The organism is Halomonas meridiana (assembly GCF_009846525.1).
Taxonomy (GTDB): Bacteria; Pseudomonadota; Gammaproteobacteria; order Pseudomonadales; family Halomonadaceae; genus Vreelandella.
In genome coordinates, this window is the sequence record NZ_CP024621.1 from 733,630 (window position 1) to 961,615 (window position 227,986).

Consider the following 227,986-nt stretch of genomic DNA (forward strand, 5'->3'; position numbering starts at 1 on the left):
TGTTGATCAGTTTTTTGAATGCCCGAGTGCCTATTGATGTAGACATTGCCCGAGATCGTCAGGCGCTGTTTGAAAGCACGGCCGAGGGGCGCATTATCAACTACTACACCGTGACGCTGCGCAATCAAGATACGAAGGAACACCAATACGCGCTATCCGCCACCGGTTTGCCCGGCCTGCGTTTACAAGGGGCTGACACATTCGTCTTGGCCGCTAATGAAACGAGGCAGTTACGCGTGGCACTCAATGTTGACGCGTCAGCGCTGACCCAGCCGAGCCACCCGGTGTTGCTGTACATTGTTGCGTTAGATGAGCCTTCAATCTCCTCTAACATTGAAACGCGGTTTTTGGGATCGACCCGTCAGTAAGAGTGAGAATAAGTAGATGTGAGGATAAGTAGGAATGAGGATAGATAAATGCTAACTGTGCTGATTTTTTTGATGATATTCGTGGGTGTAACAGCCGCTTGGTACCAGATTTACCAAATGCACTTCAATATCAATACGCCTAACGATGTGAAGCTTTCGGGTCATAAAAGTAGGCAGTTGGATACGCTCACGGCCGCTAAGCAAACGTCGTCGGATGAGGCCGATGCGTCACGCTTTGAAGAGGCAGCAACGCGCATCTTTGGGCGTGGATTTAACATAGACGCCCTTCGCATTGCGTTTTCTCAGGAGGGGCGAGAGGCCTATGGGCTGCCGCTTCTGCGACATCAGAGAAAACTCACTCGTCCTTCGTCGCATCAGGCAGGAGAGGGCGGTGTTCGCGTGCGTCATCTGCGGTTGTTCAAGACGCGCTTGCCGTCTATCAACGTCAGGAGTGCGTTCATCCTGGCGGTGATCGCGAACTGTGGGTTGGTTCAGCTACTGGCGGCGATGAGCGTGTATACCATTCACTACTCAGTCGACGTATCGGCGTTCGCGTGGGTCAATCAGCCGGCGATGATCCTATCGGCGATATGGGGCGTGGTGGTCTTGAATGTCCTGATCTTCAAGCTGGATGCCTATCTTCATGATCTTTATCAGGTAAGAGAGTTGAATCAGCGGGCGCCCCTATTCCGCTAACGACATAAGATGCATAAAAACGACAACGCCGCCCAGTGGGCGGCGTTGTGGGTGGTGCAGAGCGCTTAGATCAGCGATTCCAGGCAGGATTCGATGATATCCAGGCCTTCGTTCAGCACGTCGTCTTCGATGGTGACCGGCATCAAAAAGCGAATGGTGTTGCCGTACATACCGCAGGACAGCAGGATCAGGCCCTCTTCGCGGGCTTTCTTGCACAGGGCTGCCGCCAGTTCCGGGTTCGGCGTGCGGTCGGTTTTGTTGTTGACCAGCTCAAACGCCGCCATCGCGCCCATGTTGCGCACGTGGTCGATGCAATCAAACTTGCCCTGCCACTCGTTGAAGCGCGCGGCCAGTTTTTCGCCAAGTGCCTGGCTCTTCTCGAGGATGTTCTCCTCTTCGAAGACGTCCATTACCGCCAGCGCCGCCGCACAGGCGGTGGGGCTGCCGGTGTAGGTGCCGCCTAGGGAGTTCGGGCCAGAGGCGTCCATGATGGTGTCGGTGCCGACGACGGCAGAGATCGGCATGCCGTCGGCCATACTCTTGGCCATGGTCATCATGTCCGGTTCCACGCCGCTGTGCTCGATGGCGAACATCTTGCCGGTACGGCCAAAGCCCGACTGCACTTCGTCGATGATCATCAGCATGCCGTGTTCATCGCAAATCTCACGGATCTTTTCGAGGAAGCTCTTCGGCGCGGGATAAAAACCGCCTTCACCCAGCACCGGCTCAAGAATGATCGCAGCGGTGTCTTTCGGGTTCGCGTCGGTTTTCAGCGCCATTTTCAGGCCGCGAATCGCTTCGTCTTCGCTGACGCCGTGGTAAGGCACGGGGTAGGGCGCACGGAAGACGGTGCCCGGCATTGGGCCGAAATCGGTTTGGTAAGGGGCAACCTTGCCGTTCATCGCCATGGTGTAGAAAGTACGGCCGTGGTAGCCGCCATCGAAACAGATGACATTAGAGCGACCGGTAGCGGCGCGGGCGATCTTCACCGCATTTTCCAGCGCTTCAGCACCGGAGTTGGCCAGCATGACTTTGGCGTGACCACGTACAGGGACGATGTGGCTCAGCTTTTCGGCCACTTTGACGTAGCCTTCATAGGGCATGACCGTTTGGCAGGTGTGCATCACCTTATCCAACTGGGCTTTCACGGCTGCCACGACTTTCGGGTGACGATGCCCTACGTTCAAGACGCCGATGCCGCCAGCGAAGTCGATAAAGCGGTTGCCGTCGGCGTCCCAGATCTCAGCGTTTTCGGCGCGATCCGCAAAGGCGGTAGCGGGGCTTGCAGCGCCCGCAGCGACGTATTTCTGCTTTAGTTCGTTTAGCTCGGCATTGCTCATGACTCAGCTCCTTTAAGGATAGGGTGTTGCTTTAGCATAGTGCGCAATAGCGTTGATCACACCGATGACGATGCGATGACAATCCGGTTGCGCCCTGCTTGTTTCGCCTGATACATCGCTTTGTCCGCGCGATCAAGCATTCGAGTACTCGACGCTTCAATGTAACATGCGATGCCCGCCGATAGGGTCACGGTCAGCTCATGTTCGGTGTAAGGCGTTTGCTCGACCTTTTGGCGGATGCGCTCCATGGCAATATGCGCCGAATCCGCATCGACCTCCGGCATGATGATCAAAAACTCTTCGCCTCCCAGGCGGACCTGGAAGTCGGTTTCCCGCAGCTGTTGATTGACGACCCGGGTCAGCTCTTGGAGCACGCTGTCGCCAGTGCTGTGGCCGTAGGTATCGTTGATGTTCTTGAAGTCATCCAAATCGAACAACACGATACTGAGCTGATTGCCGTAGCGGCGGCAGCGCTCTAGGGCTTCGTCCAGCTTGGCGAGCCCTTGGCGACGGTTGAGCAGCCCGGTGAGTTCGTCGTGGTGGGCCAAATATTCCAGGCGCTCGTTGGCTTGTTTCAAGCGCTCTTCGAGCTGCTTACGCTGGGTGATATCGACGATGAAGGTAACCTTGCGAGAAGCACCGTCGTCGCCTTCGATGCGGGCAGCTTCGGCGATGATGGTGCGGGTTTCACCGTTTTTACAGCGCACTTCCCACTCTTGGCGAAGCTCATGGGTTTCATCGCCTTGAATGAAGTCATCGTGTAGCTGGCGCATGTGTGAGCGGTACGCTTCCGGCACCACGAGCGTGAAGTGCTGACCGATCAGCTCCTCTTCCCGATAGCCGTAGAACTGGCAGTAGGCCGGATTGACCATCTCGAAATTCCCGTGAGGGTCGGTAATGCAGATGCCCAGTGGTGCGGTCTTGATCACGTTCTCCGTATTGCGTTTGGAACGGTTGACCAACTGGTAGAGATGGTCCGTGCTCATGCTTGTCATTCAGCTCTCCGTGCTTAGCTGGGCCTCTGACCGCAACGCTTCAAGCAGTGGTGTCAATTCGGTGCCCAGTTTGCCAATGGCGGGTTTGGCGTAGTAAAAGCCCTGCTGGCGAGTAATGCCCGCCCGGGCGAGCCATAGGGCTTCAGCGCGGGTCTCTACCCCTTCGGCAATCAGCGTCATGTCGAGTTCGGCGGCGAGCAAAATAATGGCATTGAGCAGTGCCTGGCGACGGGGATCATGGTCGCACTGCATGACCAGCTCGCGGTCTATTTTCAGCTTGTCCGGGGCAAGGTCGGTGAGCAGGTCCAGGTTGGCATAGCCGTTACCGAAGTCGTCGAGAGCCGTTTTAAACCCCATGGTGCGGTAAGCGTCGATGATATTGCACAGGTGCTGCCGGTCGCGCACTCGCTCGGTTTCGGTAATCTCGAAAATCAGCTTGTCCATCGGCCAGCCTACCCGCTGGGAGACTTCCAGCGTGGCCTGAATGCACGCTTCTGGCTCGTAAACCGCGTTGGGCAGAAAGTTGATGGAGAGATCCGTGGTCATACCCAGCTCACTGGCAAGCTCGATGGCTTTGACGCGGCAAGCTTGATCGAAGCGGTAGAGCAGCTCATCGGTGACTTGAGAAATGACGCTCCAGGCAGACTCGCCATTGATCCCCCGCACCAAGGCTTCATGGGTGACCACGCGGGCCAGCCGAACATCGACGATGGGTTGGAACGCCATCGTGAAATCAAAAGGCAGTTCCCCTTCACAGCGTTTACACGTGCCGTTCACCCGTGCGCAGTTGCCCATAACGTCTCCTGAAGTGTTCGCTCGCGCTCGCTTGCGTGGCAGAAATACCGCGCACTGATGTTGTCAAAAGCCTGAGTATGTGAGTGTTTTCTAAACAAATAGTGAAATAAGCCGTAGTCGCAGTCTAGCCGCTCATGCTCTTTCTGTATAGGTTTTGTATAGAGAACTATGGGCAGGGCGGGAGCGGATTCCCCAATGAAAAACGCCCCGCAGGGCGTTTGGAGAGCGGCGTGATGCCTCAAGCGGCCTAAATGATGCCTGCTTGACGCAGCGCCAGGCGCTGTTCATAGGTAATGCCGATGGCATCCAGCACGCTGTCCGTGTGTTCGCCCAGGGTTGGCGGTGCGGTACTGGCGCTGATCGATTCGCCGTTGATACGAATCGGGTTCGCCACCAAGTGCACTTCTCCCGCTTGGCGATGGGGCAGCGTTTGCTTTAGGCCTCGGGCTTTCACGTGGGGGTCGTCGAAGACGCGGTCTAGGGTGTTGATTGGCCCGCAGGGTACACCCGCCGCTTCAAATGCTGAGAGCCACGTATCCGTAGGCTGCGATGCTAAAGCGAGTTCTAACATTGGCACCAGCGTCTCGCGATGCTGCACACGGCTACCGTTAGTGGCAAAGCGTTCATCTTGCGCTAGCTGCGGTTGATCGATCACTAGGCAGAAGCGCTTGAACTGCTCGTCGTTGCCCACCGCCACGATCATATGGCCATCCGCCGTGGCAAACGCCTGGTAGGGCACGATATTGGGATGCGCGTTGCCCAACCGCTGAGGCACCTGACCAGAGGTCAGGTAGTTCAGCGCCTGGTTCGCCAGCACGCCTACCTGAACATCCATTAGGGCCAAATCAATGTGGCAGCCTTCGCCCGTGTCGCGGCGCTGATAGAGCGCGGCCAGCACTGCGTTGGCGGCATATAGGCCGGTAAAGATATCGGTAAAGGCCACGCCGCTTTTGACCGGGCCGCCACCGGATTCGCCGTCCGGCTTGCCGGTCAGGCTCATGATGCCGCCCATGGCTTGAATCATGAAGTCATACCCCGCCCGGTGGGCGTAGGGGCTTTCCTGGCCAAAGCCGGTGATCGAGCAGTAAATAATACCGGGATTCATCGCCTTTAAACTGGCGTAATCCAAGCCGTACTTCTTTAGCCCGCCGACTTTGAAGTTCTCCAGCACCACATCCGACTGAGCGGCGAGCTGTTTGATCAGCGCCTGGCCTTCGGGCTTGGCCATATCCACCGTCACCGAGCGCTTACCGCGATTAGCGCACAGGTAATACGCCGATTCTACGCTGCCCGAGAGCCAAGGAGGCCCCCAGTGACGCGTGTCATCACCGCTTTGGGGGCGCTCGATTTTGATCACCTCGGCACCCATGTCGGCTAGCATCTGCCCGCACCAGGGGCCTGCCAGCACCCGAGAGATATCGAGGACTTTGATGCCTGCCAGGGGCTTTGCGGCTGTGCTCATTGGGCGCCTCGTGAGTGGTGATCGATTCGTTAATATGCGTTAGTCGGTATGGATTAAAAGAAGGACTGAATGCCGGTTTGCGCGCGGCCCAGAATCAGGGCGTGCACGTCGTGAGTGCCTTCGTAGGTATTCACCGACTCCAGGTTCACCATGTGGCGAATCACACCATACTCGTCCGACACGCCGTTACCGCCGTGCATGTCGCGGGCCACACGGGCAATATCCAGCGCTTTACCGCAGTTGTTGCGCTTGATCAGTGAGATCATTTCCGGTGCCCAGTTGCCGCTGTCCATCAGGCGACCCACCTGCAGAGCGGCTTGAAGGCCCAGGGTGATCTCTGTCTGCATATCGGCTAACTTCTTCTGAATGAGCTGGTTGGCGGCGAGCGGGCGGCCAAACTGCTTGCGGTCCAGAGTGTACTGGCGAGCAGCGTGCCAGCAGAATTCGGCGGTGCCCATCACGCCCCAGGCAATGCCGTAGCGCGCTTTGTTCAAACAGCCGAAGGGGCCTTTCAGGCCGCTTACGTTAGGCAGCAGGTTCTCTTCGGGAACGAAGGCGTTGTCCAGCACGATCTCGCCGGTGATCGAGGCACGCAGCGACACTTTGCCTTCGATTTTGGGGGTGGAGAAGCCTTCGGTGCCGCGCTCGACGATAAAGCCTTTGATCTGGTTGTCGTGGGCGGCAGATTTCGCCCATACCACGGCAATATCGGCAATCGGGCTGTTGGTGATCCACATTTTCGCGCCGGTCAGGCGGTAGCCGCCATCGACCTTTTCCGCGCGGGTGATCATGGAGCCCGGGTCGGAGCCGTGGTCGGGTTCGGTCAGGCCAAAGCAGCCGACCATCTCGCCGCTGGCCAGCTTGGGCAGGTACTTATGCTTCTGCTCTTCAGAGCCGTAGGCTTCAATGGGGTACATCACCAGCGACGACTGCACGCTCATGGCAGAACGGTAGCCGGAATCGACACGCTCTACTTCGCGGGCAATCAGGCCGTAGGCCACGTGGTTCACGCCTGCACCGCCGTACTCCGGGGAAACCGTCGCGCCCAAGAGGCCCAGCTCGCCCATCTCGTTCATGATCTGACGATCAAAACGCTCTTCACGGAAGGCGCTGAGCACGCGTGGCTGCAGATTTTCCTGGCAATAGTCGTGAGCCGCATCGCGGATCTGGCGCTCTTCATCGGTGAGCTGGCTTTCCAGTAGAAGCGGGTCGTCCCAGTTGAAGCGTGTCATGGCGTGAACTCCGAATAGTGATCTTGTTGCGTTCAATGTATCGCCGTTATTTAAAAATTTCTACATTTTTTTAAAACGCAGAATTTAATTAATGCCCCGCGCTTGGAGCACCCGGGTAATGATCGGCACCGGCGTCATGAGGTGGTCACGCATCAGGCTGGCGGCTTGCTCGGCGTTGCGCGCCAGAATCACGTCGACCAGGGCGGCATGCTCCTGGCGTTTGGTGTCAAGGGCTTGGGGCGACATCACGGTCTCTTGCAGCCATAAGTGGCGGTAACGCTCTACCTGATCGAAGAGGGTATCGCGCATTTGCAGCAGGTGCGGCGAGTTACAGCCGCTGGCGATGGCGGTGTGGAATGCTTTGTGGCGTAAATCCCAGCCGTCCAGCAGCTCATCGGGGGAGCTAACCTCGGTGACCTTGGCCAACCGGTGGGCAGTAGCCAGCACGTTAGCTTCCCAGTCGTCATCGCCGCGCTCGATCGCCAAGCGCAAAATCAGCCCTTCTAACTGGGCGCGGGCATCGTAGATATCGTTCAGCTCGGCCAGCGACATCGCCGCCACTCGATAGCCGCGCTGGCTAATGGCGACCACTAAACGGTCGGCCACCAGTTGGGAAAGCGCTTCGCGCAGCGGCCCTGTGCTCACCCCGTAATACGCTTTTAAGCGGCTCATCAAGAGCTTCTCTTCCGGCGCGTAACGGCCGCGAATGATGTCGTGCTTTAGCGCGTGGTAGGCGCTAACCGCGAGGTTTTGGCGCGGCGCATCGTGCTCCATAAGAACTCCTTAGACCAAGGTTCGTTAGACCAATGTAGGGGCGTGGCGATCAACGTGAATTAACGGCTATTATCAATAAATTTTGAAAATTTGGCACAGGTAACGACATTCATGTGGGATTTCATCATTGTCGGTGGCGGTATTTTAGGCTTCTCCACCGCCATGCAGCTGCAACAGGCCTACCCGGATAAGCGCCTGCTGGTAGTCGAGAAGGAGTCGGGGGCGGCACAACACCAAACCGGCCACAATAGCGGGGTAATTCATGCGGGGGTGTACTACACGCCGGGCAGCCTGAAAGCGAAGTTTTGCCTGGAGGGCAACCGCGCCACGCGTGAGTTTTGCGACCAGCACAACGTGCGCTACGACATCTGCGGCAAACTGCTGGTAGCCACTAATGACCTTGAAAAGCAGCGCATGGAAGCATTGTGGGAGCGCACCGCCGCCAACGGGCTGGAGCGTGAGTGGCTGGAAGCCGACGCGCTCAAGGAGCGCGAGCCCAATATCACCGGCGTGGCGGGCATTTTCGTGCCCTCCAGCGGCATCGTGAACTACGCCGAGGTCACCCGTGCCATGGCGGCGGAATTCGAACGCTTGGGTGGTGAGATCCGCTTTGACCACTGTGTCATCGGTTTGGAAGAGCGCGCTGACGAGGTGGTGGTGATCACCCAACAAGACACCTTCACGGGGCGCTATCTCGTCACCTGTTCTGGCCTGATGGCGGATCGGGTGATTCGTATGCTGGGCAAAGACCCTGGCTTTACGATCTGCCCGTTTCGTGGGGAGTATTATCTGCTACCCGAGCACCACAACCAGATCGTGAACCACCTGATTTACCCGATTCCTGACCCCGCCATGCCGTTCTTGGGCGTTCACTTGACGCGGATGATCGATGGCACGGTGACCGTAGGCCCCAATGCGGTGCTAGCGCTGAAGCGCGAGGGTTACCGTAAGCAGGATATGTCGCTAAGCGATATGGGACAGATGTTCACCCATCCCGGTATTTTGAAAGTGTTAGGTAAACATCTGAAACCTGGGCTGTTTGAGATGAAAAACTCGCTTTATAAGCGTGGATATCTAGAGCTGGTGCGTAAGTATTGCCCTAGCTTAACGCTTGACGACCTAACGCCTTACCCAGCTGGGGTGCGCGCTCAGGCGGTCTCCAACGACGGCAAGCTGGTGGATGATTTTCTGTTTGTGAATACAAAACGTACGGTGAACGTGGGCAACGCCCCGTCGCCGGCGGCGACCTCGGCACTGCCGATTGGTGCTCATATCGTGGAGCAGGTCAACACCCTGGTGAACTAAGCTGAGCGTGTGGCCTGTATTAGCATCCCACGCACTAGCCGTGCTAACTTCTTGGCACCGCCCCGGGCAGCCGTAACGGCGAGTCGGGGCTGGGGCTTCACACCTCCTTTACGTCAACCATACCTATAAGTCCAAGCAGGACGGAGGAAACGCTCATGCGAACTCTAAAATATACCGTAGCCGCATCCATGCTAGCCGTGGCGCTGCCCGCTAGCGCACAGCAACTCTCGATTGCCACCGGTGGTACCGGCGGCGTGTACTACCCCATCGGCGGCGGCTTTGCCGAAATGATCAACAACCACATTGACGGTGCCCAGGCCACGGCCGAAGTGACCGGTGCCTCCGTCGAAAACATGGGCCTGATCATGCGTGGCGATGCCGACATGGCGTTGGCGCTGGCCGATACGGTCTACCAAGCCTACACCGGTACCGGTGATTTCGAAGGCCGCCAGATCGAGAACACACGTGCGCTGGCGTCGGTGTACCCGAATGCCGTGCAGCTCGTCACCTTGGCAGAGTCTGACATCGAAAGCATCGCGGACCTAGCCGGTAAGCGTGTCTCTGTAGGCGCACCGGGTAGCGGTACCGAGCTGAACGCCCGTGCCCTGCTGGAAGCCAACGGCGTTAGCTACGAAGACTTTACCCCCCAGCGTCTGAACTTCAACGAAACCGCCGATGCGATCCGTGATGGCGACATCGACGCCGGTTTCTGGAGCGTTGGACCGCCCACCAGTTCTATCCTCAACCTTGCCGCGACACGCGATATCCGCCTCATTGGCCTGTCGGATGAAGAGATCGCCAACGCACAAGAAGCCGAAGCCGTCTTCGCCCCTTACGAGCTGGCCGCCGGTATGTACGACGGCATGGACGAAGCGGTGCAGACCATCGGTATTCCCAACGTGCTGGTTGTCAACTCTGATATGGATGAAGAGTTGGCCTACCAACTGACCCAGCTGCTGTTTGAAAACACCGATGAGCTGATTGCCGTTCACCCGGCGGCTAACGACACCACCATCGAGTTCACCATGAACTCAACACCGGTGCCGCTGCACCCGGGTGCGATTCGCTACTTCGAAGAAGTCGGCGCTGAGATCCCGGACCGTCTGCGCCCTTAATCCATTAGGAGCCGTGCCATGCAGTGGCAACGACGACTGATGGCGCTCTTACTGGTGGGTGGTTTGTTCGCCGAAGCGGGGGCCTCCCTCGCTTCGGCGACTGCGTCTAAGCGCTTGACGGTGGTGACCGAGCAGGGCGACACGCTAGTGGATGCAGCCGCGCCAGAGGGCAGCCGCTGGTGCATCCAGTGGCAGCACTCTGTCGAACACTTCACGGTGTTGGACTGCTACCGCAATGCGGCCGGTACGCTGCTGCTCGAGCGCAGCCATCAACCGGATTTTGCCGCAGGGCTTGGACATATCTTTGGGCGTGGTGAGCAGGTATCCGACGGTGAGGGCGGCTACTGGATCAACGCAATCAACGAACCGGTGGCGAACAACCGCTACGTGCTACGGGTAGGCTCCGAGGCCGTCAACCACCGTGTCATGTGGCCAGATGGCGAGCATCCCACCGTGAGCTTGAGCGAGCGGGCCGCCGGTCAGCGCGTCACGATTGCTTTGTCATCGCCCTAAATCCTGCGTCGCTTGCCAGCTATGTGCGCTTATCGATGTCACGTTTCATAAAAATTAAGTGGGTGTTAACCCCCTAAGTTAGCTAACGCTTCCGAGGACTTCATGAACGAATCCACGCCACCGCCGACTGTGATGCCGGGCGGCAATGCGATTCAACCCCGCTTCGTTTTATGGTGTATCACCATCGTGGCGGTGGGACTCTCGCTCTTCCAACTCTACTCGGCGGGTATTCAGCCGCTGGGCCTGTTCTATCAGCGCAGTATTCACTTGGCGCTGATCATGCTGCTGGCATTTTTGATGTTTCCGGCCTTCGGGCCTAACCGAAAGCGCGGCATTCTGGGCTGGGGCATCGACCTCGTCTTCTTTGCCGGGGCGCTGATCACCGGCGGCTACCTGGTACTCAACCTCGATGCCATCTTCAGTCGCGCCGGGTTCTGGAATCAGACCGATATCTTGGTCGCGTGTATTGCCACGGTCACCGTGCTGGAAGCCAGCCGCCGCGCGGTGGGCTTTGGTATGACGGTGATTGGCCTGTTGGCCATTATCTACGCCTTTGCTGGCCCCCGGGGGGAGCTGCCTTGGCTGGGCGAGTGGATGCCCGGCATCATGGAACATCGTGGGTATAGCCTCGACCGCGTAGCGGGCCAGCTTTACCTTGGCCAAGAGGGCATTTTCGGCCTGCCGCTGGGAGTGGCGGCCACCTATATCTTTATTTTCGTGCTCTTCGGCGCCTTTCTGGAAAGCACCGGTGCCGGTAAATTCTTTATCGATATGGCCTATGCCGCCACCGGGCGTCAGCGCGGCGGCCCGGCGAAAGCCGCCGTGCTGGCCTCGGCGGGCATGGGCTCCATTTCGGGGAGCGCCATTGCCAACGTGGTGACCACCGGCGCGTTTACCATTCCCCTGATGAAAAAGCTGGGTTACCAGCCCAAACAGGCGGGGGGTATCGAAGCGGCGGCCTCTACCGGCGGGCAAATCATGCCGCCGCTGATGGGTGCTGGCGCGTTTTTAATCGCGGAATATACCAACACGCCGTACCTGGAAATTGTCAAAATCAGTATCCTCCCGGCGATCATGTACTTCGCGACGGTCTATCTCTTCGTGCATATCATCGCCTTGAAGCAGGGCATGCAGGGCATGGCCAAGAGCGAGTTGCCGCAAATGCGTCAGGTTATGAAGGATGGCTGGCACTTCCTGCTTCCGCTGGCGGTACTGGTGTGGCTGCTGGCCATGAGCATGTCACCCATGCGGGTGGGCTACTACGCAGTCGTCACCATGGTGGCGGTGGCCGTTTTGCGCTACGCGCTTTGGTACTTCTTCGTGGCACCCAAACAGGGCGAGCCGGTCACGGTCGAACGCACCAAAGTGGTCGTATGGACAGGTCTGGTGAAGCTGGTACAGGGGTTGGAGCTGGGCGCGCGCAATGCCGTCGCGGTTTCCATGGCCTGTGCGGTGGCGGGTATCATCGTCGGCGTGGTCGGTTTGACCGGGCTGGGGCTGAAGTTCTCCTCCATGATGCTGGCGTTCTCCGGCGGTAATCTGGTACTCGCGCTGCTTCTGGTGCTGATTGCGAGTTTGATTCTAGGCATGGGCCTGCCGGTGACCGCGAGCTATATCGTGCTGATCGTTCTCGTCGGACCGGCGCTTACCTCGGAGTTCGGCGTGCCGCTGTTGATCGCGCACCTGGTGGTGTTCTGGTACTCCCAGGACTCCAACGTCACGCCGCCCATTGCGCTCGCGGGGTTTGCCGGGGCGGCCATTGCGGGCAGTAAACCCATGGAGACGGGATTCCAGGCGTGGAAGTTTGCCAAAGGGCTCTATTTGATTCCGCTGTTCATGGTCTTCAATCCGGAAATCATCATCGGCGGGCCGGTGCTCGTGGTGGTCTGGAACGCGGTCATCGCGCTGTTGGCGCTCTGTGCGTTTGCGGCTTCGCTAGAGGGGTATTTGTTCACCCGCATGTCTTGGCTGCCGCGCCTGGCCATTGGCGGTGCGATCGTCGGTGTGTTCTACCCGAGTCTCTGGACCGAAATGGCAGGGGTCGCCGTGATGATCGTCGCCATCGCGGCCAACTGGCAGGCGAGCAAGCGGGAGACACCACCGGTTGCCGGTTGAGTGTGCCGAGTAGACAAGCAGCACCAAAAAAGCCCGGGAACGTCAGCTCCCGGGCTTTTCGTGTCAACGGCTCACCCGTGGGCTAACCGATGGTCGGTGCCTTAGAAGATCGACTCTGCCGTGCCTGACCCCTGCGAGCCGCTGGCCTCTTCCAGCTCCTGGCTGATACGGCGAGGCTGGAAGTCGGGCAGATGATCCTGGTGGAACAGCTCCGAGATGCCGCCAGACTGGTCATCGTGCAAGCGACGGCCGGTATTCGGGTCCACCCGCGCGGTGACGATGGTATCGGGACGCTCTGGCAGCGCAGAGGGCGTCCCTTCCAGCGCATCGCCCATGAAGTCGATCCAGATCGGCAGTGCAGCATTCGCGCCGTACTCGGCAATGGTGTCGTTGCTGTCTTTACCGACCCACACCGTCGTTACGAGATTGCTGTTGAAACCGGCAAACCAAGCGTCCCGCTGGCTGTTAGTCGTCCCGGTTTTACCGACGATGTCGTCACGGTTCAGGCTTAGCGCTGCCCGGCCCGTGCCCGATGTGATGACGTCGCGCAGCATGTCACGCAGGATGTACACCGCTGCGGGGTCAGCGACGCGGGGCGCGATAGGGTAGCTCTTCCCATCGATTTCGACGGTTTCCTGGTCCTCGGCACAGTTCACGCAGGCCACCTGCGGCGTGGCTTCGTCAATGACTTCGTTATCGTCATCACGAGTGACGCGCTCGATAAACCAAGGCGCGACCTGGAAGCCACCGTTGGCGATCACCGCGTAGGCGTTGGTCATCTCCATGGGCGTGAGGCTGGCGCTCCCCAGGGCCAGTGACAGACCGCGGGGAAGGCGCTCAGGCGCAAAGCCAAAGCCTTCGAGGTACTGAATGGTGTGGTCGAGCCCCATGGTTTGCAGAACGCGAATGGTGACGAGATTGCGCGAACGCGCAAGCGCCGGACGCAGGCGCATCGGCCCTTGGAAGTCGCGGCTGGAGTTCACCGGACGCCACAGCGAATCGCTGCCGTCGTCCAGCACCACCGGCGCGTCATTGACCACACTGGCAGCGTTCATTTCGCCATCCTGTAGCGCGGCGAGGTAGATGAACGGCTTGAAGATCGAGCCAGACTGGCGCTGGGCCTGAACGGCACGGTTGAATTTACTGGCGTTGAAATCGAACCCGCCTTGAAGTGCCAGAATCGCGCCGGTGCGCGGGTCTTGCGCCACCAGCGAACCTTCGGCATCCGGGCGCTGAGAGAGACGCAGCGTGCCGTCGTCGGTTTCGATGACACGGATCATATCGCCACGTTCGGCAATCTGCGCTGCGCTGCTGGGCTCGGCCCCGCGGCTACGCGGGCTCAAATAGGGGCGCGCCCAGTTCAGGCCGCTCCACGGAATGGTTTGCAGCTCACCGCCACGGGTCAGTACCTGCATCTCGCGGCCACTGCTCTCTACTACGATGGCGGGTTGCAGTAGGCCGTAGTTAGGCGTGCGCTCCAGTACCTGTAGCCAGTTGCTCACATCGCCATCCACACCTTCGACTTCGGTTTGGCTGCGTTGGGCAGCCTGACGTGCGGTTTGGCGTATTTCCGGCGACTCGGACAGCTCCTCTTCCAGGCCCTGGGTATTGGTCTGCTCTTGGGCTTCTACCAAGCTGGGCGCGATGTCTTCCTGCTCGGCACCGCGCCAACCGTGACGCAGGTCGTACTCGATCAGACCGTTGGCCAGCGCTTGGCGGGCAAAGGGCTGCAGTTCGCTGTCGATGGTGGTGTAAATACGGTAGCCGCCGGTATAGGCGGTGTCGCCAAAGCGTTCGATGGCGTACTGGCGAGCCATCTCTGCCACGTAGGCGGCATCCACTTCGGTTTGCGTGTAGTGACGGCGCGCGGTGACCGGCGCCTGCACGGCATTCTGGTAGGTATCGTTATCGATATAGCCAAGCTCGCGCATACGGAACAGGATCCAGTTGCGGCGGATCAGTGAGCGCTCGGAGTTGGCCAGCGGGTTGAACGCCGAGGGTGCTTTGGGCAGCCCGGCAATCATCGCCGTTTCTGCCAGACTCAGCTCGGCCAGCGGCTTGTCGTAATAGGTCTCGGCGGCGGCGGCAATCCCGTAGGCGCGGTTACCCAGGAAGATTTTGTTGACGTAAAGCTCGAAGATCTCCTCTTTATCGAGGATTTGTTCCATTTGCAGGGCCAGCAGAATCTCTCGAATCTTACGCGTGAAAGTCTGATCCAGGGTCAGCATGTAGTTACGCGCGACCTGCATGGTGATGGTAGAACCGCCCGATTGAATGGTGCCGCCGCTCTGTACCAGCTCGACCGCCGCCCGCGCTAGGCCGCGCGGGTCGACACCGGCGTGGTCGAAGTAGCTGGCATCTTCGGCGGCGATCAGCGCGTTGATCATGTCTTGGGGAATGTCGTCGAAGTCGATCGCCATGCGGCGCTCTTCACCGAATTCGCCGATCAGCTTGCCGTCGTTGGTAAAGATTCGCAGCGGGGTGTGCAGTTCGAAATCCTGCAGCTGGCGCACGTCGGGCAGGCCCGGCGAGAAATAGATAGCGGCACCGATCACCGCCAGTATGACCGCACCCGAGAGCGCAACGACCAGCGAAAATAGTGACAGCACAAGAGTTCGTAAAAACGTCATGAACAGTGGGCACCCGTGAAAAGAAGAGTAGGTATGGTGGTGTAACCGCCATAGCGCGCAATTGGCTGCCATTATAGGAAGGGGAGGCAGCGGCCACCAGTGTTGATATGACGTAGAGGCATTGGCGTGTGCCTTAACTAAAAATCATGTAACCTCGAAACTCGCACGACAGGCAGGCGGAGTCGAACTCAACATGCGCTTACTAAAACCCAGTAAAGGGTTGATTGGTGTCGATATTACGTCGGCCACCGTCAAGCTACTCGAACTCAAACGGTGTAACGACAACTATCAGGTCGAGAGCTATGCCGTACGTCCGCTGCGCGAGGGCGCGGTGGTCGAACGCCGCATTCGTGATATGAACGATGTTGCCAACGTGCTGAGTCGTGCCGTCGAGCATGCCAAACCGTCTACGCGTAAGGCGGCCGTGGCCGTTCCGGCCAGCGCCGCCATTACCAAGACGCTCCAGTTTCCCGTATCGCTGAGCGAAGACGAGATCGAGGAGCGGATCATCGCCGAGTCTGACCGGCATATTCCGTTTCCGTTCAGCGAGGTGGCGTTCGACTTTCACTGCCTTGGGCCCGCGCCCTTCGATGACGAGCAGCAGCAAGTCATTCTGGTCGCCTGCCGCCAGCAGGACGTGTCGCAGCTCACTGAAACCTTGGAGCGGGCAGGGCTAGAGCCCGCGGCGGTAGACGTGGAAACCTTCGCCATGGAGCGTTCGCTGGCCGAGCTGCGCCGCCAGCTCAACGTAGACAGCGACCCCAACGCCTGCGTCGGGCTGGTGGATATCGGCGCGAACATGAACGCCTTTCACGTGGTGCGTGGTGGCCATATCGTCTACAGCCGCGATACCGTGTTTGGCGGCCGCCAGCTCACCGACGCTATTCGCGATCACTACTCCTTGAGCAACGAAGAGGCCGGCTTTGCGAAAAAGCGCGGTGGCCTGCCAGAGGATTACCACGACAAAGTGCTCAATCCGTTTCTGGAGACCGTCGTGCAGCAGGTGGGACGCTCGCTGCAGCTTTACTATACCGCTGGCCGTCAGCATGAAGTGCAACACATCGTGCTAGCGGGCGGCTCCAGCGTCATTCCCGGCTTGGCCGAACGCATTGCCGAAGATAGCGGCATGTCGGTGACCATTGCCAACCCGTTCCAGCGAATGCGGGTCAACAAGCGCCTCAACATGGAAGGTCTGACCAACGATGCCCCCGCCATGCTCACCGCTGGGGGTTTAGCGATGAGGGTCGGGCTATGAGCATCACGATTAACCTGCTTCCCTGGCGGGAAGCGCGCCGGGAAAAGCGGACCCGCCGTTTTTACGGAGTCGTGGTGCTGATGCTGGTGGCGGGCATTGCCCTGGGCCTGGGGGTCGCCCAGCTCTACCAGCAAAAGCTAGCCGCCCAGCAGCAGCGTAATGCCTACATCACCCAGCACATCGAGCGCCTGAACAACGAAATTGCCGACGTACAGCGCTACCAGCAAACCGCCGAGCGCTTGGGTGAACAGTTAACGCTGTTTCAAACCCTGCAAGCCGAGCGGATCAGCACCGTGCAGCTTTTCAATGCTATCGCCGCGAGTGCGGTGGATGGCGTGGTGTATCAGCGCCTGACGCGCACCGGCGAGCAGGTGAGCGTATCGGCCATGGCAGGCAGCGAGCGTCAGGTCTCCGATCAGCTTCGTCAGCTCGCCAGCGTGCCAGAGCTTGGCGTGCCGCTCCTGTCGGAAGTCACCAGCGGGCAGGATGGCAACAGTCGCATGTTCCAGTTCGAAGTGGTGCAATCCTCGCTGGAAGAGCTCGGTGATGAGGAGGAGTCGCCATGAAGTGGGGGCGCGAGCGGTGGCAGGATGAGTGGCAGCGGCTGAAAACCCTGGATTGGCAGGCGCTGGATGTCAAAGAGGCGGGTGAATGGCCTGTGCTGCTCAAAGCACTGTGTGGTGCACTGGCGTTTGGCGTCGCCCTTGGCGGGCTGAGTTGGTGGTTGGTGAGCGAAAAGCGCGTCGAGCTGGAAGCAGCGGAGCGCCAAGAGGCGCGGCTTTTGAACGAATACCGCAGCAAAGTTTCCGAAGCGGCGTTTTTGCCCGAAGTGCGCGACCAGCTCACCGCTCTCGAAGAGCAGATGGCCACCATGCGTTCCATGCTGCCCACCAGTGCCGAAATTCCCTCGTTGCTGGACAGTATTAGCGATGCGGCGTTGGATAATGACCTCAGTATCGAGACGATTCGCCTGCGTCCCACCGTGAGCAACACGCACTATGTGGAACACCCGCTGGATATTCAGGTGCGTGGCGGCTATCACGAGCTGGCGCAATTCGTGGCCGATATTAGCCAGCTAGCACGTATCGTGACCCAGCACGATGTCGCGCTTTCGCCTGCCGAGCAGAGTGGGGAGTCGCTGCGAATGTCGCTGGTGGCCCGCACCTATAGCTATATAGAAGAAGCAGGCGAAGGGGAGGTGCCAGCCCCATGAAGCGTTTATTCAGCATTGGCATGGTGGCGCTGCTGGCAGGCTGTGGCGATGCCAACCTCAGCCAGCTAGAGTCGGTCATGGAGGAGATTCGGCGTGCCCCGACGGGGCAGCCGCCGGTCATCATTCCGACGATTCCCGAATACCAGCCGGTGGATTACCGCTATAGTGACACCCGCAGCCCCTTTCTGGCACCTGAGAGCGTGCGGGCGACCGACGTGGTTGCGGTCTTCGACAGCGCCTTGGCCCCCGACCAGCAACGAAAGGCCGAGCCGCTCGAGCAGTTTCCGCTCCAAAGCCTGCGTTTAGTGGGCACGCTGCGCATGGGGGGGCAGCAGGTGGCGCTGATCAGCGCGCCGGACGGCAGCGTGACCAGCGTGCGTGAAGGCAATTATCTCGGCACCGACTACGGGCAGGTCACCGACATTCGCCCGCAGGAAGTGCACATCACCGAACGTATTTTAAATCAGCAGGTGGGTTGGCAGGAGCGTCAGGCAACGCTCAGCTTGGATGAGTAGCCAGCGCGCTCACGCCACCAGGCAACCCACTTCATGACTTGTTACCGGATGACACCTATGGCCGCTACACTTCGTCGAATGACGCTATCACTGTTAGCTCTGATGCCAACGTTTGCTTTTGGGTCCGTGCTAACCGATTTGGATGTGCGCCAAACCGGCAGCGGTGAGGTCGAGCTGCTCCTGCAATTCAGCGGCGGTGTCGCCGAACTGCGCGGCTACCGATTGGACGCGCCGCCCCGCTTGGCGCTGGATCTGGCCGATACGCAGAGCGATCTGCCCCAGCGCCGGATCAGCGTGGAGAACGCAAGCGTCGAGCAGATTACAGCGCTGGAGGGAAATGGCCGAACGCGTCTGGTGGTCGATTTACGCCAGCCGCTCGACTACACCTCCCGAGTGGAAGGCGACCAGCTGCGCATTACGCTGGTGGCGGCTGCCAGTGCGCCGCCGTCTGCGCCAGCGGCCATGAACGCCGCGTCGTCCGAGCCGGTCAGTGGCGGCCTGGAAACCGACGAAGGGCCGCAAGTCACCGACATCGATTTTCGCCGGGGAGCGGATGGCGCCGGTCGTTTGTTGGTTACGTTCGACCGCGAAGGCGTGGTGACCCAGGTGCGCGAAGGCAGTGACGGAGTGGTCGTGGCCGAACTGCGCGATGTGGACATTCCCGATGCGCTCAACCAAATCTACGATGTGACCGATTTCGCGACGCCGATTACGCGCATCACGCCTCGCTCTGGGCAGCGCGATACGCTGCTGGAGCTGCAAACCAACGGTCCCTACGCGATGATCTCATCGCAAAGCGGTCGTACGCTCACCGTCGAAGTGCAGCCAGTGAGCCAAGCCAGCCAGCAAGAGCGCGATCAGCAGGGCGAGAGTTTTACCGGCGATCGCCTGAGCCTCAATTTCCAAGATATCGAAGTACGCGCGGTGCTGGCTACCCTGGCCGAATTTACCGGCCTGAACCTGGTGGCGAGCGACAGCGTCACGGGCCGGGTGACGCTCAATCTGAACGACGTGCCCTGGGATCAGGCGCTGGCGCTGATTCTGCAAAGTCAGGGACTCTCAAGCCGTGAGCAGGGCAATGTCATTGTCGTGGCACCGGCGGGGGAGCTGGCGGAGATCGAGCGCCAAGAGATCGAAGCGCGCAACCAGCAGCAGACGTTAGCGCCGCTGGTGACCGAGTTCATCGAGGTGAAATACGCCCGGGCCGAAGACTTGGCCCAACTGCTGCGTGGGGCGGAAGGCTTTGGTTTGCTGACCGAGCGTGGCCGGGTGAGTGTCGATCAGCGCACCAACACGCTGTTGATCCAAGATACTGCCGATCAGGTGCGCGACATCATGCGTACCCTCGACCGTCTTGATGTGGCGGTACGCCAAGTACAAATAGAGGCGCGCATCGTGATTGCCCGGGATACGGCGTCTCGTGAGCTGGGCGTGAACTGGGGCGTTTCCAGCACCCGCGGCTTTGTAGAAGGAGACGACGGTACGTTCTCACGTCGCGATATCAACCCTGACGGCATCAACCGCGCTCAGGGGGGGCTGGCGGTGGATTTGGGCTCCACGGCGGCAGCCAACACCGGCTTTAGCTTTGGCTACCTTTCTGGGGATATTCTGCTCGACCTGGAGCTACGCGCGTTGGAAAGCGAAGGCAAGAGCCAGACGATCTCCCAGCCCCGCGTGATTACCGCCAACCAGCGCACCGCCACCATTCGCCAGGGCGAAGAGCGGGCGTTCCAGAGTGTCGATGCCCAGGGCAACCCGGATACCGAATTCAAAGAGGCGGAGCTGTCGCTGGAGGTGACCCCACAAATCACCCCGGACAATCGCATCATCATGGATTTGGTGATCAAGAACGATAGCTTCCGTGAGAGCGAGTTTGGCGGCGAGCCGCCCATCGATACCAATCAAATCGAAACCCAGGTGCTGGTGGATAATGGCCAGACGGTGGTGTTAGGCGGTATTTTGACCACAGAGCAGCTTAGCCAAATGGCCAAGACGCCGCTTCTCGGTGACCTTCCGGTGCTAGGACGCCTGTTCCGCTATACCGAAGAGAGCAATGAAAAGGTAGAGTTACTGGTCTTTATTACTCCACGACTACTTGATGATGGTTTGGCGGTTCGCTGATGCAGGATTTACCCAATCTTTTTTTAATAGGCCCCATGGGGGCTGGTAAGAGCACGATAGGCCGCCTGTTGGCGGGAGAGCTATCGCGCCCGTTTTACGATAGCGACCACGCCATACAGGACCGCTGCGGTGCCGATATTCCCTGGATCTTTGACGTAGAGGGCGAGCCCGGCTTTCGCCAGCGTGAAATCCAGATGATCGACGAGCTTACCCAATTAGCGGACGTGGTCGTTGCCACCGGCGGTGGCGCGGTGCTGCGGGAAGAGAACCGCCGTGCCCTGCGTGAGCGCGGCACGGTCATCTACTTGATGACCACCGTCGAACAGCAGCTAAAACGGACCGCCAAGGATCGCAACCGCCCGCTGTTGCAGTGTGCCAACCGCGAGCAGGTGCTCAACGACATGTTTGCCACCCGCGACCCGCTCTACCGCGCGACGTCTGACATTACCGTGCGCACGGATCGCCGAAGCCCGCGGGCGGTGGTCAACGAGATTTTACGCCGCGTACACCGCATGATCGATCCGTTGGACGCTGCCAGCGCCCCGCAGAAAAAGGTATCCCCATGACCGAACAAGCCCATCACCACACGTTAACCGTTGAACTGGGTGAGCGCAGTTATCCCATTCACATTGGCGTGGGGCTGCTCCAACGCTCGGATAGCTTCGTGCCTTATCTGGCAGGTCATCAGGTGATGATCGTCACCAACGAGACGGTGGCCCCGCACTATTTGAAGGCGCTACAGGACGTGTTGCCCGAGCAGCTCGACGTGCGTACCTTGGTGTTGCCTGACGGAGAGCAGTACAAAACCATCGAGCAGGTGGGGCGCATTTGGGATGCGCTGCTCGAAGCAGGCTTCAATCGGCGCTGTACACTGATTGCTTTAGGCGGCGGTGTGATGGGCGATATGGTGGGCTATGCAGCGGCGTCCTATCAGCGCGGCGTGGCGTTCATCCAAGTGCCCACCACGCTGCTGTCGCAGGTGGACTCCTCGGTGGGCGGCAAAACCGGCGTGAACCATCCGCTGGGTAAGAACATGATTGGCGCGTTTTGGCAGCCCAAGGCCGTGGTAGTCGATATCGCTACCCTCACCACCTTGCCCGCTCGGGAACTCTCAGCGGGGCTTGCCGAGGTAGTGAAGTACGGTTTTATTCGCGATGCGGCCTTCCTCGCTTGGCTTGAGCAAAACATGGCGGCGCTACGCCGTGTCGAACCCGAGGTGGTGGCTGAAGCCATCGCCAAGAGCTGCCAGATCAAAGCCGATATCGTGGCGGAAGACGAAACCGAGCAGGGCGTGCGGGCGCTCTTGAACCTTGGACACACCTTTGGCCACGCCATCGAGGCGCATCAAGGCTACGGCAACTGGCTGCACGGCGAAGCCGTGGGAGCGGGCATGGCGATGGCCGCCACGCTCTCTCATCAGCTTGGCTGGATTAGCGCGGATGCACTTGAGCGCACGAAAAGGGTGATTGAAAGCGCGGGTCTTCCGCTGGTCGCGCCCGCGGGCATGTCGACGGATGACTTCTTGGCGCGTATGCGGTTGGATAAAAAGAACGTCGATGCGCGTCTGCGTCTGGTGCTGCTGAAGGACTTGGGCGATGCTTGCGTCAGCGACGCCACTCCAGCCGACACCTTACGGCAGCTACTGGATGGCTACCCTCGCGGCCAGGGGATAGTTGGCTAGCCTTACCGCTCGGAACCCGCCTCTGATCAGGCGGGTTTTTTTCTGCCCGTGAAGAGCCGATACAAGCATTGCGTAATGATATCCGTATGCCTTATGCGCTATCGGCATGGGGTTTTTGGTGATAATTAGACTAAAGTCTAATGAGCTCTTTCGGTCGTTAAAATATCGTTTCTTTGCATTGCAAGCCGTTGAAGTATAACTGTTTTTTTATTGAACGGTAATGCAACTACGGGTTTTGGCGAGGGTTTTTAGCGATTGGCGCACGCCGGGCGATTGCGCTACGCGGTGGCAAATCGCTATGCTGAGCGACCATTTTCTTGCAGCAGCGAATGCGGAAAACACCCTATTTCGGGCGGGTAACAAGAGCCATAAAAAAAGAAAAACCCGTAATAATACCATAAAAACGCTGCTTACAAAATACGCTGACTAGAGGCACGCCCATGAATAGAGGTCTTCACCAGCCAGGCGAGTTTCGCGATAACTGCGGCTTTGGCCTTATTGCCCACATGGAAGGGCAGGCCAGCCACGACTTGCTGAAAACGGCTATTGAATCACTGACTTGCATGACCCACCGTGGCGGTATCGCGGCAGATGGTAAAACTGGCGACGGTTGCGGTCTGCTGCTGAAGATGCCCGCACAGTTCATGCGTGCTGCCGCCAAAGAAGCGCTCGACGTCGAGCTGGGCGAGCGCTTTGCGGTGGGCTCGGTGTTTTTGCCCAACGACGATGCGCGTGCCTCTAAAGCGAAAGAGACGCTGGTTGCTGAACTCAGCGCGCGTGGTTTGGACGTGCTGGGCTGGCGCGTAGTGCCCACGGACTCCAGCGTCTGTGGCCCCATGGCGCTAGACTGCCTGCCGCGCATCGAGCAAGTGTTCGTTGCCCCTGGCAGCAGCGAGCACTTCGATGTCGACCTCTTCATGGGTCGCCGTTACGCCGAGCAGGCGCTGCGCAGCGACGAAGATTTCTACGTGGCGTCGCTCTCCACTGAAGTCGTCTCCTATAAAGGCTTGGTGATGCCGGAAGATCTACCGGCGTTCTACAAAGACCTGAACGACCCACGTCTGGAAACCGCCATCTGCGTGTTCCACCAGCGCTTCTCGACTAACACCGCACCGCGCTGGCCGTTGGCGCAGCCGTTCCGCTTGCTGGCGCACAACGGTGAAATTAACACCATCGAAGCCAACCGTGGTTGGGCGAACTCGCGTAAGGCGAACTTCGTTAACGAGCGTCTGCCGGATATCGCCAAGCTGGACGAAATCGTCAACACCACCGGCTCCGACTCCTCCAGTATGGATAACATGCTGGAAGTGCTTCTGACCGGCGGCATGGAGCTGCACCGCGCCGTGCGCATGATGGTGCCGCCCGCCTGGCAAAACGTCGAGACCATGGACGCCGAGCTGCGCGCGTTCTACGAGTACAACTCCATGCACATGGAGCCGTGGGACGGCCCTGCGGGCGTGGTGATGACCGACGGCCGCCAAGCAGTCTGTATGCTGGACCGTAACGGCCTGCGTCCCGCGCGCTGGGTGATTACCAAGAATGGCTACATCACCCTGGCCTCCGAAATCGGCACCTACGGCTACAAGCCGGAAGACGTGGTGGCAAAAGGCCGCGTCGGACCCGGCCAGATGCTGGCCGTGGATACCCAAACGGGCGAAGTACTGCACACTCAGGATATCGATGATCGCCTGAAGTCCGCATACCCCTACAAGCGCTGGCTGAAGCAGGAAGCGAACTACCTGGAGTCGGCGCTGACCGAACTGGCGCGCTTCCAAACGATGGACACTGAGGCACTGAACGTGCAGCAGAAGATGTTCCAGGTGACGTTCGAAGAGCGCGACCAGGTGCTGCGCCCGCTGGCGGAAAGTGGCCAGGAAGCGGTGGGCTCCATGGGGGACGATACGCCCATGGCGGTACTGTCGAGTCGCCCGCGCCTGCTGACCGATTACTTCCGTCAGAAGTTTGCCCAGGTCACCAACCCGCCGATCGATCCGCTGCGCGAAGCGATCGTGATGTCGTTGGAAACCTGCTGTGGTGCGGAGCTGAACGTCTTCAAGGCCACGCCGGAACACGCTCACCGCTTGATTTTGACCACGCCGGTGCTCTCGCCGCGTAAATTCACTGCCCTGGTAAGCCAGGATGATCCAGCTTTTGCCAGCCACATGCTGACGCTGGGCTATGACCCTGAGCAGACCAGCTTGCAGCAGGCGATCACCGCGCTATGCCAAGAAGCCGAAGCGCAGGTGAAAGCGGGTAAAGTGATTCTGGTGCTGAGCGATGCGGAGCTGCCCAAAGGCCAGTTGCCCATTCAGGCAGCCTTGGCGGTGGGTGCCGTTCACTCCCACCTTGGCCGCTTGGCGCTACGCCCCAACGCCAACATTGTGGTCGAGACCGGTTACGCTCGCGATGCGCACCAGATGGCGGTGCTGTTCGGTGTGGGCGCAACGGCGGTCTACCCGTGGCTGGCGTATCAGGTCATGGCGGATATGCACCGCACGGGCGAGCTGACCGGCAACCCAGCAGATGCTCGCGAGAACTACCGTAAGGGCCTGCAGAAAGGACTGTTCAAGATTCTTTCGAAGATGGGCATCTCGACGCTGGCTTCCTACCGTGGCTCCATGCTGTTTGAAGCCGTCGGCCTGGCGGATGAAGTCATGGATACCTGCTTCGTGGGCATGGCCTCTCGTATTCAGGGCACCGGCTTTGCCGAGCTTCAGCTTCAGCAAGAGCTGCTGGCCAAGGATGCGTGGATTCCCCGCAAAGGCATCTCCCAAGGCGGCATGCTCAAGTACGTGCATGGCCACGAGTACCACGCCTACAACCCGGACGTAGTGAAATCGCTGCAAGCCGCCGTGCAAGAAGGCAGCTACGCCAAGTGGAAAAAGTTTGCCCAGCTGGTGAACGAGCGCCCGGTGGCCACCATTCGTGACCTGCTGACGCTCAAGCCTTCCGAGTCGCCGGTGCCGCTGGAAGAGGTCGAGCCCATTGAAGCGCTGATTCCGCGCTTTGACAGCGCCGGTATGTCGCTGGGTGCGCTCTCTCCCGAGGCGCACGAAGCGCTGGCCCAGGCCATGAACGAGGCGGGCGGTCGCTCCAACTCCGGTGAAGGCGGCGAAGACCCGGCGCGTTACGGCACCATTCGCAGCTCGAAAATCAAACAAATCGCCTCTGGGCGCTTTGGCGTGACCCCGGCTTACTTGGTCAATGCCGAAGTGCTGCAGATCAAGGTAGCCCAGGGCGCCAAGCCCGGTGAGGGCGGCCAGCTACCGGGCGGTAAGGTCAATCAACTGATTGCCCGCTTGCGCTACTCGGTGCCCGGCGTCACGCTGATTTCACCGCCGCCTCACCACGATATTTACTCCATCGAGGACTTGGCGCAGCTGATCTTTGACCTCAAGCAGGTCAACCCAGACGCGCAGGTCTCGGTAAAACTAGTCTCCGAGCCAGGGATCGGCACTATTGCCACCGGCGTCGCCAAAGCCTATGCGGATTTAATCACCGTGTCTGGCTACGACGGCGGCACCGCAGCCAGCCCGCTCACCTCCATCAAGCACGCCGGTTCCCCTTGGGAGCTGGGCCTGCCTGAGGTGCATCAAGCGCTGCGCATTAACGGCCTGCGGGACAAAATTCGTCTGCAAACCGATGGTGGTCTGAAGACCGGCCTTGACGTCGTCAAAGCGGCGATTCTGGGTGCTGAAAGCTTCGGTTTCGGCACCGCGCCGATGGTCGCGCTGGGCTGTAAATACCTGCGTATTTGCCACCTGAACAACTGCGCCACCGGTGTTGCAACCCAGGATGACTTCCTGCGTGGCGAGCACTTCCGCGGCACCGTGGATATGGTGAAAAACTACTTCCGCTTTATTGCCGAAGAAGTGCGTGAATTGATGGCCATGCTGGGCGTTCGCAAGCTCACCGACCTGATTGGCCGCACGGACCTGCTGGAAGTGCTGGAAGGCAACACGGCGTCGCAGCGTAAGTTGGACTTAATGCCGCTGCTGGCGAACGACTTCGTGCCTGCAGATGCGCCGCAGTTCTGTGAAGTGAGCCGCAACGTGCCCCACGACCCGGGTGCCAAAAACCAGGAAGTCTTGGCGGCGCTGAAAGAGGCCATCGAGTCTCAGTCTGGCGGCACGTTCGATTTCACCATCACTAACTGCGACCGCAGTGTAGGGGCGCTCACCTCCGGGGCGATTGCCAAGCGTTACGGTGAAGAGGGCCTTGAGGCCGCTCCGGTCACCGCGCGCTTTACCGGCGTGGCAGGCCAGAGCTTTGGGGTGTGGAACGCCCGCGGCCTGAACCTTTACCTGGAAGGCGATGCCAACGACTACGTCGGTAAAGGCATGAACGGCGGCAGCATTGTGATCGTGCCGCCGAAAGTCAGCCAGTTCGAGAGCCACAAAACGGCCATCATCGGCAACACCTGCCTCTATGGGGCGACAGGCGGCACGCTGTTTGCCGCAGGTACCGCTGGCGAGCGCTTTGCGGTGCGTAACTCCGGCGCGACGGCCGTGATCGAAGGCGCGGGCGACCACTGCTGTGAGTACATGACCGGTGGTTTGGTCTGCGTGCTGGGTGAAACCGGCGTTAACTTCGGGGCGGGCATGACCGGTGGCTTTGCCTATGTGCTCGATGAAGACCGGACCTTCGTGGACAAGTACAACCACGAGCTGGTCGAAATTCACCGGGTCAACACCGAAGCGATGGAAGCCTACCGTCGACACCTGCGGGAAATGATCGAGGCCTACGTGGCCGCGACGGGTTCCGCACGCGGTGCGGCGATTCTGGAAGACTTTAGCGACTACGCGCGCCACTTCTGGCTGGTGAAGCCGAAAGCGGCCAGCCTGGGTAGTCTGCTGGATCAGTCTCGGCGTCAGCCGCAATAACCGTCAGCGCCTACGCTTCGAGGAGAGAGATCATGGCCAACCGTTTAAACAACGATTTTCAGTTTGTCGACGTGGGTCGTAAAGACCCACAGAAAAAACCGGCGCATACCCGGGCCAAAGAGTTCGCGGAAATTTACGAGCCGTTCAAGCCCACCGATGCGGCGAGCCAAGCGCACCGCTGCTTGCACTGCGGCAACCCCTACTGCGAATGGAAGTGCCCGGTACACAACTACATCCCCAACTGGCTGCAGCTGGTGGTGGAAGGCAACATTATCGAAGCCGCCGAGCTGTCCCACAAAACTAACTCGCTGCCGGAAGTGTGTGGCCGGGTGTGCCCGCAAGACCGCCTGTGTGAAGGCGATTGCACCCTCAACGACGGCTTTGGCGCGGTCACCATTGGCTCGGTAGAGAAGTACATTACCGATACCGCCTTTGCCATGGGCTGGCGCCCGGACATGTCCAAGGTGGTGTGGACCGATAAAAAGGTTGCGATTGTCGGTGCAGGCCCTGCGGGCTTAGGCTGTGCCGATATTCTGGCGCGCAATGGCGTCAAGCCAGTGGTGTTCGATAAGTACCCCGAAATTGGCGGTCTGCTGACTTTCGGTATTCCTGAGTTCAAGCTGGAAAAGAACGTCATGGAGCGCCGTCGTGCGGTATTCGAGGAGATGGGCGTTGAGTTCCGTCTGAATACCGAAATCGGCACCGATGTCGAGTTCGAGACGCTGCTGCAGGAGTACGACGCTGTGTTCCTGGGTATGGGTACTTACAAGTACATGCAGGGCGGCTTCCCCGGTGAAGACCTGCCCGGCGTATACAAGGCGCTGGACTTCCTGATTGCCAACGTCAACCGACGTTTGGGCTTCGAGAAAGACCCGAACGACTTCATCTCTATGGAAGGCAAGCGCGTGGTGGTGCTGGGCGGTGGTGATACCGCGATGGACTGTAACCGCACCTCGATTCGTCAGCGCGCGGCCAGCGTGACCTGTGCCTACCGCCGCGATGAAGAGAACATGCCGGGCTCGCGCCGTGAAGTCGCCAACGCGCGAGAAGAGGGCGTCGAGTTCCTGTTCAACCGCCAGCCGGTGGCGGTGGTGGGTGAAGATAAGGTCGAGGGTGTGAAGGTAGTCCGCACGCGCCTGGGCGAGCCGGATGAGAACGGCCGTCGTCGCCCTGAAGTGGTGCCGGGGTCTGAAGAGATCATTGCGGCCGATGCGGTCGTGGTAGCCTTTGGTTTCCAGGCAAGCCCGGCACCGTGGTTCGATAGCGCCAATATCGACGTTAACGAATGGGATCTTGTTAAAGCGCCTGAGCACGGTCAGTACGCCTTCCAAACCAGCAACGAAAAAATCTTTGCCGGTGGCGATATGGTGCGTGGCTCCGATCTCGTGGTCACCGCTATTTATGAAGGGCGTCAGGCCGCTGAGGGCATTCTGGATTACCTAGGCGTGTAAAGTGTGTATGTCATGCCGAACAGCACCAGGGGTAGGTCGTAGCGAGGGTCTTTTGTCATGGATGACAAAAGTAGCGCCCAGGGATGGGTTCACAGCGCCCTCGCGCAGACCTACCTCTGGGGCAACTGTGCATCGGCATCCTTTAGCCCGATCAATCGGCCTCCCACTGCTTATGTGCAGCCAGTAGCTAGGGTGGGAGGCAGCTTTAGCTCGCGACCGAGGCTGGCGCTGTTTCAGTTCAAATTGAGCCTTAAGGCGTACTCTGCTATTCTGTCGTCCCATCCTGGTGTGGCTTTCTGTTACGCCTTTTGATCACGTTTCGACAGGTTTTCCATGACACGATATATCTTCGTGACCGGCGGCGTTGTGTCCTCTCTTGGCAAGGGCATCGCGTCGGCCTCGCTGGCGGCGATTCTAGAGGCCCGCGGCCTTAAGGTCACCATGCTCAAGCTCGACCCGTACATCAACGTGGACCCGGGCACTATGAGTCCTTTCCAGCACGGCGAGGTGTTCGTCACCGAGGATGGCGCCGAGACGGACTTGGACTTAGGTCACTACGAGCGCTTTATTCGCACCAAAATGACCCAGGGCAACAACTTCACCACCGGCCGTGTGTACGAACACGTGCTGCGCAAAGAGCGCCGTGGCGATTACCTGGGTGGCACTGTGCAGGTCATTCCGCACATTACCGATGAGATCAAGCAGCGCGTCTACGCCGGAGGCGAAGGCTTCGACGTGGCGCTGGTGGAGATCGGCGGTACGGTGGGCGATATCGAATCGCTGCCGTTCCTAGAATCCATTCGTCAGATCCGCAGCGAGCTGGGCGCTAGCCGCGCCATTTACATGCACCTGACTCTGGTGCCGTACATCAAGACTGCTGGCGAAACCAAAACCAAGCCGACGCAGCACAGCGTCAAAGAGCTGCGCTCTATCGGTATCCAGCCCGATATTTTGATTTGCCGCAGCGAAGTGGAGCTCGAAGAGAGCGAGCGTCGCAAGATTGCCTTGTTCACCAACGTGGAAGAGCGCGCGGTGGTGCCGCTGCAAGATGCCGACACCATCTACCGCATTCCGCTGATGCTGCACGAGCACGGCCTCGACGATATCGTCTGCGACAAGCTGCGCCTGGAAGCAGTACCTGCGGACCTGTCGGAGTGGGTCAAGGTACTCGATGCCAAGCTCAACCCGCTGAAGTCCGTCAGCATCGCCATGGTCGGCAAGTACATGGAGCTGCTGGATGCGTATAAGTCGCTGAACGAAGCGCTGATCCACGCAGGTATTCAGGGCCGCATCAAGGTCAATGTCGACTACATCGACTCTGAAGACATCGAGCGTCACGGCACCGAGCGTCTGGCAGGTAAAGATGCCATTCTGGTGCCCGGCGGCTTTGGCGAGCGCGGCGTGGAAGGCAAGATCCTGACCGCCCAGTTTGCCCGTGAAAACAACATCCCTTACCTGGGTATCTGTCTAGGCATGCAGGTAGCGGTGATCGAGTTCGCCCGCAACGTGGCTGGCTGGAAAGACGCCAACTCCACCGAGTTTACCCACGACACCAAGCACCCGGTGGTGGGGTTGATCACCGAGTGGATCAACGCCGAAGGCAAGATCGAGCTGCGCGACGCGGCCTCCGACTTGGGCGGCACCATGCGTTTGGGCGGCCAAGTGTGCCATCTGGCCGCTGGCAGCAAAGCCCGCGAAGCGTACGGTGCCGACGAAATCGTTGAGCGTCATCGCCACCGCTTCGAGGTCAACAACCAGTTCATCGATGATCTGGAAGCCGCAGGCCTGGTGATTTCGGGCAAGAGCGTCGATCAGTCGCTGGTCGAAGTCGTCGAGCTGGCGGACCACCCTTGGTACGTGGCGTGTCAGTTCCACCCGGAGTTCACGTCGACGCCTCGCGACGGTCATCCGCTCTTCTCTGGCTTCGTCAATGCCGCGCTAGAGCATAAAACGGCACGTACCCGTGCCCACGCCGCACCTCAGGAATAAAGGGGGAAGCATGTCTTCTCAGTCCCAATTCCCAGAGCATCACATCAACGTTGCCGGCTTAACCGCCGGCAATTCTTTGCCGCTTATGCTGTTAGGCGGCATGAACGTGCTGGAGTCGGCGGAGCTGGCCGATGAAGTCGCGCAGGCCTACGTGAATGTGACGCAAAAGCTGGGTATGCCTTATGTGTTCAAGGCCAGTTTCGATAAAGCGAATCGCAGCTCGATCCACTCCTATCGTGGTCCTGGGCTGGAAAAAGGCCTGCAAATTCTGGCCGATATCAAGGCGCGCTATAACGTACCCATCATTACCGATGTGCACGAGCCGTGGCAGGCAGCGCCTGCTGTTGAAGTCGCCGATATTATCCAACTGCCGGCCTTCTTGGCGCGCCAAACCGATCTCGTGGTGGCGATGGCGAAAACCGGTGCGGCGATCAATATCAAGAAGCCGCAGTTTTTGGCCCCCCATGAAATGCGCCATATCCTCACCAAGTTTCAGGAAGCGGGCAACGACCGCCTGATGCTGTGCGAGCGGGGCACCAGTTTTGGCTACAACAACCTCGTCGTGGATATGCTGGGCTTTGGTGACATGAAGCAGACCGGCTACCCGGTGTTCTTCGATGTGACCCACTCCTTGCAGCGCCCCGGTGGCCGTGCGGACAGCGCCGATGGCCGCCGTGCTCAGGTCGCCGAGCTTGCTCGTGCGGGCGTTGCCGTGGGCTTGGCCGGACTGTTTTTGGAAGCTCATCCAGACCCCGATAACGCCAAGTGCGACGGCCCCTGCGCGCTGCCGCTGGACCAGCTTGAGCCGTTCTTGACGCAGCTGTCGCAATTAGACGCGCTGGTAAAAGGCTTCGAGCCCTTGACCATCCGTTAATCGCGGCGGCAATCCGTGGTATACATTGGACCTCTCATCGATTAGACCGACAACCAAAGGACACTGTCATGACCAAAATTGTTGAAATCAGTGCGCTGGAAGTGCTCGATTCGCGCGGCAATCCGACCGTTCAGGCCACCGTACGTTTGGAAAGCGGTGCCGTCGGCGTTGCCTGCGCACCCAGCGGTGCCTCCACGGGCTCCCGCGAAGCGCTCGAGCTGCGCGATGGCGACAAGGCACGCTACCTCGGCAAAGGCGTTTTGAAAGCCGTCGAGGCCGTGAATGGCAAGATCCGCGATGCGTTGTTGGGAATGGATGCGCGGGACCAGCGGGGCTTGGACGACGCCATGCTGGCGCTGGACGGCACGGATAACAAAGCCACCCTCGGTGCCAATGCGATTCTGGCGGTATCTCTGGCGGCGGCGAAAGCGGCGGCAAACGCCAAAGGCGTGCCGCTGTATGCGCATATCGCCGAGCTATACGGCCAGCCCGGCCAGTACAGCATGCCGGTGCCGATGATGAACATTCTGAACGGTGGCGAGCACGCGGATAACAACGTGGACATCCAGGAGTTCATGGTACAGCCAGTCGGCGCTGCGAACTTCCGTGAAGGTCTGCGTATGGGCGCGGAGATTTTCCACGCGCTGAAAAAAGTGCTCTCCGCCAAAGGCCTCTCGACGTCGGTGGGCGATGAGGGTGGCTTTGCGCCGAACTTGGCGTCCAACGCCGACGCGCTGGCGGTCATCAAGCAAGCCGTTGCCGATGCGGGTTACACCCTGGGCAGCGACGTCACGCTGGCGCTGGACTGTGCCTCATCCGAGTTCTACAAAGACGGTCAGTACAACCTCTCTGGCGAAGGCAAGCGCTACGACGCCGAAGGTTTTGCGGACTACCTGGCGGGCCTGTGTGCCGACTATCCGATCGTCTCGATCGAAGACGGCATGGACGAGTCCGACTGGGCTGGTTGGAAGGCGCTGACCGACAAGCTGGGCGACAAAGTGCAGCTGGTGGGGGACGACCTGTTCGTGACCAACACTAAGATCCTCAAGCGCGGCATCGATGAGCAGATCGGTAACTCCATCCTGATCAAGTTCAACCAAATCGGCTCGCTGTCTGAAACCCTGGATGCGATCAAAATGGCCCAGGATGCAGGCTTCACGGCGGTCATCTCCCACCGCAGTGGCGAAACCGAAGACACCACCATTGCCGATCTGGCCGTGGGCACCTGCGCTGGTCAAATCAAGACCGGCTCACTGTGCCGCTCTGACCGTGTCGCGAAGTACAACCGCTTGCTGGTGATCGAAGCCGAGCTTGGCGATGTGAGCTACCCCGGTTTGAAAGCGATTAAAGGTCAGTAAGCGGAAAAATAGCCTCCGCGTGTAAGAGATCTCTCAAAAATTTGTAAGAGATCTCTTACAAATGCCGACGACATTCGCTCGGAACCATGTAAGAAAAAGCGAATTTTTTCACTAATCTTAATTTAAGTCGTTGATATTTAAGATTTTAGTGAGAGAGGGGCGAGCCGGTAAGGCTCGCCTTTTGCGTTTTGGGCTTGGTTGAGAAGTTAGCCGCTTCTGCCACAATGATCTCAGGACAAGGGGAGGCAAGGATGCTTCAGGCAGGATGCAACGGGATGCAGGTAGGTGCGCCGGGTGACACAGTGATGTGAGCCCTGGCAAGGACGTCACCTGAGGAGGTTGACACAGGGAGTGGTCAGAGGAAGTGCTTGGAGCGGGCGGCCTACGGGCCGCCTTTTTTTATGCCCGCCATTTACGCAGCGCTGAAGCGCTGTTCATCCGCTCACAAAAAAACCAGCGCTTACGCTGGTTTTTTGCGGCGTGTCGACACGCAGCGCTTAGCGCTCGAGTTTTTCCAGCTTGCCGGTTTTGCCGTCCCACTCTTCGGCATCGGGGAGCGGGTCTTTCTTCTCGGCAATATTGGGCCACACCTCGGCCAGCTCCGCGTTGATCTCGATGAACTGCTCCTGACCATCTGGCAGCTCGTCCTCGGAGAATATCGCCTCAGCCGGACACTCTGGTTCACACAGCGCGCAGTCGATGCACTCGTCTGGGTGAATGACCAGGAAATTGGGGCCTTCGTAGAAACAGTCGACCGGGCACACTTCCACACAGTCGGTGTATTTGCATTGGATGCAGTTCTCGGTAACGACAAACGTCATCTTGCTATCCCTCTTGCGAGACCGAGAAGTCTCCCGGTCGTGGTCAATCGTGAATGGTTATAAATCAGCGGTTTTTTATAAGATAAAAAAGTATGGCCGACATTCTAGTGGTGCCCATACCCGGCGGCAAGCGCTCACGCTCATCTGTTGATGCGATTACTGCCGCTCATTATATCCATTGTCTATAGCAGCTCTCGCCACTGATACAACAGGGCCAGCGCTTCCCGAGGCGACAAGTCGTCGATATCCGCCTTGCCGAGCGCTTCCACCACCGGGTGTGGGGCGCTAGCGAACAGGTCGTTTTGCTGCGGTATCGACGGGCTCGCCGCCGGTCGCTGCTGTTCGTCGACATCCCGCTGTTCGAGCATCATCAGCTTTTCCCGAGCGCGGCGAATCACCGGATTAGGCACACCGGCGAGCTGGGCGACCTGCAAGCCATAGCTCTGACTGGCAGGACCCGCCTCGATACGGTGCATGAACACGATACCATCGCCGTGCTCTGTCGCTGTCAGATGAATATTGGCGACGCCCTCCGCCTGCTCAGGTAGCGCCGTCATTTCAAAATAGTGCGTGGCAAACAGCGTGAGCGCCCGCGCGTTGGCGAGATGCTCAGCGCTTGCCCAGGCCAAGGAGAGCCCGTCGAAGGTGCTGGTGCCGCGGCCAATCTCATCCATCAGCACCAGGCTATGCTCGGTGGCATTATGCAGGATATTGGCGGTTTCGGTCATTTCCACCATGAAGGTCGAGCGTCCGCCGGCGAGGTCATCCGACGAGCCAATTCGGGTAAAGATACGGTCGACCGGGCCGATCTCGGCGGCATCGGCGGGCACGAAACTGCCGCTATGGGCGAGTAGCGCAATCAACGCCGTCTGGCGCATGTAGGTCGATTTACCGCCCATGTTGGGGCCGGTAATGATCAGCATGTGCTGCTGCGGGGTTAGCCGCACGTCGTTGGGCACGAACGGTTTGTCGCTGACCTGCTCCACGACCGGGTGGCGCCCGGCAGTAATGGTGATGCCGGTGGCCTCCACCAATCGAGGGCGCACCCAGTTGAGGGCGTCGGCGCGCTCGGCGAAGGCGCACAGCACGTCTAGCTCTGCGAGTGCACGAGAGGTGTTTTGTAGCTCGTGCAATTGGGCGTTGAGGTCAGCCAGGAGCTGATCGTAAAGCCATTTTTCCCGAGTGAGCGCCCGCGACTTGGCGGAAAGTGCCTTGTCCTCGAACTCTTTCAGCTCGGGAATGATGAAGCGTTCGGCGTTTTTCAGCGTTTGGCGACGGATGTAGTCGGCGGGCGCATGCTGCGCCTGGGCGCGAGGGAGCTCGATGAAGTAGCCATGTACCCGGTTATAGCCCACTTTGAGGTTGGCAAGTCCCGTGCGCTCGCGCTCTCTCCTTTCCAGTTGTACGAGGTAGTCGCCAGCGTTTTCGGCCATACCGCGGTGCTCGTCCAGCTCGGCATCGAAGCCGTCGGCAATCACGCCGCCATCCCGAATCACGACGGGCGGGTTGTCGACCAGCGCGCGCGCTAGCGTATCGGCCAGCTCGGGGTAGGGGCGAATGTGCGGCTTGAGGCTATCCAGGGCGCTGCCGCTGTCGATATCGATCAGCAGCGCTTCCAGCGTGGGCAGCGTGGCGAGCGCATCTCTCAGACGCGCGAGATCGCGTGGGCGCGCGCTGTAAAGAGCCACGCGGGCGAGTATGCGTTCCACGTCCCCCACGTCGTTCAACGTTTCCCGCAGGCTCATGTAAGCGGCATCGATGGAGAGCAGGGCAACGCCGGCTTGGCGGCCCTCGACGATCTCTCGCTGGCGCAGCGGGCGGTTCAGCCAGCGCTTTAAAAGCCGCGACCCCATGGCGGTGGTGCAGGTATCGAGCACGCTGGCCAGGGTGTTATCGCTGGTACCCCCTAGATTGATGTCGATCTCCAGGTTACGGCGGCTGGCGGCGTCGATCACCACGGCATCATCGCGGTTCTCTACGCTGATGGCGGTCACATGGGGCAGGCGCGAGCGCTGGGTATCGCGGGCGTAGTCGATCAGGACACCGGCCGCGATCAGCGCCGTGGAGAGGTGCGCGCAGCCAAAGCCACGCAGGTCACTGACTTCAAACTGGTCGCATAGGCTGCGGGTGGCGCTCTCCAGATCGAATAGCCACTCCCCCTGGCGGCGTAGGCTGCGCTGTTGCGACCACGCATCAGGCAAGGTCAGACTCTCCGGCACCAGCAGCTCAGCGGGAGAGAGACGAGTAAGCTCGGCGAGCATTTCCGCTTCGCTCTCGACTTCCAGTACGTTGAAACGACCGCTGGAGAGCTCCAGCCACGCCAATCCCCAGCCTGCTTTGCCGGGGGCAACGGCCACCAGGACGTTATCTCGCCGAGCATCGAGCAGGGCTTCATCGTGCAGCGTACCGGGCGTCACGATACGCACGACCTTGCGCTCTACGGGCCCCTTGCTGGTGGCCGGGTCGCCGATTTGCTCGCAAATCGCCACCGACTCCCCGCCGGCCACCAAGCGTGCCAAATACCCCTCGGCACTATGGTAGGGCACGCCAGCCATGGGGATGGGCTTGCCTCCAGATTGGCCGCGTTGCGTCAGCGTAATATCCAGCAGCGCGGCAGCGCGCTTTGCGTCGTCGAAAAATAGCTCGTAAAAATCCCCCATGCGGTAAAACAGCAGTACCTCGGGGTGCTCGCGCTTGATGTTAAGGTATTGCGCCATCATTGGCGTATGGGCGGGGCTGGCCTGTGACATGGGCGTCCTGATTGAGCGTGGCGCAAGCGTTGAGCCTGCGGCATGTTCGTTGGGCAATTTCGTTGAGAAAGCTAAACGCAGTATTCTACGCTACCCTAAGGTCTTACATGAAGGAGTCACCATGGCCCCCAGCGTTTCCAGCCTCAAGAATCTCGATTTATCGCTGCTTGCCCAGCGCCTGGGGCGGCAATGCCTTCAACTGGGCGTGGAGGTGACCACCGCGGAGTCATGTACCGGTGGCGGCATCGCTAGCGCCATCACCTCGGTGGCTGGCAGTTCGGCCTATTTTACGGCGGGCTACGTTACGTACTCCAACGCCGCGAAAACACGTCTGTTAGGCGTGGAGGCGGCCACTCTCGCTGACCACGGCGCGGTCAGCGAACCCGTGGTGAAGCGCATGGTCGCCGGTGCCTGCCGCGAGAGCGGTGCCGATGTGGCCGTCGCGGTGAGCGGGGTGGCAGGGCCCGATGGTGGCAGTGATGACAAGCCGGTAGGTACCGTGTGGATCGCTTGGGGCGGTGCCGAACAGCAAGAGGCCGAGCGCTTCCTTTTTCCTGGCGATCGCCAAGCGGTGCGTGAGCAGGCGGTGCGTGAAGCCCTGGCGGGGCTGGTCGCTCGGTTGAGCGCCCAGGCGCAGAAGAAATAATCGTTAAAGTTGCCGTCGAGGATTTGTTTAGTCGCTAATCTTTGGCATACTACTGGCTAATTATACAGCTTGTTATGAGGAATCTCTGCATGGCTCAGGAAGACAACCGCACAAAAGCGCTTAATGCCGCACTCAGCCAAATTGACCGTCAGTTTGGCAAAGGAACCGTTATGCGCCTCGGCGATGCGCCTCGCGTCGTTATGCCGTCTGTCTCCACTGGTTCTTTAGGGCTGGATATTGCCCTGGGCATTGGTGGTTTGCCGTTTGGTCGCGTCGTCGAAATCTTTGGTCCTGAGTCGTCGGGTAAAACGACCCTGACACTGTCGGTCATTGCCCAGGCGCAAAAGCAGGGCAAAGTGTGCGCTTTCGTCGATGCCGAGCACGCGCTCGACCCGAGCTACGCTGAGAAACTGGGTGTCAACTTGGACGACCTGCTGGTTTCCCAGCCGGATACCGGTGAGCAAGCGCTAGAGATCACCGACATGCTGGTTCGCTCCGGCGGTGTCGATGTCATCATCATCGACTCGGTGGCGGCGCTAACCCCGCGTGCCGAGATCGAGGGCGAAATGGGCGATTCCCACGTGGGCCTTCAGGCGCGTTTGATGTCCCAGGCGCTGCGCAAAATCACCGGTAACATCAAAAACGCCAACTGTTTAGTGGTCTTCATCAACCAGATTCGTATGAAAATCGGCGTGATGTTCGGCAGCCCCGAGACCACCACTGGCGGTAATGCGCTGAAGTTTTACTCCAGCGTGCGCTTGGACATTCGCCGCACTGGTTCGGTGAAGTCGGGCGACGAAGTCACCGGCAACGAAACCCGCGTGAAAGTGGTGAAGAATAAGGTGGCACCGCCGTTCCGGCAGGCCGAATTCCAAATCCTGTACGGCAAAGGCATTTACCACGCGGGCGAGGTCATCGATCTTGGCGTGCAGTGCAACTTGGTCGATAAAGCCGGCGCTTGGTACAGCTATAAAGGTAACAAGATCGGTCAGGGTAAAGCCAATGCGGCCCAGTACCTGGAGGAGCATCCCGAGATCATGAACGAGATTGAGACTCAGATTCGTGAACAGCTCCTGGCCAAGGCCGAACCGAAGAAAGAAGACGCGCCTGCCGCAGACGTGGCCGCCGATGGCGATGACGATCTGCTCTAAGCGGCCATTCCCGTTGGCGTGGAAAAGAGGAGGGCGCCATGTTCTCCTCTAATGCAGACGTCTCGCCACGGGTCGTCGCCATTCAATTGCTGGCTCGGCGCGAGTATTCCCGCGCCGAGCTGGCGCGTAAGCTGAAGCAAAAATCCTTCGATGGTGATGAGATCGACGCCTGCCTCGATGCCCTAGCCGAACAGGCGCTCCAGTCAGACGCGCGATTCGCCGAGAGCTTCGTCCGTTCGCGGATTGCCCGGGGGCAGGGCGTGATTCGTATCAAAGGCGAGTTGCGCCAACGAGGCGTGGATCAAGAAACGCTCTCGGAGGCGTTGGCGGCCGTTGAAGAGCGTGAGGCCATCGACTGGTTTGAACTTGCTAAAGAAACGCTGGCAAGACGCTATGACTCCCCAGGTGAAACACCTAAAGAGCGCGCCAAGCGCGAGCGCTTTTTAGCAACACGCGGCTTTGATTTCGAGCAAATTCGCTACGCGCTCTCCTGCTTGTAGTTCCCTCTGGGTGTTTTACGCCCCTCCTAAGTAGGGGGTTCTACCGATACGTGCCGCCCTATGGTAATGCCCACTTCTCCCTCGTTGACGCAGTCTGTTTGGCTTCTGCCACTAACTGCGGCTTTAGTCGTTTGACAACTGCGTTATAATGGACCCTTTGCGACCCCAGCGGGTGGCGGCGACAGCGCCCTGGGGCATCACGCTTTCTTGTTACGGATACCCTATGAAAAGCGCAGAGATCAGACAGGCCTTCTTATCGTTTTTTGAAGAGCACGGCCATACGGCAGTGCCGTCTAGCTCGCTGGTGCCGGGCAACGACCCGACGCTGCTGTTCACCAACGCGGGCATGGTGCCTTTCAAAGATGTCTTCCTGGGCCGTGACCCGCGCCCCTACGTGCGCGCTACGTCTGCTCAGCGCTGTGTGCGTGCCGGTGGCAAGCACAATGATTTGGACAACGTAGGTTACACTGCGCGCCACCACACCTTCTTCGAGATGCTGGGCAACTTTAGCTTTGGCGATTACTTCAAGCGCGACGCCATTCGCTTTGCCTGGACGTTTTTGACCGAGACTCTGGGGCTGCCCAAAGAAAAACTGTGGGTCACGGTGCACATCAGCGACGATGAAGCCGAACGCATCTGGAAAGAGGAGATCGGTATTGACCCGGAGCGTTTCTCCAAGCTGGATGAAGACAACTTCTGGCAAATGGGCGACACCGGCCCCTGTGGTCCTAGTTCCGAGATTTTCTTTGATCACGGCCCGGAAGTGTGGGGTGGCCCGCCCGGAAGCCCGGAAGAGGATGGCGACCGCTACATCGAGATCTGGAACCTCGTTTTCATGCAGTTCGAACGCGATGCTCAAGGCACCCTCAACCCGTTGCCGAAGCCCTCTATCGACACGGGCATGGGCTTGGAGCGGGTGGCGGCCGTCATGCAGGGCGTACACTCCAACTACGAAATCGATCTGTTCCAGAACCTGCTCAATGCCGCTGCCAACGCCACGGGGCATAGTGATACCACGACGCCCTCGCTGCGCGTCATTGCCGACCACATTCGCTCCTGCGCCTTCTTGATTGCCGACGGCGTACTGCCCTCCAATGAAGGTCGTGGCTACGTGCTGCGCCGGATCATTCGCCGGGCGATTCGCCACGGCCACAAGTTGGGCGCTTCCGAACCGTTCTTCCACAAGCTGGTCTCTGCGCTCGACGCCGAAATGGGCGACGCATATCCCGAACTGCGCGATGCCAGTGAGCAGATCGCTCGTGTACTGCTGAAAGAGGAAGAGCAGTTTGCCCGCACGCTAGATCACGGTATGGGCTTGCTTAATGCTGCTCTAGAAGAGCTTCAGGGCGACGTGCTGCCCGGCGAAACTGTGTTCAAGCTCTACGACACCTATGGCTTTCCATTCGATTTGACCGCCGACGTGTGCCGTGAGCGTGAAGTGACACTGGACGAGGCGGGCTTCCAGCGTGAGCTCGAAGCCCAGCGTGAGCGCGCCCGCGCCGCTAGCCAGTTTGGCGCGGATTACACTGCCTCGATCGAGTTAGACGGCGAAACCCAGTTCACCGGCTACGAGCGGTTGGAGGACCAAGCCACCGTCACGGCGCTCGTGGATAGCGACGGTAATGCGCTGGCGGCTCTGGAGGCGGGGCAGAAAGGCACCGTGGTGCTGGATCGCACGCCGTTCTACGGGGAGTCTGGTGGTCAGGTGGGCGACACCGGCTACTTGCACGTCGATGGCGGTCGTTTCCAGGTGACCGACACCCAGAAACAGAGCGGCCACCATCTTCACCAGGGTGTGATGGTCGAAGGAACGCTGAGCGTGGGTGCCAACGTGCGTGGTGAAGTCGACGCCAGCCTGCGCGGTGCGACCATTCGTAACCACTCCGCGACCCACTTGCTGCACAAAGCATTGCGGATGGTGCTGGGGGACCACGTGCAGCAGAAAGGTTCGCTGGTCAACGCCGAACGTCTGCGTTTCGACTTTAGCCACTTCGAGCCGATGACCGCCGAGCAGCTTGCTGAGGTCGAGCGCATCGTCAATGAACAGATTCTGGCCAACGCGCCGACGAAAATCGAGCAAATGAGCCTCGCGGACGCCAAGGCCAAAGGCGCGGCGGCGCTGTTCGAAGCCAAGTACGCTGATAACGTGCGCGTGTTGACCATCGGTGCCGATGACTTCTCCATCGAGCTTTGCGGCGGCACCCACGTCAACCGCAGTGGCGACATTGGCTGCTGCCACGTCGTCAGCGAGGTAGGTATCGCCTCCGGCGTACGCCGTATCGAAGCGATTACCGGTGAAAACGCCTTGGCCTACTTCCGCGAACAGGAAGCGCGCGTGCAGCGCCTGGGCGAGCGTTTGAAAACCAAGCCTGAACAGGTGGAAGCCCGTGTCGAATCACTGGTGGAGCGCAACCGCAGCTTGGAAAAAGAGCTCGAGCAGCTCAAAGCGAAGCTGGCGAGCGCGGCGGGCAGTGACATGCTCAGCCAGGTGCAGGACGTCGGCGGTGTGAAGCTGCTGGTGACCGAGCTGGAGGGCGTCTCTGGTAAAGACCTGCGCGGCGTACTGGATCAGTTGAAGAACAAGCTGGGCTCCGGCGTCATCCTGCTAGGCACGGCCGACAAAGCCGCCGGCAAAGTCAGTCTGATTGCCGGGGTGACCGCCGACTTGACCGATCGGGTCAAAGCGGGCGAACTGGTCAACCATGTGGCCTCCCAGGTAGGCGGTAAAGGGGGCGGTCGCCCCGACATGGCACAAGCGGGCGGCAGTCAGCCAGAGGCGCTGCCGGATGCGTTGAACAGTGTCCCGGCTTGGTTGGAAAACACGCTTCGCTAAATAGAGAGGCCGGTGGCATTATTTGCCATCGGCCTTTTTGCTAGTTAGGAAACTTAGCAACAACAATATTCACCCTCCATTCCCGAACGTAAAGGAAAAACGGCATATGGCACTATACGTACAGAAGTTCGGCGGCACCTCGGTGGGCTCTGTCGACCGTATCAAGGCCGTGGCGGAAAAAGTGAAAGGCTTTCGCGACCAAGGCCACCAGGTCGTGGTCGTCGTCTCCGCGATGAGCGGCGAAACGAACCGCCTCACCGATATGGCTCACGCCCTCAACGAAGACCCCGCGCCCCGTGAAATGGACATGCTGCTTTCCACCGGCGAGCAGGTCACCATTTCCCTGCTGGCCATGGCGCTGCAGCAAATTGGCGTTCCGGCAACCTCGCACACCGGTGCTCAGGTGGGAATTCTGACGGATAGCGCCTACACCAAAGCGCGTATCCAGCGCATCGAAACCGACGACCTGAAGTCTGACCTGGACGAAGGTAAGGTCGTGGTCGTGGCCGGTTTCCAGGGCGTGGACGAAGACGGCAATATTACCACGTTGGGCCGTGGCGGCTCGGACACCACCGGGGTGGCTCTGGCAGCGGCCCTTGGCGCTGATGAGTGCCAAATCTATACCGATGTGGACGGTGTTTACACCACCGACCCTCGCGTCTGCTCCAAAGCGCAGCGCCTTGAAAGCATCACCGTAGAAGAGATGCTCGAACTCGCCAGTTTGGGCTCTAAAGTGCTGCAAATTCGCGCGGTTGAATTCGCCGGTAAGTACAACGTACCGCTGCGGGTGCTGTCGAGCTTTGAAGACGGCCCGGGCACCCTGATTGTTGCTGACTCAGACCAAGACGAGGATTCTATGGAAGAACCGCTAATCTCCGGTATCGCCTTTACCAAAAACGAAGCCAAATTGACGCTGTTGAACACCCCAGACGTTCCGGGTGTGGCTTCCCGTATTTTGGGCCCGATTGCCGATGCCAACATCGAAGTCGATATGATCGTTCAGAACGTCGCACCGGCTGGCGACTACACCGATTTCACCTTCACCGTGGCGAAGGGTGACTACAAGGCCACCAAAAAGCTGTTGGAAGAGACAGTTATTCCTGACCTGGGCGGCGGCGAGCTGCGCGGTGACGATAATATTGCCAAAGTGTCACTGGTGGGCGTCGGTATGCGCTCTCATGCGGGTGTCGCCTCTAAAATGTTTCGCGTATTGGCCGATGAAAACGTCAATATCCGTATGGTCTCCACGTCCGAAATTAAAATTTCTGTCGTGATTGACGAAAAACATATGGAACTTGCTGTCAACGCCTTACACAAAGCATTTGGTCTCGATAAATCCGATATCGAATCTGAATAACAATTGTGGCCTAAACCTTCTACGCTGAAGGTACTCGCTGCCGTGTGGTGGTGAGCTTTCTTTCAACGGGAGGTTAAGGTGTCATAGGGGCCAAAGCCATTGGTGGCAGGGGGCACCATGCCGCATAATGGCGTGGTGGCCCCCGTTGGCGGACACATCCCGTTGTATAAACGTCTGAGAAGGAGATCAGCCATGCTCATCCTAACCCGCCGCGTTGGCGAAACACTGATGATCGGTGATGAAATCACCGTCACGGTGTTAGGTGTGAAAGGTAATCAAGTACGCATTGGTGTGAACGCACCGAAAGATGTCGCGGTTCACCGTGAAGAGATCTATCAGCGTATTCAGCGTGAACGTAATAGTGAAAGCGAAGCAGAGTAAATGGCCGCCTGTGTCACGCTCATTAAAGAGCGTTTAAGCGGTAATATCAGGGCGGCGCGAAAAAAATCGGAATAGGACTGGACACCAGTCATCATAATCGGTAATATTCGCGCCGTGCCGTTGAGGAGAGGTGGCCGAGTGGCTGAAGGCGCTCCCCTGCTAAGGGAGTATAGGGTTTATAGCCCTATCGAGGGTTCGAATCCCTCTCTCTCCGCCAACTGCATCATGTAGCATCGCAATTTGATATGCGCCCGTAGCTCAGCTGGATAGAGTACCTGACTACGAATCAGGTGGTCGGAGGTTCGAATCCTCCCGGGCGCGCCAAGTTGCAAAGGTAAGTATTTGATGTTACACTGTTTTCATTGTTTTACGCAGTAAGCAATGACTGAAAAGCGCCCGTAGCTCAGCTGGATAGAGTACCTGACTACGAATCAGGTGGTCGGAGGTTCGAATCCTCCCGGGCGCGCCAGATTCCAAAACCCGCTCTCATAGGAGAGCGGGTTTTCTGTTTTCTAGCCTGACTATCGTGGCTCGCGCGGTAGTCTTGCGATCGTGTAAAGCGCCCCCGCATCTTTGCGGAAGGGCGCTTTTTTTTTGGCCCGTAACGCGCCAAGGGAGAGTGCCGGGTAGCGAAAGCAGTGATGCGCCTAAAAAAGCGCCTGGAGAGGCGCTTTAAATCGGCTGGGGGGAAGGTAGGGGTGGGGCGTGCTCGACAGCCTTAGGCGGGTTCGCAGGCGTTAAGTGCGCTTGCGCTAGGGATCAGGCTACCCAAAAGTGTGTCCAGGTCGGTCAAGCGCTTCAGGCGCTGAAAATGCAGGTTGGCTTCGGCGTTGCCCTGGCGCATCTGGGCAAGCCACTGCTTTACCAGAGATACGACCACGCGGTCAGGAAGATGTTGGCGCTGTAGGGCGGCGTACTCTTGCAGTACGCTGGCGCGCATTTCCCACGTGGTGTCCGCCAAGCGTTCGCCGGTTTGCTGCCAGTGGCGAATACGAGGGGCGAGCCAGGGGTCTGCCAACGCACTGCGCCCAAGCATCACATCGCAGCAGCCTGAGAGCGTGCGGGCCTTCCAGTAATCTTCCAGGGTCCAAATGTCGCCATTGGCCACCACGGGGATAGATACGTGGTGGCGCACTTTGCCGATCCACTCCCAGTGCGCCGGCGGACGATACCCTTCGTCTCGCGTTCGCCCATGGACGACCAGGCGCGCCGCGCCGCCCGCCTCAGTGGCCTGCGCACACGCCACTGCCAAGCGACGATTGGCAAACCCCAGTCGAATCTTCGCCGTCACCGGGATGTCACCGTCTAGCGCGTCCGCGACCGCTTTCACGGCGCGATACACGCGGTCGGGCTGGCGCAGCAGTGAGGCGCCGCCGTCGTGGCGGTTGACGAGCTTGGCAGGGCAGCCAAAATTGAGATCGATACTGATTGCGCCCAGCGCCAGCGCTTGGCGCGCATTCTCGGCCAAGGCCTGAGGGTCGGAGCCCAGTAGTTGCAGATGCACCGGCACGCCGCTGGGCGTGGCGACGGGGCACTGCTGTAATTCGGGGCAGTGTTTATAAAACACACGTGGGGGGAGGCGCGTGTCGACGACGCGGACGAACTCCGTTACCGACCAGTCAAAACCGGCCTGTCGAGTGAGTAGGTCACGGGTGAGCGCATCGATGACGCCTTCCATCGGTGCGAGACCGATCTTGCCTTTATGTAGTAAATTAACAACCATGACTTCCACTATGGCGCGATTGCATTCTATTCTGGATGTGGCAGGTTAGTGTATTACCCTTATTGCGCCAAGCGCCGTTGGAGGCGTTTGGTGTGCCAATAACCCTATAAAATAAGGAGAGCACGCTATGCAAGGGTCGGAGTTGCTCCAAGAGGGGCTCGCTCTAATGGGTCTTGGTATGGGCTTTGTTTTTGTTTTTCTTACTATTTTGGTCATTAGCGTCACGCTAATGTCAAAGCTGATTGACCGCTTTCAGCCTGCCCCTGTGGCTGCGCCAGCGGGCCGAAAAAGTGGGAAAACTCCCGCCAGTCAGGGCCAAAACGACGAAGTCGTCGCAGTGATCAGTGCTGCGGTGCATCGTTATCGTTCGTCTCGCCGTCCGTAAGCGGCACGTTCCCGCGTGTCCATTTCGCTCCTGATGCAATTTTTTTGTTAAATTTACTACAAATTCATAACGCCAAACTGTGAGCCATGACCATGAATGAAATAAAACGTCCTCTGGGAATCACCGATGTGGTACTGCGCGATGCGCATCAATCTCTGTTTGCCACGCGCCTGCGCTTGGACGACATGCTGCCCATTGCCGAAAAGCTGGATAAGGTCGGCTACTGGTCGCTGGAAACCTGGGGTGGTGCCACGTTCGATGCGTGCATCCGCTACCTAGGGGAAGATCCGTGGGAACGTATTCGCGCCCTGAAAGAAGCCATGCCGAACACGCCACAGGCGATGCTGCTGCGTGGTCAGAACCTGCTGGGTTACCGTCACTACGCTGATGACGTCGTCGATAAGTTCGTCGAGCGGGCCAAAACCAATGGGGTCGACGTATTCCGTGTGTTTGATGCGATGAACGACCCGCGCAACCTGGAACGCGCCATCAAAGCGGTGCGCCAAGTCGGCGGCCATGCACAGGGCACCATTTCTTACACGGTAAGCCCGGTACATACCCTGGATAGCTGGGTCGATCTTGCGAAGACCATTGCTGCAATGGGCGCAGACTCTCTGGCTATCAAGGATATGGCGGGGCTACTCACGCCGTACACGGCGTATGATCTAGTCACGCGTCTGAAAAAAGAGCTCTCTATTCCGGTTCACCTGCACTGCCATGCGACCACAGGCTTATCGACCTCGACCATTTTGAAAGCGGTCGAAGCAGGAGTCGATAACGTCGACACCGCCATCTCCTCCATGTCGATGACCTACGGCCACAGCCCGACGGAATCGGTGGTCGCCATGCTAAAAGATACCGACCGCGACACTGGCTTGGACCTAGAGTTGCTGGAAGATATCGCTGGCTACTTCCGCGAGGTGCGTAAAAAATACGCCGCCTTCGAAGGTTCGCTGCGCGGTATCGATTCACGCATTCTGGTGGCCCAGGTTCCCGGCGGCATGCTCACCAACATGGAGAGCCAGTTAAAAGAGCAGGGCGCTGGCGACAAGCTGGATGACGTGCTGAGTGAAATCCCCCGCGTCCGCGAAGATCTCGGTTTCATTCCGTTGGTGACGCCCACGTCACAAATCGTGGGTACCCAAGCGGTCATGAACGTCATGATGGGCGAGCGCTACAAGTCGATCTCTAAAGAGGTACAGGCGCTGCTGAAAGGTGAATACGGCTCTGCCCCAGCACCCTTCAATGCCGAATTGCAAAAGCGTGTGCTGGAAGGCGGCGAGCCAATTACCTGCCGCCCGGCAGACAACCTCTCACCTGAGATGGACAAACTCGCCGCCGAGCTGAAAGAGAAAGCCAGCGCCGATGGCATTCGCCTTGCCGACGGCGAGCGGGAAGTGGATGACGTATTGACCTATGCGCTGTTCCCGCAGATTGGTTTGAAATTCCTCAAGAACCGCGACAATAAAGACGCTTTCGAGCCTGCGCCGGAAGCACCTCGCACGGCTGCGCCGGCCAAAGCAGAAACAGCCCCTGCCGCCGCACCAAGCGCTGGTGCTGGCCCGGAGACCTATACCGTGAAGCTCAACGGCAAGGCGTACGTGGTCGAGGTGTCGGAGGGGGGGGAGATTGGCAACATTCAAGAGCAGTCCGACGCCCAGCCCGAAGCCGACGCCCCGGCACCCAGCGGTGTCAGCATCGATGCGCCGCTGGCGGGTAACATCTTCAAAGTGAACGTGCGGCCAGGCGACCAAGTGGCCGAAGGCGATGTCGTGATCATTCTGGAAGCCATGAAGATGGAAACCGAAGTGCGTGCCAGCAGCGCCGGTACGGTGTCGAAAGTCAACGTCAGCGAAGGCGATAGCGTGGCCGTTGGCGATGCGCTGATCGAGCTTTAAGGGCTTTTCGGAATGGATAAATTAATCACTCTATGGGAAGGCTCCGGGCTCTATAACCTGGAGCTTGGCCAAGCGGTCATGATCCTGGTGGGGCTTGGGCTACTCTACCTGGCGATCTACAAGAAGTTCGAGCCTCTGCTGCTGGTGCCGATTGGGTTTGGCGGTATTTTGGCCAACATTCCCGAGGCCGGTTTGGCGATTTCGGCGTTGGATCAAGCCATTGAAGTGGCCAAGCCCGCCGTGCTTGAGCAAATGGCGGCGGCGCTGGGCGCGACGCTGGACCCGCTGGCCGGTGTCGAGGGTTGGCGCGAGACCCTCAAGGCCATTGCCCACGACTCGGCCGCGCCGGATCAGCTGCGCGCTGCCAAAGACGTGGCGGTGAGCGTCGGCTACAGCGATGGCATGCTCTATAACTTCTACAAGGTCGCCATTGGCTCGGGCATTGCGCCGCTGCTGATCTTCATGGGCGTTGGAGCGATGACCGACTTCGGCCCGCTGCTGGCCAACCCGCGCACGCTGTTCCTGGGGGCGGCGGCGCAGTTCGGTATCTTTGCCACGCTGTTTGGCGCGGTGCTGCTGACGTCCATGGGCATCATGGATTTCTCGCTCAATCAGGCGGCGGCGATTGGTATCATCGGCGGGGCGGATGGTCCGACGTCGATCTACGTTTCCAGCGTGCTGGCGCCTGAGTTGCTAGGGGCGATTGCCGTCGCGGCCTATGCCTACATGGCACTGGTGCCGTTGATCCAACCGCCGATCATGCGCCTGTTGACCACCGAAAAAGAGCGCAAGATCACCATGACGCAGCTGCGTCCGGTCTCCAAGCTCGAAAAAGTGGTCTTCCCGCTGATGCTGTTGATTGCTGTGGCGCTATTTCTACCGGACGCGGCACCGCTGCTAGGCATGTTCTGCTTTGGTAACCTGATGCGCGAGTGTGGTGTGGTCGAGCGTCTTTCCGATACGGCGCAAAACGCGCTGATCAATATCGTGACGATCATTCTGGGGTTGTCGGTGGGTTCCAAGCTGATGGCGGAGAGCTTTTTGGCGTTCGAGACTCTAGGGATTCTGGGCCTGGGGATCGTGGCGTTCGGTATCGGCACCGCCGCCGGTGTCTTGATGGCCAAGCTGATGAACCTGGTCAGCAAAATGCCCATCAACCCGTTGATTGGCGCGGCAGGTGTGTCTGCCGTGCCGATGGCGGCGCGCGTGGCGAATAAGGTCGGTCTGGAAGCGAACCCGCACAACTTCCTGTTGATGCATGCCATGGGGCCGAACGTGGCTGGGGTCATCGGTTCGGCGGTGGCTGCCGGGGTAATGATCAAGTACCTGGGCTAGGCGGCTCGTTAGACAGCACGCCTGCCGCTATAGAACGCGGCTTACCGAGCAAGCGCTCGTGTAAGCCGCGTTTTTTTTATATTTGCTGTAGCTCAATGGCTGTTTTAAGACGATTTTCTAGGCCGCTGATATCCAGCTCGACATCCCGTGGCCAGCCGATGGTCAAACTCACGCCGTTGCCATCGTACGCTGCCTGTTGTACGGGCAGGCCCTGCTCGTCGCACCAAGCCCGGGCTTGCGCCTCGTGGGCGAAGCTAACTTTCAACTCATAGAGATCCCGCTCGACGACTTCCCGGGTGGGCAGCGTTTCGAGCCCGGCATTCACCGCCTGCGCATAGGCGCGGGCTAACCCGCCGGTGCCGAGCTTGGTGCCGCCAAAGTAGCGAATCACCACACAGCCAATCTCGCCGAGTTGGCTGCCCTGCAGCGCCTGAAACATGGGGCGCCCTGCGGTGCCGCCCGGTTCACCATCGTCAGAAAAACCGATGTGGGTTTGCTCGCCAGGCGGGCCTGCGATGAAGGCTGTACAGTGATGGCTGGCATTCGGATGGGCGGCTTTGGCCGCGTGTAGCAGCGTGTCGAAGGCGTCGGTGGTCGGGGCGTGGCACACCCAGGTCAAAAACTGACTCTTCTCGACGTCGATCTCGGCGGTGTGCCATGTATCAAGGGCTAAATCAGGAACTCGAAAACGCAACTAGGACTCCCGGCAGGGTGGATGACCAGTTAGTGATGCCGGGGGTCCGTGGCGTGTTGGGCCACGCCCATCACCATGCCCAGCACCTGAATATCACAATTATGCAGGAAGAGATCGGGCATGGCTGCATCTTCCGGCCATAAATGAATGCCCAGGCGACTAATGGAGAGCTGTTTTAGCGTTACCTCGCGCTGGTTGATCGTCGCAACGGCGGTCTCTTGATGAGCGTCGTGCTGGTGACGGTGAATGATGATGACATCGCCGTCGAACAGGTTGCAGTCGCGCATGCGGTCACCGCGAATACGCAGGGCGTAGGTGTTGCGACGTGTGACGCGAGGGGGTGTGCACGCTTGGCGCGTATGTGAGGAAGCGCTGCGAGACGCTAACGGGTGAGGCGTCGATGGCGCTACCGGTTGAGACAGCGTCTGAGGGGATACGTAAGAAGGGACGTGAGACGTTACCCGAGAGGATAGGCAGGTCGTCATAGTGTGTTCTCCCATGCAGCGCCCGTTGCCAAGGCGTTTGATTGAGTCGATACCTGTTGTTTTATTCTGTGGTGTCTATTCATACAGTGGTTACAGTATAAGCCTGTTTTTGCATACAGTGCTAGTCCTGTCTTTCGCTTGGCTCATCCGAAAGACGCTTAAGCCAGCATGGCTCTGGACCACGCTGCGACCCAAGACCGCAGAGCCCGACTGGCGGGAAAGGGCCTTTCCGTGTAGAGTTCGACCCAAAATCAATGTGCCTGGAGTGTCTTTTGAGCCTGTGCCTGCAAGCCCGACAATTGGCCTGTGAACGTGATGACCGTTGGCTGTTTGAAGGGCTCAATCTCGATATTCAAAGCGGCGAGATTGTGCGCATTGAAGGCCCCAACGGCAGCGGCAAGACGACCCTGCTGAAAATACTCTCTGGCCAATTAACCGATTACCGTGGCGAGCTTTACTGGAATGGCGAACCCATGCGCCAAGCCCGTGAACATTTTCTCGCTAATTTACTCTATTTAGGTCATGCCCCCGGTGTGAAGGCAGGTCTTTCGCCGCTGGAGAATTTAGCTTGGTATCAAGCGCTTAGCGGAGAAAAGGGCAGCGAGCCCGCACGAGAGGCGGCGTTGGCTGCCGTTGGGCTCGCCGGCTTCGAAGACGTGCCTGCCGGGCAGCTGTCCGCCGGGCAGCAGCGGCGTGTAGCGCTGGCGCGTTTGACCCTAACCCAGCGCGCGCTGTGGGTGCTCGACGAGCCTTTCACCGCGATCGATCGTCAAGGGGTGGCAGCGCTAGAAGCGCAGCTGGTGGCCCACGCGCAGTCTGGCGGCTGTGTGTTGGTCACTACGCACCATGCGCTGACCGAGTCACCCGTGCTTAGGCGTATTCAGCTGGGGTAAGAAGGAGACAGCGTTGCAACGTTCACACGCTCAACGGAGCACTCCCGAGGTGGTCATGCATGCCCCCCAGGGCGGTTTGATGGTGGCCATCAAGGCGACGCTTAAGCGCGACCTCACCCTGATGCTGCGCCGTCGTGGCGAAGTGCTCAATCCGCTGGTGTTCTTTGCGCTGGTGATTACCCTGTTTCCCATAGGGATTTCACCGGATCCAGAGCTGTTGGCAAGCATTGCGCCGGGGCTGTTATGGGTGGCCGCACTGCTCGCTGCCCTGCTTTCGCTGGATAGCCTGTTTCGCAGCGACTACGACGATGGCAGCCTCGAGCAGCTATTACTGGCCCCCCAGCCGCTGGCAGCGCTGGGGTTGGCAAAAGTGGCGGTACACTGGCTGCTGACCGGTCTGCCGCTCGCGCTCATGGCGCCCCTCTTGGGCATCATGCTGTCGCTTCCAGCGGGAAGCTACGCCGTGCTAGCGCTGTCGTTGGCACTCGGTACGGCCAGCTTGAGCCTGATCGGGGCCATCGGTGCCGCATTGACGGTGGGTCTAGCGCGGGGCGGTGTGCTGCTATCGCTGCTGGTGCTGCCGCTCTATATACCAGTACTAATTTTCGGCGCAGGTGCCGTACAGGCCGCGATTTTTGGCGATGGAATAGCCGCGCATTTGGCGATTCTAGGGGCCCTGTTAGCGCTGGCGCTGATGCTGGCACCCTGGGCCATTGCGGCATCGCTGCGCATCAGCATTAACGGTTAGAGGACGGGAACACCATGTGGGCCTTTATCAACAAACTAAGATCCCCCAAATGGTTCTATGCCATTAGCGCCAAGCTGCAGCCGTTTTTCTGGGTGGCAGCAACGTTGCTGCTGCTGGTCGGCACCGTTTGGGGGTTGGTCTTTGCACCGGCGGATTACCAGCAGGGCAATAGTTTTCGCATCATTTATGTCCACGTCCCTGCGGCGTTTCTAGCGCAGTCCATTTTCGTTTCCATGGCGGTCTCCGGGCTGGTGTTCATGGTCTGGAAAATCAAAGTGGCCGATATGGCTGCCACCGTCATGGCCCCGTTGGGGGCTGCGATGACCTTCGTGGCCCTTTTTTCGGGCGCAGTGTGGGGCGTGCCGACCTGGGGCACTTGGTGGATGTGGGACGCGCGCCTCACGTCCATGCTGATTCTGCTGTTTCTCTATCTGGGCGTGATAGCTCTGCGGGGTGCCTTTAGCAGCCGCGATAGCGGTTCCCGTGCCGCGTCGGTGCTGGCCATGGTCGGCGTCATCAATATCCCGATCATCAAATACTCCGTGGATTGGTGGTACACCCTGCACCAGCCCGCCACCTTTACGATTACCGGCCGCGCCGCCATGACCATGGATATGTGGGCGCCGCTACTCATTATGGTGTTGGGTTTTTACAGCTTTTTCATTGCCCTCACGCTGATGCGCACGCGCAGCGAAATTCTGCGTCGAGAAGCCAACAAGCGCTGGGTGCGCGAGCTTGCCGAGGAGACGAACTAATGGCCTTTTCCTCGCTGAACGAATTTTTTGCCATGGGCGGTCACGCGGTTTACGTGTGGGCTGCCTGGGGAGTCACTGCGCTATTGATGCTGGTCATCGTATGGCATGCCCGCCAGGAGCGCCGCCAGCTTCTTCACACGGTCAAGCGTCGGGTGCGTCGTGAGCACGCCCAGCGCCAGTCGTCACCGCATGCGCAGCCTCTGCAAGAGCCCGTTACCTCTGCTCAAAAGGACGTTCACCATGACGCCTAAACGTAAACAGAAGCTGTTTGTCATATTGGGGCTATTGTCGCTCACCGCTATTGCGGTGGGGCTCACCCTGTACGCGCTGCGCGCCAACATCAATCTGTTTTTCAGCCCGGTGCAAATCGCCCAGGGCGATGCCCCCATGGAGCGCCAGATTCGCGCGGGTGGCATGGTCAAAGAGGGCTCTGTGTCCCGCGACCCGGAAAGCCTGGACGTCGAGTTTGTGGTGACCGACTACGTGGACGATCTGGAGGTCTACTACAGCGGGATTCTGCCGGACCTGTTCCGTGAAGGGCAGGGCGTGGTGGTGGTCGGCGAACTGCAGGCCGATGGTCGTCTCTACGCCGATAAAGTGCTGGCGCGCCACGATGAAAACTACATGCCGCCTGAAGTGGCTCAGGCATTGGAAGAAGCAGGCTACTCCCCGGCCGACTTTCAAGCGAAAGCCGCCGAAGTGGGCAAGCGCCTAGAGCAGGAAGGCTCCCCAGAAGGAAGCGACTATTAACGGCTGAACGCACCCCACGCGATAAGGCCTGATGCTAATTCGGAGCGCCCATGTTAATTAAGATCATTCCTGAAATTGGCCACTTTGCCCTGGTCATCGCGCTATTAATGGCGGTGGTGCAGGCAGTGATGCCGCTTGCCGGGGCGGCGACCCGTCGCCCGCTATGGATGGCCTATGGCCGGCCCATGGCGACAGGGCAATTCCTGTTCGTCGCCATTGCCTACCTCTGTCTGACCGCCAGCTACATGCTGGATGATTTCAGTGTGGCCAACGTGGCCAATAATTCCAACTCGCTGCTGCCCTGGTACTACAAGTTCAGCGCGGTGTGGGGAAACCATGAAGGCTCGGTGCTGCTGTGGAGCCTGATGCTAGCGGGCTGGGGTTATGCGGCGTCGGTCTTCTCGGGCGACTTGCCCCGCGACATGGTGGCCAGGGTGCAGGGCGTGATGGGCATGGTATGTGTGGGCTTTCTGCTCTTCATTCTCGTGACCTCCAACCCCTTTGAACGCTTGCTACCCAACATGCCGCAGGATGGCGCGGACCTGAACCCGCTGCTGCAGGATTTTGGCTTGGTGGTTCACCCGCCGATGCTCTATATGGGCTACGTGGGCTTTTCGGTGGTTTTTGCGTTTGCCATCGCCGCGCTGCTGGGCGGGCGCTTAGACGCCGCCTGGACCCGCTGGGCGCGCCCCTGGACCAACGTGGCCTGGGCGTTTCTTACCGTGGGGATCGCACTCGGCAGCTGGTGGGCCTACTACGAGCTTGGTTGGGGCGGCTGGTGGTTCTGGGATCCGGTGGAGAACGCTTCGCTGCTGCCCTGGCTAACGGGCACGGCACTGGTTCACTCGCTGGCGGTGACCGAAAAACGTGGCTCGTTCAAGAGCTGGACGGTGCTGCTGGCGATCTCGACGTTCTCGCTGTCGCTGATGGGCACCTTCTTGGTGCGCTCGGGCGTACTGACCTCGGTGCACGCCTTTGCCAACGACCCCTCCCGTGGCTTCTTCATTTTGATGCTGCTGGCGATTACCGTCACGCTATCTCTGCTTGTGTTTGCCCTGCGCGCGCCAAGGGTGAGCCATAAGGTCGGTTTTAACTGGCTCTCGCGGGATTCGCTGCTGCTGATCAATAACATCCTCCTGGTCATCATGACCGTGACGGTGCTCTTGGGCACAGTGTACCCGCTGATTCTGGACTCTTTGGGGCTGGGTAAAATCAGCGTAGGCCCGCCTTACTTCAATGCGCTCTTTGTGCCGCTCACCGTGGTGATGTGTGTCTTCATGGGCTTGGGGCCAGTGGCGCGCTGGAAAAGCATGAGTGGCCGTGAGCTGTGGCGCAAGCTAGGTCTCGCGGCGGCAGCGGCCATCGTGCTGGGTGTGGCCATGCCGTTGGTCTACGACGGCGAATGGAACCTGTGGGTGTCGCTGGGCATTATTTCTGCGCTGTGGATCGTCTTGCCGATGGTGCGCGACCTGTTCGACAAGACCCGTCACGCCAGCTCGTTTGTCGCCGGGCTGCGCAAGCTCTCGCTCTCTTATTGGGGAATGGTGCTGGGCCACGTGGGCATTGCGGTGACCATCGTGGGCGTTGCCGTCGTTTCGAATTACAACATCGAACGCAACGTGCGCATGTCGCCGGGCACCACCGTGGAAGTGGCGGGCTATCAGTTCACCATGACGGAACTCACCAACCGACGTGGCCCCAACTTCCTGGCCGATACTTCGATCATTCAGGTACAGCGCGGGGACGAGGGACGCAGCTTCGTGATGCGCCCCGAGAAGCGCCTTTACCTCGCCACCGGCATGCCCATGACCCAAGTTGCGCTGCGCCCTGGTTTGTTCCGCGACCTCTATGTGGCCATGGGTGAAGACCTGGGCGACGGCAGCTATGCCATGCGTGTCCAGTACAAGCCGTTTGTGCGCTGGCTGTGGTTAGGCGGCCTGCTCATGGCCTTCGGCGGCGTTCTAGCCGTTGTGGATAAACGCTATCGTCGTGTCGCGAGTCGCCAGACAGCTCCCGCTCGGACGGATCGTTCGTCGTCTCAGGAGGCTATGGTATGACACGACGCCTGCTGCTTTTACTCCTGCCGATTGGCTTTCTCGGTATCGCGCTGTTTCTGTACCAAGGGTTGGGGCGCGATCCGTCGCAGCGTGACTCTGCGCTGATGGCACGTGAGTTTCCCGTATTCGAAGCCACCACGCTACGCGATGCTGATCGCCAAGTGGATCAAACGCTGATGATGGGGGAGGTCACGCTGGTCAATGTCTGGGGTGAGTGGTGCCCTGCATGTAAGCAGGAGATGCCCCAGCTTTTAGAGCTCGCCGATCACGGCATTCGTATGGTCGGCATCAACTACCGGGACACCCGTGAAAAGGGGCTAGAGTTTTTGAGCGAGTTCGGTGACCCGTTCGAGGTCAACGTGTTCGACCCCGAGGGCAGCCTGGGTTTCGACCTCGGTGTTTATGGCGCGCCTGAGACGTTTTTGGTGGATGCCGCAGGCGTGATCCGATACCACCATAAAGGATACGTGTCACCTGAAGACGTTCGTGAGCGCATCCTGCCGGAGGTAGAAAAATGGCGTTAATGCGTGGGATCTTCGCCGTGATGCTGCTGGCACTGGCGGGCAGTGTCGTGGCGGCAGGCATTGAAGTTCGCGAGTTCGACGACCCGGTGATGGAGCAGCGCTACCGTGACCTCACGGCCTCCATGCGCTGCCCGTTATGCGAAAACCAGGCTATCGATGACTCTGATGCGCCGATCTCTGGTGATATGCGCGAGCGGGTCTATCAGCTGCTTCAAGATGGTCAGTCGGATATCGAAATCATCAATCACATGGTGCAGCGTTTTGGGGAGTACATCCTCTACAACCCGCGCCTGGAAAACCGCACCTACCTGCTGTGGGGGCTGCCCATCGGTCTGTTCGTCCTCGGCACGCTCGTGGTCGTACTGATGGTGCGTGCTCGACGGAATGCGTCTGCGAAAGCGTTGAGCGCCGAAGAGCGCGCCCGCTTGGATGCTCTGATCAACCGCGAGAGGTCTTCATGACACCGCTCTGGATAGCGATTGCACTACTGTTATTACCTGCTCTATGGCTGCTGATTGCCCCCATGCGCGGTGCCCGCGTTCTGCGCGACCAGCTAGATCACTTTGAAGCCAACGATACGTCTGCCGAGCAGAACGTGGCGATTTTCCAGCGGCGCATGGCGTCCCTGGAAGCGGCACGCGAGCGTGGCGACATCGACGACGCTCGTTTTAATGAAGATCGCCTAGAGCTAGAGCGCAGCCTGCTGGAAGACACCGCCACTCAGGCCAAGCGGCCGCTGAAAGCTGCGAGCGCTGGACGGCTGGTGGTGCCGCTGGTCATGGTAGCGGTGGTGGGTGCCAGTACGTTTTGGTATCAGCAAAACGGTGCCGAAGGAGACCTGACGCTCTACGCGATTCAAGAAGAGATCAGAAACGACCCGGAAGGCTCGTTGATGATGTTCCTGGAGCGCATGGAAGCCGAAGCCGAGCGCCAGCCTAACAACCCCAACGTGTGGAGCTCGCTGTTTCCACTCTACCGGGATACCGGTCAGCCTGACAAAGCGGTCGATGCGCTGGAGCGCTTGATCGCCATCGAAGGGCGCATTCCGCCGCTGCTCGCTCAGTTGGCGCAGCTCCGCTTCTTCATGGCCGAGCGGGAGTTAACGCCCGAGGTACAGGCGCTGGTCGATGAAACGCTTGAGCTAGACCCCCGTCAGCCCACCGTGTTGGGGCTTCTGGGCATTCACGCCTTCGATAACGGTGATTATGAAACGGCCGTCGACCGTTGGCGCCGTGCCGTTGCCAATATTTCAGACCCAGAGACGGCTGCTTCCCTGCGTGAGGGTATCCGGGTGGCCCAAGAGCGCATGGGCGTCGCACCGGAGCCATCTGCCGCCGCTCAGGGCCAAGGCGTGCGGGTGAGCGTCTCGTTGGATGAGGCGCTGGCAGACCGTGTCAGCGACGATGCGACGGTGTTCATTACCGCACGGGACATCGATGGCGAGCTGCCGCCGCTGGCGGTGACCCGCGCTCGGGTCTCTGAGCTGCCGATGACCGTGGTGCTGGACGACGCCGCTGCCATGTCGCCGCAAGCGCAAATCTCTCAGGTGCGTGAAGCGCGCCTGGTGGTGCGTGTCTCGGAATCTGGGCAGGCCACGCCGCAGCCTGGGGATCTGTTTGGCGATTTGGAGAGCGTTAGCGTCGGCCCCATTCGCGAAGACGCTACCGCCAATGTCGTTATCAACCGTGTTTTTGAATAACCACCACGTAAGCTACCGCTGCTAAGGGTCGCAATGCGCTTAACCTCTATACGTCTCGTTGGGTTCAAGTCCTTTGTCGATCCGGTCACCGTGCCCTTCGATGGCAACATGACGGCCATCGTTGGGCCCAACGGCTGCGGTAAATCCAATATTATCGACGCCGTGCGCTGGGTGATGGGGGAGTCCTCCGCCAAAACCCTGCGCGGCGAATCCATGGCCGACGTTATTTTCAACGGCTCTACCGGGCGTAAGCCGGTAGGGCAGGCTTCTATCGAGCTGAAGTTCGATAACCGCGATGGCGGTATGGGCGGTTTATACGCCCAGTACTCAGAAATTGCCGTCAAACGCCTAGTGACCCGGGATGGTCAGTCCAACTACTTCTTCAACGGCCAGAAGTGCCGCCGCCGGGATATCGCCGACCTGTTCATGGGGACCGGCCTAGGCCCGCGCTCCTACGCCATTATCGGCCAGGGGATGATCTCGCGACTGATCGAAGCGCGCCCCGACGACCTGCGTGCCACACTCGAAGAAGCCGCGGGGATCTCCAAGTACAAAGAGCGCCGTCGGGAAACCGAAAACCGCATGCGGCGCACCCAGGAGAACCTGGAGCGCCTGGACGATATTCGCGAAGAGCTGGATAAACAGCTCGAACGCCTCAAGCGCCAAGCGGAAGCCGCCAAGCGTTACCAAGAGCTCAAACAGCAAGAGTACCGCTTAAAAGGCGAGTTGGCGCTGCTGCGCGGCCGCACCCTGCGGGCCGAACAGTCTCACCAAGAGAGCCGTGTCCGCGAGCTGGAAATTGCCGTCGAGAAAGACGTGTTTGGCGTACGTCAGTGCGAAACCCGCCTGGAGCAGGCCCGCGAACAGCACGACGAGCTGGCCGACGTGTTGGACCGCCACCAGCAGCAGTTTTATGAAACCACCACGCGCATTGCCCGCTTAGAGCAGGATCAAGCCCACCGCCGCAGCCGCGAAGCACAGCTGGCTAACGACATTGCCACCGCCCGACGGGATCTCGACGAGCAGCGCCAGGTCAGCGAGGGCGACCAAGAGCGGCTCGCGGTGATCGACGAGCGCTTTGAGGAGCTGCTGCCCGAGCACGAAGCGCTGGAAGAGCAGCTCGAAATGCTCGAGCAGACCCTGGCCGACGCAACGCCAGCGCTGGAAGCCGCCGAACAGCAGTGGGCCGACGCCGAAAACCGCTGGCGTGAGGCCAGCCGCGATGCCGACCGTAGCCAAGACCAACTGCGTGATTTAGAGCAGCGTATTGCCCGTTTGCAGGCTGAGGGGCAACGCCGCCGCCAGCAGCGCGGCGAGCTGGCCGACATGACTGCGCTACAAAACGAGCACGCCGAATACCAAGCCCGCCTGGAAGAAGCCGACCAACGTGCCGACGCCTTCCAAGTGGAGCGAGAACAGTGGCAGCAGCGCTACAGCGATGCCAAAAGCGCCTACCAGCAAGCGGTAACCTCCCGCGACGAGCAACGCGCTGCGCTTAGCCAGCAGCAGGGTGAACTTGCTTCGCTGCAGGCGCTGATGGATGCCGCCCTGGCCGATCACGACCCTCAGCTAAGCGAAACACTTGCCGCTCATGGCCTTGCTGATGCCCCCCGCTTGGGTGAAGCCATTTCGGTCAGCCAAGGCTGGGAGCGGGTTATTTCCTGGCTACTCGCCCCTTGGTTAAACGCCCGACTGGTAGCCGCCCATCAGCTAAACGCGCTGCCCGAAGCGCTGGCGACAGAGTGGTGCTTGATTGATCAAGCGTCGCCTTCCACAGCCACGGCGGGCGCAGGCCATCGCCTCAGCGATTTGGTGAAAGGCGCGGGCGCGCTAACGGAGTGGTTGGCGAGTATTCACTATGTTGATACTGCTGACGCGGCGGAAGCGTTGTTGCCTACGCTTGCTCCCGGTGAGAGTGTGGTTAGCCAAGACGGCGTATGGCGCGGTCGCGGTTGGCTGCATCAGCAATCCAATGGCGAAGGCGTCGATGCGCTACTGGTGACGCGTCGTCGCTTTGAGGAGCTGGCCGCAGAGCGTGAGCGGGCGGAAGAGGCGCTGGCGCTCTTGGATGAACAGTGCGAAGCCGCCAACGAGACGATTGAAACGTTAGAACTGACCCGTGAGCAGCAGGCGGAGCAGGAGCGCGACCACGCCGCCACCCGCCAACAGCTAGCGGTGCAAGAGCAGCGGCTTGCCCAACGCCTTGAGCATCTCTCCAGCCGCGCCATGGAGCTGGACGACGAACTGGCGCAACTGCAAGAAGATGAGGCGGAGTTAACGCTTACTTTAGAAGAGCAGCGCGCTCGTTGGCACACGGCCATGGAGCAACTGGAAACCGCCGCAGAAGCCCGCGAAACCAGCGCCGAACAGCGCCACCGCCAGCGTGAGCAGCGCGAGCAGCTCAACCAACAGTATGCCCCGCTCAAAGCGCGTCAGCAGGCGTTGGCCCTGGAGCGTGAGCGCTTAAAAGCCGAGCGCGACAGCCTGCGCGCTCAGGAGGCCCGTTCAAGCGATACCGAAGAGCGCCTCTCGCTGCGTATTGCCGAGTTGGAAGAGTCTCGCGAAATGCTGGTCGAGCCCGACGAGCTGGCCGCTGAGGAGCTCGAAGAGCTGCTTCACCAGCGCGAACAGCAGGAGCGGCGGCTCAACGAGACGCGCCAGCAAGCTCAAACCTTGGCCGAGCAGCTGCGTAACGACGAACTAGCCCGCCAGCAGCATGAGCGCAATCTGGAACAGAGCCGCGAACAGCTCCAGCAGCGCCGTATGGAGGTGCAGGCGCTGGCGCTCAAAGCCGCCACCCAGGATGAGCAGTTAGCAGAACTAGGCCACGATGCCGATGCGCTCGCCAGCACGCTGCCCAGCGATGCCAGTGAGCCAGCGTGGCAAGAGCGCTTGGAGAGCACCTCGGAAAAGATCCGCCGACTGGGGGCGATCAACCTCGCCGCGATCGAGGAGTACGACCAGCAGGCCGAGCGGCGTAATTACCTCGAAGCCCAGCATGCCGAGCTTTCCGAAGCGCTCGACACGCTGGAGCGGGCGATCAAACGGATTGACCAAGAGACCCGCGTGCGTTTCCGGGAAACGTTCGATCAGGTGAATAACGGGTTGCAAACCCTCTTTCCTCGCGTATTTGGCGGTGGGGCGGCGTGGCTGACGCTGACCGGTGATGACCTGCTGGAAACCGGCGTGGCCATCATGGCCCGACCGCCGGGTAAGAAGAACAGCACGATTCACTTGCTGTCCGGTGGGGAAAAAGCGCTGACTGCGCTGTCGCTGGTCTTTGCCATTTTCCAGCTCAACCCTGCCCCGTTCTGTATGCTGGATGAGGTCGACGCTCCGCTGGATGACGCCAACGTTGGCCGCTACGCCAAGCTGGTGAAAGAGATGTCCGAAAGCGTGCAGTTCATCTATATCACCCACAACAAGATTGCCATGGAAGCCGCCGAGCGCCTGATGGGGGTCACCATGCAAGAGCCCGGCGTTTCACGTTTGGTTTCCGTGGGTATCGATGAGGCCGCCGAGTTGGTCGAATAGGGCGTATGGCCCATGGCTGCGCCGTGTTGCGACTTCCCAAGAGTTTCCTTATTTGCCAATGCGTGCCTGTCACCTTGGGGCGCCAGCGCAAGCGGATAGTAACGCCATGCCCACGAAATGCTTTGATAACAGCGAGTTGTTGAAAAAACGTGGTGTTGACGGTGGGATCGTCGCGGCCGTATAGGCTTAAGTCCCGCTTATCGCTTGCGAATCATTGCCTGTCGTGAAAGCGCAATGCGTTCATAAGAAACTAGCGATAGTGAAAAACATTCACTAGCATAACGTTTAAATAGGGTGAACTGAGTGGGTAGCGGCCTCACACGGCACTCCGCGCTTGGCCACCCATATCAGAGATGGAATAACGCGGAAAGGGCACTTTTGATGGTTGATAAGGTCGAAAAATTCGCCTAAAAAGCTCCCTTAGCGGCTCAAACGTGTGAAAATCAGCAAAAATTGGCTCTTTTCGTAGCAACCGCGCTATGCTTGGTGCTAAATATCGATTTATAAGAAGGTTCCCATATTCTGGCGCAGTGCCGCGCACTGTGCCCTAGTAACCGGTTAGATGACCCATGGAATGCTCGACATGGAATTAAGAGAGTGGTTAATCATTCTAGGACTGGCACTGGTTTCGCTAATCGTTGTCGACGGTGTGCGTAGGCTCCAGCGTCAGCGTCGTGTGCCCCGGCTAGACCAAGCGGTAAAGGATTTGCCGACCGCGAAGCTAGACGAGTTAGACGACGAGGCGAAAGAAGCCGAGATCAATTGGGAGCTGCCAAACGGCGGTGCTCGGGTGGTCAAGCCCGCCGACTACAGTGGGCTGGGGCAAAAACCCAAGCTCAAACGTCAAGAGCATCCTGGACCGTCCAAAGTGCTGTCGGATTTTCGTCGCTCGTTTGGCAAGTCGGCTGCCAAGCCCTCTTCGCCAGCCGCGCACACCGAACCCGCTGCCCGTGTATCTGCCGAACGACATGCAGTCACGCAGGAGGCGAAGCCGGAACCCCGTCGTGAGCCAAGCCTGTTTGCCGCGGACAATACCCAGGCAGCCAAGCACGAACCGCCCAACACTGCCGAGCCGACTCCGTCTGCCACTGCGGCCTCTGTGCCGCCCGAACCGGAAACGACACCGGCTGCCGCGCCTACGATGCGCGCCGTAGACGACGCCCCCGTTGCCAAGCCTGCCGAGGACGTTGCGCCTGCACAGCCTGACGTGCCGCCCATGACGACGGCGGAAACGCCCGTAGCAGAGCCCGTAACAGAAGAAACTCCCGCACGTTCTAAAGACTCGGCTGCCGATGAGCCGACACCGACCCTCGACCCAGAACCGGTGCTGCGCGCCGAGCCTGAAGATGCCGTGTTTGCCAAGCACGCGTCCGACGCTCCCAAACGCCGCCAACTGCGCGAAGAGACCGTTGGCGACCGCGAACTGGATGACGACGACATCGATGAGTATCGTCTGGTCGATTTCGAAGGTATCGGGCGCTCGTTCAAGCGCCGTATCATCGAGCGTCGCAAAGAGAAGGCCATCAAGAAGGCCGAAAAAGCCAAGCGTGCCGAAGCCTTGGCCAAGCAAAAAGCCGAGCGCAAAGCGCTGGAAGCCGAGCAGCGTCGTGAGGCCAAACAGGCCGCTGACGCTGAAAAAGCGCGTATCGCTCAAGAGAAAGCCCAGGCTCGCGAAGCCGCCGCCCACGACGCCGCTGCCAAACGTGAAGCGGTGCCGTCAGCGCCTGCGCTCGATGACTACGATGACAGCGCGAGACGCTACGAAGAGCACTACCAAGGCTTCGATGACGACTATGAAGAGACTTACGCGGCGCAGGACAGCGTCGTACGTGCCCACCCGACCTTGGAAAAGGCTCTGCGGCACGATGTAAACGGCGAACACGCCAAAGAGACGCTGGCCAGCGCCGAGGAAATGGTCGTCATCAGCGTGCTCTCCCGCGATCCCGATGGCTTCGATGGTGGCAAACTGCTCGAACTCATCATGGCCTGTGGGCTACGGTATAGCCGCACCATGGGCGTTTTCCACCGCTTCGAAACGGAAAGCCCGGACAGCGAGCTGCAGTTCTCGATGGTCAACGTGCTCAAGCCCGGTACGTTCCCCATCGAAGAGATGGACGAATTTGTCACCCCCGGCATCACGTTCCTGATGCCGCTACCCGGCGCGGTGGATAGCTCGGCGGCTTTCGAAGCCATGGTCGAAACCGCCATGGTGGTAGTGCGCCACATGGGCGGCGAGTTGAAAGATGAAAACCGCAGCGTCATGACGGCACAAACCATCGAGTTTGCCCGTCAGCGGGTGCACGAATTCGAACGTCGCCACCGTTTGCACCGCCAACTGCAGGCGCGTTAATCGCCGCGTTGCGCCGACACCCGCCTTCTTCCAGAAGGCGGGTGTTTTTGTTACTAAATGCCTGTTTATCTGTCTTCGGAATCTCTGAATGAGTCAGCCTGACCCCACCTTGCTGGAAGAGATCAGCCAACTGCGTGCCGATCTCGATGACGCCAATCACCGCTATTACGTCCTGGACGAGCCGACGTTAACCGACGCTGACTACGACCGTAAGCTGCAGCGCTTGACGCAGTTGGAGAGCGATCATCCCGAGCTGATTTCCCCGGATTCGCCCACTCAGCGAGTCGGTGCCGCCCCGGCAGAAGGTTTCCCCGAAGTGGCCCACGCCATTCCCATGCTGTCGTTGGATAACGCCTTTAGCCGTGACGACATAGCGGCCTTTGCCGAGCGCGTCGCGGAGCGTTTGGAGTGCCAAGCCAGCGAGATCGAGTTTAGCTGCGAGCCGAAATTGGATGGCGCAGCGGTATCGTTGGTGTATGAGCAGGGCGTGTTGGTTAGCGGTGCAACCCGTGGGGATGGCCGTACGGGGGAGGGCATTACCTCCAACCTGCGTACCCTGCGCTCGGTGCCGCTTAAGCTCATGGGTAAAAGCGTGCCTGAGCTGTTGGAAGTGCGCGGTGAAGTGATTATGCGCCACGCTGGCTTTGAAGCACTCAATGAGCGCGCTAGAGAAGAGGGCAGCAAAGTCTTTGCCAACCCGCGCAACGCCGCCGCTGGCAGCCTGCGTCAGCTCGACCCGCGCATTACGGCGACCCGTCCGTTGGAGTTCCACGCCTACCAAGCAGCACGCTTGGAGCCCGACTTGGGCGATGCCACCCACAGTGCGCTGATGGCCCGTTTATCCACTCTAGGCTTTCGCACCAGCGCGGAACTGACGACTCTGTTCGGCCCGGACGCGGTGGCCGATTACTGCGAACAGCTCGGTGAAAAGCGCGACCAACTCGGGTATGACATCGATGGCGTGGTGATCAAGGTCAACGACCTGCGCCACCAGCGGGAACTGGGCTTCGTTGCCCGCGCGCCGCGCTGGGCGGTGGCGTTCAAATTCCCCGCTCAGGAGGAAGTCACCACCCTCAACGATGTGGAGTTTCAGGTCGGCCGCACCGGGGCCATCACGCCGGTCGCCCGGCTGGCGCCGGTTACCGTCGCGGGGGTGACGGTTTCTAACGCCACGTTGCACAACGCCGATGAGATTACCCGCCTGGGCGTGATGATAGGCGATACGGTAGCGATTCGCCGCGCGGGCGATGTCATCCCCCAAGTGGTGCGCGTGGACGAGGAGAAGCGCCCGGCGGATGCCCGCGCGATTACTTTCCCCGATCACTGCCCCGTGTGCGGTTCGGACATCGAGCGTCTCGAGGGCGAAGCCGTGGCCCGCTGCTCCGGAGGGCTTTACTGCGCCGCCCAGCGCAAAGAGGCGCTAAAACACTTTGCCAGCCGGAAAGCGCTGGATATCGACGGCCTGGGCGAGAAGCTGATTGAACAGTTAGTGGATCAGGAGTGGGTGAAAACCCCTGCCGATCTATTTCATCTCAGCGTCGATCAGTTGAAGAGCCTGCCGCGCATGGGCGAAAAGTCCGCCACCAACTTGGTCAACGCGCTGGAAAAGGCCAAGCAGACCACGCTAGCGCGGTTCATCTACGCGCTGGGCATCCGTGAGGTGGGCGAAGCCACGGCGGCCAATGTGGCCAACCACTTCGGTACGCTGCAAGCGTTACAAGATGCCGAACTGGCTGCGCTGGAGGCGGTCAATGACGTAGGCCCCGTCGTGGCGGCGCATATCCACACCTTCTTCCGCCAGCCCCATAACCTGGAAACGCTGCAAGCGTTGATCGACGCAGGCTTGATCTGGCAAGAGGCCGAGGTGACGCAAGGTCCAACGCCGCTGGAGGGCCAAACCTGGGTGCTGACCGGGGCGATGGACAGCATGACCCGCGACGAGGGCAAGGCGCGGCTTCAGGCGCTGGGGGCCAAAGTAGCGGGCAGCGTATCGAAAAAAACCACTTGCCTAGTGGCGGGTGAAGCCGCCGGCAGCAAGCTCACTAAAGCCGAGCAGTTGGGGGTCGAGGTGATCGACGAAGCCACGTTCATCGAGCGTTTAGCCGCCTGGGAGCAGAGCGAATGAGCCGTTTTATCGAAGTTCCGGCGCGCATGCTGCCGCCGGAAACACTCACTGCGCTACTGGAAGCCTTCGTCACCCGCCAAGGGTACGACACCACCGATACCGGAGAAGGGATGAGCGGTTGGGTCGCCGAGCTCAAGCAGCAGCTTGACCGTCACGAGCTGATCATTGCCCACGACCTAGAGCTCGAAATGACCGAAGTAATGACTCTCGCCCAATGGCGCTCCTTTGGGCGAGAGTTGGCGGATGACGAGGAAGAGGGCGATTACTGAGCCCGCACCAGCGCGCTGATCAGCCGGCGCCCTGGATGAAGATGGTCCACCAGCGGCTGCTCGATGGGCAGCGGCTCATCGCAAAGGCGCGATGCGATGACTTCCGCACACAGCGGTGCGCTCGCCAGCCCCCGTGAGCCGTGGGCGGTGGATATCCACAGCCCTGGGTAGTGTTCACCGGTGGTAGACGGCACTTTCGAGGCATCTTTGCGCAGCACGGCATAATCTCGTTGCCACGCCGCCGCGTTGGGCACTGGCCCCGCATAAGGGGTTTTATCGGGGCTGGCGGCTCGCACCGCTGCCCGGCCTTCCAGCGCCTCTGGGCGTAACGCAACGCCGGAGGCCTCAAGCGCGGCCACCCACGCTGGCAGCGCCTGGCGTAATTCGTCGATATTGCGCTGGTGCTCTTCGTCGATGACGTGACTCGTCGCGTCGTTGGGAACGAAGCTCGCACCAAAGGTCAGTACGTTCTCGATGGGCGGCGACACATAGCCTCCCGCGCATACCACTTTATCCGGCGTCTGGGTGCCTTCTGGCAGCGTTAGCTCGCTGACCTGGCCCCGTACCTGCTGCAGCGGCAGCTCGGCGGTTTGGGCAAACCGGTTCGCCAGCGACGCCGTGGCGATCACCACGTGGTCGGCCTGTAGCCTCTCCCCGTTGGCCAGCGTGACCTGCCACGACGGTGCATGTCCCGCTGTCTGCGTCAGCCCGGTGACTTCGCCTTGCTGCACGGTGATGCGGTCGTGTTGCAGCCACTGCTCGCAGAGTCGCTTTGGCTGTGCCCATCCCGCTTGTGGATAGTAGAGCCCCTGGGAAGCCGAGACAGCCACGCCCGCTAGCTCGCTGAGCGTGTCGGTGCGTGATGCGACGACGGAGGCGGGCAGCGGGTGATGGGCCATGAAGCGCTGTTGGCGCGTGGCCTCTTTGTCGCTGAGTGCCAGTTGCACCACGCCGCACGACCGCCAAAGTGGCGGCTCCTGTGGATGAGCCGCTGCCAGTTGTTCAAACCGTCGCTGGCTGTAGAGAAGCCCCGCTAAATAGAACCGGCTCTGTAGGTTGGTATCCACCGCCAGCTTCACGTAGAGCGCCCCCTGGCGATTGCCGGACCCCCCCGCGCCTGGCGCTTCGCGCTCGATCACCGTCACCCGTTTACCGCGCTTGGCCAGCGCCGCCGCCACGCTGCTACCCGCCAAGCCTGCCCCGATGACCACCACGTGGGGTGAGTCGTGGTGAGCGGGGGGCGTGAACCAGGGGGTGACACTGCGCCGCGAATCCGAGGGGGGCGTGTCAATACCACCGGCCAGCATCTCTCGCTTACGGCCAAAACCTGGCACTTTCTTCCAGTGGAAGCCTGCCGCCTTTAGACCGCGCTTGACGATGCCCGCGCAGGTAAAGGTAGCGAACGTCGCCCCCGGGCGAGACCGAGCGGCCATGGCCTCGAAGAGCGCCGGTTGCCACATGTCCGGGTTTTTCGAGGGCGCAAAGCCATCGAGAAACCAAGCGTCCACCTGGCCGTCCAGCAGATCGAGTCGTTCGGTGGTGTCGCCAAAGTGAAGGTCGAGGGTGACACGTTCGCTTAAGTGTAAACGGTGAATACCGCTGACCGCGTCGGGCCAAAGGGCGCACAGCGCTTGTGAATAACTCGCTAACGAGGGCCAGGCGCTGAGCGCGCGCGTCAACGCTTCCCGGCTCAACGGAAATTTTTCTGTGGATAACAGATGCAGCCGCGCGCCCTCTGGAGCGTGCTGCTCGAAACAGGCCCAGGCGCATAGCATGTTCAGCCCGGTGCCAAAGCCCGTTTCGCCGATCACTAACGCCCGCGATGCCTGCCACGCCGCAAAGCGCTCTGGCAGCCGGTTCGCTCCCAAGAACACGTGCTCGGTTTCTGCACGGCCATCCTCACGGGAAAAATAGACGTCATCGAAGGCGTCCGAGTGGGGTGACGTGTCGTTCCAGGTGAGCTGCGGGGCGCTTAATGCCGCCAGCGGTGGCAGCGGTGGCAGGGGTGGGGCTTGAGTCGAGCGTTGAGTCACGCGGGCATCCGTGGGTGATGAATGGTTGGTTAAAAAATGATCAATTTGTTAATCGGGGCGCTATCTCTGGCTTATAGAAAAGCGTCCGCCGGGTGTTCACAGAGTTTTCCACAGGCTCTGTGAAAAAGCGGGCGGACCCTCCACACTCGCCTCAAAGGGTCAAGGCAAAACTTTTTTGAACGGCTTAACAATTACCTTGGCATAGACCCCTGCGATGATGTATGGATCGGCGTCTGCCCAGGCCTGAGCGTCCTCTAAACTGTCGAATTCCGCCACCACCAAGCTGCCGGTGAAGCCCGCATCGCCGGGGTTATCGGAATCGATGGCTGGGTGCGGCCCTGCCAAAATGAGCCGCCCTTCATCGCGCAGCTCTTCGAGGCGCGCTAGATGGTCAGGGCGAGCCGCCAAGCGGCGCTCTAAGCTGTTGGCAACGTCTTCACTGATAATGGCGTAAAGCATGGGGATAACTCCTTGAAGGCAGGGGCAGTGGCGACGCTGTCGACCAGGTCAACACATTGACCGCACCCCGGTTAGCGCGCACCATGGCGAGCTTGTTCGTGTTGTACACGCCTATTCTGACAAACTCGCCACACGGCGTCATGCTAATGCCACTACTTCCTAACGCTCTTGCGACTGTACTGCCCACCGCCTTCGATGCCGACCAGCGTTACACGGTGGATCTGCACATGCACTCAACTGCTTCTGACGGAGCGCTTTCGCCTGCTGAACTGGTGGCCTTGTGCGCTGAACGCGGTTTGACCCATATGGCGCTGACGGACCACGACACCATGGACGGCGTGGAAGAAGCGAGCCACGCTGCCCAACAGTCAGGGCTCTGCCTAGTGCCAGGGTGCGAGTTATCCACTCGCTGGCAGGGCATCAACATCCACGTGGTCGCGCTGGTGCCGGGTGGCCTGCAAGGGCCGTTGATCGATGGGCTCGAACGCCAGCGAGACGCGCGCATCAAACGCGCCGACGTGATCGCCGAGCGGCTGGAAAAAATGGGCCTCCCCAACGCCCTGGAAAAAGCCCGCGCCCAGGCAGGTAGCGACCGCCCGCTAGGGCGGCCTGATTTTGCCCGGGCGTTAGTAGCAGAAGGTGTGGTAGCCGATTGGGCCGGAGCCTTCAAGCGCTACCTGGGCAGTGGTAAAAAGGGCGATGTTAAAGCCCACTGGCCGGAGATCAGCGAAGCGGTCGGGTGGGTCGTCGCTTCTGGCGGGGTGGCCGTGCTGGCTCATCCGCTGCGCTACGGGCTAACCCGGCGCAAGCGCGGCCTGTTGATGGATGCCTTTATGGAGGCCGGTGGCCAAGGCGTGGAGCTGGTGAGTGGACAGCAAAACCCCGATACCACCCGCGACCTGGCGCGCCAACTGGTCGAGCGGTCGCTGTACGCCTCATTGGGCAGCGATTTTCACTTTCCCGGTAGCCACGCGGCCCCTGGCAGTATGAGCCCGGTGCCCCGCACCGCCGCGCCGCCGATTTGGCAACACCCCCGCTTGGCGCACCTGCGAGACGCCCCCAGCGGCATGCTCGCCCGCGGGTGCTAAGCGGCGGGATCAGCTACGCTGAAAGACATCCCCATGCTGACCAGGAGTCATCGATGAGCCAATATTTTCAAATACATCCAGAAAACCCGCAAAAGCGGCTAATCGACCAAGCCACCGAGATCATTCGCAAAGGCGGCGTGGTGGCGTACCCCACGGACTCGGGCTATGCGCTGGGCTGCCATCTAGGCGAGAAAAAGGCCATCGAGAAGATCAAATGGCTGCGCTCGCTGGATGACAAGCACAACTTCACCCTGGTGTGTTCGGATCTCTCGGAAATTGGCACCTACGCCAAAGTGGATAACGCCGTGTTCCGGCTGCTGAAGGCCCATACGCCCGGCCCCTACACCTACATTCTGGATGCCACCACCGAGGTGCCGCGCCTGCTGCTGCACCCCAAACGTCGCTCCATCGGCGTGCGGGTGCCCGACCACCGGATTACCCATGCGCTGCTCGAAGCGCTGGGTGAACCGCTGATGAGCGTGACGCTCATTCCCGTGGGTGAAGCGCTGCCGATGAGCGACCCCGAGGAGATTCGCGACCGCTTTGGTGCTCACTTAGACCTGATCATCGACGGCGGCGCTTGCCACCTCGATCCCACCAGCGTGATCGACCTGCGTGAACTGCCGCCGAAAATCGTGCGGGAAGGGCGTGGCGACATTACGCCGTTTCAAGATTGACACGCAAACGCGTCTACACGACGGGGGCGCTTAGCGCCCCCGTCGTCTTGCCGGAGCGCTACGAATCGCTCGGGGCTTCGTCGTCGGGATCGTCATCCTTTTTCTGCGCTTTCTTGCGCGGGTCTTCGCTATTTTCATCCAGCCAGGTGCCGCAGCGCAGACAGTAGCGGGCGCGCTTTTCATGGCGGTCATGGCCACACCCGGGGCAGGCCTCTTCCGAATACCGGTCTTCACGAATCGAGCGAATCACCTGGGCAGAAAACACCCCGGTGGGCACGGCGATGATCGAGTAACCAATCAGCATCAGAATGACGGTAATCGCCTTGCCCAGCGACGTGGCCGGCACGATATCGCCATAGCCCACGGTGGTCATGCTCACGATGGCCCAGTACATCGACATGGGAATGCTGGTAAAGCCCGCTTCCGGCGATTCGATGGTGTACATCAACGCGGCAAACAGCGTGACGACCATGAGAATGCTGCTGAAAAAGAGCAGAATTTGGCGCAGGCTGCGCTTGAGCGCATCCAGCAGTAGCCTGCCTTCCCCCACGAACTCCATCAGCCGCAAAATGCGGAAGATGCGCAGCACGCGCAGAATTCGCACGATCACCAGCCCATGCGCCCCCGGCACCAGTAGCACCAGCCAAGTCGGGATGATCGCCACGACATCGACGATACCGTAAAAGCTCTTGAGGTAGACCGTGGGGCGCTCCAGGCAGTAGAGGCGCACCAGCAGCTCCAGGCTAAACAGCAGCGTGAATGCCCACTCGATGTAGAAGAAGATATGCCCGTAACGCTCGGCATAGATCTCGATGCTGCCCAGCAAAATCACCGTCACGCTCAGCAGAATGGCGACGATCAGCGCAATGTCGAACGCCTTTGCCCCCGGCGTATCGGATTCGAAGATAAGGTGGAACAGCCGGGTGCGAAGTCCGTCGGCACCGGGAGTGAGTGGAAAGCTCATCGCGTCATCCTGAAGTAGGCTTAATCAATCGTGCAGTGTCGTTAGCGTAGCGCGGTTTCGTGAGCCAAGCGACGGGCCAGATTTAACGCAGCCACGCCATACGCCGTGGATGGCATGCCCTGGCTATCCAGCGCGCTCGGCAGCGTGGCGGCCTCGCTTCGTGCTGCGCCATCGAGCTGCGGATGCTGGGCCAGCGCATCCAAGGCCTGCTGTGCGGCGCTGAGGTGCGCCGCGTCTTGGCTGTCATGGTAGGCATCCAGCGCGACAGTGGCGCGGTGTAGCCATTCGGCAGGGCGCGTTGCGGCGGGTAGTGGCCACTGCTGGCGCCCAAGGGCGTTGCCACGCGCCGCCTTGCTGGTATCGGAAGGGCGCAGCGGTACGTCGCTGGCCAGCTCGACGGCGAGCGTCCACAGCGCCGCAGGGTCGCCCGCTTTCAGCTCCAGCTCCACCTCGCAAATGGGCGCACGCGCGCGACCGCAGACGATCTCCCCTTCATCCAGCACCAGCTCGATATGGCTGCCTTGCCATACCAATGGCCAGCTACGGCGTGTGAAATCGGTGCTCAATGTGGGGCGCAGCGCCGCGATGCACTCGCCCAGCGCGCCTTGAAACGGCGGCAGCTTGGCCAGTGCCGCTTGGTCTAGGTCGGCAGTCGGTACAGGCCACTCCCACTCCTCTCGGCTAGAGAGCCCGCCGCCGCCCTGGCCCGCCGTTTTGACGGTTTGCAGCACCTGCTGGTCGATGTTGCGCAGGCGCACGGCCACCCGCGCGGCGGCAAGATCGCCCGCCGGGGTGTCGAAGTAGGTGTTGGCAAGCCGCTGCTGAACCGGCGGCGTGGCCGCAAGAACGGGGTGGTGTAACAGCGCTGACAGCTGGCTGGGCGGCAGTGCCAGCTTGAGTTCCACCTCGGTGGGCGCTGGCGCGTTGGTTGACTCTTTCATGACAATCGCCACCTCAATATTGTGACATTTTGGTTAATTTTTGATGACATTATGAACTTTTCATGACGGCGGCGGACGCACTCTTTATACTGGCGCCCGCCATTTCCAGGCTCCCCGAAAACAGGCTAAAGGCTATATGGTAACCTCCAACCCTTTTTCCGCGATGTTTGGCCGCTCGCCATTCCAGCCGTTGCTGGCCCACATCGTCAAGGCCAATGAATGTGCCGACCAACTGCTGCCGTTCTTCGAGGCAACGCTGGCCGGTGATTGGGACACGGCAGCGGAACTGCGCGAGAACGTCACGCGCTTAGAGCACGATGCCGACACCCTGAAGACAGAGCTGCGGCTGAACCTGCCGAACACCATGTTCCTACCCGTCTCGCGCTCCGACCTGCTCGATTTGATCAGCGTGCAGGACAAGATCGCCAACAAAGTGCGCGACATTACCGGCATCATGCTGGGCCGTAAAATGCGCGTGCCCAACGAACTGGCCGAGCCGATGCGCGACTACATGCGCACCAGTGTGGCCTGCGTGGCCCAAGCGCGCCAGGCGCTGGAAGAGTTGAAAGACCTGCTGGAATCCGGTTTTGGTCGCAACGTTTCCGATGTCATGCAGAACATGATCCGCGAACTGCACACCCTCGAACACCAGGCCGACAGCCAGCAGGTGGCGATTCGTCGTCAACTTTTCGAGCTGGAGAGCCAGCTACCGCCGGTGGATGTGATCTTCCTTTACAAGATCATCGAGTGGGTCGGTGAAGTTTCTGACCGCGCAGAACGCGTGGGCAGCCGCCTGCAGATTTTGACCGCACGCTAAGGGAACCTCATGCAGATTATTGCCCAGCACGGTGACATTTTTATCATTCTGGCCTGTTTGTTCGGCTTCTTCATGGCGTGGGGCGTGGGTGCCAACGATGTCGCCAACGCCATGGGAACCTCGGTGGGGTCGAAAGCGATCACCATCAAACAGGCGATCCTGATTGCCGTCATTTTTGAATTCTTGGGTGCCTGGCTGGCGGGTGGCGAAGTCACCAACACCATCCGTAAAGGCATCATCGACCCCGAACTGCTTCAAGAAGACCCGCAGCTACTGGTATACGGTATGTTGGCTGCGCTGCTGGCCGCCGGTACCTGGCTGCTGGTCGCTTCCATGAAAGGCTGGCCCGTATCCACCACGCACTCCATCGTCGGGGCGATCGTGGGCTTCGCGGTGGCGGGCTTGGGCGCGTCTACCGTGGATTGGAGCGCGGTGACCAAAATTGCCGCAAGCTGGGTCGTGTCCCCGCTGCTTGCCGGTACCATCGGTTTCGTGTTGTTCAAATCGGTCCACCACCTGATTTTCGAGAACGACAACCCGTTCACCGCCGCCAAACGCTACGTGCCGGGCTATGTGTTCCTGGTCGGTTTCATCGTCGCCATGGTGACGTTGACCAAGGGCCTCTCCCACGTGGGGCTCGACCTCACTTTCAACCAGAGCCTGTTGCTCTCGATCTTGCTGGGTCTGGTGATCATGGGCATCGGGATGCTGATGCAGCGCCGCATCAAGTTCGAAAAGAGCGCCAACGACCATTTTGGTTACGCCAACGTAGAGCGCGTGTTCGGCGTGCTGATGATCTTCACCGCCTGCGCCATGGCGTTTGCGCACGGGTCTAACGACGTGGCCAACGCGGTGGGCCCGCTGGCGGCAGTGATCAGCGTGGTGCAAACCGGCGGCGAAATCGAAGCGTCGGCGCTGGTGCCCTGGTGGGTCCTGGTACTGGGCGGCGGCGGTATCGTCGTGGGCTTGGTGACTTACGGCCATAAAGTCATCGCGACGGTTGGCACCGGCATCACCGAACTCACGCCGAGCCGTGGTTTCGCGGCCACGCTGGCGGCGGCAACCACGGTGGTGCTGGCCTCGGGCACCGGCCTGCCGATCTCGACCACGCACACCCTGGTAGGCGCGGTGCTGGGTGTAGGGCTGGCGCGGGGGATGGCGGCGCTTAACCTGCGCGTGATTGGCACCATCGCCATGTCCTGGCTCATCACGCTGCCCGCCGGGGCTGGCTTGGCCATTCTGTTCTTCTTCATGTTCAAAGGCATGTTTGGTTAATCACCGGATGTCATCGTGCCCGGTTGGCCAAGGCTAACGGGCACCTCCCCAGCGGCACCTTCTCGCAAACGGTCTTTGCATAAGATCTTTGCAACGGAAGGTGCCGCTGTTTTTGGTGCTCTGTTAAAGTAAATAGCGACATCTTCATTCACCTGCTGCCGGAGAGCGGCCCTTGGACACTCGTTTCCCCTTTGTAGATTGGTTTCGTAACGCTTCCCCGTACATCAATGCGCACCGGGGGCGAACCTTTGTCATCCTGATCGAAGGCGAAGCCATGGCCTCTGGCCGAGGGGAGCAGCTCATTCAGGACTTGGCGTTGCTACACACCTTGGGGGTCCGCCTGGTCGTGGTGTTTGGCATTCGCCCACAGGTGCATGAAGCGCTGACGGCCGCCGGTGTCGAACCCACCCGAGTGGATGGCCGCTGGGTCGCGGATCGCGCCGTGATGGCCCACGTCGAGCAGGTCGCGGCGCACCAGCGGCTATGGCTGGAAGCGCGGCTTTCCCTTGGCTTGCCCAGCACGCCGCTGCACGGCGTAGAACTCAGCGTGATTTCCGGCAACTTGGTCACCGCCAAGCCGCTGGGCGTGCGCGAAGGGGTGGATTTTGACCACAGCGGCGAAGTGCGCCGGGTGCGCGCCAGCGCCATCGAGGGGCTGCTGGAGAAGGGCTCGCTCGTGCTGCTGCCGCCGCTGGGGTTTTCCAGCACGGGTGAAGTGTTCGATTTAGATGCCTCGGAGGTCGCCCAACACGCCGCTGTGGCTCTAAAGGCCGATAAGCTGATTTTGCTGGGCGAATCAGAAGGGCTGGAGGACGAGCAGGGCGCGCTACTGCGCCAGCTGTCTCCCTTTGAAGCCGAGCCACGCCTGCAGCATGCCGTGCCGGGCAGCGAATTAGCGCGGCATTTAAGTGCCGCCTGCACCGCCGCCCGTGAAGGCGTCGCACGCACGCACCTGCTCTCGTGGCGCAATCACGACGCGCTGCTGGGCGAGCTGTTCACCCGTGACGGCGTGGGCACCATGATTACCCAGCACCGCTACGAGCAGCTACGCCCCGCCACGCTCAACGACGTAGCGGGCCTGCTGGAGCTGCTGGAGCCGTTAGAGCGGCGCGGCATGCTGGTGGCGCGCTCCCGCGAACGACTCGAACACGAGATCGACGATTACATGGTGATCGAACGGGACGGCATGGTGATCGGCTGCGCGGCGCTCCACGTCTTCCCCGACACCACCGTGGGCGAGCTGGCCTGTGTCGCCGTTCATGGCAACTACCGGGGCGGCGAACGCGGCGAACGGCTGGTGGAGGCCCAGGAGCGCCGGGCACGCCAGCGCGGGCTGTCCGACATGTTCGTGCTCACCACCCACACGGCCCACTGGTTCGTCGAGCGCGGCTTTCGCCCGGCAAGCCTAGAAGACCTGCCGCCGTTGAAGCGCGAAGCGTACAACCATGCTCGTAAATCCAAGGTGTTGGTGAAAAATCTGGCGGGATGAAAGTGAGTGGAAAAAGGTGAGTGGTGAGTGGCCGGGGCGGCTACGCCGCCCCGGAAGGCTGCTCAAGTATTGAGAATCACACCGCCGTTCAAGTGCATGGTTTGGCCGCTCATGTAAGACGACTCCTCGCTGGCCAAGTAGACGTAGGCCGGGCCGATTTCGCTGGGTTGGCCGGGGCGCTTCATCGGCACTTGGTTACCGAATTCCGCTACTTTGTCGTCCTCGAAGCTGGCCGGGATTAACGGCGTCCAGATGGGGCCGGGGGCCACGGCGTTGACGCGAATGCCTCGATCCATCAGCGACATCGCCAGCGAACGCACCAAGCCCTGAATAGCGCCTTTGGTAGCGGTGTAATCGATCAGCGTGTCGTTGCCCTTGAACGCGTTGATGGACGAAGTGGCAATGATCGTATCGCCCTCGCTCAGGTGGGGCAGCGCCGCTTTGGTCAAGTAAAAGTGGCTGAAGATATTGGTTTGAAAGGTTCGCATGAGCTGGTCGTCGGGGATCTCGGTAATGTCGTCCCAGTCGTACTGCTCGGCGGCGTTATTGATCACGATGTTGATCTTGCCAAACTCCTGCTGGGTACGGTTGACGATCTCCCGGCAGAAGCTGGGCGCGGCCACATCGCCTTTCAGCACCAGACAGCGGCGTCCTTCCGCTTCCACTAGCCGTTTGGTTTCCTCGGCATCCTGGGTCTCTTTGAGATGCACGATAACGCTATCCGCGCCTTCACGGGCATAGTGGACGGCCACAGCGCGGCCAATGCCGCTGTCGCCGCCGGTAATGATCGCCACTTTATCCAGCAGTTTGTCAGTGCCGCGATAGCTCTCGCGAATGTACTCCGGCTCCGGGCGCATGACGTGCTCATCGCCGGGCTGCTTGTTCTGGTGCTGTGGGGGCTGCTGCTGTTCGCTCATGTGCGGTCACTCCTTTGCGTGCACGAATCGCTTCGATCTGCCGGCAGGGCCACCCCTCTCCAGGGCGGCTGGCTGCCAGCGGGGAGCTTTCAACGTAGACCAAAGGCGAAGGGAAGGGCAAATGACACAGCGCCAGCGGCGGCTGGCATAGTCAGAATTAATAAAGGCTATTTAAACAGCTCATCTACGGCGCTATAGAATGGGTTTTTCGCTAAAGTCATGATTTTTATTGTGTTTTTAGCGTTTCTTGTCGCTGTGCTGACGATGTGTGGATTGCCGCGCTGCATGGCAATCAACCTGCCAGCAGCTATAGTGAGGGAGGCCTGTCCCTAGCCATGTGTAGACAGCCGCTTTCTCGACCACCAAGGAGTAGGAGGAACTATGTCTCCGGATAAAGACGACCAGAAGAAAGACCAGCGCGACGACCATCACGACGATGCGAACCCCATGCCCGACACGCACCACGTCAATCCGGATAGCGATGACGAGTCGGAGAAAAAGTAAGCCCATCCCCGCTACCGAACAGGCGCTGTCAACAGCGCCTTTTTTATGGGCACCGTCAGCGATATGGCTGGCGACCGCCACCTTCTTAACCTTTGTTGCGGCCCAGCATGCGCTGGGTTAATTCGGCGGTGTGGACATGGAAAGGGGCCCCAGGCTCGCTATAGTTCTGGTGAGGTTTCACAGACACGGAGAACGTCACCATGAACGATCAAGGACCGCATCACGACGCCACGGACCATCACGCCGGTCATCACCACCCTGACCACGAAACGCTGAAGCAGAAAGGTCAGCAGAGTGCCGATGACATCAAAGAGGCCGCCCGCGAACAGGCCGAAAGCACGTTCGAGCGCCAGCGAGACACCGCCGCCCAGCACACCCATACCTTAGGCACAGTGCTCAAGAACGCGGCGGATGAGTTTGACCGCCAGCAGCAACCTTTCTGCTCGGAACAAGCCCGAAAACTGGCGGATCACACCGAGCGCTTTTCGCAACGCATGCGGGATAAAGACCTTCACAGCCTCTGCCGAGCTGCCGAGGATTACGGCCGCCGCGAGCCGGCCATGTTCATTGGCGGCGCCATTGCCGCGGGCTTTTTGGTCACGCGCTTTCTGCGCAGCTCCCCCGATAAAGCCCCTGCGCCCGCCGCGTCCTCCGAAACGGCGGTTCCCGACCAAACGCTTTAACCAGGTGTTCACCACGCGCTTACATCACACGTCATGCAGGAAGCGGGAGACCAAGAATGGAATCAGAGAGCCAAAAAAGCAGCTCGATAGGCACGCTGCTATCCACGTTACTCAACGAAGTGACCGCGCTGGTGCGCGGCGAGGCGGCACTCGCCAAAGCCGAAATGTCGGAAAAAACCCATCAAGCGATGGCAGGCGTGGGAGCCGTTGCCACGGCAGGCGCGGTGCTGTTGGGCGGGTTTCTCACGCTGCTGGCAGCGCTGGTCATGCTATTGAACGGCGTGCTGCCACCGGAAACGCGCCCGTGGCTGGCAGCCGTAGTCGTCGGGGTCGTGGTCACGCTGGTGGGCGTAGTCATGCTCAAAGCGGGGCTGAAAAAAGTGCGTGCCCAGGGGCTGATGCCGAACCGCACCATGAATAGCCTGCGCAGCGACAAAACGCTGGCCAAGCAGCATCAGCAGCACGTCAAGGAGGAGGTGAAATGAGCGAGCGCGATACTTCACACAGCCAGGCACAGCGTGACCCGGACGAGATCGAACAAGAGATTCACCAATCCCGCGAGCGGCTGGATGCCACGCTGCACCAAATCGAAGAGCGCTTTTCGCCCGAACAGTGGCTGCACACCACCTATGACTACCTGCGCCACGGCGGTGCCAACGAGTTCTTTGCCAATTTGGGCACGACGGTGAAGCAAAACCCCGTGCCCACGCTGCTCACTGGCGCAGGGTTGGGCTGGCTGATGCTGCGCCAATCGAATGGCCCTGATCGGCATCGCCACGCCCACGGCCATGCCACCGATGTACACCCAAGGCCAACACCGCCGGATGAGGTGGTAACCCCGCCCCGCGCCAGCGCCGGGCAGCACGACCCGCGCAGCGACGCGACTGGCACGGGCATCAAAGATCGCGTTCGGCATGTGGGCCACAGTGCTCACGGGGCGGCACAACAAGTCGGCGAAAAAGCGCACCAATGGGGAGGTCGTATGCACGATTCCATGTCTCACGCCCAGCAGGGCACACAACACCGCGTCGATCACATGAAAGAGCGCGCCCACCACGCCAGCGACCGCTCTTCGGACTTCATTCAAGAGCACCCGCTGGTGGTTGGCGCACTAGGGTTTGCCCTAGGGGCGGCGCTTGCCAGCATGAGCGCTATGACGCGCAAAGAGAATGAAACCCTGGGCGAGTACCGCAACCAAGCCATGGATCAAGCGACCAAAATGGGCGAGGCGCAAGTGGATAGAGCGCAGCACGCGATTCACGACAAAGCGGAATCGGTCAAACAGCACGCTCATGAGCAGCGCGAACAGAGGCATAAAGAGGATGATAACCCCACCCAGCATAACGAGCCGGTGTTAGCGGGTTCCAGCACGCCGTCGGGCAACACTCAGGGCGCAGGGACTAATGGCGCCACCCCCGGCAGCGTCCACCCCACGACCCCAGGGGCGACTACCACCACGTCAACCTCGGAAACGCGCAAACCGCCGCTGCCATAGCGGTGACACCTGCTCATTCGCGCGTTTCTCTCATCAACCAAGCCACGGCGCTAGTTCTTGTAGCGCCGTTTTACTTCAACGTTGAGGCGACCTTCGCCCAGGCGCAGTTTGAGCAGTTGGCCGGGCTGGGTGTCGTCGGCGCGGCGGATGACTTGGCCTTGGGCATCTTGGGCAATGGCGTAGCCGCGGCCGAGTACGGCCAGCGGGCTGACGGCGTTTAGCTCGCGGGCGGCGCTGTGCAGGCGTGCTTGCCGCGTTTCCAACAGGCGCTGCATGGCGCTGGCTAAACGACGCTGTAGGCTGTTTATACGCTCGCTTTCGGCGCGGTGCAGCCGTGCCATATTCTGGCTGGTCAGGCGTCGGGTGAGCTGGGCCGCTTGGGCTTTTTGTTGGGCGAGGGTTTGCTGCATGGCGCGGGTAAGGCGCTGCTGCAGCGTAGTGAGGTGCTGGCGCTGGCGGGCGAGCTGTTCGCCGGGGTGACGAAGGCGGGCGCGTAGGGTATCTAGCCGCTGGCTATCGCGTTCTAACCGCGCCTGCATGCTTCGGTGCAAACGCTGCTCCGCTTGAGCGAGCTGGCGCTTGAGGGCGTGTTGGTCGGGCACTAGGCGCTCGGCGGCGGCGGACGGAGTCGGGGCGCGCATATCGGCGGCAAAGTCCGCCAGGGTGACATCCACCTCGTGGCCCACCGCTGACATCACCGGCAGCCGGGAGTGAAAAATCGCCCGCGCCAGATGCTCGTTATTAAACGCCCAGAGATCTTCCAGGCTGCCGCCGCCACGGGTGATCAGCACCACATCTTGTTCGGGGTCTAGCCGCGCCTGCCGGTTGAGCAGGCCCAGCGCCGAGATCATCGCCGGGGCGGCTTCAGCGCCCTGAACCGGTACGGGAATCAGCGTTACGTCTGCCAGCGGCCAGCGGGCGGCCAATACGGCCAGCACATCGCGAATGGCCGCCCCAGTGGCGGAGCTTAAAATCAAAATCTTGCGCGGTGGAAAGGGCAGGGGGCGCGTATTGGCGAACACGCCTTCGCCTTCCAGCTGCGCTTTCAAACGCTCGAAGGCCGCCAGCAGCTCGCCGAGGCCAGCGGCCTGCACCGCTTCAGCAATGAGCTGATAATCGCCCCGTGGCTCGAACAGCGAGACCCTCCCGCGCAGCTTCACTTGGTCGCCATCGCGCATGGGAGCGGCCACAAAGCGCGCTCGCTGACGGAACAGCGCACAGCGAATCTGCGCCCGGTCGTCTTTTAAAGTGAAATAGATATGCCCCGAGGCCGGGCGAGACACGTTAGAAAGCTCGCCCTCTACCCACACTTCCCCCACGTCGCGCTCCAGGGTTTGCTTGGCGCGCTGGTTGAGTTGGCTCACGGAGAGCGCTTTGGGAGTGGGTGATGTGCTTGTCGATTCCATCGTTGGCCTTGGTGATCATTTCGTGGATGACACGATACCTCAAACGAGGTGCGTAAGCCTTGCCAGCGCCGCTTATGCTTGCGCGACCCCCAGCGTCATTAGCAATTGGTATAAGCGCAACCGCGTCTCTGCATTGCTGGGGCGGCCCTCAAAACGTTATAATAGGCGATTAACTTTTCACGCCCCATCTTCCCACTTCTCAATGGGTGTTGCCGCTATGCTACGTATGGCCCAAGAAGCGCTTACGTTCGATGACGTACTCCTCGTTCCCGGCTTCTCCGACGTTCTGCCAAAGGATGTCAGCCTCAAAACCCGCCTGACCCGCAATCTCTTCCTGAATATTCCCCTGCTTTCCGCTGCAATGGACACTGTCACCGAAGCGCGTCTAGCGATTGCGATGGCTCAGGAAGGCGGCATCGGCATCATCCATAAGAACATGACCATGGCGCAACAGGCCGCTGAAGTGCGCAAGGTGAAGAAGCACGAAAGCGTCATCGTCAAAGACCCGGTCACCGTTAGCCCCAAAGCCAAGCTGGAAGACCTGCTGGCCATGGCCCGCGAATACGGCTTCTCAGGCTTCCCGGTGGTGGAAGGCGAAACCCTGGTCGGCATCGTGACCGAGCGTGACATGCGTTTCCAGCCGAACCACGGCGACAGCGTGGCCGATATCATGACCCCCCGCGAGCGTCTGGTCACCGTACCGGAAGGCACCGAGCTCGAAGTCAGTAAAGCCAAGATGCGCGAACACCGCATCGAGAAAATGCTGATCGTCGATGACGCCTTCCACCTGCGTGGCCTGGTGACTTTCCAAGACATCGAAAAAGCCCGCACCTACCCGATGGCCGCTAAAGACAGCGACGGCCGCCTGCTGGTAGGCGCAGCGGTCGGCACAGGCCCGGAAACCCCGGACCGCGTAGCCGCACTGGCCGAAGCAGGCGTTGACGTGATCATCGTCGATACCGCCCACGGCCACTCCCAGGGCGTGATCGATCGCGTTCGCTGGATCAAAGAGCACTTCCCACAGATTCAAGTGATTGGCGGCAACATCGCCACCGCCGCCGCTGCCAAAGCGCTGGCGGAAGCAGGCGCAGATGCGGTGAAAGTCGGCATCGGCCCCGGCTCCATCTGCACCACCCGCATCGTGGCAGGCGTAGGCGTACCGCAAATCACCGCCGTTTCCAACGTGGCCGAAGCGCTGAAAGAGTTCGACATTCCGCTGATTGCCGATGGTGGCGTACGCTTCTCTGGCGACTTGGCGAAAGCCATTGCCGCTGGCGCCAGCGCCGTGATGGTCGGTGGCCTGCTGGCCGGTACCGAAGAAGCGCCGGGTGAAGTCGAGCTTTACCAAGGCCGTACCTACAAAGCCTACCGCGGCATGGGTTCCATGGGCGCAATGTCCCAGAACCAAGGCAGCGCCGACCGCTACTTCCAAGACAAAGATGCCGGTGCCGAAAAACTGGTACCGGAAGGCATCGAAGGTCGCGTGCCCTATAAAGGCATGATGGGCGCCATCGTCCACCAGCTGATGGGCGGCCTGCGCGCCTCCATGGGTTACACCGGCTGCCGCGATATTCAAGAAATGCGCACCAAGCCGGAATTCGTACAAATCACCGGCGCTGGCTTTAACGAGTCCCACGTTCACGACGTGCAGATCACCAAAGAAGCCCCCAACTACCGGGTGAGCTAACCAGCGCATTAAGTTACACGGCGGCGGGCATTGCCCCGCCGCTTGCTTTTTAGCCAATGCGGCCCGTTCCGCGTTATAGAGGCTCCGCCATGAGTGACATTCACGCCCATAAGATCCTGATTCTCGACTTCGGCTCCCAGTACACCCAGCTGATCGCCCGCCGGGTTCGCGAAATCGGCGTATTCTCCGAAATCCGCGCCTTCGATATCACCGAAGAAGAGATTCGCGAATACAACCCCAACGGCATCATCCTGGCCGGTGGCCCGGAATCCGTCACCGAGCTGGATTCCCCCCGCGCCCCGCAGTGCGTGTTCGAAATGGGCCTGCCGGTATTTGGTATCTGCTACGGCATGCAAACCATGGCCGAGCAGCTGGGCGGCAAGGTAGAAGGCTCTAACCAGCGTGAGTTTGGCTACGCCCAGATTCAAATCGACGCCGAGACCGCGCTGTTCAAAGACATTAAAGACCACGTAGACGCCGCCACCGGCAACGCGCTGCTGGATGTATGGATGAGCCACGGCGATAAAGTCGCCAAAGCCCCCGACACCTTCACCGTGACCGCCTCTACCCCAAGCTGCCCGATTGCGGCCATGGCCTGGGAAGAGAAGCAGTTCTACGGCGTACAGTTCCACCCGGAAGTGACCCACACCCTACAAGGCCAGCGGATTCTTGAGCACTTCGTGCTGGATATCTGTAAAGCCGAAAAGCTGTGGACGCCCGCGCAAATCATCGAAGACCAAGTACAGCGCGTACGCGAGCAAGTCGGCGACCGCCACGTACTGCTGGGTCTTTCTGGCGGTGTCGACTCTTCCGTTGTGGCCGCGCTGCTGCACAAAGCGATTGGCGACCAGCTGACTTGCGTGTTCGTGGATAACGGCCTGCTGCGTAAGAACGAAGGCGACCAAGTAATGGAAACCTTCGCCAAGCATATGGGCGTAAAGGTAATTCGCGTCGACGCCGAAGAGCTGTTCCTGGAGAAGCTGAAAGGCGAGAAAGACCCGGAAGCCAAGCGCAAAATCATCGGCAACACCTTTATCGACGTGTTCGATGAAGAAGCCAGCAAAATCGAAGGCGTGGAGTTCCTGGCCCAGGGCACCATCTACCCGGACGTGATCGAATCCGCTGCCTCGAAAACCGGCAAAGCGCACGTGATCAAATCCCACCACAACGTGGGTGGTCTGCCGGAAACCATGAAGCTGAAGCTGGTCGAGCCGCTGCGCGAACTGTTCAAAGACGAAGTGCGCAAACTCGGCCTGGAACTCGGCCTTCCCTACGATATGGTGTACCGCCACCCGTTCCCTGGCCCCGGCCTGGGCGTGCGGATTCTTGGTGAAGTGAAGAAAGAGTACGCCGACATTCTGCGCGATGCGGATGCCATCTACATCGAAGAACTGCGCGCCGCCGGTTGGTACGAAAAAACCAGCCAAGCCTTCGCCGTGTTCCTGCCGGTGAAATCGGTAGGTGTCGTAGGCGACGGCCGCCGCTACGAATGGGTCATCGCGCTACGCGCTGTCGAAACCATCGACTTCATGACCGCCCGCTGGGCGCACCTGCCCTACGAGCTGCTGGAGAAGGTTTCCAACCGGATTATCAACGAGTTGGAAGGCGTTTCGCGGGTGACCTATGATGTGAGTAGTAAGCCGCCTGCTACTATTGAGTGGGAGTGAGCCCAACTCATTAACATAAACATACTGAAAAGGGTGCTTGCTAGGCACCCTTTTTTTGAATATCTTGACGACATATTGTATAAGCCTAATAATTATTTATATAATTTTTCGGTTTAAAGTGGCTTTTAGTAAAGTTTAGGGGAGCGTATGTCTGATTTTGATCAAATGAAAGATTTTATAGACAAGCCATCTAAAGAAATATTTTCAAAAACTTTTGAAAATATTTCTTTTAAAAGTTTCGATAATGATTATATAGAACAGCTTGGTAGAAGTAAGAAGAAGGCATCAGTTAGTAATTGTACTTTTAGGTCTACCATTTTTGTGGATTGTTACTTTAATGGTGTGGTTTTTAAATGTTGCGACTTTACCAGTGCTAAGTTCATTGATTGTAATTTTAAAGATGCAAAATTTGTTCAGTGCGTTTTTAATTATGCTTCTTTTAGAAGGACAATTGTTGATTCTTCAGAAATATTGGCTAACTTGCCCAGAGAGCCTAATTTATGTAGAGATTTGTTAAGGGTGTTGCGCGTAGATGCACGTGAACTGGGTAATGTTGAAGATGAGAGTGTATACATTCGAAAAGAAATAGAGGCAAGTAACCTTTTTTATATTTCTGCTTTTAAAGGAAGGGAAGATTGGTATAGGAAGAAGTATAGTGGTATGGATAGAGTCTTGTTTCTTTTTAAATGGATGCAGTCAATGTTTTCAGGGCTTATCTGGGGCAATGGCGAAAAGCCAGCTAGAGTACTTTATTCCTGCGTTTTTACAGTTTTATTGATTTCTTTGTTGTTGGTTTTTTATGGGTATAATGAAGGGCAGTTTAGTTCTGAAGACACTATTTATAGTGGTTTTGCTGTTGCTTTTAAGCTTTCTGTTAGTGAGTTTTTAGGGATACCGTATGATTCCGATCTTTTTAATCTAAAGGTTCCATTTGTTATTTCCGTGTTTTCCTCTTTGGCGAGGTATATTTTTATAGGCCTGCTTGTTTCAGTTATGTTCCGTAGCTTCTCTAGGCGATGAATAAATGAGCAATATAATATATCTTGGATACTTTGGCTCGGTGGTTAGATCTGATTGTGATGCTCGAAGTGATGCAGATGTTTTGTGTGTTATTGAAAATGATGTAAATTTTGATGAAGAAAATTTGCGTAAATGGATTGTAGAGAAAGTTGTTGTTGACAGAGTCTTAGATATTTCTATTTATAGTAGTAGTCGTTTGATTGAGATGTGGAATGAAGGGCACCTTTTTGCCTGGCATATTTATTTAGAGTCTCGTCCTTTCGATGGTTACGAGTTGTTTGTTTCTCAATTGGGAGCTCCCGATAAATATAATAACGCAGTTGCTGATATTCTTAGGTTGAATCAGTTGTTGCTTGATGTAAGGCTTTCGTTGGGCAATGAAATTGTTTCTAAAGTTTATGAGGCGGGGCTAATTTATGTCGCAGCTCGAAATATTGGTATAAGTGCATCTTGGTATTCTAAGGAAGGTTTAGATTTTTCGAGATTGTCTCCATATTCATTAGTTTTTAATGAAAAAAAATTGGGTTTACCTATCCCCAAAGAAAGTTATGCTAAACTCATTAAAGCGAGGCACGCGTCGATGAGAGGTGGCATATCACCATATTTAAGTATTAATGAACTAATAAGTATGTGTGATGCTGTACTGGATTGGTCTAAAGAGATATTGGATTTTCTGGAGAAGTGTCATGAGTAATTTTTTAGAAAGAAGCAGGCTTGAAAGAAATGTAATAAATTTAGTAAATGGGAGGTTTCAAAATTATGCTGAGTTAAGTGGTTTGTCCAATTTGGCAATAGTCAGATGGAGTGAGGAAATAGATCAATCTTCATCAATTAATTTTGATAGGTTACAAGAGATCGTTTCTATTTTGTTTGAGGTGTCTCAACGCATCAGTTCTGACTCTGACTCTAGTAAACACATATTCATAAATAATTTATTTGATAAAAATAGTACGATAGATATCTGTCTGGATCAACTCAAGGAAAAATTAGTTTTTTAATATCTCATGATAGTGCTCTTTAGCTCTCTAGTTTATTTTTATTAATACTTGGTTTTATTGCTAAAACTGCGTTGTATGAATTTTGAAAGCTCATTAAAAATCTCTTTAATGTGCATTTCTAGTATATTGCTTGATGTAGTTTAAATGTTTTGAAGAAATGTGCCTGATAGTAGAGCTGGCGTCATGACAATCGTTCTATACCAAGTATATACCTTTGCCTCAAAACCCTTTGACGGCAACCCTACAGCAGTGTGCCCGCTAGAGACGTTGTTGGATGATGCTCTGTTGCAGGCCATTGAAGCGGAGAATGGCCTTTCCGAAACTAGTTTTTCGTCTCTAATTAGGCGTATTATCATCTGAGCTTGTTTACACCTTTGGTGGAGACGAATCTGTACTGCTGCGATTCCTTAGCTGCAGTAACGCTGTACGATGTAAGCGCTGCTGCAAAGCGTGCTACGGAAAAACGCGGCAAGTATGATAATGAATGGTGGTGTCCCTGAAATATTTGCACCGAATAACGGTAGAGCGTTAGCGAGTGATTGTTAAGTGGACGACATCTCAACACTCCCTAACTAGCCTATGAGATGAATACCCACAATGATCGGCTCACATACCTCTGAGAGCAGCAACATAGGCCGCAGTTTGAGCGGAATGGGCCTGTGCTGTGAGTTAACCAGAAACCCTATCGCAGTTGTCGTGGTACAGCGGCGCATCGGTGCCTAGCGCTAGGCGCTCGGTGGCGCTGTTGTAGTAAAAGTGGCCATGCTCAACGTTGGCAAGGTGATAATCCCCGCACACTCCATAGCCCTTGTTGACGCGCTTTAAATGCAAGATGTCGGCCTGTGTTTGGCTGCCGAGGTGTTCCGATATGCTTGCGGCGATGTGCGCATCACGCTGGGCCTCGGAGTAGGCTTGGCCGCCGAATATCAGGCCCGCCACGATGAAAATGGCGACGACGGGAATCCATAGGTTATGCGTAGCGTGCCCAGTGAGTTGGTGTGGTGTGCATGATGCCAGTAGGCAAAGTAGTTAGCAGGATAATAACGGGTTGCTGGTTTAGCTGCACTGATGGGTGTGGGCTGCGTGCGTTGCTGTTGAATGCCTCTCGCAGATTGAATAAGCTGCCTGCCGCTAAAAAGCCCTATTCAACCCTCCGCATCATCCCGAATCGCTATAAAAATGGCGTTTACGTGCCGCCCACGGCTTCGGGGTAACTTTATGGATGAACGCAAATGACGCTTGAGCATTTGGTGGCGAATTATGGCAGCTTCGGCTTTTTCGTGGGGGCGAGCTTGGAGGGCGAGGGCATCGCGATGCTGGGCGGCATCATGTCTCAGCAGCACCTAATCGGCGTTTGGCCCGCTATCATCGCCCTGGCATTGGGCTCTTTCCTGGCGGATCAAGTGTTCTTCCTGCTTGGGCATGGAGGGCGCAATAGCGCTATCGTTCGTTCGGTGCAGGGGAGCGCAGCGGGTGGGCGTGTAGTGACCACGTTCAACGCCCACCCGGACGTTTTCGCGTTCTCCTTGCGCTTTCTTTATGGGCTACGCACGGCCGGTGCGGTGACGATTGGAACGACCGATTATCCTTGGTCACGATTTATCCTGCTTAATGCTATTTCAGCGTTAATCTGGTCGGCCGCCTGGGTCACGCTCGGTTATATGTTTGGTCAGGCCCTTGCGCCCCTTTTTGAGCGATTAAGCGGCCTTTCCCATTTTGTGTGGGCGGGTGTTGCCGCTGCCCTTTGCATCGCGGTAGTGGCCGTGATGGCTACCAGGCGGAGACGAACTCAGCGCTTAACGATGCGCGATTGAGTTTAATGCCTTCGCCAGAAACGGCATTACCCGAAACGTTCGGCAAAGCGCGCCGTGATAATCATAACCAGGGCCACCGTCGCAAAGGCAACGCTTAGAAGGCTACTCCCGCTCATAGGGAGGCTCAGCTTGCTTGCCTTCTGCTGGACTTTGTTAACCCTCACCTGCATGCACGTTTCTACGATATCTTGATGAGATTCTTTTATTTGCGTTGGGATAACCCATGAAAATCGACCTCTACCAAGTAGATGCTTTCGCCTCAAAACCCTTTGAGGGCAACCCTGCAGCCGTGTGCCCGCTGGAGGCGTGGTTGGATGATGCGCTACTGCAGGCCATTGCAGCGGAGAATAACCTGTCCGAAACCGCATTTTTCGTACCCACGGAAGCGGGCTACCACTTGCGCTGGTTTACGCCTTCGGTGGAGGTGGATTTGTGCGGCCATGCTACGTTAGCAGCGGCGTGGGTGGTGTTCCATGCCCTGGGCGTGGTGGCCGAGGCGGTGGCCTTTGAAACCAGAAGCGGTGTACTGACCGTTCGCCGCGAAGGCGATGCGCTGGTGATGGACTTCCCCGCGAAAACGCTCGCACCGCTAAACATGCACGCGGGAGTCGCCGCTGCCCTGGGTGGTATCGAAATCGAAGAGCTGCTGATCGCGGATGACATCGTGGTGGTTGTCGAGGAGGCGAGTGTGATCGAACGCCTTATGCCGGATATGCAGCGGCTTAAACAGTTACCAGGGCGAGGTGTGGCCGTTACCGCGAAAGGCGATGATGTGGACTTTGTGTCTCGCTGGTTTGGCCCCAAGGTCGGCGTGGAAGAAGACCCGGTCACCGGCTCGGCGCATACGTCGCTCGCACCTTACTGGGCCGCGCGTTTAGGTAAGCAAGCACTGACTGCCCGCCAGGGTGGCGCACGCCAAGGCGCGCTGAGCTGCGTTGTAGAAGGCGAGCGCGTGATGATTAAAGGCCGCGTTGCGCCTTATCTAATGGGGCAAATCACGCTGCCTGATAGCTAATGAGCATAAGCTATGGCGATGAGTCTCAGCGGGAGTATCAGGATTGAAAACAAATAAGTAAATAAGTATACCGTTCTTTTGCTTTATGAATCTGGTGGTTTGTGGTCTATAGGTACACCAAATTTACATTTTTCAAAGTAGAGTGTGGCAACTCCTTTAGTTAAATGCTACTTTGTGTCCTATGAGCACACAAAATAAATCAATATTAAAGAACCTATTAGAAGCCATACCACCTGGGTTTATGGCGGATACCGCTTGGCTTGAACGACATGGCGTTAGCCGCTTTCTGGCACGTAAATACGTCGAAAATGGCTGGCTAGAGAGGGTTAACCGAGGCGTATTCCGGCGTCCTGCGCCCAGCACAGCCATCGATTGGAAAACCTGCCTGCTCTCCATGCAGCACATCATGCGTTATGACATTCATATCGGAGGCACCACGGCACTCTCCTTGCAGGGGTATGATCATTATTTACGTTTGGGCAGCAATGCGCCTGTTTGGGTATACGGTGATACGATCCCTAGCTGGCTCAGCAAGCTACCACTTACCGCCCCCATCAAAATCCGCAACACGTCACTGTTTTCTGATTCATCGCTAGGGCTAGCTAATCAGAGAAACAATGATGAAGACGCACTGCCATGGGAGTGGGTGCTTAATATGTCGATGCCCGAAAGGGCGGTGATGGAAGCTATGGATGAGCTGCCCGACCACGAGAGCTTTCATCACCTCGATATGCTCTTTGAGAGCTTGACGACGTTACGCCCAAAAGTGCTGTCCGTGCTGCTGCACAGCTGTAAGAAGATTAAGGTAAAGCGGCTATTCTTTGTCTTTGCGGATCGCCATGACCACCCTTGGCGCAAGCGTCTTGATGTCACCGCGTTCAACCTTGGCAGTGGCGATAGGGCACTCGTCAAAGGCGGTAAGATTCATCCTCGCTATCGTATTATGGTGCCTGCAGAATTTACGGGGGAGGGGGCTAGCGATGGCACGTGAAATTTATGAGGCGCAGGTTGCGCTACTTGTACGTATCCTTCCGTATGTTGCTAAGGAAGAGGTCTTCGCGCTCAAGGGAGGCACAGCGATAAACTTGTTTTATCGTGATTTTCCCCGGTTATCGGTGGATATCGATCTGACCTATCTACCGATGAAAGATCGAAGTGACAGCCTTACTGATATCAACGAAGCAATGGATCGCATAGCGGTGTCTATTGAAGGCGGCATCGTTGGTGCCAAAACGCAACGTATAAAAGGCGGCGGTGGTGGAGCCACGCGTTTGCTGGCGCGTCTTGGTGGTGCGGAGATTAAGATTGAAACGTCACCCGTTGCACGTGGTGTTGTTCATGAGCCTCAAATGCGCTCAGTGTCCGATACTGTTGAGGATGATTTCGGCTACGCAGAAATGAGGATCGTTTCATTCGAGGACTTGTTTGGCGGAAAACTGCATGCCGCCTTAGATCGTCAACATCCGCGTGATCTTTATGATGTGAAGCTACTTTACGATAACGAGGGCCTAACGGATGCTTTGTTTCGCACCTTGTTGGTTTATATAGCGAGTTCTTCGCGCCCTTCACATGAGCTACTGAACCCAAACCTCATCGATCTTGATCAGCCTTATACACAAGAATTTGAGGGTATGACCAGAACTCCTGTTAGCCTCGAAGAACTGTTAAGCATACGTAAGCGATTGATTGCGGATATTCAGTCACGCTTTGATGAAAATACCAAACGCTTCTTACTGAGCCTGCATGACGGTCTACCGGATTTTGATGCCATCGGCCGCCCAGAAGCAGCCAATCTGCCTGCTGTACGCTGGAAACTCATCAATTTGAAAAAATTGAAAAGCGATAACGCCTCGAAACATGCTGAGCAACGCCATGAGCTGGAGCACTTGCTGGGATAAGAGGTGCAAATCGGGATGCAAAAGAGACCGCCCGCCCCAGCCTCCGTGTGCTTTACTGTCTGCAATGCTTATTCACGGAGGAAGCACCTATGGCCATTGGCGGTCTAATAGGACTACTGGACGACGTTGCCGCATTGGCGAAGTTGACCGCAGCATCACTGGACGATGTGAGCGCTGCCGCTGGTCGTGCGACGGCGAAGGCGGCTGGGGTGGTGGTGGATGATGCGGCGGTGACGCCGCAATATTTGCACGGGGTAGTGGCAGAGCGTGAGCTGGCGATTGTGAAGCAGATCGCGCTGGGTTCTATCCGCAACAAGCTGATTTTTATCCTACCGGCGGCGCTGCTGCTGAATTATTTTCTGCCCGGGCTACTACCGATCATCCTGATGATAGGCGGCACCTACTTGGCTTTTGAGGGCGCGGAGAAGGTGTGGCATAAGCTCTCTGGCCAGCATGACGATGACAAGCCCGCAGTCGAAAAAGGGCCGGAAGCCGAGAAGAAGATCGTCAGTGGTGCCATCCGCACCGACCTAATTCTCTCTGCTGAAATTATGGTGATTGCGCTGGCGACGGTGTCTCATCAAGGATTCTGGTCACAGCTAGCCAGCTTGGTGGTGGTTGCGTTTGTGATCACTGTTTTGGTGTATGGCGTGGTGGCGCTGCTGGTCAGGATGGACGATGTGGGCCTGAAACTCGCCCAGCGGGATCATTCAGGCATACAGGCGCTGGGCCGGGGCTTGGTCACGGCCATGCCCAAGGTGCTGGCGACCATCTCGGTGGTGGGCACCATCGCCATGCTTTGGGTGGGTGGGCATATCCTGATGGTGAATTTGGGGGCCGCGGGAACGGGCTGGCTCAAAGCGCCCTATGAGTGGGTACATCATATTGAGCTAGGCATTCGCGAGGCCACCTGGGCCTTGGGCGGTACGCTGGGCTGGAGCTTCAATACGCTGTGCTCTGCGGTGATTGGCTTCTTGGTGGGCTCGGTGGTGGTGGGGGGGTTGCGCTTCGTTCCTGCTAAGCGGGCGCATTCTAAATAGCGGCGCGGTACCATACCCGCTTACTAACGCCAGCCCCAAGAGGCTGGCGTTTCACTACCTGCTGAGGCTTTTGCCATGACACGCGTCGCTATCTTCGTGGATACCCAGAACGTCTATTACACCGTGCGCGAGGCCTACGGCAAACACTTCGATTATCGCCGTTTCTGGGCCCAGGCAACGGCCAGCCGGGACGTGGTAGCCGCCCGCTGCTATGCCATCGATAAAGGCGACGCCAAGCAGCGTGAGTTCCAGAATATCCTCCGCTCGATTGGTTTTGATGTCCGGCTCAAGCCCTTCATACAGCGCGCGGATGGCTCCGCCAAGGGCGACTGGGACGTGGGCATCACTCTCGATGCCATTGAATACGCCGAGAAAGCGGATGTGGTGGTGCTGGTCTCCGGCGATGGCGACTTCGATCTGTTAGCCCAGAAAATTCGCGAGGTGCACGGCAAACGCGTCGAGGTCTACGGTGTGCCCCAGCTCACCGCTGCCTCGCTCATTAACGCCGCGAGCGAGTTCATTCCTATCGAGCGTGATCTGCTGCTGGGGTAAATGAGCAGCGAAAGAGGTTTGAGCCGAATATAAAGGCTATTCGGCTCAAAAAGTGAGCCGAATAGCGAGGCCTTACGCCTCTTCGATGCCATCCACCAAGAAGACGCGGTAATCAGCACCCTGGAAGCGGTGCTTGCGGGCTTCTTGGTAGGCGGGGCTTTGGTACCAGGCGCGGGCGGCGGCCATGTCGGGGAAGCGTAGAATCACGGCACCCTCCATCGCGCTGCCTTCCAGCACTTCAAAATCGCCGTAAAACGCCAGCGGCTGCGGGTCGTGGCCTTCACGGGCGGCTTTGGCTTTTTCGCTGTAGCGCTGCATTTCTTCGCTGTCGTGGGTGTGTTCACGGGTCAGAACGATATAAGCGGGCATTCCTTTCTCCTACGCAATATGAAAAGTCGCTAAAGCATACCACCACCTAACGGCGCTGCCCCATGAAGCGTGGCTATGGGATCAATCGATTTGGGTGGGGTTGTCGGCTTCGATCACGGCGTTAGCCTCTACCGCGCGTTCGAGCTGGCGGTGTTCCAGAGCGGCGAGGGCGATGCGGTAGCAGTCGTCGATATGGCTGTTGCCCATGTACTTCATGGCGGTAAAGCTGATGCCGCCTGCCACGGCGCTGCCGATGAGCGGCACGAACTTGGAAGCGCCCTTCGCCGCCACTCGCACGCCCATTTTACTCAGTAGCGAGATGATCAGGTTCTGGGTGATGTATTTGCCCGCCATCTTGCTGCCGGTGTTGGAGATGGCGGTCATCACGAACAGCTTGCTGTCGGTATCTAGGCCGTCGATTTGCTCCGGCGTCAGCCCAAACTGGCTGTTAATTTTGGGGATGATGCGCATCAAAATGGCGACGTCGGAGCCGATATCCAGCCCCGGCACCGGGATGATGGCGGTACCCGCAGACAGGCCAGCGCTTTTGGTCACCATCGCTTGGCACGCCTTTTTGATGGCGTCGAGTTCTTCCTTCGTTTCAATCATGTACCGCTCCTGGTTGACGATGGGCTTTCATCACCCTAGCCGAGGCGTGGCCGAAAGGCGAGCCATAACGCTGCCCCGGTAGGGTGGGCGGTGCCATGAAAAAGGGCGGCTATCCGCCGCCCTGAAGGGAGTCTCGAACCCGCGTGGGCGGTGTTAGAACGTTTGCCAATCCAGCTCGAACGCCTCGGCTTCCCGCTTCGTGTTTCGTGCAGGCGTGGAGGCCGATAGGTAGTTGGCCGGTGGGGCAAGCGGCGCTTGGCGGGCGGGTGCGTAAGCGGCCACGGTGAACTGGGCGGTGATCTCGGCGAGCTGTTTGGCTTGCTCTTCCAGCGAGGCGGCGGCGGTGCTGGACTCCTCCACCAGCGCGGCGTTCTGCTGAGTGACGGAGTCAATTTGCGAGATGGCGATATTCACCTGATCGATTCCTCGGCTCTGCTCTTCCGAGGCTTGGGTGATTTCGGCCATCAGTGCGGATACCTTGCTGACGTTATCGGCCAGTTCGCGAATGGTCGTGCCGCTTTTCTGCGCTTGGCCTGAACACTCCACGGTTTTGGAACGGCTGATTTCCAGCATCGAGCGGATTTGGCTCGCCGACTGGGAGCTGCGGCTGGCGAGCTGGCGCACTTCGTTGGCCACGACGGCGAAGCCTCGGCCCTGCTCACCCGCTCGCGCCGCTTCGACCGAGGCGTTGAGTGCCAGCAAGTTGGTTTGGAAGGCAATGCCGTCAATGATGCCGACGATCTCACCCATTTTCGTGGCGTTCTCTTCCAGCTCGCGCATCATCGCCAGCATCTGCTCACTCTCCTCGGCGGAGGTGTGGGCGGTTTTGGCCGCGCTTGAGGTGATCTTGTTGGCCTCGGCGGCGTTGTCGGCGTTCATTTTGACCGTGGCGGTCAGCTCATCCAGGCTGGCAGCGGTTTCTTGCAGGGCGGAAGCCTGCTCTTCCGTACGCGATGATAAATCCTGCGTGCCGATGGAAATTTCATTCGTGCCGGTAAATAAGTTGTCGCTGTTTAATTTTAAACTTTGCACGATACTGGTGAGTTGCGACTGCATCTCATGTAACCCGGACAGCAGCACGCCGATTTCGTTACGGCCTAAACGCTGAATGTCTTGTGTTAAGTCGCCACTGGCAATCGCTGTTAAATGTGTGACGGTATGATTGATGGGGTTAATGATGGCTTTCACGATGACGAGACGAGCCAATACCACCATGAGTAAAGCAAAGCTCATGATAAATAGGGTGGCCAATAACGTGAGTTGGCTGTTCTTTTTATCTTCGGTCAATATGTCTTTCGTTCTGGCTTCCGTTAATTGCACGAAGTTACGCACCGTGCCTTGAAACTCTCTTCTTAATTCTATGACCGGTAGCCAAGCGTCTTGTGCAGCTCCTAGAGTGGCCGCTTGAAGTACGCGGTTGAGTGTGTCGGTATAACGTTGATAGATCTGATTGATCTCGGCGGCAAGCGCTTCCCGCTCGCTCTCGGGCGGTGAGGCGATGGTATTGAACTCGACTATGCGCTGCTCGGCGGAGGATAAATACGTCTCTGCTTCTAGCTTCCAGCGGTTCAATTCACTCGTTGTTTCATTCTCTTGCCATGCTTTGAGGTATTCCCGAGTGCTGGCATTGGCTTGGGTCAGGTTCGCTTCGGAGCGGTTGATGGCGTTCATCTGACGCACTCCCACGTCTGCGATTTCATGCAGGGAGCGGGTGCCATTTTTATTGATGACGATGCTCAACGCAGAGAGCAGCAGCATGAATAACACCAGCGTGCCCATGGCGATAGTCAGCGTTTTTTTGATCGAAAGATTATGGATGAGACGGCTCATGTGGCGTATTCCCTTAGCTTTTCATGTGGTCTTGAGAGGAAGTAAGCGTTTTTATTGTTAATGACGGGGCGATTGTAATAACGAAAGCAGAGCGTGTGTGGGTTGGATTGTGAAACAATGTCAACACCACGATAAAAAGCTGATATGGATCAATTTTCAGATAGACGTGAAAGCGCTATGGATATGTCTTTTAATATTTTTAATAGTTGTTAAATTTATTGTTTGATGTGTGTCGATGTGTATTGAAGGTTGAATGATAGCGACTTTATTTATACGCGTTTACTAATAAGTAAGTATAACTACTGAGAGCGACTCATAACGAGGTGAAAAGAGGAGTGCGTGTGAATCGCTCGTTAAAGCGAGGCGGGCTGAGTAAGTGGAGACGAGAAAGAGGGCCGCACGTGGCGACATGAACAGCGGGCGACTCAGGGTTTTTGGGTAGCCCGCTGGCGTTAGCGCTCAGCGGCGGCGTCACGGCAACCATGCTCATGGCAGGTGGGGTGGTGCTCGTAGAGCGTTTGGATGATTTGGCAATCGGCGGCCTTGCCGCCTCGGCACTGGTGAACCACGTGGCGCAGCTCGTCCGCGAGCGCTTGCAGTTTGGCAATACGCGCTTCCAGATGGGTTAAATGGCGGCTGGCGATATCATCGGCGGCGCTGCAGTCGGTGTCAGGGTGGTCAGACAGCGTCAACAGCTCCTGAATGCTGTGTAGGTCTAACCCTAGGTGGCGGCCATGGCGTATAAAGCTGATGCGCTCGACGGCCGCCTGATCGTAGTAACGATAGCCCTGCTCACCGCGTGACGGGGGCGGCAGCAAGCCAAGCTTCTCATAGTGGCGGATGCTCTCCGGTGAACAGCCGGTGCGGGTAGCCACTTCTCCAATGCGATAGGCGTGTGTCATCGGCTTGACCCTGTAACGATTACAGGGTTTAGGCTAATCCTTATTCCCACCGTGGACAAGCAGGTGACGAGATGACGCTGATAACCGAGCTGCTACACATTGCTTTGACGGCAGCCCCCTGGTTGTTGCTGGGGCTGGTGATTGCCGGGCTGATCAAAGCCTGGCTACCCGAAACATTGCTGCAGCGCTGGATGGGTGGGCGTGGCCTGGGCAGCATTGTGCGGGCGGCGGTGATCGGGATGCCGCTGCCGCTGTGCTCCTGCGGGGCGATTCCCACCGCCATTGCCCTGCACCGGGGCGGTGCGGGGCGCGGGCCGACCACGACGTTTTTGATCAGCACCCCAGGCGTGGGCGTGGATTCGATTCTGCTCACCAGCGTGCTGCTTGGGCCGCTCATGGCGGTGGTGCGTGTTGTTGGGGCGCTGGTGACGGCCATTGTGACGGGCTTGCTAGTGGGCTTTACCCGCGACGCAGAGGCCGTTGCACCTGTCGCCAAGAGCGGTTGCTGCTCGTCGCATGGCTGCCATGATCACCACGCCGATACCGGCGAACCTAGCGGCCTCAGTGCGGGGCTACGTTATGCGTTTAGCGATCTGCTGGACGACATCAGCGCCTGGATGTTTGCCGGGCTGCTGCTGGCGGGAGTGCTGGTCACGCTGGTACCGCCGGATACCCTGGCACGATTTTCGGGTGGCCTGTTGGCGCTGATGTTGATGGCGGTGGTGGGCATACCGCTCTACATCTGTGCGGCCGCCGCCACGCCGGTGGCGGCAGGGCTACTGTTAGCCGGTATCTCGCCAGGAATGGCGCTGGTGTTCCTGCTGGCGGGGCCGATTACCAGCCTCGCCACGCTGGCCATTTTGCGCCGCGAGCTGGGTAATGCGGCGTTGGCCGTGTACCTCGCCAGCGTGTTGATCGTTACCGTGCTGGTGGGGTGGTCGTTTGATACGGCCGTCAGGATGGCCGGCTGGAACCCGGTGGAGCAGGCGAGCCAAGTACAAGAGCTGCTGCCCCACTGGTTGGAGTGGCTGGCCTTGGCGGTGCTGGCGCTGGTGGCTATCCGACCGCTGCGCCGACGTTTACTGGGCTTTTAACCGAGAGTGAGCCGCTGTTCGTGGCTTAGCGGGTGTCTTTGTAAATACGCCCGCCTTTCATGATCATCCGCAGATTCTGTTCAGGGTCGTGCAGAAAATCGAGGCTACGGCTAGGGTCACCATCCACCAGCAGCAGGTCGGCCCAGGCACCGGGTTCGATCTTACCGAGCGTGCCGGGGTAGGGGTTACGCGGGCCAGAAAGCGCCAGCAGCTCGCCATTGCGGCTGGTGGCCATGGCCAGCACCGTGAGCGGGTCGTAGAAGCGGGTGAGTTTGGCCAGTTGGCGCAGCTGGTTAGGCGTGTTTTGTGGGCTGAACAGAATGTCGGTGCCCCAGGCCGTGTGGATGTCGAAGCGCTGAGCGAGTTCGTAGGCGCGCACGGTGCCTTCGGCCACTTGCCGCTGGGATTCGCGACGGGCGGCGTCGGGGTACACGTTGGCGTCTTCGTCCTGCAAGAACGGCTGCAGGCTCCACCACGCCCCTTCGCCTGCCATCATGCGGGCGGTCTCTTCATCGGCGAGCTGGCCGTGTTCGATGGATTTGACGCCTGCCCGCAGCGAGCGCTGTATGCCTTTTGGGGTGTATACATGCACCATGACGTAGGTGCCCCAGTCGTCGGCAGCCTCTACGGCGGCGCGCAGTTCGCGTTCGGTAAACTGGGTGCTGTCGAGTGGGTCGTACAGCGAGGCCACGCCGCCACCGGCCATCAGCTTGATTTGTGAGGCGCCGAGCATGAGCTGCTCACGGGTGCGTCGCAGGACTTCATCCTCCCCATCGGCAATCGCCGCGACCCCTTGGCGCTCCTGCTCGCTGAGCGGGGAATTCGAGCCCCGTGGAATCTCATGGCGCATACGGAAATCGCCGTGCCCGGAGGTTTGGGAAATCATCGCCCCGGCGGGGAAAATACGCGGCCCATCGACGATGCCTTCGTTAATGGCGCGCTGTAGCGCAAACGACGGCCCGCCCACATCACGTACTGACGTTACGCCGCGCATGAGCGTGCGCTTGGCTTCCTGGGCCGCCACCAGATGGATGTAGCCCACATCAGCCGTCATGGCGGTGGTTTGGGTAATCGCTGCCAGCGTGGTGTGCCAGTGGGCGTCGATGAGTCCGGGCATGAGGACGCGGCCACCGCAGTCGATCACCTGCGCCCCGTCGGCTGCGGCATCGGCGGGCAGCAACGCTTGAATGCGCCCCTCGTCGATACGTACCGACACGCCGCTCTGCACCGCACTGCCGCTGCCATCAAACAGTTGTAGGTTGGTCAGCAGCAGCGGGCCCCTGGCGTGACGCGGCTGCGCACTCACCACCGTGGGCACGTTGAGCCCGGCAAACATCGCCATGACCGCTGCCGTGCCACCCAGCATTTGGCGGCGCGTGAGGTCGGCCATCACTCGCTCGTGAAACTGCTGCAGCATAGGTGAACCACAGCAGCAGGCGCCAGGCCCATGAGAGGCGTGCCCATGAGGCAGCGGCGTGTGTAGATACGGGGCGTGAAACGTCTTGGCGGCGGGCATCAGCGTTCTCTCATCGGCGAGGGGCGATCACGCTTAATAAACTATAGTGAGTGCCCTTAAGCAAGCTTACGCTAGGCATGCGGTGAGTAGGAGAAGGAGGAGAGGGTAAGCGGATGGCAGGCCACCCGCTGTGGTTTTACGCGTCGTTGGGCGTGACGCGCCAAATGGCGTTGGTGAGATCGTCGGCAATGATCAGCGCGCCGTCGGGGTCGATGGTGACACCTACCGGGCGGCCACGGGCGCGACCATCATCGGTGAGAAAGCCCGAAACAAAATCGATGGGGTCGCCGCTGGGCTGTCCGTCGCTGAACGGTACGAAGACCACTTTGTAGCCCACCGGGTCGGCGCGGTTCCAACTGCCGTGTTCGCCGATAAACACACCTTCAGCGAACTCATCGCCCATTTCGGGGATAGAAAAGGCGAGGCCTAGCGGTGCCACATGCGAACCCAGGCTGTAATCGGGGGCAATCGCCGACTCTACTTTTTCAGGGTTCTGTGGGCGAACGCGGGGGTCGACATTCTGACCCCAATAGCTATACGGCCAGCCGTAAAAGCCGCCTTCCTGAACCGTCGTGAGGTAGTCGGGTACGAGGTCGGGGCCAAGCTCGTCACGCTCGTTGACGACCGTCCAAAGCTGGTCGGTGCCGGGTTGAATCGTCATCGCCGTGGGGTTGCGAAGACCCGTGGCATAGGGGCGGTGCATGCCGGTATCAGGGTCGATCTGCCAGATTTCCGCGCGATTGACCTCCGCTTCCATCCCTCGCTCGGTGATGTTGCTGTTGGAGCCAATGCCCACATACAGAAACTCCCCATCGGCACTGGCGGTCATCGCTTTGGTCCAGTGGTGGTTGATCTCGGCGGGGAGTGGGGTAACCTCCTCGGGTGGCCCGCTGGCTTGGGTTTGGCCCTCTTCGTACTCAAAACGCACCAGGGCATCTTGATTGGCGACATACAGGGCGTCATCGATCAGCGCGAGCCCGTAGGGAGCGTTGAGGTTTTCCGCAAAGGTGGTTTGCTCCTCATAGCGGCCGTCGCCATCGGCATCGCGCAACAGTGTCAGCCGGTTACCGCTCTGTACCGAGGTGGTCCCCTGGGATTTGATCAGCCCGGCAATGACATCCTTTGGCTTGAGAGAGGGGGCATTACCACCGCTGCCTTCCGCCACCAAGATATCGCCATTGGGCAGTACCAGGGTTTGGCGGGGGATTTGTAGATCGGTGGCAATCGCGGTGATCGTGTAGCCCTCGGGCACGCTGGGCAGGGCATCGCCCCATTCGGAGGGCTCGGGCACGCTCATGTTGGGCAGCAGGCCGCGAGAAGGCTCGGGCAGCGTCGGGTTAGGCCCGTAGCGGGTGACCTCTTGGGCGCTGGCGCTACCCGCTGCCAGCAGCAAGCAGAGGGGCGCGGCGTAACAATGCAGGCGACGTAGAGCGCGCTTCATGGCTTACCTCCGTGGCCAAAACGGGAAAACCCTACCCAAACGGCGGTGCCTGCAAAAATGGTGACCACCAGGGAGAGCGCAAAACCAATCGGCATCATGCCCCAGGCGTCCCGCGCGTGGATAAGGGCGTTCACAAAGCCGAGTATCCACGTGAGCAGCAGGAGCGCTGGATAGATCAGTAGCATGAGGCTGCGGGGCTTGGCGCGAAAGAAGCTGATCAGTGAGCTAATCAGCGCTAGCCCGGCAAATACTAGCCCGCCAGCGTTGAGCCAGGAGGCAAAAGTCGCCCACTGAATTTGATAGCTATTGGCGTAAGCGTAGTCGCTGAGCGTGGCGCCTAAAAAAAGCGGTAGGCACCCCACTAAAAACACCGAGTGAAAGAGGGGCAGCCCACGTTGATAGGTATGCGTATGGGTAGCTGTCACGGCATGCTCCTTATGCTGATCTAGCGAATGGCCATGCTTGGCGAATGCGATGAAATGCGAGGCGTTCGGCCAAGCAACGACCTCCTGTGTTGCGTAACCAGTGTAGGTCAGTAGCCGAGTTTTACCCAAAGCGAAGCGAGCGGCGCTTAGCGTTCTCACGGGCCGTGGGCATACTGCGCGGGTAGCCGCTCGGCTAAAAAATCCATGAACAGTCGCGTACGCTGAGATAGGGTGGCTTGACGGTAGTACACCGCGTTGATCGGCTGCGTGACGAGTTCAGTGTGGTCGGGCAGCACGTCGACCAGGGTGCCGTGCTGCCGGGGCGCGCGTGTCATGAAGTCCGCCAAACACACGATCCCTTCCCCCTTCAGAGCAAGTTCCAGCAGCGTGCTGCCGCTGGAGGCGGCCAGGGTGGGCGTGATATGTAAGCGCTTACCATCCGCGCAGGTCAGCGGCCAGTGGTTCAAGTGGTCGAGCTGGCTAAAACCGAGCAGGCTATGGCGGCAAAGCTCTTCTACCTGTTGAGGCGTGCCGTGACGGGCCAGATAGGCGGGGCTGGCCAGTACTCGCAGCGCGCTGTGGCCAAGGGGACGGGCGTGAAGCGAGGAGTCCTCCAGTGTGCCAATGCGAATGGCCAAGTCGACTCGCTGCTCCAGCAAATCCACGAAGCGGTCGTGGGTATCCAGCTCTAGGGTAATGCCAGGGTAGCGGGCGCGAAATTCACCGATCACGGGCACGACCACATGCTGCATGAAGCTGGGCGCAGCGTTGACTCGCAGCCTGCCTTGAGGCTGGTCATGACGATCGAGAAGGGCCTCTTCGGCCTCTTCCACGGCGGCGAGGATGCGTCGGCAGTGGGCGAGAAAGGTGTCCCCTTCTTCGGTCAGTTCCAAACGTCGGGTCGTGCGGCGCAGCAGCGTCGTGCCGAGCTTCTGCTCCAGGCGGTTTAGCGCGCGGCTGACGCCTGACACGGTGATACCCAACCGTTCGGCGGCAGCGGTAATCGAGCCGCCATCCACTACCGTGACAAACGCCTGCTGCTCTTCCAGGGTGCTTTTCATCGTTCGTAAGCGCCTCGATGATGAATCTATTATTGATTTTAGCGCAAAAGTCTCTTGCCGGACGTTTGGTTTTTCTCTGCGCCTTTGCGCTGCACAATACTCGCCAATCAATGCCCTGCTTACCTTGTGTTAGCGGGGTGATCACGATACCTAGTGAGGTCGAAACAATGAAGATACTGTTGATCAATGGCGGTAAAGCGTTTGCCCACTCTGGTGGTGAACTCAACAATACCCTGCATGCCGTGGCGGTGGATACGCTGAAAGAGCTGGGCCATGAGGTGCGCGAAACGGTCATCGAGCAGGGCTACGAGGTGGCTGTGGAAGTCGAAAATTACCTGTGGGCAGACAGCATCGTGTATCAAATGCCCGGCTGGTGGATGGGCACGCCCTGGACCGTCAAGCGCTACATTGATGAAGTCTTCACTGAAGGCCATGGCGCTCTGTACGCAAGCGATGGACGCACTCGTCAAGACCCGACCCAACAGTACGGTAGCGGCGGCCTGCTGCAAGGCCGCCACTACATGCTGTCGCTGACCTGGAACGCGCCGATTGAAGCGTTCGACGAGCCAGGTAACTTCTTCGAAGGCCGTGGCGTGGATGGCGTGTATTTCCCGTTCCACAAGTCTCAGGAGTTCATTGGTCTCAAGGCCCAGCCGACCTTCATTGCCAACGACGTGATCAAGGCGCCAGACGTAGAGCGTGACAAAGCCGCGTATCGCGCCCACCTGCGCCGCGTGTTTGGTTAAGGCGCTGCGCTGCTAAAGCATTCCACACGCATTAAAACAGACGCCCACCGACAACGGTGGGCGTTTTTTTGTGCCACGTTTAGCGCTCTGCTCAGGCTTTGCGCGGTGAATGAGCCGGTAAGCGCAGGCAGAAGGAGGCGCCCCCTGCGGCTAGGTTCGTCACCTGAATATCCCCGCCCTGGAGGGTCATAATTCGTCGGGCAATCGCCAGCCCCAACCCGGCGTGTCTGGTGCTGCCAGACACATCGCCGCGATAGAACGGCTCGAAAATATGCGGTAGGTCCTTGGGGGCAATACCGGGGCCGTTGTCTTGTACATGCACCTCGGGCTGGCCGTCGGTGTGGCCTACGATGACCTTGATGTTGCCTCCTGCTGGGCTGTAGGCAATGGCGTTGCTGATTAGGTTATCCAGTACCCGTTCAGTCATGGCGAGGTCGGCGTACGTGGTGGGTAACGCGGGGTCGCCGCTGAGGGTCAGGGTTAGCGCGCGCTCTTGGGCTGCTTGGCTGTGCTTTTGCACCACATCGTTGACCAATTCGGCCAGAGGGAAAGGCTCGGGCATCGGCTGTTTCTCCCGCGCTTCCAGGGCGGCCAGCTCAAATAGCTCATCCACCAAGCGGCTTAAGCGGCGGCCCTCTTTTAGGGCGATGTCTAAAAAGCGGTCCTGCTCGTCGGGGCTCAGGCGGTCACGGCGTAGTTTCAGGCTTTCGATATACCCCTGCATGGAGGCCAGCGGCGTGCGCAGGTCATGGGAAACCTGGGCCACCAGTTGGCGGCGTTGAGCATCTTTTTCGGTCAGTTGCTCTATCTGAGAGGCAATGCGCGTGGCCATGTCGTCAAAGGCCACCCCGAGATAGTCAATCTCATCGCGAACAACGGGGCGTTTATCACGCCAAGTGGCGGTTGGGGTTTGGCGCATGCCACTGCTCTCGAAATCTGCCACCAAGCGGGTAAGGGCTCTCAACCGGCGGGTGAGCAGGCGGAATAGCGTGAGGCCGGCAATCATGGCGACTGCCAAGCTGACCAGCAGCGCCCACATGCCCATGGTTAGCCGCTGGGCGCTGCGGGCCACTTGGTCAGCGGCGTCGTACTCTTCGCCGCGCAGCACCACGTAGAGATACCCTTCTGGGGCGTCAGCGCTGGGCACTGGCGTGACAGAAAAGACTTTTTGGCGCTCTTGGCTGCGCGGGTCATCGCCGAGCACGGGGTAGTGGCTGGGGTCTTCCAGCAGCCGATGGATAGGGGCTAGCGACACGCGCTCCCGGTTGATCTGCGCCGGGTCGGCGGAGTAAGAGCGTATCGTGCCTTCTAAATCCAGCAGATAGATTTCTAAGCTGGGGTTGATGGTCATATAGAGTGCGAAGAGCGCTTCTAAAGCGCTGCGGTCGAGCTGGCCATCGCGGACGAGGTGTTGATCGTTGACCAGGTTTTTGGCGAGGTCGCGGTGCAGGGCTTGGTTCACTGAGGCGCTATATTCTCGCAGCGTGTACAGGCTGATGACCGTGTAGAGCAGGCCAATGGCCAGCAGCAGGACAAAAAGCCCCAGCGATAGGCGGGTATAGAGTGTTTTCAGCATGGTTTATTCGCGAAAGCGATAGCCGACACCCCAGACGGTCTGGATGAACGCGGGGTGGGCGGGGTCGGCTTCGATCTTGCCTCGCAGGCGGTTAATGTGGGTGTTGACGGTGTGCTCGTACCCTTCATGGCTATATCCCCAGACGGTATTGAGCAGCTGTACCCGGCTAAAGACGCGGCCTGGGTGGCTGGCAAAGTGCCAAAGCAGATCAAACTCTCGAGCGGTTAATTCGACCAGCTGTTCATTAATAAAAACGCGCCTGCGTACCGGGTCGATACGCAGGCCATCGGCGGTTAGCTCGCGCTCTTTGGTTTTTTCAAGTGAGGCGGACGCCATAGCATCCACTCGCCGAAACAGCGCTTTTACTCGGGCGGAAAGCTCCGCCACGCTGAACGGCTTCGTGAGGTAGTCATCCGCTCCCATTTCCAACCCCAGTACTCTGTCCAGCTCGGTGCTTTTGGCTGTCAGCATCAAGACGGGCACATAGCCGGGGGAGGAGCGGATGTCGCGACAGACCGATAGCCCATCCAAGCCGGGCAGCATCAGATCGAGAATCACCAGGTCGATACCGCCTTCGCGAAAACGCATGAGCCCTGTATCTCCCCGGTCATAAAGAACAGGCGTCATGCCCAGCTCGGCCACGTGCATACGAACCAGCTCGCCAATACCTGGGTTGTCCTCGATGATCAGTACGTTTCGCGTCATAGCTTCCTGGCTCTCGAAAGGGGCGTTACTCTTTCATGCTGTCGGTGGTGTCCATGTGATCGCTCTCCATGCTCATGTCGTCATCCATGGCCATACTGTCTTCAGACATGCCTTCATCTATCATGCCGTGCTCGTCCATATCGCCATCCATTGTGTCACCCATTGAGTCGTCCATGGAGTGGCTCATGCCATCGGATTGCATATTGTCTTGCATCATGCCGCCATCGTTTTTCATCTCTTCTGCATGGCTGACCGTTGCCATCAGGCTGAATAGGCATAATGCTGCCAGAGTGGTGAACTTGTTCATGTGCGTAACTCTCCGAGAGAAGGCCTGCCGGGTTGGTAGGCTCACTGTTAGTCTCGGCGCTCCTCGTCACGGGAACATCACGGGGTGTTAAAGAGTTTATCTCGCAAGTTTAACGAATGTATAACGCAGCGCCGCGAATACCGGTAGATACCGCGACTGTTCATAAAATCGACTCATAAAAACTGCGCATAAGGAACCTCCGTGACCACGAACCGCCGTGAACTCGTCTCGCTGGTTGAGCGAGGCGTTATCTCACCTGATCAAGTAGCCAAGGCCGTGAGCGTGTCGGGCCTGCATCCTACGCCTCGCGCCTGGGCGGCACTGCTGGATAGGCTGCTGCTGTGGCTAGGCGGCTTGGCACTGGCTTTTGCTGTGCTGTTTTTCGTGGCGTACCACTGGGTGTCGATGGGCCACTGGCTGCGCTTTGGCTTGGTGCAGGCGGCGCTATTGGTGGCCATTGGGGCAGCGGTTTGGCGGCCTGCCAGCCGCCGGGTGGTTCAGGTCGCGCTGTCCACTGCCTTTGTTTTGTTGGGCGTTCTGCTGGCGCTTGTTGGGCAGGTGTACCAAACCGGCGCAGACCCGTGGCAGCTCTTTTTCGCTTGGGCCCTCTTGGGGCTGCCGTGGGTATGGGCGGCGCGTTTTAGCCCGCTTTGGCTGGTATGGCTGGGCGTGGGGAATCTGGCGATTTGGCTGCATGCCAGCGTATTGGGTTGGGGCGTGAATGGCCGCTTTCTCGCCGGGGAGTCGGGCTTATGGGGGCTTTGGGCAGCCAACGTAGCGGCGCAAACGGTGTGGGAGTGGGGCGCCCAGCGACGGGGCTGGCCTGGGCGTTGGGCAATACGCGTTCTAGCGCTGGGCAGTGGCCTACCCATCACGCTGCTCATGATGAGCTGGGTAGCTGGGTTCACCTTTGGCGTCACGCCAAGCGCGTTGCTTTACCCCGTTTGGTTGGCTGCGCTGTATGGCGTTTATCGTTGGTGGCGGTTGGATCTGTTGATGCTGGCCGGTGGCTGCGTATCGGTTATCGCCGTGCTGACGCTTTGTATGGCTCGCATGGTGATGTGGGAGGGGCAAGGCGATCCAGGCGGACTGCTGATCGTTGCCGTGACGGTATTTGCGCTAGGAGCGGCAGCCGTAGCGTGGCTAAAACGCCTACAGCGTGAGGCTATCCAATGAGCCAACAATATTCACCGTTGAAGCAAGCACTCGCGCAAGCGGGAGTGGTTCTGAATGAGCGGGCCACTGCCACGCATTCTATGCCCTGGTTCGTGCGCGGCGTTCAAGCGCTATCGGGCTGGCTGGCCGCGCTGTTTTTGTTGGGGTTTATCGCGACCGGCGTGGTGTGGGTGCTAGAAAGCCCGCTTGCTGCCTTACTGGTCGGCGGAGTAATGGTACTAGGCGCGTATGCGCTGCTGCGACGCTCACCCGGCAGCGATGTGATGGAGCATATGGCGCTGGCGTTTAGCTTAGCTGGGCAGCTGTTGATCGCGTGGCCGCTAGCGGATGCGCTTAGCTTTTCTGTGGGCTTGGGCTGGGCACTGGTGATCATGCAAATGGCCGTGGCATGGGGGATGCCAAGTCGCCTTCACCGCTTTGTGGCCGTGGTGTTGGCGTGCCTTGCTTTGGAGTTTTCGCTTGCCGCCAGTGGGTTGACGCAGGTGGCGAGTGGCTTTGTGGTATTAGCGCTGGTGGGGCTGTGGTTGAACGAGTTTCGCTGGCCGGAGCGCCTGAGCGATATGCATGCCTGGGGCATGGGCCTGTTAGTGGGCGTGCTGATGCTGCAAGGCGTTGCCCATGCAGGGCAGGCGCTGTGGCTAGGCCACTTTACGGAGCGGGACGCCCTTTCCCCGATGCTCAGCCGAAGCATCAGCACGGCGTTGGCAGGCGTGGCGCTGTTATGGGTGGCACATACGGCGCTGAGCCGCCACTCGCCTTCAAGCAGTGTGATGTGGGCGGTGTATGGCGCTGCCTTGCTGGTGGCGGTGCTCGCTTATTTTGCGCCTGGGCTGAGTAGCGGCATCGCGGTGCTACTACTGGGCGCTGCGATTAGCCATCGGGTGTTAATGGCCAGCGGCATACTCCTGCTGCTGGCAGCGGTCAGCGCCTATTACTACTGGTTAGATATCTCGCTGCTTCATAAGGCAGCGCTGCTGTGTGTGCTGGGCTTCGCGCTGTTAGCGCTGCGTTGGGGGTTGCAACGCTGGCGCTTAGCGACAACAAAAAGAGGTGAACACCATGGCCGCTAGCGTTAGGCGTTTTCGATGGGTGGTCCTGCTGGCCACGCTGGCGGTGTTGGTCGTGGTCAACAGCGCCATTTGGCAGAAGGAGCGTCATATCGCGCAAGGGGAGGTGGTTTACCTGGAACTGGCCCCGGTCGATCCCCGCTCCCTAATGCAGGGCGACTATATGGCGCTCAACTTTGCCCTGGCGAACCGCCTGCAAAGCGAGCTGTATCAGCGCGGTGAGACCCCTTCAGCCTCAATGAATGGTGACGTGGTCGTCCGTGTCGATAGCGCTCGAGTTGCTCACTTTCAACGTATAGACGATGGCACGCCGCTGGAAGCGGATGAGCGGCGCTTACAGTTTCGCCTGCGCCATGGGCAGGTGCGTTTTGCCACCAACGCCTTCTTCTTTCAGGAGGGCCACGCCGAGCGCTATGAGACGGCCCATTACGGCGAGTTTCGCGTCAATAAAGAGGGCGAGTTGTTGCTCACCGCGCTGTATGACGACACCTTCCAGCGTTTGGGAGAAGATTGACCGCGCTTCGGGCAGTCCGGGGCCGTTTCAGCTATACCCTTACTACGTGCACCACCGTATTTGACTCGTATTACGTGAACGTCGATGGGAGACTGGTGATGAGTTGGATGCCTGATATCGAGCCGAACTGCCCCTCCGCTGGCCGTTTGGAAGACATCGAAACGCTGATTGTGCCTCGCGCTCGCGACATTGGCGGTTTTGCAGTGCGCCGAGCGTTGCCTGCTCCGAAACGGCAAATGGTGGGGCCGTTCATCTTTTTCGACCAGATGGGCCCGGCCGAATTCCTCCGTGAAGAGGGCATCGACGTGCGGCCGCACCCACACATTGGGTTAGCAACGGTCACCTACCTTTACCAAGGGGAGTTCCAGCACCGCGATAGCTTGGGAACGAACCAGATGATTTATCCTGGCGCGGTGAATTGGATGGTCGCGGGTAATGGCGTCACCCACTCTGAGCGGACCAGCCCCACCACCCGCGAACGCGACCACTCGCTGTTTGGCATTCAAACCTGGGTGGCACTGCCCGAGGCGTATGAGGACAAGCCCGCCAGCTTTGCCCACCACGGTGAAGAGACGCTGCCGCTGCTCAGTGGTGAAGGGAAAAACGTACGCCTGATTCTGGGCACGGCCTGGGGCGAGCGCTCTCCCGTAGAGACCTTCTCCGATATGTTCTACGCCGACGCGGTGCTTGCCCCAGGCGCGAAATTGCCACTGCCGGATCATCACGAAGACCGCGGGCTTTATGTGACCTCCGGCGCAATTCTCGTGGCCGGTGAGACGTTCGAGGCTGGGCGTATGATGGTGTTTCGGCCGGGCGATGCGATGACCGTGGTGGCAGGGGAGCAGGGGGCACGTTTGATGCTGCTGGGAGGGGAAACCCTCAATGGCCCGCGCTATATCTCGTGGAATTTCGTCGCCTCCTCGCGTGAAAAACTGGACGCCGCCAAGCAAGCGTGGATCGAGGGCGACTTCGAACACGGGCGTTTTAAGCTTCCTCCGGACGATGACCGCGAGTTCATTCCCTTTCCTGGTCAGCCATCGCGTTAGCCTTCGTGCTTGCCGGATGGGGGAACGTGGTCTGTACTTTGTCCAACCATCGACATGGATCGCCCACTGATGACAGTGGGCACGCGGCGCAAGCCGTTGGTGGATGGACGTATTGGCTCACTTTCACTAAATAAGGCAAGTATGAAAAATCAAAGCTCATGGCCCGTCTGGTGTGTGCTGGCCGTCACGCTACTTTTTTCCAGCGTGGGGATGGCGCAAACGCAAGGCGATGAGAGCGACGACTCGCGTTGGTTCACCATGGATGCGATCAACACCGGGTTGGATGACGTACCCGACGATGCAAAGCGCATGTCGCCTCGGGAGACCATCCGCAGCTTCTTGAATTTCACCGAAGAGGAAAATTACGCCGATGCGGCGCATTTGTTGAACTTGGCGGATATCGACCCCAGCGAGCAGGCCACGCGGGGGACCGAGTTGGCCAAACAGCTTGCCGAGATCTTGCGCCGTGGCGAGTGGCTGAATGCCTCCAACCTGCCGGGCCGCCAGGATGCCGCCATCGAGGACCCTTCTGGCCAGAATCCACTAGCGGGCCAACCCCGACGCAATATCGAGTTAGCCGCGCTGCAGGTGGAAGGCCAAGCCTACGATGTGCGGCTGGGGCGCTATCGCGTGGGGGAAGAGGACCCCATCTGGCTGATTATGCCAGAGAGCGTGTCATCGATTCCGACACTGTACGAAGAGTACGGCCCTTCCATGCTCGAGAGCTACATTCCTGAACGTTTCAAAGCGTCGTTTGGCGTGCTGAAAATTTGGGAGTGGCTGGCTATCCCCGTTTTTCTGATCACCATTGGCATCGTGGGCATCGCGACCTATTACCTGATGGGGCTGATCGCCCGTATTCTGCCCTCCGGTATATCGACGATATTCGCCGACCAGATCGGGGTGCCGGTGGCGCTCATCGCGATGTCGCTGGTCACTCAAATGCTGCTCGATTACGTGGTGTCGTTTTCAGCGGTGGCCACCACGACGTTCAGGGTGTTGCTAATTGCGATCATGGCCTGGGGCGCAGGCACCATTGCGCTGAGGCTGGTCGATACCATCATGCTGCGCATGACCCGCCGCTTGGTGGGGGAGATCGACGACACCAAACCCAAAGACAAGCGCCGGCTGCTAACCTCGCTCTACGCCCTGCGTCGAGTGATTATCTTGATCACCGTCGTGTCGGTGTCGGTCTATGTGCTTGGGCAAATCCAGCTGTTTGAATCTCTAGGGCTTTCCATTCTGGCCTCGGCCAGTGTGTTGGCCGTGCTGGTCGGTATCGCGGGTCAGGCGGTGCTGGGCAATATTCTGTCGTCGTTCCAACTCTCACTGGCCAAGCCCATCCGCATTGGCGATTTAGTGATCTTCGAAGGGCAGTGGTGCTATGTGGAGGGGATTTTCTACACTTTCATCCGCCTACGCTCCTGGGATGAGCGGCGGTTGATCGTGCCGGTCACGTACTTTACGTCCAAACCGTTTGAAAACCTCTCGGTGAAGAGCACCAAGATGTATCGCTTCCTGGAGCTAACCCTGCACCTGAGTGCCGATATCTCCCAGGTACGCGAGAAGTTTTTAGAGTTTGCCAAAGAAGAGGATAGCGTGATCGAGCACCATAAGCTGCTCTGTTACGTCACCGGCCAAACCGCACACGCACAAACGGTCACCTGCTACTTAATGACGTCCGACCCCATGGCAGGCTGGACCGCTGAGATGAACGTGCGTGAAAAGTTAATGGCCTATATCCGCGACGAACACCCGGAATGGTGGCCACGCGATGTGGTGGTGATTAGCCATCATGATATTGCGCGTGGGGAGAGTCAGAGCAAACGCTCCGCATCGAGCGCTAACGAGGGTGTTAGCAGTGGTTCTGAAAAGAGTCCTGGGAATAGCACTGAGAATAACCAAAGTGAGGGTGGCGAAGCGCCTGCAGCCGACTAAAAAACGCTGGCGATAAATGTGATTTAGCAACTTTTTCGCTACAATTGATGTGAATTCATCATCGAGAGGTGCTGCATGCCTGCGCTTGCTCAATCTAGGTCGACGCCTGATCAGGTACTCGCGAAAGCGGTGCTACGTGCTGCTGAGCAATTGGGGTTATCGCAATCAGCGTTAGCTGACGTGCTAGGGGTACACCGCACCACCATTACGCAGCTAAAGAAAAATTTGAAGCTTGACCCAAACTCTAAACAAGGCGAGCTGGCGCTACTGCTGATTCGTTTAGCGCGAGCGCTGTTCGCCTTGACGGGAGGAGATCAAGTATGGATTCAGCACTTTATGCGCACGCCCAACCGTGCCACGGGGGGCGTGCCTGCTGAACAAGTCACACGGCTAGAGGGGCTGTTCGCAGTCCTTAGATTCGTTGATGGGATGCGGGGCAAGGTGTGAGCATTTGGGAACGCTGTGATGGCACAAGCCATATCGTGCCTATTTCCGGCACGCTGTATCGGTTGGTTGAGAGCCAGGAGCAAGTCGCGACCCTAAGCTACGTCGATACGTTAGAAGAGCAGGAAATATTGGAAGCACTGCTCGAAACGGCCAAGCCTCCCTATCCTAAGCAGGAGCGCGACCTTCACTACCTGTTAAAAACGCCTTTTCGATATCCGCCCCTCAAATGGGGGTCTCGGTTTGGCCGTGTCCATGAGCCTAGCATCTTCTACGGTGGGCAAACGATACCGACGACTCTCGCTGAGTCTGCCTACTATCGTTGGGTGTTTTGGTACTCAATGGAAGGCACGCCAGCGGCGGACTCTCTACGTTCAGAGCACACGCTATTTTCGGTGGGCTACGCCGTTACGAAGGGAGTAACACTGAACTCAGAAGTTTTTGCCAAGCATCAAGCAGTGTTAAGGCATCCCGTGGAGTATGCCCCTTGCCAACAAGTAGGCAGCGCCATGCGAGCCGCAGGAGTAGAAGCGTTCGAATATGCGTCAGCTAGAGACCCTGCGGGCGGCAGCTGTGTAGGTTTGTTCACACCCAGCGCGCTCACCCAACAGCAGCCTGCCGATATGCAGTCGTGGTTTTGTGTTACGACTGCCGATCAAGTCTCCTTCAAGCGCAAAGATGCTGCTGGGGTAACGACCTTTGAACTGAGTGAGTTTCTCTATCGCGGCGGTTTGCCGTTTCCGGCGTAAAGGGTATTGCCCGTCTTGTTTATCCAGGTAAAGCACTAGCTTGGCCAGTGCCATGATCCTGCCTGATAGGCCAAAGGCCTTGCTGACAGGATGGCGGATTGCGGTAAGTTGTCGATGTGTGCCCTTGGCCGTTGCCAGGGCTGCTCCTCATTGGGAGGCAGCCACTCCAAACGGTGGCTGACCGCTGGTTCGTCTATTTCCAATACCAACGGCGCCTCTTCATGAGAGAAATACTTGTTGGCTGTATATAAAACCGCCTCTTCTAAATTCAGGTGTACACAATCGTTTTTGTGGTCATTCCCGCAGCGGGGGACAAAGCCCTGCTGCTGCGTTTGATCCCAGGTAGTGCGACTTACTACTCTGAATAGAGGCATAAACACTCCTAATACGTTAAGTACTCTTGCTTAGGTTAGCCTGCTTCTTAGGTTGTGCTATTAAACTGCGCTTCGGCAAGCCGTTTCGCGCCAGCAAAGTCTGCTTTTCCTGACCCTAGACGAGGTATCACTTTCACGGTGAGCCAGTCGCTGGGAATCATTAACGCGGGCGTGCCGTGGCTGCGCAGGGCGGTTTTGAGCGTTTTGGCGTCCAGCGCTGCTTCGCTCAGTAGGACGATGCGCTCGCCTTTGTTTGCATCGGGCAGGCTGACGGCCATCAGCGGTATGTCGGAGTCGTCGACGACCGTTCTGACCGCGGCTTCGACGGCGCTGAGGCTGACCATTTCGCCGCCGATTTTGGCAAAACGGGCGTAGCGGTCGATCAGTGTTAAAAAGCCATCTTCATCGATAAACCCTTTATCGCCGGTAACGTACCAGCGCTGGCCGTCGAAGCTTTTGAGGGCCTGTTCGGTGCGCTGGGGGTCGTTGAGATAGCCCTGCATCACCTGCGGCCCGCTAATCACAATCATGCCGGGCTCGTTGGTGGGTAGCTCCTCGCAGCGCTCAGGATCGACGACCTTAATGCTGGTGCCGGGGAGCGGCATACCCACGGTGCCGGGCTTATTGCCTTTTTGAACCTGCTGGTAGTGAACGCCGACGGCGTCGGGTAGGTTGACGGCCGCCACGGGGGCGGTTTCTGTCGCGCCGTAGCCTTCATAAATCGCCTTACCGAATTTTTGCGCAAATCCTTCACGTACGCTTTCATCCAGTTTCTCAGCACCGGCCACCACAACACGTAGGCTTGCCAACATGGCGGGCTGTACCTTTGGGCTACGGTTGAACAGGCGCAGCATGCTGGAGGTGCCGAACATAATGGTGGCTTTATGCTTGGCGACCGCATTGGCAACACCTGGGGCATCGGTGGGGTCGGCGTGACTGACCAGCGGCAGCCCTTCGATCAATGGCAGTAACTGGGTGACGGTAAAGCCGAACGCGTGAAAGAGCGGCAGAGAAGCCATGACCACATCGTCGTGCTGGGTATTGAGTACGTCGGAGGTCTGTTTGATATTCGCCATCAGGTTGCGGTGGCTCAGCATCACGCCCTTGGGCTGGCCTTCGCTGCCGCTGGAGAACAGAATGGCCGCCGTGGCGTCCGCATCCCGTCCATAGCAGAACAGCGCTTGTAACAACCAAGCGGGCAGCAGGCGCACGGCAAGAAACGTAGTGACGCGCTCAAACCGGGAGATACCCGCCTGTAGATCTTCCAAATAGATCACCTGCTTGCCTTCCAGCAGCGATTCCACTGCCAGTCCCCGTTGGCTCAGCTTTTCCACAAAGCGGCGCGAGGTGACGACGGTGCGAATATCGGCTTGCTGCAGCGCAGAGGCAAGGGCATCTTGGCTGGCGGTGTAGTTCAAGTTCACCAGCGTTTTACCTGCGAGCAGTGTGGCCATATTGGCCATTACCCCAGCAGTGCTGGTAGGCAGCAGAAGGCCAAGCGTCGATTCGTTGAGGCTGCGGTGGCGAAAACGCTTGGCGAGCAGCAGGCTAGCGGTGAGCGCTTGGCCTGCGTTGAGTGGGCGGTTCAAGGTGTCGGCCAGCGCTGGGGCGCTTGGGCTGCGTTTGACACTGTTGATCCAGGCCTCAGGTAGCGAAGGCAGCTCCTCCATGGCGTGTTGCCACGAGTGGGTCGCCTGCTCGAAAATGCGCCGTTTGAGTACGTCGGCGGGGGTGTCTTTGGGCAGCGGTTTGCCAAAGGCAACTACCACAGAGCGGTGCAGCGGCGCATTGCGTAGCTCCTTGAGTTTGCTAGACGAGCGGGAGAATTGGCTGCCCCACAGGCCACGCAGGTAAAAAGGCACGATGCGCACGTCTGGGTGGGCGTGTTTGCAGGCGCGCTCGTAGCCTCGGCGTAGCTCGCCCAGCTGGCCGTTGCGGCTAATCGCTCCTTCGGGAAACAGGCAAACCACTTCCCCTGCGTTGAGCTGCTCGGCCACGGCGGCCAGCGCGTTTTCGGCCCCAGCGCCGCGCTCAATGGGAATGCAGCCCAGCGCTTTAAAGAACCAGCGTAGGTACCAGCGCTGGTAGATGTTTTTCAGCATCACGAATCTTACCGGGCGCGGGCTGGCAATTTGCACCATCGCCCAGTCTACCCAGCTAATGTGGTTGCCCAGCAGCAGCACGCCGCCTTGGGCGGGCAGGTTTTCTAGCCCGTGAACGTCTACGCGGTAACGGCGGGTAAGCAGGAAGCTGAGAATGAAGCGCACTAAGCTTTGGGGCAGTTTGAAAATGGTGTAGCCACCGCCCACCATCGCCACGCTGGCGACTAACAGCAGCAGGTAGTGGCTATCTACCCCCGCCAGCGCGAACAGCGCAGTGAGCACCAAAAAGCCCAGCATCGACAGGTTTTGGATCCAGTTATTGGCGGCCAGCACGGTGCCTAGCTCGTGATCCGCCGCATGAAACTGGATCAATGCGTTGAGCGGCACGATAAATAGCCCGCCCATCATGCCGATGAACACAAAGTTGAGCGCTTGGCTGGTGGGCGTGGTGAGGAGAGGAAGGCACCAAAGTCCGACGGCGACACCGACAGCACCCAGCGGAATTAACCCGGTTTCAATACGGTTGCGGGAGAGCTTGCTGGCTAACAGCGAGCCGAGAGCAATACCGATACCGCTGGCGGCGAGAATGGCTTGCAGCACCAGCGTGTTCTCAATGCTGAGCGCCTCTTTGGCATAGGCGGGAAAAGCGGCTAGCAGCACTTGCCCCACCGACCAGAACGTCGCCAGCCCAATGATGGAGAGCCGCAGTACCGGCTGGCGGGCAAGAATGCGTAGATTCTCTTTTAACGCAGTGCCGCTGCGGTAGCGTGCCCAGGTGAGCGGGGTAGCCGCAGGCTGTGCTTCATCCAGTGGGAGCCGATAAAGGGCGACGACCTGAAGGCCGCTGTTAAGCACCAGTAGCCAGCCCAGCGGGGCGATATGGCGCAGCAGGTCGCTTGGCGTGCTGGCGCTGGGGGTGACCCAGTGTTCAAACAGGGCGGTAAACGCCACCGTGCCGGCCAAGATCGCGCCAATGGTAACCGCCTGCACTAGCCCGTTGGCTTCGGCTAGCCGGGGTTTACCAAACAGCCCTTTCACTAGGCCGTACTTGGCGGGTGAGTAGAATGCAGACTGAATAGCCAGCAGCAGCGTCATCGCAAAAGCGAGCCAGAACCAGCCTTGATAATAAGCGGCCGTGATCCCCAGCGATACCGCCACCGCCGCCCAGGCGGAGAGCCTTAGCACACGTACTTTGGGAGTGCTGTCGGCAATATGGCCTGCTGGGCTGAAGAGGAGAATAAACGGCAGCAGAATCAGCCCATTCACTAGGGCGGTAAGCACGACCTGGGTCGCGCCATCGTAGCTTTTGAAAATCGTATTCTGAATGACGATTTTGTGCCCGAGATCTACGAAGGCATTGAGAAAGATGGCCATCAAGTAGGGCCAAGCGCCCGCGATGCGCAGCAAAGGTTGCATGGTGTGTCGCCTTAGTCGCCGAAAGTTAACGCACTGTCGGCAAACGGGGTGAGTGTTGCAACGCTCACCGTTCAAGTTGAGTTATATAGGCTTTCCGGTATCGTTATACGCTACTTTTAAGCGTCGGAGGCCCTGTGAGCCAAACAAGTGCGCTGGTCGATACGCTGAAGCGCCAACTGCGCGCCCAAGGCTACACGTATGCCGATGTGGCCCGCTGGCTTGGGCTTAGCGAAGCCTCGGTGAAGCGGCTATTCGCCAATAAGCACGTTACCTTAGAGCGCCTAGAGGTGATTTGCGACCAGCTTAACCTGGAATTCGCCGAATTGATCAGCGCCATGCAGGCCGACGAGCAGCGGGTGCAGGAGCTGACCCGAGCGCAAGAGCAGCGTATCGTCGATGACCGCGAGTTGTTTTTGGTCGCGGTGTGCGTGATTAACGGCTACCGCTTCGAAGAGATTCACCACCAGTATCGGCTGAGCGAGGCGCAGTGTATTCGCCATCTGATCACGCTTGAGCAGTTAAAGCTGATCGAACTTTTGCCGGGTAATCGTATTCGCCAGCGCGTGGCGGCTAATTTCCGCTGGCGTCCTGGCGGGCCGATTCAGCAGTTTTTCCAGCAGCATATTGCCACCGAGTTTTTCCAGTCGCGCTTTGATAGCGACACCGAAAAGCTCATGGTGTTGAATGGCCTGCTTTCCCAGGCAGGCAGCGCCGAATGGCAGCAAATCATGCAGCGCCTGGCGAACGAGTTTCACTCCCTATGCGAACGGGAAAGCAGCCTGCCCCTTCATCAGCGCTTCGGCACCACCTCGGTGCTGGCGGTTCGCCAGTGGCAATCCACGCTGTTTAAAGACGTGTCCCGCGCTTCCATGCCCAACAAACGCCCCAACGAGACTTCTTTGTGATCCATCGTACCCCTTTTCAGGCCCTGGCCTGCCCGTTAGACGGCGAACCGCTCCATTTGGAAGGCGGCACGTGGCGGTGTGCCTCAAACCACAGTTTCGATGTGGCGAAACAGGGCTATATCAACCTGCTACCTGTACAGCAGAAACGCTCCACCGACCCTGGTGACAGCAAAGCCATGGTGGCCGCACGCCAGCGCTTTTTGGCGGCGGGTGACTATGCGTCCATTGCAAAGGCGCTTAGCCAGGCGGTGATGCGCCACTGTGAGCAGCCAGACACGTACAGCTGCCTGGATGCAGGCTGTGGCGAGGGTTACTACCTGCGCCAACTGGCCCAATACATGCCCGAGTTGCAGGCGCTGTCACTGATGGGGCTGGATATCTCGAAGTGGGCAGTGCAGTCGGCGGCGAAGCAAGACGATAAGCGGGCTCCCATAAGCCGTTGGGTCGTGGGCAGTAACGCCCAATTGCCGGTGCAGTCGGCAACGCTGGATAGCGTGCTGTGTATGTTTGGCTTTCCGGTGTATAGCGAGTTTGCACGTGTGCTTAAGCCGGGCGGGCAGTTGCTGCAAGTAGAAGCGGGGCCGGAGCACCTGCGCGAGCTACGGGAAATTATTTATCCCACCCTAAAGCCTGCGCGTGAGAGAGCGCCTGATGTGCCGGATGGTTTTAAGCACCTCGCCTTGGAGCAAATCCGCTACTCTATCGCGCTGGAAGGAGCGGAGGCTATCGGTGATCTACTGACCATGACACCGCATTTATATCGCGCCAGTGCGGAGGGGCGCGAGCGAGCAGCTAACTTGGAGCAGCTCACGCTGACTATTGATGCTCAGCTGATCGTATGGGAGAGGATTTAATACCCAAACGCAGAAAGGCCCGCCGAGGCGGGCCTTTCTGTTTGAACCGTTCACCTGATGGGTGAGGGTTCTAGCAAATTTTTCAGTGCTATCGAGGACGATAGGACTTAGGAGATTTGCTTGATGTTAGAAGCCTGAAGGCCTTTTTTACCCTGGGTAACGTCGAAAGAGACGTTAGCGCCTTCCTGAAGGGTTTTGAAGCCGTCAGACTGAATTTCAGAGAAGTGTGCAAACAGGTCGTCGCCGCCGTCAGAAGGAGCGATGAAACCGAAGCCTTTAGTGTCGTTAAACCATTTAACTGTGCCAGTTGCCATTGTGTAGATCCTTTCGCGCTAATGCGCCGTAATAAAATTCCTGGTATTACCCAGATGAAGTAGCGGGTGAAACAAGGAATACAATATCAGGCTGCCGAAAAAGATCGTACGCTTCTGAAACCATGCTGCTTGCTAACCAACTGACGCTACAGTGTCATGCTTCTGGGGCTAGGTCAAAGCCTTTCGCGTTTATTTTCTGACTGCCCGCCGGCCACGGATTACTTCCAGCCCATTTTCCAAAGGCTGTCATCTTTGAGCGCTTGCCATGGCAGCGTGCTCTCTCGGTGGGAGTGAACCGCTTCGAGCACGACATCCACGACGTTCTCCTCTTCATCGCGGAGCAGTTGCGTCACGATGAAGTGCTTCTCCTTATGGCGTGGCGTTACGGCTGTCCATTTGCTGTGGTGTAGCTTGTTAGGGTTGATGTTATTCATCGAGACTCCAGTTAGGTAAGCAGAGCGGCAACGTTGGCGAAGGGGGCCTATGATAGTCGTCATAAAGGGCGTGTTAAGCTATTTCATTGGCGTGAGAGGGCTCACCCGACGCTCCCTCTGTTTCGGTAACCAATAGTGATGTTTCATGCCATGGTTGGTTCCACGGATTTACATCGACAGGACATTCAATGACATATCTCTGGAAGCGCTATCTTCAAGCATCGCTCATCCTCCGCGTCACCGTTGCGCTGGTACTGGGCGTGCTGGTGGGCATCGTGGGCGGTGACGAGGTGGCCGTGTGGCTAGCTCCCTTGGGGGATTTGCTGCTTCGGCTACTGACGTTTCTGATCGTCCCGATCGTGCTGTTCACTCTCATGGTGGGGGTGAACCAATCACGGGAAGGCAGTGCCGGCCGCGTGGGCGGCAAGGTGTTCCTTTACTACTTAGGCTCTTCGGCGCTGGCCATTACGGTGGGGCTGTCCGTTGCCACGCTGTTCAGCCCGGGCAGCGGCATGACGCTCAGCGACAGCGCGAGTTTTTCAGTGCCAGACAACCCAGGCGTGGTCGATGCGCTGCTCAATATCGTGCCGGGCAATATCGTGGCCGCCTTTGCCGAACTCAATATGCTGGGCATCATCTTTACCGCGCTGGTGTTCGGGATTGCGCTGTTGAAAATGCGCCAATCCGAGCAGCAGCACGCGCTTGGCGAGCAGCTTTATCAAGTTATCGAAGGATTAAACGAGGTCACCCTGAAAGTGATGTCGGGGGTGCTGCATTTCGTGCCCATTGGCGTCTTTGCCATCGTTGCTGAAACGGTGAGTCAGCAGGGGATGGAAACGCTTCTTTCGCTGGGTGACATGGTGATGGTGCTGTACATCGCGCTCGGCGCACAGCTGTTGATCTACTGCGCGGTGATGCTGCTGTTTGGCGTGAAATTACGCAGCTTTTTTGGTGAGGCGCGAACGCCGATGGCCACTGCCTTCGCCACGCAAAGCAGCTCCGGTACGCTGCCCATCACGATCAATGCTGCGCAGCGGTTGGGCATCCCGAAAAGCATTTATGGCTTTAGCCTGCCCCTGGGAGCAACGCTCAATATGGACGGTGCCGCGATCCGTATTGCCATTTCAGCGGTGTTTGCCGCCAACGTGATTGGCGCGCCTCTGGACTTGATGAGCATGGTGCAGATCGTGCTGATCGGCACGCTGGTCACGGTAGGCACGGCCGGGGTGCCGGGGGCGGGCATCATCATGATCGCCACCGTGTTTGCCCAAGTAGGCCTGCCCATCGAAACCGTGGCGCTACTCACCGCCATTGATGCCCTGGTAGGCATGGGGGCAACGGCGCTGAATGTCACGGGAGACTTGGTCGGCACGACCGTGATTGCCCGAAGTGAAGGGCATACGCTGGCTGAAGCGCCTGATGAAGAAGGCGGCCACGCGGTGGAGAACGCTTGATTTGCGTTGGAGCGATAGGAGGAAGCCATGATTCACGATCATGAGTACCGCTACCTGGAACGCGCCGTGGCGCTGGCCGAAGAGGCGCTCAATGCCGGTGATGAACCCTTTGGCAGCGTATTAGTCAGCGCCCAGGGCGAGATACTGGCGGAAGACCGCAACCGTATTGCCGGAGGCGACGCCACGCAGCACCCTGAGTTTGCGTTAGCCCGCTGGGCAGCCAATCACCTATCACCAGAAGCGCGTGCGGCCGCCACGGTGTATACCTCGGGTGAGCACTGCCCCATGTGTGCGGCGGCCCATGGCTGGGTAGGGCTGGGGCGGATCGTTTACGTCAGCTCGACCAAGCAGCTAGGGCAGTGGTTGGCAGAGTGGGGCGTAGCACCGCCGCCAGTGGCTACGCTACCGATCAACGACGTGGTGCCAGGGCTTGAGGTAGATGGCCCGGTACCTGGGTTGGACGAGCAAGTACACGCGTTGCATCGACGCCTGCACGGCAAGTAGCTACGCCGTTTCAACCAGAGTTAAACGAAAACGCCGCCTTGCGCAATGCAAGGCGGCGTTTGTTAAACTGATCACGCAATGAGAGAGGCTAGTGCTTCAATATGACGTAAAAGGCGTGAATGATGCCTGGAATGAAGCCAAAGAGCGTCAGCAGGATATTGAGCCAAAAGTGTCCTTTGAAACCGACCTCAAAAAACACCCCTAGCGGGGGAAAGATAACCGCAAAAATCATCTTGATCGGGTCAGTCGCGGTAAACGCCATGTAGCCTCCTTTGCTTACACCGTTAGTATAATGTTGCCCAGCCGCCAGTGTAGAACGATTCCCTACACTTGGCTAATGAGCCGGTTCATCTTACGACCATCATTTTACGGGGTCGTTCCCCGTCGGGCGTCATGACGTTGAACGCTCACGGATAATTCACTGGACTTTTTCATTGGAAAGGATGCCATGACACGCTATCTCCCCCCTTCACTGCTATTGCTCAGCACCGCTTTTGCCGCCCCCGTATGGGCACAAACCGATACAGAAGCCGTGCTGCCCACTGTAGAAGTCAGCGCACCGCGCTTGGCGCGAGAGCTTTACGCCACGCCTGCTGCGGTCTCGACGATAGAGCAAGACGCCATTGCCCAAGGCCAGCAGCGGGTGCGTTTGGATGAGTCGCTCAACCGGGTGCCGGGCGTTTTCCTGCAGAACCGCGATAATTTTGCCCAGGGGCAGCGTATTTCGATTCGCGGCTTTGGTGCCCGTGCGCCGTTTGGGGTGCGAGGCATTACGGTAATGGTGGACGGCATTCCCTACACGCTGCCGGATGGGCAGGCCCAGCTAGATGCGATTGATTTGGATAGCGCTGAGCGCATTGAGGTCATTCGCGGGCCGTCCTCGGTGCTCTACGGCAACGCGGCGGGTGGCGTGATCGACATTACCACCGCCGATGGACGCGACAACCCCGGCACTCGGCTGCGCATGGGCGCCGGTAGCGATGGCTACCAGAAAATGGCGCTGCAAAATGGCGGCGTGCAGGGGGATTGGTCGCACCATATCAGCCTCACTGCGCTGAACGTAGATGGCTACCGGGAGCAGAGTTCCACCGAGAAGTATCTGCTCAATGCCAAGCTGCGCCGTGAGTTGGGCAGCGAACGGGCACTCACTGCCATCATCAACTTGCTGGACAACCCGCGTTCGGAAGACCCCGGCGCGCTCAACGCCCGCGAGGTGGCCGAAGGGCGCGACCAAGCCGCACCGAACTCGCTGGCGCTGGATGCCGGTCAAACCGTCGACCAACAGTTGATTGGCCTTCAATACGAGGATTTGTCCGCAGGGGAGGGCGAACTGTACCTGAAAGGCTTTATCGCTCAGCGGGATTTTGAGCAACAGCTACCGTTCGTGGGCAGCAGCCGCCTGGGCTATCAGCGCGATTACATGGGCGCTAGCGCTGAATATCACCACGAGGTAACGCTAGGCAACCTGCCGCTGAATTACATCGTTGGGGTGGATGCCGCTCGCCAGGAAGATGACCGCTTCCGCAACGATGTGAATCCCCAAGGGGTGGTGGGCGAGCCCCTCGCCGATGAAACCCAAACTGCGACCTCCACTGGCGTGTTTGCTCAGGGAGATCTAGCGCTGTCGGAGCCGCTGACGCTGTCGCTGGGCGCGCGGTTTGACCGTGTAGACCTCGATGTCGACGACGATTTTGCTGCCGACGGTGACCAGAGCGGCCAGCGCACCTTCAACGAGTGGAGCGGCTCTGCCGGGCTGAGCTACCGCTATCGCCCGCAGCACCAAGCGTATATCAATACCGGCACGGCCTTCGAGACGCCGACGTTCTCTGAGTTTGCCAACCCCGCTGGCGGTGGCTTCAACCCCAGCGTAGAGCCGCAAAAAGCCTGGAACCGTGAAGTGGGGCTGCGTGGTTACATCGAGCCGCTGGCGCTGGATTACGATGTCGCGCTCTTCTCCGTCCGTGTGCACGATGAGCTGGTGCCCTACGATGAAGGCGGCCGCACGTTCTACCAGAACGCCGGGGATACCAACCGTGATGGTGTCGAGCTGGCGCTGGGGTGGCAGTTGGCCGACCAGTGGCGTTTGGACAGTGCGCTGACCCTGGCGCGCTACGAGTTCGACGAGTTTGCCACTCCTTCTGAACGCTTCGATGGCAACCGCATTCCCGGCCTGCCGGAACAAACCTGGGTGAACCAGCTAACGTGGGAGAACCTCGACGAGCGCTTTGCCACGCTGGAGACCGAATATGTCGGTGACTTGGTGGCCGATAATGCCAACGAGACGGAGGTGGATAGCTACTGGCTGGTGAACCTGAGGGTGGGAGGCGGCTGGCAGCTAAGCCAACAGACTCGGCTAAGCGCTTATGTGGGCCTGCGAAATCTGCTGGATGAAGAGCACTACTCCAATGTGCGCTTGAACGGCACCTTTGGGCGCTTTTATGAACCCGCTCCAGGGCGCAGCGTTTATGGTGGCGTAGAGTTGAGTTTTTAATCAGAAAAAATCGATGTTATCGCTTGGTGTGCCTACGATCTGAGTAACCCTAGGCGGGGGCGCTGTGAATCCCTCCTTGGACGCTACTTTCGCCATCCATGGCGAAAGACCCCCGCTACGGGCTACTCAGATCGTCTCACCTTAAGTGCGTGAATGACCTTAATGACAACGGGCGGCCAATGGCCGCCCGTTTTCTATCTAGCTGACTCCGTAGAGCTAGCAGTTACTCCGGTAACGCGTAGCCAATCACGTAGTCACCCATCTTGGTGCCAAAGGTGCCGTGACCACCGGCTGTCACCACCACGTACTGTCGGCCGTCGGCGCCGGTATAGGTCATCGGCGTGGCCTGACCACCGGCGGGTAAGCGCGCTTTGTAGAGCTCTTCACCCGTGGTGATGTCGTAGCCGCGCAGGTACTGGTCCAGCGTGCCGCTGAGGAATGAGACGCCGCCAGCAGTGGTCAGCGGGCCGCCCAGCGCGGGCACGCCCACGTTCAACCCAATCGGCAGGCCAAAGGGCATGCTGTCGCGGGTGGTACCGTTGCGATGTTTCCACACGACTTCTGCATCCTGCAGGTCGATACCGGCCACATCGCCCCAGGATGGCGCTTGGCAGGGTAAGCCCAACACGGAAAGCAGCGGCCCTAGTTCTACCGCATAGGGAGCGCCTTCGTTGGGCTGTAGGCCCTGCTCGCTGGCGGAGCCTTGGCCCTCTTCGACTTGGTCACGGGGCACCAGCGTAGACACGAACGCAAGGTACTTCGCGCCGGTAAACAGCGCCTGGCGCTCAGGATCGACCGCAACGCCACCCCAATTCATTACCCCCACGTTACCCGGGTAAACGATGCTGCCTTCCAAGGAGGGCGGCGTGTATTGGCCTTCGTAGCGCAGCGAGCGGAACTGGATGCGGCACATCATCTGATCGAACGGTGACGCGCCCCACATATCCCGCTCGGTGAGCGGCGGTGGCAGCAGGTTCAGTGCCGAGCGTGGCTGCGTTTCTGCGGTCCAGTCGCCTTCAATGGCCCCCTGCGGTGCGGGCACTTCTTCGATCGGCACGATGGGCTCGCCGGTTTCCCGGTTGAGCACGTAGAGGCTGCCCTGCTTGGTGGGCTGAATGACGGCGGGCTGGGTGCCGTTCTCAGTTGCTAGGTCGATCAGAACCGGCTGAGCCGGGGTGTCCATGTCCCACAGGTCGTGGTGAACGAACTGGTAGACCCAGGCCACTTGGCCGTCGTCCAAATTCAGCGCTACGAGCCCTGCGCTGTAGGTTTCATCGTTTTCAGAGCGGTCAGCGCCGTACTGATCCGGGGTAGCATTGCCCATGGGCAGATACACGAGCCCCAATTCTTCATCGACGCTGATCGGTGCCCACACGTTGGGAGAGCCGCGGGTATAGGTTTCTCCCTCTTCGAGTGGGGCGGTGTCGTCTGGGTTGCCGCTGTCCCAGTTCCACACCAGCTCGCCGGTATGCACGTCGAAGGCACGAATCACGCCGGACGGCTCGTCGATAGAGCTGTTGTCGGTGACGTGGCCGCCCAAAATGACCAAGTCTTCCGTCACCGTGGCCGGAGAGGTGGAGTAGTAGCCGCCAGGGGAGAACTCGCCAATGTTATTGGTGAGATCCACTTCGCCGTTGTTGCCAAAGCTTTCGCAGCGCTCGCCGGTATCGGCATTCAGCGCAATCAGGCGGGCATCGGCAGTGGGTAAGTAGAGCCTGCGCGGGCACATTACGTCCGTGGCGCTAATCATCTCAGAAGTGTCACCTTCATCGGATGCCAGCGCCGGGCTGTCGCCTAGGCCGCTGATGAAGAGCAGGAAGGCCAGGTCCAGGTCGAACTGGCTGCCGTCATCAAACAGCACGCGAGGAGTGGCCGTGCCGTCTTCCGCAGGCGTCGTGCCATCGTTAGCGCTGCTGTCGGTGTTGTCAGCGTCGTCGTTCGAGGCTTCGTAGTTAGACGCATCGTAGTAGGCGAGGCCGCGGCAGGTCATGTGGGCCCAACCGGAGAAGTCGTCTGCGCCCATAGTGCTGATATTGGGGTCAAACTCCCAGAGGGTTTCGCCGGTTTCCGGTGACAGCGCCATGGCACGACTATGCGACGTGCAGATATACAGGCTGTCGTTGACTTTCAGTGGCGTGTTCTGGTTGGTAATTTCCGGCGGGGCGTTGGGGCCGGGTTCATCGCCGGTTTGGATGCGCCACACTTCTTCCAATTCACCAACGTTCTCGGGCGTGATTTGGTCGAGTGACGAGTAGTGGGTGCCGGCATTGGTACCGCCGTAGGCAGGCCAGTCGTCGCCCGCGACCTGGGCTGGGTTGACGGCCTCGGTGCTATTGGCGGACTCGATGGTGCCTTCCACCGTGCCTGGGTAGCTAAACTGGCTGGCAATAGCAACGATGATCGCCGCGCCAATACTGGCCATGAGCGCCAAGCTGCCACCCCGCGAGTTAAGCGGTTTGCGCCACCACGGCAGCAGCATGATGATGCCGATGAGACAGGGAATGGCGACCCTAGGTACCAGTTGCCACCAATCCAGCCCGACTTCCCAAAGTGCCCACACCAGAGTGGCGAACAAAATGAGGGCGTACAGCCAAAGTGCCGCCCCTTTGCGCAAGGCCAGCAGCAGCCCGGCCACTACTAAGCCCGCCCCAGCGATCAAGTAGTAGGCGCTACCGCCTAGCATGAGCAGTTGGCCGCCACCTACGGCAAGTGCAATGCCAGCTAACGCCAGCAGCAAACCCAGCACCAAGGCTGGCCATTTGCCGCGAGCACGCGTGTGTTCATCCATGAGGTAAACCCCTCTTAACAACGAGTTGATGCCGCTTAACCGACAAGGTCTGCGGCGGCTCCACAACGTGCCCTAACCCATCGGCAGGGCCGATGGGTTAAAACACACATTGATTAGCTGTGATTTTAATAATCAATTCGCTTTTGGTCTAATACTTTGCTGGCTAATCGATACCAATGCCAAAAGCCGCACTACTCAACATAGCGCGGCTAGAAGGGAGGGGAAGCGATGATAGGTAGATTTAACCTAGCGTAACCTGCCTGGGGGGAGGGCGTATCAGTTCAGCTTAACCAGCATTTTACCGGTGTTGCCCCCCTCAAAGAGCGCCAGGAAGGCATCGGGCGTATTGTCGAGTCCCTCTTTAACGGTCTCTTTGTAGTCCAGCTTGCCATCGGCGACCTGCGGCGCGACCTCGTTCAAAAAGTAGCGGTAGCTGGACCAGTGATCGGCCACGATGAACCCTTGCATTTTGGCCTTACGAACCACGAGCTGCGAGAGGTTATTTGGCCCCGGCGTGGGCGCTTCGGCGTTGTAGCTGTCGATCATGCCGCAGACGGCAATGCGCGCTCCCTCGTTGAGCTGGCTGAGCGCCGCTTCGAGGCAGATACCGCCTACGTTCTCAAAATAGACGTCGATGCCGTTGGGGCTGGCGAGCTTGATGGCATCGCTTAACTCTTGCGCGCTGCGGTCACGGTAGCTGACCGGCTCGACGCCGAGGGATTCCAACCAAGCAAGCTTATGGGCAGCGCCCGCGATGCCCACCACGTGGCAGCCTTTCGCTTTTGCTAGCTGTACGGCTAAGGAGCCCACTGCGCCGCTGGCAGCACTGACGAGGACATTATCGCCCGGTTTGCACTCGGCGATCAGGTTGAGGCCTGTCCAGGCGGTCATGCCGGGCATGCCGAGCACCCCTAGGTAGGCTTGGTCGGGCACGTTCGTGTCGGGAAGAGCCGTCACGCTGTCCCCCGGCAACTGTGCGACATCGCGCCAGCCGCCCATATGGCTCACCTTATCGCCTACTTTCAAGCTGGAGTGGTTCGAGGCGATGACTTCACCAATCGCACCGCCCTCCATGGGCTTGCCAAGCTCGAAGGGGGCGACGTAGGTGTGCACGCCGCTCATACGACCACGCATGTAAGGGTCGACCGAGAGCCAGTGGTTGCGAATACGCACTTCGCCTTCTTCTAACTCGGGTAACGCTTGGCTCTCCAGGGAGAATAGCTCGCGCTTGGGTAAGCCGGTCGGGTAGTCGGTGAGGGTATAAAAACGAGATTGCATGGCTGCCTCCTGCATTGAAGTAAACGTAACGTTCCTTGCAGGGTAGAGACCATTAGCACGCTTGCAAGTTCGCCATACGTTCACACCAAAAAAAACGGCCCGAACGGGCCGCTTTGCTCAGCAGGGGTTGCCCTGGGGCAACGCTGATCGTTTAAGGGGTATCACACGCTTGCGGGTGTGTTATCCGTTAATCTACCAGAGTGATCATCACGGGGGCCGTCCCTCGGCGAATCATACCGAGTGCCCGCGCTGCTCGCTTGGAAAGGTCGATGATGCGTCCTTTGACGAACGGACCGCGATCATTGATCAGTACTTCCACTTCTTGCCCGGTATCTGGGCGGGTGACCAGCACTTTGGTACCGAAGGGCAGGCTAGGGTGCGCTGCGGTCAGTGCCTGCTGGTCGAAGGGCTCGCCACTAGCGGTGGTGGCCCCTTGAAAGCGGTCGCTGTAAAAAGAAGCCACCCCTTCTTGTAACTCTGTGGTCGTTACGGCTTGACTGGCAACTGCTTGATTGACAAAGAGCAATAGCAATAAAACAGCAAAACCGCTCGTTCGGATCGTACGTAGATAGTCTCCCATAGGAGTACCTCAGTGGTTCGTAAAGCGGACTCCGCATTCGTTGACGAGGTGCCGATAGGCGTATGGATAGTAGCTTGCCCTCTGGAGGTCGGCAAGCTTTAAGAAGATCGACGCAATTAGCTCCATAATTCTGCTTTTTGTTCAACGGCGCTATGCCCTTGAGATTCAGTGGCTTAAGCAGCGTCAATGAAGTGAATTAATGAAGACGCGTGGGCGATGCACTATTTTTCATCAAACGCTCACTTTAACTCGTTAAGCACCTTATAATTTCCCATCGTTCACGATGCTCTCTATGGCGTCACCCACCCTCGCCAATGAACAAGGATGCACCCATGGCTAAGACTTCTTCTCTCACTCTGTTGATTGTGGCGGTGGGCGGCGTTGCCGTTGGCTACTTTGCCGCGCAAACGTTGCCAAACCTGGCCCCTCCTGCAGAAGCGCCCGACGCAGAAACGACGGCCGAGCAGGACACGACGCCTGCGGCCCTGCAGGGCCTGGAGTACCTCACCTTGGGCGAGCGTGCGCGTGGCGAGATCACCTCCGCGAGCGAGCTCAACGGTAAAGATGGCAGCCGCTTTACCCGTTATGCCATCACGTTGGACGAAGAGGCGCTAGTGGAGGTGTCGTTGAGCGGGGCGCTGCAGGGCACCGTCGCCCTGTATGACGACCAGCTTCAACTGTTGGCCAACGCAGACACGGTACGCCACCGCATCGAAGAGAACGGCGATTACATCGTGGTGATCAGCGGTGCCGACGCGCATAGCTATGGGCCTTTCAACGTCAACAGCCGCACTATTGAGCTGAGCGATGCCGATACCATGACGGTGGGTACGCCCATCGATAGCTGGCTCGATACCACCGAACGTGAGATCACGCTAACCATCGAAGAAGCAGGCATGTACCAGATCGAAATGCGTGCCGATGAGTTCGATGCGTACCTAGAATTGGAAGGCCCGAACGATTACTACCGCGAAGATGACGACAGCGCGGGTGAGTTGAATGCGCGCATTGCCGATTTTCTTGCCCCCGGTGAGTACACGTTGACTGCCCGCTCTGCCTTTGGTGATGGCAGTGGCCTGTTCACCCTGACGGCCGAGCCCCATGAGCTGCCGGGGAATGGCGAGCTGCGTAACGATGGCACCGTCACCCCCAACGAGACGCTGAGCGGCTGGTACAGCGGGCAAGACGTCACGTATGACTTAGAGATCGACCAAGCGGGCATGTACCAAATCGATATGAGCTCCAGCGATGTGGACGCTTACTTGGTACTCGAGGGCCCTAACGGTTATTACCGTGAAGATGATGACAGTGCGGGTGAGTTGAATGCGCGCATTGCCGATTTTCTCGCGCCGGGTACTTACCAACTCACGGCCCGTACCGCCTACGGCACTGACAGCGGGCTGTTCACCCTCGCCATCGAGCCGCGTGATCTGCCGAACGATGTCGAGTTACGCAACGAAGGCGCGCTCACTCCCGATGAAACGCTCAACGGCTGGTACAGCGGCGAGGCTCTGACCTATCAGCTCACGATAGAGGAAAGCTCGCTCGTCACGCTGAGCATGAGCTCTAACGACTTCGATACGTATCTTGAACTGTACGGCGAAGGCGTGTCCTATACTGACGACGACAGCGGCGGTGGTACCAACGCCCGTTTAGAGCAGGCGCTACTGCCCGGCACCTATACCGTGAGCGCACGCGGTTTTAGCGCCAGCGGCAGCGGTATGTTCGAACTAGCGGTGAGCGCAGAACCCACCGAAATGCAGCCGGACACCTAAAGCCACCGCGAAGTATCGGTTCGTTTTCAACAACGCCCCTGCCGCTCTGCAGGGGCGTTGCCGTTCTACGATGATCAGCCCGCCTCATAGGGTGAGTGATTCACAAGGAGGTTAAGATGCTACGCACGTTCAAAACGCTAGGAGTGGGTCTATCGCTCGCCGGAGCGCTTCTCTTGGGCGGCTGTTTGGCCGCTGATACATCGCCCTCAGAGCCGTTTGCATTGGCCTCGCTGGCCGTGGAAAAACAGTACGTGGCCCCGGGATGCCAAGGGGAGCAGTGTTCGACGGTGACTATCTCAGCGCTGGCATTTCCCCAGGCGCCTGCGTTAAGCGAGGCCCTACAAACCCGCTTGCTCACCCTAGGCATGGCGATCAGCGACGAGACGGCTGCCCCTGCCGAGAGCTGGGACGCGTACGCCGAGCGCTTCCTGAGTCTGGCTGAAGAGGACAACCAAGCCGCGCCTGGTGACATGACCAGCGAAGCGCTATTGGAAGCCACGGTGTACGCACGTCATCACGACCTGTTGGTCATCGAACTCAATAGCTATGTGTATCATGCCGGCCAAGCGCATGGGCTTCCGTTGACCGAATACATGGTCATCGATGAGCGCGAGCGGCGCATCGTCGAGCCCGAGGACATGCTGGTGGACGGGCAGGAGGCCGCTTTCGATACCCTTTTGGCTGACGCGCATCAGCGCTGGATCACTGAGATGGGCTTTGATGCGCAGTTTGCAGCCCAGTGGCCGCTGAGTAAAAGCCGCAACATTGCGCCGCTGGAGGACCGCTGGGAAGTGACCTACAACGTTTATGACATTGCGCCCTATGCGGCGGGCCAGCCAACCCTCACGCTCCCCCTTGAGGCGCTGAAAGGCGTGGCCAAGCCGCGTTACCTGGGCCAATAAACTAGCTCTGCGATTGCTCCTAATGGCGTAAAACAAATCGCCGGTTATCGACTACGCTGAAAAGCAGCTCGCCGACACGAGACGTGTGGGGGAGCTGCTTTTTTATTGTTCCCACGAAGACCAATAGGCATGGATCGCTTATGACACTCGATACGCAAGCCGCTCGGCAAGTGCAGCTACTGGTGGTCGATACGCAGGGCCGCTTGCTGCTCAAACGCGAGGCATCGCCTCCCCACTGGACGCTACTCGGCAGCGCGCTGGCTCACGATGAAGATTACCCGGCGGCGGCAATCCGTTTGCTCTTCGAGGAGGCCGGGCTTACCTGCCCCTTGGGGCCGCTACTTCGCCAGCGTGCCCACACCGCGAAAGCGGGCCAAACCGGTGAAGAGCGCTTTTTCTTGGTGCGCTGTCCTGATACCCAGCTTGACACCCACGACAACGCCCAGGGCAGGCTGATGCTGGACGATGGCCGTGACGCCACGCCCTGCTACGCGTGGTGGCCACTCTCGGAAATGCAGAGCAGCGAGAGTGACACCTTTTCGCCGTCCTGGTTGCCAGAGCTGCTGGCCAGCGTGCTGTTTAGCGAGATGATGATGCCCACCTCAGCGGCCCGCCTTTAAGCACCCAACGACCACCAGCAGGGCGGCCGTAGGTAGCCGCCAGTCGAATACGCTCATGCCTGCCAGGACGAGTAGCAACGCTGCCAAGATAGGCACGCCATACGCCAAGCTGCCCACGAGGCTGGCGTGACCGAATCGCAGCGCTTTGTCCCACGCCACCATGGCGATGCCGTAAGGCCCCAAGCCTAGCGCGATGCCTGCCACGAGCGCTTCGCCGCGGGGCAGCGCCACGTCACCCTCCAGCCAAACGCTAGCGATACAGGTGAGTGCACAAGCAATCAACAATAAGCGCGGCAGCAGCGGCGTGAGCGAGATAGGGGCCGCTTGACCTAGCCATGAATAGAGTGCCCAGCAGCAGGCCGCCAGCAGCGCCAAGCCATAGCCGGAAGCCGAACCGCCAACTCCCCCGCTGAGCGCTTGGGGCAGCAGTAATATCGCCGCGCCCGAAAAAGCGATCAGCGCGCCGGCCACGCTTGCCCACTGCAACCGTCCCCAGCGGCTCCACTGGCTCAGCAGCACGAACAGCACCGGCCATGTATAGGTAATCAACGCCGCTTCGGCGGCGGGGGCGAGACGCATACCAATGAAATAGCTGCTGACGGCGCCTACGATCAGCAGCGGGATACCCAGCCAGACGCTCAGCTGCCAGCCCAGCGAACAGGTGGGCATAGAAACACGACGGCTGAGCGGCAGCGTGGCCAGCGCGCCTGCTAGCAGCGTGAGGGCGGTGAGCTGTAAGGGGGCCGTGGCATTGGCGAGTTCGGCCAGCAGCGGTGCCATGCTCCATAACGTCACCGCCAGCAAGGCGGCACACACGCTGTATGTTGAGGATACCGCTACCGGGGAGTGAAGGGGGGGCATGATGCGTCTCCTAAAGCCGTCGATGATTCAAGCCGTCAAGGGACCCCGTCTTGAAAGGATCCCATGCCGCGCAGCATACTCATCACTTACCCATCAAGATAACGATCTTTTATGATCGATATCATCAACAATGGTGATGTATGCGGGCACCCACGTTTGACTTGACGCTATTGAGGACGCTGGTAGCCATTGCGGACACCGGCAGCGTGACGGCGGCGGCAAAACGGCTGGCCTATACGCAGTCGACGGTGAGCATGCAGCTGCAGCGGTTGGAGGCTCAGCTCGCGGTAAGCCTGCACGAACGGGAAGGGCGGCGGCTGCGCTTTACCGCAGAGGGCGAGCGTTTACTGGCTCATGCACGACGGCTGCTGGCGCTCAACGACGAGGCCTGGAGCGATATGCAGGCCCGCCAGATTACTGGCGATCTTACGCTGGGCATTCCTGAGGATTACGCCTCACTGCTGCCGTCGGTGTTTGCGTACTTTCACCAGCTTTACCCCGCCGTAGGGCTGACGGTTCAGTGCGGCACCAGCGCCCACTTGGTCGAACAAGTGAAAGCCTCGGCGCTGGATTTGGCGCTGGTGACGCGCCAGCGGCACTCCCCCGGGGGCGATGTCATTCGCCGTGAGCCGCTGGTGTGGGCGGTAGGAGTACACCAGCAGCCCTCCTTGAGTGACCCTATTCCACTGGCGCTTTACACCCCAGGCGCGGATGTATTTCGCGAAGTGGCCGAGCAGGCGCTGCAAGCCGCCGGGCGAGATTGGAGAGTGGCCTATACGAGCCAATCCATGGCGGGGCTAGCGCCGATCGTGACGGCGGGCTTGGCCGTGGTCGTCGTGACTCGCAGTATGCTCACGCCTACGCTGCGCCCGCTGGATGAGAGCAGCGGGTTGCCTGCACTGCCGATGATCGAGCTTGCCCTGCACCGCGCCCCGCACCGTCCATCCGAGCCCGCACGGCGGTTGGGTGAATTGATACGCGAACAGCTAGCGGCTGCCAGCGAAGCGTTATAAGGTAAACCGCTGGCTAATCATTATTTTTCTAACGGGTCGACGTTGCACTATGCTGACGGTGACGACATGGCTGGGCAGGGAGTCTTGAATGCACGAGTTAGATCACTATATCTATCCACACCGGGTGCTGCACTGGCTGGTGGCACTGGCGGTGCTGCTCTCGCTGGCGAGCGGCCTGACACTGGGGTTTTTGGGCTATGAACGCACCTTGGCGCTGGTCGGGAATACGCTCACGAACCTGCTCTATACCAGCCATAAAACGTTGGGCGTCACGATACTGCTGCTCATGACGCTGCGCATCATCACGCGAGTGGCGTTCGTGGTGCCGGATCACGATCCGCCTTTGAACGCCTTCGAACGTATTGTCAGTACCAGCGTTCACCACCTGTTGTATGCCGCATTGGTGGCGATGCCGCTGATCGGCTGGGCTGCCACGGCGACAGGCGGCTTCCCCGTCGAGTTTTTCCACTGGCACTTGCCAGGGCTGCTGGGTAAAAACGACGCTCTCTCGCAAACCCTGTTCATGTGGCACGAGCGTTTGGGCTGGGCACTGGTGGTGTTGATTACGCTGCACGTTGCGGGGGCGCTATTCCACTGGCGTATCAAACGCGACAACGTGATGAAACGCATGAGCCTGTTTGACTAAGCGGCGCCGCTTCTCCTCCTATCACGCCGAACCATAGCCGTAAGACCGGTTGGTTTGGCGTGATTTCTCCGCGTACATATGGCAATCGGCCTCTTTGAGCAGTTGCGCGAGCGTGCAGTTGTCGTCGCGGCTAAGGCTCATCCCGATGCTGATACCGACCTGCACCAGCGCGCCGCAGGGCAGCTTGATCGGTGCGCTCACGGCCTGGGTGATGCGGCTGCAGATATCGTCCAACAGGCTGGGGTCTTGGATGTGCTCCAGCAGTAAGATGAACTCATCTCCACCAAAGCGCGCGCAGTGGTCGCCTTCTCGAGCCACGTGCGCTAGCCGTTTGGCTACTTGCTGAAGCACGAAATCTCCCGCTTCGTGGCCGAATTGATCATTGATCGGTTTGAAGCGATCGAGATCGCACATGATCAGCGCCAGCGGCTCGTGTTGGTCGTGGCTGCGGGCCAGGGCCGCTTCGGCGTAGCGCACCAAGCCGTGCCGATTCAGTAGCCCCGTGAGCATGTCGTGGTTGGCAAGCTGCTCTAGCGCATGAGTGCGGGCAGCGACTTTGGCTTCCAAGGCGGCTTCCTGCTTCTTGAGCATGGCGACGGTGTTGGCCTGGGCGCGCTCTTTTTGCCATTTCAGTTTGTTGAACCGCGCTGCCAAGGCAAAGGAGAGCAGCAGCATCTCGATGGCCGAGCCGATCTGAATGCCATGCAGCGTGACGAAGTTCGCAGGCAGTATGCTCATGTTGCGCAGCGCGAACACGGCCGCGCCGAGTAAAAAAATCGACCACGCGACCACGAACAGGCGAGCGCTCGGCACGCGTCGCCAACTGCAGTAAATTCCACATACTAACAGCAGCAGCGACGCGCTGAACCCAACCACATCCATCAAGCGTAGCGCGTATTGTATGGGTAGCAGCAGAGCGGCGAGCAGTGCGACCCAGTAGATCATTCGGCAGCCTGACAGCATACGGTGCCAGCGGGGGCTATAGCGCCACGTGTTGAGAAAACTCTGGGCGAACAGCGTGGCCATGGCCGAGGCAAACGTGAAACCAATGGCCACGAGCCGCGCGGTGTGCTCGCCGAGAGCGCTCCAGAAGATCAGGGTTCCCAGGCCATTGAAGGTCAAGATCGCCAGAGTAAAACCAAAGCTAAACAGCGCGTAGTAGAGAAAGACGCGCTCCTTGAGACCCAAAAAGAGCAGAAAGTTATACACACCCAGCGCCAGCAGCATGCCGAAGTACGTGGCTAGCCAAAAGTTGTGGCGATCGTTTTGGGTATAGAAACTGTCCGGCGTCATCACGCTGTAGTTCAAGACCTTACTCCCGGCGGCGGTGACTTGGCTGTACAGCGTGACGGTTTCGCCACCGGCGAGCATCACCGGAAAGACCGCTTGTCGGTGGGCGAGCGCGCGCGCCGAGAGCGGTAGCGCACTGCCGCTTTGCTGCACCTCGCTAAACTGCGCTCTCAGGGTGTAAAGCGTGACGACATCCAAAAAAGGATATTCGAACGTTACCAGCCAGGTGGCCGGGCGGGGCGAGGCGTTGTGCAAGCGAGCGGTCAGCCACGTGTCGCCTTGGGTATAGCCGAGGTGTAAGTCGTCATCGCTCGTGACGGGTTGAAAGTCCTCCGTGTGGTCCAGCACGTCACGTAGCGTCAGCGGTGTCTCGGTGTGCCAGTAGCGAGTAACGTCGTTGAGCGAGTAGCGGGCGTGTTCAGGAGAGATCGACAGTGTATTCGCGGCGCTTGCCTGAAGGCACCCACTGAACGAGAGGACAGCGAGACAGAGCAGTAAGCGCTTTAACCAACCGTGAGCATCCATAGCGTTCGCTTTTGTGATGTTTTTACTCCGCTCAGGAAACCCTGATCGCTAACGAAAGGGCGAAAGAACGACGCCTTCGTGGTGCGGGTAGGATGGCGTGGGTCATCCAAAACCACTTTGAGTGTAGCCGTGATTCCCTCCCAGCAGATGAGAATGATGCTAAAGCGTGAGACGGTTCAGACTTTCAGTGAGTCGCTGAATCAACTGCCCGCTATGTCGCCAAAAGTGCCAGTAGAGCGGTACGGTTAACCCGTGCCCCGGCGCGATACTCACCAGTTGGCCTGATTGCAACTGTTCGGCAGCTTGGCGTTGCGGAATCATGCCGTACCCAATACCCGCCATGGCCAAGCGCACGAAGCCCTCTGACGAAGGGCACAAATGGTAAGGAAAGTGCCCCTGGTAGCCGCACTGGGCCAAAAACTGGTGCTGTAGCTGGTCGTGGGGGCCAAAGACGATAGCGGGAGCTTTTTGAAAAGCCTCTGCGCTCGGGCCTTCTGGAAAAAAGTGTGCGGCATAGCTGGGCGATGCCAGTGGCTGATAAAGCATGTCTCCCACGTGCAGGCAGCGCGCACCGGCGATCGGTTGGGGCGTGGCGCACAAGCAGGCGGCGACGTCGCCATCCCGCAGGCGCTTCAACCCCACGTCCTGGTCCTCGATGACCAGGTCGAGCAGCACCTCCTCCGATTGGCAGATATCCGCCACAGCGTCGGCCCACCAGGTGACGACGCTATCGGCATTCACGGCGATGCGGAGCCGAGGGGCGGCTCTTTCCAGGGTCGGTAGGGCGTCGTGTAAATCGCGCTCCAACAGCTGCACCTGCTGGTAGTGGGCGAGTAATCGCTGGCCCGCAGGGGTGGGGGCAAGAGTGGGATGGCGTACCAGCACCGGCTGGCCCAGGCGAACTTCTAGCGCTTTCACTCGTTGCGAAACGGCCGATTGCGACAATCCCATCACATCGCCTGCCCGCTCGAAGCCGCCGCACTCCACCACGGTGGCCAGGGCATGCAGTAATTTGTAATCCACCATGGCGTTCTCTCTGTTGTTGGCTAGGGCAGTTAACCAACCCCACAACGGTGAGTAAAGACGTGCACGTCACGTTGCGTAAATGAAAATCAGTCTCTTTGTTTGACTTGCCGGGGAAGTGCGTCACAATTCGCCGCTTATGTGTAAAGGGGATGCAGCATGGAATTATTGCGGGTGGTTTTTCGTCACTACCGCTGGCCGTTTCTAGGCGCACTGGCGCTGAGCCTAGTGAGTGCTGGGCTAGGGGTGGGGGTGATTGCGTTCATTAACCAGCGGCTGATCGAAGCGGGCAGCGCCCTCTCCGCGTTGCCCCAGTTTTTAGGGCTATTGGCACTGCTGCTGGCGGTCACGCTGGGCACGCAGCTAGCGCTTACCTTGCTGGGCCACTACTTCGTCTTCGACCTGCGCTCCCGGCTGGTGAAGCGGATTCTGGATACCGATATCGAACGGTTAGAGCAGCTTGGTAACGCCACGCTGCTGGCAAGTCTTTCAAGCGATGTGCGTAATATCACCATCGGTTTCGTCCGCCTGCCGGAGCTGGTGCAAGGCGTGGTACTCACGCTGGCCTCAGTGGCGTACCTTGCGTGGCTCTCGCCGCAGATGGTGGTGATCACCGTGCTGTGGATGGCCTTCACTATGGGCGTTGGTTGGGTCCTGGTATCGAAGGTGTATCGCCACTTTCATCAGGTGCGCGAAAGCGAGGATCGGCTGTATAAGGATTATCAATCGGCGATCGAGGGCCGCAAAGAGCTGGCGCTTAACCGTGACCGTGCGCGGCGCTTTTTTGATGAATCCTACACGGATAACGCAAAAGCGTACCGCCACCATATTATTCGCGCAGACACCTACCACCTCAGCGCCAATAACTGGTCCAATATCATGATGCTGGGCGCTATTGGCGTGGTGTTCTTCATGGCCAACGTGCTGGGCTGGGCAAGCCCGGCGGTGGCGGCCACCTTTGCTCTAACCCTGCTGTTTTTACGCACGCCCTTGATTCAGGCCGTGGGCGCATGGCCCACGTTAATCAGCGCCCAGGTGGCGTTCGATAAACTGGCCAGCCTGGAGCTAGCGGAGTACCAGCCGGGCTTTGATGTGGAGGATCGCTTCCACGACTGGCAGCGCTTAACGCTCACCAACGTAGTGTATCGCTACACGCCGTCCTCCGGGGGCGAAGGCTTCCAGGTGGGACCGCTCAATCTCACGCTGGCGCGTGGCGAGCAGGTGTTTCTGATTGGCGGCAACGGCAGCGGTAAATCGACGCTGGCGCGTCTGCTTTCAGGGTTGTACCGCCCGCAAAGTGGCCAAATTAATGTGGATGGCAAAGAGCTTAGCCCGCCAGAGTGGGCTGCGTTTCGGGCGCGTTTTGCTAGCGTCTTTACCGATTTTCACCAGTTCGACCAAGCCATGGGGCCGGGCGGCAACGCGGCCGACCCGGTACTGGTCGCGACCTGGCTTGAGCGGCTGCAGATGCAGCATAAGCTTGAGTGGCAAGATGACCGGGTGGTGAATACGCAGCTCTCGCAAGGGCAGCGTAAGCGCTTGGCACTGCTGCTGGCGATTGCCGAAGAGCGGGATATCTTGCTGCTGGATGAGTGGGCGGCGGACCAGGACCCGCAGTTCAGGCGGCTGTTTTACCGCGAATTGTTACCTCACTTGAAAGCGATGGGCAAAACCGTGTTTGCCATTAGCCACGACGACAGCTACTTCGTCCATGCGGATCGTTTACTGGAGATGTCCAAGGGGCAATTGAGTGAGCTGACGGGAGAGCAGCGGGCACAGGCCAGTGAAGATGCAGTGGCGCAGATCAGCTCGTAATGAGCGGCTTACCCTTTGCGCCGCGCCTGGCGGTCGCACCCTTCTAGCGGGCAATTACCGCATACGTCAAACTCATCGAGCAGGTAGCGCAGGCAGCAGAGCTTGCGCACCCGCTTGACCTCTTCACTGCCGCTGGGCTGATACGTACGCACTGGCTCGAATAGCGGGTTGCGCTGCCCGTTGAGAGTACGCGATTCCAGCAGCGCGCGCGTGGCGGCCAGGGCTTCTTGGTTAACCAAAGGATGCGCGGCTAGGGCGTTAACGTAGTAATCCACGTAGCCACCTGCGTTGCTCCAAAATACCCGTGGTGCGGCTCCAGAAATGGCCGAGAGACGCTCGATGAGCGGTGCCCAGTGCTGCTCGATGAGCGTGGTAAAGCGCTCGGTGGTGTCCTGCGTTGTAAAGCGCTCGCCTTCATGGGGCAGCCAAAGCCCTTGAGCGCAGCCTTCTTCATTTTGGATCACATAGAGATCGTCCAGCCCGACGGGTAGGTCGCGGTTTAGCAGCAGATGAGCCGTCAGCGTGGGAACCGTAACGGTGCTGAAGTGCCACTTCGACCAGAGCGAGGCAATGGCTCGCTTATCTCCGCCGGGGTAGCGGCTGGCGTAGCACGCCATATCCTCTTCGAGCAGCGCAGCGTTGCGCCAACGAGATGCCTTGATAGCCCCATGCGGCACCGCACCACCGATCAATGGCGGCGTAAAGTGCTCAAGCGGCCCCTGATAGCAATCAGCAAGAGACAGTGGCAGGGCGGTGTTGGGCTGGCGCAAGGCGAGAGGCATAACCGAACTCCAAGACGTGATAAGCGCACGTGGGTAGAGCGCCAGCATAAGCGATAATGCTTATCAGTTGAAGAGTTAATTGAGAACGACTCGTCTTCCAGCCGTGGCCATTATTGCGCCACGGCTATGCGGTGCCCGCCGTTTGGATGCTGCATGACCTGCATGGGTAGCCCGTAAATGGCTTCCAACGTGTCGTTTTGCATCAGAGCATCGGGCTTGCCGTGGGCCAGCAGGCGGCCGCTGTGAAGCGCCATGAGCTCATCGCAGTAGCGCGATGCCATGTTGATGTCGTGAAGCACGATGATCACGCCCAGATTCAGCTCGTCGCAGAGCTTACGAATCAGCGCCAATACCTCCATTTGGTGGGCGATATCCAGCGCTGCGAGCGGCTCATCCAGCAGTAAAAAACGGCTGCCTTGGGCGATCAGCATGGCGAGCCACACCCGTTGGCGTTCACCGCCTGAAAGCGTATCTACCAAGCGGTCGGCGAAGGCTTCCGTGTGGGTGAGGGCAATCGCCCGCTCAATCGCCTCTTTGTCTGTTTGATTATGGCGACCTAGTAGACCGTGCCAGGGGTAACGCCCAAACGCCACCAGCTCGCGTCCGGTGAGATTTTCGGCACTGGGTAGATGCTGGGGCAGGTAGGCAACTTGACGGGCAAACTCACGATGCCCCCACGCCTGCAAAGGGCGTTCATCAAAATGAATATCGCCTTCACTGACGGGCTGCTGCTGCGCCAGCAGCTTGATCAGCGTCGATTTGCCAGAGCCGTTATGGCCAATCAGGCCATACACCTTGCCTTCTTCAAAAGTATGGTGAATTGGTTGAAGAAGGGGCTTGCCGTTGATGGCGAAGGTGGCACCCTGAACGTTAAACATGCGTCACTCCTGGCCAAGCGGACGTCGCGCGAATGAAAAGTGCATTGTATCGTTAATAGTTATCATTTAGAAATTTTTCCGTGACCGGCCGCTTATTTTTGTCATCAACGGCAAGCGTTGGTGCACGATGGCCATCACGATATGCCCGACGATCAGCAGGAGCAGTAGCCAAGAGAGCGGGCTGTGTAGCAGGTCGGCAGGGAGCATGAGCGCTGGGATCTCGTTCTCTGCACCAGGAATCACCTCCCAGCCATACGCCTTGAGTGGCCAGCCGCCAGCGTAATTCCTGATTACTCCAAGACTGGAAATCAGCATCAACAGCACATAAAACAAGCCATGCACGGTGCTAGCCAGCCGGCCACGTAACGTGTGCAACTGCCGAGGCCGCTGACCACGCTGGTTAAGCCACCAGACTAATCGCGCTAAGGTGATGACCAATAGCAGTAGGCCAATCGCTCCGTGTGGCGCTAACCGTGACAGCATTAACGTCACGCTCGTTTCGCCAAACACACGCCACATGACCACGACAAAGAACTGAGTAAGCACTAATAGCGCAGTGAGCCAGTGCAGTAGACGACTGACGACACCGTAATGATGGGGAGTGTCGCGCCATGCAGTGGGCAACAGTGTAGAGGAGAGAGCAGCTTTCATAACGAGACTTAGTGGTAATGGGCGGAGCCAAGATTGTAGTGTGAATACTTATCATTTAGAATCTCGCCCTTTGATTTATTTCTGTTCCCTCGATTGCCAAGGTCACGCCAATGACAATGCCTGCCCGTGCCTCCGCTGTCCTCGTTGACGGGATATTGTCATGCATCTGATGGGCCGCCGTTCTCCCGCTCATATCTGCTTACTGCTGAGCTTGCCGTTGATGGTGCTGCTGGGGCTGAGCTTTCAGCAGCAGGGCGGTATCGCGCAGAGCGTTCAGGCGCTGCTGTTTCCCACGCTCGATAACGTCGATGAGCTGCTGCTGCACTTTGCTTGGTGGCCGCGTTTTACCATTGCGCTATTAGCCGGTGGCGGTCTAGCGCTGGCTGGGGTGCTAATGCAGCAGGTGCTCCGCAACCCGCTGGCATCGCCCACCACCTTGGGCGTGGCGTCGGGCGCCAACTTGGCGTTGATGGCGGCTACGCTATTGGCCCCCGGCGTGCTTACGATAGGCAGTGAGTGGATTGCATTGCTGGGTGGCGCTGCCGCTATGGGGCTGGTGTTTGCACTTTCGTGGCGGCGTGGGTTGGCGCCCATTGCGGTGGTGCTGGCGGGGTTGGTGGTCAATCTTTATCTGGGGGCGCTCTCGACGGCCCTGCTGTTGTTCAATCACGAAACCCTGGCGGGTTTGCTGATTTGGGGAGCTGGCTCCCTGGCGCAAAATGGTTGGGATGGCGTGGCGTCGCTGGCTCCCAGGCTAGCCATTTGCGGCTTGGCGGCGTGGCTGCTGCTGCGTCCTTTGGCCGTTTTGGAGTTAGACGACGCCAGCGCCAAAAGCCTGGGGGTTTCGCTGAAGCATTTGCGCTTTGCCGGGTTAGGGCTGGCGGTCTTCATCACCGGCAGCGTGGTGAGTGTGGTGGGCATCATCGGCTTCATTGGTTTAGCGGCTCCCAATATCGTACGCATGGCTGGGGCACGCACGCTGCGTGCGCGCTTGCTCTGGTCGACGTTGTTAGGCGCCGTGCTGCTGGCCACCACGGATCTCTTGCTGCAGCGCTTTTCCGGCATGATGGCGACGCTAATTCCCACCGGGGCCGTGACGGGCGCCTTAGGCGCACCGCTACTGATGTGGTTAATTCCGCGCCTTAAACTGCAGGGCGACCGTCCTCCCCAGGCCTCCGGCGTGGTGATCACGCGCCATGCCGCGCCCTATCGATTAGCCACTGGGCTACTGCTAGCGCTGGTGGCAGCTATGGTGGTGGGCCATTTGGTGGGGCAAGGGGCAAACGGCTGGAGCATCATCGCCCCGACGAATTGGGGTGTAATTGAGTGGCGCTTTCCGCGCGTAATGGCGGCAGCGGCCAGCGGTTTGATGCTGGCAATAGCGGGCACTATTCTGCAGCGCCTTTCGGCTAACCCTATGGCGAGCCCTGAAGTGCTGGGTATCAGTGGTGGCTGCGCCATCGCGCTGATTTTAGGTATTTATCTGCTCCCCGCTCCCAGCAATGCCATGCTGGTGGCGATAGGAACGCTGGGGGCGTTGGCGACGCTGCTTGTGCTGGTAGCGCTCAACCGTAAGAGTGGCTTTGTGCCTGAGCGTTTACTGCTCAGCGGCGTAGCGATTAGCGCACTGTTCGATGCGGTGCGCAGCGTGCTGCTGGCGGGCGGTGACCCGCGCGGCCAGCAGGTTATTGCGTGGCTGGCAGGCTCTACTTATTACGTGGATGTAGGCAGCGCGCTGCTCGTGGGCAGTATGGCGGCAGGACTTGCGTTGGTATCGCTGCCGTTCACCCGCTGGCTAGACATCATGCCGCTGGGTACCGCCACAGCGCGTTCGCTGGGCATTGGCCTGAACCGTGCGCGCCTAGCACTACTGCTGCTGGTCGCTGTGCTCACCGCCTGCGCCACGCTAGTGGTGGGGCCGCTCTCCTTCATTGGCTTATTGGCACCGCACATGGCCCGGCTAATGGGCTTCTCCCGCGCCCGCCAGCACTTAGTAGGCGCTGCCTTGATCGGTATGCTGTTGATGGTGTTGGCCGACTGGGTGGGCCGTCAAATCATGTTCCCGTATGAGATTCCCGCAGGCTTGGTGGCCTCGCTGATTGGCGGCGCCTACTTCATGTGGGGGCTACGACGGCTATAAGCTGTGCTAATGCGCCATTAGCAAGATGATTTTTGGTTATGTGAGCCTTCCCTTACCCTGTCGCCATCTTCACTCCAGCAAAAGGCGAACGGCAATGTGGGAAAGCTACTTAACGGGTTTGGTAGTTTGCGGCGGTATCATCATGGCGATTGGGGCGCAGAACGCCTACGTGCTGGGGCTGGCCGTTCGCCGCGAGTACCACTGGTGGTCGGCGGGGCTGTGTATAAGCGCGGATATCATCCTGCTCACGGCGGGTATGTTTGGTGCCAGCGCGTTTTTGCTCACCATGCCCAATGCCATGGAAGCCATGCGCTGGGTAGGCGTGCTATTTTTGAGCTGGCTAGCGGCACAAGCGCTATGGCGCGCTGCCAGCGGCCGCGAAGGCTTGAAAGCCAACAGCGCCAAAGCGCGTAGCCTGCGCGGCGTGTTACTGGCGACGCTGGCGGTGACGGTGCTCAACCCGCAAGTCTACCTCGATACGCTGCTGTTAATTCCCGCCATTGGTGCCCAGCAGGAGAGCGCCGGTGTGTTCGTCGCCGGGGCGTCAACGGCGTCGATTCTCTGGTTCAGCTTGCTGGCCTGGGGTGGCGCGGCGCTGTCGCCCTGGCTCTCTCGCCCTGCGGCATGGCGCACCATCGATGGGCTGATTGGCCTAATGATGGCCGCCATCGCGGTGCACCTCGCGCTCGGCTCGGCGTTGTTGTAACGGTTTGATTGACGTATTACGCCTGATCGAAGTAGCGCTTGATGATATCTAATACCTGCTCAATATCGCTGTCGCTGATATCGCGATGCACCACCATACGCGTGGCGTAGAGTAGCTCTATCAGTACGCCATGCTCTTTAAGCCAAGCGGCCAGCGGCGCGATATGCGCTTTGTCGATCTGAACAAACACCATATTGGTGGCCTGTGAGGTCACCTCGATGGCGGGAAAGACGGCCAAGCCTTCCGCCAAGCGGGCCGCACGGCGGTGATCGTGTGCCAAATCCGCTACGTGATGATCCAGCGCGTGCTGGCAGGCCGCGGCAATAATGCCTGCCTGGCGCATTCCACCTCCCACTACTTTACGCCAGCGCCGGGCGTGATCGATCAGTGCTTGAGAGCCCACCAGTGCCGAGCCCATGGGCGTACCTAGCCCCTTCGAAAAGCATAGTGAAACGCTGTCGAAGGGCTGGCAGAGCTGCGTGAGTGAGGTATCCGTCGCGACGGCGGCATTGAAGAGCCGGGCACCGTCTAGGTGGGTGGCCAGACCATGTTCTCGAGCCAGCGCGGTGGCCTGCTGCACGTACTCGGCAGGCAGTACCTTGCCGCCTATGGTGTTCTCCAACGCGAGCAGCCGGGTGCGGGCAAAGTGAAAATCGTCGGCTTTGACGGCGGCGGTGATTTTTTCGAGCGGCAGGCTGCCGTCTGGGGCGTTCTCGATCGGCTGCGGTTGAATGCTGCCCAACACGGCGGCACCGCCCCCTTCATAGCGATAGGTGTGGGCGCTCTGGCCCACGATATATTCATCGCCTCGCTCGCAGTGGGCCATTAATCCCACCAGGTTGCTCTGGGTGCCGCTGGGAAATAGCAGCGCCGCTTCCTTACCTGCTCGCTCGGCCAACGTGGCTTGAAAGGCATTCACCGTCGGGTCGTCGCCCCACACATCATCGCCCAGCGGTGCTGACATCATGGCGTCTCGCATGGCGGCGGTAGGGCGTGTCACCGTATCGCTACGTAAATCAATCGTCATCGAACGACTCCTGGTTGGGGAGTGGGACAGGGCATGATGCCGATAACCCACTATGGTTAATGGGCACGACACCCAACGTTTATCTGCCCGGTCTGACCGTATGGCAATCCAGCATAGGCAATAAGATGGATCTTAAAAGTGGTTATCCGTTCTGGACGGTAAAAAATGGCTTGTTAGCGCCGTTTCCCCAGCTTACTCAAGATCTCAATGTAGACACAGTGATCATTGGTGGAGGTATCACCGGTGCTTTGATCGCCGATGAGCTTAGCCGCCACGGCCATCAGGTAGCGGTGCTCGAACGGCGGGACGTTGGCTGGGGAAGCTCTGCCGCCAGTACGGCGCTGCTGCAGTATGAAATAGACACCCATATGGTGCATTTGGCCGAGCAGTACGGTGAGGCCAATGCCGTGATGGCTTATCGAGGCTGTGCCGAGGCGATTGTGTCCCTGGAGCGCTTGGCTGCCGAGTTGGGCAACGTCGCGTTCAGCCGCCAGGAGAGCCTCTACTTTGCGAGTCAGGAGGCGGATGTCGCTGCCTTGAGCGCTGAACTTACGATGCGCAAGCGCTTTGGCTTCGATGTCGCTTGGCTGGATCAGCGCACGATCGAGGCGGACTACGGCTTTTCTGCGCCAGGGGCGATTCTCTCCTCGCTGGCCGCCCGTGCCGACCCTTACCGTATGGCGTATCACCTATTGGAAAACGTCGTCCGACGCGGCAGCCAGGTGTTCGATCGCACCCAGGTGGAGCAGCTAACGCCGGACGGCGAAGGAGTGAGCGTCGTGCTGCGCAATGGGGCGACGCTACGCAGCCAACAGGTCGTCATCGCCGCCGGTTACGAAAGCCAAACGTGGTTGCCGGAGCCCGTGGCGGCCAATCGCAGCAGCTATGCGTTCGTGACCGACCCCTTACCCCGCGAGGTAATGGGCAAGCTGGGACACACGCTGGTGTGGGAGTCTGCGCGGCCGTATCTTTATCTGCGTTCTACTCAGGAGGGGCGACTATTGATCGGCGGAGAGGATGACGATGAAGACATCGCCGAGCGCCGCGACGCCCGGGTGATGGAAAAAGCGCGAACGCTGGCGGCCAAGGTAGAGGCGCTCTGGCCGGACCTTGAGATCAATCCGACGTTTTGCTGGGGCGGCACGTTCGCGGAAACCGACGACGGCTTGCCCTATTTCGGACCTCATGAGGCGCTGGGGCCAAGGGTTTATTTCGCCATGGCGTACGGGGGAAACGGGATTACTTACAGTATGATAGGTGCCCAACTGCTGCGGGCGTTGATCGAAGGGCGCGATCACCCTTTGCGCGCGCTGTTCTCATTTCAGCGCTAGCGCCCACGGGCATCAACGCGTCGCTGATAAGACGCTACACTACGAGTACGAACGCCTCTCATGCGTTCGTACTCGTCGTTAAGATGACCTTCCTGCCGTATTGCATCGTTTGATGAATAAGTGAGTGTTTGTCATGAGTCCCGCCCTGTTCCTTCGTGCCCTGGAGCGCAATGATTTGCGCTTCGTCCATGAACTCAATAACAACCAGAGCATCATGTCTTACTGGTTTGAGGAGCCTTACGAATCCTTCGATGAACTCGAAGAGCTGTACAACAAGCACATCCACGACAACGCCGAGCGGCGCTTCGTGGCCGAGGACAGCGCCGGTAACGCGATTGGCTTGGTGGAGCTGATCGAAATCGATTACATCCATCGCAGTGCCGAGTTTCAGATCATCATAACGCCCGAGCACCAGGGGAAAGGGTTTGCGCGCTCACTGATTCGTCAGGCACTGCACTACTCCTTCACGATTTTGAATCTGCATAAGGTCTACTTGATCGTCGCAGTGCAGAACGTCAAAGCGATTCATCTCTATGAAGAGAGCGGGTTCATCGAAGAGGGGCACTTGGTACAGGAGTTCTTCATCAACGGCAAATACCGTGATGTAAAGCGCATGTACATCTTGCAAGAGACGTATTTGGCGCAGCTAGGACAGCAGCCAGACGAAGAAGGAGGGTGGGAGTAGATGTCCCGCATCTCGGTCAACGGCCAAAGCGCATTGACCGAGACGCGGGAAGCGCCTTATTGCTGGCGCATGTAGGCGGCGAGGGCATCGAACGCAGCGCGCTGCTGCTGAGCACGTTTTGCCCATACTTCCATCACATCGACTTCCATGGCCGATTTTTGAGACGTAGCATCTTTCATGGCGAACACTCCTGGTACAGGGGGAGAGGAATCGTTTTTGTTATACACAGCTTGCGTTGTGCAATGCAGTAAAATAGCTGTGATATGAATATTAGGCGCTTTCCTCCGGCGTGACTAGTCCAAAAGATGTAAGTGATCTGCCATTGCGCGTAAGAAATAGCTTACAAATCGTCGTGAGAGAGGCGCCTGTTTGGCTAGCTTGTTGAATGGAAAAGATTTTCATAATACAAAAAAGCCGACATGGCGTGTCGGCTTGGAGGGTTATCTTTTCGTCTAACGAGATGGAAACCGGCGCAAAAAGCGCTAGCTAGCCGTAAAAATCGGCGATGGCATCATTGGCGGCGCGTAGCCACTGCGCCTGGCAGTGCCAGAATGCCAGCACGTCATCGCTGACAGGCGGGGTGAGGTGGGTGACGATCATGGCAAGGTCCTCCTGTGGGACGCCCTTAACAGTGTAGGCCTATTGATGTTGCGTTGCAGCATCAATAGGCGTTCTCCTGACGTTCGGCAAAGTGGCGCGTCTCGGGCTAGGCTAGGTAGGCTGAATTGTCATTTCCCTGCGAAAGGAGTCGCACATGAGCGCAAACGTTGCCGAGATCATCGTCGAAACACTGCAAAGCGCAGGTGCCAAGCGCTGCTATGGTGTCGTGGGCGATACGCTGAACCACTTTACGGACGCGTTACGGCAAAGCGATATACAGTGGGTAGGTGTACGTCACGAAGAAGTGGGTGGTTTTGCAGCCGGTGGCGAGGCGTATATGACCCAGGAACTAGCGCTATGCGCAGGTTCCTGCGGCCCGGGTAGCCTGCATTTTGTGAACGGGCTGTTTGATGCTCACCGTAATGGCTCTCCCGTGGTGCTCATCGCCTCGCAAATTGGGCTTAGTGATACCGGTAGCCAATTTCCCCAGGAAGTCGATCAAAGCGCCATTTTCAAACAGTACAGCGTGTTTTGTGAAACCGTTGTCTCTGCCGAGCAGGCGCGCCGTATGGCCGCGCTAGCCGCCCAGGCGGCGCTCGCCAAGCGCGGCGTTGCGGTGCTGATCGTACCGGGTGATGTGATGACGCAAACGCCGGATAATCAGTTGGGCTATCGCACGCATCGGTTTAGCTACTCGCTACGGCCAACGGCACAAGCGCTGGTGCCCGCCGTCGAGCAGCTCAATAAAGGTGGCAACATCACCATTTTTGCTGGCGCTGGCTGCGAGGATGCGCGGGAGCAGGTGATCGCCCTAGCGGAAAAACTGCAGGCCCCGATTGCCTGGACCTCTCGGGCGAAGGATTTCATAGAGCACGACAACCCCTATCACGTTGGCATGACGGGCGTGTATGGCCTGGAAGGCGGCTATCACGCGGTGGCCGAGTGCGACACCTTGCTGCTACTCGGCTGTAATTTTGCGTTTAGCCAGTTCTACCCAGAGCGTGCGACGATTATTCAGGTAGACCAAGACCCTACGCATATCGGCAAGCGTTACCCGGTAGACGTGGGCATCGTCGGCAGCACGCGGGATACCTGCGAGGCGCTCAGTCAAGTTGTTAAGGAGAATACGCTCAGCCACTGGCTAGATAAGTGTCGCAAGCGCTACGCCAAGTCGTTGGAAAAATCGGCCCATCAAAGCCGCGATAGCCAAGTGATTCACCCACAAGAGCTGACGTTGGCCATTGACCGCCACGCGGCGGAGAATGCCTTTTTTACGGCTGATACCGGCAGCGTCAACGTATGGATGCTGCGCCATATTCGTGCCTCCCAGCAGCGGCGCACCCTGGCGAGTTTGCAGCACGGCACCATGGCCAATGCGTATCCCCAGGCGTTGGGGATTCAGTTGGCGTATCTCCACCGCCAAGTGATTGCCATGTGCGGAGATGGCGGGTTAACCATGCTGATGGGGGATTTATTAACCTTAGTGCAGCAGCAAATTCCGCTAAAAATCGTGGTGTATAACAACAGCTCTCTAAGCTTCGTGGAATTAGAGCAAAAAGTAGAAGGGTTGCTCGATGCTTACACGGAGCTTAAAAACCCCAACTTTGGCGAAGTCGCCACCGCCATGGGGCTATGGGGTCGCCGGGTCGAGCAGGAGGCCGAACTGGATGTCGCGATTAGCCAGTGGCTTGCCCAGCCGGGGCCTGCCTTATTAGATGTGGTGGTGAACCCCATGGAGCTGGTGATGCCTCCCAAGGTAGAGGCCGGGCAGGTCGCTTCAACAGCGCTCTACTCCGCTAAAGCCGTGTTGAGCGGGCGCATGGACGAGGTGGTTCACTTAGTCAAAAGTAACTTCTTAAAACGCTAGCAGGGTTATCGCGTGCTATGTTGGCAGCGGCTCATGACAAACCGACAATAGTAAGAGCAATGCTATGACGCAAACGCCCGCCATTCATCACCATGACCGCTGGGTGAATACCGCCAGTGGTCGAATATTCACGCGAACTTGGGAACCACACAGTGCTCGCTCGGACGTTCCGATCGTGCTGTTCCATGATTCTCTGGGCTGTGTTGATCTATGGCGCAGCTTTCCCGCGGCGCTCTGCGCCGCAACGCGGCAACGGGTTATTGCTTACGACCGGCTTGGCTTTGGCCGCTCCGATGCGTACCCAACGCCTCTGCCGCTCAGTTTTATCGACGATGAACCCACGGGGAGCTTTGCTGCACTGCGCGAGGCCTACCCAATCACACGCTTTATCGCTCTGGGCCATAGCGTTGGGGGCTGCATGGCGGTGCACTGTGCTGGGGGTTACCCGGATCAGTGCCAGGGGCTGGTAACCATTGCTGCTCAAGCGTTTAACGAAAACCGCACACGGCAGGGGATCGAGGAGGCAAACGTTGCCTTTCAGGCGCCGGAACAGTTCGCCAAGCTGGCTAGGCACCACGGCGACAAAGCCCGCTGGGTACTCAACGCCTGGGTGGAAACATGGCTAAGCCCCGCGTTTGCAGAGTGGTCACTCATCCCTGCGCTTGAACAAGTACAGTGCCTGACACTCGTGCTGCATGGCGAAAAAGACGAGTACGGGTCTCATCGTCAGCCAGAGCGTATTGCCCGCTATACCCAAGGCCCCGCTCACTGCGAAATGCTACCCGGCATCGGTCATATTCCTCACAGGGAAGCCGAAGCCGTAGTGGTCGAGTTTGCCCGCCAATTTATCGCTCGCCTTGCCTATTAACGGCTTAATCTCAAGCCCATGTAAGCACCATGAGAGACGTTCTATGCGCTTAAGAGTCTTATCCGATCTTCATTTAGAACATTTTGACGGACACCGCGAACTGCCGCCTGCCGAGGCGGATGTGGTGGTGTTGGCAGGGGATATTCATCGCAGAGCAGAGGGGCTGGCATGGGCGCGGCAGCAGTTTCCCGACCTGCCGATTCTCTACGTGCCGGGCAACCATGAGTTCTACGGCACCTGCATGCCGCTGCTGCGCCAAGAGTTAGCGCTAAAAGCCGCTCGGTATGATATCGAGCTGCTGGATAATCGCAGCGTGACCATTGGCGGAGTACGCTTTTACGGCACGACGCTCTGGACAGATTTTGCGCTCTATGCCGACGACCCCACCCGTAACCCCTCAGAGACCGAAGCAAAAGCGCTGCGCTATATGCCCGATTTTCGCATCATTACCACGGCTCCCGGCCAAGTATTCACGCCCCAAGCCAGCCAAGACATCCACCGTGAGGCGCTGGAGTGGTTGAGTCGCGAGCTTCAACAGCCTGTCGATGGCCCCCGCGTCGTGGTGAGCCATCATGCCCCACTGCACGGTTGCATTCCCGAGCAGTACATAGGCGACGCGCTCTCGCCCGCCTTTGCTTCCCACCTCCCGCAACTAATGGGCAAGATGGATTTGTGGATTCACGGCCACGTTCACGAGCCGGTAGATATACGGCACAGCGGCACGCGCGTTATCGCCAATCCGGGCGGTTATCCAGAGGAGTTTTCGCCGCCGCTGTTTCGACCTAATTGGGTAGTCACGGTGGGCGAATAAGGGCTGAAATGACGCGCTGCTCTATAACCTAGCTACACTCCTACCTGTGACGATAACAGTTGCTCATACAACCACAGGGAGTGATAGGCGATGGAAATATTAGAAACGGCGCTAGGGCCACTTCGTGACGGCCTTTATGCCGTTATGATGCCCGTCAGCAACTTTATCTGGAGCTACATTCTGGTGTACCTGTTGCTGGGTGCAGGCCTGCTGTTCACGATCATGACGCGCGGGATGCAGTTTCGTCTGTTTCGGCACATGGCCCACGTGACCTTTACCGCCCGCGGGGCAGGGGATGGCATTAGTGGTTTTCAGGCGTTCGCGACTTCCATGGCCGCACGGGTCGGTACCGGTAATTTGGCGGGGGTTGCTTTAGCGCTGTGGATCGGCGGGCCAGGGGCGATTTTTTGGATGTGGGTGACGGCCCTGGTAGGGTTTGCGACCTCGTTTATCGAATCGACGCTGGCTCAGGTCTATAAGCATCGCAACGAAGATGGCGTCTTTCGCGGTGGTCCTGCGTTCTATATCGAGCGCTGTCTGGGCTGGCGCTGGCTGGGGTCGCTGTTTGCGGTGTTCTTGATCATTGCCTACGGGCTGGCGTTCAACGCGGCGCAATCCAATACCATTGCCCAAGGCATGAGCGGCGCCTTTGGCATTCCCAACTGGGTGACCGGCGTGGTGATTGCGGCACTGGCCGGTGTCGTCATCTATGGCGGCCTGAAATCGGTAGCACGTACGGCCGAGAAGATCGTGCCGGTGATGGCGATTGCCTATCTGCTGGTGGCGCTATGGATTCTGTTTGCCAACCTCTCCGCCGTGCCCGACATGCTGTCACTGATCGTCATGAGTGCCTTTGGCTTAGGCCCGGCGGTCGGTGGCGCGGCGGGTTACGCCATTAAGGCCGCCATGGAAAACGGCATCAAGCGGGGTCTTTTCTCTAACGAAGCCGGTATGGGCTCGACCCCCAATGCGGCAGCACAGGCCACCGTGAAGCACCCAGCGGCCCAAGGGCTGGTGCAATCCTTTGGGGTCTTTGTCGATACCATCGTGATTTGTAGCTGCACAGCGGTGGTGATTCTGCTCTCCGGTGTGTACGAGCGGCTGCTGTCCGAGTCGCCGGGGGAGAGCATCGAAGGGATCCAGTTGACCCAGGATGCCATGGTGGATCACCTGGGGGGCTTTGGTGAGATCTTTATCGCCATCGCGATCCTGTTCTTTGCCTTTACCTCCATTCTGGCGAACTTCTCGTTCTCGTCAGTGAACATTGAGTACCTGTTCCGCCGCCGTGCCAAAAAAGCGGTCGGTGTGTTCAAGATCATTATCCTCGCCATGGTATTGCTAGGTTCTGTTGCCGAACTCAGCGTGGTCTGGGACTTTGCCGACCTAGCCATGGGGCTAATGGCCACCACCAACCTGTTTGCCATTCTCTTGATGGCCCCGATTGCGGTCTCGGTGTTGAAGGATTACGAGCGCCAGCGTCGCCAGGGCATCGAGGAGCCGCTGTTCGATCCCGCCATACTTAAAAATCCAGAGCTGGTGGATGAGGATGTGTGGCCGGTAAAAGAAGAGAAACCGGTAGACCGGTAAGCGAGTAAAGAGCGGCCTTCGAGCCGCTCTTTACGTGTCAGGGGTTAGCTAGCGGATTTCTCCACCAGCAGCCCACAAGAGGGCGCTGCCCAGCGGTTGTCAGCGGTGAACACCACGTCGCACACCACGGGCGAGTAGTAGCGGCGCACTTCTTCATCGATGCGCTGACGCAGCGCGTCTTGGTTTGCCAGGGTCGCTTCGGGCAGCTCTTTGGGGAGTACCACGTGGACGATAACGTAAAGCAGGCGGCCGGGGCGCACCATACGCACGCGCACTTCCAGGGTATCGATATCGGCAAGGCCACGGGCAACGGCTTGGCGCACTGGTTCAGCGACGGCTTCTTCCGGGGTTTTGTTGAGCAGCTCTCTTAACGCTTGCGACGCCATGCGCACGGGCACCCCCAGGCAAAGGACCACCACCGCAATCACCAATACGGAATCCACATAGGGCAACACAGCTTGCCAGCCGAGGCGTTCAAACAGCATCACGAAGCAAAAAGCCGCTAGTACGGCCCCTGAAATCACACTGTTGACCAGCCAGTTTAGTTTGTCGGCGGCCACCAAGGGGCTACTGACATGGCGCTGGCTACGGTGCATGACCCAAGCCGTCAGTGAGCAGGCGACGGTCGCAAACAGCGCATAAATCACCGCAAGCCCCGCTGAAATTTCCCGCCCGCCAGTCAGCAGCGCCGCCACGGCATCCACCAGCGCGAAGATCGATACCCCCAAAATCAGCAAACCTTTGCATAAATTAACCAGCGACTCGAAGTAGCTGTAGCCAAAGGGGTACGACTCGCTATCCGGGCGGCTGGCAAGCTTGCTGACCTTGATGGTCACCAGCGCTACGCTAAAGTAGATAAGATTGAACAAGCCATCCAATAGGATGGCCTGGGAGTTCGAGGCCAAGGTGGCCACGATACCGGCACAGCCAATGAGCAGCGCCATGAAGGCGGAAAAGGCTAACGTACTGGATTCTGTCTTCACGAACGTATGGCTCCCATGCCTACCGAATCAAGAGGCTGGCAAGCATAGCAACATCACGGTAGGCAATGTCAGTGATTTATGACCCCCTAAGGGGTGAACCCCGCACTGCACCCAAGGAGGGATGTGGAGATGCGCCATGCCAAAGACGTCACCTTTCATTTGCTAACGCCCGAAGATGCCGTTGAGCTGCTGCGTTTCGAACGCGCAGAGCGTGCGTGGTTCGAGCAGCATATTGAGGCTAGGCCGGAGTGCTTTTACACGCCGCAAGGGGTGGCTAAGCACATCATCGATTGTTTAGCGCTCAACGCACAGCGCAAGATGAATCCTCTCATCATCCGTGAGCGGGGCGTCATCGTGGGGCGCGCGAATTTACGCAATATTGTTGATGATCAGGCGCGGGTGGGGTATCGGATTGCGCGAAGCGCTGGCGGCCGGGGGATTGCGCAACACGCGCTGAAACGCTTATTGGCGGAAGCTCGCTGCGTGTATGGCGTCACACAGTTGGCGGCGGTGGTTGCGGTGGACAACATGGCCTCCCAGCGCGTGCTGACAAGAGGCGGGTTTGTTGCCCAACAGCGATTGTCTTGCTACTCCCGGGTGAAAGGGGAGCTTAAAGATTGCTGGGTGTTTGAATACTCTCCGGCCTCGTAGCGTGGTTTGGCAGCTCACAACACGTTGTACTAGCCTTGAATGACGTTTTCCGTAAACGCCAAACCAGGAGGTTGATGCGATGCCATTTCTGAATGCAGGGACGGAGCAGGGCACACCGGTTGAGATTTATTACGAGGTTCACGGGGCAGGTAAACCGGTCGTACTGATTCACGGTTGGCCGCTGAGTGGCCGCTCTTGGGAGCAGCAGGTGCCTGCGCTAGTGGAGGCGGGCTACAAGGTGGTGACCTATGACCGCCGTGGTTTTGGCCGTTCGACCCAAGCGGATGGCGGTTACGACTACGATACCCTCGCTTCTGATTTGAAAAAGCTGCTGGACGCGCTGGATCTCAACGACGCGACCCTGGTGGGCTTCTCCATGGGCGGCGGCGAAGTCGCGCGCTATTTGTCGAGCTACGGCACCGAGCGTGTCAATAAAGCGGTGTTGGCAGCTGCAGTGCCGCCGTATCTGTATAAAACAGACGATAACCCGGAAGGCGGCCTGGACGATGCCACGATTCACCAGTTCCTGGAAGGCGTGAAGGGTGACCGCATCGCCTTCTTGGATGACTTCACCAAGAGCTTCTTTACCGCCAACGACAAGAGCGATCTGATCAGCGAACCGAACCGGCTTTATCACCGCGATATCGCGGCGTTCGCCTCTCCCAAAGCGACCTACGACTGCATCAAAGCGTTTAGCTACACCGACTTCCGCAAGGATTTACCCAAGATCGACATTCCGACGCTGGTCCTCCATGGGGATTCAGACGGCATCGTACCGCTGGAAGTGAGCGGCAAACGCGCCGCTGAGCTACTGCCCAACGCTTCGCTAGAGGTGATCGAGGGTGGCCCGCATGGGCTTAACGCGACTCACCCAGAGGCGTTCAATCAGGCGCTGATTCGGTTTTTGGTTCAATAAAGAGCGTCACTCTCAAACAGCCGCGCCGCCTGGATAGGCGGCGCGGCTGTTTGCGTTGCAGGGGGCGTTTTAGAGGTAAGCGTTCGGCTAGCCTTCCACCCACACTTCATCGCCTTTGAAGGCGACGCGCCAAGTACGCAGCTGTACCTCATCCTCCTCCAAACACTGGCCATCTTCCAGGCGGAAGTGCTGCTTGTAGATCGGAGAGGCCACTACTGGGCTGCCTTTAATATCGCCGACGATGCCGCGGGCAATCACATAGGCCTTCGAGAAAGGATCGAAGTGATCCAGGGCATAGAGCTCTTGCGCGTGGCCGGGCAAATAGAACAGCGCCACTTGGGCGGGGCCTTCCGGTATGTTCAGCCAAGCGGCAACGCCGGAAAAGGGCACGAGGTCTGCTCTGGTGCAGAGCGGCTGCCAAGTGTCGTTGCGGTTCGTTAGTTTGAGTACGGTAGCGGTCATGGTCGTCCTCGATTCTTTGGTCACTGGGTTAAGCAGGGCGCAGCTGGCCGCGCTCGGAAGTCATGATGATGGAAGGGTCGGGTCGCGCATCGTTCACGAAACTTCTAAAACGCTTTAACTTTTCCGGGTCGCTGATGGCGTTGGCCCACTCGCACTGGTAGCTATCCACCACGTGCTGCATTTGGCGCTCCAGCTCATCGCTGATACCCAGGCTGTCTTCCAGAATCACCTCCTTCAGGTAGTCCAGGCCGCCTTCCAGGTTTTCCCGCCATACCGAGGTGCGCTGCAAACGGTCAGCGGTGCGTACGTAGAACATCAAAAAGCGGTCGATGGTGCGGTAGAGCTGCTCATCATCTAAATCGGTGGCGAAGAGTTCTGCATGGCGGGGGCGCATACCGCCGTTGCCGCACACGTAGAGGTTCCAGCCGTTTTCGGTGGCGATAATGCCAATGTCTTTGCTCTGCGCTTCGGCGCACTCCCGGGTACAGCCGGAAACGCCAAACTTGATCTTGTGCGGTGCGCGCAGGCCCTTGTAACGGTTCTCTAACTGAATCGCCATGCCCACGCTGTCCTGCACGCCGTAGCGGCACCAGGTGCTGCCCACACAGGATTTCACCGTGCGCAGCGACTTGCCGTAGGCGTGGCCGGTCTCAAAGCCCGCTTCAATCAGTTCGCCCCAAATGGCTGGCAGGTCTTCTAGCCGTGCGCCGAACAGGTCAATGCGCTGGCCACCGGTAATCTTGGTGTAGAGCTGATACTTCTGGGCCACTTGCCCTAGCACCACTAGCTTGTCGGGGGTAATTTCACCGCCCGCAATGCGCGGCACTACTGAGTAGGTGCCGTTTTTCTGCATATTGGCCATGAAGGTGTCGTTGGTGTCCTGCAGCGGCACATGGGCGGCGTCGGTAATCGGTTCGTTGAAGCAGGAGGCGAGAATCGAGGCCACCGCCGGTTTGCAGATATCGCAGCCGAGGCGATGCGTCTCGGCATTGCCGTGCTTCTCCACTAGCTCGCTGAATGTCTTGATGCCTTCGACACGTACGATGTCGTAAAGTCCTTGGCGGGTATGGGCGAAGTGCTCGCAGATCGATTTATCCACTTCGACGCCACGGGCTTCCAATTCGTGATCCACCACGCTTTTGAGCAGCGCCGCGCAGCCGCCGCAGCCGGTGCTGGCTTTGGTCGCGCCTTTAACGCTGCCAAGGTCCGCCGCGCCCGCGTCGATGGCACTGCAGATGCTGCCTTTCGTCACGTTGTGACAGGAGCAGATCATCGCCGTTTCCGGCAAGGCATCCGGCCCCAGCGCCGGGGCGGCACCGCTTTGTTGCGGCAGAATGAGCGATGCGGGCTCTTGGGGAAGCTCGATGCCGTTGGCGTAGTACTGCAACAGCGTGTCATACACACTGTTATCGCCCACCAGCATGGCCCCCAGCAGCTTCTTACCGTCGCTGGTGACGACCAGTTTGCGGTAGACCTGGGTGAGCGGATCGAGGTAGCGGAACATGCGGGCGCCAGGATTTTGATTGCCGTGGGCATCGCCAATGGAACCGACATCCACGCCCAGCAGTTTTAGTTTGGTGCTCATATCGGCGCCGCTAAAACAAGTATCGCCCCCCGTCAGCGTGGCGACGGCCGTTTTGGCCATTTGGTAGCCAGGTGCCACGAGGCCGAAGATACTCTGATTCCACAGCGCTACCTCGCCGATGGCGAGGATATTCGGGTCGTTGGTGCGGCACTGGTCATCGATCACCACGCCGCCGCGCTCGCCAATGGTCAAGCCGCACTCCCGGGCGAGGGTATCTTGCGGGCGAATACCGGCGGAAAAGACGATCAGGTCGGTTTCCAGCACTTTGTCGTCTTGGAAGACCATCCGCAGGCGGCTGGTGTCGCCGGGTTCGATACGCTGGGTGGCCCGCTCGGTGAGTACCTGAACGCCGAGAGCTTCGATTTTCTCTTTCAGCAGTTCGCCGCCTTCGCTATCTACCTGCATGGGCATCAGGCGCGGGGCGAACTCCACCACGGCAGTGTCCAGGTTCAGCCCGCGCAGCGCGTTGGCGGCTTCCAAACCGAGCAAGCCGCCACCCACGACCACGCCGTTGGTGGCGTTTTTGGCCGCTGCCTGAATGGCATCCAAGTCATCCAACGTACGGTAGACCAAGCAGCCTTCGCTGTCGTTGCCGGGAATGGGCGGCACAAAGGGAAAGGAGCCGGTAGCCAGCACGAGCTTGTCATAGGCGTAGTGGCCCTGTTCGGTCACCACCAGCTGTTGTTCGCGGTCAATCGCGGTGACCGCTTCGCCACTGCGTAGTTGAATGCCGTGGGTGTGGTAGTAATCGCCATCGCACAGCGCAAGCGACTCCGCATCGCGGCCGCTAAAGTACTCGGATAAGTGCACGCGGTCGTAGGCACGGTGGCGCTCTTCGCCAAACATCGTCACCTCAAACCCTGCCAGCGCGCCGCTTTCCACGAGCTGCTCGGCAAAATGGTGGCCGACCATGCCGTTGCCTACAATGATCAACTTTTGCGTGTTGGAAGACGTGGTTGGAGTAGACATTGTGTGATTCACCATAGCTAAGCCGCCTCACGGGTGAGAGATAAAGGGGATGACAGGGTGTCGAGAGGGTTGTCGAGATGGTTATCGAGCGCTGTTTGGGCATCGGTTGCGCCAAACAGCAACAGGTGGCGGCACGCGGTTAGGTCGGTCGCGGCCAGCGCCTGCTCGAAATACCAGGGGCCGTGGCGGGTATCGCCATACAGCACCGCACCGATAAGGCGGCCTTGATGGAGCAGCAGGCGGCAGTAGTCGCCGGTTTCCGGGTCTTGATAACGAAGCTCTTCGTGCTTGGCGGCTGGCTCGGTGGGGCCAAAGGCAAACAGGCTCACTCCGCTGACCTTGAGTTTGGTGGCCGTGGGGGCTTCTTGATACGCCGCTGGGTGTTCACCACACAGCACGGCGGCCAGCACTTCTACCTGTCGCCAAATAGGTTCCACCAGCCCGTAAGTGTGCTGCTCGAACTGGCAGCATTCGCCCAGTGCATAAATGTGGTCGTCTGAGGTGGTGAGGTGCCCATCCACCACAATGGCGCGGTCGTACATAAGCCCGCTTTGCTGGCCCAGCTCCGCATTGGGGGTAATACCCGCCGCGACAATCACGCTGTCGGCAGCTAGCTTCCGGCCATCGCTCAGTGTGACCGACTGCACCTGCCCGTGGCCGTTATCTTCCAAGGCAGCAAGCGATGCGCCGGTTTCAATAGTGATACCGCGCTCGCGCAGCGTGGCTTCCAGCAATTGGGCGGCGGTGGTGTCTAGCTGGCGGTTCATCAACCGCTCGCTGCGCTGCAAAACGCTGACGGTGAGCGCGCTACCGCCCCGTTTGCGCAGCCCTTCAGCGGCTTCTAATCCAAGTAAGCCGCCGCCAATCACCACGGCGTTGCCGCCTTGCTGAGCAATGGCTTCTAAGGCGTCGGCATCGCGCAGGTCACGAAACGTATGAACACCGTCAAGCGTGATGCCAGGCACCGCTGGCAGCGTGGGGCGCGAGCCAGTGGCTATCACTAATCGGTCGTAGCTTAAGGTGTCTCCCCGGTGCGTGATGAGCAGGCGGCGTTCGCGGTCGATGGAGGTCACGCGGTCGCCAAGTGTCAGTGTGATGTTGTTATCAGCGTACCAGGAGGCGTCTTGCAGAGTGAGCGCCTCAGGCGCCAATTCGCCCGCCAGCAAAGGAGAGAGCAAAATGCGGTTATAGGCAGGTACCGGCTCCTCACCCACCACTGTGATACGGCGGGGACGCTGCGGATGTTTCACCAGCGCTTCAAGTAGTCGGTGGCAAGCCATGCCGTTACCGATAATGACGAGGTGTTCGTTCTGTGAGCACCGGGAAGCGGTTTCCATAGGTAGCTCCTGTGGTTGAAACATAATGTTCAGCAAATAAAAAACGCCCCTGACACAGCCCTTTCGAGAAGGGAGTATCAGGGGCGTCGTTGCCCGTTGGCGTCGTTGATAACGCACAGCAACCGCCGTTGGCTGCCGAACTGTCTTACCTTACGGTGAGCAAAAAGCCCGCCAGCTTTTGCCGTCGGTGGATTTAATTCAGCCTAATCAGGGTATTAAGCGTTTATGAAGAAGCGGCAGGCCGCTCATGGTTAGCTAGGCTTGCCCCACTTTGGTGCTTAAGCGGCGGTTAATGCACTCTCTTCAACCGATTATTCGACAAAGGGCATGCCTTTCGCGAAAAGTAGAAATGCAGGCTGCGTTTATAAATGATTGTTTATTAAGTATTTTAATGGTTTTAGAGCAGAGTGGGCGCAGGGTTTGCAGTTATTCCAGTAACAAGCAACAACGGCTCAGTGCAGGGTCTTTGCCCATAACGATCACAACGACTAATTGCGTCGAACAATACCAACTGCAGCAAATCACTGATGAGTACGGCACCCGGTAAGCGGTGCCCCTGAGACAACGGCGTCCAGGCAGGCTTCTTTCGAGGCTAGCTTGGGCGCTTTTTGCTTTTTAACGCCGGAGGAAACTGCCATGCCACAGGCCAATCGGCTCGTCCGAACCACCTGCCCCTACTGCGGCGTCGGCTGCGGCGTTACCGCCACGTTGGAGAACGGTCAGCTCATCGCCGTCGAAGGAGACCGCGAGCACCCAGCTAATTACGGTCGCCTGTGCGTAAAAGGCACCGCGCTGCACGAAACCCTGGGCGAGCAGGGGCGCTTGCTGAGGCCGCGCGTGGACGGCCAGGAGGTCTCTTGGGAGCAGGCGCTCACCACCACCGCCGAACGCTTGCAAGCGCAGCGCAGCGCCCATGGCCCGCAGTCGGTGGCGGCGTATCTGTCTGGGCAACTCTTAACCGAAGATTATTACGTTGCCAACAAGCTGTTTAAAGGCTTCTTGGGGACCCCTCACCTGGATACCAACTCGCGGCTCTGCATGGCATCTGCCGTGGCGGGCTACAAGCGCGCCTTTGGGGCCGATGCGGTGCCTTGCAGCTATGAAGACCTAGAAGAGGCAGAGCTGGTGGTACTGGTGGGGTCTAACCTTGCCTGGAATCATCCGGTGCTCTATCAGCGCTTGAAGGTAGCCAAAGAGCGCAACCCGCTGATGCGGGTCGTGGTGATCGACCCCCGAGTGACCGACACCTGCGAAATTGCAGATCTTTACTTAGGCATTCGTCCGGGCAGCGATGCTTACCTGTTTAACGGGCTGTTGGCGTGGATGGACGCCCACAATCGCTTGGATAGCGTGTACCTAGAACGCCACACCGAGGGGATAGATGACGCGCTGAGCACTGCCAGGCAGAGTGCAGGCAGCGTGGAAGCCGTTGCCCGCGAGTGTGATGTGGACCCTGAACGCCTGGAAACCCTCTACTACTGGTTCGCCAGCCAGCTGCACGTGGTCACACTCTACTCCCAGGGGGTGAATCAATCCTCCAGCGGTACCGATAAGTGCAACGCGATTATCAACTGCCACCTAGCGGGTGGGAAAATCGGCCTGCCGGGGGCGGGGCCGTTTTCGATCACCGGCCAGCCCAACGCCATGGGCGGGCGAGAAGTGGGTGGGTTGGCGAATCAACTGGCGGCGCATATGGATTACCACACGCAGGGCGCTCGTGAATTGGTCAGCCGCTTCTGGACCACCAAGCATTTAAATCCGGCACTGCCTGACGCCCCGGGTTACAAAGCGGTAGAGCTCTTTGATGCCATCGAGCGTGGCGAGATTACCGCCCTGTGGGTGATGGCGACCAATCCGGCGGTGAGCATGCCGGATGGGGAGAAAGTGCGACGCGCGCTGGCAAAATGCCCGCTGGTAATTGTCTCGGAGTGCGTTGCCAATACCGACCTGCTGCCCTTTGCGGATATCGTGCTGCCCGCGTCGGGTTGGTCGGAGAAAGATGGCACGGTGACTAACTCAGAGCGGCGAATTTCCCGCCAGCGGGGGATGCTGCCTCCTCCTGGCGAAGCGAAGCACGACTGGTGGATACTCTGTGAAGTGGCAAAACGCTTGGGCGTAGGGGAAGCCTTCGATTACACCCACCCGTGGGAGATTTTCGATGAGCACGCACGCCTCTCTGGCTATGAGAATAGCGGCGATACCCAGCGGCTGTTCGATATCTCAGGGCTGGCAGGCCTGGGCCAAGCGGCTTATGATGCGCTCGCACCGATCCAGTGGCCCGTGACTCAGCAGGCTCCTCGCGGCACGGCAAGGCTGTTCGAAGATGGCCGGTTTGCTACGGCGAATGGCCGAGCCAAACTGCTGCCGATTACTCCGCGCCCACCGGCGCAGCCGCTGAGCGACGACTACCCGCTGCGCTTGAATACCGGTCGCGTGCGGGATCAGTGGCACACCATGACGCGTACCGCCCGTTCGCCGCGTTTGATGAACCACCGCGCCGAACCGTTCATTGAGCTGCACCCAGACGATGCGGCTCAGGCAGGCGTTACGGATCAAAGCTTGGCGACGTTGACCGCTGCCGCCGGGGAGTACCGTGGGCGGGTGCGGGTTTCCAACGCCCAGCGCCGAGGCGAAGTCTTCGTGCCGATGCATTGGACCGACTGCTTTACCAAGCAGGGGCGCAGCGGCGCATTGATTCAAGGGTATACCGACCCGCTCTCCGGGCAGCCGGAAGCCAAGCAGGGGGCGGTGGCGGTGGGCAAACTTTCCGTTGCTTGGCAGGCGACGCTGCTGCTAGCCAACGAATTGGATACGCCACCATCGCCCTGGTGTCGCAGCGACTACTGGGCACGCATTCCGATGGCAAGCTGCACCCGTTGGCAGCTAGCGGATAGCCAGCCGGTCGAGGATTGGCTGGCGCAGGTGGAGGCGTGGTGCGGCGTGCCTGTCTCTTTGTGGTGTGACGACCCGGCAACGGGTAGGCTGCGCGCAACGGGCGTAGTGAACGGGCGGATACGCTGGTGGTTGATGGTGGGACCACCCGACGAACTGCCCGGGCTTGCCTGGCTTGAAGCGCGCTTCAAGGACGCTACCCTGGAGACACAGCACCGTAGACGCCTGCTGGCCGGGTGCGACGATGGTGCCGTGGATACCGGACCGGTGGTGTGCAGCTGCCACCAGGTTGGCCAAGCCAGCATTGTGAAAGCGATTCATGCGGGCGATACCAGCGTTGAAGCGTTAGGCGCACGACTGGCCTGCGGCACCCAGTGCGGCAGCTGCCTACCCGAACTAAAAGCGATACTTGAAGAGGAGCGGCCCCATGCGCGCGCTAAGCAAACAGCTAACACAGAAGTGGCCTGAAGCGCTGTGGCGCTTGGGTCAGCGGGCGTGGGCGCCATTTAGTCGCGATACCGCCACGCGCTTGCGCTTGCCGTTAAGCGGTGAGTGCCACCCAGGCACCGTCTATTTGGTCGGCGCGGGCAGCGGCGATGTGGAGCTGCTGACGCTGAAAGCCGCACGGTTGCTGATGCAGGCAGACGCAGTGGTGTATGACCGCCTTGTTGGAGACGAAGCGCTAGGGCTTATTCCTCCGGGCACCGAGCGCTACTATGTTGGTAAAGCCAGCGGCCATCACAGCATGCCTCAGGCGGAGATTGGTGAGCTGATCGTCTCCCTGGCCCAGGCAGGCAAATCGGTAGTGCGCTTGAAGGGCGGCGATCCTGGCGTGTTTGGGCGCATGGGCGAAGAGCTAGCGGCTCTGGCCGAGGCCGGGCTGCCCGCCGAGATTGTGCCGGGTATTACCGCCGCCTCCGCCGCAGCGGCGGGGATGGGGATACCACTCACCGATCGCGGCCACGCCCAGCAGGTACGTTTTATTACGGCGCAGCTATGCCGGGAAGGCGGTATGCCGGACTGGGCGTCGCTGGCGCGTCAAGATGAGACCCTGGTGTTCTACATGGGGCTCTCCAAAGTGGCCGCCATTTGCCACGGCCTGCGCCAAGCGGGCCTGCCCGATACGTGGCCTATCATGCTGGTGGCCAACGCCAGCCAGCCCGAGCAGCAGGCCCTGGTAGGCACGTTGGCCGATATGCCCGAACGCCTCGCCGCTCAACCGCTGCCATCGCCCTGCCTCATCATGGTGGGCAGTGTGGTCAGTATGGTGGCCCATAGCCCAGCTGCGACGGGCGCAAAAGTGCTGCCTTGCCAGCAGGCCTGATGGCGGATGTCGTTTTTTTACGAAAAAATGTTAAAAGCCAGGGTTGAAGTCCCAGAGTGCTCTCCCCATATTCATTAACACGCTATCAAATGAAGCAAAGGAGAGAAGGGATGCACAACGACGCTCCGAACCCCGGTTTTGGTACTTTTCGTTTGGAAGGCGATACGTTAACGAAGAGCATACACGCGGCCCTGGAGGCAGGTTACCGCCATATCGATACCGCTCAGTTTTACGATAACGAAGCGGGCGTTGGCAAAGCGATTGCCTCTAGCGGTGTTCCCCGTGAAGAGATTTTTCTGACCACGAAAGTGTGGTTCGACAAGCTCGAACCCGCCGCGCTGAAGGCCAGCGTCGATGAAAGCCTGGAAAAGCTGGGCACCGACTATGTAGACCTGCTGCTTATCCACTGGCCGTCGCCGAACGATGCGGTGCCCATGGCAGACTACTTAACCGCCTTGAAAGAAGTGAAGCAGGCGGGCAAAGCGCACCATATCGGCGTGTCGAATTTTACCATTGCACAGCTCGATGAAGCGGTGGATATCTTAGGCGAAGGTGAGATCTTTACGAACCAGATTGAGGTTCACCCGTTCCTGCAAAATCGCCGCTTAGTGCAGCACTGCGAAAAGCTCGGCATCAAAGTGACGGCCTTTATGCCGCTCGCTGTTGGCAAAGTGCTCGATGAGCCTGCGCTGCAGCGCATTGCGGATGCACATGGGGCCAACCCGGCGCAAGTGACCTTGGCGTGGATCCATCAACTGGGCTACCTGACCATTCCGTCGTCCACTAAGGCGCGTAACATTCAAAGCAACATCGATGCCTTCAAACTGACCCTGAGCGAGTCAGAAATGGCGCAGATTGCTGAACTGGATCGCCATGAGCGTATTGCAAATCCCGATTTTGCTCCACAGTGGGACGACCAGCCGTTAGGTCATTAGGAAAACGCTATCGTAAAACCGCTTCGGCAACGGGAACTGTTGGCGCAGCGGGTGTTCCTAAGGGCGGCGGCTAACACACGCCGCCTTATTAAGCGTCTCTTAATAAACCAGGAGTACAGTGTGAAACAGCATAAGGTTCGCAATAACGCGCTAAAGGCACAATTACGTACGCCCATGTTCAAAATGCAGCAGCAAACGCCTAAGAAAGGCAAAGGCAGCTACTCTCGCAAAGGGCGTCATGCACAGAAGGGGTCGTCTTCGATCGGTGTTAGCGCCCTGAGAGGGCATCGCCAAGCCGCTTGAACCAGCGTTTTGGCGATGCCTTCCCCAGGCATCGCTGCAGGCAATTTGCCAGTCTGCAGACTCTCATCAGCTTTTGGCCGACCGCAAGGTCGGCTTTTTTATGTCAATTGGCCGCTTGCTCTACGGTAGAGATGCTGCACACTTCCATGCGGTAGCCCGATTGGTAGACGCTGCGAAGGCGTAGCCCGTGCCGACCGTCCAACTCTAACTTGCGGCGTAAACGGCTGACATGGGTATCCACCGTGCGTGTCGAGACATCGCCTTTGATGCCCCAAACCAATTCCAGTAAATGAGCACGGCTCAACAGTTCACCCACTTTGGAAAAGAACAGCGTGGCCAGACGGTACTCGCGTTCGGTCAATTCAACGGCATGGCCATCGACGCAAATGGTGTGCTCATCGGTATTGATTGAGAAAGCGCTGGGGCAGGTGGCAGAGGGGCGGGGTGTGTCGTAACCGGCGCGGCGACCCAAGGCGCTGACGCGGGCGAGAAACTCTTTGGGGCGCAGCGGCTTCGCTAGAAAGTCATCGGCGCCTTGTTCCAGCGCTTTGACCACGTCGTCTTCCCCCTGGCTTGCGGTAATGAACAGAATGGGGCCACGCCAACCGTCGTTTTGTCGCAAGTGGCTGACCACGTCCATGCCGCAGCCATCCGGCAGGCGCCAGTCGATGATGAGGAAATCGAAGCGCTGCTCCTGCGTTGCGCGCCTTAATTCACTTGCCCTGCCAAAGAGCGAGACTCGATGCCCTGCAGAAAGCAGGCACTGCTCAATGAACGCTTGTTGGTCGAGATCATCTTCCAGCACGCCGATATGCATGGTGAGTTACCTATTTTTATCGTGTGATAAACCTCACACCAATGGGGATAGAACTCATGCCTTAATTCTAGTTTAGGTAGGGGTAGCGACACAAAGGTTTACAGTTAACGCTTAAGTCGTAGCGCTATAATTCGCCTACAACCTAGGAGGTGAAAAATGGCTAAGCGTCTGATTAATAAAGCTCTTGTTTTCCTAGCCGGTGCGTTTTTCTTCAATGTGGCGCAGGCGCTCGAGGCGCCGACCGGCAGCGTCATTTTAGAAGTGACGGGCAACATTACTCACACCAATGTGGGTAACGAAGCGCATTTCGATAAAGCGATGCTAGAAGCGCTCACGCAGCGTACCACCGTCACTAGCACGCCGTGGCATGACGGCGTCGTGAGTTTTGAAGGGCCGCTGGGAAGAGCGTTATTAGACGCCGTGGGTGTTGAAGGGGAGCAGTTGAACGTCGTGGCGCTCAATGATTACTCCTCCACGGTACCGGTCAGTGATTTCTATGAACATGACGTCATTTTGGCCATGCAGGCCGATGGACAGCCGCTGAGAATTCGTGATCACGGGCCGCTATTCATCATTTATCCCTTCGATGAAAACCCCTCGCTCTTGAACGAAGAGATCCTTACCCGCTCCGTGTGGCAGGTCAAGCGCATCGAGGTCGAGTAGCGGGCGCAATATTGTTAGGTAAACGCCATGCTACCCATTATTAGGCACTACTTTTCGCGCCGTGTGAGGGTCGCTACGTTCTCAGCGATCCTCTTTTTTCTATCTGCCATCATTACGGGTGGCGTCATCTTCCAACGTCAGCACGCCATCGAAAATCGTCTGTTAGAAAACCTCGTGTGGACGGGGTATCAGTTTGATAGGGAAGTGCGCGAGTTTCATCTGACGCTGGTGGATAGCCAGCTGGGTCATATGAGTAGCGAGGATTTGCTGCTGCGCTTTGAAATATTGTTTAGCCGCAAGACGCTGTTTCAGCAGGGAGAGATCAATTTAGCGGTATCAAAGATCGAGGGTGTGAATGCGCTGGTAGAAAAGGCGGCCGCCGTGATTCATGACATCGACCATTTGATCGAGCCGCTATGGGACGATGCCAGCGCGCTAAACGACGAACTCATTCGTCACGTCATGGAGCGCACGGTTCAACTACAGCAAATTACCGGCACCATCTTGATAGAGACCAACGCAAGCGTGGCGCGACTGCGCACGCTTGAGCGCGAAAAGATGACGCAGCTCTACGGGTTGGCGTTGATCATTCTGCTCTCGCTGATGTTATCGGGCGGTCTATTGGTTCGCGCCCTGCTCATCGAAGGAAAAGTGAGCCTTCGTAAAGCCCAGGCATTAGAGGTGAAGAGCCGAGAGCTGAAAGAGACGGCCAAGCGTGCTGAAATAGCCAGCCAAGCCAAGTCCCAGTTCATGGCCGTGATGAGCCATGAGATTCGCACACCGCTCAACGGGGTGGTAGGGATGGCCGATCTATTGAGTGACGAAGTGCACACGCCCAAGGCTCACGCCTACTTGTCAGCACTCAAACGCAGCGCTGAGAGCCTGCGCGCCGTGATCAACGATATTCTGGATTACACCAAGATAGAGAGCGGACGGCTTGATCTGGACGCTCGTCCCTTTGACCTGCGCGAATGCATCGAGTCGCTCTGTACGGGCTATGTGCTGCAGGAAAAAAGCAAGCCGGTCGTGTTCAACTACTCCATCGACCCGTCGCTGCCTCGGTTCGTGGTGGGGGATATCGCTCGCCTACGTCAGGTGATGATGAATCTAATCAACAACGCGCTGAAATTCACCGAAGAGGGGTTTGTGAAGTTTCACGCCTCGCCAGGGGATGACCATCGACTGCTGTTCGAGGTGTACGACACGGGGTGCGGTATTGAGGCGGCAGATCAGGAGCGTCTCTTCTCCGCTTTTTCCCAGGTAGATACCTCGATTGCGCGGCGCCACGAAGGGACGGGCCTGGGGCTCGCCATCTGTAAGCGGCTCGTTCACGCCATGGATGGTGAGATCGGTGTGACTAGCCAAGTAGGTTTGGGTAGCCGCTTCTGGTTTACGGTCGCGCTGCCGGAAACAGAAGGGATAGAGGTTTATCACCGCAGCGAGCAGCAAGCGGCGCTGGCAGATAACCACCATATCCTGATCGTGGAAGATAACCCCATCAACCAGACCGTCGCAAAAGTCATGTTGGAGCAGCTTGGGCAGCGGGTGACCATTGCCGATAACGGTCAGGCGGCGTTGGCGCAGCTTCAAGAAGAGTATGCGGCCATCGACCTCGTGTTGATGGATATGCAGATGCCGATTCTGGATGGCCCTGACACCACGCTGCGCTGGCGGGCCTTTGAGGCTGCGAACGCGCTGCCCAGGCTGCCCATCGTCGCCATGACGGCAAACGTCATGCCCGAACACCGCGAGCGCTGCTTCGACAGCGGGATGGACGACATGATCAACAAGCCGTTCACCCGGGAAGAGCTGTATCAACTGATTAGTCGCTACGTCCCGAGCGCTGAGCTGCCCAAGGAAAGTGTCGAGTCAGGCGAGCGCTCCGCCAGCGAGCAGGGGAGTTTGCTACAGGATGCCGCGGACGTGCCGGAGGTGTTGGATCGTAAGATTTGCGCTGAGCTGCAGGAGGCGTTCGACCCCACATCGCTCAATGCGCTGTTGAGCGCGTTCTTGACCCGGCTGGAGGAGCGTTTGATTCGCCTACGAGCGTGCTGGCTTTCGGGGGATAGTGAGTCCTTACGTAAGGAAGCGCACTCACTCAAAGGAGCGGCTGCCTCGCTAGGCTGTGCCGCCATTGCCGAGAAAGCCGCCATGCTGGAGAAGAGCGCCAGCCATGACAACGATACATCGGTGACGGGGTTGTTGGACGCGCTAGAAGCGCTGAAACTCACGACCGAGCAAGCGTTGTTGGCGCAAGGATTGTTGGCAGCTTGAGGCCATACCAGCGCTACTCAGGGTAGCGCTGGGTGTTGTCGACCAGGGGCGGCGATTAGGCTCGCTTGGCGATTGTCGTCTGATGACTGACCCACTCATCGAATAGCGCTGGCGAGAGAGGGCGAGAGATGAAATAGCCTTGTCCCACGGGGCAGCGCGCTTCGGCGAGCAGCGCCTGCTGCTCTGCGTTTTCGATCCCCTCCGCCACGACGCTCATCCCGAGACGCGCGCCTAACTCGACGATGGAGAGCGTAATCGCCTGGGCACTAGGCTCACTATCGATGAGCGAGACGAAGCTTCGGTCGATTTTCAACTCATCGAACGGCAACCGGTAGAGTTGCGTCAATGAGGAGTAGCCCGTGCCAAAATCATCCAGCGCGAGCTTGCATCCCCGTTTTCGCAACTCGTCCAGGACGTGCCTGGCATAGCCCAAACACTCCACGCCGACGGATTCCGTCAACTCCAACGTGACCTTGGTCATATCGATGGGGTACTTGCGACAGAGCGTATCGAACATCGACAGCATGTTTTCGGCTTTGATGAATTCGGCAGGTACGTTCACGGCGATGCTCAGTGTCAGCCCCTGGGCGTCCCACTTGGCCAGCTGCGCAAAGGAGAGGTCTAGAATGTTCCAGGTCAGCGGTACCATCAGACCGCTTCGTTCGGCGAGAGGAATAAAGCTATCCGGATAGATCGTTCCGCGGGTAGGATCCTCCCAGCGTACCAGGGCCTCTGCGCCCACCACGGCACCGGTTGTTAGCGACATCTTGGGTTGTAGCGCCAACGTGATATGTTGCTGCTTGATCGCCTGGGCCAGCTCGCCCACGGACGGCGGTTTCGGCGATGCCTCGATCTGTTCGATCACATCGCTCAGGCCAGTCATGAGCTTGGCTTTGGGCAGAAATCCCAGCATCTTGAGCCCTTTGGCGTTGCCTTCGGCAATGGCGTGGGCGGCCGTTTCATCTGAGCAGCTACTGAGTAGCAGAATCGGCGTGTTGATCTTCAGGTCGTACAGATAGTCGAGAATATCCAGCCCGGTAAAGTCACCCAGGCCAAAATCAAGCACGATCAAATGAGTGTTGAGTAGGGCAGGTTTACGCGCCAGCTCTCCCAAGCACCCGGCGGTGGCGACATCAAACCCATGCCGACTCAGCAACATTTTGCCGAGCAGTTGGATATCGACGTCATCATCAATCACTAACGCACTAGGCGGCATGATGTGTCCTTTCATGTGAGTGCGCGGTGGCTTTGAATAGGAGTTATGACTCACGCACCAAACGCATGGCCGGGATGGGCCATGCAAAAGCGCCTTCGGGTGCCAGGGGAGCCCGAAGACGCAGAGAGTAATGAAATTAAACGAGTGGTTGGGTAGACGATATCATCAGAAAGACTCCCATTCAGGGGTGGGCTGACGAACCAAAGTTTTAGGTAGCGTTGAGGCTAACTGTAGTGTGCTTTTCTTCGTTTGATCAAGCGATGTATGGCGTGCTGCATCAACGTTGGTGAGGCTATTGCTCAGTTTGAATGAACCCACCAAGGCGCTGAGCCGATCTGCCTGCTCGCGCAGTTCCGCAGCGGCAGCGCTGGACTCCTCCACCATCGACGCATTGTGCTGCGTCATGCTGTCGAGCTCGTTTACCGCGTCATTGACTTGACCAATGCCCACGCTCTGCTCTTTCGCGCCTGCGCTGATCTCTGCCACCACGTCGGCGACGCGCTCGATACTTTGCATCATGCTGTGCAGCGTATCGCTGGCGGCTTTCACTTGGGAGACGCCCGAGTGGGTGCGTTCCGCCGAGGTACTGATCAGTTCAGAGATGCTCTTTGACGCGTCACTGGTACGGCTGGCGAGAATGCGCACTTCTTGTGCGACCACCGCAAAGCCCCGACCATGCTCTCCCGCTCTAGCCGCTTCCACTGAGGCGTTCAGTGCCAGAATATTGGTTTGAAAGGCAATGCTTTCAATCATGGTCACGATCTCACCGATTTGGCTAGACGACTCGCTAATACTGCCCATGGTTTTCTGAACGTTCTGCATGGCGTTCAAACCTTGATGGGCGATGTCGCGGGTCGATAGTGCAAGCTGGTTGGCTTGTTGGGCAGATTCGGAGGCATTGTTTACCACCGCCGCAATTTGCTCCATGGAGGCAGAGGTTTGCTGCAAGTTGGCCGCGGCCTGTTCGGTGCGCGAGGCGAGCTCTTGGCTACCCTTGGCGATTTCAGTCGAGGCGTGTTGAAGGCTCACGGTGCTTCGGCTGACGGACTGTAGCGTGTCGTCGATGCGGTTGATGAAGGCATTGAACTGTTGGGCAAGCTCGCCAATTTCATCCCGGCGCTGGCTTTGAATGCGCGCGGTAAGGTCGCCTTCGCCCTCGGTGATGTCCTTGATGCGTGCCGTCACCTGGCGAATCGCCCGTGACATGGTGATGGGGCCTGCCAAGGCAATGAAGATAGCCACTAGGAAAACAGCGACCGAGAACGTCCCTGTTATCCACTCCTGGCGTTTTACTTTTGCAACCGTTGCCGCTTCGGTATTACTCGCGACGTCTACGACGGCTTCACCAGCCGTGTTATAGAGTTCTCTTAGTGCATTAAAGGTCGTGAGTGATTCCTGCTTGTGTAATTGTAATGCTGAGTTTAAATCACCACGCTGGTGAGTATCGAAAACCGCGTTAGATGTGGTTTTCCACTGATTAAATAAAGTGTCAAAAAGAGCAAGTTGTTCGAGTATGTGAGGCTGCTGTTGCATGATCTCTTTAAATCGATGCATACCGTCTAACGCTTGTTGGGCATTCTCTTCGAACGTCGCTTTAAGCTCGGCAGACTCTCTACTGTCGGGGCTCACAAGGATGTACTCCGCTTCGGCAATACGGGCTTGATGCAGGTCACGGTCAGCATTGATCACGGCAGCAGTGGCTGGCCCGAACCGCTGGCTAAACTCCAACATGCGATGTTGAACGCTATTTACCAGAAGCAAGTCGACAATAAAAATAATCAATAACGCCAGCGCAACGCTAATAAAAGCGACAGAGTATTTAACGCTGATGGAGTGTAGGCGGTTGTTCATTTTCGTTGCCTCGAAAAATGAGCCATGGGATATGTTGTAAAGTAAACGAGGCAATGATGTCAGTCGATAGTGCGAGGGGAAATGTCACTTTTCTTCACGTTGTAAGAGTCTCTGGCTAATAATGAATAATGAGCCTTAACGTGCTTTTCGATAGCAGCTTAACTAACCACTTATCGATACCCCTCTGCCTGCAAATGAAACAGCGACGCATAGCGTCCGTTGGCGTCGAGCAGCGTGTCATGGGTGCCGCGTTCGATGATGCGCCCTTGGTCGATGACGATAATTTGGTCGGCGCTGCGGACGGTCGAGAAACGGTGGGAGATCAGAATCGTCATCTTGTCGTGGCTGTGATCACGAAAGCGGGCAAAGACATCCGCCTCTGCGGCCGCATCCATGGCGGCGGTAGGCTCGTCTAGCACTAAGATATCGGCATCTTTACGCATATAGGCGCGGGAGAGCGCCACTTTCTGCCACTGGCCGCCGGAGAGCTCTTGGCCGTTTTTAAACCAGCGCCCTAGCTGGGTTTGGTAGCCGTCGGGCATGCGCTTGATAAAGCTATCGGCCAGCCCGTCTTTTGCCGCTTGCTTCCAACGCTGCTGATCATCGAAGGCCGTGGTATCGCCCACCCCAAGATTTTCACCTACGGTGAGCTGGTAGCGTACAAAGTCTTGGAAGATAACGCCCACACGTGCTCTTAATGCTTGAGTATCCCAATCGTTAAGGTCACTGCCATCCAGCAAAATTCTCCCTTGAGTGGGTCGGTAGAGCCGCGTTAAGAGCTTAATTAAGGTGGTTTTGCCTGAGCCGTTTCCACCCACCAGGGCTAAGCTGCTACCGGGCACAATGTGTAGCGAAATATCGTGCAGCACCTCACGGCCGCCGGGATACGCAAAGCTCACCTGCTCGAAACGTAGCCCGTCGTTGGGTGCCGCTCCTTGGGTTAAATGGCCAGCGTCGGCTTCGGTGGGCTGTTCCAGGTATTCATATAAGTTGGAGAGGTAGAGATTATCTTCATACATGCCGCTCACGGCTGTCAGACTGGCAGATAGCGCACTTTGCCCCTGCTTAAATACCATTAAGTACATGGTCATTTGGCCTAGCGTGAGGGCTCCTGCCACGGTTTCCACCACGACCCAGCCATAGGCAGCATAGAAAGTGAGCGTGCCCAGTAGTCCTAGAATAAACCCCCAGCTCTCCCGGCGTAGGGTCAGGCGGCGGTCTTCGGCAAATAGCTGGTGGAAAATAGCCCGGTAGCGCTGAAGAAAGCGCTGCTCTAAGCCAAATAGTTTGACCTCTTTAATGCTGTCTTCACGGGCCAGTACGGTTTCCAGGTACATCTGCATGCGGGTTTGCGGCGAGCGCCAGCGAAATAGCTGGAAGGCATCGCCGGAGAATTTCGCTTCCGAAAGAAACACTGGCAGGGCTCCCACTACCAAGATCAGCAGCGCCCAGGGAGAAAACTGCACCAGTAGGAAGGCAAAGCTGCCGAGGGAAATGGCGTTCTGCAGCAGCCCAAAGGTTTTATTGACCAGCGCCAGTGGGCGAGTTGAGGCTTCTCGTCTAGCACGGGTGAGCTGGTCATAAAGCTCTGAATCCTCGAATTGGCTCAGCGACAGCGTGCCCGCTTTTTCCAAAATCATCACGTTCACTTTCTGCCCGAGCAGCGCTCTTAACAGTGACTGCTGGGCCGAGAGGCCACGCTGGGCTAACGCCATCAGGGCAATGATGCCGCCTTCCAACGCCACTAACCCCAGCACTGGAGTGAGCGTTGCCCATAAGTCAGGGTTGCTCGCTGTCTCATAGCTTTCCATCGCCGCCAGCACGCCATCGACAATCAACTGGCCCACATAAGCCGCCACAGCGGGCAGCACGCCAGCCACCAGCGTGCAAAGCGCCAAGCCCAGCATCATCCAGCGGGAGGTGTCCCATACCAGTGCCAGCGCACGGCGGCTATAGCGAAACACGCTAAAGAAGCCGCTAAACGGAGAGGGGGAAGGTGAGGAAGGAGACGGCATCATGGCGTTAGCAACATCGAAAAGTAAGGAGCACCAGCATCAGTAGGCCGCCATGATGCGGTGCTTTGGCGTTGATAGCCAGCCTGCTGCCCCTAAGAGGGCAGCAGGTGATGGTGTGAAAAGCGCTACAGCGGCAGCACGGCCCCATCGGTGCGCGGTTCAGTACCGCCTTGCAGCACGCCGCTCTCAGAGTCGCGTAGAATAATTTGACCACGGCCAAAGCTAATCGAATCCGCCACCTTAACAATCTTGTGTCCGCGCCGAGCGAGGGCCAGCGCTAAATGGTTGGGGAAGTCGGCTTCCACTTCCACGGTTCTGCCGGTGGTCCATTTCCAACGGGGCATATCCAGCGCGGCCTGTGGGTTTAACTGATCCTCAATCATGGCGGTGACCACCTGAACTTGGCCCTGAGGCTGCATATAGCCGCCCATGACGCCAAACGGCCCAACGGCTTGATTATCTTTAGTGATAAACCCGGGAATGATGGTGTGATAGGTGCGCTTGCCGGGTGCCAGAGCATTTGCATGCTCAGGGTCTAGCGAGAACGACCAGCCGCGGTTTTGCAGGCTAATCCCGGTGCCGGGAACCACCATGCCGGAACCAAAGCCTTTAAAGTTACTTTGGATAAACGACACCATATTGCCTTCGTCGTCAGCCGTGGCTAGGTAGACGGTGCCGCCTTGCAACGGGTTGCCGTGCGCCGGGTCAACGGCCTGATCACCGATTAGCGCAGCGCGTGCGGTGAGGTAGGCATCATCTAGCATTTGCTCGGTGGTGGGGGCCATCGCGCTGCGTTCGGTGATGTGCTTGAAGCCATCCATATAGGCCAACTTCGTGGCTTCAATCCGTCGGTGTAGGGTTTCAACGGCATCGCCTGGGCACGGGTCTAACCGTTCCAGCATGCCGAGTGCTTGCAGCACGATCATACCGCTGCCGTTCGGTGGAATTTCCCAAATATCATGGCCTTGGTAGCGCACGCTAATCGGGTCGACCCACTCGGGCTGGTAAACGGCCAAATCCTCTTTACGGATGAGGCCGCCATGCTCGCGGGAGAACGTATCGATGGCCTCAGCCAGTTCACCGCGATAAAACGCGTCGGCTTTTGTCGCGGCAATCGCGGCTAAGCTTTTCGCGTGGTCAGGGGCGGACCATAACTCGCCAGGGCGCGGTGCCCGGCCTTTAGGGGCAAAGGTATCAAACCAGGGTTGGAAGGCCGCGTCGGGGTAGGTCGCGTAGTGATGGAAGGCCTCTTCCCACATTTGGTGAATCACCGGCGTTACCGCAAAGCCCTCTTCTGCCAGCGCGATGGCAGGCGCTAGCAGTTCCGCAAAGGGCAGTTTACCAAAGCGCTCAGAGAGCGCCGCCCAGGCCGCAGGCGCGCCAGGCACGGTAACAGGCAGCATGCCGTGGTTAGGCATAGCGTCATGGCCAAGCGCTTTCAAAGCTTCAATGGTGGCCGCCTGCGGAGCAGGGCCGCTGGCGTTGAGGCCATGTAGCTTTCCATTGACCCATACAATCGCGAAGGCGTCGCTGCCAATACCGTTGGAGGTAGGCTCTACCACAGTGAGCGCAGCGGCGGTGGCAATCGCCGCATCAATGGCATTGCCGCCTTGCTGCAAAATAGTGATACCTACCTGGGCGGCGAGCGGCTGAGAGGTGGCCACCATACCGCGTTTGCCGAAAGTGGCCATACGACGTGAGGCACTGGGGTAATAGAGAGCGTTGTTATGCATGGGAGTCCTTTCTCGTGAAGGAGGGCGCTAAGAGAGGTTATCAGCCTAACAAAAGCCCTCCATAAACCAAGGCGCCGATAACGACAAAAGCGGGATGGGTGTTGAAACGCACAAGCGCAATTGCGGCCACGATACCGATAATCAGCGTGTGGAGAAGGCCGCTTGCCGCCAAACTTTCCGTGAAAAAACCGAGGGTAAGCCACGCCATCATCATGGCAATGACGGGGCGTACCCACTGGCTCATGCGCTTGACGCGCGGGGAGTCGCGGTGGCGATAGAGAAGCCCGAGTGCGCCAAGCATGAGCAGCAGGGAAGGGACCACCGTGGCAGCCACGGCAACGAACGCCCCACCAATGCCGGCGACCTCGTAGCCCACATAGCCCGCCATTTTGGTGGCGATCGGGCTCGGGAGCGCATTGCCGAGCGCCAAGGTTTCAGCAAAACCCTGCGAGGTCATCCAGCCGTAGCGGCCTACCACTTCCGCCTCGATCAGCGGAATGATGGCGGGACCACCGCCGTAGCCAATGATGTTAGGAATGAAAAACGCTAAAAAGAGATCCCAATAAATCATGCGGCACCCTCCGCGCGTTTTTTACCGGAAGGGCGCAGCAGTGCGGCGAGCAGAATGGCCCCAATCACCCAGCCGGGGTGAACGCCGAGCCAATAAATCACGCCACCAGCGATGACCGCCATAACGATGCTGACAAGCCAGCCCAGGGCGGCTTTGGATTTATCGAAGAAGTCCCAGGTAAGCTGAGCCATCATGACCATGACCACGGGAACGACCGCTTGCCCCATGCCGCGTATCCAACCCACGTCGCGGTAGCGGCTAAAAATGCCTAGCATCACAATCATGGCAACGATCATCGGCAAAATGACGGCGATGACCGCAGCAACGCAGCCGCTGGTGCCTGCCACACGATAACCGATGTAGCCGGGCATTTTGGTGGCAATGGGGCCGGGTAGGGTGTTGCCAATGGCGAGCACGTCGGCAAACTCTTCATCCGTGAGCCACTGGTGGCGTGTCACGACTTCCGCGCGGACCAGCGGTATCATGGCAGGGCCGCCGCCAAAGCCGAAAATGCCGACGCGGAAAAATGCCCAAAAGAGTGCGGTTTGCTTCATGGGGTTAACGCCTGAAGAGGAGGCCATGGGGTCAGCAACATAAAAAGAGTGCCCTTTTTATCGTTTGTAGATTAAAAAATCGATTATTTTGTCTAAAATAGAATATAGGTGAGCCCCGCAAGAGGCGTCAACACGTCACCATGGGTTTTTCGTTAACCGATCCCTGGCAAAGGTATGCAAAAGGACTCCGGAATGAACAAGCATATGCAGCTTCCCACTAGCAGCGCCTCAAGCCCTATTTATGATGTGCTGCGTCGGGACTTGGTCGGCGGTCGCTTCAAAGCGGGTGAGAAACTCGCCATCAACGCGCTGAAAGAGCAGTACCAAGTCGGCCTCAGTCCGCTCCGTGAGGCGCTGAACAAGCTGGCGGCGTATGGGCTGCTGGTGCAGGAGAATCAGCGCGGGTTCAGGGTACCCAAGCTCTCCCGCGAAGAGCTCGATGACATTGCCCGGCTGCGCACCGAGTTGGAGGGCATGGCGTTAGAGCGGGCCATTGCCCACGGCGATGCCGTATGGGAAGCCGATTTGCTGGCGGCAGCGCATCGACTCAAGCGCGCCGACATTACCTTGGATAAAGGCGAGGAGTGGGAACGGCTGCACACTCAGTTTCACCGCACGCTCGTAGCACCTTGTGGTTCGGTGTGGTTATTACGGTTTATTGAGCAGTTGCACGACCAGTTCGACCGCTATCGGCGTTTAGGGCCAAAGATGCCCACCATCCGCCAAGAGCTGGATGAACAGCACCACGAATTGGTCGAACTGGCGCTTCAGCGCGACGCCACCGCTGCACGGGCACTGATGGATGACCATATCCACAAATCTTACGAAGTCGCGTTGGCTCGTTACCAGCAGCACGCCTGACGTATTTGCCAGGGGATCCCTGTACACTGGGGGCCAGCGCGTGGCACTCGCCACTTGAATGAACGCAGGAAAGAAGGCCACCGTGGGAGTGGGTATGACGCAAGAAGCCGATCAGCAAGTCGTGGAACAGACACTCGCGTGGGTGCGCCAATTTATCGTAGGGCACGACATTTGCCCTTTCGCCAAGCGGGAGTTGGAGAACGACACGATCCGTGTGGAAGTCGTGCGTTCCAAAAAGTTACAGGTGGCGCTCGAAGAGCTGGCGGCGGAGCTTGCGTGGCTCGATGAGCATCCTGACACCGAAACCACGCTGATCGTCTTCCCGACGCTGTTCAAGAGCTTCGATCATTACCTGGATTACGTCGACATGGCTGACAACCTGCTAGTTGAGCTGGGTTACGAAGGGGTATATCAGCTAGCCACGTTTCATCCCGACTACTGTTTCGACGATGCTGACCCCGATGATGCTGCCAACTACTCGAACCGTTCACCCCATGCCATGTTGCACGTGCTGCGCGAGGCCAGTGTCGAGAAAGCCATCGCGTTTTATGGGGACACGGCCGCCATTCCCGAGCGGAATATCGCTTATCTGAGCGCCCTTGGCAGCGTCGCCGCCGAAGCGCAGCGGCAGGCATGTTTCAATGCGCTTCCCCATAAATGACCAGTCGGTGTTTTCCTTTGTTTTTGGCTTGATAGAGCGCGATATCGGCTAGTTGGATGACCTGCTCGATATCGTGGCCATGCTGAGGCCACCATGCGGCGCCCAAGCTGCAGCCGACTTGCGCTCGGTGTCCGCCGGGCAGCAGAACGGGCGTTGCGATACGTTGTAGCAGCCGCTGACCCACGTCCGTTGCAAGATAGGCGCTGTGCTCGGCGGTGCTTTTGAGAATCATCACGAACTCATCGCCTCCTAAACGGGCTACCACATCGCCGCTGCGTAGCGTTGACTTGAGGCGCTGAGTGATTTCGATCAGCAACAAATCCCCCGCGTGATGACCAAGTTCATCATTGACCCGTTTGAAGCCATCCAAGTCGAATAGCAGGACGATCACACTCTGCTGCTGGCGATGTGCGTCAGGCAGCGTGTGCTGTAGGTACTGGGTTAGAAAGGCGCGGTTAGGCAACCCGGTCAACGGATCGGTATTGGCCAAATCTTCCAAACGGCTAATGGTCTGGCGCTGGTCGATCAAGCGCTCCACCATGTCGCGCATGGAGGTCGATAGCCGCTTCAGCTCGGGAGAGCCGGTTTCCAGGGTGATGACGCCGCGGTGGGTGGCCGCTTGAATGTTGTCGGCCGCCCGGGCAAGGCGCGTCAGCGGTGCGACCAAACGGGACGCGACGAGCCAGCCAATGATGGAAAACATCAGCGCCACCAGCAGCCCCGTTCCTAATATGAGCTCGTAAAGCTGCTCGACGGGCGCAAAAGCGTTGGTCACGGGCTGTCGGCTCACGGCGACCCAGCCCAAACCTGGAAAGTCTCCAAATCCTTGGCTTCGGGCTACGCCCGTGACATAGCGCTGTCCGTCTGGCCAGGTTTCGATGGACCACGCAGGCATGGGGCTATCAGAAGCGTTCTCCAGGAACGCCAGCGATTCACCGATGAGCTCCTCCGGCCCGAGAATGACCCTGCCTTGAGAAGAGAGCAGGAGTAGTTCCGTTTGCTGTGCGCGAAGCTGTGGGGAAAACATGGAGTTCTTCACCTGCGTTGCCCACTCCCAGCTCAGGTGTACGCCCAACACGCCGGTAAAGGTGCCGCGTTGGTCGTAAAGGGGCGCGGCGATATCGACGAATTGAACGGGCTCGCCAGTGGGGTTGGGAAGTAGCTGGGCCAGCATGACGGCATCATGCACGTCGCCCACCCACAGTGCTTGCCGTCCCTCGATAAACACGGGCCGCTGAGCAATCGACGTCCCTTCGAGAACTCCTCCGGTAGAGGCGACGACCAGGCCAGTGGCATCCGTCACGCCAATCCAGGAAAGCACGTCATAGTTGCGCTGCAGGTGTTCGAGCTGGGCGCGTACCGAGAAGCGATCGGTGCGGTCGGCAAACTCTTGAATACCCAGCAGCAGGCGCACTTCTTTGATCCGCGCATCCATGCTGCGGTTGAGCTTATCCACCATTTGGTAAGCGGTATCGGCACTGCTATAGCCAATATTCGCCTCGAGCTGAATGGCCGCTTCCCGGGAAGCGACCCAACTCAGCAGTAGCGTAATGGCGACCACTAACGAGGTGATGAGGCCAATGATGCGTGTGCGTAGAGAAACACGCCTCAAAAGGGACGAGTGGTTAGGCATGGGTGGGCCAAGCACGTTGTGGTAATGAGAAGACCCTAGCGTAATTTTTGTTATGGCACGAATCGGCGGGGTCAACGGAGGCCGCGTGGGCATGGGGATCACCCACGCGGCCATAAGGCTTAGTTAAAACTCTTCCCACTCGGGCTCAGCGGTGGGGCGCTGGCGCTGCGTTACGCTCTTGCTTGGCGAGGGAGCGTGTAAACGCTGGGCGGGCGCAGAAGCGGGTTGAGCAAGCGCCGCGTGGCGGCTGGTGCCGTTGAGCCGGAACGCGGCGACCAGGTCTGCCAGTCGAGACGCTTCGTCTTGCAGCGAAGCCGATGCGGTGCTGGTCTCCTCTACCAAAGAGACGTTCTCCTGGGTGGCGGAATCCATCTCGGCAATCGCGGTGCTGATTTGGCTAATGCCGGACTCCTGCTCCTTCGCTGCCAGCGCCAGTTCTTGCATCATATCGTTGACGCGTACGATGGCTTGGTTGATGTCATCCATGCTTTCGCCATTTTTCAGCGCCTGATCGGCCCCTTGCGCGATACGGCTGGCGATATCCTCGATCATCGTACGAATCTCTTTCGAGGAGTTGGAGGTTTTCGTTGCCAGCGAGCGCACCTCACTCGCTACGACGGCGAAACCACGGCCGTGTTCCCCCGCGCGTGCAGCTTCCACCGAGGCGTTCAACGCCAAAATATTGGTCTGGAAGGCGATGGAGTCGATGACCTGAATGATCTCGTTGACTTTCTGCGAGCTGGCCTCCAGTTCGCGCATCAGCACGCTGGTTTGCTCCGACTCCTGCTTGCCGTGAGCCGCTTTTCTGGAAGCATCCTGTGTCAGGCGCTCGGCCTGAGCAGCAGTGTCGGCGTTTTGACGAACGATGGAGGAAATCTCATCCATGCTGGCAGCGGTTTGTTGCAGTGCGGCTGCCTGCTGTTCGGTACGTGAGGCGAGATCCTGGCTGCCGCCGGCAATTTGGCGAGAACTCGCCGCAACAGCGGTGCTGCTTTGCGAAAGCGTGCCTACCATGGTTTGCAGCTTGCCCTGCATGTCGTGCATGGCGCTGTAGAGTCGGCCAATTTCGTTTTTTCCACGAGATTCGATCTGGCTGGTCAAATCGCCTTTGGCAATATGCTCACACAGCTCCACCGCGCGCTGTAGCGGACGGACGATGATACGATTGATCCCCAGTTGAACACCCAGGGATAACAGAAGCGCCAATGCGATCAGCACGCCGCTAACGATCAGGGTGACGGTATGGCTCTGCTCAGCGTGAGCGATGTTCTCGGCTGCAAGGGCTTGAGCGCGGGTATTGAACGCACGAATCGCGTCAGTCAGTGCGCTGAACTCCTCATTGAAACGTTCGCGATGACGCACGAGGCCCGAGTAGTTGGCGGCGGCTAAGTCGCTACGAAAGGCGTCGTTGATCATCTGCGGATAATAACGGTCGATGGTAGCAATTAGCGGTGCGCGTGCGGCGGTGGGCGGTACCTCAATGGCGGTGAACTCGGCAAAGCGTGCATCCGCACGCTCCAGCGCTGCGCGTGCGAGTTCAAGCGCTTCCTGTGCCGAGGCATTGTCACCACTTTCTACGTAAGCGGTATAGCGGGCCAAGCGTAAGCGCAGCTCCATTAAATTGACTTCTGCACGATTGATCGACGCCACTTGCTGGGCGGCTACCTCATCGAGTTCGCGCAAGCTCTCCATCACACTCAATTTGGACATGATACCTGTCGCTGCGATGGCCAGCAGGGCAATCAGCATTAACCCTTGTACGGCTGCCAACGTATGTTTGACAGATAAATTTCGCATGTTGATTACTCTCATAGGCGGGAAAAGTAGGGGGTATGCTTGGCGAGGAGGGGAGCCTCGCTTGTACATTATCGACACAATGAGAGTGATATTGAGAGGTGTGGATCGCTTTTTTCACACTTATTTGCAAAGGTGTGGTTCTAAGCAAGTGACATCTGTGCTTGCCATACAAAAGGGCCAGCAAGCTGGCCCTTTTTGCCATCGACGCAATGGGTTAAAACGCTTCCCACTCTGGCGTGGCGGCGACCCGGGAAGGAGCGGCCGCCGCCAGCGGCGAGGCGTAAGACGTTTTGAACGTTTGCTGCACGGCAAGCGGGATTTGGCTGTCGCGCAGGGTGTGCGCAAGACGCTTCAATTTGAACTCGTTCACGAGTTCGGCCAGGCGGCCGGCTTCGTCCTGCAACGAGGCAGACGCCGTACTGGTTTCTTCGACGAGCGAGACGTTCTCTTGTGTCGCCGCGTCCATTTGAGACACCGCCGTACTGACCTGGCTGATACCGGAGTCCTGCTCCTTCGCGGCCAGCGCTAGCTCCTGCATCATTTCCGTCACTTGTACGATCGATGCGTTGATGTCCGCCATGCTTTGGCCATTACGCGTGGTTTGTTCGGCCCCTTGCGCAATACGCTGTGAAATGTCCTCGATCAACTCACGAATCTCTTTGGAAGACGTAGACGTTTTGGTGGCTAGCGAGCGCACTTCACTGGCGACCACGGCAAAGCCGCGTCCGTGCTCGCCCGCCCTAGCGGCTTCCACCGAGGCGTTCAGCGCGAGAATGTTGGTTTGGAAAGCAATCGAGTCGATGACTTGAATGATGTCGTGCACTTTGTGGGAGGTTTCTTCGAGCTCACGCATTAGCTGGCTGGTGTGCTCGGAAGCCTGCTTACCGCTGGTGGCTTTCTTGGCGGCCGCTTTCGTGAGCCGTTCGGCCTGCTCGGCGGTATCCGAGTTCTGACGGACGATCGAAGAGATTTCATCCATGCTGGCTGCGGTTTGCTGCAGTGCGGCGGCTTGCTGTTCCGTTCGCGATGCTAAGTCCTGGCTGCCACCAGCGATCTGCTTGGAGCTACTGGCCACGGCTTCACTGCTTTGATTGAGCGTGCTGATCATCTCTTCGAGTCGATCCTGCATATCATCCATTGCTGCGTAAAGGCGGCCTATCTCATTACTGCCACGATCTTCAATCGTGCTGGTGAGATCGCCTTTAGCGATGTTTTCGCAAATGTTGACGGCGCGCTGTAAAGGGGTGAGCAGATATTTGTTAATCGTTGCTTGCATCGTGATATAGAGCACGAGGGCTAGCACGACCAAAAAGCCGACCGTTATACCTAGAACTTGGCTATCGCGCAGAGTCTCTGCCGTTCGGGTATTGCCATAGTCCAGCGCAAAGCGGTTAAAGTCGCCCACCGCCTGACCAAAGGCTAAAAAAGCGGGATTGATGGTTTCTTTATAGTCGATCAATCCTTCGATATCCGCACTGGCAAGCATCGACCTAAGTTCGCTTGTCGCTGCAGCGTTATAGGTGTCATTGATCGTGGAGAGGTAGGAGAAGCGCTCGTCGTCAGGGCCAGTGGGAACGCTATTCATCGCTTCGATTCTAGCGTCCGATACGGCGAGGCTCTCTTTTGCAGAGGTCAGTGCATCGTCGACGTTGGCCATCAACCCATTTTGGTAATGCTGAGACAGACGCTCTAAGCGAACCCGCATTTCCATGAGGTTGGTCTCTGCCCTAGCCGCCGAACTCGATTGCAGTGCGCTGATATTATTGACGTCTTCTAGATAGGTAGCCGCCTTGCGTTCGCCCAAATAGCCAAGGAGCCCTACGCCCATCAGCATGATTAAAAGCACGACGAGTGCGCCCGCTATCAGGGTTTTTACTGATATTTTTTGCATGTCCGTTCCCTTTATGATCCCAACACCTGACGTAGTGTTAACGTGGGATTTAAAAGATAGCAGTGAAATCTTATGGGCACGCAGAGGTTGTTTTTATTTAGATATCTTGTTTTAAACGATTGTTTTCATTAATTTATCGAAAATCAAACGACCATTGTTTCATTAAGTGAATTAAGACGACATAACGTATCGCCACACGCCCCTCAGCGGCAGCCGTGTGATGTTTATGTATCGTCACGATAGCGTGCGAAAGTCAGGGTTAATCACTAGAGACAATGTTATTTTTTGCAGCGTTGAATGGCAGCATAAGCGGGGCCATGCTGCCGTGGGCAGGAAGAACGCTTAATGGGCGGTCAGCGCTTTGTACATGACATGGGTATCCACAAACCCCAAGGAGGCGTGCCGATAGGCGTTAGGTACCGTGCCGACGATCTCGAAGCCCAAGCGTTGCCATAACGCGACGGCCACCTGATTGCTGGCGACGACGGCGTTGAACTGCATGGCCTTAAAACCCAGCGCCAACGCTTCCCGCTGAGAGTGTTCGCACATGGCCCTGGCGACGCCTTTGCCCCGCGCGTTGGGGGTGACCATGTAGCCACAGTTGCACACATGGCGGCCGGGGCCTGCGGCGTTGGCTTTCAAGTAGTAGCTGCCCAGTAGCTCGTCATGCTCATCTTTGACGGCCATGCTTAGGAGCGGCGTTTGGCACCAAAACGCGAAAGCCTCCTCTTGACGAATCTCTGGATCTATCGCGTAGGTTTCCTGGGCGGCTACAATGGCCTGAAACGTAGGCCAGAAGAGCGCGAACTCGTTGGCTGTCATCGGGGAAAATTGAAGGTTGGACATGAGGTTTCTTCCGTTGATGTCGTCATGAGCGACGTTAGCACAATCGAGGAGAGATCTGTGCCGCTGGTACGTTGATCAGTGAACCACTGGACCGCGAGAGGACACGGCCATGACCGTTGAGAGCGCACTGACCTACTTTTTGGCGATCTTTGTCTTCGCCGTGACGCCCGGGCCGGGTATTTTTGCTCTGCTGGCCAAAGGAATGTCAGCGGGCGCGCGGCCCTGTTTACCGCTGGCCCTAGGCATGACGGTCAGCGATGTGATCTACCTACTGCTCGCGTTCTACGGGCTGGCTGCCTTGGCGGAGAACTGGGGAGGCGCCTTCACGCTGCTACGCTACGCCGGTGCCGCCTACCTCTTTTACCTAGGGTGGAAAATGTGGACGGCCGAAGTCACGGCGCAGACATTGGAGGCCTTCCCAGCCAGTAGCGGTGCTTGGCGTCGGGATAGCGCGAAGAGCTTTCTTCAGGGCTTTCTCATTTCAGCGTCCAACCCCAAAGTCATCCTGTTCTACATCGCTTTCTTACCGACCTTCATCGACCTGACCGTGCTCGAGCGTAGCGATATGATCCTCGTGGTCGGTTTGACGTTGCTCGGGCTAATGATGGGGTTGATGTTGGTCGCGTCGTTTGCCTCGTCTGCGCGGCGCTTCTTCCAGTCCGAGCGCGCCCAGAAAGGCACCAATCGTACAGCCGGTTCATTGATGATGGCTGCGGGTGCCTTTCTGGTCGCCAAAGGGTGAGACACGCGGCTTAACGGGCCACCTGAGCCACGATTTCATAGCTACGCAGGCGGTCCGCGTGACTGTAGAAATCGCTATTGATCATCAGCTCGTTCGCCCCCGTACGTTCTTGAAACGCCTCTAGCTGTGCTTTGACCGTTTCAGGGCCACCGATGATGGCCGCGCCCAAAAACTGTTCTACCTGAGCGCGCTCCATGGGCGACCAATCCAGTGCGTCTACGGGGGGCAGTGACTGAGTTGGTTTACCGCGGATCAAATTCAAGAATTTTTGCTGCGCGGTGGTGGCCAGGTAGTGCGCCATTTCGTCGCTTTCAGCCGCCATGACCGGCAAGCCGACCATGGCATAAGGCGCGTCTAAATGCTCGGACGGGCGAAAGTTATCCCGATAGAGGCGCAGAGCCTCGAACAGATAGCCGGGGGCGAACTGGGCGGCAAACGCGAAGGGAAGGCCCAGTTTGGCGGCGAGCTGGGCGCTGTAGCCGCTAGAACCCAGCAGCCAAATGGGCACGTGCGTGCCCTGGCCGGGCACCGCTTTGACGGTTTGCTGTGGGTCTTCTTCGCCAAGGTAGCGGCGCAGCTCTTCTAAACGCTCGGGAAAATCGTCGACGCCTGCATGGGCATGGCGGCGCATCGCTCGCATGGTGGCACCGTCAGAACCAGGGGCGCGCCCTAAGCCCAGGTCGATGCGCCCTGGGTACAGTGTCTCCAGCGTGCCAAACTGCTCTGCAATCACCAGCGGTGGGTGGTTCGGTAGCATAATGCCCCCGCTCCCCACGCGGATGGACGATGTTTGGCCCGCCACATGACCTATCAAGACCGAAGTGGCGGCGCTGGCAATACCGGCAATGTTGTGGTGCTCGGCTAGCCAGTAGCGCTGATAGCCCAACGATTCCGCATGCTGGGCCAGGGATACGCTGTCACGGAACGTTTCTCCCGCGCTGCCGCCTTGACGAATGGGCGCAAGGTCTAGAACGGAGAGGGCGGTGCTCGCAAGTTGGCTCATAAATCACCTGATAAACGTGCATGGTGCGTGCAGTGATTCGTTAGCACGCTTCATAATGCTGCGTTTATGTGGGCAGTTCCGAGCAATTGCAAGCCGTCGTCACGTGAACGTCACGCTTTGGGGGGCGTGGGGCGTACCAAGATCTCGTTGACATCCACATGCGGCGGCTGTGAGAGCGCGTAAATCACCGCATTGGCGATATCACGATCTTGCAGAGCGTACTCGGGTGGTTCATCAAAGAAGGGCGTGTCGACCATGCCGGGTTCGATCAGCGTCACCCGCATGCCGGTGCCGCGCAGCTCTTCGCGTAGATTGTAGCCAATGCCCGTGACCGCCCATTTGGTGGCGCTGTACATGGAGCCAGGGATGGTCGTGCGGCCTGCTGCCGAGCCGGTCAGCAGCACGTGCCCTTGGCGGCGTTTCAACTCCGGCAGGCAGGCTTGCAAGGTCAGGCCAACCCCGTAGATGTTGGTCAAAATCATCTCTCGCCAAGCGTCGTGGTCGGCGCTGCTAAAGCCGCCTGGCGAGCCGCCGCGGCCCGCATTGGCAAAGACAGCGTCGATTCGGCCAAAGGTTTCGATGGCGTGTTCCACCATGGCCTGCTGCTGCTTCAGGTCGGTGACATCGACCTCGCACGTCAGCACGTTCTCTGGGCCTAGCTCCTGGGCAAGGGAGGTTAGCTTGTCGGCAGAGCGCGCGGCCAGCACCAGTTGATACCCTTCACGGGCCGCTGCGCGAGCGGTGGCAGCGCCAATACCGCTGGAAGCGCCGGTAATTAACAGTACGCGATCATGCATCCTAGGCTCTCCTTGCAAATAGGGGAAGTTTCAGCATGGCTAAAACCCAACGAGGTTGCAAACGCGCTTCCGCGTTAGGGTTTTTCTTGCCGACGTTGCAGCATGGCAGAGAGATCCAGGATCGAACGTGCCATATCGGCCATGCTTTTGCTTTGATCCATCGAGGTTTTACGCAGAAAGCGGTATGCCTCCTCCTCGCTCATGGATTGGTGGGCCATGATGAGTCCTTTGGCCCGTTCGATCAGCTTGCGTTCGCGCAGCGCTTTGCGGGTATTTTCCAGCTCGTCGCTGAGCCCCTGTAACCGGCTCGATTGGGCGTGCGTCAACTCCAGCAGCGAGCGGCTCAAGGGCGAATTGAGAGCGCTGGCGGTCAAATCCCCCAGCGGCTGAGACGGGGTGAGGGCAAGAAGCTGTTCACACGGGGCCGGAAGCGGCGTGTCGGGGGTGGCCTTGGCCTGGTCCAGAGCGGCCTGGGCGTGAGCTATTTTATGGTGGCAAAGAGCCGTGAGCTGGGTGTTCAGCGTGTCTTCTACCGTCTTGATGGTATCGATCCGTAGGGTGGTCAGCTCATACCAGGTTTCCCCTAGCGTATTGCCCGAGGCCGTTTGATGGTGCGAACGCTGGCAAGCGATGTCGCGTAATTGGCAAATACCGGCCAGTGTTCGGGGTGAGAGCGACTGCAGCCAAGCGCTCAGTGCTTCTGGAGTAGCAAATTCGGCAAACGTATCGAAGCAGCGCTGCTGCGCCTCGACGAGCTGGTTGAGCAGCGTGCGGTGGGCGTTATCGAAGTGGCCCAAGGTGAACCCAAAAGCGCCGCAAGCGCGCTCTTGTCCAGCAAGCTCCTTCCCCTGCATCAAGTGGAAAATCGCCACCAGGGCGCGAGTGATGTCGGGATCGACTGCGGTATCGGCGGCTTCGAAGACGATGGCCAATAAACCGCTGATGAGGTGATTGAAGGCCTGCGTGGCCGCATCGGGTGAGATATGAAAGGTATCGATGGCTTGGCGCAGCGCGTCGAGTTCATCCAGTGCCAGCCAAACGGCGGCAATGCGGCGAAGCAAGCGTGCGGTGGCTTGTGGCCGCGCTTCTTGGCTTAGCGTTTCCAAGCGCAGGCGCATCGAGGCCTCGGCCGCTTGGCTATGTTGCACGTAACTCGTTCGGCGGGTCTTGAAACGTTTGCCCTTGGACGCCAGATAAATCGTCGAGGCACCGCGTTCGCGCTGCAGGACATGAATGAACTGACTGATATCGCTCACGATATCGGCGGTCGTGGCGAGATGGTGGAGGTTATCGATGTCGCAGCGCAGGGCGGTGAAGAGGAGCTGTTGGGCAGAAGACATGTTGATTTCCTTAATACTCGCCGCCAAAAGGTAAACGCCCCCACAGCGATGCGCATGCAGGGGCGGTGTTAATTAATATTAGCGTAATGAGAGCGCGCCTGCTCCCGCATCGTCGCCCGCCGCGTCACGGTACGCGCTGGCCTCTTCGGCTTCGGTGGCGTCGCTAAAGCGGACCACCAGCACGCAGGAGGCCAGCACCAGCACGGTCAATCCCAAATAGAAAAGGCCCTGCTGGTAGCTCAAACTTTCGCTGCGGAACAGGAACGCTGCTGATACGGCCCCTACGTTGCCACCCGCCCCGACGATACCGGCCACGGCGCCCAAGGCTTTTTTATTGATGAAAGGTACGACGCCAAAGGTAGCGCCTTCGGCCATTTGGACGAACAGGCTAAACACCAGCATGATGCCGATGGCGAGGCTGAGGACGTGCATCTGTGAGAACGCGACCAACGCGATGCCTTCGCACACCAGGGCAATGAAGAGCCAGCGCACGCGTCCCTTGAGTCCGCCCTGCTTGGCGAACAGGTCAGAAAACACGCCGCCCAACGTGCGCGCGAAGATATTCATCAGGCCGAAGAGCCCGGCGATCAGCCCGGCAGTGGCGAGCGTCAGGTCGAATTTGTCGAAGAAATAAATGGCGGCAATGTTGTTGATCGTCAGCTCGACGCCAAAGCAGAGCCCGTACACCACGAACAGGGCCCACACGCGGATATCCTTCGCCGCTGCCAGGAAGCTTTGGGCGGCACCGTGCTCACCGGTGGCGTAAGGTAATTCACCGCGCGCGCGCAGCTCGCTGAAGTTGCCGTTGGGGGCGTCTTGTGTGAACAGCCAGTAGGCAATGCCGGTGAAGAACAGCACGACGCCGGGCACCACCATGGCCAGACGCCAGCCGAGCGCTTCGTTGACCCCTAGCATCAGCATGCCGGCAAAGATCAGTGGCATGACGATTTGGGTGGTTCCGCCGCCAAGATTCCCCCAGCCGGCGCTGGTGGCATTGGCCGTGCCCACCACGTTAGGGGCAAACATGAGGGTGGTGTGGTACTGGGTAATGACGAACGATGCGCCGATGGCGCCAATGGCCAAGCGCGCCAGTAAGAACGTTTCGAAACTATCAGCGAGGCCAATCCCCATGACAGGAATGGACCCCAGTACCAGCAGTCCGGTGTAGGTTTTGCGTGGTCCGACTCGGTCGCAAAGCACGCCAATCAACAAGCGAACGATCACGGTGATCGCCACCGATGCAATGATGGTATTGCCGATTTGGGTTTGCGTCAGGGCGAGGTCTTCGCGCACCACGGCCATGAGCGGCGCGATACCGAACCAGCCGAAGAAGCAGATGTGGAATGCAAACCAGGAGAGGTGAAACGCCCGCATTTGCGGCGTCGAGAAGTTGAGTAGCCGAATACGGTTGGCTTTGTTGCGTATGTCCATGGGAGTGGCCTCACAGCGTATGAACGAGTTTGCCGAGACGCAACGCGCAGGCGTTACGTGGTTACGGGAACATGCCTTCACCGTTGAAGGTCAGGTTCGACGCACTCGTACCCTGTTGGGCCTGGTCCACGCCTATCACCATGATGGGAAAATAAGCAAATACTCCGCCATCGCTGTTTTATATGAATCAAAACAGATGGTTAAATTTTTTGCTACAAAGGGAACACCTTCGATGAGTGGCAAAGGTGGGGAAGCGCAGGGCGCTCGACGCTTGGTTAGCGCACTCTGCTTGGGCAGCGTGCGCTAAGTTGGGGCAGGGGCTGGGCGTGGCAGCGCTTATTCGTGTAGGTAAACCGCATCGATATCGAGTGTCGACACATGCCCCAGAGCATCGAAATGTGTGGCAAGCCACTTCTCCGCCGCTTCTCTGCCTTGCTCGAACAGGTGGCAGAGAAAGGGCCACTCGGAATTGAGCTTACTGGAAACCGACAGGTCATCCAGGGCTTTATCACCACTTATGCGGTGGAACAGTGCTTGCTGATAGCAGTTTTCGATGCCTTGCTCGTCGAGTGCATGCTTGAGCAGCGCGATCATACGCACCTCCTTGATCAGCGCGGCGTTGAAGGTGATCTCGTTGAGTCGATTCATGATCGCCGAGGCCGAGGTGGGCAGCTCTTCGCGACGAATGGGATTGATCTGCACCAGCAGAATGTCCCGCGCGCTGCACTCCTCCATGAGCGGGAAGAGCGCCGGATTGCCCATGTAGCCGCCATCCCAATACGCTTCGCCATCGATCTCTACCGCTTGAAACATGAACGGCAGGCAAGCAGATGCCATGACGGCGTCGACACTCATCTCTTCGCGGCGAAAGACGCGCTGTTTTCCGGTACGCACGTTGGTCGCGGCCACGAAGAGCTTGAGCTGGTCGCACTGACGCACGCGTTCGAAATCGATGTGGGCCGCCACGATATCGCGCAGCGGATTCAAATTGAGCGGGTTGAGCTGGTAGGGCGACACCAGGCGCGTCATCAAGTCCATGGCGATATAGCCCGGCGAGTGGTCGAGGCTCCAATTGCCGGTGAGGACATCCAGCGGGGAGCGGCGAATGGGGCTGGTCATTCCCGCTCGGCTCACCGCCTGCCAAAAGGCTCGCAGTGCCTGTCGCGCCGCCTGTTTTCCGCCCCGGGTAAGGGCATCGGCCATCACGACGCCGTTCATCGCGCCAGCGCTAGTGCCGCTGATGCCCTCGATCTCGATGCGGTCATCTTCCAGAAGGCGATCGATCACCCCCCAGGTGTATGCGCCATGGGCACCGCCACCCTGTAGCGCAAGGTCGAGCTTCTTTACCGATGCCATCGTCGTCCTTACCGTCTGTGATAGGAGTGCCTTTAGCATGGCATAAAAGCGCGCGGACGGAAGGGACGATCTGCACGTCCATGCGTTAGGGAGCGTCGGCCAGCGGCGACGGTCGCTGCTGGGGCAGGGGCAGGTCGAACACGGCATGCTCCATCAGACGGTCCAGCTGTTTGGCGAGCGCTACGCTGGCCTCCTCCATGAGTGCCAGCGAGGCGAGCTGGCCGGTATGATCGCCTTGGCGCGCATAGCGCAGGGCGTCCAAACCGCTTTCATGGAAGCGACGATGGGGAACGGCCAGGGCTCGGTAGGCGTCGCTCTGCTTGTAGCGCTGGCCTTCACCCGTCAAGTACCAGCGGCCAAGGGTGCAGTGGTGGTGGTCGGTCAGCGGCTCCTCTTCCAAGGAGGCCGACAGCAGCTGGTGGTAGAGGCGGCTTTTCCACACGACATGCTCCAGTTTGGCCGCGTGCAAACAGGCGGTCGTGGTGCTGTGATGGATGACCTTGTACATATGGCGCGCTTGGTCGGTGAGCTGTTCGATCATTTGCTCGGCCTCGTGCGCGGCCTGAGCCAGCGCGTTGGCTGTCTCGCGCTGGTGGGCCAGGACGCGAGCATCCTCTTTGAGCATAGCGGCGGTTTGTTCGACCCAGTGATCCAACTGGTGACCTAGCTGCTGGGTGTGATCCGCTAGGTGTTGAATGTCGCTCACCACGGCGGACAAGCCGCAGGGTTCGTCATGCACATGGGCCGCTTCCAGCGCCGTGCTCATGGCCAGCGCCCGGGTGTGTCCCGCCATGCGAGCCAACTCGACACTGAGGCCGCGCAGTTCATGCAAGGCTGTTTCGCTGGCCAGCGGCGCCGCATAATGGGTGTCCGCCTGCTGGTGTCGTTGGCCCTGCTGCTGCAAACGTTGAGCGACTTTCTCGGCGTGATGTAGCCGAGTGAAAAGATCGGTGAGCGTTGCGCGCTCGCTGGCGAGCTGCTCGGCGTGATGTTCCGCGCCCGCATCGAGGGACATCAGCATGTCTGCGCCCTTGGCCTGGAGCATGCTGATCGACTCAAGAGGTGTCATCAAACTGATCGTGCGGTAGCCTCGTGCACTTTTCTCCAGGGCCAACTGAGCGTGCAGCTCAGCGACTTGCTGCTCCAGACGACGGATCGTTTGATAGGGATGCATAAAGGCAAACATGGCGGATACCTTCAGTGGTGATGCATTTTGTGATGTTTTGTCACAAAGTATTGCAGAAGGTGTTCTTGCTTGCCTGGGAAGACTCCCCCTTGCTGATGAAAATCAACCCCTTGTCGTCATAAAACAGGAGCGCTGCCATACTCAGTGGCTGCGCTATTTCATTTGGGCCACGTGCATGGGCGTCGTTGTCTCGCAGCGTAAAAACGCAGACGTGGCTAACCACTCTTCATCGGGGTAGTAAGCAAAGACGTACTGGTTCTCTTTGAGGCTGTCGATCAGCGGATAGGTGATGTCTTCACGCACGGCCGGACAGCCGTGGCTGCGACCCAAGCGGCCCGTTTGGGCAATGAAGTCGTTACTGACGTAGTCGGCGCCATGAATCACGATCGCCCGCTCGAAGGCCAAGTCGTTGACCTGTGGCTCCAGGCCATCCAGACGCAGTGAATAGCCGTTGCGACCGTAGTAGCTATTCATGGTGCGGAAAAGACCGAGGCTGGATTGATGGCTGTCCGGTGTATTGGAAAAGGCGTTGGCTACCGCGTCGCCAGATCCCTGACCATGGGACACCAGCTCTTCGAAGAGCAACTGGTGCTGATGAAGGTCGAACACCCACATGCGGGGTTCCGTGGAGGGCAGCGAGTAGTCGATGACGGCCAAGCGCTCGGCGGAAGGGTCGGCACAGCTCAATGCCTGTGCCGCCAACCGAAGGGCTGCCGGTGTGGCGTCGGGGGCTAGCTGAAGTAACTGATGATGTAGAGGGGATACTCCCGCTGGCGGCGCGGCGGCCACTTGAGAGAAAAAGCTGGCGGCTTGAAGGGTGGAAGAAAACAACACGATGGGTAACGAAAACAGTACAGTGGTCATGCGTGAACGAAAAAGCATGGGGCGTTATCCTGCCAAAGAGGTCAAAAGCGTAATGAAGTCGACACGCCACGCGTCAGCGTAAGCGGCTATGATGAAAAAAACGTGTATCAGAACGGGAACTGCTGATACGACGTTAAGCAAAAAGAGTGACGCCACATTACAACGCAGCATAGTAACGCAAGGAGAGGCGATGAACGACCACCAGCCACTAAGACGATGGGCGATAGGGGCAGCGCTCTGTCTGGCGCTGAGCTGCCCGGTAATGGCCACTGCCAATGAACCCACCAGCGCCGCATTGCAGCAAGCCCTCGCGCAGCAACTTCAGCGGCAAGAAGCATCGCTACCCATCGCGTCGTTCTATGAACTACGCGGCGGACAGCCAGCTTGGCAAGAGCTGCAGCGCGTCGAATCCCTCGTCAGCGCGTTGAACACCCTGGTGGATGACGGGCTCACGCCCGACGACTACCAAGCCTCATCGCTGTTGGGCGATTTCCAGCAAAGTCAGCAATTAGACGAGCAGGCACAAGCACGCTTCGATGTGCGCGCCACCCGTTCGCTGCTGCTGGCACTGGATCATCTATCGATTGGTAAAGTGGATCCCAGGCGCGTCGAGCCGAATTGGGACCTGCCCCGCCCAGAGCGGCGCTATGCGCTGCCGCGTGTCGTGCAGGCCGTCGACGGGGGAGAGGTGGAGCAGGCGCTGTCGCTGGCGCGGCCGGATACGGCAGCGTATGCCCAGCTTCGCAACGCGTTGGCGCACTATCGTCGCTTGGCCGAGCAGGGCAGCGTGCCCTATTTGCCCGGGCGTGACGAGTCGCTGCGCCCCGGCGATATCGATGATGACGTGCAAACGCTTCGCCAGCGCTTGACGCTGTGGGGAGAGCCCCACCTGCTGGCGGCGGATAGCAGCGCCTACCCGATGATTGGTGTACAGGCAGCGGGCGGTGACCGGCGCACCTTCGATAGGGAACTCGAACAGGCGGTCATGCGCTTTCAGCGACGCCACCAGCTGCAAGAGGATGGTGTGGTAGGCGAGCGCACGAGATTGGCGCTGAACATGCCCGTCTCCGTGCGGGTAGACCAACTGCGCATTAACCTCGAACGCGCCCGCTGGATTCGCCCCTCGCTAGATCGCACACCGAACGTCTGGGTCGATATTGCAGGCTATCGTTTGCACTACACGCGCCCTAACGGGGAGCATTGGGATGCCCGTGTGGTCGTCGGATCGCCCAGTCGAGAAACGCCGATCATCCACTCTTCCATCAGCCATTTGACCGTCAACCCGAGCTGGACGATCCCGCCGACCATCATGCGTGAAGACGTGCTGCCAAGGGTGCGCCAAGATACGGCGTATCTCACGCGGCAGAATATTCAGGTCGTCAGCCTATCTGGGGAAACACTGGATGCCGACACGATCGATTGGCAGCGGCCGGGAGGGGTGATGCTTCGCCAGGTCGCGGGCAGTAGTAACCCTTTGGGGCGTGTCGTGGTACGTTTTCCGAACGACGACATGATTTACCTGCACGATACCCCAGCAAGAGGGCTTTTCCAGCGGGATCATCGGGCGTTGAGTTCGGGGTGTGTTCGGGTAGACGGTGTGACGGAATTTGCCCAGCTTCTGTTGCAGGACAGCGGCAGCCGCTATCAGCTCAGCTCGCTGATCAATAGTGGCCGCAGCGATCAAAACGTGAATCTGCCTACCCGGATTCCGGTAGCGCTGCACTACCTGACCGCGTGGCCCAATCGCGAGGGCGATGTGGTGTTTAGAGAGGATATCTACCGCCGTGATGCGGCGCTGCTGGCAGCCCTCGAAACGGCCTAGTCGTTTTCTTGCCCTATAAAAAAGCCGCCCCGAGTGGGGCGGCTTTTTCGTCTAGCATGTGACGGGCTATTGAATGCTCTCGTCACTTTCAGCGTCACGCTGGTAGTTAGCCACGCTGATAGTGCCGGTCTCACCACTTTCCAGCGCCGCTAGCATCGGTTCGGCTTGGCGTTGGAACGCAACCAGCGTGTCGCCGCTAAGGCTGGTGTTCTCCGGCAGCTCGACCGTCATGGCATTGACCGGCGTGTTGTTCACGATGACTTCGTAGTGCAGGTGAGGGCCCGTGCTGCGGCCGGTATTACCGGACAGCGCGATACGCTCGCCCATCGTGACGCGCTCGCCCTGGCTGACCAGCGGCTGGGATAAGTGCAGGTAGCGGGTGCGGTAGCCGTTGTCATGGCGCACGACGATGTAACGACCGGCAGCATGATGGTTACCGACACGCTCCACGCGGCCGTTGGCAGGGGCAGTGATGGGAGTGCCAATGGGCATCGCAAAATCGGTGCCGTTGTGAGGGCTGACGCGACCGGTCACCGGGTGTAGACGACGTGGATTGAAATTGGAGCTGAGACGATAGCTGCCTTCGAAGGGGCGACGGGCAAAGGCTGGGTCGAGACTGCTGCCCTCCGGGGTGTAAAAATTATCGTCGTTGGCGTTACGTACGACGGTCAGATCCATGCGCTCGCCATCGTATTTCACGGCCAGTACGCGGGAGTCGAGGGTCTCACCATCGATCATGTCAGACTCCACCAAGACCTGAAACTGATCCCCCCGGCGGCTGTCGCGACGGAAGTCTAACTTCTTTTGCAAAATGCGCGTCAGCTCGGTGACAGAGCTGCTGCTCAAACCGGTGGCCTGGGCTGAGCGGGCAAAACTGCCCGTGACGCTGCCGGCATAAAGCCGCTGTACAGGCTCGCCCTGGCGCTCGATGGCAGTGATGGCGTAATGGTCGCTGTCACGCTCTAGCAAAACGCCTTCCCGGGTGTTCTTCATCATTCGCAGTGCCAGGAGGCGACCCGTTTCGTCCAACTGATAGTCGAAGCTGTGGCCCGCACGCCAGTGGGTCAGCATGCGAGGATCGGGCAGGTCGTCCAGCAGGGCGAGCACTTCGCTATACCCCAACCCCAACTCGTTTTGCGCCAACACGGCAAAGGTTTCGCCAGATTCGACGATGTGGGTTTCCCACTCGGGCACGAACGGCTCATCGGCCGCCAGTTCCAATTCGAGGAAAGAGACGTCGTCTTCGTACAGCTCAACCCCGTAATCTTCATAAGAAGTGGCATCAGCGATTTCGACGGAGTCGTCGACATTGAGCATGCCGCTTGTGATCGTTCCTAGCACGATGGCCATGTGTAGTGCGCCATCATCCAGCAGGCTGTCGTCCAGCGTGACCTGAGCGTGTGCGTCTCCTGGGGCGGCATCGCTCGCCATAGAGGCTTCGGCACTGGTGATCATGTCGAGATCGACGATCTCGGTGGCGGTGAGTTCACTCAGGGGGATATGTTCACGGGTTGCGTCGAGAGCGCGGGAAGCGCGGTCGATCGCTTCTGCGACTGGCGTGCGCTCTTGTCGAAGCGACGGTACGCCGGGGGCAGAATCGCTGGGAAGCGGAACGAGCACGCTCTCCAGCGGTGTTTGGGGTTGGTTCAGGTCGTGATAGGTAGTGATAAGTTTTTGTGCGCCCAGCACGGTGACCATCGTGGCCACGGGTAACAGTAATAATTTATGCGTGCGAGGCAGCGAATGGAGGATTCGCAACATGGGTAAATAGGCCGCCGAGTTCGTGAAATAAAAGTAACATGAAAGTAAGCAAACTCGGGAACCATACCCCAAGGAGAAGGGGGTGAATAGACTGTACATCCATACACAAAATATACTTCCGCTGAATAACGGAAATATAAAGGCATCTTATTCAGCCATGAACACCGTTTGCTAACAAAAGTAACCGAGAGGCAGCGGCCAGCTCAACGGGTTAAAACGGTTTCGTTACCTTTACCATAGACGTAAATTAAAGCTTGTGAAAGATAAATATAACGTGCGTCTAATTAAAAGGGAGTTTTGCCAAGCTATCAGCGTGTAAGCCTTATCTCCGTACGTCCATAACCCGTGTTAATGATTCGATGCTGACACACTGAGTCCGCTCAATGGATGAGCAGTGTCATCAAGCCACGTCGCTCAGATTAAAAAGGTAATTTTTTGTATTTTAATGTTTCTTTACGTTTTTATGCGGTTTGCAGAGTGTATTCCAGCGTGGCGATGCAACGAAATTCGATAACAGACAGGTACTCATCGTCTTTTCCTGGCATTCTAGGGATGTTTTTTCGAAGATGAAGCGGATTGTTTCGCTGTATAGCGTCGAGGAAATCGAAATGTCTCGGGTAACACTAGCGCAGTGGCAGATGCTGGCCGCCGTGGTGGATCATGGTGGCTTTGCACGAGCGGCAGAGGCGATCCATAAAAGCCCCTCCACGCTGAATCACGCGGTGCATAAATTGGAAGAGCAGTTGGGTATCCAGGTGCTCGAACCGGTGGGTCGGCAGGTGCGCCTCACCGAAGCAGGCGAGCTGCTGCTTCGCCGTGCGCGTCAGTTGATCGAAAGCGCGGCGTCTTTGGAAGACGTCGCTTCGCGCTTGGCAGCGGGGCTGGAAGCCGAAGTCGTGGTGGCGATCGACCAAATTTTTCCGGTGGCTGCTCAGGCGAAAGCGTTGGAGCGCTTTTCGGAAACCTATCCCCAGGTGCGCGTTCAGCTCCATGAAAGCGTGCTGAACGGGGGAACGGAAATGCTATACGACGGCCGCGCCGACCTAGTGGTCTCCGGTATCGAGGCCCAAGGATTTTTGGGCGAGCCACTGGTTAATGTGCGCTTCGTGGCGGTAGCGCATCCTCGTCACGCGCTGCATCAATTGGGGCGCTCGCTGGATTTGCGTGATCTTGCCCAGCATCGTCAACTGGTGGTGCGTGACTCGGCGCTGCGTCAATCCACCAACGCGGGCTGGTTAAAAGCCGAGCAGCGCTGGACGGTCGGTCACGTGGGAACGTCGCTGGATATGCTGCGGCGCGGCTTGGGGTTTGCCTGGGTTCCGGAAACGCGTATCGCCGACGAGCTGGCCAGCGGTGAGCTGAAGCCGCTGCCGCTCAGTGCTGGGGGCATTCGTGAAGTGCCCGTGCAGCTTATTTTTCGTGATCGTGATCGTGCGGGCCCGGCAGCCCATGCCATGGCCGCGGCTTTGAAGCGGGCAGTGAGAGAGGTGTGCGAGCAACGTTCGATTCCCTCGAATGAACGGCCGTAAAACATCCGCTTGAGCCTGACTCCGTCGGGGGTATGCTGAACGTCATACACCTCTATAACGTTCAATGCAGGAGACGCCCGATGGGACTGTTAGTCAACGGCGAGTGGGTCGATCAGTGGTACGACACCAAAAAGCACGGCGGGGAATTCGTTCGCGAATCCGCGCAGCTGCGCGACTGGGTGGGCAGCGATGAGACGTCTAAAGGCGAGAGCTATCCGGCTCAGGCCGATCGTTACCACCTTTACGTATCGCTCGCGTGCCCCTGGGCGCATCGGGCGCTGATCATGCGCAAACTGAAAGGGCTCGAGCCGCTGATCGTAGCATCCCATGTGAGCCCGCTGATGTTGGAAAACGGCTGGACCTACCATCAAGACGAAGGGTCGAGTGGCGACCCTATCAACCATGCTGACTATCACCATCAGCTCTACACCATGACCGACCCAACGTACACGGGCCGGGTCACGGTGCCAGTTTTGTGGGACAAGCAGCGCAGCGCCATCGTCAACAACGAATCCGCCGATTTGCTACGCATCTTCAACCGCGCTTTCGATGAGCTGACGGGCAATGATTTGGACTTCTATCCAGACGATTTGCGCAGCGTCATCGATGATGTGAACGATGACGTGTACGACCACATCAATAACGGCGTTTACAAATCGGGTTTTGCCACGGATCAGCAGGTCTATGAAAAGCACGTCACGGCCTTGTTCGATGCGCTAGAGCGCATGGAGACGCGGCTTGGGGAGCATCGCTATTTGGCGGGTGAGTGGCTGACCGAAGCGGATATTCGCCTTTTCACCACGCTGATTCGCTTCGACGCGGTCTACTTCGGTCACTTCAAGTGCAATTTCAAACGTATCGAAGATTATCCCAATCTCTCCAACTACGTACGCGAGCTATACCAATGGCCGGGCGTGGCCGATACGGTCAATATGGATCACATCAAACGCCACTACTATTACAGCCACGACACGATCAACCCGACGCGTATCGTGCCGGCGGGCCCATGGCTGGACTTCATGCGTCCTCACGACCGTGAACGTTTGCCGGGGCAGGGAATACGTCGGCACTCACGTCCCCAGTGATGCACATATTAAAAAGGGCCACCCGCTTGGGTGGCCCTTTTTTGATCGACTATACGCTACGGGGCGATGATGCCACTCTGCGCAAAGTGGCCCATCGCTAGCGTGTCACTCGTCGGCATCGACGGCGTCACGGGTCGTTTGCCAAGCGCTTTGGGCACCCTCTTTGGTGCTCTGCCAAGCGTCTTGCGCGTTAGCTTTGGTCTGCTCCCACCAGTCGCGATCATACGTGGGGAAGGATTCGACGTCCTCGGCCGTCGCATCCAGCATGATGCGGTGCTCGGTGTCACCATCATCTTCGGTGTGCGTTTCCAGAGTGAACTGGTCAGCCTCGACCACGACTTCGCGTCCGCCCAGACCCAGCACATCGCCGCTTTCGATGACCAGTGCTGAAATACGCATCTCTTCATCGAAGAGAATATCGTCGACTTCACCGATCTCTTCCTCAGAGCCGTCGGCAAAGAACACTTCTGCATCAAGAATGTCGTCGGCCGAATACATGCCCTGGGGTTCCGTTTGCGCTTGGACGCCAAACGCCATGCCGCCGAATAGGGCAGTCGTAATTGCAGTCGTCAGAATCGATTTACGCATAGCTTCTCTCCATGTGGCTATCAAGAGGTAGCGTCATGCTACCTGTGAGTGAATTCGGTATGTGAATTCGTAGGGAAGGGACGTGGAAAGTGGAGGGGCTTAGAGCCCGTTCGCCCAGTCATCCGCACGGCGCTCGGCCTCTGCGCGCTCCAAGCCATATTTCTGTTGGAGCTTACCAACGAGTTGGTCTTTCTTGCCGCCGATTTGCGTCAGTTCATCATCGGTCAGTTCGCCCCAGCTGGCGCGAGCTTTACCTTTCATTTCCGTCCATCTGCCTTCGATCTGATCCCAGTTCATGTGCATCACTCCTTGAAGTTCGTGAACGTCATCGGGCACCTTTCAGGTTAGACGACATAGTCACATGTGCAAGCCCCGGTATTGATATGGGTTAAATCAAAAAGACTGGTCAGAACCCATTGGCGGTGTTAGGATGCGCCCTCCTCGCATGTGTTGACCCCTCCATCACGACGATAAACGTTCTTCACTGACGCTGAGCCTGATGTGCCACGCCAGTCGAAACGTTTGCGGGAACATCTCATTCATTGCAGATGTTCATTGCTGTGAAGATGGCGCGCCTCCAGCATTTCACCAAACGGGTGAAATCGGCGCAGAAGGTCGCCACAGCGGTTGGCCCGCAACGCGGTGTTGCCAACCGAATGCTAGGTGCGACCGGCGTCTCCGACTCCACTGATGACGATATCCGCTATGCGGAGCCTTGTTCTTTTGCTGCGCACCGTTATGCGCTGCATAAAACAGAGTCAGAGACGCTTACGATGTTTTTTGCCGGTTCAGCCGGCCTACCAAGGTGTGATTAATGACCTCGACTTCTGTCGCCTCGCCGAGCTTCGGCGATCTGGCTCTATTGCCTGCCGTTCTGTCTGCTGTTGAAGCACAGGGCTACGAAACTCCTTCGCCTATTCAGGCGCAGACGATTCCTGCGTTGCTGGAAGGCCGCGATATGCTGGGCCAAGCACAAACCGGCACCGGCAAAACCGCCGCCTTCGCACTGCCGCTGCTGTCGCGTCTCGACATGCAGCGTCGCGAGCCCCAAGTACTGGTACTCGCACCGACCCGCGAACTTGCTCAGCAGGTCGCCGTCTCTTTTAGTAAATATGGTCAGAATCTTCAGGGCTTGGAAGTCGCTACCCTGTGTGGCGGTCAAGAGTACCGTGAACAGCTAGGCGCGCTGAAGCGTGGCGCGCAAGTGGTCGTCGGCACGCCGGGCCGTGTGATCGATCACCTGGATCGTGGCAGCTTGAAGCTGGACGGCCTCTCGGCGCTGGTGCTCGACGAAGCCGACGAAATGCTGCGCATGGGCTTTATCGACGACGTCAAACGCGTGGTTGCCGATACCCCGAAAGATGCTCAGCGCGTGTTCTTCTCGGCCACACTGCCGACGGAAATCGAGCGCATCGTCAACCGTTATCTGGTCAACCCGGTGAAGGTCGCGATTGAATCGCGTACCACGACGGGCGAAAACATCGAACAGCGCATCGTGCGCGTGGACGGTGGTGCCAAGCTGGAAGCGTTGTCGCGTATTCTTGAAGTCGAGCCGGTCGATGCCGCGATCGTCTTCGTGCGCACCCGTGCGGCCTGTACCACGCTGGTCGAGCAGTTGACCGCTCGTGGCGTCAACGCTGCTGGCCTGTCCGGTGACCTGGATCAGAGCCTGCGCGAGCGCACCATTACCCGCTTGAAGCGTGGGAAAGTCGACGTGCTGATCGCGACCGACGTAGCGGCCCGTGGCCTCGACGTTCCGCGTATCACCCACGTCATCAACTACGACCTGCCGCAGGATGCAGAAGCCTACACCCACCGTATCGGTCGTACCGGTCGTGCGGGCCGTAGCGGCATTGCGATCACTTTCGCGGGCTTCCGTGAAGGCCGCAAGGTGGGCTGGATGGAGCAGGCTACCGGTCAGAAAATGACCGAAATGCCGCTGCCTGACGAAGCCGCTATTCGCGCTCACCGTGACGACGTGTTCCATCACCGTGTAGTGGCGGCACTGACCAAAGGTGCTGAAGAGCAGCGCGCACTGGTCGAGCGTCTGGTGGAAGAGGGGCATGACGCCGTTGAGCTGGCCTGTGCGTTTGCCGCCATGGCCCGTGCCGACGAAGCGCCGATCGGTCGTCTTCAGGCACCGCGCAAAGAGCGTGCCCCGCGCGATGGCGCACCGGGCAAGCCGGGTGGTGCCCGTCGCGAGCGCTCCAGTGCGCCCAGCGAAGGCATGACCCGCTACCGCGTCTCCGTGGGCCATAAAGACGGCGTGAAGCCGGGCCAACTGGTCGGTGCGCTGGCGAACGAGGGCGGTATCGAAGGCGCGCGTATCGGCCGTATCGATATCCGTAATGCCTTCTCCGTGGTCGAGCTGCCCAGCGGTCTGCCTTCCACCATCCTGGCGAAAATGGCTCGTGCCCGTGTGGCCGGTCGCCCGCTGGAAATCAGCGAAGACCGTGCGCCGGAACGCGCACCGCGCCGTCGTCGTGACGATGGCGATGCGCCGGTTCGCCGTCGCGAACGTGCGTAACTCAGCGCTAGGCGCTGGATAGCGCCTGATCGGTGAGTCACCTCCCCCTATGCCACTGGCCCTGTGCCTGCTGGCGTAGGGGGATTTTTTTTGGCTACGCTAAACGTTCATTACCTCGATACAAGGAGCCTGCATGGACGCTGCGCTACACGAATGGAACCTGTCACCCAAACAGGCCATTGCCCTTCAGTCACAGCTCGCCCAACGGTTGGAGAGCCGTGATCGCCTCGACCCGGTAAGGTATATCGCGGGGGTGGATATTGGCTTTGAGGAAGGGGGTGCGGTAACGCGGGCGGCAGTGGTGGTGTTGACGTGGTCGCCCGAGGCGGCTCCTCAACTGCCAGTGGTCGAGCAGGTGGTGCATCGCGAACCTACCCGCATGCCCTATATTCCAGGATTGCTGTCGTTTCGTGAAATCCCCGCCGCCCTAGGGGCATTTGCCAAGCTTAAGACTCAGCCACAGCTGGTGATGGTCGATGGCCAAGGCATCGCTCACCCTCGGCGCTTGGGCGTAGCCGCGCACTTGGGGCTTTGGCTCGATCTGCCTACCATCGGTATCGCCAAGTCGCGCTTAACCGGCACGCATGCAGCGGTCGGAGACGCGCGAGGCGATTGGGTGCCGCTCCTGGCCGGGCAAGAGGTCATCGGTGCCGTGCTGCGCTCGCGGGCGAACGTCAAGCCGGTATTCGTCTCGCCGGGGCATCGGCTGTCGCTGGATACCTCCCTTGAGTGGGTGATGCGCTGCCTTGGGCGAACCAAGCTGCCCGAGCCGACCCGGCTGGCAGATCGGCTGGCGTCACGGCGAGATCAACAGAAGCGTTAAATAAAACTGATAAAACGCTGCAGCAGGCTGGTCGCTTCTGGCGTCTCGCTAATTTCACTGAGTAGCTGGTCTGGGTCGTCACCCTGGTCGCGCAGGGCAGCGCGCTGACGCTCGATGTAGGCACGCATGACGGGCGGTGAGAACTCCGGATGGAACTGCACGCTCCATTGGCGCGGCCCGTAGCGAAGCGCTTGGTGGGCGTCGTGGCAGTTGTGAGCCAGAATGGTGGCGCCATGGGGTAGCTGCATCACCGACTGGGCATGGGTAAGGTGCGCGTCGAAATGCCCAGGTAGCTGACTAAAGAGGGGGTCCTTCAGGCCGGCTTGGGTCAAGCGCACCGTGCGCGTGCCCGATTCGCGCCCGGCGGGGTGGTAGTCGCTGACGCCACCAAAGGCCGCCGCCATGAGCTGATGACCATAGCATACGCCCAGCAGCGGCAGGTTATCGGCTAGCGCCTGCTGCAGCCACGGCTTGAGCGCCTCGCTCCAGGGGGGCTGCTCGCTCACCATGCTATGCGAACCGGTGATCACGGCACCGACGATGTCGTCCGGAGGTGTCGCCGTTAGCCGCGCATCCCACACCTTGAGCGTCACGCCCTCGGGAAGCGCCTCGTGTAACCGGTGAATGAACAGCTGCTCGAAATCACCGTGCTGGTCGACCACTTCAGGGAACGCATCCCCGGTTTTGATGATGACTAAAGAGGCCATGGCATTCTCGTTATCGTATCGCGGCGGTGGAAAGATAGCCGAATCAGGTCATTCCGCTGTAAGCTGAAACGTCTTGTTTGACGACCGTTTTACCATACATTAGGAGCTTGATATGCAACAGATTACACGTGCAGGCGCGCCGATGGACGTGGCGGGCACGCTACCAGCCGTTGGTCAAACGGCCCCAGCCATGACGCTGACCAACAGCGACTTGGAAGACGTCACGCTGGCCACCTATCAGGGTAAGCGTAAGGTGCTGAACATCATTCCCAGCGTCGATACCCCGACCTGCGCGATGTCCACCCGGCGGTTCAACGAGCTGGCCTCCAAGTTGGACAACACCATCGTTCTCGTCGTATCCGCAGACCTGCCGTTCGCCGCGAAGCGCTTCTGCGGGGCCGAAGGGCTGGATAACGTTGAAACACTCTCAACTTTCCGCCATCGGGAGTTCCAGGAAGCGTGGGGCGTGGCGCTAAGTAACAACAGCATGGAAGGGCTGTGTGCCCGCGCGGTCGTCGTACTGGATGCAGACAACCGCGTGCTACATAGCGAGCTGGTGAGTGAGCTGAAAAACGAACCGGATTACGAGGCGGCGCTGGCGGTGCTCAACGCTTAACCTGGTCGCGCCCCCGTTGGGCAGCCGCCACCAGCGCGCTGATGAGGCGCTGCTGGGGGCGGTTGAAAATCAGCCACTCGGGGTGCCACTGCACGCCGATGAGAAAATCGTGGGCTTCTGATTCGATGCCCTGTACCAGCCCGTCGCGGTCACGAGCGACGATTTGAATGCCTTCCCCCGCCCGATTGACGGCTTGATGATGCAGGCTGTTCACCCGGCACCAGGTCACGCCCAGCAGTTGATACAGCTGGCTGCCGCCGACGATGTCGACCGTTTTGCGAGGTAGTACGGTACGGCGCCGTTTTAGCCCTTCATGGGTCGTGTAGATGTCGGGGTCCAGCGTGCCGCCCAAATGGACGTTGATCAGTTGCGCTCCGCGACAAATGCCCAGCACCGGCGTATTTTGCGGAATGAACCGGTTGAGCAGGCTCAGTTCCAGTTCGTCCCGGGCAGGGTCCAGGCGCACGTCGAGCTGGACTTCGCCGCCGTAAAGTTGCGCTTGAATATCGTCGCCACCGCCGATGATCAGCCCGTCCAGATGCTCGGGCATGGGGCGAGAGGGGGACAGGCGCAGCGGTTTACCGCCATGCCGCCAGACGGCAAACCAGTCAAAGCACCAGGCAAGCTGGCTTTTACGATCCGAGGTGGTGATTCCAATCAGCGGTCGAGGCATGCAGTGGGCGTCTCGTCTGTCTGTGAGAATAAGCGGGGGTTAGGCGTTGCCGAATGGCTTCAAGAGCGCGGCTTTCAAGCGTGCCCACCAGGGCTTGCTGTGCTCGGCGATGTACTCATCGCAGCGGGCGCGCAATACCTTGTCATCGGCGGCTAACTTCTCGACCTCCACCCAGCGATTCCACTCTACCACCGACCCCCAGCCTGGCTGGGAGAGCTGGGCATTGGGCAGGCGGTAGTGAAAGGTCGGGCGCGGCTTGGTGAGTTCGCCATGCAGCAGCTCGTGGGGGTGGTCGGGGCGCAAATGGGCAAACAGCGGCAGCAGGTCGAGCTCTCGGTTGCGGGTGGGGTTGTAGTGCAAGTAGTCGTCGATGAAGGTGTCCAAATCCGGCTGGTAGCGGGCGTCCAGGACTTTCAGGGCGTACTCTTTATGAAACGGGTTGGCGTGGGGCAGCACTTCGCGCGTAATGTCGACTTTGATCTCTTCGCGCAGCCAGCTAGCCAGCAGCAGATACGCCCGCATCATGGCCAGCAGGTAATCCACCTCCTGGCGCTCTACCTCGGGATTGAGGTGCAGGCCAAAGCCATAGAGCAGGCTGGCATCGGTGCCTTTGGCCCCTTTTTCCCGCAGCGTTTCGAAGAGCGTATCGAGGGTGTCCAGTTCATCCCAGGGAATGGGCGGACAGACGATCTCGGTGGGCACCAATCCGGTCACCATATCGCCGATCAGCTCGCGGGTTTTTTGGTGGAACTCGACCCGGCGCTGATGCTGCTGGCGCGCCCATTCGCTATCGCTTTCATGATGCTCTTCCAGCAGCGCTTTATCGGGGTGGGCATACTGGGTATCCAGTTCGATGCCGAACTCTCCCCACCGCGTGCCCTCCACCTGTAGCCGATGGGGGCTGACCACGTTAAGCTCCCCCCCAAACAGCGTGCGCACCAGTTCGGCCGTCTCGCGGGGCGGTAGGCCAGCGAACTCGATTTCGACACCGACACAGCGAGTCTGGCCATCTTTATTTACGCGTTTGGGTGGGGCTTGCAGCGTCATCTCGGTATCCTTGAGGTGAACGTTTGAAGGGCCAGCCTATCACAATCACGCGTTGAGGCTGAGCGTCATCAACGTGGTCAACGTCAATCACCGGTACCCGTGGCCGGTCTATGTCGGGAGTAACGTGTGCGACAGCACTGGATAACCAAGATCATCGTCGGCGTGGTGCTCAGCCTGCTGCTGAACGCGCCAGCGCTTGCGCAGGGTGTGTCTCTGCCGAATCTGACCGGTAACGATTCGTCGGAGCAGGCGGAGGTGAGCAACGAGGATTTTCAACGGTCGCTGAGCGACGTGATCTCGATGCTCGAAAACGAAGAGCAGCGCACCGCGCTGCTGGCGTCGTTACGCGAGCTGCAGGTGAGTACCGATGCCGCAGAGGAGGATGGCGTCGTCCGCCAGGGCCTGCTGGGGGCGCTGGCCGACACGCTGACCGACATCGGCGAACAGGCCCAGGCGGGGGATTCTCCCATCGACGAGTGGTCTCGCCAGCTCGTGCAGGGGGCCGATGATTTACGCGCGTTGAACGATGACGCTGACCAGGGCGAAGCCATTCGCGCGGTGGCCGACGGTGCAGTGTTGGCCTTCGTTTGGAGCGTGCTGCTGGTCGTGATGATTGCCTTTGGCCGTTTGGTCGCCACGCGTCGTCACTGGCCGCTGGACCTTCCCCGTGACCCCAAAGCGTGGCTGCTGGCGGTGCACTTTTTGCGTCGCATGCTGCCGTGGACGCTGGCCTTTGCCATTACGCTTGGTATCGGGCAAATCCTCCCCTACAGCCCCGGTCGCGCCGTGGTGCTCGTGGTGGCTTACATCTGCCTGTGCGGCCGGGCACTCTCGGTGGTATTTGAGACCGTCATCGCCTTCTTCAGCCGTGGGCATCGCTTCCCGGCGGTGCAGGTGCTGCAACACAAAGCGCTGCGCGGTCTGTTTGTCATCGGCGCACTGATTGCCTTGGGCGATGCGGTGAACTCCACGCGGCTGGTCGAGCTGCTGGGGGCCGAACTCTCCAGCCTCGTGTCGGTGCTGGCCAACATGCTGGCTGCGCTCTTGTCGGCTCGCTTTATCTTCAAATTCCAACGGCCGATTCGCCATCTGATTTGCAACCGGCCCTATAAGCAGCGCCGCGATGCCAGCACCGCCGTCGAGATGATTCGTGCCCTGGGGGGGCTTTGGCATATCCCCGCGCTACTGATGGTGGGTGGTTCGCTGCTGGCGATCTTCATTACCGTGGGCGATGTAGGCACGGCCCTGGCACGCTCCATCGTCTCTGCCAGTTTACTGGTGTTGACGCTGGTGGTGACCGGCCTGCTGCGCCGTCAAGCGGAGCGGCTCAACAAACGCCGCCACCGTCGCCGCTTCAGCCAGTACCGCAAACGTTTGGAGCGCTTTGGTTTCGTACTGGCACACCTCTGTGCGTGGATGGTCTTTGCCGAGCTCTCCATGCAGGTGTGGGGTGGCTCGCTGTTTGGCCTGGGGCAGCAGGCCGTCGCGAGCGCCCGGATCGGGCAAGCGCTGGTGAGCCTGGGGGCGACGATCCTACTGGCTTGGCTGGTGTGGATCTTTGCCGATACGGCCATTCAGCGGGCGCTGACGTCGTCGGCTCGGTCGCGCGGCCGGCGGGTGAATCAGGCAAGGGCGCAGACCATCACGCCGATGATTCGCAACGTCATTTTCGTCGCCATTCTGATCATCGCGGTGATTGCGGGGCTAGCCAATCTCGGGGTGAACGTCACGCCGCTGCTGGCCGGTGCCGGTGTGATCGGTCTGGCCATCGGTTTTGGTGCGCAAACCCTGGTGCAGGATTTGATCACCGGTATTTTCATCCTCATCGAAGACTCGCTGGCGGTGGACGACTTCGTCCAGATCAACGGCCACATGGGCACGGTAGAAGGGTTGACGCTGCGCACCGTGCGGCTGAGAGACCTGGATGGCGTGGTGCACATCATCACCTTCAGTCGTATCGAGTCGATCCACAACATGTCACGCCAGTTCGGCATCGCGCTAATGCGTATTCGTATTCCTTACGACATGAAAATCGACGATGCGATTACTCTGATGCAGGAGACCGCCCAGGAGCTGCGTAAAGACCCGATGATGCGCCACTACATCTGGTCGCCGCTGGAGATGCAGGGCGTGCAGGGCTTTGAAGAGGGCTGCCCGATTTTGCGGATGCGTTTTCGCACCGCGCCGGAAATGCAGTGGGATGTCTCTCGTGCCTTCAATCTGTTGCTGAAGCAGCGCATGGAAGCACAAGAGATCGACCTGGGCGTGCCGCGTTTGAGTGTCAGCATGGAGGCGCGCTCCGAGTCGCGCATGGAGGACACCTCCGGTACCGATCTAAGCCTGGAGCGGGGTGAGGAGGGCGCTTCCTCCTCGGCAGACGAGGCGCATAAAAAGCCGGCGCCGCCGAAGCCCGCGCCGCGCCCCACTCAGGCGGAAATTCGCCAAGACGAGCGGGAGCGCCGCGGCGCGTCAACCCAGGCCAAGCCCCACGCTCAAGGCAAACCCCAGAGCGAGGCCTATGCCCGCCCCCACGGTGAAAACGGCGATGAGTAACCATGGCCCGCGCAGGCGGCGCCAGCGGTTGTAGAGTGACACCGCATGGCTGACGCGATCGACCAGCTCATCGTGGCGGGAGATCGCGTGATCCGGCGGCAGAGAGAAGTCGTTGGCCACGTCGCCCTGCCAATGGGCACCGTGGGTCAGACCTAAGCGAGCGCGCAGGCGGCCAATGTCGCTCAGCGTATGATGTAGCGTGTCGTAGGTTTCCCGGTGAGGCGGCACGGCGAGCACGGACGTGGCATCCTGGCGCAGCGCACTATTGGGGCAGCGGGCCACGGCGCTCTTGATCTGCTGGTCGTTGGCATCCGGCGTCAGAGCGAGGCGTTGGTACAGGTCGCGCATAATCCAGGGAGTCTCTCTCCAAGCGTAACGATTAGTAGGTTTGCATCAGATAATCATAGGCATTTTTGATGCGCTGAAAACGCGCCGACGCCAGCGCCACCTGATGCTCGCTCTCGGAGTAGAAACGATCCGGGTGATGGAGCTGGGCCATGCGACGATACGCGCGGCGCACATCGGTTTTGCTGGCACCAGGGGTCAAGCCCAGCACGGCTAACGCGCGGGTGGTGCGATCGGGCGGCGGCGGGCTACTTCGCTGCTGGCGGCGTCGCGCCTCTTCCTGGCGCGCCTGCTCTTGACGCTGGCGCTCTTGCCGGGCCTGCTCCTGGCGGGCTTGCTCGGCTTTGGCCTGGTCGGCGCTGGACTGCTCCGCTCGGGCCTTGGCGCGGCGAGCCTCCTCTTTTTGCTGCTTTTTTTCCTGCTGCTTCTGCTTCTTTTCTTGCTGTTTGTCGGTTTTGGAACGCTGTTGCTGCTCGGCCTTCTCTTGCGACGCTTTCTCGCGCTGAGCGGCGTCGGCCTCCTCCTGCGCTTTGTGGGCATAGTAGGCCGGGTCGTGGGTTTGCCAGTAGGCGTCGCGGCTGGGATCCTCCGGCGGGCGCAGCGGCTTGCCGGTCAGCTCTTGGAACAGGGTGCCCAGGGTCGTGGGCGTCACGTTTAACAAATCGGCTAAAAACCGCAGAATGTAATGATTGGCCAACGAAATATCGCCGTCGTCCGTCGCCACGGTAATCGCTTGGTGCATCACACTCAGGCTACGCTCTTTAGAGCACTCTTTGCGTACCACCTCGGCAGCCAGTTGGATGGCATGCAGATCTTGGCTGTGGGCAATGCTCATCACGGGCCCCAGTTCGTGCCCATGGCGAAACTGCGCCGTCACCTGGGCCAAGCGGCGGCGCCGCTGACCTTCCGAGACGTGCTGGCGGTGCACCAGCACCCACCCCAGCAGTAGCAGGGTAGCCGTATCCACTTGGCTGCGGCTTTTGAGCAGCAGCAGCTCAAAGGGTGAAAAACGGGCGATGGACATTCCCTAGCTCCAAGGCGAAGTAGTAAACCGTAGCCTCTGTATAGCAGACCACTATGGCGAATTAACCATGGTATATCATCGTGTTTGGCAATGAAGTAGGAGATTCGTGAGGTGATCAACGTTGAGCGTAAAAATAGCTTCCAGCTGCGCCTGTCGCGGCGATTGAAAGAGGAAACCTCGCATACGCTCGATGTCTACTTATTCGTGCCCAAAGAGCTTGGATTGAGCACCCACGTCATCTCCGAAGAGGCATTTTACCATGGCGCGATCAGCGTCTCGCGGACCTACTACAGCGACGAGTACCACCTGCCGCTGGTGCACAGTCGGCTCGCCAGCCGCAATCAGCTAGGCAGCGACTCTTACCGCTTGAGCCTTAGCCTTTACGCCTACCAATACGTGGGAGCACTGGAGCGCACCACGCAAACGCTGCTCTCCGACGCCCGCAAGCTGCGTCGTGAACCGAGCGATGACCCCGCCGCCTGGCAAGAGAAAGCCGACGCGCTGAGCGAGCAGCTCGCCGAGATGAGCGATCTGAGCGACGGCATTCTCAAACGCCTGCGGCGCAACCCACCCAGCGACGAACGGCTCTACAAGTACTTTGCCAATATCGATAACTACCTCTCTTGGTTCACGGAGCAGCAGCTATTGGCGCTCGTTGCCCACATGCCGAGGGGAGGGGCGTTCAGCGAGATCAAGCGGCGCTTCATTACCATTTGCCAGCGCGAAGGGGAGTACCGAGAGGCCCAGGAGTATAACGCCGAGCGGGTGGTGGACGACCCGACCCGCATGTCGAATAAAATGCGTCTGCTACGGCGGCTCATCGAACACCCCATCACCCTCAAGCAGCGAGCCCTGGAGCTGGGCAGCGGCGAACAAAAGGCAGTGAAAGCCCTGGCCACGGCGGTGGTGATGGCCTTCGTCTCGCTGGGCGTACTGCAACTGCGCAGCGCCTTGGGCGATATCACCGCGCTATTCGTACTGGCCATGGCGCTGCTCTATGCGCTGCGGGAGGTGTTCAAAGACGACCTGCGTAATACGCTATGGCGTTGGCTGCGCCGTGGCCGCCCCAAATGGCGCCGCCAGTACATCGACCCCACCCGTAACGCCCTGGTGGGGCGGCAGCTTGAGTGGTTCGACTACAAACGCTACGCCGCGCTGGATCGTGACATTCAACAGATGCGACGGCGCACCGTCGCCCAGCGGGACGAAGTGGTGATGCACTACCGCTCCAGCTCGCACATGTCGCCCACCCGTTTTCTCAGCGGTTACGAACACACCCGCGAAACGCTGCATATCGACCTCTCGATGCTGACTCGCCTAATGAGCAAAGAGAAGCACCACATCTACCGTTTAAAAGAGGGCCAAGCGGTGCGGGAAAGCGTCGAGCGCCGCCATCTTTTTAATCTAGTGGTGCGCGAAACCGGCAGTGAAGATTCTCCCTACCTTGCCCGTTGGAAAGTCGCGGTGAGCCGCTCGGGCATCGTGGATGTCGAGCAAGTGGCCGAAAACCGCGATGACTAATCGCTTCTTGTGTCGTTGAATGCGACTAAAAGCTAATAAGTAAACGTTTACTCTAATAACGTAAACGTTTACTTTTTTGCCCAGGCGCCGGTCGAAACGGCTGGTGAAGTGATACACGAACACGCTTGGGAGAGAGCGATGACACTACGAGTCACCGTGTGGGGCGAAAACGTCCACGAGCAAACCAACGAGGTGGTAGCACGCATTTACCCAACCGGCATGCACCAGTGCATCGCCGATGGGTTGAATGAGTCAGAGGCGCTGTCCGCCACCGCCGTCACGCTGCAAGACCCAGAGCAAGGTCTTAGCGAGGAGACGCTGGAGAATACCGACGTGCTTCTGTGGTGGGGCCATGCCGCCCACGGCGACGTGCTGGAAGAGACCGTTGATCGGGTGCAAAAACGCGTGCTGCAGGGCATGGGCTTGATCGTGCTGCACTCCGGCCACTACTCCAAAATCTTCAAACGGCTGATGGGGACTACCTGCTCGCTGAAATGGCGGGAAGCCGGCGAGCGTGAGCGCCTTTGGGTCGTGAATCCTGGGCACCCCATCGTGCAAGGTCTGGGGGATTATCTAGAGCTGCCCCATACCGAAATGTACGGCGAGCCCTTCGCGGTGCCGAATCCGGATGAGGTGATTTTCATCAGCGCCTTCGAGGGTGGCGAAGTATTCCGCTCCGGCCTGACCTACAAGCGTGGCAACGGCAAGATTTTCTACTTCCGCCCCGGCCATGAAACCTACCCGATCTACTACGACGAGCAGGTGAAACGGGTGCTCAAAAATGCCGTTGTCTGGGCACAGCCGGAAGGCTCCCGTTGGATCGATAGCTGCCCCAACGTGCCCGCCGACCAGGCGCCCAACCCGGTCGAGATCAAAGGTGAAAGCTTGCACAAACCCGGCGAGGAGGGCTTCAAATGATTCGTATCGCAATTATTGGCGCAGGCAGCATGGCGGGCGAACACGCCAAGCACTATGGCCGCATCGAAGGCGTTGAGGTCGTGGCGGTTTGCGATCGCGACTATCCCAAAGCCCAGGCGTTTGCCGAGCGCCACGGCATTGCCGATGTGTATCAAGACTTGGACGCCATGTTGGCCCGGGACGATATCCACGCGGTGAGCAACGTCACCCCGGATGGCGTGCACAAGGTCACGTCGCTGGCTGCCATTGCCGCAGGTAAACACATTCTGTGTGAAAAGCCCCTAGCCACCAACGCCGAGGATGCCCATGAGATGGCCGCCGCCGCCCAGGCCGCCAACGTCATCAACATGGTCAACTTGAGCTACCGGGACGCCCCTGCCATTCAGCACGCCCGCGCACTCGTCACCGGCGGCGCCATTGGCACCGTGCGCCATGTGGACGCCAGCTACCGCCAAAGCTGGCTGGTGAGCAACGCCTGGGGCCGCTGGGATCAGGAGAGCCAATGGCTATGGCGGCTCTCGGAAGCCCACGGCAGCAAAGGCGTACTGGGGGATGTGGGTGTACACATCGTCGATTTCGCCAGCTTCCCAGTGGGGGACATCACCCGCGTCAACTGCGAACTCACCTGCTTCGATAAAGCGCCGGATAACCGCATTGGCGACTACGTGCTGGACGCCAACGACACCGCGCTGATGCGCGTACGCTTTGCCAACGGTGCCATGGGTACTATCCAAGCGACCCGCTGGGCCACTGGCCACCACAACTCGTTAACGCTGAGCGTTCACGGTGATAAAGGCGCCATCCGCGTGGATCTGGATGCCTCCAAAGACGAGGTACAGGTGTGCCTGAACGACGATGTGCATCCTGCCCGCTGGAGCACCGTTAAAGCGCCGCCCACGCCCAGCATTTATCAGCGCTTCATCGAGAGCATTCGCACGGGGGAGAACGACCAGCCCGATTTTGCTCGCGGTGCGGCCATTCAAACCGTGCTGGACGCCTGCTTCGTTTCTAGTCAGGAAGATCGCAGCATGGCGATTGCCAGCTAACGAGCACGTTGCAACACGCATCTTTAAACGTACGACACCCAATAACAAAATGAGGACGCGACGATGCGCCAACCACTGAAAACACCGCTGCTACTGCTGACCCTGCTGCCCACGGCGCTGCCTGCCATGGCCGCCGAAATTACCGTTGCCTGCGGCGACGGTGGGGCGGCGGATTTCTGCCCCGAGCTCTCCCAGCGCTGGGCCGAGGCCAACGGCCACCAGGTCAATATCGTCACCACGCCTGCATCGGCCACCGAAAAATTGTCGCTCTACCAACAGTTGTTGGGCAGCCAATCCCAGGATGTCGACGTGCTGATGGTGGATATCGTCTGGCCGGGCCTGCTGGCCGAGCACTTGGTAGATTTGCACGATTACCTGCCGGAAGGCGCAGCAGAAGGCTTTATTCCCTCGCTGATGGAGAACAACACCGTGCAGGGCAAGCTGGTCGCGCTGCCCTGGTTTACCGATGCCGGGCTGCTCTACTACCGCCACGACCTGCTTGAGCAGTACGGCGCTGACGTGCCGCAGACCTGGCAAGCGCTCACCGACACTGCTCGACGCATTCAAAACGCCGAACGGGAAGCGGGCAACGAGCGCATGCATGGTTTCGTCTTTCAAGGGCGCGCTTACGAAGGGCTGACCACCAACGCGCTGGAGTGGGTGGCGAGCTACGGCGGCGGTACGTTCGTGGATGCCGAGGGGCAGGTCACGGTGAACAATCCCCAGGCGGTGGAAGCGCTGGCGTTAGCGGCTTCTTGGGTGGGGGATATCAGTCCAGAAGGTGTGCGTAACTACATGGAAGAGCAGGCTCGCGGCGTTTTCCAGGCGGGCAACGCGGTGTTCATGCGTAACTGGCCCTACGTGTGGTCGCTGGGCCAAGCGGACGGCACGCCGATTCAGAACAAATTCAGCGTGGCGCCGCTGCCCAGCGGGCCAGAGGGCGAGTCCGTCGCGACGCTGGGCGGCTGGAATTGGGCGGTGTCCCGCTATTCGGATGAGCCGCAGGCCGCCGCTGACCTGGTGGCTTATCTCACCGCTGAAGCGCAGCAAAAAGCCCATGCCATCGAGTTTGGCCGCAACCCCACGCGCCCAGCGCTGTACGAAGACGACGAGGTACTGGCCGCGCATCCGTTCATTGGCGAACTGTATGAAACGGTGATGAACGGTGTACCGCGTCCGGCCAGCGTCACCGGCGATGCCTACCCGCGAGTCTCCAACGCGATCTTCAACCGCGTGCACGATGCGCTGTCCGGCAGCGTCACGCCGGAGCAAGCGGTGCAGCAGTTGGATAGCGAGCTGGCGCGACTGGGACGGCGTGGCTGGTAGCGCTAGCGGCGTTAGCGTCCGTGCATTCAGCGCTTTTCGGCCCCGCTTTTTGTACAATCAGGGCCCGACTGGCTGAGGCATGGCATGAAACAGAACAAACCGAGCGCACAAACCGCCACCATTCGTGAAATTGCCCGGCGTGCCGAGGTCTCGATTGCCTCGGTAAGCCGGGCGCTGAACGGCAAGCCGGGGATCAGCGACGCGCTGCGCGACAAAATCCTCACCATCAGCCGTGAAGTGGCCTATCAGCCCAGCGCAGCGGCCCGGCAGCTCATCAGCGGCAAAGCCGCTGTCGTAGGAATCTCCCTTGGGCGGCAGGATATCGAGCTGCGCCCCTACTATATTCTGCTCTATCAACACCTGACCGTCGCGCTGCACCAGCAGGGCATGGTGCCGATCTTTTTCCACCACGACCAAACCCATGAGCTGCCCGAACGGGCGGGCGCGGCGATTTTGTTAGGGGAAACCGGGGAGGACGAGCGCCCAAGCGTACTGCGTGCGGCAGGCATACCGTTCGTGCGCATTGGCAATGCGGGGGAGGGCTTTTCGGTGGCCCCGGACGATGTCTCCGGGCTCTACCAGATCACTCAGCATCTGATCGAACAAGGGCGAACGCGGATTGCCTTCGTGGGCGGGGAGTTAGACGTGCCGCGCCCCCACAGCCGCCTTTCCGGCTATCAACAAGCGATGGCCGAGGCGGGGCTGAGCGAGCAGCTGCTGAACCTGCCTCATCGGTTTACCTCCGACTCCCTGACCAGCTACCGCCATCTCAATCGCTTTCTCAATCAGGAAGGCGCTGAGCAGCTACCGTTCGATGCGCTGGTCTGCGCCACCGACGAGCTGGCACTCGGCTGTGTCGCCGCGCTGGAAGATCGCGATATTCGTGTGCCCGAAGACGTGGCCGTTACCGGCTTTGACGACCTGCCTACACTAGCCACCGGATTAACGACGGTGCGCCAGGATATTGCAGCCATTGCGGCGATGAGTGTCGAGCTATTGAGCGAAGCGCTGGCGGGAAAAGCGCCCCGGCACGTGTCGCTGCCGGTGGCGCTGGTGTTACGAGAAACCTCTTAACGCCCTGGCAGCTGCTCCGGGCCGAAGGCATCGGGCAGCAGGCTGTCCATGGTGTAGGTTTTTAGCACTTCACCCTGCTTGGAGAGCACCATGATTTGCGTGCTGGGGGTAGCGAACTCGCGAATGCGCTGGCGGCAGTCGCCGCAGGGCGTGCAGAGATGCTCGCCAGGGCCCATGACGTATACCTTGGCAAGCTCACGCTGGCCGGCGGTAATCATGGCAGAGATGGCCGAGGCTTCGGCGCATAGCCCTTTGTAGTGGGCCACTTCCACGTTACTACCGGCAAACTGCTGACCATCCGGGCACTCCATGACGGCAGCGACCGGGTGGTTGGAGTAGGGCGCGTAGGCGTTGCCCAAGGTGGTCAACAGCGTGTCTACCAGGGCCTGATCCGCACGGCTCATGACGTTATCCTCTCAGTGGGCGCTTGTTCCCAAGCGGTTAAGCGTTGGCAGCGTCGTCGCGCAGAACGGTGTCGAGCGCAATCACCATCATGTCATTGAAGGTGGTTTGACGGTCGGCGCTGGAGAGCGAGTCGCCTTTCAGAATGTGGTCAGACACGGTGCAGATGGTCAGTGCGCGGGCACCGAACTCGGCAGCTACGCCGTACAGGCCAGCGGCTTCCATCTCGACGCCGACAATGCCGTAGCGCTTCATCAGCTCGGCCATGTCGGTTTGCGGGTTGTAGAATAGGTCCGCTGAGAAGATGTTGCCGACTTTGACCGGCACGTTCTGCGCTTTGGCGGCCGCAACGGCGTGGCTGGTCAGCTCGAAATCGGCGATGGCAGCAAAGTCGTGGTCGTTGAAGCGCATGCGGTTCACTTTGGAGTCGGTGCAGGCGCCCATGCCAATTACCACGTCGCGCACGTTGACATCGTCGCGTACCGCGCCGCAGGAGCCGACGCGAATGATCGACTTGACGCCGTAATCGGTAATCAGCTCTTTGGCGTAAATGGAGACGGAAGGAATACCCATACCGTGGCCCATTACGGAAATCTCGCGGCCTTTATAAGTGCCGGTGTAGCCGAACATATTGCGCACATCGTTCACTTGGCGCACGTTCTCCAGGTACGTATCCGCGATGTACTTGGCGCGCAGCGGGTCGCCGGGCATCAGTACGGTATCGGCGAAATCGCCCTTCTCGGCATTGATATGTGGGGTAGCCATGGAACACTCCTCTCTAAAAAATGTTTGGCCTGAATAACCCAATCAGTGGCATTCAGGCCGTGCACATAAGCGTGCTAATGGGGTTGTCGGCTTTTATGCCGCGTTCGGTAAAAAGCTCTCGCCATCGGCCATGGCATCGACGGCGAAGAACGCCGCGAGGGTTTGGCCAATGTCGGCGAAGGTGCCGCGCTCGCCCAGCGGGCCGGGGGTGAAGCCTGCGCCGCGTACCATGATTGGCACGTATTCGCGGGTGTGCTCGGTTCCTTCCCAACTGGGGTCGCAGCCGTGGTCGGCGGTGAGCAGCAGCAGGTCGTCGTCGTTAAGGGCGGCGAGCAGCTCCGGCAGGCGGGCATCGAAGTGCTCCAGCGCAGCGGCGTAGCCCGGCACGTCCCGGCGGTGCCCATAGACCGAATCGAAATCGACGAAGTTGGTCATGATCATGGTCGGGCGGTCGCTAGTTTCGTTGGCGGTTCGCGCCACTTCTGCCAGGGTGGCCTCCATCAACGCGTCGTGGCCGCTGGCTTTGACCTTGTGGGTAATGCCGCAGTGGGCGTAGATGTCGGCGATCTTGCCAATCGACACCACTTCACCGCCGGCTTCAGCCAGCTTTTGCAGCACGGTGGGGGTCGGCGGCTCGATGCTGTAGTCGCGGCGATTGCCGGTGCGGGCAAAGCTTTCGCGGTCGTCGCCGATAAACGGGCGGGCGATCACACGGCCAATGTTGTAGGGCTCCAGCAGTTCGCGAACGGTTTCGCACAGCTTGTAGAGGCGCTCTAGGCCAAAGTGCTCTTCGTGGGCGGCAATCTGGAACACGGAGTCCGCCGAGGTGTACACGATAGGTTTGCCGGTGGCGATATGCTTTTCGCCCAGGCGGGCAATGATTTCGGTGCCCGAGGCGTGGCAGTTGCCGATTACGCCGGGCAGGTCTGCCTGCTCGACGATGCTGTCCAACAGCGCTTGGGGAAAACTATCGGTTTTGTCGCTGAAGTAACCCCAGTCGAAGCGCACCGGCACACCGGCAATTTCCCAGTGGCCGGAAGGGGTGTCTTTCCCGCTGGAGATCTCTTTGGCGTGGGCGTAAGCGCCGTTCAACTGCTCGGGCAGGCTGACGCCTTCCGCCACGCTACCGGTGGCATCCCGGTGGGCGTGGAACAGGCCGAGCGCGGCCATATTGGGGAGCTTCAACGGGCCGGAACGCTCGGCGGTATCCGCTTCGCCACGGGCGCAAGCAGCGGCGATGTGGCCTAGAGTGTCGGCACCCTGGTCGCCAAAGGTCGCGGCGTCTGGCGCGCTACCGATTCCAAAAGAGTCGAGTACTAAGACAACGGCACGGCGCATTAGGCTTCTCCTCGGAAGGTCTCTTGCAGCAGGGTGTCGGCGGTGGCCTCGGCGTCACCGAGGGTGACCGCCGCGCGTAGCTGGGCGGCGGCACGAGCGGCGGCCTCTTCGGTGCGGGCGTGGACGATAGCCAGCGGGCGCTGGCTATCCACGCGGTCGCCGATTTCGACGATATCGCTAAAGCCGACGCTGTGATCGACGCTGGCGTCGTTACGCAGGCGACCGCCGCCCAGTTCCACCACGCTCATGCCCACGGCGCGGGTATCGAAGCGCTGGACGATGCCGCTCTGCTCGGGGTACACCGCTTGAATCACCGGGGCGGTGGCCAGGTAGCTGTCCGAGCGCTCCATAAAGTCGGCAGGGCCGCCCAGTTCGCGCACCATGCGAGCGAAGACCTCCGCCGCCGCGCCAGAGGTGAGCGCTTTATCCAGCTTGGTGAGGGCTTCTTCGCGGTTGGCCACCAGTTTGCCCGCAATCAGCATCTCAACGGCGAGTTCGCGGGTGACCTGCATCACACGGCTGTTGGCGCGCTCGCCGCGCAGCAGCGCCAAGGTTTCGACGATCTCTACCGCGTTACCGGCACAGGGGGCCAGCGGCTGGCTCATATCGGTGAGCAGCGCGGTGGTGGGCGTGCCCGCTTGGGTCGCGACGTTGGCGATACTTTTCGCCAGCTCGCGGGATTTTTCCGGGGTGGGCATGAACGCGCCGCTGCCGACCTTAACGTCCATGACCAGGGCGTCCAGGCCAGAGGCCAGCTTTTTACCCAGGATGGAAGCGGTAATCAGCGGAATGGATTCCACGGTGGCGGTGACATCACGCACGCCGTAGATGCGTTTATCCGCCGGGGCGAGGTTGCCGGTTTGGCCGATGATCGCCACACCGGTGGATTTTACGACATCGCTGAAGCGCTCGGGCGCGGGGTAGGGGTCGTAACCGGGGATTGATTCCAGCTTATCCAGCGTGCCGCCGGTGTGGCCCAGGCCACGCCCAGAAATCATCGGTACGAACGCGCCGCAGGCGGCGACCCACGGGCCGAGCACCAGCGATACCAGGTCACCCACGCCGCCGGTGGAGTGTTTGTCCACAATCGGGCCGGGCAGGTTGAGCGAATCCCACTGCATCACGTGGCCGGAGTCCCGGGTGGCGGTGGTCAGCGCCACGACTTCTTCCCGGCTCATGCCGTTTAAAAACACCGACATGGTGAAGGCGCCAATCTGCGCGTCGCTGATGCGGTCGTCGGCGATGCCCTGTACGAAGGCTTTGATCTCTTCAGCGGGCAGCGGCTGGCCGTCGCGCTTCAGGCGAATCAGTTCTTGGGGGAGCAGGGCGTGGTGAGAAGCGTTAGACGGCATTTAGTAGCCTCCATTCGTCACGGCATCAGCATTGCCGTTTAGCGTGTTCAATAAGTTATTCAGCAGGCTGGATGCACCGAACCGGAAGTGCTCGGGCGTGACCCACTGCGGGCCCATGATATCAGCGGCCAGCGCGAGGTACTCGGCGGCGTCTTCGGCGCTGCGTACGCCACCTGCGGCTTTGAAGCCAACGTCTTTGCCGCTGGCTTTAATCGCCTTGAGCATGATCTCGGCGGCTTCCAGGGTAGCGTTCACCGGCACTTTGCCAGTGGAGGTCTTGATGAAGTCCGCGCCACCTTCAATGGCCAGCTCGCTAGCGCGTTGGATAAGCGCAGGCGCTTTGAGTTCGCCAGATTCAATAATCACTTTTAGCTGCGCTTGTCCGCCGCAGGCGGCTTTACACATTTCTACCAGCTCGCGGCCGGTCTCTTCGTCGCCTGCCATTAGCGCGCGGTAGGGGAACACTACGTCGACTTCGTGGGCGCCAGACGCCACGGCTTCGCGGGTTTCACGGGCAGCACCCATGATGTCGTCGCCGCCGTGGGGGAAGTTAGTCACGGTGGCAATCTTGACTTGGCCGTCCAACTTGTGGGCACTCAGGGCGCGGGCGGCGGTGACGATGAACTGCGGATAAACGCAAACCGCCGCCGGGTTGCCGAACGGCGTCTTCACCTGCTGGCACAGCGCTTCAATCACGCTGTCAGTGTCGCTGTCGTTCAGACTGGTCAAATCCATCAGCGTCAACGCTTGGCGAGCGGCTTGGGTGAGTTGGGCTTGAGTGAGCTGGGGGGAGGCAGTCGCGTTCATGAAATTCTCGCAAATCAATAAAAGACAAAACGGGCACTGCGAAAACATAGCAGCGCCCGTTGCATGGTGTCGTACTCGCTGCGTTACGCCGTGACGTTGCTCAGCGCAATGAAGAAGCCGGCGATGGAAGCAGACATCAAGTTAGAGAGCGTACCGGCCAAGACGGCTTTCACACCGAAGCGGGCAATCTCCTTGCGACGCGTGGGGGCAATGCTACCCAGGCCGCCCAGCAGAATCGCAATGGACGACAGGTTGGCAAAGCCACACAGGGCAAAGGAGAGAATCGCCATGGTGTGCGGGGTCATCATCTGACCCGTTGCCGCCACCACCTGTTCCCCATCGATATAGGGGGCCAGGTTGATGTAGGCCACGAACTCGTTGACCACCAGCTTCTGGCCGATGAACGAACCCGCCAGGGTCGCCTCTTCCCAGGGCACGCCCAGCAGGAAGGCCAGCGGCGCAAACAGCCAGCCGAGAATCAGCTCAAGGCTCAGCGATTCAAAGCCGAACCAGCCGCCAACGCCACCTAAAATGCCGTTGATCAGCGCGATCAGGCCAATGAACGCCAGCAGCATCGCACCGACGTTGGCTGCCAGCATTAGGCCAGACGTTGCACCGGAGGCCGCTGCATCCAGCACGTTGGTGGGTTTGTCGTCCTGCTCTTTCAGCTCTTCATCGACCTTGGAAACGCTGTCGCTGTCTTCAGCGTCTTGGGTTTCCGGCATGATCAGCTTGGCGAACAGCAGGCCACCCGGCGCCGCCATGAAAGAGGCCGCGACCAAGTACTCCATCGGAATACCCAGCGCCGCGTAGCCCGCCAAAACGGAACCGGCTACCGATGCCAAGCCGCCACACATCACCGCAAATAGCTGCGAAGGCGTCATGCGGGCAATGAACGGACGCACCACCAGCGGTGCTTCGGTTTGGCCGACGAAGATGTTCGCAGTCGCGGAGAGCGATTCGGTACGTGAGGTGCCCAGTGCTTTTTGCAGCGCGCCGCCCAGAATCCGAATGACCCACTGCATGATGCCCAGGTAGTAGAGCACGGCAATCAGCGACGAGAAGAAGATGATGACCGGCAGTACCTTGATGGCAAACACAAAACCGACGTTTTCCACATCGGCCAAGCCGCCAAACAGGAAGCCGATACCGTCGTTGGCGTACACCAGTACCTGGCTAACGCCCGCCGAGATGGCCTGAAGCACCGCCTGGCCGAACGGCACGTACAGCACGAACGCGCCAATACCGGCCTGGATGGCGAAGGCACCCAGCACGGTGCGCAGCCGAATCGACTTGCGGTCGTAAGAGAAGATCAGGGCGATGGCCACCAGGGTGACCATACCAACCAAGCTCATGATGAGGGTCATGGGAGTACCTTCGGATCGTGAGGAGTGTGAGCGATTACAGTAAGTTCAACTTCACTGAGTAGATCATCGCGTTTTGATAAGCGTCCGGGGTGCCCAGTTTATTCTCTGAGTAGCGGTACTGCACGCCCGTGGTGATCAGATCGGACGGGTGCCACCATAGGCTCAGCGCACCGTTGGTACCGACGCTGCCTGCTTTGTCGCCCACGTAGTTCTGAGTCAGGTACTCGTCGTCGCGGCCGAAGGTCTGCTCGTGCCAGTTGGTCACGCTGAAGTTTTGGTTCAGGGCGGTAAAGTCGTAGCCCGCGACCCAGCCAGCCATGAAGCCGTTCATGCCGGTGTAGCTATTGCTCTGCACACGGGCTGCACCGATGAACGGTTTGAACCACAGGCCGTTGTCGAACGTGGTGCGATACCCCAAGCCGAGAATTTGGTCTTGCTCGCGAGACTCGTAGCCGTAGTCGCGGAAATCGTACAGGTGGGCGTAAATCGACAGCGGGCTGTCGCCCAAGTAGATGTGAGAGGTCACTTTACCCGCAGTACGGAAGTTGTCTTTACCGCCGCTGGCTTGGTCGAACTGGTCGTTGGTCGGGTTCTCGAAATCGAAGAAGCCGTAGAATTCGCCCCAGCTAAAGCCGACGCCGCCTTCGATTTCAACGAACGTAAAGTCGCTTTTCGCCGCGTTGCTGGCGGTGCGTGCTTCGGTGCCGTTCGACCAGTCCAGGTAGTTGACTGAAACGTTGGCAAACGACCACAGACGGTCGAGGGTTTGCGGCTCGGCATCGTCGGCAAACGCAGGGGTTGCTACGGCAGCACTGGCCAGTAAAACGCCAGCGCCAAGCGTGACGAACGAAGAAGAACGAGAGTGGGATAGAGCAGTCATGGAAGCCTCAACAGGTTTGTATCTCGGGGCCAGAGGGGCTGGCGTTCCGACGTTATGGGTCGTGTGGGCTGGCGTTGATGTTAAAATTATAACATTGAGTGTTATTTTTTTAACGTTGATTTGCAAGTATTGTCACATCAACGCTATTTAAATGTGATAAGCGCATCATATGCGGGTGATAAACGTGCGTAGCAGTGGAAATCAGCGAGGGGCTAGCTCAGCATAGAGCGCCTGGTAGGGCTTAGTGCTGATAACAAAATGAATCATAAGGAGATGCCAGACATGAACGATCGGAGCGCACAGCGCATGGCGATGTTGCAAGAAGCGTTGGCTAGCGGGGGAACGCTGCATCTTCGCGATGCTGCCGAGCTGTGCGGCGTCTCCGAAATGACCATTCGTCGGGACCTTTCAACGCAGCCGTCGGCCATTAGTCTACTGGGTGGGCGGCTGGTGATGGCCAGCTACCCGGGCGTGACGCCGGTGTACGATCTGACCGAACAGCAGGCGAGTCACTACCAAGTGAAGCAGCGGCTTTGCCAGCGTGCAGCCAGCTTTATCGAAGAGGGCGACACGCTGTTCATCGACTGCGGCTCCACACTGATTCCGCTGCTGGGCCAGCTCAGCCGCTTCCGCGAATTAACCGTAGTGACGTATGCGCTCAACGTGGCCAACGCCGTGGCCGGGTTGCCCAACGTGCGCTTGGTGCTGCTGGGCGGACTGTTCTATGCCTCCTCCCAATCGTTTGGTAGCGACGGCATGGGCGCTGCTATCGAGCGTTTGGGCATCAATAAAGCACTGATCTCTGCCGCAGGCGTGGATTGCGAACGAGGCGTAAGCTGCTTTCATTTTCATGAAGTCGGGCCCAAACAAGCGGCCATTGCCACGGCGATGCAGCGGCTGTTGGTGGTCGATGCCAGCAAATTTGGCGTGGTGCGCCCGGCCTATTTTGCCTCGCTGGAGGATTTCGATATCGTCGTCACCGACGATGAGCGAGCCCCTGGCCTGCTGGAGCGCCATCCACTGCCCACCTTGAGCGTCACGCTCGCCTAAACAGAGAGGATGCTGCTTGGCACCCAACGGGTGCGCAGGGTGCGGCATAACGTCTCTTTCTGATTGACCCAGATCAATAGAAAATACTTTAGTCTTAGTTGATGCACGCAAGGTGCACGGCCAAGGCTCGCCACCAACCCCATAAGGTGGCGCATATTTTTCCCGGAGCAACGCAGTTGCGCTCACTGTTCTGGGAAAAGTATGGGGTGATAGTTAGCTTGCTACTTAGTTGGCTACACGTCCGCCAAGCAGCAGGCTGTTTTAGACAACTCTCTGATGAGATCACACCATGCAACTACCTACCCACTGGCGCAGGCGAGGCACTTTTGTGCTCGTCGTATTGTGCTTGCTGTTAACGGGCTGCAGTTCTGCATTGCTGGATCCCAAGGGGCAGATTGGCGTCGAGCAACGCTCGCTGATTTTGACCTCCTTTGGGCTGATGCTGATCGTGGTCATTCCGGTCATCGTGATGACGCTGCTGTTTGGCTGGCGCTACCGGCGCAGTAACCGCGTCGCCAAGTATCTGCCGGACTGGGCGCACTCCAACGCCATCGAAGCGGCCGTTTGGACCGTGCCCTGCTTGATCATTGCCGTACTCGCCTTTCTCACCTTTAAAACCTCCCACAGCCTGGACCCCCACAAACCGCTGGAAAGCGACGTGGAACCCATGGAGATCCAAGCCGTCGCGCTGGATTGGAAGTGGCTGTTCATCTACCCGGAACAGGGCATTGCTAGCGTCAATGAACTGGCCTTCCCGGTAGATACCCCCGTGCGCTTCCGAGTGAGTTCTGGCTCGGTAATGAACGCCTTCTTCATTCCACGCTTAGGCAGCCAGATCTACGCCATGGCGGGCATGGATAACGACGTTCACCTGATTGCCGACGAAGAGGGCGTCTACCCCGGCCGTTCCACCAACTACAGCGGTGCTGGCTTCTCTGGGATGACCTTCGATGCCCACGTCACCTCTCCGGCGGAATTCGACGCCTGGGTGGAAAACGTGCGTGCCGCCGACGACACCCTGACCTTCCCGGATGGTTACGAAGCCTTGGCGCAGCCGACGGAGTATCACCCGGTGGAGTACTTCTCGGCGGTCACGCCCGAGCTGTATGAGTCGATCGTCAGCAGCTTCCACAGTGGTGACGGCAGTGGGCACGGCGGTCATGCAAACCACGGTGACGCCATCAGTGATGCCCACGATAGCCACGGCGAATCCAGCGAGCTAGAGAGCGCCAACGGGTCGCAACAGCAGGCCGCGATCGGCCACGTTACCAATCAGCATGCAGGTGATGACCACGCCTTGGGCGGCCATCCCACAAGCGTTGAAGCGGGGGGTTAAGCATGTTTGGAAAACTCACGTTAGAAGCAATTCCGTATCACGAACCGATCATTATGGTCGTTGCCGCCTTCATGGCGATTGGGGGTGCCGCGCTACTGGGCGCACTGACGTACTACCGTAAATGGGGCTGGCTGTGGAACGAGTGGTTTACCTCCGTTGACCACAAAAAGCTCGGCATCATGTACTTCGTGGTGGCCTTGGTCATGCTGCTTCGCGGCTTTGCCGATGCGATTATGATGCGTACCCAATTAGCCATGGCGGCCGGTGGGGCCGCAGGTTATCTCCCTCCTGAACACTACGATCAGATCTTTACCGCCCACGGCGTGATCATGATCTTTTTCGTTGCGATGCCCATGGTCATCGGCCTGATGAACCTGGTGGTGCCCCTGCAAATCGGCGCACGCGACGTTGCTTTCCCGTTTTTGAATAACCTGAGTTTCTGGCTGTTCGCCGTCTCGGCGATTTTGGTCAATATTTCCCTCGTGGTAGGGGAGTTCGCCAAAACCGGCTGGCTCGCTTACGCGCCTTTATCGGGGATAGAGTTTAGCCCTGGGGTGGGGGTCGATTACTGGATATGGGCACTGCAAATATCCGGGATAGGCACCACGCTCACCGGCATTAATTTCTTCGTTACCATTCTGAAAATGCGCACCCAAGGCATGACCCTGTTCCGCATGCCGATTTTTACCTGGACGTCGCTGTGCGCTAACGTCCTGATCATTGCCTCGTTCCCGATTCTGACCGCGACCATCGCGCTGCTAACGCTTGACCGCTACTTCGGTATGCACTTCTTCACCAATGACTTTGGCGGCAACATGATGATGTACGTCAACCTCATTTGGGCCTGGGGTCACCCGGAAGTGTACATTCTGATTCTGCCGGCCTTTGGCGTGTTCTCTGAAGTCATCGCCACCTTCGCGCGCAAGCGTCTGTTTGGTTACAAAACCATGGTCTGGGCCACGGTGGCCATCACGCTGCTGTCGTTTATCGTGTGGCTGCACCACTTCTTCACCATGGGTGCTGGCGCCAACGTGAACGCCTTCTTCGGCATCATGACGATGATCATTGCCATCCCCACCGGGGTGAAGGTGTTCAACTGGCTGTTTACCATTTTCCGCGGCAGCCTTGAGCTGACCTCGCCGGTGCTGTGGACCCTTGGCTTCATCATCACCTTTACCCTAGGCGGTATGACTGGCGTGATGCTGGCGCTCCCGGCGGCTAACTTCGTGCTGCACAACAGCCTGTTCGTGATTGCCCACTTCCACAACGTGATTATTGGCGGCGTGGTATTCGGCATGATGGCGGGCCTGACCTACTGGTTCCCCAAAGCGTTCGGCTTCACGCTGAGCGAGAAGTGGGGCAAGCGCTCGTTCTGGTGCTGGTTCATCGGCTTCTACGTCGCGTTCATGCCGCTCTACGTGTTGAGCTTCTTCGGTGCCGTGCGCCGTATGCAGTCCTACGCGAATCCTGAGTGGCAACCCTGGATGATTCTGGCTTGGGTAGGTGCCGTGATCATCATGATGGGGATTGCCTGCACCATCATTCAGTTCTGGGTCAGCATCCGCGACCGCAAGCTGAATGCCGACCTGACCGGCGACCCCTGGGATGGCCGCACGCTGGAGTGGTCGACCTCGTCGCCTGCGCCGTTCTACAACTTCGCGCGCCTGCCGGAAGTCGGTGATATCGACAGCTTCTGGTCGCAAAAGCAGCGGGGTAACGAGCAGTTGGACGAAGCGCCCTACACCGATATTCACATGCCGCGTAACACCGTGGCGGGGCCGGTCATCAGCTTCTTCGCGCTGATTCTAGGCTTTGCGCTGGTGTGGCATATCTGGTGGCTGGCCGCCGTCGGCGCGCTGGGTGCGGTGGTAAGTTTCCTAGCACGTGTATTCAACGAAGATATCGACTACTACGTGCCCGCCGCTGAAGTGGCGCGCATCGAGCGCGAGCACGAAAAGCGCAAAACCTCTGCGCCGAGTAGCGCAGCGTCTGATCGTGAACAGACCAACTATGTGGAGGCACGAGCGTAATGGCCACCGATACCCTACATCATGGCGCCGCAGCCGAGCCCCATGAGCACCACGACGCGACCGGCACGAAAGTGTTTGGCTTCTGGGTCTACTTGATGAGTGACCTGGTGATCTTCGGGTCACTGTTCGCTACCTACGCCGTGCTGATGAAAGGCACGGCTGCCGGCCCCACGGCGGCGGATATCTTCGAGCTGCCCTTCGTGCTGGTGGAAACCTTCCTGCTGCTGTTCAGTAGCTTCACCTTTGGTATGGGCGTGCTGGCGATGAACGCCGAGCGCGTCGGCCAAGTAAAAGCGTGGCTGGCGATCACCTTCCTGCTGGGTGCCGCGTTCGTCGGCATGGAAGTGTACGAGTTTCAGCATCTGATTCATCAGGGCTACGGCCCTGATCAGAGCGCGTTTCTTTCGTCGTTCTTTACCCTGGTCGGCACCCACGGCCTTCACGTCACCGTGGGTTTGGTGTGGATTCTGGTCATGCTGGTGCAGCTTTCGACCAAGGGCATCACCCCGATGACGCGTCCACGGATTCTGTGCCTCAGCCTGTTTTGGCACTTCCTGGACATCGTGTGGATCTGCGTGTTCTCGTTCGTTTATCTGATGGGAGTGCTGTGACATGAGCCATTCATCATCTTCAACGTCATCCCACGGCAGCGTTAAATCGTATGTGACGGGGCTTCTGCTATCTTTAGTGCTAACCGTGATTCCGTTCGCGGTCGTTATGAGCGGTGCGTTAAGCACCGCCACGACGGTGGTGGTCATCGCTATAACAGCCGTGCTGCAGATTTTGGTTCAGCTGGTCATGTTTATGCATATGAATACCAAGGCCGACGAAGGCTGGAACGTCATGTCCTTCGTTTTCACACTGACGATACTCGTCCTGGTGGTAGGGGGCTCGTTATGGATCATGCAGCATCTGCATCTCAACATGATGATCGGCTGAACGTGGCACCGAGCCGCTGGCGCGACGTGCTGGCGCTCACCAAGCCGGGGATCATCGGTGGCAATCTGATTGCGACCTTGGGCGGCTACTTCCTAGCCGCCCACGGTACCTTCGATTGGGTCACCTTTGCCTCGGTGATGATGGGTATTGCCCTGGTCATCGCCTCGGGCTGCGCCTGCAACAACGTGATTGATCGGGATATCGATGCACTGATGGCGCGTACGCGCCATCGCCCGCTGGCCAAGGGCCGCATCTCGATCACCCAGGCGCTGGGGATTTCAGCGCTGTTGGGGGTGGCCGGCGTGGTCTGTTTGGCGCTGGGTACCAACGGCTTAACGGTGGCGCTGGCAGTAATCGGCTGGGGCGTGTATGTGGGGGTGTATAGCCTCTATATGAAGCGCCACTCCGAGTACGGCACGCTGGTGGGCAGCCTTTCCGGCGCGATGCCGCCGGTAGTGGGCTACTGCGCGGTCACGGGGCAGTTCGACAGCGGCGCGTTCATGCTGCTGGTGATTTTTTGTCTGTGGCAGATGCCGCACTCCTACGCTATCGCGATTTTCCGCTATGCGGATTACCGTCGCGCCTCCATCCCGGTGCTGCCGGTGGTGCACGGCATTAAGCGGGCCAAGCACCATATTCTGGGCTATATCGTGGCGTTTATTCCCGCGTCACTGGCGCTGGTACTGGCCAGCCAAGCAGGCGCAGGCTACCTGTGTGTGGCGCTGACCATGGGTGGTTACTGGCTTTATCTGGCGCTATGCGGCTACCGGTTAGATGACGACGTGCGCTGGGCGAAGAAGGTGTTCGGCGTCTCGATTCTGACCATTACCGCCATGAGCTTAGTGATGGTATTGGAAGCCATGGTGCCCATGTGGGCGTAATACATCCTAACGATTCAACCTGACGCAAAACTTAAAACGCCCCGAACAGTTCACTGTTCGGGGCGTTTTTTTAGCGCGTATGGTACGCGGCAAGTGGCTAGCTTTCCCGCTGGCTGGCCTGAATCGCGGTGAGAGCGATGGTGTAGACGATGTCATCCACCAGCGCGCCACGGGAGAGGTCGTTCACCGGCTTGTTCAGAC

General features: G+C 58.9%; 204 protein-coding genes and 3 tRNA genes (2 of these 207 running past the window's edge). 123 read left to right on the forward strand and 84 right to left on the reverse strand.

Going from position 1 to position 227,986, the window contains the following annotated elements; genetic code table 11:
- Nucleotides 1–368 carry the final stretch of a cytochrome c oxidase accessory protein CcoG gene (gene ccoG, locus CTT34_RS03640; protein WP_159341223.1) on the forward strand. Its footprint begins 1,063 nt before the window's first position, so only the last 368 of its 1,431 coding nucleotides appear in the window; the start codon falls outside the window, past its left edge; the stop codon is at nt 366–368.
- Nucleotides 369–416: 48 nt separating this feature from the next.
- Nucleotides 417–1,064 (forward strand): hypothetical protein, encoded by a 648-nt coding sequence (locus CTT34_RS03645; RefSeq protein WP_159341224.1) that lies wholly within the window; start codon nt 417–419, stop codon nt 1,062–1,064.
- Nucleotides 1,065–1,129: 65 nt separating this feature from the next.
- On the opposite strand, the gene gabT is transcribed toward CTT34_RS03645, so the two are convergent.
- The 6 genes from gabT to csiR form a co-directional block, all read right to left on the reverse strand.
- Nucleotides 1,130–2,404, reverse strand: coding sequence for a 4-aminobutyrate--2-oxoglutarate transaminase (gene gabT / locus CTT34_RS03650; protein ID WP_159341225.1), 1,275 nt, complete (start codon nt 2,402–2,404; stop codon nt 1,130–1,132).
- Between the two features lie 56 nt (nt 2,405–2,460).
- Nucleotides 2,461–3,399, reverse strand: a complete 939-nt coding sequence (locus CTT34_RS03655; RefSeq protein ID WP_159341226.1) for a sensor domain-containing diguanylate cyclase — start codon at nt 3,397–3,399, stop codon at nt 2,461–2,463.
- Nucleotides 3,400–4,194 (reverse strand): EAL domain-containing protein, encoded by a 795-nt coding sequence (locus tag CTT34_RS03660; RefSeq protein ID WP_159341227.1) that lies wholly within the window; start codon nt 4,192–4,194, stop codon nt 3,400–3,402.
- A 247-nt stretch (nt 4,195–4,441) separates the two neighbouring features.
- A complete protein-coding gene (locus CTT34_RS03665; RefSeq protein ID WP_159341228.1) occupies nt 4,442–5,656 on the reverse strand; it encodes a CaiB/BaiF CoA transferase family protein in 1,215 nt (404 codons plus the stop codon).
- A gap of 53 nt (nt 5,657–5,709) precedes the next feature.
- Nucleotides 5,710–6,888, reverse strand: a complete 1,179-nt coding sequence (locus tag CTT34_RS03670) for an acyl-CoA dehydrogenase (RefSeq protein WP_153842145.1) — start codon at nt 6,886–6,888, stop codon at nt 5,710–5,712.
- An 84-nt stretch (nt 6,889–6,972) separates the two neighbouring features.
- Nucleotides 6,973–7,662: a DNA-binding transcriptional regulator CsiR gene (gene csiR, locus CTT34_RS03675; protein ID WP_159341229.1), complete on the reverse strand. Its 690-nt coding sequence runs from the start codon at nt 7,660–7,662 to the stop codon at nt 6,973–6,975.
- Between the two features lie 111 nt (nt 7,663–7,773).
- Between csiR and lhgO the strand changes: the two genes are divergently transcribed.
- The 4 genes from lhgO to CTT34_RS03695 all read left to right on the forward strand — a co-directional run bounded on the left by lhgO (nt 7,774) and on the right by CTT34_RS03695 (nt 12,710).
- Nucleotides 7,774–8,967 (forward strand): L-2-hydroxyglutarate oxidase, encoded by a 1,194-nt coding sequence (gene lhgO, locus CTT34_RS03680; protein WP_159341230.1) that lies wholly within the window; start codon nt 7,774–7,776, stop codon nt 8,965–8,967.
- A 155-nt stretch (nt 8,968–9,122) separates the two neighbouring features.
- On the forward strand, nt 9,123–10,082 hold the full coding sequence (locus CTT34_RS03685; RefSeq protein ID WP_159341231.1) for a TAXI family TRAP transporter solute-binding subunit: 960 nt from the start codon (nt 9,123–9,125) through the stop codon (nt 10,080–10,082).
- 18 nt (nt 10,083–10,100) lie between these two features.
- On the forward strand, nt 10,101–10,595 hold the full coding sequence (locus CTT34_RS03690; protein ID WP_159341232.1) for a DUF1850 domain-containing protein: 495 nt from the start codon (nt 10,101–10,103) through the stop codon (nt 10,593–10,595).
- A 102-nt stretch (nt 10,596–10,697) separates the two neighbouring features.
- Nucleotides 10,698–12,710, forward strand: a complete 2,013-nt coding sequence (locus tag CTT34_RS03695; protein WP_159341233.1) for a TRAP transporter permease — start codon at nt 10,698–10,700, stop codon at nt 12,708–12,710.
- Between the two features lie 101 nt (nt 12,711–12,811).
- Here the strand turns inward: CTT34_RS03695 and CTT34_RS03700 are convergent, their stop codons facing one another.
- Nucleotides 12,812–15,340 carry a penicillin-binding protein 1A gene (locus tag CTT34_RS03700; RefSeq protein ID WP_159341234.1) on the reverse strand — a complete coding sequence of 843 codons (2,529 nt, stop codon included), beginning with the start codon at nt 15,338–15,340 and terminating at the stop codon, nt 12,812–12,814.
- Nucleotides 15,341–15,533: 193 nt separating this feature from the next.
- Here CTT34_RS03700 and pilM point away from each other — a divergent pair, with 193 nt between their 5' ends.
- The 12 genes from pilM to eno all read left to right on the forward strand — a co-directional run bounded on the left by pilM (nt 15,534) and on the right by eno (nt 32,680).
- Nucleotides 15,534–16,595 carry a type IV pilus assembly protein PilM gene (gene pilM, locus CTT34_RS03705; protein ID WP_159341235.1) on the forward strand — a complete coding sequence of 354 codons (1,062 nt, stop codon included), beginning with the start codon at nt 15,534–15,536 and terminating at the stop codon, nt 16,593–16,595.
- Complete coding sequence (locus CTT34_RS03710) at nt 16,592–17,161, forward strand: PilN domain-containing protein (RefSeq protein ID WP_159341236.1); 570 nt, start codon at nt 16,592–16,594, stop codon at nt 17,159–17,161. Before pilM ends, CTT34_RS03710 begins: the two co-directional genes overlap by 4 nt.
- On the forward strand, nt 17,158–17,808 hold the full coding sequence (locus CTT34_RS03715) for a type IV pilus inner membrane component PilO (protein WP_159341237.1): 651 nt from the start codon (nt 17,158–17,160) through the stop codon (nt 17,806–17,808). The genes CTT34_RS03710 and CTT34_RS03715 overlap by 4 nt, the downstream gene beginning before the upstream one ends.
- The gene (locus CTT34_RS03720) at nt 17,805–18,323 is read left to right on the forward strand and encodes a pilus assembly protein PilP (RefSeq protein ID WP_159341238.1); all 519 of its coding nucleotides are present in this window, start codon (nt 17,805–17,807) and stop codon (nt 18,321–18,323) included. The genes CTT34_RS03715 and CTT34_RS03720 overlap by 4 nt, the downstream gene beginning before the upstream one ends.
- A 57-nt stretch (nt 18,324–18,380) precedes the next feature.
- Nucleotides 18,381–20,444 (forward strand): type IV pilus secretin PilQ, encoded by a 2,064-nt coding sequence (locus tag CTT34_RS03725; RefSeq protein ID WP_159341239.1) that lies wholly within the window; start codon nt 18,381–18,383, stop codon nt 20,442–20,444.
- Nucleotides 20,444–21,010, forward strand: coding sequence for a shikimate kinase AroK (gene aroK / locus CTT34_RS03730; RefSeq protein ID WP_159341240.1), 567 nt, complete (start codon nt 20,444–20,446; stop codon nt 21,008–21,010). The genes CTT34_RS03725 and aroK overlap by 1 nt, the downstream gene beginning before the upstream one ends.
- Nucleotides 21,007–22,125, forward strand: coding sequence for a 3-dehydroquinate synthase (aroB, locus tag CTT34_RS03735; RefSeq protein ID WP_159341241.1), 1,119 nt, complete (start codon nt 21,007–21,009; stop codon nt 22,123–22,125). Before aroK ends, aroB begins: the two co-directional genes overlap by 4 nt.
- 440 nt (nt 22,126–22,565) lie before the next feature.
- On the forward strand, nt 22,566–27,008 hold the full coding sequence (gene gltB, locus CTT34_RS03740) for a glutamate synthase large subunit (RefSeq protein WP_159341242.1): 4,443 nt from the start codon (nt 22,566–22,568) through the stop codon (nt 27,006–27,008).
- A gap of 32 nt (nt 27,009–27,040) precedes the next feature.
- Nucleotides 27,041–28,459, forward strand: a complete 1,419-nt coding sequence (locus CTT34_RS03745; RefSeq protein ID WP_062362444.1) for an FAD-dependent oxidoreductase — start codon at nt 27,041–27,043, stop codon at nt 28,457–28,459.
- 333 nt (nt 28,460–28,792) lie between these two features.
- Nucleotides 28,793–30,448 (forward strand): CTP synthase, encoded by a 1,656-nt coding sequence (locus CTT34_RS03750; RefSeq protein ID WP_159341243.1) that lies wholly within the window; start codon nt 28,793–28,795, stop codon nt 30,446–30,448.
- Between the two features lie 10 nt (nt 30,449–30,458).
- Nucleotides 30,459–31,322 (forward strand): 3-deoxy-8-phosphooctulonate synthase, encoded by an 864-nt coding sequence (kdsA, locus tag CTT34_RS03755; RefSeq protein WP_159341244.1) that lies wholly within the window; start codon nt 30,459–30,461, stop codon nt 31,320–31,322.
- Nucleotides 31,323–31,390: 68 nt separating this feature from the next.
- Nucleotides 31,391–32,680, forward strand: a complete 1,290-nt coding sequence (gene eno / locus CTT34_RS03760) for a phosphopyruvate hydratase (protein ID WP_159341245.1) — start codon at nt 31,391–31,393, stop codon at nt 32,678–32,680.
- A gap of 497 nt (nt 32,681–33,177) precedes the next feature.
- On the opposite strand, the gene fdxA is transcribed toward eno, so the two are convergent.
- Both fdxA and mutS read right to left on the reverse strand, forming a co-directional pair.
- Complete coding sequence (gene fdxA, locus CTT34_RS03765) at nt 33,178–33,501, reverse strand: ferredoxin FdxA (RefSeq protein ID WP_044628866.1); 324 nt, start codon at nt 33,499–33,501, stop codon at nt 33,178–33,180.
- 182 nt (nt 33,502–33,683) lie between these two features.
- On the reverse strand, nt 33,684–36,251 hold the full coding sequence (gene mutS / locus CTT34_RS03770; protein WP_159341246.1) for a DNA mismatch repair protein MutS: 2,568 nt from the start codon (nt 36,249–36,251) through the stop codon (nt 33,684–33,686).
- A gap of 121 nt (nt 36,252–36,372) precedes the next feature.
- On the opposite strand from mutS, the gene CTT34_RS03775 reads away from it, so the two are divergent.
- The 9 genes from CTT34_RS03775 (at nt 36,373) to CTT34_RS03815 (ending at nt 43,588) form a co-directional block, all read left to right on the forward strand.
- The gene (locus tag CTT34_RS03775) at nt 36,373–36,897 is read left to right on the forward strand and encodes a CinA family protein (protein ID WP_159341247.1); all 525 of its coding nucleotides are present in this window, start codon (nt 36,373–36,375) and stop codon (nt 36,895–36,897) included.
- Between the two features lie 89 nt (nt 36,898–36,986).
- Nucleotides 36,987–38,048, forward strand: coding sequence for a recombinase RecA (gene recA, locus CTT34_RS03780; RefSeq protein WP_159341248.1), 1,062 nt, complete (start codon nt 36,987–36,989; stop codon nt 38,046–38,048).
- A gap of 38 nt (nt 38,049–38,086) precedes the next feature.
- Nucleotides 38,087–38,548 (forward strand): regulatory protein RecX, encoded by a 462-nt coding sequence (locus CTT34_RS03785; protein ID WP_159341249.1) that lies wholly within the window; start codon nt 38,087–38,089, stop codon nt 38,546–38,548.
- Nucleotides 38,549–38,771: 223 nt separating this feature from the next.
- Entirely contained in the window at nt 38,772–41,381 is a 2,610-nt protein-coding gene (gene alaS / locus CTT34_RS03790; protein WP_159341250.1) for an alanine--tRNA ligase, read from the forward strand.
- A gap of 106 nt (nt 41,382–41,487) precedes the next feature.
- Nucleotides 41,488–42,738: an aspartate kinase gene (locus CTT34_RS03795; RefSeq protein ID WP_159341251.1), complete on the forward strand. Its 1,251-nt coding sequence runs from the start codon at nt 41,488–41,490 to the stop codon at nt 42,736–42,738.
- Between the two features lie 192 nt (nt 42,739–42,930).
- The gene (gene csrA / locus CTT34_RS03800; protein ID WP_039180068.1) at nt 42,931–43,119 is read left to right on the forward strand and encodes a carbon storage regulator CsrA; all 189 of its coding nucleotides are present in this window, start codon (nt 42,931–42,933) and stop codon (nt 43,117–43,119) included.
- A gap of 124 nt (nt 43,120–43,243) precedes the next feature.
- Nucleotides 43,244–43,336: transfer RNA gene (locus CTT34_RS03805), tRNA-Ser, on the forward strand.
- A gap of 30 nt (nt 43,337–43,366) precedes the next feature.
- Nucleotides 43,367–43,443 (forward strand) — tRNA-Arg (locus CTT34_RS03810).
- 68 nt (nt 43,444–43,511) lie between these two features.
- Nucleotides 43,512–43,588 (forward strand) — tRNA-Arg (locus tag CTT34_RS03815).
- 249 nt (nt 43,589–43,837) lie between these two features.
- Here CTT34_RS03815 and CTT34_RS03820 read toward each other — a convergent pair.
- On the reverse strand, nt 43,838–44,842 hold the full coding sequence (locus tag CTT34_RS03820) for a tRNA dihydrouridine synthase (RefSeq protein ID WP_390620249.1): 1,005 nt from the start codon (nt 44,840–44,842) through the stop codon (nt 43,838–43,840).
- A gap of 127 nt (nt 44,843–44,969) precedes the next feature.
- Here CTT34_RS03820 and CTT34_RS03825 point away from each other — a divergent pair, with 127 nt between their 5' ends.
- The 3 genes from CTT34_RS03825 to CTT34_RS03835 all read left to right on the forward strand — a co-directional run bounded on the left by CTT34_RS03825 (nt 44,970) and on the right by CTT34_RS03835 (nt 48,460).
- A complete protein-coding gene (locus CTT34_RS03825) occupies nt 44,970–45,227 on the forward strand; it encodes an OadG family protein (protein ID WP_159341252.1) in 258 nt (85 codons plus the stop codon).
- Nucleotides 45,228–45,319: 92 nt separating this feature from the next.
- Nucleotides 45,320–47,125, forward strand: a complete 1,806-nt coding sequence (gene oadA / locus CTT34_RS03830; RefSeq protein WP_159341253.1) for a sodium-extruding oxaloacetate decarboxylase subunit alpha — start codon at nt 45,320–45,322, stop codon at nt 47,123–47,125.
- Between the two features lie 12 nt (nt 47,126–47,137).
- Nucleotides 47,138–48,460: a sodium ion-translocating decarboxylase subunit beta gene (locus tag CTT34_RS03835; RefSeq protein WP_159341254.1), complete on the forward strand. Its 1,323-nt coding sequence runs from the start codon at nt 47,138–47,140 to the stop codon at nt 48,458–48,460.
- Nucleotides 48,461–48,536: 76 nt separating this feature from the next.
- Here the strand turns inward: CTT34_RS03835 and CTT34_RS03840 are convergent, their stop codons facing one another.
- Together CTT34_RS03840 and CTT34_RS18400 are read right to left on the reverse strand one after the other, a co-directional pair.
- Nucleotides 48,537–49,154 (reverse strand): IMPACT family protein, encoded by a 618-nt coding sequence (locus CTT34_RS03840; protein ID WP_159341255.1) that lies wholly within the window; start codon nt 49,152–49,154, stop codon nt 48,537–48,539.
- A gap of 29 nt (nt 49,155–49,183) precedes the next feature.
- Nucleotides 49,184–49,639 carry a LexA family protein gene (locus tag CTT34_RS18400; RefSeq protein WP_253016651.1) on the reverse strand — a complete coding sequence of 152 codons (456 nt, stop codon included), beginning with the start codon at nt 49,637–49,639 and terminating at the stop codon, nt 49,184–49,186.
- Between the two features lie 272 nt (nt 49,640–49,911).
- Here CTT34_RS18400 and ccmA point away from each other — a divergent pair, with 272 nt between their 5' ends.
- From ccmA to CTT34_RS03910, 13 genes are all read left to right on the forward strand, one after another.
- The gene (ccmA, locus tag CTT34_RS03850; RefSeq protein ID WP_159341256.1) at nt 49,912–50,532 is read left to right on the forward strand and encodes a cytochrome c biogenesis heme-transporting ATPase CcmA; all 621 of its coding nucleotides are present in this window, start codon (nt 49,912–49,914) and stop codon (nt 50,530–50,532) included.
- Between the two features lie 55 nt (nt 50,533–50,587).
- Nucleotides 50,588–51,280 (forward strand): heme exporter protein CcmB, encoded by a 693-nt coding sequence (gene ccmB, locus CTT34_RS03855; protein WP_159343708.1) that lies wholly within the window; start codon nt 50,588–50,590, stop codon nt 51,278–51,280.
- 14 nt (nt 51,281–51,294) lie between these two features.
- Complete coding sequence (locus CTT34_RS03860) at nt 51,295–52,035, forward strand: heme ABC transporter permease (protein WP_159341257.1); 741 nt, start codon at nt 51,295–51,297, stop codon at nt 52,033–52,035.
- Entirely contained in the window at nt 52,035–52,286 is a 252-nt protein-coding gene (gene ccmD, locus CTT34_RS03865) for a heme exporter protein CcmD (RefSeq protein ID WP_159341258.1), read from the forward strand. The genes CTT34_RS03860 and ccmD overlap by 1 nt, the downstream gene beginning before the upstream one ends.
- Nucleotides 52,276–52,785 (forward strand): cytochrome c maturation protein CcmE, encoded by a 510-nt coding sequence (gene ccmE, locus CTT34_RS03870; protein WP_044629992.1) that lies wholly within the window; start codon nt 52,276–52,278, stop codon nt 52,783–52,785. Before ccmD ends, ccmE begins: the two co-directional genes overlap by 11 nt.
- Nucleotides 52,786–52,835: 50 nt before the next feature.
- A complete protein-coding gene (locus CTT34_RS03875; RefSeq protein WP_159341259.1) occupies nt 52,836–54,842 on the forward strand; it encodes a heme lyase CcmF/NrfE family subunit in 2,007 nt (668 codons plus the stop codon).
- On the forward strand, nt 54,839–55,366 hold the full coding sequence (locus tag CTT34_RS03880) for a DsbE family thiol:disulfide interchange protein (protein ID WP_139525153.1): 528 nt from the start codon (nt 54,839–54,841) through the stop codon (nt 55,364–55,366). Before CTT34_RS03875 ends, CTT34_RS03880 begins: the two co-directional genes overlap by 4 nt.
- Nucleotides 55,357–55,827 carry a cytochrome c-type biogenesis protein gene (locus CTT34_RS03885; RefSeq protein WP_153842161.1) on the forward strand — a complete coding sequence of 157 codons (471 nt, stop codon included), beginning with the start codon at nt 55,357–55,359 and terminating at the stop codon, nt 55,825–55,827. Before CTT34_RS03880 ends, CTT34_RS03885 begins: the two co-directional genes overlap by 10 nt.
- Nucleotides 55,824–57,065, forward strand: a complete 1,242-nt coding sequence (ccmI, locus tag CTT34_RS03890; protein WP_153842162.1) for a c-type cytochrome biogenesis protein CcmI — start codon at nt 55,824–55,826, stop codon at nt 57,063–57,065. The genes CTT34_RS03885 and ccmI overlap by 4 nt, the downstream gene beginning before the upstream one ends.
- A gap of 33 nt (nt 57,066–57,098) precedes the next feature.
- Complete coding sequence (gene smc / locus CTT34_RS03895; RefSeq protein WP_153842163.1) at nt 57,099–60,599, forward strand: chromosome segregation protein SMC; 3,501 nt, start codon at nt 57,099–57,101, stop codon at nt 60,597–60,599.
- Nucleotides 60,600–61,182: 583 nt separating this feature from the next.
- Nucleotides 61,183–62,949: a cell division protein ZipA gene (gene zipA / locus CTT34_RS03900; protein WP_159341260.1), complete on the forward strand. Its 1,767-nt coding sequence runs from the start codon at nt 61,183–61,185 to the stop codon at nt 62,947–62,949.
- A gap of 88 nt (nt 62,950–63,037) precedes the next feature.
- On the forward strand, nt 63,038–65,074 hold the full coding sequence (ligA, locus tag CTT34_RS03905) for an NAD-dependent DNA ligase LigA (protein ID WP_159341261.1): 2,037 nt from the start codon (nt 63,038–63,040) through the stop codon (nt 65,072–65,074).
- Complete coding sequence (locus CTT34_RS03910; RefSeq protein WP_044629984.1) at nt 65,071–65,343, forward strand: YheU family protein; 273 nt, start codon at nt 65,071–65,073, stop codon at nt 65,341–65,343. The genes ligA and CTT34_RS03910 overlap by 4 nt, the downstream gene beginning before the upstream one ends.
- Here CTT34_RS03910 and mnmC read toward each other — a convergent pair.
- Nucleotides 65,337–67,376, reverse strand: coding sequence for a bifunctional tRNA (5-methylaminomethyl-2-thiouridine)(34)-methyltransferase MnmC2/FAD-dependent 5-carboxymethylaminomethyl-2-thiouridine(34) oxidoreductase MnmC1 (gene mnmC / locus CTT34_RS03915; protein WP_159341262.1), 2,040 nt, complete (start codon nt 67,374–67,376; stop codon nt 65,337–65,339). The genes CTT34_RS03910 and mnmC overlap by 7 nt on opposite strands.
- 159 nt (nt 67,377–67,535) lie before the next feature.
- Nucleotides 67,536–67,835, reverse strand: coding sequence for a YciI family protein (locus CTT34_RS03920; RefSeq protein WP_159341263.1), 300 nt, complete (start codon nt 67,833–67,835; stop codon nt 67,536–67,538).
- 146 nt (nt 67,836–67,981) lie between these two features.
- Between CTT34_RS03920 and CTT34_RS03925 the strand changes: the two genes are divergently transcribed.
- Both CTT34_RS03925 and CTT34_RS03930 read left to right on the forward strand, forming a co-directional pair.
- The gene (locus tag CTT34_RS03925) at nt 67,982–68,923 is read left to right on the forward strand and encodes a PHP domain-containing protein (protein WP_159341264.1); all 942 of its coding nucleotides are present in this window, start codon (nt 67,982–67,984) and stop codon (nt 68,921–68,923) included.
- A gap of 53 nt (nt 68,924–68,976) precedes the next feature.
- Nucleotides 68,977–69,600 carry an L-threonylcarbamoyladenylate synthase gene (locus CTT34_RS03930; protein ID WP_159341265.1) on the forward strand — a complete coding sequence of 208 codons (624 nt, stop codon included), beginning with the start codon at nt 68,977–68,979 and terminating at the stop codon, nt 69,598–69,600.
- Between the two features lie 58 nt (nt 69,601–69,658).
- Here the strand turns inward: CTT34_RS03930 and CTT34_RS03935 are convergent, their stop codons facing one another.
- Both CTT34_RS03935 and CTT34_RS03940 read right to left on the reverse strand, forming a co-directional pair.
- Nucleotides 69,659–70,564 (reverse strand): ion transporter, encoded by a 906-nt coding sequence (locus CTT34_RS03935; RefSeq protein WP_159341266.1) that lies wholly within the window; start codon nt 70,562–70,564, stop codon nt 69,659–69,661.
- A gap of 41 nt (nt 70,565–70,605) precedes the next feature.
- Nucleotides 70,606–71,505 carry a CYTH domain-containing protein gene (locus CTT34_RS03940; RefSeq protein WP_159341267.1) on the reverse strand — a complete coding sequence of 300 codons (900 nt, stop codon included), beginning with the start codon at nt 71,503–71,505 and terminating at the stop codon, nt 70,606–70,608.
- Between the two features lie 136 nt (nt 71,506–71,641).
- Between CTT34_RS03940 and CTT34_RS03945 the strand changes: the two genes are divergently transcribed.
- From CTT34_RS03945 to argA, 3 genes are all read left to right on the forward strand, one after another.
- The gene (locus tag CTT34_RS03945; protein WP_159341268.1) at nt 71,642–72,322 is read left to right on the forward strand and encodes a TIGR00153 family protein; all 681 of its coding nucleotides are present in this window, start codon (nt 71,642–71,644) and stop codon (nt 72,320–72,322) included.
- 9 nt (nt 72,323–72,331) lie between these two features.
- Nucleotides 72,332–73,597 carry an inorganic phosphate transporter gene (locus CTT34_RS03950; RefSeq protein WP_159341269.1) on the forward strand — a complete coding sequence of 422 codons (1,266 nt, stop codon included), beginning with the start codon at nt 72,332–72,334 and terminating at the stop codon, nt 73,595–73,597.
- 172 nt (nt 73,598–73,769) lie between these two features.
- Entirely contained in the window at nt 73,770–75,086 is a 1,317-nt protein-coding gene (gene argA / locus CTT34_RS03955) for an amino-acid N-acetyltransferase (RefSeq protein ID WP_159341270.1), read from the forward strand.
- 62 nt (nt 75,087–75,148) lie between these two features.
- Here argA and CTT34_RS03960 read toward each other — a convergent pair whose 3' ends face one another.
- Nucleotides 75,149–76,003 (reverse strand): SDR family oxidoreductase, encoded by an 855-nt coding sequence (locus CTT34_RS03960; protein WP_159341271.1) that lies wholly within the window; start codon nt 76,001–76,003, stop codon nt 75,149–75,151.
- Between the two features lie 381 nt (nt 76,004–76,384).
- On the opposite strand from CTT34_RS03960, the gene CTT34_RS18565 reads away from it, so the two are divergent.
- The 4 genes from CTT34_RS18565 (at nt 76,385) to CTT34_RS03975 (ending at nt 78,685) form a co-directional block, all read left to right on the forward strand.
- The gene (locus CTT34_RS18565; RefSeq protein ID WP_285262795.1) at nt 76,385–76,507 is read left to right on the forward strand and encodes a hypothetical protein; all 123 of its coding nucleotides are present in this window, start codon (nt 76,385–76,387) and stop codon (nt 76,505–76,507) included.
- A 200-nt stretch (nt 76,508–76,707) separates the two neighbouring features.
- Nucleotides 76,708–77,190, forward strand: coding sequence for a hypothetical protein (locus CTT34_RS03965; RefSeq protein WP_159341272.1), 483 nt, complete (start codon nt 76,708–76,710; stop codon nt 77,188–77,190).
- 56 nt (nt 77,191–77,246) lie between these two features.
- On the forward strand, nt 77,247–77,675 hold the full coding sequence (locus CTT34_RS03970) for a phage holin family protein (protein ID WP_159341273.1): 429 nt from the start codon (nt 77,247–77,249) through the stop codon (nt 77,673–77,675).
- Nucleotides 77,672–78,685, forward strand: a complete 1,014-nt coding sequence (locus CTT34_RS03975; protein WP_159341274.1) for a DUF3618 domain-containing protein — start codon at nt 77,672–77,674, stop codon at nt 78,683–78,685. Before CTT34_RS03970 ends, CTT34_RS03975 begins: the two co-directional genes overlap by 4 nt.
- A 50-nt stretch (nt 78,686–78,735) precedes the next feature.
- Here CTT34_RS03975 and xseA read toward each other — a convergent pair whose 3' ends face one another.
- Nucleotides 78,736–80,091, reverse strand: coding sequence for an exodeoxyribonuclease VII large subunit (xseA, locus tag CTT34_RS03980; RefSeq protein ID WP_159341275.1), 1,356 nt, complete (start codon nt 80,089–80,091; stop codon nt 78,736–78,738).
- A gap of 217 nt (nt 80,092–80,308) precedes the next feature.
- Between xseA and guaB the strand changes: the two genes are divergently transcribed.
- From guaB to CTT34_RS18405, 6 genes are all read left to right on the forward strand, one after another.
- Nucleotides 80,309–81,778, forward strand: coding sequence for an IMP dehydrogenase (guaB, locus tag CTT34_RS03985; RefSeq protein WP_159341276.1), 1,470 nt, complete (start codon nt 80,309–80,311; stop codon nt 81,776–81,778).
- A gap of 89 nt (nt 81,779–81,867) precedes the next feature.
- A complete protein-coding gene (guaA, locus tag CTT34_RS03990) occupies nt 81,868–83,445 on the forward strand; it encodes a glutamine-hydrolyzing GMP synthase (protein WP_159341277.1) in 1,578 nt (525 codons plus the stop codon).
- 147 nt (nt 83,446–83,592) lie between these two features.
- Complete coding sequence (locus CTT34_RS03995) at nt 83,593–84,465, forward strand: pentapeptide repeat-containing protein (protein ID WP_159341278.1); 873 nt, start codon at nt 83,593–83,595, stop codon at nt 84,463–84,465.
- A gap of 4 nt (nt 84,466–84,469) precedes the next feature.
- Nucleotides 84,470–85,159, forward strand: coding sequence for a nucleotidyltransferase domain-containing protein (locus CTT34_RS04000; protein ID WP_159341279.1), 690 nt, complete (start codon nt 84,470–84,472; stop codon nt 85,157–85,159).
- Nucleotides 85,152–85,463 carry a hypothetical protein gene (locus CTT34_RS04005; RefSeq protein WP_159341280.1) on the forward strand — a complete coding sequence of 104 codons (312 nt, stop codon included), beginning with the start codon at nt 85,152–85,154 and terminating at the stop codon, nt 85,461–85,463. The genes CTT34_RS04000 and CTT34_RS04005 overlap by 8 nt, the downstream gene beginning before the upstream one ends.
- A gap of 183 nt (nt 85,464–85,646) precedes the next feature.
- A complete protein-coding gene (locus CTT34_RS18405) occupies nt 85,647–85,823 on the forward strand; it encodes a PhzF family phenazine biosynthesis protein (RefSeq protein WP_254436451.1) in 177 nt (58 codons plus the stop codon).
- 309 nt (nt 85,824–86,132) lie between these two features.
- Here the strand turns inward: CTT34_RS18405 and CTT34_RS04015 are convergent, their stop codons facing one another.
- Nucleotides 86,133–86,402: a hypothetical protein gene (locus CTT34_RS04015; RefSeq protein ID WP_254436452.1), complete on the reverse strand. Its 270-nt coding sequence runs from the start codon at nt 86,400–86,402 to the stop codon at nt 86,133–86,135.
- 293 nt (nt 86,403–86,695) lie between these two features.
- Here CTT34_RS04015 and CTT34_RS04020 point away from each other — a divergent pair, with 293 nt between their 5' ends.
- The 6 genes from CTT34_RS04020 (at nt 86,696) to CTT34_RS04045 (ending at nt 91,782) form a co-directional block, all read left to right on the forward strand.
- A complete protein-coding gene (locus CTT34_RS04020; RefSeq protein ID WP_159341281.1) occupies nt 86,696–87,277 on the forward strand; it encodes a DedA family protein in 582 nt (193 codons plus the stop codon).
- Nucleotides 87,278–87,500: 223 nt separating this feature from the next.
- On the forward strand, nt 87,501–88,292 hold the full coding sequence (locus tag CTT34_RS04025) for a PhzF family phenazine biosynthesis protein (protein ID WP_159341282.1): 792 nt from the start codon (nt 87,501–87,503) through the stop codon (nt 88,290–88,292).
- 181 nt (nt 88,293–88,473) lie between these two features.
- Nucleotides 88,474–89,283, forward strand: a complete 810-nt coding sequence (locus CTT34_RS04030) for a type IV toxin-antitoxin system AbiEi family antitoxin (protein WP_159341283.1) — start codon at nt 88,474–88,476, stop codon at nt 89,281–89,283.
- Complete coding sequence (locus CTT34_RS04035) at nt 89,273–90,190, forward strand: nucleotidyl transferase AbiEii/AbiGii toxin family protein (protein WP_054641262.1); 918 nt, start codon at nt 89,273–89,275, stop codon at nt 90,188–90,190. Before CTT34_RS04030 ends, CTT34_RS04035 begins: the two co-directional genes overlap by 11 nt.
- 89 nt (nt 90,191–90,279) lie before the next feature.
- Nucleotides 90,280–91,230 carry a DUF808 domain-containing protein gene (locus tag CTT34_RS04040; protein ID WP_159341284.1) on the forward strand — a complete coding sequence of 317 codons (951 nt, stop codon included), beginning with the start codon at nt 90,280–90,282 and terminating at the stop codon, nt 91,228–91,230.
- 75 nt (nt 91,231–91,305) lie between these two features.
- On the forward strand, nt 91,306–91,782 hold the full coding sequence (locus CTT34_RS04045) for an NYN domain-containing protein (protein ID WP_159341285.1): 477 nt from the start codon (nt 91,306–91,308) through the stop codon (nt 91,780–91,782).
- A gap of 72 nt (nt 91,783–91,854) precedes the next feature.
- On the opposite strand, the gene CTT34_RS04050 is transcribed toward CTT34_RS04045, so the two are convergent.
- From CTT34_RS04050 to CTT34_RS04065, 4 genes are all read right to left on the reverse strand, one after another.
- Nucleotides 91,855–92,151: a DUF1330 domain-containing protein gene (locus tag CTT34_RS04050; RefSeq protein WP_159341286.1), complete on the reverse strand. Its 297-nt coding sequence runs from the start codon at nt 92,149–92,151 to the stop codon at nt 91,855–91,857.
- An 81-nt stretch (nt 92,152–92,232) separates the two neighbouring features.
- Complete coding sequence (locus CTT34_RS04055) at nt 92,233–92,760, reverse strand: MutS family DNA mismatch repair protein (RefSeq protein WP_159341287.1); 528 nt, start codon at nt 92,758–92,760, stop codon at nt 92,233–92,235.
- A gap of 153 nt (nt 92,761–92,913) precedes the next feature.
- Nucleotides 92,914–94,590, reverse strand: coding sequence for a methyl-accepting chemotaxis protein (locus CTT34_RS04060; protein WP_159341288.1), 1,677 nt, complete (start codon nt 94,588–94,590; stop codon nt 92,914–92,916).
- Nucleotides 94,591–95,042: 452 nt separating this feature from the next.
- Nucleotides 95,043–95,492: a MerR family transcriptional regulator gene (locus CTT34_RS04065; RefSeq protein WP_159341289.1), complete on the reverse strand. Its 450-nt coding sequence runs from the start codon at nt 95,490–95,492 to the stop codon at nt 95,043–95,045.
- 71 nt (nt 95,493–95,563) lie between these two features.
- On the opposite strand from CTT34_RS04065, the gene CTT34_RS04070 reads away from it, so the two are divergent.
- Entirely contained in the window at nt 95,564–96,586 is a 1,023-nt protein-coding gene (locus CTT34_RS04070; RefSeq protein ID WP_159341290.1) for an SO_0444 family Cu/Zn efflux transporter, read from the forward strand.
- Nucleotides 96,587–96,611: 25 nt separating this feature from the next.
- Here CTT34_RS04070 and CTT34_RS04075 read toward each other — a convergent pair whose 3' ends face one another.
- The 4 genes from CTT34_RS04075 to CTT34_RS04090 form a co-directional block, all read right to left on the reverse strand.
- Nucleotides 96,612–97,976 carry a metal-dependent hydrolase family protein gene (locus CTT34_RS04075; protein WP_217352980.1) on the reverse strand — a complete coding sequence of 455 codons (1,365 nt, stop codon included), beginning with the start codon at nt 97,974–97,976 and terminating at the stop codon, nt 96,612–96,614.
- A gap of 262 nt (nt 97,977–98,238) precedes the next feature.
- Nucleotides 98,239–99,543 carry a PQQ-dependent sugar dehydrogenase gene (locus CTT34_RS04080; protein WP_159341292.1) on the reverse strand — a complete coding sequence of 435 codons (1,305 nt, stop codon included), beginning with the start codon at nt 99,541–99,543 and terminating at the stop codon, nt 98,239–98,241.
- A complete protein-coding gene (locus CTT34_RS04085; protein ID WP_159341293.1) occupies nt 99,540–99,968 on the reverse strand; it encodes a DUF2231 domain-containing protein in 429 nt (142 codons plus the stop codon). The genes CTT34_RS04080 and CTT34_RS04085 overlap by 4 nt, the downstream gene beginning before the upstream one ends.
- Before the next feature lie 155 nt (nt 99,969–100,123).
- Nucleotides 100,124–101,029, reverse strand: coding sequence for a LysR family transcriptional regulator (locus CTT34_RS04090; RefSeq protein ID WP_159341294.1), 906 nt, complete (start codon nt 101,027–101,029; stop codon nt 100,124–100,126).
- Between the two features lie 167 nt (nt 101,030–101,196).
- Here CTT34_RS04090 and CTT34_RS04095 point away from each other — a divergent pair, with 167 nt between their 5' ends.
- Nucleotides 101,197–101,775, forward strand: a complete 579-nt coding sequence (locus CTT34_RS04095; RefSeq protein ID WP_159341295.1) for an NAD(P)H-dependent oxidoreductase — start codon at nt 101,197–101,199, stop codon at nt 101,773–101,775.
- 91 nt (nt 101,776–101,866) lie between these two features.
- On the opposite strand, the gene CTT34_RS04100 is transcribed toward CTT34_RS04095, so the two are convergent.
- From CTT34_RS04100 to CTT34_RS04110, 3 genes are read right to left on the reverse strand one after another with little or no spacing between them, the layout of a single operon-like run.
- Nucleotides 101,867–103,351, reverse strand: coding sequence for a sensor histidine kinase (locus CTT34_RS04100; RefSeq protein WP_159341296.1), 1,485 nt, complete (start codon nt 103,349–103,351; stop codon nt 101,867–101,869).
- A 3-nt stretch (nt 103,352–103,354) separates the two neighbouring features.
- A complete protein-coding gene (locus CTT34_RS04105) occupies nt 103,355–104,056 on the reverse strand; it encodes a winged helix-turn-helix domain-containing protein (RefSeq protein ID WP_159341297.1) in 702 nt (233 codons plus the stop codon).
- Nucleotides 104,057–104,081: 25 nt separating this feature from the next.
- Nucleotides 104,082–104,363, reverse strand: coding sequence for a hypothetical protein (locus tag CTT34_RS04110; protein ID WP_159341298.1), 282 nt, complete (start codon nt 104,361–104,363; stop codon nt 104,082–104,084).
- Nucleotides 104,364–104,564: 201 nt separating this feature from the next.
- Here CTT34_RS04110 and CTT34_RS04115 point away from each other — a divergent pair, with 201 nt between their 5' ends.
- The 7 genes from CTT34_RS04115 (at nt 104,565) to CTT34_RS04145 (ending at nt 111,297) form a co-directional block, all read left to right on the forward strand.
- Entirely contained in the window at nt 104,565–105,539 is a 975-nt protein-coding gene (locus CTT34_RS04115; protein ID WP_159341299.1) for a DUF2157 domain-containing protein, read from the forward strand.
- Nucleotides 105,536–106,609: a DUF4401 domain-containing protein gene (locus tag CTT34_RS04120; RefSeq protein WP_159341300.1), complete on the forward strand. Its 1,074-nt coding sequence runs from the start codon at nt 105,536–105,538 to the stop codon at nt 106,607–106,609. The genes CTT34_RS04115 and CTT34_RS04120 overlap by 4 nt, the downstream gene beginning before the upstream one ends.
- On the forward strand, nt 106,599–107,120 hold the full coding sequence (locus CTT34_RS04125; protein ID WP_159341301.1) for a GDYXXLXY domain-containing protein: 522 nt from the start codon (nt 106,599–106,601) through the stop codon (nt 107,118–107,120). Before CTT34_RS04120 ends, CTT34_RS04125 begins: the two co-directional genes overlap by 11 nt.
- A 98-nt stretch (nt 107,121–107,218) precedes the next feature.
- Entirely contained in the window at nt 107,219–108,166 is a 948-nt protein-coding gene (locus CTT34_RS04130) for a pirin family protein (protein WP_159341302.1), read from the forward strand.
- 141 nt (nt 108,167–108,307) lie between these two features.
- Nucleotides 108,308–110,104, forward strand: coding sequence for a mechanosensitive ion channel family protein (locus tag CTT34_RS04135; RefSeq protein ID WP_159341303.1), 1,797 nt, complete (start codon nt 108,308–108,310; stop codon nt 110,102–110,104).
- A gap of 75 nt (nt 110,105–110,179) precedes the next feature.
- Nucleotides 110,180–110,551: an MbcA/ParS/Xre antitoxin family protein gene (locus CTT34_RS04140; RefSeq protein ID WP_159341304.1), complete on the forward strand. Its 372-nt coding sequence runs from the start codon at nt 110,180–110,182 to the stop codon at nt 110,549–110,551.
- Nucleotides 110,548–111,297: an RES family NAD+ phosphorylase gene (locus CTT34_RS04145; protein WP_159341305.1), complete on the forward strand. Its 750-nt coding sequence runs from the start codon at nt 110,548–110,550 to the stop codon at nt 111,295–111,297. The genes CTT34_RS04140 and CTT34_RS04145 overlap by 4 nt, the downstream gene beginning before the upstream one ends.
- Before the next feature lie 35 nt (nt 111,298–111,332).
- Here CTT34_RS04145 and CTT34_RS04150 read toward each other — a convergent pair whose 3' ends face one another.
- Both CTT34_RS04150 and CTT34_RS04155 read right to left on the reverse strand, forming a co-directional pair.
- Nucleotides 111,333–111,671 (reverse strand): DUF952 domain-containing protein, encoded by a 339-nt coding sequence (locus CTT34_RS04150; protein WP_159341306.1) that lies wholly within the window; start codon nt 111,669–111,671, stop codon nt 111,333–111,335.
- A gap of 47 nt (nt 111,672–111,718) precedes the next feature.
- Nucleotides 111,719–115,189 carry an acyl-[ACP]--phospholipid O-acyltransferase gene (locus tag CTT34_RS04155; RefSeq protein ID WP_159341307.1) on the reverse strand — a complete coding sequence of 1,157 codons (3,471 nt, stop codon included), beginning with the start codon at nt 115,187–115,189 and terminating at the stop codon, nt 111,719–111,721.
- A 134-nt stretch (nt 115,190–115,323) separates the two neighbouring features.
- On the opposite strand from CTT34_RS04155, the gene CTT34_RS04160 reads away from it, so the two are divergent.
- Both CTT34_RS04160 and CTT34_RS04165 read left to right on the forward strand, forming a co-directional pair.
- Complete coding sequence (locus tag CTT34_RS04160) at nt 115,324–116,094, forward strand: helix-turn-helix domain-containing protein (RefSeq protein ID WP_159341308.1); 771 nt, start codon at nt 115,324–115,326, stop codon at nt 116,092–116,094.
- Nucleotides 116,094–116,948, forward strand: a complete 855-nt coding sequence (locus CTT34_RS04165; RefSeq protein ID WP_159343710.1) for a putative RNA methyltransferase — start codon at nt 116,094–116,096, stop codon at nt 116,946–116,948. The genes CTT34_RS04160 and CTT34_RS04165 overlap by 1 nt, the downstream gene beginning before the upstream one ends.
- A gap of 107 nt (nt 116,949–117,055) precedes the next feature.
- Here the strand turns inward: CTT34_RS04165 and CTT34_RS04170 are convergent, their stop codons facing one another.
- The gene (locus CTT34_RS04170) at nt 117,056–117,262 is read right to left on the reverse strand and encodes a cold-shock protein (RefSeq protein ID WP_009095703.1); all 207 of its coding nucleotides are present in this window, start codon (nt 117,260–117,262) and stop codon (nt 117,056–117,058) included.
- Between the two features lie 218 nt (nt 117,263–117,480).
- A complete protein-coding gene (locus CTT34_RS04175) occupies nt 117,481–117,696 on the reverse strand; it encodes a TIGR02450 family Trp-rich protein (protein WP_159341309.1) in 216 nt (71 codons plus the stop codon).
- A 188-nt stretch (nt 117,697–117,884) separates the two neighbouring features.
- Here CTT34_RS04175 and CTT34_RS04180 point away from each other — a divergent pair, with 188 nt between their 5' ends.
- Together CTT34_RS04180 and CTT34_RS04185 are read left to right on the forward strand one after the other, a co-directional pair.
- Nucleotides 117,885–119,150 carry a dicarboxylate/amino acid:cation symporter gene (locus CTT34_RS04180; protein ID WP_159341310.1) on the forward strand — a complete coding sequence of 422 codons (1,266 nt, stop codon included), beginning with the start codon at nt 117,885–117,887 and terminating at the stop codon, nt 119,148–119,150.
- Between the two features lie 27 nt (nt 119,151–119,177).
- On the forward strand, nt 119,178–119,654 hold the full coding sequence (locus tag CTT34_RS04185) for a nucleoside deaminase (RefSeq protein WP_159341311.1): 477 nt from the start codon (nt 119,178–119,180) through the stop codon (nt 119,652–119,654).
- 88 nt (nt 119,655–119,742) lie between these two features.
- Here the strand turns inward: CTT34_RS04185 and CTT34_RS04190 are convergent, their stop codons facing one another.
- The gene (locus tag CTT34_RS04190; RefSeq protein ID WP_044629799.1) at nt 119,743–119,916 is read right to left on the reverse strand and encodes a YqaE/Pmp3 family membrane protein; all 174 of its coding nucleotides are present in this window, start codon (nt 119,914–119,916) and stop codon (nt 119,743–119,745) included.
- Nucleotides 119,917–120,102: 186 nt separating this feature from the next.
- Here CTT34_RS04190 and CTT34_RS04195 point away from each other — a divergent pair, with 186 nt between their 5' ends.
- Nucleotides 120,103–122,145 (forward strand): TonB-dependent receptor family protein, encoded by a 2,043-nt coding sequence (locus CTT34_RS04195; protein ID WP_159341312.1) that lies wholly within the window; start codon nt 120,103–120,105, stop codon nt 122,143–122,145.
- Between the two features lie 223 nt (nt 122,146–122,368).
- On the opposite strand, the gene CTT34_RS04200 is transcribed toward CTT34_RS04195, so the two are convergent.
- The 3 genes from CTT34_RS04200 to CTT34_RS04210 form a co-directional block, all read right to left on the reverse strand.
- Nucleotides 122,369–124,933, reverse strand: a complete 2,565-nt coding sequence (locus CTT34_RS04200) for a glucose/quinate/shikimate family membrane-bound PQQ-dependent dehydrogenase (protein ID WP_159341313.1) — start codon at nt 124,931–124,933, stop codon at nt 122,369–122,371.
- A gap of 276 nt (nt 124,934–125,209) precedes the next feature.
- The gene (locus CTT34_RS04205; RefSeq protein ID WP_159341314.1) at nt 125,210–126,211 is read right to left on the reverse strand and encodes an NADP-dependent oxidoreductase; all 1,002 of its coding nucleotides are present in this window, start codon (nt 126,209–126,211) and stop codon (nt 125,210–125,212) included.
- 187 nt (nt 126,212–126,398) lie between these two features.
- On the reverse strand, nt 126,399–126,791 hold the full coding sequence (locus CTT34_RS04210; RefSeq protein ID WP_167520871.1) for a septal ring lytic transglycosylase RlpA family protein: 393 nt from the start codon (nt 126,789–126,791) through the stop codon (nt 126,399–126,401).
- A gap of 332 nt (nt 126,792–127,123) precedes the next feature.
- Between CTT34_RS04210 and CTT34_RS04215 the strand changes: the two genes are divergently transcribed.
- The 3 genes from CTT34_RS04215 (at nt 127,124) to CTT34_RS04225 (ending at nt 130,088) form a co-directional block, all read left to right on the forward strand.
- Nucleotides 127,124–128,566, forward strand: coding sequence for a hypothetical protein (locus CTT34_RS04215; RefSeq protein ID WP_159341315.1), 1,443 nt, complete (start codon nt 127,124–127,126; stop codon nt 128,564–128,566).
- 116 nt (nt 128,567–128,682) lie between these two features.
- Complete coding sequence (locus tag CTT34_RS04220; protein ID WP_159341316.1) at nt 128,683–129,468, forward strand: RsiV family protein; 786 nt, start codon at nt 128,683–128,685, stop codon at nt 129,466–129,468.
- Nucleotides 129,469–129,608: 140 nt separating this feature from the next.
- Nucleotides 129,609–130,088, forward strand: coding sequence for an NUDIX domain-containing protein (locus CTT34_RS04225; protein WP_159341317.1), 480 nt, complete (start codon nt 129,609–129,611; stop codon nt 130,086–130,088).
- Here the strand turns inward: CTT34_RS04225 and CTT34_RS04230 are convergent.
- Entirely contained in the window at nt 130,071–130,949 is an 879-nt protein-coding gene (locus CTT34_RS04230; RefSeq protein WP_159341318.1) for a DMT family transporter, read from the reverse strand. The two genes, CTT34_RS04225 and CTT34_RS04230, sit on opposite strands and share 18 nt — an antisense overlap.
- Before the next feature lie 140 nt (nt 130,950–131,089).
- Between CTT34_RS04230 and CTT34_RS04235 the strand changes: the two genes are divergently transcribed.
- Together CTT34_RS04235 and CTT34_RS04240 are read left to right on the forward strand one after the other, a co-directional pair.
- Complete coding sequence (locus CTT34_RS04235; RefSeq protein ID WP_159341319.1) at nt 131,090–131,962, forward strand: LysR substrate-binding domain-containing protein; 873 nt, start codon at nt 131,090–131,092, stop codon at nt 131,960–131,962.
- 88 nt (nt 131,963–132,050) lie between these two features.
- Nucleotides 132,051–132,608, forward strand: coding sequence for a cytochrome b (locus CTT34_RS04240; RefSeq protein ID WP_159341320.1), 558 nt, complete (start codon nt 132,051–132,053; stop codon nt 132,606–132,608).
- Nucleotides 132,609–132,629: 21 nt separating this feature from the next.
- Here the strand turns inward: CTT34_RS04240 and CTT34_RS04245 are convergent, their stop codons facing one another.
- Together CTT34_RS04245 and CTT34_RS04250 are read right to left on the reverse strand one after the other, a co-directional pair.
- Nucleotides 132,630–134,423 carry a diguanylate cyclase gene (locus CTT34_RS04245; RefSeq protein ID WP_159341321.1) on the reverse strand — a complete coding sequence of 598 codons (1,794 nt, stop codon included), beginning with the start codon at nt 134,421–134,423 and terminating at the stop codon, nt 132,630–132,632.
- 159 nt (nt 134,424–134,582) lie between these two features.
- Nucleotides 134,583–135,449, reverse strand: coding sequence for a LysR family transcriptional regulator ArgP (locus CTT34_RS04250; RefSeq protein ID WP_159341322.1), 867 nt, complete (start codon nt 135,447–135,449; stop codon nt 134,583–134,585).
- A 156-nt stretch (nt 135,450–135,605) separates the two neighbouring features.
- Here CTT34_RS04250 and CTT34_RS04255 point away from each other — a divergent pair, with 156 nt between their 5' ends.
- Nucleotides 135,606–137,261 (forward strand): multidrug ABC transporter permease/ATP-binding protein, encoded by a 1,656-nt coding sequence (locus CTT34_RS04255; RefSeq protein ID WP_159341323.1) that lies wholly within the window; start codon nt 135,606–135,608, stop codon nt 137,259–137,261.
- A gap of 8 nt (nt 137,262–137,269) precedes the next feature.
- Here the strand turns inward: CTT34_RS04255 and fhuF are convergent, their stop codons facing one another.
- The 3 genes from fhuF to CTT34_RS04270 all read right to left on the reverse strand — a co-directional run bounded on the left by fhuF (nt 137,270) and on the right by CTT34_RS04270 (nt 139,572).
- The gene (gene fhuF / locus CTT34_RS04260) at nt 137,270–138,043 is read right to left on the reverse strand and encodes a siderophore-iron reductase FhuF (protein ID WP_159341324.1); all 774 of its coding nucleotides are present in this window, start codon (nt 138,041–138,043) and stop codon (nt 137,270–137,272) included.
- 110 nt (nt 138,044–138,153) lie between these two features.
- Nucleotides 138,154–138,921, reverse strand: a complete 768-nt coding sequence (locus CTT34_RS04265; RefSeq protein ID WP_159341325.1) for an ATP-binding cassette domain-containing protein — start codon at nt 138,919–138,921, stop codon at nt 138,154–138,156.
- Between the two features lie 66 nt (nt 138,922–138,987).
- Complete coding sequence (locus CTT34_RS04270; protein WP_159341326.1) at nt 138,988–139,572, reverse strand: cytochrome b; 585 nt, start codon at nt 139,570–139,572, stop codon at nt 138,988–138,990.
- A 169-nt stretch (nt 139,573–139,741) separates the two neighbouring features.
- Between CTT34_RS04270 and fhuB the strand changes: the two genes are divergently transcribed.
- Together fhuB and CTT34_RS04280 are read left to right on the forward strand one after the other, a co-directional pair.
- Entirely contained in the window at nt 139,742–141,712 is a 1,971-nt protein-coding gene (gene fhuB, locus CTT34_RS04275) for a Fe(3+)-hydroxamate ABC transporter permease FhuB (protein WP_390620278.1), read from the forward strand.
- 94 nt (nt 141,713–141,806) lie between these two features.
- The gene (locus CTT34_RS04280; protein ID WP_159341328.1) at nt 141,807–142,418 is read left to right on the forward strand and encodes a LysE/ArgO family amino acid transporter; all 612 of its coding nucleotides are present in this window, start codon (nt 141,807–141,809) and stop codon (nt 142,416–142,418) included.
- 16 nt (nt 142,419–142,434) lie between these two features.
- On the opposite strand, the gene ltaE is transcribed toward CTT34_RS04280, so the two are convergent.
- On the reverse strand, nt 142,435–143,445 hold the full coding sequence (gene ltaE / locus CTT34_RS04285; RefSeq protein ID WP_159341329.1) for a low-specificity L-threonine aldolase: 1,011 nt from the start codon (nt 143,443–143,445) through the stop codon (nt 142,435–142,437).
- A gap of 125 nt (nt 143,446–143,570) precedes the next feature.
- On the opposite strand from ltaE, the gene CTT34_RS04290 reads away from it, so the two are divergent.
- Together CTT34_RS04290 and speG are read left to right on the forward strand one after the other, a co-directional pair.
- A complete protein-coding gene (locus CTT34_RS04290; RefSeq protein WP_159341330.1) occupies nt 143,571–144,776 on the forward strand; it encodes an NAD(P)/FAD-dependent oxidoreductase in 1,206 nt (401 codons plus the stop codon).
- A 133-nt stretch (nt 144,777–144,909) separates the two neighbouring features.
- On the forward strand, nt 144,910–145,461 hold the full coding sequence (gene speG, locus CTT34_RS04295; RefSeq protein ID WP_159341331.1) for a spermidine N1-acetyltransferase: 552 nt from the start codon (nt 144,910–144,912) through the stop codon (nt 145,459–145,461).
- Between the two features lie 56 nt (nt 145,462–145,517).
- Here the strand turns inward: speG and CTT34_RS18570 are convergent, their stop codons facing one another.
- Complete coding sequence (locus CTT34_RS18570; protein WP_285262748.1) at nt 145,518–145,640, reverse strand: hypothetical protein; 123 nt, start codon at nt 145,638–145,640, stop codon at nt 145,518–145,520.
- 575 nt (nt 145,641–146,215) lie between these two features.
- Here CTT34_RS18570 and CTT34_RS04300 point away from each other — a divergent pair.
- From CTT34_RS04300 to CTT34_RS04315, 4 genes are all read left to right on the forward strand, one after another.
- Nucleotides 146,216–147,928, forward strand: a complete 1,713-nt coding sequence (locus CTT34_RS04300) for a thiamine pyrophosphate-dependent enzyme (RefSeq protein WP_159341332.1) — start codon at nt 146,216–146,218, stop codon at nt 147,926–147,928.
- A 64-nt stretch (nt 147,929–147,992) separates the two neighbouring features.
- On the forward strand, nt 147,993–148,796 hold the full coding sequence (locus CTT34_RS04305; RefSeq protein WP_159341333.1) for an alpha/beta fold hydrolase: 804 nt from the start codon (nt 147,993–147,995) through the stop codon (nt 148,794–148,796).
- 43 nt (nt 148,797–148,839) lie between these two features.
- Nucleotides 148,840–149,607 (forward strand): metallophosphoesterase, encoded by a 768-nt coding sequence (locus CTT34_RS04310; protein WP_159341334.1) that lies wholly within the window; start codon nt 148,840–148,842, stop codon nt 149,605–149,607.
- Between the two features lie 90 nt (nt 149,608–149,697).
- On the forward strand, nt 149,698–151,194 hold the full coding sequence (locus CTT34_RS04315) for an alanine/glycine:cation symporter family protein (protein WP_159341335.1): 1,497 nt from the start codon (nt 149,698–149,700) through the stop codon (nt 151,192–151,194).
- A 44-nt stretch (nt 151,195–151,238) separates the two neighbouring features.
- On the opposite strand, the gene CTT34_RS04320 is transcribed toward CTT34_RS04315, so the two are convergent.
- Entirely contained in the window at nt 151,239–152,177 is a 939-nt protein-coding gene (locus CTT34_RS04320) for a cation diffusion facilitator family transporter (RefSeq protein WP_159341336.1), read from the reverse strand.
- Between the two features lie 129 nt (nt 152,178–152,306).
- Between CTT34_RS04320 and CTT34_RS04325 the strand changes: the two genes are divergently transcribed.
- On the forward strand, nt 152,307–152,828 hold the full coding sequence (locus CTT34_RS04325) for a GNAT family N-acetyltransferase (protein WP_159341337.1): 522 nt from the start codon (nt 152,307–152,309) through the stop codon (nt 152,826–152,828).
- 79 nt (nt 152,829–152,907) lie between these two features.
- Nucleotides 152,908–153,744: an alpha/beta fold hydrolase gene (locus CTT34_RS04330; RefSeq protein ID WP_159341338.1), complete on the forward strand. Its 837-nt coding sequence runs from the start codon at nt 152,908–152,910 to the stop codon at nt 153,742–153,744.
- An 87-nt stretch (nt 153,745–153,831) separates the two neighbouring features.
- On the opposite strand, the gene nirD is transcribed toward CTT34_RS04330, so the two are convergent.
- From nirD to CTT34_RS04345, 3 genes are read right to left on the reverse strand one after another with little or no spacing between them, the layout of a single operon-like run.
- On the reverse strand, nt 153,832–154,206 hold the full coding sequence (nirD, locus tag CTT34_RS04335) for a nitrite reductase small subunit NirD (protein WP_159341339.1): 375 nt from the start codon (nt 154,204–154,206) through the stop codon (nt 153,832–153,834).
- A 28-nt stretch (nt 154,207–154,234) separates the two neighbouring features.
- Nucleotides 154,235–156,760: a nitrite reductase large subunit NirB gene (gene nirB, locus CTT34_RS04340; RefSeq protein ID WP_159341340.1), complete on the reverse strand. Its 2,526-nt coding sequence runs from the start codon at nt 156,758–156,760 to the stop codon at nt 154,235–154,237.
- A gap of 17 nt (nt 156,761–156,777) precedes the next feature.
- Nucleotides 156,778–158,097: an NAD(P)/FAD-dependent oxidoreductase gene (locus CTT34_RS04345; RefSeq protein ID WP_159341341.1), complete on the reverse strand. Its 1,320-nt coding sequence runs from the start codon at nt 158,095–158,097 to the stop codon at nt 156,778–156,780.
- A 636-nt stretch (nt 158,098–158,733) separates the two neighbouring features.
- Between CTT34_RS04345 and CTT34_RS04350 the strand changes: the two genes are divergently transcribed.
- The 4 genes from CTT34_RS04350 (at nt 158,734) to arfA (ending at nt 163,551) form a co-directional block, all read left to right on the forward strand.
- Nucleotides 158,734–161,457, forward strand: a complete 2,724-nt coding sequence (locus CTT34_RS04350; protein ID WP_159341342.1) for a nitrate reductase — start codon at nt 158,734–158,736, stop codon at nt 161,455–161,457.
- Nucleotides 161,417–162,313 carry a uroporphyrinogen-III C-methyltransferase gene (cobA, locus tag CTT34_RS04355; RefSeq protein WP_159341343.1) on the forward strand — a complete coding sequence of 299 codons (897 nt, stop codon included), beginning with the start codon at nt 161,417–161,419 and terminating at the stop codon, nt 162,311–162,313. Before CTT34_RS04350 ends, cobA begins: the two co-directional genes overlap by 41 nt.
- A gap of 110 nt (nt 162,314–162,423) precedes the next feature.
- A complete protein-coding gene (dkgB, locus tag CTT34_RS04360) occupies nt 162,424–163,248 on the forward strand; it encodes a 2,5-didehydrogluconate reductase DkgB (RefSeq protein ID WP_159341344.1) in 825 nt (274 codons plus the stop codon).
- 120 nt (nt 163,249–163,368) lie between these two features.
- On the forward strand, nt 163,369–163,551 hold the full coding sequence (arfA, locus tag CTT34_RS04365; RefSeq protein ID WP_159341345.1) for an alternative ribosome rescue factor ArfA: 183 nt from the start codon (nt 163,369–163,371) through the stop codon (nt 163,549–163,551).
- A gap of 103 nt (nt 163,552–163,654) precedes the next feature.
- Here arfA and CTT34_RS04370 read toward each other — a convergent pair whose 3' ends face one another.
- Nucleotides 163,655–164,368 carry a response regulator transcription factor gene (locus CTT34_RS04370; protein WP_159341346.1) on the reverse strand — a complete coding sequence of 238 codons (714 nt, stop codon included), beginning with the start codon at nt 164,366–164,368 and terminating at the stop codon, nt 163,655–163,657.
- Nucleotides 164,369–164,524: 156 nt separating this feature from the next.
- Between CTT34_RS04370 and CTT34_RS04375 the strand changes: the two genes are divergently transcribed.
- A complete protein-coding gene (locus CTT34_RS04375; protein WP_159341347.1) occupies nt 164,525–165,031 on the forward strand; it encodes a putative pterin-binding protein in 507 nt (168 codons plus the stop codon).
- Nucleotides 165,032–165,058: 27 nt separating this feature from the next.
- Nucleotides 165,059–167,305 (forward strand): ATP-binding protein, encoded by a 2,247-nt coding sequence (locus CTT34_RS04380; RefSeq protein ID WP_159341348.1) that lies wholly within the window; start codon nt 165,059–165,061, stop codon nt 167,303–167,305.
- 55 nt (nt 167,306–167,360) lie between these two features.
- Here CTT34_RS04380 and CTT34_RS04385 read toward each other — a convergent pair whose 3' ends face one another.
- The 6 genes from CTT34_RS04385 to CTT34_RS04410 form a co-directional block, all read right to left on the reverse strand.
- A complete protein-coding gene (locus CTT34_RS04385; protein ID WP_159341349.1) occupies nt 167,361–168,521 on the reverse strand; it encodes an EAL domain-containing response regulator in 1,161 nt (386 codons plus the stop codon).
- A 165-nt stretch (nt 168,522–168,686) separates the two neighbouring features.
- Nucleotides 168,687–170,372, reverse strand: coding sequence for a methyl-accepting chemotaxis protein (locus CTT34_RS04390; protein ID WP_159341350.1), 1,686 nt, complete (start codon nt 170,370–170,372; stop codon nt 168,687–168,689).
- 170 nt (nt 170,373–170,542) lie between these two features.
- Nucleotides 170,543–172,390, reverse strand: a complete 1,848-nt coding sequence (locus CTT34_RS04395) for an ABC transporter ATP-binding protein (protein ID WP_159341351.1) — start codon at nt 172,388–172,390, stop codon at nt 170,543–170,545.
- A gap of 122 nt (nt 172,391–172,512) precedes the next feature.
- Nucleotides 172,513–174,120 carry a gamma-glutamyltransferase family protein gene (locus tag CTT34_RS04400; protein ID WP_159341352.1) on the reverse strand — a complete coding sequence of 536 codons (1,608 nt, stop codon included), beginning with the start codon at nt 174,118–174,120 and terminating at the stop codon, nt 172,513–172,515.
- 40 nt (nt 174,121–174,160) lie between these two features.
- Nucleotides 174,161–174,691 carry a chromate transporter gene (locus tag CTT34_RS04405; RefSeq protein ID WP_159341353.1) on the reverse strand — a complete coding sequence of 177 codons (531 nt, stop codon included), beginning with the start codon at nt 174,689–174,691 and terminating at the stop codon, nt 174,161–174,163.
- Entirely contained in the window at nt 174,688–175,245 is a 558-nt protein-coding gene (locus CTT34_RS04410; protein ID WP_159341354.1) for a chromate transporter, read from the reverse strand. The genes CTT34_RS04405 and CTT34_RS04410 overlap by 4 nt, the downstream gene beginning before the upstream one ends.
- Nucleotides 175,246–175,437: 192 nt before the next feature.
- Between CTT34_RS04410 and CTT34_RS04415 the strand changes: the two genes are divergently transcribed.
- Together CTT34_RS04415 and CTT34_RS04420 are read left to right on the forward strand one after the other, a co-directional pair.
- Entirely contained in the window at nt 175,438–176,106 is a 669-nt protein-coding gene (locus CTT34_RS04415; RefSeq protein WP_159341355.1) for a GntR family transcriptional regulator, read from the forward strand.
- 94 nt (nt 176,107–176,200) lie between these two features.
- Nucleotides 176,201–176,767 (forward strand): DUF1415 domain-containing protein, encoded by a 567-nt coding sequence (locus CTT34_RS04420; RefSeq protein ID WP_159341356.1) that lies wholly within the window; start codon nt 176,201–176,203, stop codon nt 176,765–176,767.
- Here CTT34_RS04420 and CTT34_RS04425 read toward each other — a convergent pair.
- The 4 genes from CTT34_RS04425 to CTT34_RS04440 all read right to left on the reverse strand — a co-directional run bounded on the left by CTT34_RS04425 (nt 176,745) and on the right by CTT34_RS04440 (nt 182,934).
- Complete coding sequence (locus CTT34_RS04425; protein ID WP_159341357.1) at nt 176,745–178,400, reverse strand: sensor domain-containing diguanylate cyclase; 1,656 nt, start codon at nt 178,398–178,400, stop codon at nt 176,745–176,747. The genes CTT34_RS04420 and CTT34_RS04425 overlap by 23 nt on opposite strands.
- A gap of 123 nt (nt 178,401–178,523) precedes the next feature.
- Nucleotides 178,524–180,197: a methyl-accepting chemotaxis protein gene (locus tag CTT34_RS04430; RefSeq protein WP_159341358.1), complete on the reverse strand. Its 1,674-nt coding sequence runs from the start codon at nt 180,195–180,197 to the stop codon at nt 178,524–178,526.
- Nucleotides 180,198–180,411: 214 nt separating this feature from the next.
- Complete coding sequence (locus CTT34_RS04435; RefSeq protein ID WP_159341359.1) at nt 180,412–182,088, reverse strand: methyl-accepting chemotaxis protein; 1,677 nt, start codon at nt 182,086–182,088, stop codon at nt 180,412–180,414.
- A 342-nt stretch (nt 182,089–182,430) separates the two neighbouring features.
- Nucleotides 182,431–182,934: a GNAT family N-acetyltransferase gene (locus tag CTT34_RS04440; RefSeq protein WP_159341360.1), complete on the reverse strand. Its 504-nt coding sequence runs from the start codon at nt 182,932–182,934 to the stop codon at nt 182,431–182,433.
- Between the two features lie 109 nt (nt 182,935–183,043).
- Here CTT34_RS04440 and CTT34_RS04445 point away from each other — a divergent pair, with 109 nt between their 5' ends.
- Nucleotides 183,044–183,676: a LysE family translocator gene (locus CTT34_RS04445; protein ID WP_159341361.1), complete on the forward strand. Its 633-nt coding sequence runs from the start codon at nt 183,044–183,046 to the stop codon at nt 183,674–183,676.
- Nucleotides 183,677–183,686: 10 nt separating this feature from the next.
- Here CTT34_RS04445 and CTT34_RS04450 read toward each other — a convergent pair whose 3' ends face one another.
- From CTT34_RS04450 to CTT34_RS04465, 4 genes are all read right to left on the reverse strand, one after another.
- Nucleotides 183,687–184,679, reverse strand: a complete 993-nt coding sequence (locus tag CTT34_RS04450) for an LLM class flavin-dependent oxidoreductase (protein ID WP_159341362.1) — start codon at nt 184,677–184,679, stop codon at nt 183,687–183,689.
- Between the two features lie 110 nt (nt 184,680–184,789).
- A complete protein-coding gene (locus tag CTT34_RS04455) occupies nt 184,790–185,476 on the reverse strand; it encodes an SDR family oxidoreductase (RefSeq protein WP_159341363.1) in 687 nt (228 codons plus the stop codon).
- Between the two features lie 74 nt (nt 185,477–185,550).
- On the reverse strand, nt 185,551–186,816 hold the full coding sequence (locus tag CTT34_RS04460) for a nitrate regulatory protein (RefSeq protein ID WP_159341364.1): 1,266 nt from the start codon (nt 186,814–186,816) through the stop codon (nt 185,551–185,553).
- 78 nt (nt 186,817–186,894) lie between these two features.
- Nucleotides 186,895–188,247 carry an MFS transporter gene (locus tag CTT34_RS04465; protein ID WP_159341365.1) on the reverse strand — a complete coding sequence of 451 codons (1,353 nt, stop codon included), beginning with the start codon at nt 188,245–188,247 and terminating at the stop codon, nt 186,895–186,897.
- Between the two features lie 19 nt (nt 188,248–188,266).
- Between CTT34_RS04465 and CTT34_RS04470 the strand changes: the two genes are divergently transcribed.
- Nucleotides 188,267–188,554 carry a hypothetical protein gene (locus CTT34_RS04470; RefSeq protein ID WP_159341366.1) on the forward strand — a complete coding sequence of 96 codons (288 nt, stop codon included), beginning with the start codon at nt 188,267–188,269 and terminating at the stop codon, nt 188,552–188,554.
- Between the two features lie 29 nt (nt 188,555–188,583).
- On the opposite strand, the gene CTT34_RS04475 is transcribed toward CTT34_RS04470, so the two are convergent.
- The 3 genes from CTT34_RS04475 to CTT34_RS04485 all read right to left on the reverse strand — a co-directional run bounded on the left by CTT34_RS04475 (nt 188,584) and on the right by CTT34_RS04485 (nt 191,671).
- Nucleotides 188,584–189,603, reverse strand: a complete 1,020-nt coding sequence (locus CTT34_RS04475) for a patatin-like phospholipase family protein (RefSeq protein ID WP_159341367.1) — start codon at nt 189,601–189,603, stop codon at nt 188,584–188,586.
- 85 nt (nt 189,604–189,688) lie between these two features.
- Complete coding sequence (locus CTT34_RS04480) at nt 189,689–190,789, reverse strand: CZB domain-containing protein (RefSeq protein ID WP_159341368.1); 1,101 nt, start codon at nt 190,787–190,789, stop codon at nt 189,689–189,691.
- 153 nt (nt 190,790–190,942) lie between these two features.
- Nucleotides 190,943–191,671 carry a murein L,D-transpeptidase catalytic domain family protein gene (locus CTT34_RS04485; protein ID WP_159341369.1) on the reverse strand — a complete coding sequence of 243 codons (729 nt, stop codon included), beginning with the start codon at nt 191,669–191,671 and terminating at the stop codon, nt 190,943–190,945.
- 172 nt (nt 191,672–191,843) lie between these two features.
- Here CTT34_RS04485 and CTT34_RS04490 point away from each other — a divergent pair, with 172 nt between their 5' ends.
- A complete protein-coding gene (locus tag CTT34_RS04490; RefSeq protein ID WP_159341370.1) occupies nt 191,844–193,475 on the forward strand; it encodes a L,D-transpeptidase family protein in 1,632 nt (543 codons plus the stop codon).
- Between the two features lie 66 nt (nt 193,476–193,541).
- On the opposite strand, the gene CTT34_RS04495 is transcribed toward CTT34_RS04490, so the two are convergent.
- Nucleotides 193,542–195,236 carry a peptidoglycan DD-metalloendopeptidase family protein gene (locus tag CTT34_RS04495; protein ID WP_159341371.1) on the reverse strand — a complete coding sequence of 565 codons (1,695 nt, stop codon included), beginning with the start codon at nt 195,234–195,236 and terminating at the stop codon, nt 193,542–193,544.
- 608 nt (nt 195,237–195,844) lie between these two features.
- On the opposite strand from CTT34_RS04495, the gene CTT34_RS04500 reads away from it, so the two are divergent.
- Together CTT34_RS04500 and CTT34_RS04505 are read left to right on the forward strand one after the other, a co-directional pair.
- Complete coding sequence (locus tag CTT34_RS04500; protein ID WP_159343712.1) at nt 195,845–196,765, forward strand: LysR family transcriptional regulator; 921 nt, start codon at nt 195,845–195,847, stop codon at nt 196,763–196,765.
- A gap of 80 nt (nt 196,766–196,845) precedes the next feature.
- On the forward strand, nt 196,846–197,850 hold the full coding sequence (locus CTT34_RS04505; RefSeq protein WP_159341372.1) for a glutathione S-transferase family protein: 1,005 nt from the start codon (nt 196,846–196,848) through the stop codon (nt 197,848–197,850).
- 105 nt (nt 197,851–197,955) lie between these two features.
- Here the strand turns inward: CTT34_RS04505 and CTT34_RS04510 are convergent, their stop codons facing one another.
- Complete coding sequence (locus CTT34_RS04510; RefSeq protein WP_159341373.1) at nt 197,956–198,438, reverse strand: PRC-barrel domain-containing protein; 483 nt, start codon at nt 198,436–198,438, stop codon at nt 197,956–197,958.
- Between the two features lie 99 nt (nt 198,439–198,537).
- A complete protein-coding gene (locus tag CTT34_RS04515; protein WP_159341374.1) occupies nt 198,538–198,735 on the reverse strand; it encodes a CsbD family protein in 198 nt (65 codons plus the stop codon).
- 245 nt (nt 198,736–198,980) lie between these two features.
- On the opposite strand from CTT34_RS04515, the gene CTT34_RS18230 reads away from it, so the two are divergent.
- The 3 genes from CTT34_RS18230 to nfi all read left to right on the forward strand — a co-directional run bounded on the left by CTT34_RS18230 (nt 198,981) and on the right by nfi (nt 201,788).
- Nucleotides 198,981–199,253, forward strand: a complete 273-nt coding sequence (locus CTT34_RS18230; protein ID WP_162527871.1) for a hypothetical protein — start codon at nt 198,981–198,983, stop codon at nt 199,251–199,253.
- Nucleotides 199,253–200,965 carry a DEAD/DEAH box helicase gene (locus CTT34_RS04520; RefSeq protein ID WP_159341375.1) on the forward strand — a complete coding sequence of 571 codons (1,713 nt, stop codon included), beginning with the start codon at nt 199,253–199,255 and terminating at the stop codon, nt 200,963–200,965. Before CTT34_RS18230 ends, CTT34_RS04520 begins: the two co-directional genes overlap by 1 nt.
- A 133-nt stretch (nt 200,966–201,098) precedes the next feature.
- Nucleotides 201,099–201,788 carry a deoxyribonuclease V gene (nfi, locus tag CTT34_RS04525; protein ID WP_159341376.1) on the forward strand — a complete coding sequence of 230 codons (690 nt, stop codon included), beginning with the start codon at nt 201,099–201,101 and terminating at the stop codon, nt 201,786–201,788.
- Here nfi and CTT34_RS04530 read toward each other — a convergent pair.
- Nucleotides 201,785–202,495, reverse strand: a complete 711-nt coding sequence (locus CTT34_RS04530; RefSeq protein WP_159341377.1) for a glutamine amidotransferase — start codon at nt 202,493–202,495, stop codon at nt 201,785–201,787. The genes nfi and CTT34_RS04530 overlap by 4 nt on opposite strands.
- Nucleotides 202,496–202,607: 112 nt before the next feature.
- On the opposite strand from CTT34_RS04530, the gene tpx reads away from it, so the two are divergent.
- Nucleotides 202,608–203,111 carry a thiol peroxidase gene (gene tpx, locus CTT34_RS04535; RefSeq protein ID WP_159341378.1) on the forward strand — a complete coding sequence of 168 codons (504 nt, stop codon included), beginning with the start codon at nt 202,608–202,610 and terminating at the stop codon, nt 203,109–203,111.
- On the opposite strand, the gene CTT34_RS04540 is transcribed toward tpx, so the two are convergent.
- Nucleotides 203,101–203,784 (reverse strand): gamma-glutamyl-gamma-aminobutyrate hydrolase family protein, encoded by a 684-nt coding sequence (locus CTT34_RS04540; RefSeq protein ID WP_159341379.1) that lies wholly within the window; start codon nt 203,782–203,784, stop codon nt 203,101–203,103. The two genes, tpx and CTT34_RS04540, sit on opposite strands and share 11 nt — an antisense overlap.
- A gap of 39 nt (nt 203,785–203,823) precedes the next feature.
- A complete protein-coding gene (locus tag CTT34_RS04545) occupies nt 203,824–204,831 on the reverse strand; it encodes an amidoligase family protein (protein ID WP_159341380.1) in 1,008 nt (335 codons plus the stop codon).
- 126 nt (nt 204,832–204,957) lie between these two features.
- Here CTT34_RS04545 and CTT34_RS04550 point away from each other — a divergent pair, with 126 nt between their 5' ends.
- The gene (locus tag CTT34_RS04550) at nt 204,958–207,384 is read left to right on the forward strand and encodes a mechanosensitive ion channel family protein (RefSeq protein ID WP_159341381.1); all 2,427 of its coding nucleotides are present in this window, start codon (nt 204,958–204,960) and stop codon (nt 207,382–207,384) included.
- On the opposite strand, the gene CTT34_RS04555 is transcribed toward CTT34_RS04550, so the two are convergent.
- Nucleotides 207,301–207,732 (reverse strand): hypothetical protein, encoded by a 432-nt coding sequence (locus CTT34_RS04555; RefSeq protein ID WP_159341382.1) that lies wholly within the window; start codon nt 207,730–207,732, stop codon nt 207,301–207,303. The two genes, CTT34_RS04550 and CTT34_RS04555, sit on opposite strands and share 84 nt — an antisense overlap.
- Before the next feature lie 31 nt (nt 207,733–207,763).
- Nucleotides 207,764–208,753, reverse strand: a complete 990-nt coding sequence (locus tag CTT34_RS04560) for a DnaJ domain-containing protein (RefSeq protein ID WP_159341383.1) — start codon at nt 208,751–208,753, stop codon at nt 207,764–207,766.
- A gap of 111 nt (nt 208,754–208,864) precedes the next feature.
- Here CTT34_RS04560 and CTT34_RS04565 point away from each other — a divergent pair, with 111 nt between their 5' ends.
- The 5 genes from CTT34_RS04565 (at nt 208,865) to CTT34_RS04585 (ending at nt 214,638) form a co-directional block, all read left to right on the forward strand.
- Nucleotides 208,865–210,274, forward strand: coding sequence for a hypothetical protein (locus tag CTT34_RS04565; RefSeq protein ID WP_159341384.1), 1,410 nt, complete (start codon nt 208,865–208,867; stop codon nt 210,272–210,274).
- Nucleotides 210,275–210,412: 138 nt separating this feature from the next.
- Nucleotides 210,413–211,192, forward strand: a complete 780-nt coding sequence (locus CTT34_RS04570) for a ThuA domain-containing protein (RefSeq protein ID WP_159341385.1) — start codon at nt 210,413–210,415, stop codon at nt 211,190–211,192.
- Nucleotides 211,189–212,238 (forward strand): Gfo/Idh/MocA family protein, encoded by a 1,050-nt coding sequence (locus CTT34_RS04575; protein WP_159341386.1) that lies wholly within the window; start codon nt 211,189–211,191, stop codon nt 212,236–212,238. Before CTT34_RS04570 ends, CTT34_RS04575 begins: the two co-directional genes overlap by 4 nt.
- A 63-nt stretch (nt 212,239–212,301) precedes the next feature.
- Entirely contained in the window at nt 212,302–213,564 is a 1,263-nt protein-coding gene (locus CTT34_RS04580) for an ABC transporter substrate-binding protein (protein ID WP_159341387.1), read from the forward strand.
- An 84-nt stretch (nt 213,565–213,648) separates the two neighbouring features.
- On the forward strand, nt 213,649–214,638 hold the full coding sequence (locus CTT34_RS04585; RefSeq protein WP_159341388.1) for a LacI family DNA-binding transcriptional regulator: 990 nt from the start codon (nt 213,649–213,651) through the stop codon (nt 214,636–214,638).
- Here the strand turns inward: CTT34_RS04585 and cdd are convergent.
- The 7 genes from cdd to CTT34_RS04620 form a co-directional block, all read right to left on the reverse strand.
- Nucleotides 214,635–215,042 (reverse strand): cytidine deaminase, encoded by a 408-nt coding sequence (gene cdd / locus CTT34_RS04590; RefSeq protein ID WP_159341389.1) that lies wholly within the window; start codon nt 215,040–215,042, stop codon nt 214,635–214,637. The genes CTT34_RS04585 and cdd overlap by 4 nt on opposite strands.
- Before the next feature lie 37 nt (nt 215,043–215,079).
- Nucleotides 215,080–215,805 carry a purine-nucleoside phosphorylase gene (gene deoD, locus CTT34_RS04595; RefSeq protein WP_159341390.1) on the reverse strand — a complete coding sequence of 242 codons (726 nt, stop codon included), beginning with the start codon at nt 215,803–215,805 and terminating at the stop codon, nt 215,080–215,082.
- 93 nt (nt 215,806–215,898) lie between these two features.
- Entirely contained in the window at nt 215,899–217,143 is a 1,245-nt protein-coding gene (locus tag CTT34_RS04600) for a phosphopentomutase (RefSeq protein WP_159341391.1), read from the reverse strand.
- Nucleotides 217,143–218,495, reverse strand: a complete 1,353-nt coding sequence (gene deoA / locus CTT34_RS04605) for a thymidine phosphorylase (RefSeq protein WP_159341392.1) — start codon at nt 218,493–218,495, stop codon at nt 217,143–217,145. The genes CTT34_RS04600 and deoA overlap by 1 nt, the downstream gene beginning before the upstream one ends.
- A complete protein-coding gene (gene deoC / locus CTT34_RS04610) occupies nt 218,496–219,302 on the reverse strand; it encodes a deoxyribose-phosphate aldolase (protein WP_159341393.1) in 807 nt (268 codons plus the stop codon).
- An 83-nt stretch (nt 219,303–219,385) separates the two neighbouring features.
- Nucleotides 219,386–220,669 carry a NupC/NupG family nucleoside CNT transporter gene (locus CTT34_RS04615; protein WP_159341394.1) on the reverse strand — a complete coding sequence of 428 codons (1,284 nt, stop codon included), beginning with the start codon at nt 220,667–220,669 and terminating at the stop codon, nt 219,386–219,388.
- Nucleotides 220,670–220,703: 34 nt separating this feature from the next.
- On the reverse strand, nt 220,704–221,549 hold the full coding sequence (locus tag CTT34_RS04620) for an outer membrane protein OmpK (protein ID WP_159341395.1): 846 nt from the start codon (nt 221,547–221,549) through the stop codon (nt 220,704–220,706).
- A gap of 282 nt (nt 221,550–221,831) precedes the next feature.
- Between CTT34_RS04620 and CTT34_RS04625 the strand changes: the two genes are divergently transcribed.
- The 6 genes from CTT34_RS04625 to cyoE all read left to right on the forward strand — a co-directional run bounded on the left by CTT34_RS04625 (nt 221,832) and on the right by cyoE (nt 227,785).
- Entirely contained in the window at nt 221,832–222,599 is a 768-nt protein-coding gene (locus CTT34_RS04625; RefSeq protein ID WP_159341396.1) for a DeoR/GlpR family DNA-binding transcription regulator, read from the forward strand.
- 289 nt (nt 222,600–222,888) lie between these two features.
- Nucleotides 222,889–223,935, forward strand: a complete 1,047-nt coding sequence (cyoA, locus tag CTT34_RS04630) for a ubiquinol oxidase subunit II (RefSeq protein ID WP_159341397.1) — start codon at nt 222,889–222,891, stop codon at nt 223,933–223,935.
- Nucleotides 223,936–223,937: 2 nt separating this feature from the next.
- Nucleotides 223,938–225,965, forward strand: coding sequence for a cytochrome o ubiquinol oxidase subunit I (cyoB, locus tag CTT34_RS04635; RefSeq protein ID WP_159341398.1), 2,028 nt, complete (start codon nt 223,938–223,940; stop codon nt 225,963–225,965).
- The gene (gene cyoC, locus CTT34_RS04640) at nt 225,965–226,576 is read left to right on the forward strand and encodes a cytochrome o ubiquinol oxidase subunit III (protein ID WP_159341399.1); all 612 of its coding nucleotides are present in this window, start codon (nt 225,965–225,967) and stop codon (nt 226,574–226,576) included. Before cyoB ends, cyoC begins: the two co-directional genes overlap by 1 nt.
- Before the next feature lies 1 nt (nt 226,577).
- Nucleotides 226,578–226,904: a cytochrome o ubiquinol oxidase subunit IV gene (gene cyoD, locus CTT34_RS04645; protein WP_044629017.1), complete on the forward strand. Its 327-nt coding sequence runs from the start codon at nt 226,578–226,580 to the stop codon at nt 226,902–226,904.
- Nucleotides 226,862–227,785: a heme o synthase gene (gene cyoE / locus CTT34_RS04650; RefSeq protein ID WP_159341400.1), complete on the forward strand. Its 924-nt coding sequence runs from the start codon at nt 226,862–226,864 to the stop codon at nt 227,783–227,785. The genes cyoD and cyoE overlap by 43 nt, the downstream gene beginning before the upstream one ends.
- A gap of 97 nt (nt 227,786–227,882) precedes the next feature.
- On the opposite strand, the gene pta is transcribed toward cyoE, so the two are convergent.
- Nucleotides 227,883–227,986, reverse strand: partial view of a phosphate acetyltransferase gene (pta, locus tag CTT34_RS04655; protein ID WP_159341401.1) — the 3' portion only. Its footprint extends 2,080 nt past the window's final position; the window shows 104 of its 2,184 coding nt (coding positions 2,081–2,184); its start codon lies beyond the right edge, outside the window — the gene reads right to left on this strand; its stop codon occupies nt 227,883–227,885.

What these genes read in the sequence shown, in the direction of transcription:
- CTT34_RS03645 (WP_159341224.1), top strand. Translation starts at nt 417, where the DNA reads ATGCTAACTGTGCTGATTTTTTTGATGATATTCGTGGGTGTAACAGCC.
- gabT (WP_159341225.1), bottom strand. Translation starts at nt 2,404, where the DNA reads ATGAGCAATGCCGAGCTAAACGAACTAAAGCAGAAATACGTCGCTGCG.
- CTT34_RS03655 (WP_159341226.1), bottom strand. Translation starts at nt 3,399, where the DNA reads ATGACAAGCATGAGCACGGACCATCTCTACCAGTTGGTCAACCGTTCC.
- CTT34_RS03660 (WP_159341227.1), bottom strand. Translation starts at nt 4,194, where the DNA reads ATGGGCAACTGCGCACGGGTGAACGGCACGTGTAAACGCTGTGAAGGG.
- CTT34_RS03665 (WP_159341228.1), bottom strand. Translation starts at nt 5,656, where the DNA reads ATGAGCACAGCCGCAAAGCCCCTGGCAGGCATCAAAGTCCTCGATATC.
- CTT34_RS03670 (WP_153842145.1), bottom strand. Translation starts at nt 6,888, where the DNA reads ATGACACGCTTCAACTGGGACGACCCGCTTCTACTGGAAAGCCAGCTC.
- csiR (WP_159341229.1), bottom strand. Translation starts at nt 7,662, where the DNA reads ATGGAGCACGATGCGCCGCGCCAAAACCTCGCGGTTAGCGCCTACCAC.
- lhgO (WP_159341230.1), top strand. Translation starts at nt 7,774, where the DNA reads ATGTGGGATTTCATCATTGTCGGTGGCGGTATTTTAGGCTTCTCCACC.
- CTT34_RS03685 (WP_159341231.1), top strand. Translation starts at nt 9,123, where the DNA reads ATGCGAACTCTAAAATATACCGTAGCCGCATCCATGCTAGCCGTGGCG.
- CTT34_RS03690 (WP_159341232.1), top strand. Translation starts at nt 10,101, where the DNA reads ATGCAGTGGCAACGACGACTGATGGCGCTCTTACTGGTGGGTGGTTTG.
- CTT34_RS03695 (WP_159341233.1), top strand. Translation starts at nt 10,698, where the DNA reads ATGAACGAATCCACGCCACCGCCGACTGTGATGCCGGGCGGCAATGCG.
- CTT34_RS03700 (WP_159341234.1), bottom strand. Translation starts at nt 15,340, where the DNA reads ATGACGTTTTTACGAACTCTTGTGCTGTCACTATTTTCGCTGGTCGTT.
- pilM (WP_159341235.1), top strand. Translation starts at nt 15,534, where the DNA reads ATGCGCTTACTAAAACCCAGTAAAGGGTTGATTGGTGTCGATATTACG.
- CTT34_RS03710 (WP_159341236.1), top strand. Translation starts at nt 16,592, where the DNA reads ATGAGCATCACGATTAACCTGCTTCCCTGGCGGGAAGCGCGCCGGGAA.
- CTT34_RS03715 (WP_159341237.1), top strand. Translation starts at nt 17,158, where the DNA reads ATGAAGTGGGGGCGCGAGCGGTGGCAGGATGAGTGGCAGCGGCTGAAA.
- CTT34_RS03720 (WP_159341238.1), top strand. Translation starts at nt 17,805, where the DNA reads ATGAAGCGTTTATTCAGCATTGGCATGGTGGCGCTGCTGGCAGGCTGT.
- CTT34_RS03725 (WP_159341239.1), top strand. Translation starts at nt 18,381, where the DNA reads ATGGCCGCTACACTTCGTCGAATGACGCTATCACTGTTAGCTCTGATG.
- aroK (WP_159341240.1), top strand. Translation starts at nt 20,444, where the DNA reads ATGCAGGATTTACCCAATCTTTTTTTAATAGGCCCCATGGGGGCTGGT.
- aroB (WP_159341241.1), top strand. Translation starts at nt 21,007, where the DNA reads ATGACCGAACAAGCCCATCACCACACGTTAACCGTTGAACTGGGTGAG.
- gltB (WP_159341242.1), top strand. Translation starts at nt 22,566, where the DNA reads ATGAATAGAGGTCTTCACCAGCCAGGCGAGTTTCGCGATAACTGCGGC.
- CTT34_RS03745 (WP_062362444.1), top strand. Translation starts at nt 27,041, where the DNA reads ATGGCCAACCGTTTAAACAACGATTTTCAGTTTGTCGACGTGGGTCGT.
- CTT34_RS03750 (WP_159341243.1), top strand. Translation starts at nt 28,793, where the DNA reads ATGACACGATATATCTTCGTGACCGGCGGCGTTGTGTCCTCTCTTGGC.
- kdsA (WP_159341244.1), top strand. Translation starts at nt 30,459, where the DNA reads ATGTCTTCTCAGTCCCAATTCCCAGAGCATCACATCAACGTTGCCGGC.
- eno (WP_159341245.1), top strand. Translation starts at nt 31,391, where the DNA reads ATGACCAAAATTGTTGAAATCAGTGCGCTGGAAGTGCTCGATTCGCGC.
- fdxA (WP_044628866.1), bottom strand. Translation starts at nt 33,501, where the DNA reads ATGACGTTTGTCGTTACCGAGAACTGCATCCAATGCAAATACACCGAC.
- mutS (WP_159341246.1), bottom strand. Translation starts at nt 36,251, where the DNA reads ATGTCACAGGCCAGCCCCGCCCATACGCCAATGATGGCGCAATACCTT.
- CTT34_RS03775 (WP_159341247.1), top strand. Translation starts at nt 36,373, where the DNA reads ATGGCCCCCAGCGTTTCCAGCCTCAAGAATCTCGATTTATCGCTGCTT.
- recA (WP_159341248.1), top strand. Translation starts at nt 36,987, where the DNA reads ATGGCTCAGGAAGACAACCGCACAAAAGCGCTTAATGCCGCACTCAGC.
- CTT34_RS03785 (WP_159341249.1), top strand. Translation starts at nt 38,087, where the DNA reads ATGTTCTCCTCTAATGCAGACGTCTCGCCACGGGTCGTCGCCATTCAA.
- alaS (WP_159341250.1), top strand. Translation starts at nt 38,772, where the DNA reads ATGAAAAGCGCAGAGATCAGACAGGCCTTCTTATCGTTTTTTGAAGAG.
- CTT34_RS03795 (WP_159341251.1), top strand. Translation starts at nt 41,488, where the DNA reads ATGGCACTATACGTACAGAAGTTCGGCGGCACCTCGGTGGGCTCTGTC.
- csrA (WP_039180068.1), top strand. Translation starts at nt 42,931, where the DNA reads ATGCTCATCCTAACCCGCCGCGTTGGCGAAACACTGATGATCGGTGAT.
- CTT34_RS03820 (WP_390620249.1), bottom strand. Translation starts at nt 44,842, where the DNA reads ATGGTTGTTAATTTACTACATAAAGGCAAGATCGGTCTCGCACCGATG.
- CTT34_RS03825 (WP_159341252.1), top strand. Translation starts at nt 44,970, where the DNA reads ATGCAAGGGTCGGAGTTGCTCCAAGAGGGGCTCGCTCTAATGGGTCTT.
- oadA (WP_159341253.1), top strand. Translation starts at nt 45,320, where the DNA reads ATGAATGAAATAAAACGTCCTCTGGGAATCACCGATGTGGTACTGCGC.
- CTT34_RS03835 (WP_159341254.1), top strand. Translation starts at nt 47,138, where the DNA reads ATGGATAAATTAATCACTCTATGGGAAGGCTCCGGGCTCTATAACCTG.
- CTT34_RS18400 (WP_253016651.1), bottom strand. Translation starts at nt 49,639, where the DNA reads ATGACGACCTGCCTATCCTCTCGGGTAACGTCTCACGTCCCTTCTTAC.
- ccmB (WP_159343708.1), top strand. Translation starts at nt 50,588, where the DNA reads ATGCATGCCCCCCAGGGCGGTTTGATGGTGGCCATCAAGGCGACGCTT.
- CTT34_RS03860 (WP_159341257.1), top strand. Translation starts at nt 51,295, where the DNA reads ATGTGGGCCTTTATCAACAAACTAAGATCCCCCAAATGGTTCTATGCC.
- ccmD (WP_159341258.1), top strand. Translation starts at nt 52,035, where the DNA reads ATGGCCTTTTCCTCGCTGAACGAATTTTTTGCCATGGGCGGTCACGCG.
- ccmE (WP_044629992.1), top strand. Translation starts at nt 52,276, where the DNA reads ATGACGCCTAAACGTAAACAGAAGCTGTTTGTCATATTGGGGCTATTG.
- CTT34_RS03875 (WP_159341259.1), top strand. Translation starts at nt 52,836, where the DNA reads ATGTTAATTAAGATCATTCCTGAAATTGGCCACTTTGCCCTGGTCATC.
- CTT34_RS03880 (WP_139525153.1), top strand. Translation starts at nt 54,839, where the DNA reads ATGACACGACGCCTGCTGCTTTTACTCCTGCCGATTGGCTTTCTCGGT.
- CTT34_RS03885 (WP_153842161.1), top strand. Translation starts at nt 55,357, where the DNA reads ATGGCGTTAATGCGTGGGATCTTCGCCGTGATGCTGCTGGCACTGGCG.
- ccmI (WP_153842162.1), top strand. Translation starts at nt 55,824, where the DNA reads ATGACACCGCTCTGGATAGCGATTGCACTACTGTTATTACCTGCTCTA.
- smc (WP_153842163.1), top strand. Translation starts at nt 57,099, where the DNA reads ATGCGCTTAACCTCTATACGTCTCGTTGGGTTCAAGTCCTTTGTCGAT.
- zipA (WP_159341260.1), top strand. Translation starts at nt 61,183, where the DNA reads ATGGAATTAAGAGAGTGGTTAATCATTCTAGGACTGGCACTGGTTTCG.
- ligA (WP_159341261.1), top strand. Translation starts at nt 63,038, where the DNA reads ATGAGTCAGCCTGACCCCACCTTGCTGGAAGAGATCAGCCAACTGCGT.
- CTT34_RS03910 (WP_044629984.1), top strand. Translation starts at nt 65,071, where the DNA reads ATGAGCCGTTTTATCGAAGTTCCGGCGCGCATGCTGCCGCCGGAAACA.
- CTT34_RS03920 (WP_159341263.1), bottom strand. Translation starts at nt 67,835, where the DNA reads ATGCTTTACGCCATTATCAGTGAAGACGTTGCCAACAGCTTAGAGCGC.
- CTT34_RS03925 (WP_159341264.1), top strand. Translation starts at nt 67,982, where the DNA reads ATGCCACTACTTCCTAACGCTCTTGCGACTGTACTGCCCACCGCCTTC.
- CTT34_RS03930 (WP_159341265.1), top strand. Translation starts at nt 68,977, where the DNA reads ATGAGCCAATATTTTCAAATACATCCAGAAAACCCGCAAAAGCGGCTA.
- CTT34_RS03935 (WP_159341266.1), bottom strand. Translation starts at nt 70,564, where the DNA reads ATGAGCTTTCCACTCACTCCCGGTGCCGACGGACTTCGCACCCGGCTG.
- CTT34_RS03940 (WP_159341267.1), bottom strand. Translation starts at nt 71,505, where the DNA reads ATGAAAGAGTCAACCAACGCGCCAGCGCCCACCGAGGTGGAACTCAAG.
- CTT34_RS03945 (WP_159341268.1), top strand. Translation starts at nt 71,642, where the DNA reads ATGGTAACCTCCAACCCTTTTTCCGCGATGTTTGGCCGCTCGCCATTC.
- CTT34_RS03950 (WP_159341269.1), top strand. Translation starts at nt 72,332, where the DNA reads ATGCAGATTATTGCCCAGCACGGTGACATTTTTATCATTCTGGCCTGT.
- CTT34_RS03960 (WP_159341271.1), bottom strand. Translation starts at nt 76,003, where the DNA reads ATGAGCGAACAGCAGCAGCCCCCACAGCACCAGAACAAGCAGCCCGGC.
- CTT34_RS18565 (WP_285262795.1), top strand. Translation starts at nt 76,385, where the DNA reads ATGTCTCCGGATAAAGACGACCAGAAGAAAGACCAGCGCGACGACCAT.
- CTT34_RS03965 (WP_159341272.1), top strand. Translation starts at nt 76,708, where the DNA reads ATGAACGATCAAGGACCGCATCACGACGCCACGGACCATCACGCCGGT.
- CTT34_RS03970 (WP_159341273.1), top strand. Translation starts at nt 77,247, where the DNA reads ATGGAATCAGAGAGCCAAAAAAGCAGCTCGATAGGCACGCTGCTATCC.
- CTT34_RS03975 (WP_159341274.1), top strand. Translation starts at nt 77,672, where the DNA reads ATGAGCGAGCGCGATACTTCACACAGCCAGGCACAGCGTGACCCGGAC.
- xseA (WP_159341275.1), bottom strand. Translation starts at nt 80,091, where the DNA reads ATGGAATCGACAAGCACATCACCCACTCCCAAAGCGCTCTCCGTGAGC.
- guaB (WP_159341276.1), top strand. Translation starts at nt 80,309, where the DNA reads ATGCTACGTATGGCCCAAGAAGCGCTTACGTTCGATGACGTACTCCTC.
- guaA (WP_159341277.1), top strand. Translation starts at nt 81,868, where the DNA reads ATGAGTGACATTCACGCCCATAAGATCCTGATTCTCGACTTCGGCTCC.
- CTT34_RS03995 (WP_159341278.1), top strand. Translation starts at nt 83,593, where the DNA reads ATGTCTGATTTTGATCAAATGAAAGATTTTATAGACAAGCCATCTAAA.
- CTT34_RS04000 (WP_159341279.1), top strand. Translation starts at nt 84,470, where the DNA reads ATGAGCAATATAATATATCTTGGATACTTTGGCTCGGTGGTTAGATCT.
- CTT34_RS04005 (WP_159341280.1), top strand. Translation starts at nt 85,152, where the DNA reads ATGAGTAATTTTTTAGAAAGAAGCAGGCTTGAAAGAAATGTAATAAAT.
- CTT34_RS18405 (WP_254436451.1), top strand. Translation starts at nt 85,647, where the DNA reads ATGACAATCGTTCTATACCAAGTATATACCTTTGCCTCAAAACCCTTT.
- CTT34_RS04020 (WP_159341281.1), top strand. Translation starts at nt 86,696, where the DNA reads ATGACGCTTGAGCATTTGGTGGCGAATTATGGCAGCTTCGGCTTTTTC.
- CTT34_RS04025 (WP_159341282.1), top strand. Translation starts at nt 87,501, where the DNA reads ATGAAAATCGACCTCTACCAAGTAGATGCTTTCGCCTCAAAACCCTTT.
- CTT34_RS04030 (WP_159341283.1), top strand. Translation starts at nt 88,474, where the DNA reads ATGAGCACACAAAATAAATCAATATTAAAGAACCTATTAGAAGCCATA.
- CTT34_RS04035 (WP_054641262.1), top strand. Translation starts at nt 89,273, where the DNA reads ATGGCACGTGAAATTTATGAGGCGCAGGTTGCGCTACTTGTACGTATC.
- CTT34_RS04040 (WP_159341284.1), top strand. Translation starts at nt 90,280, where the DNA reads ATGGCCATTGGCGGTCTAATAGGACTACTGGACGACGTTGCCGCATTG.
- CTT34_RS04045 (WP_159341285.1), top strand. Translation starts at nt 91,306, where the DNA reads ATGACACGCGTCGCTATCTTCGTGGATACCCAGAACGTCTATTACACC.
- CTT34_RS04050 (WP_159341286.1), bottom strand. Translation starts at nt 92,151, where the DNA reads ATGCCCGCTTATATCGTTCTGACCCGTGAACACACCCACGACAGCGAA.
- CTT34_RS04055 (WP_159341287.1), bottom strand. Translation starts at nt 92,760, where the DNA reads ATGATTGAAACGAAGGAAGAACTCGACGCCATCAAAAAGGCGTGCCAA.
- CTT34_RS04060 (WP_159341288.1), bottom strand. Translation starts at nt 94,590, where the DNA reads ATGAGCCGTCTCATCCATAATCTTTCGATCAAAAAAACGCTGACTATC.
- CTT34_RS04065 (WP_159341289.1), bottom strand. Translation starts at nt 95,492, where the DNA reads ATGACACACGCCTATCGCATTGGAGAAGTGGCTACCCGCACCGGCTGT.
- CTT34_RS04070 (WP_159341290.1), top strand. Translation starts at nt 95,564, where the DNA reads ATGACGCTGATAACCGAGCTGCTACACATTGCTTTGACGGCAGCCCCC.
- CTT34_RS04075 (WP_217352980.1), bottom strand. Translation starts at nt 97,976, where the DNA reads ATGGCCGACCTCACGCGCCGCCAAATGCTGGGTGGCACGGCAGCGGTC.
- CTT34_RS04080 (WP_159341292.1), bottom strand. Translation starts at nt 99,543, where the DNA reads ATGAAGCGCGCTCTACGTCGCCTGCATTGTTACGCCGCGCCCCTCTGC.
- CTT34_RS04090 (WP_159341294.1), bottom strand. Translation starts at nt 101,029, where the DNA reads ATGAAAAGCACCCTGGAAGAGCAGCAGGCGTTTGTCACGGTAGTGGAT.
- CTT34_RS04095 (WP_159341295.1), top strand. Translation starts at nt 101,197, where the DNA reads ATGAAGATACTGTTGATCAATGGCGGTAAAGCGTTTGCCCACTCTGGT.
- CTT34_RS04100 (WP_159341296.1), bottom strand. Translation starts at nt 103,351, where the DNA reads ATGCTGAAAACACTCTATACCCGCCTATCGCTGGGGCTTTTTGTCCTG.
- CTT34_RS04105 (WP_159341297.1), bottom strand. Translation starts at nt 104,056, where the DNA reads ATGACGCGAAACGTACTGATCATCGAGGACAACCCAGGTATTGGCGAG.
- CTT34_RS04110 (WP_159341298.1), bottom strand. Translation starts at nt 104,363, where the DNA reads ATGAACAAGTTCACCACTCTGGCAGCATTATGCCTATTCAGCCTGATG.
- CTT34_RS04120 (WP_159341300.1), top strand. Translation starts at nt 105,536, where the DNA reads ATGAGCCAACAATATTCACCGTTGAAGCAAGCACTCGCGCAAGCGGGA.
- CTT34_RS04125 (WP_159341301.1), top strand. Translation starts at nt 106,599, where the DNA reads ATGGCCGCTAGCGTTAGGCGTTTTCGATGGGTGGTCCTGCTGGCCACG.
- CTT34_RS04130 (WP_159341302.1), top strand. Translation starts at nt 107,219, where the DNA reads ATGAGTTGGATGCCTGATATCGAGCCGAACTGCCCCTCCGCTGGCCGT.
- CTT34_RS04135 (WP_159341303.1), top strand. Translation starts at nt 108,308, where the DNA reads ATGAAAAATCAAAGCTCATGGCCCGTCTGGTGTGTGCTGGCCGTCACG.
- CTT34_RS04140 (WP_159341304.1), top strand. Translation starts at nt 110,180, where the DNA reads ATGCCTGCGCTTGCTCAATCTAGGTCGACGCCTGATCAGGTACTCGCG.
- CTT34_RS04150 (WP_159341306.1), bottom strand. Translation starts at nt 111,671, where the DNA reads ATGCCTCTATTCAGAGTAGTAAGTCGCACTACCTGGGATCAAACGCAG.
- CTT34_RS04155 (WP_159341307.1), bottom strand. Translation starts at nt 115,189, where the DNA reads ATGCAACCTTTGCTGCGCATCGCGGGCGCTTGGCCCTACTTGATGGCC.
- CTT34_RS04170 (WP_009095703.1), bottom strand. Translation starts at nt 117,262, where the DNA reads ATGGCAACTGGCACAGTTAAATGGTTTAACGACACTAAAGGCTTCGGT.
- CTT34_RS04175 (WP_159341309.1), bottom strand. Translation starts at nt 117,696, where the DNA reads ATGAATAACATCAACCCTAACAAGCTACACCACAGCAAATGGACAGCC.
- CTT34_RS04180 (WP_159341310.1), top strand. Translation starts at nt 117,885, where the DNA reads ATGACATATCTCTGGAAGCGCTATCTTCAAGCATCGCTCATCCTCCGC.
- CTT34_RS04185 (WP_159341311.1), top strand. Translation starts at nt 119,178, where the DNA reads ATGATTCACGATCATGAGTACCGCTACCTGGAACGCGCCGTGGCGCTG.
- CTT34_RS04190 (WP_044629799.1), bottom strand. Translation starts at nt 119,916, where the DNA reads ATGGCGTTTACCGCGACTGACCCGATCAAGATGATTTTTGCGGTTATC.
- CTT34_RS04195 (WP_159341312.1), top strand. Translation starts at nt 120,103, where the DNA reads ATGACACGCTATCTCCCCCCTTCACTGCTATTGCTCAGCACCGCTTTT.
- CTT34_RS04200 (WP_159341313.1), bottom strand. Translation starts at nt 124,933, where the DNA reads ATGGATGAACACACGCGTGCTCGCGGCAAATGGCCAGCCTTGGTGCTG.
- CTT34_RS04205 (WP_159341314.1), bottom strand. Translation starts at nt 126,211, where the DNA reads ATGCAATCTCGTTTTTATACCCTCACCGACTACCCGACCGGCTTACCC.
- CTT34_RS04210 (WP_167520871.1), bottom strand. Translation starts at nt 126,791, where the DNA reads ATGGGAGACTATCTACGTACGATCCGAACGAGCGGTTTTGCTGTTTTA.
- CTT34_RS04215 (WP_159341315.1), top strand. Translation starts at nt 127,124, where the DNA reads ATGGCTAAGACTTCTTCTCTCACTCTGTTGATTGTGGCGGTGGGCGGC.
- CTT34_RS04220 (WP_159341316.1), top strand. Translation starts at nt 128,683, where the DNA reads ATGCTACGCACGTTCAAAACGCTAGGAGTGGGTCTATCGCTCGCCGGA.
- CTT34_RS04225 (WP_159341317.1), top strand. Translation starts at nt 129,609, where the DNA reads ATGACACTCGATACGCAAGCCGCTCGGCAAGTGCAGCTACTGGTGGTC.
- CTT34_RS04230 (WP_159341318.1), bottom strand. Translation starts at nt 130,949, where the DNA reads ATGCCCCCCCTTCACTCCCCGGTAGCGGTATCCTCAACATACAGCGTG.
- CTT34_RS04235 (WP_159341319.1), top strand. Translation starts at nt 131,090, where the DNA reads ATGCGGGCACCCACGTTTGACTTGACGCTATTGAGGACGCTGGTAGCC.
- CTT34_RS04240 (WP_159341320.1), top strand. Translation starts at nt 132,051, where the DNA reads ATGCACGAGTTAGATCACTATATCTATCCACACCGGGTGCTGCACTGG.
- CTT34_RS04245 (WP_159341321.1), bottom strand. Translation starts at nt 134,423, where the DNA reads ATGGATGCTCACGGTTGGTTAAAGCGCTTACTGCTCTGTCTCGCTGTC.
- CTT34_RS04250 (WP_159341322.1), bottom strand. Translation starts at nt 135,449, where the DNA reads ATGGTGGATTACAAATTACTGCATGCCCTGGCCACCGTGGTGGAGTGC.
- CTT34_RS04255 (WP_159341323.1), top strand. Translation starts at nt 135,606, where the DNA reads ATGGAATTATTGCGGGTGGTTTTTCGTCACTACCGCTGGCCGTTTCTA.
- fhuF (WP_159341324.1), bottom strand. Translation starts at nt 138,043, where the DNA reads ATGCCTCTCGCCTTGCGCCAGCCCAACACCGCCCTGCCACTGTCTCTT.
- CTT34_RS04265 (WP_159341325.1), bottom strand. Translation starts at nt 138,921, where the DNA reads ATGTTTAACGTTCAGGGTGCCACCTTCGCCATCAACGGCAAGCCCCTT.
- CTT34_RS04270 (WP_159341326.1), bottom strand. Translation starts at nt 139,572, where the DNA reads ATGAAAGCTGCTCTCTCCTCTACACTGTTGCCCACTGCATGGCGCGAC.
- fhuB (WP_390620278.1), top strand. Translation starts at nt 139,742, where the DNA reads ATGGGCCGCCGTTCTCCCGCTCATATCTGCTTACTGCTGAGCTTGCCG.
- CTT34_RS04280 (WP_159341328.1), top strand. Translation starts at nt 141,807, where the DNA reads ATGTGGGAAAGCTACTTAACGGGTTTGGTAGTTTGCGGCGGTATCATC.
- ltaE (WP_159341329.1), bottom strand. Translation starts at nt 143,445, where the DNA reads ATGACGATTGATTTACGTAGCGATACGGTGACACGCCCTACCGCCGCC.
- CTT34_RS04290 (WP_159341330.1), top strand. Translation starts at nt 143,571, where the DNA reads ATGGATCTTAAAAGTGGTTATCCGTTCTGGACGGTAAAAAATGGCTTG.
- speG (WP_159341331.1), top strand. Translation starts at nt 144,910, where the DNA reads ATGAGTCCCGCCCTGTTCCTTCGTGCCCTGGAGCGCAATGATTTGCGC.
- CTT34_RS18570 (WP_285262748.1), bottom strand. Translation starts at nt 145,640, where the DNA reads ATGAAAGATGCTACGTCTCAAAAATCGGCCATGGAAGTCGATGTGATG.
- CTT34_RS04300 (WP_159341332.1), top strand. Translation starts at nt 146,216, where the DNA reads ATGAGCGCAAACGTTGCCGAGATCATCGTCGAAACACTGCAAAGCGCA.
- CTT34_RS04305 (WP_159341333.1), top strand. Translation starts at nt 147,993, where the DNA reads ATGACGCAAACGCCCGCCATTCATCACCATGACCGCTGGGTGAATACC.
- CTT34_RS04310 (WP_159341334.1), top strand. Translation starts at nt 148,840, where the DNA reads ATGCGCTTAAGAGTCTTATCCGATCTTCATTTAGAACATTTTGACGGA.
- CTT34_RS04315 (WP_159341335.1), top strand. Translation starts at nt 149,698, where the DNA reads ATGGAAATATTAGAAACGGCGCTAGGGCCACTTCGTGACGGCCTTTAT.
- CTT34_RS04325 (WP_159341337.1), top strand. Translation starts at nt 152,307, where the DNA reads ATGCGCCATGCCAAAGACGTCACCTTTCATTTGCTAACGCCCGAAGAT.
- CTT34_RS04330 (WP_159341338.1), top strand. Translation starts at nt 152,908, where the DNA reads ATGCCATTTCTGAATGCAGGGACGGAGCAGGGCACACCGGTTGAGATT.
- nirD (WP_159341339.1), bottom strand. Translation starts at nt 154,206, where the DNA reads ATGACCGCTACCGTACTCAAACTAACGAACCGCAACGACACTTGGCAG.
- nirB (WP_159341340.1), bottom strand. Translation starts at nt 156,760, where the DNA reads ATGTCTACTCCAACCACGTCTTCCAACACGCAAAAGTTGATCATTGTA.
- CTT34_RS04345 (WP_159341341.1), bottom strand. Translation starts at nt 158,097, where the DNA reads ATGGAAACCGCTTCCCGGTGCTCACAGAACGAACACCTCGTCATTATC.
- CTT34_RS04350 (WP_159341342.1), top strand. Translation starts at nt 158,734, where the DNA reads ATGCCACAGGCCAATCGGCTCGTCCGAACCACCTGCCCCTACTGCGGC.
- cobA (WP_159341343.1), top strand. Translation starts at nt 161,417, where the DNA reads ATGCGCGCGCTAAGCAAACAGCTAACACAGAAGTGGCCTGAAGCGCTG.
- dkgB (WP_159341344.1), top strand. Translation starts at nt 162,424, where the DNA reads ATGCACAACGACGCTCCGAACCCCGGTTTTGGTACTTTTCGTTTGGAA.
- CTT34_RS04370 (WP_159341346.1), bottom strand. Translation starts at nt 164,368, where the DNA reads ATGCATATCGGCGTGCTGGAAGATGATCTCGACCAACAAGCGTTCATT.
- CTT34_RS04375 (WP_159341347.1), top strand. Translation starts at nt 164,525, where the DNA reads ATGGCTAAGCGTCTGATTAATAAAGCTCTTGTTTTCCTAGCCGGTGCG.
- CTT34_RS04380 (WP_159341348.1), top strand. Translation starts at nt 165,059, where the DNA reads ATGCTACCCATTATTAGGCACTACTTTTCGCGCCGTGTGAGGGTCGCT.
- CTT34_RS04385 (WP_159341349.1), bottom strand. Translation starts at nt 168,521, where the DNA reads ATGCCGCCTAGTGCGTTAGTGATTGATGATGACGTCGATATCCAACTG.
- CTT34_RS04390 (WP_159341350.1), bottom strand. Translation starts at nt 170,372, where the DNA reads ATGAACAACCGCCTACACTCCATCAGCGTTAAATACTCTGTCGCTTTT.
- CTT34_RS04395 (WP_159341351.1), bottom strand. Translation starts at nt 172,390, where the DNA reads ATGATGCCGTCTCCTTCCTCACCTTCCCCCTCTCCGTTTAGCGGCTTC.
- CTT34_RS04400 (WP_159341352.1), bottom strand. Translation starts at nt 174,120, where the DNA reads ATGCATAACAACGCTCTCTATTACCCCAGTGCCTCACGTCGTATGGCC.
- CTT34_RS04405 (WP_159341353.1), bottom strand. Translation starts at nt 174,691, where the DNA reads ATGATTTATTGGGATCTCTTTTTAGCGTTTTTCATTCCTAACATCATT.
- CTT34_RS04410 (WP_159341354.1), bottom strand. Translation starts at nt 175,245, where the DNA reads ATGAAGCAAACCGCACTCTTTTGGGCATTTTTCCGCGTCGGCATTTTC.
- CTT34_RS04415 (WP_159341355.1), top strand. Translation starts at nt 175,438, where the DNA reads ATGAACAAGCATATGCAGCTTCCCACTAGCAGCGCCTCAAGCCCTATT.
- CTT34_RS04420 (WP_159341356.1), top strand. Translation starts at nt 176,201, where the DNA reads ATGACGCAAGAAGCCGATCAGCAAGTCGTGGAACAGACACTCGCGTGG.
- CTT34_RS04425 (WP_159341357.1), bottom strand. Translation starts at nt 178,400, where the DNA reads ATGCCTAACCACTCGTCCCTTTTGAGGCGTGTTTCTCTACGCACACGC.
- CTT34_RS04430 (WP_159341358.1), bottom strand. Translation starts at nt 180,197, where the DNA reads ATGCGAAATTTATCTGTCAAACATACGTTGGCAGCCGTACAAGGGTTA.
- CTT34_RS04435 (WP_159341359.1), bottom strand. Translation starts at nt 182,088, where the DNA reads ATGCAAAAAATATCAGTAAAAACCCTGATAGCGGGCGCACTCGTCGTG.
- CTT34_RS04440 (WP_159341360.1), bottom strand. Translation starts at nt 182,934, where the DNA reads ATGTCCAACCTTCAATTTTCCCCGATGACAGCCAACGAGTTCGCGCTC.
- CTT34_RS04445 (WP_159341361.1), top strand. Translation starts at nt 183,044, where the DNA reads ATGACCGTTGAGAGCGCACTGACCTACTTTTTGGCGATCTTTGTCTTC.
- CTT34_RS04450 (WP_159341362.1), bottom strand. Translation starts at nt 184,679, where the DNA reads ATGAGCCAACTTGCGAGCACCGCCCTCTCCGTTCTAGACCTTGCGCCC.
- CTT34_RS04455 (WP_159341363.1), bottom strand. Translation starts at nt 185,476, where the DNA reads ATGCATGATCGCGTACTGTTAATTACCGGCGCTTCCAGCGGTATTGGC.
- CTT34_RS04460 (WP_159341364.1), bottom strand. Translation starts at nt 186,816, where the DNA reads ATGTCTTCTGCCCAACAGCTCCTCTTCACCGCCCTGCGCTGCGACATC.
- CTT34_RS04465 (WP_159341365.1), bottom strand. Translation starts at nt 188,247, where the DNA reads ATGGACATACGCAACAAAGCCAACCGTATTCGGCTACTCAACTTCTCG.
- CTT34_RS04470 (WP_159341366.1), top strand. Translation starts at nt 188,267, where the DNA reads ATGAACGAGTTTGCCGAGACGCAACGCGCAGGCGTTACGTGGTTACGG.
- CTT34_RS04475 (WP_159341367.1), bottom strand. Translation starts at nt 189,603, where the DNA reads ATGGCATCGGTAAAGAAGCTCGACCTTGCGCTACAGGGTGGCGGTGCC.
- CTT34_RS04480 (WP_159341368.1), bottom strand. Translation starts at nt 190,789, where the DNA reads ATGTTTGCCTTTATGCATCCCTATCAAACGATCCGTCGTCTGGAGCAG.
- CTT34_RS04485 (WP_159341369.1), bottom strand. Translation starts at nt 191,671, where the DNA reads ATGCTTTTTCGTTCACGCATGACCACTGTACTGTTTTCGTTACCCATC.
- CTT34_RS04490 (WP_159341370.1), top strand. Translation starts at nt 191,844, where the DNA reads ATGAACGACCACCAGCCACTAAGACGATGGGCGATAGGGGCAGCGCTC.
- CTT34_RS04495 (WP_159341371.1), bottom strand. Translation starts at nt 195,236, where the DNA reads ATGTTGCGAATCCTCCATTCGCTGCCTCGCACGCATAAATTATTACTG.
- CTT34_RS04500 (WP_159343712.1), top strand. Translation starts at nt 195,845, where the DNA reads ATGTCTCGGGTAACACTAGCGCAGTGGCAGATGCTGGCCGCCGTGGTG.
- CTT34_RS04505 (WP_159341372.1), top strand. Translation starts at nt 196,846, where the DNA reads ATGGGACTGTTAGTCAACGGCGAGTGGGTCGATCAGTGGTACGACACC.
- CTT34_RS04510 (WP_159341373.1), bottom strand. Translation starts at nt 198,438, where the DNA reads ATGCGTAAATCGATTCTGACGACTGCAATTACGACTGCCCTATTCGGC.
- CTT34_RS04515 (WP_159341374.1), bottom strand. Translation starts at nt 198,735, where the DNA reads ATGAACTGGGATCAGATCGAAGGCAGATGGACGGAAATGAAAGGTAAA.
- CTT34_RS04520 (WP_159341375.1), top strand. Translation starts at nt 199,253, where the DNA reads ATGACCTCGACTTCTGTCGCCTCGCCGAGCTTCGGCGATCTGGCTCTA.
- nfi (WP_159341376.1), top strand. Translation starts at nt 201,099, where the DNA reads ATGGACGCTGCGCTACACGAATGGAACCTGTCACCCAAACAGGCCATT.
- CTT34_RS04530 (WP_159341377.1), bottom strand. Translation starts at nt 202,495, where the DNA reads ATGGCCTCTTTAGTCATCATCAAAACCGGGGATGCGTTCCCTGAAGTG.
- tpx (WP_159341378.1), top strand. Translation starts at nt 202,608, where the DNA reads ATGCAACAGATTACACGTGCAGGCGCGCCGATGGACGTGGCGGGCACG.
- CTT34_RS04540 (WP_159341379.1), bottom strand. Translation starts at nt 203,784, where the DNA reads ATGCCTCGACCGCTGATTGGAATCACCACCTCGGATCGTAAAAGCCAG.
- CTT34_RS04545 (WP_159341380.1), bottom strand. Translation starts at nt 204,831, where the DNA reads ATGACGCTGCAAGCCCCACCCAAACGCGTAAATAAAGATGGCCAGACT.
- CTT34_RS04555 (WP_159341382.1), bottom strand. Translation starts at nt 207,732, where the DNA reads ATGCGCGACCTGTACCAACGCCTCGCTCTGACGCCGGATGCCAACGAC.
- CTT34_RS04560 (WP_159341383.1), bottom strand. Translation starts at nt 208,753, where the DNA reads ATGTCCATCGCCCGTTTTTCACCCTTTGAGCTGCTGCTGCTCAAAAGC.
- CTT34_RS04570 (WP_159341385.1), top strand. Translation starts at nt 210,413, where the DNA reads ATGACACTACGAGTCACCGTGTGGGGCGAAAACGTCCACGAGCAAACC.
- CTT34_RS04575 (WP_159341386.1), top strand. Translation starts at nt 211,189, where the DNA reads ATGATTCGTATCGCAATTATTGGCGCAGGCAGCATGGCGGGCGAACAC.
- CTT34_RS04580 (WP_159341387.1), top strand. Translation starts at nt 212,302, where the DNA reads ATGCGCCAACCACTGAAAACACCGCTGCTACTGCTGACCCTGCTGCCC.
- CTT34_RS04585 (WP_159341388.1), top strand. Translation starts at nt 213,649, where the DNA reads ATGAAACAGAACAAACCGAGCGCACAAACCGCCACCATTCGTGAAATT.
- cdd (WP_159341389.1), bottom strand. Translation starts at nt 215,042, where the DNA reads ATGAGCCGTGCGGATCAGGCCCTGGTAGACACGCTGTTGACCACCTTG.
- deoD (WP_159341390.1), bottom strand. Translation starts at nt 215,805, where the DNA reads ATGGCTACCCCACATATCAATGCCGAGAAGGGCGATTTCGCCGATACC.
- CTT34_RS04600 (WP_159341391.1), bottom strand. Translation starts at nt 217,143, where the DNA reads ATGCGCCGTGCCGTTGTCTTAGTACTCGACTCTTTTGGAATCGGTAGC.
- deoA (WP_159341392.1), bottom strand. Translation starts at nt 218,495, where the DNA reads ATGCCGTCTAACGCTTCTCACCACGCCCTGCTCCCCCAAGAACTGATT.
- deoC (WP_159341393.1), bottom strand. Translation starts at nt 219,302, where the DNA reads ATGAACGCGACTGCCTCCCCCCAGCTCACTCAAGCCCAACTCACCCAA.
- CTT34_RS04615 (WP_159341394.1), bottom strand. Translation starts at nt 220,669, where the DNA reads ATGACCCTCATCATGAGCTTGGTTGGTATGGTCACCCTGGTGGCCATC.
- CTT34_RS04620 (WP_159341395.1), bottom strand. Translation starts at nt 221,549, where the DNA reads ATGACTGCTCTATCCCACTCTCGTTCTTCTTCGTTCGTCACGCTTGGC.
- CTT34_RS04625 (WP_159341396.1), top strand. Translation starts at nt 221,832, where the DNA reads ATGAACGATCGGAGCGCACAGCGCATGGCGATGTTGCAAGAAGCGTTG.
- cyoA (WP_159341397.1), top strand. Translation starts at nt 222,889, where the DNA reads ATGCAACTACCTACCCACTGGCGCAGGCGAGGCACTTTTGTGCTCGTC.
- cyoB (WP_159341398.1), top strand. Translation starts at nt 223,938, where the DNA reads ATGTTTGGAAAACTCACGTTAGAAGCAATTCCGTATCACGAACCGATC.
- cyoC (WP_159341399.1), top strand. Translation starts at nt 225,965, where the DNA reads ATGGCCACCGATACCCTACATCATGGCGCCGCAGCCGAGCCCCATGAG.
- cyoD (WP_044629017.1), top strand. Translation starts at nt 226,578, where the DNA reads ATGAGCCATTCATCATCTTCAACGTCATCCCACGGCAGCGTTAAATCG.
- cyoE (WP_159341400.1), top strand. Translation starts at nt 226,862, where the DNA reads ATGGATCATGCAGCATCTGCATCTCAACATGATGATCGGCTGAACGTG.